Source organism: Streptosporangium sp. NPDC002524 (assembly GCF_040295985.1).
Classification (GTDB): Bacteria; Actinomycetota; Actinomycetes; order Streptosporangiales; family Streptosporangiaceae; genus Streptosporangium.
Genome location: NZ_JBEOWK010000014.1, coordinates 1 through 230,686 on the forward strand (window position 1 = coordinate 1; position 230,686 = coordinate 230,686).

174 protein-coding genes and 1 riboswitch are annotated in these 230,686 nt (G+C 72.1%); of the genes, 96 read left to right on the forward strand and 78 right to left on the reverse strand.

Annotated features, from left to right (window positions below):
- Nucleotides 1–117: 117 nt before the first annotated feature.
- Nucleotides 118–1,086, reverse strand: coding sequence for a class A beta-lactamase (gene bla / locus ABT053_RS23840; protein ID WP_350971426.1), 969 nt, complete (start codon nt 1,084–1,086; stop codon nt 118–120).
- 111 nt (nt 1,087–1,197) lie between these two features.
- Here bla and ABT053_RS23845 point away from each other — a divergent pair, with 111 nt between their 5' ends.
- On the forward strand, nt 1,198–2,091 hold the full coding sequence (locus tag ABT053_RS23845) for a LysR family transcriptional regulator (protein ID WP_350971428.1): 894 nt from the start codon (nt 1,198–1,200) through the stop codon (nt 2,089–2,091).
- The gene (locus ABT053_RS23850; RefSeq protein WP_350971429.1) at nt 2,088–2,999 is read left to right on the forward strand and encodes a serine hydrolase; all 912 of its coding nucleotides are present in this window, start codon (nt 2,088–2,090) and stop codon (nt 2,997–2,999) included. The genes ABT053_RS23845 and ABT053_RS23850 overlap by 4 nt, the downstream gene beginning before the upstream one ends.
- A 153-nt stretch (nt 3,000–3,152) precedes the next feature.
- On the opposite strand, the gene ABT053_RS23855 is transcribed toward ABT053_RS23850, so the two are convergent.
- The 3 genes from ABT053_RS23855 to ABT053_RS23865 all read right to left on the reverse strand — a co-directional run bounded on the left by ABT053_RS23855 (nt 3,153) and on the right by ABT053_RS23865 (nt 6,160).
- Nucleotides 3,153–4,391, reverse strand: coding sequence for an ROK family transcriptional regulator (locus ABT053_RS23855; RefSeq protein ID WP_350971431.1), 1,239 nt, complete (start codon nt 4,389–4,391; stop codon nt 3,153–3,155).
- 205 nt (nt 4,392–4,596) lie between these two features.
- Nucleotides 4,597–5,382 (reverse strand): NAD-dependent epimerase/dehydratase family protein, encoded by a 786-nt coding sequence (locus ABT053_RS23860; RefSeq protein ID WP_350971433.1) that lies wholly within the window; start codon nt 5,380–5,382, stop codon nt 4,597–4,599.
- A gap of 1 nt (nt 5,383) precedes the next feature.
- On the reverse strand, nt 5,384–6,160 hold the full coding sequence (locus tag ABT053_RS23865; RefSeq protein ID WP_350971434.1) for an IclR family transcriptional regulator: 777 nt from the start codon (nt 6,158–6,160) through the stop codon (nt 5,384–5,386).
- A gap of 123 nt (nt 6,161–6,283) precedes the next feature.
- Between ABT053_RS23865 and ABT053_RS23870 the strand changes: the two genes are divergently transcribed.
- The 8 genes from ABT053_RS23870 to ABT053_RS23905 all read left to right on the forward strand — a co-directional run bounded on the left by ABT053_RS23870 (nt 6,284) and on the right by ABT053_RS23905 (nt 19,676).
- Nucleotides 6,284–7,582, forward strand: a complete 1,299-nt coding sequence (locus tag ABT053_RS23870) for an ABC transporter substrate-binding protein (protein ID WP_350971435.1) — start codon at nt 6,284–6,286, stop codon at nt 7,580–7,582.
- Nucleotides 7,582–8,514, forward strand: a complete 933-nt coding sequence (locus ABT053_RS23875; protein WP_350971437.1) for a carbohydrate ABC transporter permease — start codon at nt 7,582–7,584, stop codon at nt 8,512–8,514. Before ABT053_RS23870 ends, ABT053_RS23875 begins: the two co-directional genes overlap by 1 nt.
- On the forward strand, nt 8,514–9,374 hold the full coding sequence (locus tag ABT053_RS23880; protein ID WP_350971439.1) for a carbohydrate ABC transporter permease: 861 nt from the start codon (nt 8,514–8,516) through the stop codon (nt 9,372–9,374). The genes ABT053_RS23875 and ABT053_RS23880 overlap by 1 nt, the downstream gene beginning before the upstream one ends.
- 112 nt (nt 9,375–9,486) lie before the next feature.
- Nucleotides 9,487–10,746 (forward strand): glucarate dehydratase family protein, encoded by a 1,260-nt coding sequence (locus tag ABT053_RS23885; RefSeq protein ID WP_350971441.1) that lies wholly within the window; start codon nt 9,487–9,489, stop codon nt 10,744–10,746.
- Entirely contained in the window at nt 10,743–11,882 is a 1,140-nt protein-coding gene (locus ABT053_RS23890) for an alpha-amylase family protein (protein WP_350971443.1), read from the forward strand. The genes ABT053_RS23885 and ABT053_RS23890 overlap by 4 nt, the downstream gene beginning before the upstream one ends.
- Nucleotides 11,883–12,609: 727 nt before the next feature.
- Entirely contained in the window at nt 12,610–16,554 is a 3,945-nt protein-coding gene (locus tag ABT053_RS23895; RefSeq protein ID WP_350971444.1) for a cellulase family glycosylhydrolase, read from the forward strand.
- A 144-nt stretch (nt 16,555–16,698) separates the two neighbouring features.
- Nucleotides 16,699–18,465, forward strand: coding sequence for a discoidin domain-containing protein (locus tag ABT053_RS23900; RefSeq protein WP_350971446.1), 1,767 nt, complete (start codon nt 16,699–16,701; stop codon nt 18,463–18,465).
- A 407-nt stretch (nt 18,466–18,872) separates the two neighbouring features.
- Complete coding sequence (locus ABT053_RS23905; RefSeq protein ID WP_350971448.1) at nt 18,873–19,676, forward strand: SAM-dependent methyltransferase; 804 nt, start codon at nt 18,873–18,875, stop codon at nt 19,674–19,676.
- Between the two features lie 143 nt (nt 19,677–19,819).
- On the opposite strand, the gene ABT053_RS23910 is transcribed toward ABT053_RS23905, so the two are convergent.
- Together ABT053_RS23910 and ABT053_RS23915 are read right to left on the reverse strand one after the other, a co-directional pair.
- On the reverse strand, nt 19,820–20,824 hold the full coding sequence (locus ABT053_RS23910; RefSeq protein ID WP_350971450.1) for an LLM class flavin-dependent oxidoreductase: 1,005 nt from the start codon (nt 20,822–20,824) through the stop codon (nt 19,820–19,822).
- Nucleotides 20,825–20,929: 105 nt separating this feature from the next.
- On the reverse strand, nt 20,930–22,357 hold the full coding sequence (locus ABT053_RS23915) for an MFS transporter (protein ID WP_350971451.1): 1,428 nt from the start codon (nt 22,355–22,357) through the stop codon (nt 20,930–20,932).
- 96 nt (nt 22,358–22,453) lie between these two features.
- On the opposite strand from ABT053_RS23915, the gene ABT053_RS23920 reads away from it, so the two are divergent.
- Nucleotides 22,454–23,119, forward strand: coding sequence for a TetR/AcrR family transcriptional regulator (locus tag ABT053_RS23920; protein ID WP_350971453.1), 666 nt, complete (start codon nt 22,454–22,456; stop codon nt 23,117–23,119).
- 603 nt (nt 23,120–23,722) lie between these two features.
- Nucleotides 23,723–25,015, forward strand: a complete 1,293-nt coding sequence (locus ABT053_RS23925; RefSeq protein WP_350971454.1) for a hypothetical protein — start codon at nt 23,723–23,725, stop codon at nt 25,013–25,015.
- Nucleotides 25,016–25,422: 407 nt separating this feature from the next.
- On the opposite strand, the gene ABT053_RS23930 is transcribed toward ABT053_RS23925, so the two are convergent.
- Nucleotides 25,423–27,027, reverse strand: a complete 1,605-nt coding sequence (locus ABT053_RS23930; RefSeq protein WP_350971455.1) for a phospholipase D family protein — start codon at nt 27,025–27,027, stop codon at nt 25,423–25,425.
- 400 nt (nt 27,028–27,427) lie between these two features.
- Between ABT053_RS23930 and ABT053_RS23935 the strand changes: the two genes are divergently transcribed.
- Together ABT053_RS23935 and ABT053_RS23940 are read left to right on the forward strand one after the other, a co-directional pair.
- Nucleotides 27,428–30,313: a carbohydrate-binding protein gene (locus ABT053_RS23935; RefSeq protein ID WP_350971456.1), complete on the forward strand. Its 2,886-nt coding sequence runs from the start codon at nt 27,428–27,430 to the stop codon at nt 30,311–30,313.
- A 68-nt stretch (nt 30,314–30,381) separates the two neighbouring features.
- Nucleotides 30,382–31,551 (forward strand): ThuA domain-containing protein, encoded by a 1,170-nt coding sequence (locus ABT053_RS23940; RefSeq protein ID WP_350971457.1) that lies wholly within the window; start codon nt 30,382–30,384, stop codon nt 31,549–31,551.
- 22 nt (nt 31,552–31,573) lie between these two features.
- Here ABT053_RS23940 and ABT053_RS23945 read toward each other — a convergent pair whose 3' ends face one another.
- The 3 genes from ABT053_RS23945 to ABT053_RS23955 all read right to left on the reverse strand — a co-directional run bounded on the left by ABT053_RS23945 (nt 31,574) and on the right by ABT053_RS23955 (nt 34,184).
- Nucleotides 31,574–32,032 carry a MarR family winged helix-turn-helix transcriptional regulator gene (locus ABT053_RS23945; protein WP_350971458.1) on the reverse strand — a complete coding sequence of 153 codons (459 nt, stop codon included), beginning with the start codon at nt 32,030–32,032 and terminating at the stop codon, nt 31,574–31,576.
- Between the two features lie 151 nt (nt 32,033–32,183).
- Nucleotides 32,184–33,023 carry an alpha/beta hydrolase gene (locus ABT053_RS23950; protein ID WP_350971460.1) on the reverse strand — a complete coding sequence of 280 codons (840 nt, stop codon included), beginning with the start codon at nt 33,021–33,023 and terminating at the stop codon, nt 32,184–32,186.
- 432 nt (nt 33,024–33,455) lie between these two features.
- On the reverse strand, nt 33,456–34,184 hold the full coding sequence (locus ABT053_RS23955; protein WP_350971461.1) for an SDR family oxidoreductase: 729 nt from the start codon (nt 34,182–34,184) through the stop codon (nt 33,456–33,458).
- A gap of 121 nt (nt 34,185–34,305) precedes the next feature.
- Between ABT053_RS23955 and ABT053_RS23960 the strand changes: the two genes are divergently transcribed.
- The 3 genes from ABT053_RS23960 (at nt 34,306) to ABT053_RS23970 (ending at nt 39,364) form a co-directional block, all read left to right on the forward strand.
- On the forward strand, nt 34,306–34,782 hold the full coding sequence (locus tag ABT053_RS23960; RefSeq protein ID WP_350971769.1) for an RrF2 family transcriptional regulator: 477 nt from the start codon (nt 34,306–34,308) through the stop codon (nt 34,780–34,782).
- Between the two features lie 183 nt (nt 34,783–34,965).
- Nucleotides 34,966–35,988 (forward strand): hypothetical protein, encoded by a 1,023-nt coding sequence (locus ABT053_RS23965; RefSeq protein ID WP_350971463.1) that lies wholly within the window; start codon nt 34,966–34,968, stop codon nt 35,986–35,988.
- 175 nt (nt 35,989–36,163) lie between these two features.
- Complete coding sequence (locus tag ABT053_RS23970) at nt 36,164–39,364, forward strand: AfsR/SARP family transcriptional regulator (protein WP_350971464.1); 3,201 nt, start codon at nt 36,164–36,166, stop codon at nt 39,362–39,364.
- Between the two features lie 190 nt (nt 39,365–39,554).
- Here the strand turns inward: ABT053_RS23970 and ABT053_RS23975 are convergent, their stop codons facing one another.
- From ABT053_RS23975 to ABT053_RS24005, 7 genes are read right to left on the reverse strand one after another with little or no spacing between them, the layout of a single operon-like run.
- Nucleotides 39,555–40,826 (reverse strand): Zn-dependent hydrolase, encoded by a 1,272-nt coding sequence (locus ABT053_RS23975; RefSeq protein WP_350971465.1) that lies wholly within the window; start codon nt 40,824–40,826, stop codon nt 39,555–39,557.
- Complete coding sequence (locus ABT053_RS23980) at nt 40,823–40,999, reverse strand: MbtH family protein (RefSeq protein ID WP_350971467.1); 177 nt, start codon at nt 40,997–40,999, stop codon at nt 40,823–40,825. Before ABT053_RS23980 ends, ABT053_RS23975 begins: the two co-directional genes overlap by 4 nt.
- A gap of 1 nt (nt 41,000) precedes the next feature.
- Nucleotides 41,001–41,759 carry a thioesterase II family protein gene (locus ABT053_RS23985; protein ID WP_350971468.1) on the reverse strand — a complete coding sequence of 253 codons (759 nt, stop codon included), beginning with the start codon at nt 41,757–41,759 and terminating at the stop codon, nt 41,001–41,003.
- Complete coding sequence (locus ABT053_RS23990; RefSeq protein ID WP_350971470.1) at nt 41,756–45,175, reverse strand: condensation domain-containing protein; 3,420 nt, start codon at nt 45,173–45,175, stop codon at nt 41,756–41,758. The genes ABT053_RS23985 and ABT053_RS23990 overlap by 4 nt, the downstream gene beginning before the upstream one ends.
- 20 nt (nt 45,176–45,195) lie before the next feature.
- The gene (locus ABT053_RS23995) at nt 45,196–45,885 is read right to left on the reverse strand and encodes an LOG family protein (RefSeq protein ID WP_350971471.1); all 690 of its coding nucleotides are present in this window, start codon (nt 45,883–45,885) and stop codon (nt 45,196–45,198) included.
- Nucleotides 45,886–45,895: 10 nt separating this feature from the next.
- A complete protein-coding gene (ccrA, locus tag ABT053_RS24000) occupies nt 45,896–47,236 on the reverse strand; it encodes a crotonyl-CoA carboxylase/reductase (protein WP_350971473.1) in 1,341 nt (446 codons plus the stop codon).
- A complete protein-coding gene (locus ABT053_RS24005) occupies nt 47,233–48,735 on the reverse strand; it encodes an amino acid adenylation domain-containing protein (protein ID WP_350971474.1) in 1,503 nt (500 codons plus the stop codon). The genes ccrA and ABT053_RS24005 overlap by 4 nt, the downstream gene beginning before the upstream one ends.
- Before the next feature lie 143 nt (nt 48,736–48,878).
- Between ABT053_RS24005 and ABT053_RS24010 the strand changes: the two genes are divergently transcribed.
- Genes ABT053_RS24010 through ABT053_RS24045 form a run of 8 tightly spaced genes read left to right on the forward strand, consistent with a single transcriptional unit; the run spans nt 48,879 to nt 68,291 of the window.
- Nucleotides 48,879–53,426: an SDR family NAD(P)-dependent oxidoreductase gene (locus tag ABT053_RS24010; protein WP_350971475.1), complete on the forward strand. Its 4,548-nt coding sequence runs from the start codon at nt 48,879–48,881 to the stop codon at nt 53,424–53,426.
- Nucleotides 53,423–55,120, forward strand: a complete 1,698-nt coding sequence (locus ABT053_RS24015; RefSeq protein WP_350971476.1) for a fatty acyl-AMP ligase — start codon at nt 53,423–53,425, stop codon at nt 55,118–55,120. Before ABT053_RS24010 ends, ABT053_RS24015 begins: the two co-directional genes overlap by 4 nt.
- A complete protein-coding gene (locus ABT053_RS24020; protein ID WP_350971477.1) occupies nt 55,117–58,227 on the forward strand; it encodes a beta-ketoacyl synthase N-terminal-like domain-containing protein in 3,111 nt (1,036 codons plus the stop codon). Before ABT053_RS24015 ends, ABT053_RS24020 begins: the two co-directional genes overlap by 4 nt.
- Entirely contained in the window at nt 58,224–59,927 is a 1,704-nt protein-coding gene (locus tag ABT053_RS24025; protein WP_350971478.1) for an amino acid adenylation domain-containing protein, read from the forward strand. Before ABT053_RS24020 ends, ABT053_RS24025 begins: the two co-directional genes overlap by 4 nt.
- Nucleotides 59,928–59,935: 8 nt before the next feature.
- Nucleotides 59,936–63,094: a non-ribosomal peptide synthetase gene (locus ABT053_RS24030; RefSeq protein WP_350971479.1), complete on the forward strand. Its 3,159-nt coding sequence runs from the start codon at nt 59,936–59,938 to the stop codon at nt 63,092–63,094.
- Between the two features lie 13 nt (nt 63,095–63,107).
- Entirely contained in the window at nt 63,108–63,533 is a 426-nt protein-coding gene (gene panD / locus ABT053_RS24035) for an aspartate 1-decarboxylase (RefSeq protein WP_350971771.1), read from the forward strand.
- A complete protein-coding gene (locus ABT053_RS24040; RefSeq protein ID WP_350971480.1) occupies nt 63,533–64,015 on the forward strand; it encodes an acyl carrier protein in 483 nt (160 codons plus the stop codon). The genes panD and ABT053_RS24040 overlap by 1 nt, the downstream gene beginning before the upstream one ends.
- Nucleotides 63,996–68,291 carry a non-ribosomal peptide synthetase gene (locus tag ABT053_RS24045; protein WP_350971481.1) on the forward strand — a complete coding sequence of 1,432 codons (4,296 nt, stop codon included), beginning with the start codon at nt 63,996–63,998 and terminating at the stop codon, nt 68,289–68,291. Before ABT053_RS24040 ends, ABT053_RS24045 begins: the two co-directional genes overlap by 20 nt.
- A 95-nt stretch (nt 68,292–68,386) precedes the next feature.
- Here the strand turns inward: ABT053_RS24045 and ABT053_RS24050 are convergent, their stop codons facing one another.
- Nucleotides 68,387–69,412, reverse strand: coding sequence for a hypothetical protein (locus ABT053_RS24050; protein WP_350971482.1), 1,026 nt, complete (start codon nt 69,410–69,412; stop codon nt 68,387–68,389).
- Nucleotides 69,413–69,834: 422 nt separating this feature from the next.
- On the opposite strand from ABT053_RS24050, the gene ABT053_RS24055 reads away from it, so the two are divergent.
- A complete protein-coding gene (locus ABT053_RS24055) occupies nt 69,835–70,137 on the forward strand; it encodes a hypothetical protein (protein WP_350971484.1) in 303 nt (100 codons plus the stop codon).
- Nucleotides 70,138–70,243: 106 nt separating this feature from the next.
- Here the strand turns inward: ABT053_RS24055 and ABT053_RS24060 are convergent, their stop codons facing one another.
- A complete protein-coding gene (locus ABT053_RS24060; protein ID WP_350971486.1) occupies nt 70,244–71,422 on the reverse strand; it encodes a hypothetical protein in 1,179 nt (392 codons plus the stop codon).
- Between the two features lie 142 nt (nt 71,423–71,564).
- Between ABT053_RS24060 and ABT053_RS24065 the strand changes: the two genes are divergently transcribed.
- Together ABT053_RS24065 and metH are read left to right on the forward strand one after the other, a co-directional pair.
- On the forward strand, nt 71,565–72,257 hold the full coding sequence (locus ABT053_RS24065) for a formylglycine-generating enzyme family protein (RefSeq protein ID WP_350971487.1): 693 nt from the start codon (nt 71,565–71,567) through the stop codon (nt 72,255–72,257).
- Nucleotides 72,258–72,556: 299 nt separating this feature from the next.
- Nucleotides 72,557–72,632: riboswitch (S-adenosyl-L-homocysteine riboswitch) on the forward strand.
- Between the two features lie 14 nt (nt 72,633–72,646).
- Nucleotides 72,647–76,363 (forward strand): methionine synthase, encoded by a 3,717-nt coding sequence (gene metH / locus ABT053_RS24070; RefSeq protein WP_350971489.1) that lies wholly within the window; start codon nt 72,647–72,649, stop codon nt 76,361–76,363.
- Between the two features lie 127 nt (nt 76,364–76,490).
- Here metH and ABT053_RS24075 read toward each other — a convergent pair whose 3' ends face one another.
- Nucleotides 76,491–76,763 (reverse strand): RICIN domain-containing protein, encoded by a 273-nt coding sequence (locus ABT053_RS24075; RefSeq protein ID WP_350971490.1) that lies wholly within the window; start codon nt 76,761–76,763, stop codon nt 76,491–76,493.
- Nucleotides 76,764–76,989: 226 nt separating this feature from the next.
- On the opposite strand from ABT053_RS24075, the gene ABT053_RS24080 reads away from it, so the two are divergent.
- On the forward strand, nt 76,990–79,305 hold the full coding sequence (locus ABT053_RS24080; protein ID WP_350971492.1) for a polysaccharide lyase 8 family protein: 2,316 nt from the start codon (nt 76,990–76,992) through the stop codon (nt 79,303–79,305).
- A gap of 202 nt (nt 79,306–79,507) precedes the next feature.
- On the forward strand, nt 79,508–80,611 hold the full coding sequence (locus ABT053_RS24085) for a lytic polysaccharide monooxygenase auxiliary activity family 9 protein (protein ID WP_350971494.1): 1,104 nt from the start codon (nt 79,508–79,510) through the stop codon (nt 80,609–80,611).
- A 70-nt stretch (nt 80,612–80,681) separates the two neighbouring features.
- Here the strand turns inward: ABT053_RS24085 and ABT053_RS24090 are convergent, their stop codons facing one another.
- The 6 genes from ABT053_RS24090 to ABT053_RS24115 all read right to left on the reverse strand — a co-directional run bounded on the left by ABT053_RS24090 (nt 80,682) and on the right by ABT053_RS24115 (nt 88,104).
- A complete protein-coding gene (locus tag ABT053_RS24090) occupies nt 80,682–81,983 on the reverse strand; it encodes an MFS transporter (RefSeq protein ID WP_350971496.1) in 1,302 nt (433 codons plus the stop codon).
- Nucleotides 81,980–83,074, reverse strand: coding sequence for a GntG family PLP-dependent aldolase (locus ABT053_RS24095; protein WP_350971498.1), 1,095 nt, complete (start codon nt 83,072–83,074; stop codon nt 81,980–81,982). Before ABT053_RS24095 ends, ABT053_RS24090 begins: the two co-directional genes overlap by 4 nt.
- Nucleotides 83,075–83,250: 176 nt before the next feature.
- Nucleotides 83,251–84,519: an ATP-grasp domain-containing protein gene (locus ABT053_RS24100; RefSeq protein WP_350971500.1), complete on the reverse strand. Its 1,269-nt coding sequence runs from the start codon at nt 84,517–84,519 to the stop codon at nt 83,251–83,253.
- Between the two features lie 152 nt (nt 84,520–84,671).
- Entirely contained in the window at nt 84,672–85,703 is a 1,032-nt protein-coding gene (locus ABT053_RS24105; protein WP_350971502.1) for a PLP-dependent cysteine synthase family protein, read from the reverse strand.
- On the reverse strand, nt 85,700–86,608 hold the full coding sequence (locus ABT053_RS24110; RefSeq protein WP_350971503.1) for a GHMP family kinase ATP-binding protein: 909 nt from the start codon (nt 86,606–86,608) through the stop codon (nt 85,700–85,702). Before ABT053_RS24110 ends, ABT053_RS24105 begins: the two co-directional genes overlap by 4 nt.
- Complete coding sequence (locus ABT053_RS24115; protein WP_350971505.1) at nt 86,605–88,104, reverse strand: argininosuccinate lyase; 1,500 nt, start codon at nt 88,102–88,104, stop codon at nt 86,605–86,607. Before ABT053_RS24115 ends, ABT053_RS24110 begins: the two co-directional genes overlap by 4 nt.
- A 126-nt stretch (nt 88,105–88,230) precedes the next feature.
- Between ABT053_RS24115 and ABT053_RS24120 the strand changes: the two genes are divergently transcribed.
- Nucleotides 88,231–88,971 carry a helix-turn-helix domain-containing protein gene (locus tag ABT053_RS24120; protein ID WP_350971507.1) on the forward strand — a complete coding sequence of 247 codons (741 nt, stop codon included), beginning with the start codon at nt 88,231–88,233 and terminating at the stop codon, nt 88,969–88,971.
- 7 nt (nt 88,972–88,978) lie between these two features.
- On the forward strand, nt 88,979–89,638 hold the full coding sequence (locus ABT053_RS24125) for a LuxR C-terminal-related transcriptional regulator (protein ID WP_350971508.1): 660 nt from the start codon (nt 88,979–88,981) through the stop codon (nt 89,636–89,638).
- A gap of 186 nt (nt 89,639–89,824) precedes the next feature.
- On the opposite strand, the gene ABT053_RS24130 is transcribed toward ABT053_RS24125, so the two are convergent.
- On the reverse strand, nt 89,825–91,333 hold the full coding sequence (locus ABT053_RS24130; protein WP_350971510.1) for an alpha/beta fold hydrolase: 1,509 nt from the start codon (nt 91,331–91,333) through the stop codon (nt 89,825–89,827).
- Nucleotides 91,334–91,527: 194 nt separating this feature from the next.
- On the opposite strand from ABT053_RS24130, the gene ABT053_RS24135 reads away from it, so the two are divergent.
- Entirely contained in the window at nt 91,528–92,931 is a 1,404-nt protein-coding gene (locus ABT053_RS24135) for a sensor histidine kinase (protein WP_350971512.1), read from the forward strand.
- Between the two features lie 14 nt (nt 92,932–92,945).
- Nucleotides 92,946–93,590 carry a response regulator transcription factor gene (locus tag ABT053_RS24140; RefSeq protein ID WP_350971513.1) on the forward strand — a complete coding sequence of 215 codons (645 nt, stop codon included), beginning with the start codon at nt 92,946–92,948 and terminating at the stop codon, nt 93,588–93,590.
- Nucleotides 93,591–93,671: 81 nt separating this feature from the next.
- On the opposite strand, the gene ABT053_RS24145 is transcribed toward ABT053_RS24140, so the two are convergent.
- Nucleotides 93,672–94,322, reverse strand: a complete 651-nt coding sequence (locus ABT053_RS24145) for a 4'-phosphopantetheinyl transferase family protein (RefSeq protein ID WP_350971515.1) — start codon at nt 94,320–94,322, stop codon at nt 93,672–93,674.
- Nucleotides 94,319–95,158, reverse strand: a complete 840-nt coding sequence (locus ABT053_RS24150; protein WP_350971517.1) for a metallophosphoesterase family protein — start codon at nt 95,156–95,158, stop codon at nt 94,319–94,321. The genes ABT053_RS24145 and ABT053_RS24150 overlap by 4 nt, the downstream gene beginning before the upstream one ends.
- A gap of 597 nt (nt 95,159–95,755) precedes the next feature.
- Between ABT053_RS24150 and ABT053_RS24155 the strand changes: the two genes are divergently transcribed.
- From ABT053_RS24155 to plsX, 6 genes are all read left to right on the forward strand, one after another.
- Nucleotides 95,756–96,847 (forward strand): M4 family metallopeptidase, encoded by a 1,092-nt coding sequence (locus ABT053_RS24155; RefSeq protein WP_350971519.1) that lies wholly within the window; start codon nt 95,756–95,758, stop codon nt 96,845–96,847.
- A 53-nt stretch (nt 96,848–96,900) separates the two neighbouring features.
- Entirely contained in the window at nt 96,901–97,221 is a 321-nt protein-coding gene (locus ABT053_RS24160; protein WP_350971520.1) for a protealysin inhibitor emfourin, read from the forward strand.
- Nucleotides 97,222–97,502: 281 nt separating this feature from the next.
- Nucleotides 97,503–99,227, forward strand: a complete 1,725-nt coding sequence (locus ABT053_RS24165; protein WP_350971521.1) for a S8 family serine peptidase — start codon at nt 97,503–97,505, stop codon at nt 99,225–99,227.
- Between the two features lie 776 nt (nt 99,228–100,003).
- The gene (gene crtI / locus ABT053_RS24170; RefSeq protein WP_350971522.1) at nt 100,004–101,464 is read left to right on the forward strand and encodes a phytoene desaturase family protein; all 1,461 of its coding nucleotides are present in this window, start codon (nt 100,004–100,006) and stop codon (nt 101,462–101,464) included.
- Nucleotides 101,461–102,360 carry a phytoene/squalene synthase family protein gene (locus tag ABT053_RS24175; RefSeq protein WP_350971524.1) on the forward strand — a complete coding sequence of 300 codons (900 nt, stop codon included), beginning with the start codon at nt 101,461–101,463 and terminating at the stop codon, nt 102,358–102,360. The genes crtI and ABT053_RS24175 overlap by 4 nt, the downstream gene beginning before the upstream one ends.
- Before the next feature lie 133 nt (nt 102,361–102,493).
- Nucleotides 102,494–103,465 (forward strand): phosphate acyltransferase PlsX, encoded by a 972-nt coding sequence (plsX, locus tag ABT053_RS24180; RefSeq protein WP_350971526.1) that lies wholly within the window; start codon nt 102,494–102,496, stop codon nt 103,463–103,465.
- 93 nt (nt 103,466–103,558) lie between these two features.
- Here plsX and ABT053_RS24185 read toward each other — a convergent pair whose 3' ends face one another.
- Nucleotides 103,559–104,440, reverse strand: a complete 882-nt coding sequence (locus ABT053_RS24185; protein WP_350971528.1) for a spheroidene monooxygenase — start codon at nt 104,438–104,440, stop codon at nt 103,559–103,561.
- A gap of 40 nt (nt 104,441–104,480) precedes the next feature.
- Between ABT053_RS24185 and ABT053_RS24190 the strand changes: the two genes are divergently transcribed.
- Nucleotides 104,481–105,077: a glycerol-3-phosphate acyltransferase gene (locus tag ABT053_RS24190; protein ID WP_350971530.1), complete on the forward strand. Its 597-nt coding sequence runs from the start codon at nt 104,481–104,483 to the stop codon at nt 105,075–105,077.
- Here the strand turns inward: ABT053_RS24190 and ABT053_RS24195 are convergent.
- The 3 genes from ABT053_RS24195 to ABT053_RS24205 form a co-directional block, all read right to left on the reverse strand.
- Complete coding sequence (locus ABT053_RS24195) at nt 105,028–106,341, reverse strand: glycosyltransferase family 2 protein (protein WP_350971532.1); 1,314 nt, start codon at nt 106,339–106,341, stop codon at nt 105,028–105,030. The two genes, ABT053_RS24190 and ABT053_RS24195, sit on opposite strands and share 50 nt — an antisense overlap.
- Nucleotides 106,342–106,531: 190 nt before the next feature.
- Nucleotides 106,532–108,016 (reverse strand): phytoene desaturase family protein, encoded by a 1,485-nt coding sequence (locus ABT053_RS24200; RefSeq protein ID WP_350971534.1) that lies wholly within the window; start codon nt 108,014–108,016, stop codon nt 106,532–106,534.
- A 58-nt stretch (nt 108,017–108,074) separates the two neighbouring features.
- Nucleotides 108,075–108,917 (reverse strand): carotenoid biosynthesis protein, encoded by an 843-nt coding sequence (locus ABT053_RS24205; RefSeq protein WP_350971536.1) that lies wholly within the window; start codon nt 108,915–108,917, stop codon nt 108,075–108,077.
- A gap of 310 nt (nt 108,918–109,227) precedes the next feature.
- On the opposite strand from ABT053_RS24205, the gene ABT053_RS24210 reads away from it, so the two are divergent.
- On the forward strand, nt 109,228–109,824 hold the full coding sequence (locus ABT053_RS24210; protein ID WP_350971537.1) for a hypothetical protein: 597 nt from the start codon (nt 109,228–109,230) through the stop codon (nt 109,822–109,824).
- 142 nt (nt 109,825–109,966) lie between these two features.
- A complete protein-coding gene (locus ABT053_RS24215; RefSeq protein WP_350971539.1) occupies nt 109,967–110,710 on the forward strand; it encodes a sulfite exporter TauE/SafE family protein in 744 nt (247 codons plus the stop codon).
- Nucleotides 110,711–110,780: 70 nt separating this feature from the next.
- Here the strand turns inward: ABT053_RS24215 and map are convergent, their stop codons facing one another.
- Nucleotides 110,781–111,563, reverse strand: a complete 783-nt coding sequence (gene map / locus ABT053_RS24220; RefSeq protein WP_350971541.1) for a type I methionyl aminopeptidase — start codon at nt 111,561–111,563, stop codon at nt 110,781–110,783.
- A gap of 306 nt (nt 111,564–111,869) precedes the next feature.
- Between map and ABT053_RS24225 the strand changes: the two genes are divergently transcribed.
- The 3 genes from ABT053_RS24225 (at nt 111,870) to ABT053_RS24235 (ending at nt 115,857) form a co-directional block, all read left to right on the forward strand.
- A complete protein-coding gene (locus ABT053_RS24225) occupies nt 111,870–112,217 on the forward strand; it encodes a bifunctional 3-phenylpropionate/cinnamic acid dioxygenase ferredoxin subunit (protein WP_350971543.1) in 348 nt (115 codons plus the stop codon).
- A gap of 139 nt (nt 112,218–112,356) precedes the next feature.
- A complete protein-coding gene (locus ABT053_RS24230) occupies nt 112,357–113,499 on the forward strand; it encodes an aromatic ring-hydroxylating oxygenase subunit alpha (RefSeq protein ID WP_350971545.1) in 1,143 nt (380 codons plus the stop codon).
- Nucleotides 113,500–113,550: 51 nt separating this feature from the next.
- Nucleotides 113,551–115,857 (forward strand): FdhF/YdeP family oxidoreductase, encoded by a 2,307-nt coding sequence (locus tag ABT053_RS24235; RefSeq protein WP_350971546.1) that lies wholly within the window; start codon nt 113,551–113,553, stop codon nt 115,855–115,857.
- 157 nt (nt 115,858–116,014) lie between these two features.
- Here the strand turns inward: ABT053_RS24235 and ABT053_RS24240 are convergent, their stop codons facing one another.
- Nucleotides 116,015–116,875, reverse strand: a complete 861-nt coding sequence (locus ABT053_RS24240; RefSeq protein WP_350971548.1) for an alpha/beta fold hydrolase — start codon at nt 116,873–116,875, stop codon at nt 116,015–116,017.
- 262 nt (nt 116,876–117,137) lie between these two features.
- Between ABT053_RS24240 and ABT053_RS24245 the strand changes: the two genes are divergently transcribed.
- The gene (locus ABT053_RS24245) at nt 117,138–117,902 is read left to right on the forward strand and encodes a class I SAM-dependent methyltransferase (RefSeq protein WP_350971550.1); all 765 of its coding nucleotides are present in this window, start codon (nt 117,138–117,140) and stop codon (nt 117,900–117,902) included.
- Nucleotides 117,903–118,107: 205 nt separating this feature from the next.
- Here the strand turns inward: ABT053_RS24245 and ABT053_RS24250 are convergent, their stop codons facing one another.
- Nucleotides 118,108–119,052, reverse strand: a complete 945-nt coding sequence (locus tag ABT053_RS24250; RefSeq protein ID WP_350971552.1) for an alpha/beta fold hydrolase — start codon at nt 119,050–119,052, stop codon at nt 118,108–118,110.
- 188 nt (nt 119,053–119,240) lie between these two features.
- Here ABT053_RS24250 and ABT053_RS24255 point away from each other — a divergent pair, with 188 nt between their 5' ends.
- Together ABT053_RS24255 and ABT053_RS24260 are read left to right on the forward strand one after the other, a co-directional pair.
- Nucleotides 119,241–120,188, forward strand: a complete 948-nt coding sequence (locus ABT053_RS24255; protein WP_350971554.1) for a helix-turn-helix transcriptional regulator — start codon at nt 119,241–119,243, stop codon at nt 120,186–120,188.
- 441 nt (nt 120,189–120,629) lie between these two features.
- The gene (locus ABT053_RS24260; protein ID WP_350971556.1) at nt 120,630–122,207 is read left to right on the forward strand and encodes a pectate lyase family protein; all 1,578 of its coding nucleotides are present in this window, start codon (nt 120,630–120,632) and stop codon (nt 122,205–122,207) included.
- Between the two features lie 319 nt (nt 122,208–122,526).
- Here the strand turns inward: ABT053_RS24260 and ABT053_RS24265 are convergent, their stop codons facing one another.
- Both ABT053_RS24265 and ABT053_RS24270 read right to left on the reverse strand, forming a co-directional pair.
- Nucleotides 122,527–123,732 (reverse strand): cytochrome P450, encoded by a 1,206-nt coding sequence (locus ABT053_RS24265; RefSeq protein WP_350971557.1) that lies wholly within the window; start codon nt 123,730–123,732, stop codon nt 122,527–122,529.
- A gap of 450 nt (nt 123,733–124,182) precedes the next feature.
- Nucleotides 124,183–124,905: a VOC family protein gene (locus ABT053_RS24270; protein ID WP_350971559.1), complete on the reverse strand. Its 723-nt coding sequence runs from the start codon at nt 124,903–124,905 to the stop codon at nt 124,183–124,185.
- 502 nt (nt 124,906–125,407) lie between these two features.
- Here ABT053_RS24270 and ABT053_RS24275 point away from each other — a divergent pair.
- The gene (locus tag ABT053_RS24275; protein WP_350971561.1) at nt 125,408–125,848 is read left to right on the forward strand and encodes a hypothetical protein; all 441 of its coding nucleotides are present in this window, start codon (nt 125,408–125,410) and stop codon (nt 125,846–125,848) included.
- 255 nt (nt 125,849–126,103) lie between these two features.
- On the opposite strand, the gene ABT053_RS24280 is transcribed toward ABT053_RS24275, so the two are convergent.
- The 3 genes from ABT053_RS24280 to ABT053_RS24290 all read right to left on the reverse strand — a co-directional run bounded on the left by ABT053_RS24280 (nt 126,104) and on the right by ABT053_RS24290 (nt 129,550).
- Nucleotides 126,104–127,705, reverse strand: a complete 1,602-nt coding sequence (locus ABT053_RS24280; protein ID WP_350971562.1) for a carboxylesterase/lipase family protein — start codon at nt 127,703–127,705, stop codon at nt 126,104–126,106.
- 123 nt (nt 127,706–127,828) lie between these two features.
- Nucleotides 127,829–128,869, reverse strand: a complete 1,041-nt coding sequence (locus tag ABT053_RS24285; RefSeq protein ID WP_350971564.1) for a HEAT repeat domain-containing protein — start codon at nt 128,867–128,869, stop codon at nt 127,829–127,831.
- Between the two features lie 6 nt (nt 128,870–128,875).
- On the reverse strand, nt 128,876–129,550 hold the full coding sequence (locus ABT053_RS24290; RefSeq protein ID WP_502991850.1) for a HEAT repeat domain-containing protein: 675 nt from the start codon (nt 129,548–129,550) through the stop codon (nt 128,876–128,878).
- A gap of 238 nt (nt 129,551–129,788) precedes the next feature.
- Here ABT053_RS24290 and ABT053_RS24295 point away from each other — a divergent pair, with 238 nt between their 5' ends.
- On the forward strand, nt 129,789–130,349 hold the full coding sequence (locus tag ABT053_RS24295; RefSeq protein ID WP_350971567.1) for a hypothetical protein: 561 nt from the start codon (nt 129,789–129,791) through the stop codon (nt 130,347–130,349).
- 187 nt (nt 130,350–130,536) lie between these two features.
- Nucleotides 130,537–131,100: a hypothetical protein gene (locus ABT053_RS24300; protein ID WP_350971569.1), complete on the forward strand. Its 564-nt coding sequence runs from the start codon at nt 130,537–130,539 to the stop codon at nt 131,098–131,100.
- 101 nt (nt 131,101–131,201) lie between these two features.
- Here the strand turns inward: ABT053_RS24300 and ABT053_RS24305 are convergent, their stop codons facing one another.
- Nucleotides 131,202–132,635, reverse strand: coding sequence for a sensor histidine kinase (locus tag ABT053_RS24305; RefSeq protein WP_350971571.1), 1,434 nt, complete (start codon nt 132,633–132,635; stop codon nt 131,202–131,204).
- Nucleotides 132,636–132,915: 280 nt separating this feature from the next.
- Complete coding sequence (locus ABT053_RS24310) at nt 132,916–133,716, reverse strand: IclR family transcriptional regulator (RefSeq protein WP_350971573.1); 801 nt, start codon at nt 133,714–133,716, stop codon at nt 132,916–132,918.
- 130 nt (nt 133,717–133,846) lie between these two features.
- On the opposite strand from ABT053_RS24310, the gene betA reads away from it, so the two are divergent.
- On the forward strand, nt 133,847–135,487 hold the full coding sequence (betA, locus tag ABT053_RS24315) for a choline dehydrogenase (protein ID WP_350971575.1): 1,641 nt from the start codon (nt 133,847–133,849) through the stop codon (nt 135,485–135,487).
- Here betA and ABT053_RS24320 read toward each other — a convergent pair.
- A complete protein-coding gene (locus ABT053_RS24320) occupies nt 135,481–136,842 on the reverse strand; it encodes a hypothetical protein (RefSeq protein ID WP_350971577.1) in 1,362 nt (453 codons plus the stop codon). The two genes, betA and ABT053_RS24320, sit on opposite strands and share 7 nt — an antisense overlap.
- Nucleotides 136,843–137,008: 166 nt before the next feature.
- Here ABT053_RS24320 and ABT053_RS24325 point away from each other — a divergent pair, with 166 nt between their 5' ends.
- The 5 genes from ABT053_RS24325 to ABT053_RS24345 all read left to right on the forward strand — a co-directional run bounded on the left by ABT053_RS24325 (nt 137,009) and on the right by ABT053_RS24345 (nt 143,686).
- On the forward strand, nt 137,009–137,812 hold the full coding sequence (locus tag ABT053_RS24325) for an IclR family transcriptional regulator (protein ID WP_350971579.1): 804 nt from the start codon (nt 137,009–137,011) through the stop codon (nt 137,810–137,812).
- An 87-nt stretch (nt 137,813–137,899) separates the two neighbouring features.
- Nucleotides 137,900–139,357 (forward strand): aldehyde dehydrogenase family protein, encoded by a 1,458-nt coding sequence (locus ABT053_RS24330; protein ID WP_350971581.1) that lies wholly within the window; start codon nt 137,900–137,902, stop codon nt 139,355–139,357.
- A gap of 38 nt (nt 139,358–139,395) precedes the next feature.
- Nucleotides 139,396–140,640 carry a betaine/proline/choline family ABC transporter ATP-binding protein gene (locus ABT053_RS24335; RefSeq protein WP_502991844.1) on the forward strand — a complete coding sequence of 415 codons (1,245 nt, stop codon included), beginning with the start codon at nt 139,396–139,398 and terminating at the stop codon, nt 140,638–140,640.
- Nucleotides 140,640–142,634 carry an ABC transporter permease gene (locus ABT053_RS24340; RefSeq protein ID WP_350971585.1) on the forward strand — a complete coding sequence of 665 codons (1,995 nt, stop codon included), beginning with the start codon at nt 140,640–140,642 and terminating at the stop codon, nt 142,632–142,634. Before ABT053_RS24335 ends, ABT053_RS24340 begins: the two co-directional genes overlap by 1 nt.
- 56 nt (nt 142,635–142,690) lie before the next feature.
- Nucleotides 142,691–143,686 (forward strand): ABC transporter substrate-binding protein, encoded by a 996-nt coding sequence (locus tag ABT053_RS24345; RefSeq protein WP_350971587.1) that lies wholly within the window; start codon nt 142,691–142,693, stop codon nt 143,684–143,686.
- A gap of 128 nt (nt 143,687–143,814) precedes the next feature.
- Here ABT053_RS24345 and ABT053_RS24350 read toward each other — a convergent pair whose 3' ends face one another.
- On the reverse strand, nt 143,815–144,192 hold the full coding sequence (locus ABT053_RS24350; RefSeq protein WP_350971589.1) for a tyrosine-type recombinase/integrase: 378 nt from the start codon (nt 144,190–144,192) through the stop codon (nt 143,815–143,817).
- A 255-nt stretch (nt 144,193–144,447) separates the two neighbouring features.
- Here ABT053_RS24350 and ABT053_RS24355 point away from each other — a divergent pair, with 255 nt between their 5' ends.
- Nucleotides 144,448–144,651: a UTRA domain-containing protein gene (locus tag ABT053_RS24355; protein WP_350971591.1), complete on the forward strand. Its 204-nt coding sequence runs from the start codon at nt 144,448–144,450 to the stop codon at nt 144,649–144,651.
- Nucleotides 144,652–144,978: 327 nt separating this feature from the next.
- Nucleotides 144,979–146,301 carry a PIN-like domain-containing protein gene (locus ABT053_RS24360; protein WP_350971592.1) on the forward strand — a complete coding sequence of 441 codons (1,323 nt, stop codon included), beginning with the start codon at nt 144,979–144,981 and terminating at the stop codon, nt 146,299–146,301.
- Nucleotides 146,302–146,981: 680 nt separating this feature from the next.
- Here the strand turns inward: ABT053_RS24360 and ABT053_RS24365 are convergent.
- Nucleotides 146,982–147,320: a hypothetical protein gene (locus ABT053_RS24365; protein ID WP_350971594.1), complete on the reverse strand. Its 339-nt coding sequence runs from the start codon at nt 147,318–147,320 to the stop codon at nt 146,982–146,984.
- 527 nt (nt 147,321–147,847) lie between these two features.
- Here ABT053_RS24365 and ABT053_RS24370 point away from each other — a divergent pair.
- The 6 genes from ABT053_RS24370 to ABT053_RS24395 all read left to right on the forward strand — a co-directional run bounded on the left by ABT053_RS24370 (nt 147,848) and on the right by ABT053_RS24395 (nt 157,228).
- Nucleotides 147,848–148,423 carry a hypothetical protein gene (locus ABT053_RS24370; RefSeq protein WP_350971596.1) on the forward strand — a complete coding sequence of 192 codons (576 nt, stop codon included), beginning with the start codon at nt 147,848–147,850 and terminating at the stop codon, nt 148,421–148,423.
- 408 nt (nt 148,424–148,831) lie between these two features.
- Nucleotides 148,832–151,276, forward strand: a complete 2,445-nt coding sequence (locus ABT053_RS24375; protein ID WP_350971598.1) for a GcvT family protein — start codon at nt 148,832–148,834, stop codon at nt 151,274–151,276.
- A 210-nt stretch (nt 151,277–151,486) separates the two neighbouring features.
- A complete protein-coding gene (locus tag ABT053_RS24380) occupies nt 151,487–152,707 on the forward strand; it encodes a sarcosine oxidase subunit beta family protein (RefSeq protein WP_350971599.1) in 1,221 nt (406 codons plus the stop codon).
- 13 nt (nt 152,708–152,720) lie between these two features.
- Nucleotides 152,721–152,999, forward strand: coding sequence for a sarcosine oxidase subunit delta (locus ABT053_RS24385; RefSeq protein ID WP_350971601.1), 279 nt, complete (start codon nt 152,721–152,723; stop codon nt 152,997–152,999).
- A gap of 112 nt (nt 153,000–153,111) precedes the next feature.
- The gene (locus ABT053_RS24390; protein ID WP_350971603.1) at nt 153,112–156,405 is read left to right on the forward strand and encodes a 2Fe-2S iron-sulfur cluster-binding protein; all 3,294 of its coding nucleotides are present in this window, start codon (nt 153,112–153,114) and stop codon (nt 156,403–156,405) included.
- A 154-nt stretch (nt 156,406–156,559) separates the two neighbouring features.
- On the forward strand, nt 156,560–157,228 hold the full coding sequence (locus ABT053_RS24395) for a sarcosine oxidase subunit gamma (RefSeq protein ID WP_350971605.1): 669 nt from the start codon (nt 156,560–156,562) through the stop codon (nt 157,226–157,228).
- A 147-nt stretch (nt 157,229–157,375) separates the two neighbouring features.
- On the opposite strand, the gene ABT053_RS24400 is transcribed toward ABT053_RS24395, so the two are convergent.
- The 8 genes from ABT053_RS24400 to ABT053_RS24435 form a co-directional block, all read right to left on the reverse strand.
- Complete coding sequence (locus tag ABT053_RS24400) at nt 157,376–158,815, reverse strand: MFS transporter (RefSeq protein ID WP_350971607.1); 1,440 nt, start codon at nt 158,813–158,815, stop codon at nt 157,376–157,378.
- Between the two features lie 1,184 nt (nt 158,816–159,999).
- Nucleotides 160,000–160,791, reverse strand: coding sequence for a S1 family peptidase (locus tag ABT053_RS24405; RefSeq protein WP_350971608.1), 792 nt, complete (start codon nt 160,789–160,791; stop codon nt 160,000–160,002).
- 164 nt (nt 160,792–160,955) lie between these two features.
- Nucleotides 160,956–162,194 carry an MFS transporter gene (locus tag ABT053_RS24410; RefSeq protein ID WP_350971609.1) on the reverse strand — a complete coding sequence of 413 codons (1,239 nt, stop codon included), beginning with the start codon at nt 162,192–162,194 and terminating at the stop codon, nt 160,956–160,958.
- Between the two features lie 146 nt (nt 162,195–162,340).
- On the reverse strand, nt 162,341–162,916 hold the full coding sequence (locus ABT053_RS24415; protein WP_350971611.1) for a TetR/AcrR family transcriptional regulator: 576 nt from the start codon (nt 162,914–162,916) through the stop codon (nt 162,341–162,343).
- Nucleotides 162,913–163,500 carry a sugar O-acetyltransferase gene (locus tag ABT053_RS24420; protein WP_350971612.1) on the reverse strand — a complete coding sequence of 196 codons (588 nt, stop codon included), beginning with the start codon at nt 163,498–163,500 and terminating at the stop codon, nt 162,913–162,915. Before ABT053_RS24420 ends, ABT053_RS24415 begins: the two co-directional genes overlap by 4 nt.
- A gap of 168 nt (nt 163,501–163,668) precedes the next feature.
- Nucleotides 163,669–165,039, reverse strand: a complete 1,371-nt coding sequence (locus ABT053_RS24425) for a HAMP domain-containing sensor histidine kinase (protein WP_350971773.1) — start codon at nt 165,037–165,039, stop codon at nt 163,669–163,671.
- 158 nt (nt 165,040–165,197) lie between these two features.
- Nucleotides 165,198–166,973: an MOSC domain-containing protein gene (locus tag ABT053_RS24430; protein ID WP_350971614.1), complete on the reverse strand. Its 1,776-nt coding sequence runs from the start codon at nt 166,971–166,973 to the stop codon at nt 165,198–165,200.
- Between the two features lie 289 nt (nt 166,974–167,262).
- Nucleotides 167,263–168,324: an amidohydrolase family protein gene (locus tag ABT053_RS24435; protein ID WP_350971616.1), complete on the reverse strand. Its 1,062-nt coding sequence runs from the start codon at nt 168,322–168,324 to the stop codon at nt 167,263–167,265.
- 327 nt (nt 168,325–168,651) lie between these two features.
- Here ABT053_RS24435 and ABT053_RS24440 point away from each other — a divergent pair, with 327 nt between their 5' ends.
- From ABT053_RS24440 to ABT053_RS24450, 3 genes are all read left to right on the forward strand, one after another.
- A complete protein-coding gene (locus ABT053_RS24440; RefSeq protein WP_350971775.1) occupies nt 168,652–169,158 on the forward strand; it encodes an NUDIX domain-containing protein in 507 nt (168 codons plus the stop codon).
- Between the two features lie 173 nt (nt 169,159–169,331).
- Nucleotides 169,332–169,991: a DUF7002 family protein gene (locus ABT053_RS24445; RefSeq protein ID WP_350971617.1), complete on the forward strand. Its 660-nt coding sequence runs from the start codon at nt 169,332–169,334 to the stop codon at nt 169,989–169,991.
- 293 nt (nt 169,992–170,284) lie between these two features.
- Complete coding sequence (locus ABT053_RS24450; RefSeq protein WP_350971619.1) at nt 170,285–170,515, forward strand: hypothetical protein; 231 nt, start codon at nt 170,285–170,287, stop codon at nt 170,513–170,515.
- Nucleotides 170,516–170,527: 12 nt separating this feature from the next.
- On the opposite strand, the gene ABT053_RS24455 is transcribed toward ABT053_RS24450, so the two are convergent.
- On the reverse strand, nt 170,528–173,722 hold the full coding sequence (locus tag ABT053_RS24455; RefSeq protein ID WP_350971620.1) for an FG-GAP-like repeat-containing protein: 3,195 nt from the start codon (nt 173,720–173,722) through the stop codon (nt 170,528–170,530).
- A gap of 369 nt (nt 173,723–174,091) precedes the next feature.
- Between ABT053_RS24455 and ABT053_RS24460 the strand changes: the two genes are divergently transcribed.
- Nucleotides 174,092–174,451: an RNA polymerase sigma factor gene (locus ABT053_RS24460; RefSeq protein ID WP_350971622.1), complete on the forward strand. Its 360-nt coding sequence runs from the start codon at nt 174,092–174,094 to the stop codon at nt 174,449–174,451.
- A gap of 57 nt (nt 174,452–174,508) precedes the next feature.
- Here the strand turns inward: ABT053_RS24460 and ligA are convergent, their stop codons facing one another.
- From ligA to ABT053_RS24475, 3 genes are all read right to left on the reverse strand, one after another.
- On the reverse strand, nt 174,509–176,611 hold the full coding sequence (ligA, locus tag ABT053_RS24465; RefSeq protein WP_350971624.1) for an NAD-dependent DNA ligase LigA: 2,103 nt from the start codon (nt 176,609–176,611) through the stop codon (nt 174,509–174,511).
- A 481-nt stretch (nt 176,612–177,092) separates the two neighbouring features.
- On the reverse strand, nt 177,093–177,725 hold the full coding sequence (locus ABT053_RS24470) for a response regulator (protein ID WP_350971626.1): 633 nt from the start codon (nt 177,723–177,725) through the stop codon (nt 177,093–177,095).
- On the reverse strand, nt 177,722–178,861 hold the full coding sequence (locus ABT053_RS24475) for a sensor histidine kinase (protein WP_350971628.1): 1,140 nt from the start codon (nt 178,859–178,861) through the stop codon (nt 177,722–177,724). Before ABT053_RS24475 ends, ABT053_RS24470 begins: the two co-directional genes overlap by 4 nt.
- A 112-nt stretch (nt 178,862–178,973) precedes the next feature.
- On the opposite strand from ABT053_RS24475, the gene lgt reads away from it, so the two are divergent.
- The 3 genes from lgt to ABT053_RS24490 all read left to right on the forward strand — a co-directional run bounded on the left by lgt (nt 178,974) and on the right by ABT053_RS24490 (nt 182,434).
- Nucleotides 178,974–179,795: a prolipoprotein diacylglyceryl transferase gene (gene lgt, locus ABT053_RS24480; protein ID WP_350971630.1), complete on the forward strand. Its 822-nt coding sequence runs from the start codon at nt 178,974–178,976 to the stop codon at nt 179,793–179,795.
- A gap of 327 nt (nt 179,796–180,122) precedes the next feature.
- Nucleotides 180,123–181,421: a polysaccharide biosynthesis C-terminal domain-containing protein gene (locus ABT053_RS24485; protein WP_350971632.1), complete on the forward strand. Its 1,299-nt coding sequence runs from the start codon at nt 180,123–180,125 to the stop codon at nt 181,419–181,421.
- A gap of 164 nt (nt 181,422–181,585) precedes the next feature.
- Complete coding sequence (locus tag ABT053_RS24490) at nt 181,586–182,434, forward strand: LLM class flavin-dependent oxidoreductase (RefSeq protein ID WP_350971634.1); 849 nt, start codon at nt 181,586–181,588, stop codon at nt 182,432–182,434.
- 98 nt (nt 182,435–182,532) lie between these two features.
- On the opposite strand, the gene ABT053_RS24495 is transcribed toward ABT053_RS24490, so the two are convergent.
- The 3 genes from ABT053_RS24495 to ABT053_RS24505 form a co-directional block, all read right to left on the reverse strand.
- Nucleotides 182,533–184,350, reverse strand: a complete 1,818-nt coding sequence (locus ABT053_RS24495) for a ThuA domain-containing protein (RefSeq protein ID WP_350971635.1) — start codon at nt 184,348–184,350, stop codon at nt 182,533–182,535.
- A gap of 497 nt (nt 184,351–184,847) precedes the next feature.
- On the reverse strand, nt 184,848–185,330 hold the full coding sequence (locus tag ABT053_RS24500) for a metallophosphoesterase family protein (protein WP_350971636.1): 483 nt from the start codon (nt 185,328–185,330) through the stop codon (nt 184,848–184,850).
- A gap of 112 nt (nt 185,331–185,442) precedes the next feature.
- Nucleotides 185,443–186,510: a glycoside hydrolase family protein gene (locus ABT053_RS24505; protein WP_350971638.1), complete on the reverse strand. Its 1,068-nt coding sequence runs from the start codon at nt 186,508–186,510 to the stop codon at nt 185,443–185,445.
- Between the two features lie 232 nt (nt 186,511–186,742).
- Between ABT053_RS24505 and ABT053_RS24510 the strand changes: the two genes are divergently transcribed.
- From ABT053_RS24510 to ABT053_RS24530, 5 genes are all read left to right on the forward strand, one after another.
- Complete coding sequence (locus ABT053_RS24510; RefSeq protein ID WP_350971640.1) at nt 186,743–187,783, forward strand: LacI family DNA-binding transcriptional regulator; 1,041 nt, start codon at nt 186,743–186,745, stop codon at nt 187,781–187,783.
- Between the two features lie 57 nt (nt 187,784–187,840).
- Complete coding sequence (locus ABT053_RS24515; RefSeq protein WP_350971642.1) at nt 187,841–189,469, forward strand: FAD-dependent oxidoreductase; 1,629 nt, start codon at nt 187,841–187,843, stop codon at nt 189,467–189,469.
- 144 nt (nt 189,470–189,613) lie between these two features.
- Nucleotides 189,614–190,894 carry an ABC transporter substrate-binding protein gene (locus tag ABT053_RS24520; RefSeq protein ID WP_350971645.1) on the forward strand — a complete coding sequence of 427 codons (1,281 nt, stop codon included), beginning with the start codon at nt 189,614–189,616 and terminating at the stop codon, nt 190,892–190,894.
- A 214-nt stretch (nt 190,895–191,108) separates the two neighbouring features.
- The gene (locus ABT053_RS24525) at nt 191,109–191,981 is read left to right on the forward strand and encodes a carbohydrate ABC transporter permease (RefSeq protein WP_350971646.1); all 873 of its coding nucleotides are present in this window, start codon (nt 191,109–191,111) and stop codon (nt 191,979–191,981) included.
- Entirely contained in the window at nt 191,971–192,813 is an 843-nt protein-coding gene (locus ABT053_RS24530) for a carbohydrate ABC transporter permease (RefSeq protein ID WP_350971648.1), read from the forward strand. The genes ABT053_RS24525 and ABT053_RS24530 overlap by 11 nt, the downstream gene beginning before the upstream one ends.
- Before the next feature lie 116 nt (nt 192,814–192,929).
- On the opposite strand, the gene ABT053_RS24535 is transcribed toward ABT053_RS24530, so the two are convergent.
- On the reverse strand, nt 192,930–193,793 hold the full coding sequence (locus ABT053_RS24535; RefSeq protein WP_350971649.1) for an oxidoreductase: 864 nt from the start codon (nt 193,791–193,793) through the stop codon (nt 192,930–192,932).
- A gap of 415 nt (nt 193,794–194,208) precedes the next feature.
- Complete coding sequence (locus ABT053_RS24540; RefSeq protein WP_350971650.1) at nt 194,209–195,225, reverse strand: zinc-dependent alcohol dehydrogenase; 1,017 nt, start codon at nt 195,223–195,225, stop codon at nt 194,209–194,211.
- A gap of 92 nt (nt 195,226–195,317) precedes the next feature.
- On the opposite strand from ABT053_RS24540, the gene ABT053_RS24545 reads away from it, so the two are divergent.
- A complete protein-coding gene (locus tag ABT053_RS24545; protein WP_350971651.1) occupies nt 195,318–197,036 on the forward strand; it encodes an IlvD/Edd family dehydratase in 1,719 nt (572 codons plus the stop codon).
- Here ABT053_RS24545 and ABT053_RS24550 read toward each other — a convergent pair.
- From ABT053_RS24550 to ABT053_RS24580, 7 genes are all read right to left on the reverse strand, one after another.
- The gene (locus ABT053_RS24550) at nt 196,923–198,713 is read right to left on the reverse strand and encodes a rhamnulokinase (protein ID WP_350971653.1); all 1,791 of its coding nucleotides are present in this window, start codon (nt 198,711–198,713) and stop codon (nt 196,923–196,925) included. The genes ABT053_RS24545 and ABT053_RS24550 overlap by 114 nt on opposite strands.
- Nucleotides 198,714–199,201: 488 nt before the next feature.
- On the reverse strand, nt 199,202–199,534 hold the full coding sequence (locus ABT053_RS24555) for a YnfA family protein (protein WP_350971655.1): 333 nt from the start codon (nt 199,532–199,534) through the stop codon (nt 199,202–199,204).
- A 622-nt stretch (nt 199,535–200,156) separates the two neighbouring features.
- Complete coding sequence (locus tag ABT053_RS24560) at nt 200,157–200,747, reverse strand: hypothetical protein (protein WP_350971657.1); 591 nt, start codon at nt 200,745–200,747, stop codon at nt 200,157–200,159.
- Between the two features lie 440 nt (nt 200,748–201,187).
- A complete protein-coding gene (locus tag ABT053_RS24565) occupies nt 201,188–202,513 on the reverse strand; it encodes a hypothetical protein (RefSeq protein WP_350971658.1) in 1,326 nt (441 codons plus the stop codon).
- A 386-nt stretch (nt 202,514–202,899) separates the two neighbouring features.
- Complete coding sequence (locus tag ABT053_RS24570) at nt 202,900–203,754, reverse strand: ABC transporter ATP-binding protein (RefSeq protein WP_350971660.1); 855 nt, start codon at nt 203,752–203,754, stop codon at nt 202,900–202,902.
- Nucleotides 203,751–204,563, reverse strand: a complete 813-nt coding sequence (locus ABT053_RS24575) for a zf-HC2 domain-containing protein (protein WP_350971662.1) — start codon at nt 204,561–204,563, stop codon at nt 203,751–203,753. Before ABT053_RS24575 ends, ABT053_RS24570 begins: the two co-directional genes overlap by 4 nt.
- 34 nt (nt 204,564–204,597) lie before the next feature.
- Nucleotides 204,598–205,179 carry an RNA polymerase sigma factor gene (locus tag ABT053_RS24580; protein ID WP_350971663.1) on the reverse strand — a complete coding sequence of 194 codons (582 nt, stop codon included), beginning with the start codon at nt 205,177–205,179 and terminating at the stop codon, nt 204,598–204,600.
- Between the two features lie 319 nt (nt 205,180–205,498).
- Between ABT053_RS24580 and rhaS the strand changes: the two genes are divergently transcribed.
- The 4 genes from rhaS to ABT053_RS24600 all read left to right on the forward strand — a co-directional run bounded on the left by rhaS (nt 205,499) and on the right by ABT053_RS24600 (nt 209,738).
- Nucleotides 205,499–206,587, forward strand: coding sequence for a rhamnose ABC transporter substrate-binding protein (gene rhaS / locus ABT053_RS24585; RefSeq protein ID WP_344745985.1), 1,089 nt, complete (start codon nt 205,499–205,501; stop codon nt 206,585–206,587).
- A 58-nt stretch (nt 206,588–206,645) separates the two neighbouring features.
- Nucleotides 206,646–206,963 (forward strand): L-rhamnose mutarotase, encoded by a 318-nt coding sequence (locus ABT053_RS24590; protein WP_350971665.1) that lies wholly within the window; start codon nt 206,646–206,648, stop codon nt 206,961–206,963.
- A 14-nt stretch (nt 206,964–206,977) separates the two neighbouring features.
- On the forward strand, nt 206,978–208,123 hold the full coding sequence (rhaI, locus tag ABT053_RS24595) for an L-rhamnose isomerase (protein WP_350971667.1): 1,146 nt from the start codon (nt 206,978–206,980) through the stop codon (nt 208,121–208,123).
- A gap of 187 nt (nt 208,124–208,310) precedes the next feature.
- The gene (locus ABT053_RS24600) at nt 208,311–209,738 is read left to right on the forward strand and encodes an L-fucose/L-arabinose isomerase family protein (RefSeq protein ID WP_350971669.1); all 1,428 of its coding nucleotides are present in this window, start codon (nt 208,311–208,313) and stop codon (nt 209,736–209,738) included.
- A gap of 188 nt (nt 209,739–209,926) precedes the next feature.
- Here the strand turns inward: ABT053_RS24600 and ABT053_RS24605 are convergent, their stop codons facing one another.
- Complete coding sequence (locus tag ABT053_RS24605; RefSeq protein ID WP_350971671.1) at nt 209,927–210,454, reverse strand: cysteine hydrolase family protein; 528 nt, start codon at nt 210,452–210,454, stop codon at nt 209,927–209,929.
- Between the two features lie 206 nt (nt 210,455–210,660).
- Here ABT053_RS24605 and ABT053_RS24610 point away from each other — a divergent pair, with 206 nt between their 5' ends.
- Nucleotides 210,661–211,533 carry a TetR/AcrR family transcriptional regulator gene (locus tag ABT053_RS24610; protein WP_350971673.1) on the forward strand — a complete coding sequence of 291 codons (873 nt, stop codon included), beginning with the start codon at nt 210,661–210,663 and terminating at the stop codon, nt 211,531–211,533.
- Between the two features lie 211 nt (nt 211,534–211,744).
- On the opposite strand, the gene ABT053_RS24615 is transcribed toward ABT053_RS24610, so the two are convergent.
- Both ABT053_RS24615 and ABT053_RS24620 read right to left on the reverse strand, forming a co-directional pair.
- Nucleotides 211,745–212,416 carry a TetR/AcrR family transcriptional regulator gene (locus tag ABT053_RS24615; RefSeq protein ID WP_350971675.1) on the reverse strand — a complete coding sequence of 224 codons (672 nt, stop codon included), beginning with the start codon at nt 212,414–212,416 and terminating at the stop codon, nt 211,745–211,747.
- Nucleotides 212,417–212,484: 68 nt separating this feature from the next.
- A complete protein-coding gene (locus tag ABT053_RS24620; protein WP_350971678.1) occupies nt 212,485–213,003 on the reverse strand; it encodes a VOC family protein in 519 nt (172 codons plus the stop codon).
- 360 nt (nt 213,004–213,363) lie between these two features.
- Between ABT053_RS24620 and ABT053_RS24625 the strand changes: the two genes are divergently transcribed.
- From ABT053_RS24625 to ABT053_RS24640, 4 genes are all read left to right on the forward strand, one after another.
- Entirely contained in the window at nt 213,364–213,723 is a 360-nt protein-coding gene (locus ABT053_RS24625; RefSeq protein WP_350971680.1) for a PRC-barrel domain containing protein, read from the forward strand.
- 270 nt (nt 213,724–213,993) lie between these two features.
- On the forward strand, nt 213,994–215,214 hold the full coding sequence (locus tag ABT053_RS24630) for a Tm-1-like ATP-binding domain-containing protein (RefSeq protein ID WP_350971681.1): 1,221 nt from the start codon (nt 213,994–213,996) through the stop codon (nt 215,212–215,214).
- Between the two features lie 25 nt (nt 215,215–215,239).
- Entirely contained in the window at nt 215,240–216,067 is an 828-nt protein-coding gene (locus tag ABT053_RS24635) for a phosphoenolpyruvate hydrolase family protein (protein ID WP_350971683.1), read from the forward strand.
- Between the two features lie 253 nt (nt 216,068–216,320).
- Nucleotides 216,321–217,259: a cyclase family protein gene (locus ABT053_RS24640; RefSeq protein ID WP_350971685.1), complete on the forward strand. Its 939-nt coding sequence runs from the start codon at nt 216,321–216,323 to the stop codon at nt 217,257–217,259.
- Nucleotides 217,260–217,360: 101 nt separating this feature from the next.
- Here the strand turns inward: ABT053_RS24640 and ABT053_RS24645 are convergent, their stop codons facing one another.
- From ABT053_RS24645 to ABT053_RS24655, 3 genes are all read right to left on the reverse strand, one after another.
- A complete protein-coding gene (locus ABT053_RS24645) occupies nt 217,361–218,119 on the reverse strand; it encodes an SDR family NAD(P)-dependent oxidoreductase (protein WP_350971687.1) in 759 nt (252 codons plus the stop codon).
- Between the two features lie 239 nt (nt 218,120–218,358).
- A complete protein-coding gene (locus ABT053_RS24650; protein ID WP_350971689.1) occupies nt 218,359–219,348 on the reverse strand; it encodes an alpha/beta hydrolase in 990 nt (329 codons plus the stop codon).
- Between the two features lie 113 nt (nt 219,349–219,461).
- Nucleotides 219,462–219,785, reverse strand: coding sequence for a putative quinol monooxygenase (locus ABT053_RS24655; protein WP_350971691.1), 324 nt, complete (start codon nt 219,783–219,785; stop codon nt 219,462–219,464).
- Between the two features lie 157 nt (nt 219,786–219,942).
- Between ABT053_RS24655 and ABT053_RS24660 the strand changes: the two genes are divergently transcribed.
- From ABT053_RS24660 to ABT053_RS24695, 8 genes are all read left to right on the forward strand, one after another.
- Complete coding sequence (locus ABT053_RS24660; RefSeq protein ID WP_350971693.1) at nt 219,943–220,845, forward strand: AraC family transcriptional regulator; 903 nt, start codon at nt 219,943–219,945, stop codon at nt 220,843–220,845.
- Between the two features lie 161 nt (nt 220,846–221,006).
- Nucleotides 221,007–222,308: a pyridoxal phosphate-dependent aminotransferase gene (locus tag ABT053_RS24665; protein ID WP_350971695.1), complete on the forward strand. Its 1,302-nt coding sequence runs from the start codon at nt 221,007–221,009 to the stop codon at nt 222,306–222,308.
- A 141-nt stretch (nt 222,309–222,449) separates the two neighbouring features.
- A complete protein-coding gene (locus tag ABT053_RS24670; protein WP_350971697.1) occupies nt 222,450–223,676 on the forward strand; it encodes an acetyl-CoA acetyltransferase in 1,227 nt (408 codons plus the stop codon).
- A gap of 280 nt (nt 223,677–223,956) precedes the next feature.
- Nucleotides 223,957–225,474: a carotenoid oxygenase family protein gene (locus ABT053_RS24675; protein ID WP_350971698.1), complete on the forward strand. Its 1,518-nt coding sequence runs from the start codon at nt 223,957–223,959 to the stop codon at nt 225,472–225,474.
- 281 nt (nt 225,475–225,755) lie between these two features.
- Nucleotides 225,756–226,856: a winged helix-turn-helix transcriptional regulator gene (locus ABT053_RS24680; RefSeq protein ID WP_350971699.1), complete on the forward strand. Its 1,101-nt coding sequence runs from the start codon at nt 225,756–225,758 to the stop codon at nt 226,854–226,856.
- Nucleotides 226,853–227,278, forward strand: coding sequence for an acyl-CoA-like ligand-binding transcription factor (locus ABT053_RS24685; RefSeq protein ID WP_350971700.1), 426 nt, complete (start codon nt 226,853–226,855; stop codon nt 227,276–227,278). Before ABT053_RS24680 ends, ABT053_RS24685 begins: the two co-directional genes overlap by 4 nt.
- Before the next feature lie 106 nt (nt 227,279–227,384).
- Nucleotides 227,385–227,906 (forward strand): 2'-5' RNA ligase family protein, encoded by a 522-nt coding sequence (locus ABT053_RS24690; protein WP_350971701.1) that lies wholly within the window; start codon nt 227,385–227,387, stop codon nt 227,904–227,906.
- Between the two features lie 78 nt (nt 227,907–227,984).
- Nucleotides 227,985–228,146 carry a hypothetical protein gene (locus tag ABT053_RS24695; protein ID WP_350971702.1) on the forward strand — a complete coding sequence of 54 codons (162 nt, stop codon included), beginning with the start codon at nt 227,985–227,987 and terminating at the stop codon, nt 228,144–228,146.
- Between the two features lie 784 nt (nt 228,147–228,930).
- Here the strand turns inward: ABT053_RS24695 and ABT053_RS24700 are convergent.
- Together ABT053_RS24700 and ABT053_RS24705 are read right to left on the reverse strand one after the other, a co-directional pair.
- A complete protein-coding gene (locus tag ABT053_RS24700) occupies nt 228,931–229,332 on the reverse strand; it encodes a profilin (protein WP_350971703.1) in 402 nt (133 codons plus the stop codon).
- Nucleotides 229,333–229,770: 438 nt separating this feature from the next.
- Nucleotides 229,771–230,241 (reverse strand): hypothetical protein, encoded by a 471-nt coding sequence (locus ABT053_RS24705; protein WP_350971704.1) that lies wholly within the window; start codon nt 230,239–230,241, stop codon nt 229,771–229,773.
- Between the last annotated feature and the right edge of the window lie 445 nt (nt 230,242–230,686).

The following is a 230,686-nucleotide window of genomic DNA, read 5'->3' on the forward strand; positions in this document are numbered from 1 at the left end:
CCGACACGAAGCCCAGGCCCGCGCCTCCCACGGCCGGCAACGCGATCCCCGCGACCAGCAGCCCCGCCGCCGCCCCGATCGCGACCAGCCGCCCGGCATTCGTCCCCCGGCCGGGCATCAGAGCCTGCCGAGCCCGCGGGCCAGGATGGTGGCGGTCTTCGCGACGGTCCCGTTGTCGGCGGCGAGGCCCGGGGTGCGGTTGGTGTAGATCGCCATGATGACGGGAGCGGCCCCCTTCCCGGGCCAGACGACGGCGATGTCGTGCCCGCCGCCGAATCCGTCGGAGTTCGTCCCTGTCTTATCGCCGATCGTCCAGGTCTTGGGCAGGCCCGCGCGGATGCGCTCGTCTCCCGTCGTGTTCGCGATCAGCCAGGCGTTCAGCCGCTCCCGGTCCTTGGCGCCGAGGGCCTTGCCCACGGTGATCGCGCGCAGGGTGCGGCCCATGGCCGCGGGCGTCGTGGTGTCGCGCCTCTCCTTGGGGCTCCAGTCGTTGAGCTCGGTCTCCCACCGGTCCAGCCGGGAGACCGGGTCCTTCAGCGTCCGGAAGTACCGGGTCAGCCCGGCGGGGCCGCCGATCCGCCTCAGCAGCATGTTGGCCGCGGTGTTGTCGCTCCGGGTGATGGCCGCCTCGCACAGCCGCGCGACGGTGAGCCCGTCGTCCGTGTGCTTCTCGGTGACCGGCGAGCCGGGCTTCACGTCGGCGGCCGTCCACTTGACGACCTTGTTCATCAGGCCGGGCTCGGAGGTGCGCGCCCTGTGCAGCACGCCCGCGCAGAGGGGCGCCTTGAAGGTGGACAGCAGCGGGAAGCGCTCGCCCGCCCGGTACGCCACCGTCCTGCCGGTGGCGGTGTCCACGGCGTACGCGCCGATCCGGCCCTTGAAGGACGCCTCCAGCGTGCGCAGCTCCTTGACGGCCCGATCGGTGCGCGCGGGCACCGTGGACACCGTGGACACGGCCACCGGCGCCGGTGCCGTCACCGGCGGGGCGGCGGTCGCGAGGGCGGCCGGGGCGGCACCCACCAGGGGGACGAGCGTGAGCGAGGCGAGCGCCGAAAGGGTGGCGCGTCGGCTGGGACGGATGAGCATGCGATGCCTTCCAGCGGTGGACGGGATTCGACGGGAAGTCTCGCGTGGTCCTTTCATGCCGTCAAAGACAGAAATGATGGTTTCCATGCTGAAACGGCATAAGGTTGCGTCATGGACCTCCTGGGAGCGTGCAGGGCGTTCGTCAACGTGAGCGAGCGCGGGAGCTTCACGGAGGGCGCGGCGGCCACGCGGGTGCCGCAGTCGGTCGCGAGCCGCCGGATCGCCGCCCTGGAGAGACATCTCGGGGAGCGGTTGTTCGACCGGTCGTCGCGCGGGGCGACGCTCACGCAGTTCGGCCGTGACATGCTGCCGCCGGCGAAGCGTCTCGTGCGGCTGGCGGACGACCTGGAGCACGAGGCGAAACGCGCCAGGCTCAACCCCCTCCGCCTCGCCGTTCCCGACAGTTGCACCACGCGCGACCTGGCACGGCTCGACGCGGAGGCGCGCCGGAACGGTGTGCATCTCGATCTCCACGCCGCCGCCCCGGCCGGGCGGACGGAACTCGTCCGCTCCCGTGAGGCCCGTGCCGCCCTCGCGGCGGTGCCGCCGGGCGACGCGACCTGGTCGGTGCGGCTCGGGCTCGCCGGTGCCACGGACCGGATCGCGGACACCGTCTACGTCGAGACCCTCCGGGCCGGCCGGGCCGAGCGGTCGTCGAGGAGGAGCCGGATCTGGATCCAGCCCGAGGACGACGTCCCCCACATCCGCGACCCGATGTTCCGGATCCGGGACGCCGTCGGTCTCCAGCCCGCGCAGGTCACCGTCTCCACCACGCTCGCCGCCGCCACCGCCGAGGTCCTCGGCTCGACGGATCTCCTGCTGTGCTCGCCCAAGCAGGCCGAGGAGCTGGGCCTGCACTGGCGTCCCGTCGGCGAGGTCGACCTCGTCCGCGGGTTCGCCGTCGCCGCCGCCGTCAGGGACGACGCGGAACGCATCCGGACCCGGCTGTGGCACGCGATCGCCCGCTGCCTGGGCGCGCACGAACAGGACGGAGAGACGCCGTGAACGCCACGAACGCCGCGAACCTGATCCGCGAACTCCGGCGGACGCTCGACGACGGCGGGCTGAGCGGATCGTTCCTGGTCCGGGACCTGCGGTCCGGCGAGGAGCTCGGCATCGAGCCGGATCTGGAGTTCCCGATCGCCTCGGTCGTCAAGATCCCGCTCGCCGTCGCGACGCTCGAACGCATCCGGAGGGGCGAACTCGACGGTTCCACGCAGGTCACCGTACGACCGGGCGGGATCACCGCCTCGGGGCCGACCGGGCTGAGCAAATTCCGGCACCCGGCCCGGATCGCCGTCGACGACCTGCTCTACCTCAGCACCTCCGTGAGCGACAACACGGCGGCGGACGCGCTTTTCGCCCTCACCCCGCCCGCCGAGGTCTCGGCGCTGCTGCCCGAGCTGGGGATCCAGGGCATCGCGGTGCGTCACACCATGCGGGAACTCTCCGAGACCCCGGCGGAACGCCTCGACCCGGCGGACGCCCACCTGGCCCACTTCCTCGCCATCGAGGCGGGTACGGCCGGGCGGGGACACCGCATCCCGCTCCTTGACGTGACCCGCGCGAACTCGGGGTCCGCGCGAGCGCTCATGGAACTCCTGCGGGCGCTGTGGACCCCGTCCCGCATCGACGCGGGCGTCAGCGAGCGCGTGCGGGCCCTCATGGGCGATAACCTGCTACGGCATCGGCTGGCACCCGACTTCAGCTCCGACGCGTCGAAGTGGTCCTCGAAGACCGGGACGCTTCTCAACCTCCGCCACGAGATCGGCGTCGTCGAGCACGCCGACGGCCAGGTCTTCGGCGTCGTCGTGCTCACCGAGTCCCGCGTCCCGGCCATCAGCCAGCCCGGAGCCGAGGCGCTCATGGCACAGGTCGCGCGCACACTCCGCGACCGGCTGCGACACCCGTGAACGGAGCCACTCTCCCTCCAGGTGCGGAACACGGCGGGAACAGGCCACGGGTCGGGTCGGCGGCGATTGCGGGAGTGTGAGCCCGCCGGGGTGTCCGGCGGGTGGTCTTCGCCTCCCGGGCGAACGGGGCGCGGAGGCCCTGGCGCGGGCCGGTCACCGTGGGGCGGAGTACGCCCCTCCGGTCCGACCGGCACTCTGGGCGAGCACCTCCAGGGGGTTGGCCAGCACCTCGGAGAAGGCGAGTTCGGCCGCGCCGGTCAGGGTGGCGTCGTCCCCGAGCGCCGAGGTGCGGAGCCGTACCCTCTCCCGGGAGATCACCAGCACGTTGGCCTCGACCCGGCTGTGCACCTGGGCCGCCGCGCCCTGGTAGACCCCGCGCAGCATCCCGCCGAAGACCACCAGGCCGGGGTTGAAGAGGTTGATCAGGTTCGCCACCCCGATGCCGAGCCAGTCGCCGATCCGGCGCAGCGCGTCCTGGGCCGCGACGTCCCCGCGACCGGCGGCGTCCACCACGGCCCGCGCGCCCTCGCGGCCTGACAGCTCGGCGGACCGGCCCGCGGCGTCGATCAGGGCCTGCTCGCCGACCTCGGCCTCCAGGCAGCCGCGCGAGCCGCACCCGCAGGGCCGCCCGTTGTACGGGTTCACCATCATGTGCCCGAGCTCGCAGCCGTACCCGCCGTCGCCGTCGAGCAGCTTGCCGCCGACGATGATCCCGCCGCCCACGCCGACGTCCCCGTGCAGGTAGACGAGGTTCCGGAAGCCGACGCCCACCCCGCGCTCGTGCTCGGCCAGCGCGCCCAGGTGGGCCTCGTTGCCCACCGCCACCGGGAGCCCGAGCCCCAGCCGGTGGCCGAGCTCGGTGCCGAAGGCCTGGTCGACCCAGCCCATGTTGGGACCGAAGCGCACCATCCCGTCACCGGGCCTGATCATGCCGCAGTAGGCCGCGCCCACCCCGACGCACATCGCGTCCAGGGGAGCCTCGCGGTACATCCGGCGGGCGAACCCGGCGAGGGTGCCGACCACGTCGTCGAGGTCGGCCCCGGCGCGCGGCCGGACCGCCTCCCTGCGGTCCAGGACCGTTCCGCCCAGCCCGACCCTGGCGGCGACCAGCCGGTCCACCCGTACGTCGAAGGCCAGCACGTAGACCCGGTCGGACTCCGGCCGGACCACCAGCGACGGCCGGCCCGCCCTGCCGGTGTCCCTGGGGAGTTCCTCGCGGACCAGGCCCGCCGAGGTGAGCTCCCCGGTCAGCCCCATGATCGTGCTGCGGTTCAGGCCCATCCGGTCGGCGAGTTCCGTACGGGAGAGCGGGCCGCCCAGGTGCACGTGCCGGAGCAGAGCGCCAAGGTTGTGCTGGCGGATCTCCTCCTGGGACCGACCGGCTTTCAGCATCGTGGGGATCCTGACGACTCGGGGCTTGCCATCGTTGCGCGCCGCGACGGCGGGACGGGGCGGCCACGCCGACCGCGAGCACTGGAACCGATCCTGTCACACCGGGAGAACCCCGGCCGGTGGCCAAGGGAGTATTTCCCCGTTGCCCCGGCGGGTGTGCCCTCCCAGTCGTTCGTGGAGCGAGGTTCACGGGGAGAGGCGCGTGTCACCAGAAGACGCCGAGTTCGCGTTCGCAGAACGCGCCCCCCACCAGATCGTGGACCGGATCGGTGAGGTCGGGCTCGCCGAGCTCGGCCAGCAGCCGCGGGGCGTGGACCTCGGCGTCGTCCCGCGGCACGTACCCGAGGGCGCGGGCCGCGTCGAGCGACCACCAGCGGCGGGTGTTCGCCGAGACGCCCCACACGAGGTGGAAACCCCGGGCGGTGAGGGACGCCTCGACCAGCCGGGCGCAGTCGTCGTACGACAGCCAGGTCGACAGTGCCCGCAGGTCGCGGGGCCGTTCGGCGCACGAGCCCAGCCGGATCGCCACGACGTTCATCGCGAACCGGTCGTGGTAGAGGCTGCCGAGCGCCTCCATCGCGGCCTTGCTGAAACCGTAGTAGGTGTCCGGCCTGGGGGAGAGGCCGTCGGGGGCGTCCGGGCGGGGGTGAAACCCGGCCGCGTGGTGGCTGCCGACGAGCACGACCTGCCGGACGTTCCGCCGGCGGGCCGCCTCCAGGAGCACCTGCGTGCCGTGGACGTTGACGCGCAGGATGTCCGCCCACGGGTGCTCGCGGCTCAGCCCGCCCAGGTGGACGACCGCCTCGACGCCGTCCATCGCCGCGGCCATCGCGCTCTCGTCGGTCAGGTCGGCGAGGATCGTCTCCTCACCGGCCCGGACGTCCGCGACCGGGACGACGTCGGCGAGCCGCAGCACCCGGCCGGGCCGGGCGAGCCGCGGCCGGAGCGCGGTCGCCACCGCGCCGGCCGCGCCGGTGAGGAGGATCCGCACGTCAGAGCGCCTCCTGCCGGAAGAGCTGGACGATCTGGCGGGCCGCCTCGCCGAGCACCGTCACGATCTGCGCGTGGTGCGCCTCGTCGAGCCGGACCAGCGGGACGGACGCGCTGATCGCGTCGGTCACCGGCGAGGTGTAGGGGAGCGGCACCGCGACGCAGCCCAGGCCGGGGGTGTTCTGCTCCTTCTCGTCGGCGTAGCCGCGCAGCCGGGCGTTCTCCAGCTCCAGCAGGAGGTCCTGACGGCTGGTCACGGTGTGCTTGGTCAGCGGTGCGAGAACGTCGGGGATGTGTCTCTCGCCGTCGTCGCGCATGGACAGGACCGCGCGGCCCAGCGCGGTCGCCCAGGCGGGTTGCCGGCGGCCCACGCGGGAGGTGAACCGCAGGTGGTGCAGGGACTCGCGGCTGGCGAGGTACACCACGTCGGACCGGTCGAGGCGGGCCAGGTGGACGGTCTCGTTGATCTCGGCGCGGACCTGTTCGAGCACCACCGCCGCCGCCCGGACGACGGGATCGCGATCCAGGTAGGAGGTGCCGACCAGCAGGGCCCGTACCCCGAGGGAGTACGTCACGCCGTGCCGGTCGGTCTCCGCCCAGCCTCTGCCGATCAGGGTCCGCAGGAGCATGTAGAGGCTCGACTTCGGATAGTTGAGGTCCCGTTGAAGCTCGGTGAGCGTGACCGGCCGGTCGGCGCGGGCCAGTGCTTCGAGTAACTCGATTGTTCGGTCGGCTGATTTGACGGGACGTTTCTCGGGCGGATTCTCCCCTGTTGACACCCCACACCCCTCACCGGCTTGTTTTCAAATCTATTGACAGCGTTGTGAGTGATTTTTACAGTTGCGGCACGCTGTTCACAACCTAAACCAGAGTTTACATATGTGAATGAAATGGAGTGGTAGATGCCCGCCCCCCAGCGCATCATCGCCGGGCTCGCCCTGCTCCTGTTCGCCACCACGGCGTGCGGATCAGAGCCGACGTCCGAGGCCACCGGCCTGGAGCTGTGGACCAGGTCCACGCCGGCCTCCGCGGAGGTCTACAAGAAGGTGATCGCGGCCTACACCGCCAAGACCGGGGTGAAGGTCACCTACGTCCCGATCTACGAGAACTTCGAGAACAAGATCCAGGAAGCCGCCGCCGCCAGGGACCTGCCCGACGTCGTCATCAACGACGTCAGCCTGCTCGGCACCGGCCTGTCCCAGGGCCTGATCACCCCGGTCGACCGCGCCGGCATCGCGGGCGCCGGCGACACCCTGGACCGGGCCTGGAACCAGGCCAGGGCCGCGGACGGCAAGTACTACGGCGTCCCGTTCTCCACCCAGGCCGTGGCCACGTTCATCCGCAAGGACTGGCGCGAGAAACTCGGCAAGGACGTCCCCAAAACCTGGGCCGAGCTCGACGCCCTCGCCAGGGCGTTCCAGGACGACGACCCGGACGGCAACGGCAAGGACGACACCTACGGCATGCTCGTCCCCGCCTCCACCGAACGCGGCTACACCGCCTGGTGGGCCTCCTCCTACCTGTGGCAGGGCGGCGGCGACTTCCTCACCGAGTCCGGCGGCAGGTTCACCCCCGCCATCGACCAGCCCAGGTCGGTCGAGGCGGTGAAGTGGATGCGGAAACTGTTCTGCGAGGACAAGGTCGTGGTCCCCGGCGCGCTCACCCTCATCACCGACGACGCCCACCCCTTCTTCGAGACCGGCAAGGCCGGCGTCTACCTCACCGGCCCCTGGATGATGGGCCGCTTCGACAAGAGCCTCGGCAAGGACAGGTACGAGGTCGTCCCCTCCCCGGCCGGTCCCGGCGGGCAGGGCGTGCTGGGCGAGGGCGAGAACATCTACCTCATGGCGGGCTCGAAGCTCGGGGCCCAGCAGAAGCAGCTCGCCGAGTTCCTCATCAGCCCCGAGGGCCAGCGGATCGGCATGAACACCGACCAGCCGAACCCGGTGGTCCGGCTCCCGGTCAACACGACCGTCGACGTCGTCGCCGAGCGCAAGGACGAGCGCTGGGCGACGATCAAGAAGATCTACGAGAACGACGGACGGCTGTTCCCGCAGGTGCCGAACTGGACGCCGCTGCGCCAGCAGGCCGCGGAGACCCTCAACTCGATCTTCGCCAACTGCGGCGCCGACGTCCAGGCCGAACTCACCAAGCTGGCGGGCTCGTTCAGGACCGAGCTGGCCAAGCAGAAGGCCGGCTGATGACGCTGGCCACGTCGTCCCGCCCCCGTGCCACCTCCAGAGGCCCGGGGGCCTCCCCGCGCCGGCGGAGGTACGGCCCCCGGCTCCTGCCCTGGCTGTTCCTCGCCCCCGCGCTGATCATCTTCCTGTACTTCAAGTACATCCCGATGACCAAGGGGGTCTGGCTCAGCTTCTTCAAGGTCCAGCCGTTCCTCGGCGACGAGTGGGTCGGCCTGGACAACTACCGCCAGGTCTTCACCGACGAGAGCTTCCGCGCGGCGATCGGCCACACCCTCTACCTGGCCGTGATGCAGACGGGCGGCGCCATGCTCATCGGGTTCTGCCTCGCCCTGCTGCTGGAGGGCAAGGCGCGCACGCTGTGGTTCGTCCGCTCGGCCGCGTTCCTGCCCGTCGTCTCGGCGATCGCCGTGGTCGGCGAGGTCTGGCGGCTGCTCTACTTCCCCGCCGCGGACGGCATGCTCAACGGCGTGCTCGGCTGGTTCGGGCTCGGCCCGCAGGGCTTCCTGGACGACCCCGACTCCGCGCTGTGGTGGGTGAGCGTCGTCGGCATCTGGAAGCACGCCCCCTACGACATGATGATCATCCTGGCGGGTCTCGCCGGGATCGACCGGCAGCTCTACGAGCAGGCTGCCCTCGACGGCGCGAGCCTGCGGCAGCGCATCCGCTTCGTCACCCTGCCCGCGCTGCGGCCGGTCGTCACCATCCTCGTCACCCTCGCGTGCATCCGCGGCCTGCGGATCTTCACCGAGGTGTTCGTGCTGACCGCGGGCGGCCCCGCCGGCTCCACCGACGTCGTCATGACCCGCATCTACACCCTCGGCTTCCAGTCCGGCGACATCGGGTTCGCCTCGGCCGCCTCGGTCCTGCTGTTCCTCGTCATTCTCACCCTGACCGTCTGCGTCACCCTCTACCGCAGGCGAAAGGAGATCTGATGTTCGAGACCACGCTCGGCTGGGGCTGGGGAAGGAAGCACCCCGTCGCCACCGGCCTGCGCGTCCTGCTCTACGCGGTCGTCCTCGTCGTCTTCTGCGGGCCGCTCGTCTCGGTCTTCGCCGGCGCGTTCGACAACGCCGCCGACCCCGGCAGGATGTCCCTCTACCCGCACGATCCGACCCTGGAGAACTTCGAGGTCGCCGCCGAGCAGGGCCTGTGGCGTTACTTCTACAACTCCGTCGTGATCGCGGGCGGCGCGCTGCTGCTGCAGGTGAGCGTCAGCGTGTTCGCCGCCTACGCGCTGGCGCGCAGGAGGTTCCGGGGGCAGGCGCTGGTGCTGCTGGCGATCCTGGCGACCATGATGCTCCCCGAGGAGGTCATCGCGATCCCGCTCTCCCTGGTCATCGGCGACCTGCCCGGCCTCGGCCTCGACCTGCGCGGCACCGTGCTCGGCGTGATCCTCCCCCTCGGCGGCTGGGGCTTCTCCATCTTCGTGCTCAGCGAGTTCATGAAGGAGATCCCGCGCCAGCTGGAGGAGGCCGCGCGCTGCGACGGCGCGAGCGAGCTGCGGATCTTCGGGCAGATCGTCCTGCCGCTCTGCAAGCCGGCCATCGGCGTCATCGTCATCTTCGGCTTCAACATGATCTGGGACCAGTACCTCCTGCCCCTGATCGTCGCCCGCACCCCCGACGACTACACCCTGACGGTGGCGCTCGCCTCCCTGCGCTCCGACCCGCTCGTCGGGCCCGGCGCGCTGCTCGCCGGAGCCCTCCTCGCCCTGCTGCCCAGTTTGATCGTCTATCTGGCGTTCCAGCGCACGTTCCTCTCGGGACTGGTCGCCGGCGCCGTGAAGGGTTGAAAACCGTGGACCTCGACGGTGTCCTTCTCTCTCCCGTCACCCCCCTCGGCCCCGGCGGCGAGCCTCCCGGGGAACCGGCCGGCACCGGCCCGTGGATCGTGAGGGAGTGACCATGCTGATCAGCGACGTCCGCGTCACGCCCGTCGCGTTCCGGGACCCGCCGCTGCTGAACGCCGCGGGGGTGCACCAGCCCTGGGCGCTGCGCACGATCGTCGAGGTGCGCACCGACGACGGCCTCAGCGGGCTCGGCGAGACTTACGGCGACCTCGCCCACCTCACGAAGGTCCGGGCCGCCGCCCGGCGGCTCACCGGGATCGACGTCCACCACCACCACGCCGTCTACGCCGAGGTCGGCCGGGTCGTCGGCGGTGACGTCGTGACCGACAAGCACGGCCTGACCGGGGTCGCGACCAGGGAGAAGACCCTCGACCGGGTGTTCTCCCCGTTCGAGGTCGCCTGCCTGGACATCCGGGGCAAGGCCCTCGGCCGTCCCGTCTGCGACCTGCTCGGCGGGGCCGTCCGCGACAGGGTGCCCTACAGCGCCTACCTCTTCTACAAGTGGGCCGCGCACCCCGGCGAGCCCGACGACGAGTTCGGGGCGGCGCTCGACGCCGACGGCCTGGTCGCGCAGGCGCGGAGGTTCGTCGAGGAGTACGGCTTCCGCTCCATCAAGCTCAAGGGCGGCGTCTTCCCGCCCGACGTGGAGGTCGAGGCCGTCCTCGCGCTGAGGGAGGCGTTCCCGGACGCCGCGCTGAGGATCGACCCGAACGGGGCGTGGTCGGTGCCCACCTCGATCGACGTCGGCCGCAGGCTGGCCGGGACGATCGACTACCTGGAGGACCCGACACCCGGGCTCGCCGGGATGGCCGAGGTGGCGGCGCGCGTCCCGATGCCGCTGGCCACGAACATGTGCGTCGTCACCTTCGACCACCTGCCGGCCGCCATCCGGGAGGGGGCCGTCGGCGTGCTGCTGTCCGACCACCACTACTGGGGCGGGCTCGTCCGCAGCACGCAGCTCGCCCGGCTCTGCGCCACCTTCGGCCTGCAGCTGTCCATGCACTCCAACTCCCATCTCGGGATCAGCCTCGCCGCGATGACCCACCTCGCCGCGGCCGTGCCGAACCTCGCCCACGCCTGCGACACCCATACGCCCTGGCAGGCCGGGCAGGACGTCGTCAGGCCGGGCGCGCTGCGGTTCGACGACGGCGCGGTCCGCGTGCCGGACGGGCCGGGACTCGGCGTCGAACTCGACCGCGACGCCCTGGGCGCGATGCACGAGCAGTACCTCGCCTGCGGGCTCACCGAACGAGACGACACCTCCTACATGCGGACGTTCCAGCCCGGCTTCTCCCCGGCGAGGCCCCGCTGGTGACCGCGAAAGTGATCTACGCCTACCCCTGGGACGTCGTCGGGGACCCCGCGGCCCCCGAACGCCTCGCCCGGCTCGGCGCGGACACGGTGGCGCTGGCCGCCTCGTACCACTCGGTGCGGGCGGCCACCCCGTTCCACCCCGCCCACCGCCTCGTCGAGGCCCGGCCCGCCCTCTACGTCCCCGTCCGTACGGGCTCCTGGGGCAGGCTCGTTCCCGCCGCCCCCACCTGGACGGCGCCCGACGCGTTCGTCCGGGCCGCGGACGCGCTGCGCGCGGCGGGGCTCGCCGTCCAGGCCTGGACCATCGTCACCCACAACTCCCACCTCGGGACCGCCCACCCGTCCCTGGCCGTCCGGAACGCCTTCGGCGACCGCTACCCCTACGCCCTGTGCCCGTCGCACCCCGACGTCGTCGACTACTGCCGGACCCTGGTCAGGGAGATCGCCGAACTCGGCGCCCCCGACGGGCTCGTCCTCGAGGCGTGCGGCCCGCTCGGCGTCCGCCACCTGGGCACACACGAGAAAACCGCCGGTGCCGACTGGACCCCGGCCCAGCTCGACCTCCTGTCCCTGTGCTTCTGCGCGGTCTGCGCCCCGCGCTACCCGGAGGGAACCCGCGAGCGGGTGCGGGCCGGGGTCGACACGGCCTCCCCGTCGGTCGAGGCCGCCCTCGGCGACCTCGCGCCCGTCGTCCGGGAACTGCGCGGCGCTCTCGGCCGGGACCTGCAGCACGCCCTACGGCTGGAGGCGGCGGGCCTGCCCGTCACCCTGCACGCCAACCCCGACCCCTGGGCCGCGGGCGCCTTCAGCCGGGTCTCCGCGGCCCCGAGCGCCGACGTCCTCGTCGCCAACTGCTGGGACGACCCCGCCTCCGGGATCGCCCGCCTGCGGGGGCTGCGCGCCCTGGCGGCCCCGGGCACCCGCGTGGGCGCGTCCGTCCTCGCCCTTCCACCCGCCACCCTGACCCCGGAGACCCTGGACGCCTACCGCTCGGCCGGGGCCGACGAGATCCACGTCTACCACGCGGGCCTGGCCTCCCGATCCCGGCTGGCCGCGATCGCCGGCACCCTGCGCTCCCTCGGGGCCGGGACGGGCCACGACGCGTGTCCGAATATCGCGAGACCCGGTGTGCCGTGACCCCCACGGCCTCCGGAGCCGGACCGTGTCGCACCTGACGCGACGGAGACGTCGTCGTGGCGGTGTGGGAAAGGATGAATATGTGACACCGGAATGACAGGCGCCGGTACCCGGACGACCCGGACGCGGTCCGTCCGGCCGTCCGGCGCCGGTGACCCGGCCACCGGCCGGACCTGACACCCTCCGCGGGCGACGCGCCCCCCGACACCCCGGCGGGGCCCCCGACACCCCGGCGGCCGCCCCCCGACACCCCGGCGGGCGGCCTCCGGCACCCCGGCGGCCGCCCCCCGACACCCCGGCGGGCGGCCTCCGGCACCCTTCGCGGGCGACGTCGTGCCCTGACGCGCCCGCCGGGCGGACCCGGCACCCCGGTGGGCGACGCGCGCCCTGACACGCCTCGGGCGGACCCGCACCCTCGCGGGTGGCGCGCACCCTCGGCATGCCCGCCGTACGGGCATCGTCGCAGCTCGGAGCGGTCGCGCGCGCTGTCGGCGCGAGCCTGCCCGGAACTCCTCCGAGCCCTGTCCAAGGCCCGCCAGAGGCCCGGCGACACACGCTCCGCAGGCCACGGCCCCAACGGAAGATTGCCTCTTGTGTAACGGCGAGCGGCCATTTACGCTCCGCCATAGTTAGGAAAGCTTCCTAACGATTAGTTGCCCGGGTGAACGCCCCCGATCTTCACGGGGCGTTCGCCCGCACCCCCCACCCCCCTCCGCCAGGAGTGCCGATGTCACGCAAGGTGCACCCCTCACCCCCCACGCAAGATCGTCCCAGGCGCCGCCGCTCGCTGGTGGCGGCCGCCGTGACCGTACTCACGATCGCCGTACCGTCCATGGTCGGCATGGCCCCCCAGGCCGCGACCGCCGCGGCCACGGCAGCCCCCGCGGCCGCAGCCACCGCGGCGGGGGCCGCCGCGATTCCCGATCTGACCAGTGCCAACCGCCGCGCGCCCGTCCCCGGGCTGCCGGACTGGAGCAGGGCGGGCTACCGCGGCGGCGCGGCCCTGCCGGAGGCCGCCCAGGCCGGTCCCGACGCCGCCTGCCACATCACCGCGGCCGAACTCGCCGCCCAGTTCGGCGTACGGGCGGACGGCTCCGACGCCACCGGCGGCCTCCAGGCCGCGATCGACCAGATCCGGACCGCCTGCAGCCCGGCGGCGGGCTACACCCGGCTGTCGTCCATCACCCTGCCCGAGGGCCGGATCACCGTCACCAGGCAGCTCGGCCTGGACGCCGACTACCTCGTGCTGAAGGGCGCGGGGATGGGCAGGACGGTCCTCGTCTTCCGCCCGGACGCCAACACCCGCTACGACACCCTCACCCCAGACGGGAGCGACTGGGACGAGGACGGCGCGACGCACGGCTCGGGCAAGGGCGGCTGGACCTGGCCCGGCCGGGGCCTGCTCCGCGTGCAGACGCGGGAGGTGGCGAGCAGGTACGCCGCCGAGTACGCCTCCGCGCCCGCCAACCGCAAGGACATCTTCGAGGGCAGCGTCAACCAGCACTGGGCCACCGGTGTCCCGCTGCGGGAGGCCTCGGCCATCGGGACCAACGTGATCAGGCTGGCCACCGGTGCCGACATGAGCCGGTTCAGGGTCGGCGGCCACCTGTGGGTGGGGGCCGCCAACAGCGTCAAGTTCTACCAGCAGCAGACGGTGACCAACACCGCGCAGTACATGAACCTGCACATGCGGCAGCAGATCTTCCAGATCACCGCGGTCGACACCGCCGGCCGGAACGTCACCATCGACAAACCGCTGGAGTACGACCTCCCCCTCGACTCCACCTCCGACGGCTCCCCGGCCATCGCCGGGACGGTCTACCCCAGCCGGGTCACCCCGCTCAAGGTCGTCCAGGGGGTCGGGATCGAGGACCTGACCATCACCCAGGACATGACCAACATGCCCAAGCTCGGCGGCGGCACCTACAACCTGAACCGGGCCGACGCCGTGCATGACTACGGGAACATGGCCCCCGAGTACGCCATGCACGGCATCGTGCTGAAGTGGGCGGCCAACAGCTGGATCCGCCGGGTCGGCACCGAGATGACCGGCTCGCACGCCGTGGTCACCGAGAGCGCGAAGAACATCCAGGTCCAGGAGTCGTCCTTCGACGGCTCGTGGAACAAGGGCAAGGGCGGCAACGGCTACTTCCGCGGCTCACGCGTCTGGGACTCCCTGTACGCGTACAACACCAGCCGGAACCTGCGCCACTTCACGTTCCAGTGGTCGGCCTCGAACAACGTCGTCGTCGGTAACGACTTCGACTCCGACCTCAACGTCCACGGCGGCTGGGAGCGGCGCAACCTGTTCGAGAACAACAAGGTGGCCGTGCCGTTCCAGCACGCCTCGAAGAACTGCCGCACCAACTGCGGCGACGAGGGCGGCGGCACGCCGGACGACTCCTCCTGGTGGCCGATCTGGTGGGCGGCAGGCCCGAAGGCGGCCAAGTGGTCGGGGTCGAGCGGCCCGCAGAACGTCTTCTACAACAACGACCTGACCAAGCAGACCACGCAGGGCGGGGCCTATCAGCCGTACTACGCCGACCGGCAGCGCGTCTACCAGTTCGGCAGCTCCGCGTCGGACCCGTCGAAGTTCCAGCACCTCGCGGTGGGCGGCGCCACCATCCCCGACTGGGCGGGCCGGGAGACGGTGAACTACACCGCGTCCCCCGGCGCCGGGGTCAACGCCACGATGACGGACGCCTCGGGCTCGCTCTTCCTCAGGTCGGGCGGGGGAGGCCCCGGTGACACCACGGCTCCCGGCGTGCCCGGTGGCCTGCGTTCGACGGGGACGACGTCGAGCAGTGTGTCGCTGGCGTGGAACGCCTCCACCGACAACGTCGGGGTGACCGGCTACGAGGTCTACCGGGGCGCCACGCTGGTGGCGACGGTGGCCGGTACGAGTCACACCGACTCGGGCCTGACGGCGTCGACCTCGTACACCTACACCGTCCGTGCCCGCGACGCGGCCGGAAACCGCTCGGCGGCCGGTGCCGCGCTCACCGTCCAGACCGGAAGCGGCGGCGGAGGCAACGAGGACCAGCTCATCTCCAGGGGCAAGCCCGCCACGGCGTCGTCCATCGAGGGACCGGGGTTCGAGGCGGGCCTGGCGGTGGACGGGAACACCGCGACCCGGTGGGCGTCGGCCGAGGGCAGTGACCCGCAGTGGATCCAGGTGGACCTGCAGGGCTCGTACACGATCTCCCGGGTGCGGCTGGACTGGGAGGCGGCCTACGGCTCGGCCTACCGGATCGAGGTCTCTCCCAACGGCACCGACTGGACCGCCGTCCACTCCACGAGCTCGGGGGACGGCGGCGTCGACGACCTGACGGTGTCGGGGACCGGCCGGTACGTGCGGGTGTACGGCACCGCGCGCGGCACCGCCTGGGGCTACTCGCTGCACGAGCTCGACGTCTACGGCCGCCCGAGCGGGGGAGGCCCCGGCGACACCACGGCTCCCAGTGTGCCCGGTGGTCTGCGTTCGACGGGCACGACGTCGAGCAGCGTGTCGCTGGCCTGGAACGCCTCCACCGACAACGTCGGGGTGACCGGCTACGAGGTCTACCGGGGCACCACCCTGGTGACCACGGCGACCGGCACGAGCCACACCGACACCGGCCTGACCGCGTCGACCTCGTACACCTACACCGTCCGCGCCCGCGACGCGGCCGGAAACCGCTCGGCGGCCAGTGCCGCGCTCACCGTCCAGACCGCGAGCGGAGGCGGGGGAGGCGGCACCCCGGCCGCGGCCAACGGCCAGCTCCGGGTGTGCGGCAACCGGCTGTGCAACGAGGCCGGCAAGCAGATCCAGCTGCGCGGCATGAGCACCCACGGCATCCAGTGGTACGACCAGTGCCTCAACAACGCCTCGCTCGACGCCCTGGCGACCGACTGGAAGGCCGACATCCTCCGGATCTCGATGTACATCCAGGAGGGCGGCTACGAGACCAACCCCCGGGCGTTCACCGACCGGGTGCACCAGCTGATCGAGATGGCCACCGCGCGCGGCATGTACGCCCTGGTGGACTGGCACATGCTCACCCCCGGTGACCCCAACTACAACCTCGGCCGGGCCAGGACGTTCTTCACCGAGATCGCCCAGCGGCACAACGGCAAGAGGAACGTGCTCTACGAGATCGCGAACGAGCCGAACGGCTCCTCCGTCACCTGGCCGGTCATCCGCAACTACGCCAACCAGCTCGTCCCGGTGATCCGCCAGTACGACCCGGACGCCCCGGTCCTGGTCGGCACCCCCGACTGGTCCTCGCTCGGCGTCTCCGGTCCCGGCGACCAGACCGACACCATCCGCGCCAACCCGGTCAGCGGGACGAACATCATGTACACCTTCCACTTCTACGCGGCCTCGCACGGCACCGAGTACCTCAACGCGCTGTCCCGGGCGGCCGACCTCCTGCCGATCTTCGTGACCGAGTTCGGCACCCAGACCGCCTCCGGCGACGGCGGCAACAACTTCGGCAGGTCCCAGCAGTACCTGGACCTGATGGCCCAGAAGAAGATCAGCTGGACGAACTGGAACTACTCCGACGACTCCCGTACCGGCGCGGTCTTCACCGCGGGCACCTGCCCGAACGGCCCGTACGCGGGGACGGGCAGGTTGAAGGAGGCCGGCGTCTGGATCCGCGACCGGATCCGCACCGCCGACGACTTCTGACCGGGGGAGTCCCACCGAACGCGCGAGGGCGTGCCCCCCCGACGGGCGCGCCCTCGCGTACCACCCGGAAGCCGGAACGGAATTCCGGCAGCGGTACGCGTCACGACCCGCGCGCTCACGCGCGCCCAAGGAATCGGAGCATTCGTGAAACGAAGTACACGTGCGAGGATCCTCGCACTCGTGGTCGCGCTGGCGGCGTCACTGCCGACGGCCGCGATCGCGTCCGGCTCGTCCCGGGAGTCGGCCGACTCGCTCGTCTCCAGGGGCAAACCCGCCACGGCGTCGTCCATCGAAGGGGCGGGGCTGGAGGCGGGTCTGGCGGTGGACGGCAACACCGCGACCCGGTGGGCGTCGGCCGAGGGCGTCGACCCGCAGTGGATCCGCGTCGACCTGGGGGGTTCGCACACGATCTCCCGGGTGCGGCTGGACTGGGAGGCGGCCTACGGCTCGGCCTACCGGGTCGAGGTCTCCGCCAACGGCACCGACTGGACCAGCGTGTATTCGACCGCTTCGGGGGATGGTGCGATCGATGACCTGGCGGTGTCGGGGACCGGCCGGTACGTGCGGGTGTACGGCACCGCGCGCGGCACCGTATGGGGCTACTCGCTACACGAGCTCGACGTCTACGGCTCCCCCAGCGGGGGAGGGCCCGGCGACACCACGGCTCCCAGTGTGCCCGGTGGTCTGCGTTCGACGGGCACGACGTCGAGCAGCGTGTCGCTGGCGTGGAACGCCTCCACCGACAACGTCGGGGTGACCGGTTACGAGGTCTACCGGGGCGCCACCCTGGTGGCGACGGTGGCCGGCACGACTCACACCGACACGGGCCTGACCGCGTCGACCTCGTACACCTACACCGTCCGCGCCCGCGACGCGGCCGGAAACCGCTCGGCGGCCAGCACGGCCGTCACCGCCCAGACCGGAGGCGGCGGCGGAGGTTCGACGGTGGACGTCTCCACCTCCGCGCAGCTGGCCGCCGCGCTGGCCGGTGCCCAGCCGGGCCAGACGATCCGCCTGGCGGCCGGCGAGTATCGCGGCGCCTTCGCCACCCAGCGCGCCGGTACGGCGTCCGCGCCGATCACGCTGACCGGACCGGCCGGCGCCGTCCTGGTCAACGACGGCCCGTCGGGAACGGCCCCCTCCTGCCCCGCCCCCGGCAACGGGTGGGACTCCGGCTACGGCCTGTGGCTGTACGGCGCGCCCTACTGGAAGCTGACCGGCTTCACCGTCAAGGACTCCAAGAAGGGGATCGTCCTGGACAACTCCCACCACGTGACCATCGACCAGGTCTACGTCCACCACACCGAGGACGAGGCCGTGCACTTCCGCAGGTCCTCCTCGGACGGCGTCATCCAGAACTCCCGCATCGACAACACCGGCCTGGTGCAGCCCGGATACGGGGAGGGCGTCTACATCGGCTCGGCGAACTCCAACTGGTCCTGCCACGGCAACTCCGGCGGGGTCGACCGCAGCGACCGGGTGAGGGTGCTGAACAACGTCATCGGCCCCAACGTCGCCGCCGAGCACATCGACATCAAGGAGGGCACCTTCGACGGCGTCATCCGGGGCAACACCTTCAACGGCCGGGGGATATCGGGCCAGAACTCGGCCGACTCCTGGATCGACGCGAAGGGCATCGGCTATCTGATCGAGGGCAACACCGGCACCTTCTCCTCCCCGGGCACCTTCGTCAACGGCTACGAGACCCACAACCCGGCGACCACCCCGTCGTTCGCCAACGGCTGCGGCAACGTGTGGCGGGCGAACCGCTCCGACCTGGGCGGCGTGGGCGCCTACGCCATCAGGATCACCTCCACCTCCAAGTGCAGCGGGAATCCCAACGTCGTGTACTCCTCCAACACCGTCACCAATGCCGTCTCCGGGCTGACCAACATCCCGGTCACTCCCTGACGTTCCCGACACCCCCGATATCCCCGGCACCCCTGATCCGCGCGGGCCGGAGGCCGCCCCCGATAGCCGGAGGCGGCCCTTCCCGGCCCCGCGGTCCTTCCCGGCCCCGGGGCCGGATGGTCACCGGGGGCGGGGACCGGTCCTCGCCGCGTACTGGTAACGGCGTCGGTCGTCCCCGCTCCCGGCTCCACGCGGACAGAGGACAGAAGACATCGAGCTATCGAGCTATCGAGCCATCGAGTCATCGGAAAAGATCCGCGGCCCGGGGTCACGGCCGGGAGAAAGCGCCGGTGACGGATTCGGGATGTCCGGATGCCGGGCTCGGTCATAGTCGAAAATCAGCATTTATCGCCTTTCCAGGCCGTATGATCATCCCGATCGCCCCGAGCTTGCGAGGAAGGACCCCTGTGACCGACAAGCGGGATGAGCGGAACAGTGGCATCGACACGACAAGGCCGAGCATCGCGAGGGCCTACGACGTCGTCCTCAACGGCAAGGACAACTTCGAGGTGGACCGCGCCTTCGTCGCCGAGATCGTGAAGGTCGTCCCCGAGATCTACGACGTGGCGACCTACAACCGGGAGATCCTCGGCCGGGGGGTGCGGTTCCTGGCGGAACAGGGCGTCACCCAGTTCGTCGACCTCGGCTCGGGGCTGCCGACCGTGGAGAACACCCACCAGGTCGCGCAGCGCGCGAACCCGGAGTCGCGGGTCGTCTACGTCGACAACGACCCGATGGTGCTGGTCCACGGCCGGGCGCTGCTGGCCGAGAACGACCGTACGGCCGTCGTCACCTCCGACCTGCGCGACACGTCGGCGATCCTCGCCGACCCGGACGTCAAGCGGCTCGTCGACTTCGACCGGCCGGTGGCCGTGATGCTGGTCGGCGTCCTGCACCACCTGCACGACGACGACGATCCCCGGGGAATCGTCGAGGCCTACATGGCGGCGGTCCCCTCGGGCAGCTACCTCTTCATCACCCACTTCTGCGCCTCCACCCAGGAGTCGCGCGACGCCGAGCAGAAATACCTCGCGCTGCTGGGCACCGGCCGGTTCCGGACGCCGGAGGAGATCACCGGGTTCTTCGACGGCTTCGAGCTGCTCGAACCGGGCGTCGTCCCGCTGCCCCTGTGGCGGCCGGAGGGATCCGTCCCGAGAAGGCTGACCGTGGGCCAGCAGCTCATGTACGGCGGGATCGCCTACAAGCCCTGACATCCGAAGCCGGCATCCGGACAAGAAGGCCCGCGCGGCACGTCGTGCCGCGCGGGCTTCGTCGTTTCCGCCCCATTCAGGAAATCTACGATCTAAAGGGCATAGGTCATGACATACAACGACACTGCCCCTCCTGAGATCGTTCAGGAGCGCACCAGTTCGGCGAGCAGCTCGTAGGAGCGCACCCGCGCCTCGTGGTCCGAGACCATGGTCAGGGCCATCAGCTCGTCGGCCCCGCTGTGCTTGACGAACTCGGTGAGCCGGTCGCGTACGGTGCCGGGGCTCCCGATGATCTGCGGGTCGAGGCGCTCGCTGATGAACCGCTCGCCCTCGGGGGCGAACGAGCGGCGCCCGGCCTCCTCGGCGGTGGGGAAGAGGGTGAAGCGGTCCTCGGTGCGGATCAGGAGCTGTCCCGCCGCGAAACCCCGCGCCAGCCACCGGGCGCGCTCGTCGGAGTCGGCGACGATCACGGTGGGGGCGACGATCGTGTACGGGTGGTCCAGCCACGCCGACGGCTCGAAGGCGTTGCGGTAGGCCTCCAGCGCGGCCACCGTGCCGGCCGGGTTGATCTGGTGCGCGTAGGCGTACGGCAGGCCGAGGGATCCGGCGAAGCGAGCGCTGGAGGTGCTCGTGCCCAGCAGGTACACGGGTGTCCGGGTGTCCGCCTGGGGGACGGCGCGCACGTCGGGCGGGGGCTCTCCCGGCGTCAGGTAGCCCAGGAGCTCGCCGAGCCGTTCGGGGAAGTCGTCCTCGGTGGCGGGCAGGCCCCGGCGCAGCAGGTGGGCGGCGGCCGGGTCGGTGCCCGACGCGCGCCCGATCCCGAGGTCGACGCGGCCGGGGTGGAAGGCCTCCAGCGTGCCGAACTGCTCGGCCACCGCCAGCGGCGCGTGGTTGGGCAGCAGCACCCCGCCCGAGCCGACCCGGATCGTGGTGGTGGCGGAGGCGATCTGCGCGATCAGTACGGGCGGGACCGAGGTGGCCAGGCACGGCGTGTTGTGGTGCTCGGCGACCCAGTAGCGCGTGTATCCGAGCCGTTCCGCCCGCCGGGCGAGGTCGACCGAGTTCCGCAGGGACCGGGCTGCCGACGACCCTCGCCAGACGGGGGCGGTGTCGAGCACCGACAGGCGGAGGCCGGACAGGTCTGCCATCGGGGTGTTCTCCGTTCGTGGGGGGTTCGTAGGTCCCCGGCGCGGCCGGGAGTACCAGCATGGACGAGACGCGCGTCGTCCGAAAGTTGAACCAGTGCGTTCATTTTAGTCCGCGGCTTTGGCGCGAACGGGGAGGAACCAGGCGACGAGGCCGACGACGATCGCCAGCCCGGCGATGGCGGCGGAGGCGGTGAAGGCCCGTGACACGCCGGTGGCGACGTCCGTCCCGCCGCCGGCGAACGCGGTCAGCAGCACGGCCAGTCCGAGCGAGCCGCCCAGGGCCAGCGACGCCTGCAGGACCCCCGAGGTGATCCCGGCGTCCTCGGGCGGGGTCTCGGACAGGACGATGACGTTGAAGGGGACGATCGCCGACCCCGCTCCCAGCCCCATGATCACCAGCGGGCCGAGAACCGCCGCCGGGTACGCGCTGTCCTCGCTCACCCCGCTCAGCCACAGGGACCCGGCCACGACGAGCGCGAGCCCGGCGACGGCGAGGTTTCTCGGGCCGCCCGCCCTGGCGATCAGTGTGGGCGCCGACCTGGCCGTCAGCAGCAGGGCGAGCCCGAAGGGCAGGAAGGCCAGGCCCGTGAGCAGCGGCCCCAGGCCCAGGACCCGCTGCAGGAACTGGGTGAGGAAGAACAGCAGGCCGGTCAGGACGAACGCGAGCAGCACCAGGCTGAGGAAGGCCCCGGCCCTGGCCCGATGGGCGAACACCCGCGGAGGCAGGATGGGTGAGGCGACGCGCGTCTCCAGGAAGGCGAACGCGGCCAGCACCGCCGCCCCGCCCGCGAGGGAGACGACGGCGATCGTGTCTCCCCACCCCTCCTCGGCGACCCGTACGAAGCCGTGGACGACCGCGGTCATCCCCAGCACCGACAGCAGTGCCCCTGGAAGGTCGAGGGCCGGGCGGGCGCCCGCGTGCCCGACGGGGCTTTGGGCGGGGATCGTCCGCGCGCCGAGCGCGACGACGGCGAGCCCGACGGGCACGTTGACCAGCAGGGTCCAGCGCCAGTCCGCGGCCCAGGTCAGCACGCCGCCCAGGATCATCCCCGCCGCCGCGGCGAGGCCCGTCACCGTGGAGTAGACGCCGAACGCCCGCTGCCGCCGTTCGCCGTCGTAGGTGACGGACAGCAGGGCGAGCCCGGCGGGACCGGCCAGGGCGGCGCCGGCCCCCTGCAGCGCCCGGCCCGCGAGCAGCCAGCCGGGGCCGGGGGCGAGCCCGGCGAGCAGGGAGGCCGCCGCGAGCAGGGCCGTCCCGGACAGGAAGAGCGTCCGGTGGCCGAACAGGTCGCCCAGCCGGCCGCCCAGCAGCAGCACGCCGCCGAAGGAGAGCAGGAACGCGTTGATCACCCAGGACAGGCCGGCCGCCGACAGGCCGAGGTCGTTCTGCAGGTCCGGCAGGGCGACCGTCACGATGGTGCCGTCGAGCTGCAGCATGAACTCGCAGCCGACGATCGCGGCGAGGACCAGGCCCAGGCCTCGCGCGGGCGAGGCCGGGGAGGGGGAGTCGCCGGTGTTGACATCGGTGGCCATCTGGTTCTCCATTCAATACTCGACCGGCCACTATTTTTAACTCATGCGTTCAGATTAGCAAGCAGGATGCGGCGACGGCTGCGGTAATCTCGAACCGTGACCACCACCGAACGCGCGATGCCGGGCAGGGGACGGATCGACAAGCGCACGGCGATCCTGGACGCCGCCGTGAAGGTCTTCTCCCAGGAGGGCTACGCCCAGACCAACGTCGACGCGATCGCGAGCCTCGCGGGGGTCGCCAAGCCCACCGTCTACAACCACTTCCACGACAAGGAGACCCTGTTCCGCACGGTCATGCGCGACAGCGCCGACCGGTCGGCAGCCAAGATCATCGCCGCGTTCGCCACCCTTCCCGACGACGGCGCCGACCTCGCCGGTGAGCTGGAGAGGGTGGGCCACCTGATGGTCGAGTGCCAGCTCAGCGAGGAGGGCTGGGCGCTGCAGCGGCTGCTGTACGCCGAGGTCGCGCGCCTGCCCGACCTCTACGACGAGCTGGTCACCCGAGCCGGCACGCCCACGCTGAACGTCCTCGCCGGCCGGCTGGCCGGTCTGGCCAACCGGGGCCACCTGGAGATCGACGATCCGCTGGTCGCGGCCGGCCAGTTCATGGCGCTCGTCGCCGGCAACCTTCCCGCGCTGTCCGCGCTGGGCACCCGCCCGGTCGGCCCCGACGTCCTCGCCGCCGCGGTCCGCGACGGGGTGAACACCTTCCTGCGCGCCTTCGCCGCCCCCGCCAGGCGCCGCTCTCCCCGCCGCTCCTGACCCTCCCGCGTCCGTACGCGGCGCCGCTCCCTTACCGGTCAGGCCGGGTTTTCGTCGTATTTATTTATCTTTGCGGCCTGCTGCTGATAACAGATCGGTAAGACCGTACTGTCATGGGCCGCATACAGTGTGTGATTTTGCCAGGGTGGTGAGGCCAGACGCGACACGGGAGGCGAGATGCACGGTGAGCAGCACGATCGCACTCACGGCCACGGCCTCAAGGCGAGACCGCGAGGGCGCATGCCGTACGGCGACCCGCCGCTCCCGCCCCCCGCCGGACCCCGGCGCCCCGCCGAGTCCTCCGGTTCCTCCGGTTCCACCGAACCTCCGGAGCCGGTCGGGCCACCGCGATCCGTAGGCCTTCCCGAGCCTCCCGAGGTGCCCGCGCCCCTCGAGGCTCCCGAGGCCTCGGGGCCTTCGCGTCCCGGCCGCGTTCCGGAGTCCCCGGCGCCCTCGCGATCCGGACGACATTCGGGGCACGCCGGGTTTCCGCGACCCGGGCGACCTCCGGAGTCCCGGACGCCCGCGGAGCCGGTGCCCACCCCGGAGCCCGCCTCGGTGCCCATCCCGGGCCCCGGCCGTCGCGCGGGGGAGGGGGTTTCGGTGCCGCGCGGGCCCGCGCGGCACCGGAAGTACGAGGAGGCGGACCACGGGAACGACGTGTTCGACATGGGCAACGTGTTCGACATGGGCGACGTGGGTGGCATGGGTGGCGCGGACGACGTGGACGACCTCCTGGATGACGTGGACGACGCGGACGACGCGGTCACCCGTCCGATGGTCCGCGGCTCCTGGACCTACCTCGACAGCAGGCCGTTCTCCATGCCCCCGCCCCCCAGCCCGTGGCGGCGGCCCTGGTCGCGCCTCTCGCGCGACCAGCTCCTGAGGCCCGCGCTGATCGCCGGGTTCCTCGCCGCCGCGGGGGTCGGCGTCTGGTCGTCCGGCTGGTCCCCGTGGGACGGAGCACCCGTCGCGGGCCCGTCGCCCGCCTCTCCCGGGGAACGCCTCGTCGCCGGGCACGACATGGTGATCGCGCCCTCGCGGGGCCCGGTGGTGGCCGGGACGGACGCGAAGGCTCCGGCGGGGAAGCGGAAGATCCCCGAGGGGCGGAAGGGGTCGGGCGCGGCCGGGGCCGGCGGCGGAGGCGGGAAGAAGAACGCGCCGGGGCGTGATCCTGCGCGGGTGCTCCCGGCGGAACGGGCTCTCGCCGGTGCCGGTGATATCCGGGACGAATGGGTCGAGCGAGTGGAGCGTGCCAAGCCTGTCAAGAAGCCGGTCAAGCCGGTCGGGCGAGCCGGGCGGCACCGCGAGGGCGGGGCCTCCACCCGGGCCGGTGCCGGACCGGAGGGAACGAGGAGAACCGGGCCGGGGAGCGCCGGAACGCGCACGGGAGCCTCCGCTCCGGAGTCCGGTTCCCGGCGGGCGAACGGAGGCGCCGGGCACGAGAGCGGACGGGCGGGCGGAGGCGCCGGGCAGGGGACCGGCAGTGCCGGGCGGGGGGCGGGGAGCACCGAGCGGGGCACCGCGAGCACCGGCGGGGACGCCGGGAGTTCCAGGACGACGGGACGCCCCCGCTCCGGGACACGAGACTCCGGGACACAGAACTCCGGAGCGCAGGGCTCCGGAGCGCGGGGTTCCGGGACACAGGAGGGCAGGTCACAGCCCCGGGCGGGCAGGGCGGGCACGCCGAGCACCAGGGCGCCGTCGCCCTCGGCCTCCAGGAACAGGCCACCGGCCACCGGGAGCGGGAGCGGGGGCGGGGGCGGGGGCGGGGGCGGGGGCGCCGCCGGCATCAGCGCCGCCTACGCCTGCCGCCACCTGCCTCCCGGTGACTGGCGCCACGCCTACTGCGTGCGGGTCTGGAACGACTACAGGACGAGGAACGGCCTGCCCTGACGCCGGAGACCGCACGTCGCCCCGGGGAGCCGCCGGGATGAGCGGGTGCGCCGTCGAGGGCCCGGCGTGGACGGCTTCCGTCCCGTGGCTCCGGCCGTGAGGCCGTGACCCCGCCCCTGACAGACCGGCCCGCCGACGCGGACCCGACAGGAACGCACGAACACGGTTCTGGCCGTGACCCCGCCCCTGGCACACCGGTCCACCGACGCGGCTCCGGCCATGACCCGCCCCTGGCACACCGGCCCGCCTACGCGGACCCGGCGGGAGCGCAGGACACGGGAACGCGGGAACACGGCTCCGGCCGTGACCCCGGCGCCGTGGCTTCGGTCGTACGAGGGAGGTACGAGGGAGGTACGAGGGAGGTACGAGGGACGTACGAGGGTCGTACGAGGTCAGTGCCCGCGAGGTCAGTACTTGCCGGCGCGGCGCATGGCGCGGGGGCGGCCGTCGGGGTCGCAGAGGAAGCGGTAGAACGGGGTGGCCCAAGCGGTGGTCCACGGGGACATCCGCGACACCTCGTAGGCGCGGAGCCGTCCGGGCGGGCGGGGACCCCGGCGGCCTTCCGCGTACCAGCGTTCGAGCTCCGCCGCGGAGGAGGCGAAGGCGTCGAAGAAGGAGGCGGGGTCGAGCAGGTCCGCGTCGGAGTCGCCGTGCCGGTCGAGGTGTTCGCGGGCGAGGGTGAGGCGCAGGTCCCTGGGCAGGCGGCGGGCGCCGTCGCCGAGCCCTCCGGGGTCGAGGGGTTCGCGGCCGTCGGGGGTCTCGTCGAGCACCGCGCAGGTCAGCTCGGAGTCGTAGGTCCAGGAGCGCCGGTTGAAGTTGTCGGAGCCGATGGTGGACCACACGTCGTCGATGACGCAGACCTTGGCGTGGACGTACACCGGGGTGCCCTCCCGGTTCTCGACCCCATAGACCGCGACCCGGTCGCCGCCCGCGCGCTTGAGGACGTCCAGTGCCTGGTTGCGGCCCAGGATCTGCGGGACGCCGCTGATCAGGCCGTCCTGGTCGGGGTGGAGCGGCAGGACGCTGATCATCCTCAGTTCCGGGTTCGCCTTCAGCGCCTCGGCGAAGGACTCGGCGACCTGGGGCGACCACAGGTACTGGTCCTCGATGTAGATCAGGCTGCGGGCGCGGCGCAGGGCCTTGAGGTAACCGCGGGCGACGCTGCGCTCCCCGCGCGGCGCGAAGGAGTAGCGGGTCCTGCGGTGGGCGTAGGTGCGCAGCAGCTGTACGGCGTGCGGCCCGCAGGCGGGCGGGTCGGGCGGCTGCGGGGGCAGCGGGTCCGGCTGGGTGTCCTCGCGCCTGACCAGGTCGGCGACGCGGTGCACGGGGTTGCGGGTGAGCGGCTGGGGGTCCTCCCAGCGTTCCCTGAAGACGGTCTCGACGTCGCCGACGGCCGGTCCCTGGATCGCGGCCTGCACGTCGTGCCAGGGCGGGCGGCTGCCGTACACCTTGGCCATCGGCGCGGCCTGCGCGTCGCCCTCGTGGGAGGAGTCGTCGCGGCGGCTCCAGCACAGGTCGATGCCGCCGACGAACGCGATGTCGCGCCGGGGGTCGTCGCGGTGGCGCAGCACCACGAGCTTCTGGTGGTGCGATCCTCCCATGGGGACGCGCATGTCGCGCAGGCACTCCCCGCCCGCCGCCTCGATGGCGTCGCCGAGGTGGCGGTTCTCCTCCGCGCTGAAGAAGAGCTTGTCCCAGTGCGAGCGCCACAGCAGGCCCTTGACCACGACGCCGCGCCTGGCGGCCTCGGCGAACACGTCGGCGACCTCGGTGCCGGGGCCGTCCAGCCTCTCCCCGGGGTCGCCGCGCCAGTCGGTGAACATCAGCAGGTCGCCGGGGTGTAACTCGCGGACGCGGGCGAGCAGCTCGGTGAAGTAGGGCGCGCCGTGCGGGATGGGCCGCACGGTGTTGCCGTGCGACCAGGCGGTCCCGCTGTCGTGCCGGGTGTCGATCCGGGACGCCGGGTTGCCGCGTTCCTCGCGGTCAAGAAACCAGTTGTCTTCGGTCACCATGCCCGATCTACCCAATTTTTGTATGTTTTCACCCCTAGGATTCGGGGATCACCGCTCCGGCTCGCCACCCCGGTTCCCGTCCCTGGGATCCCAGGGACGCGGGCGCGGCACTCCCGCATCAGGCGACTGACCTGGGAAGCCTTGACAGGGGGTTTACACGAAGTTGCATGCGTGTTAAAAATCTGTAACTCGCACATCGAGTCGCGAAAAAAACAGACTGTTGGGCTTCCATCGGTCTGTCCCGGAGACGGCACCCTCCGGGACCGCGTGCATGATCGCACCACCGCACCACAACAAACCCGGCATCATCCGGTAGCGCCTGACAGCGCCATCGGACGGCATAAGCGCGGCGGCGCGCGCCTTGCCTGACTGATCCCCTCAAGTCAGGAAAGGACCCTCAATGTCCCCACGCCCTCGGCCGTGGGCCAGGCTGCTGACCGCAGCCCTGCTCATCACCACCGGCGCCGCGGCCACCGGCCCGGCGGCCTCCGCGGCCACCGGATCGATGGCCTCCGCGGCCTCCGGATCGGCCACCGGCGCGGCGGCCCGCGCGATGCTCGACATCCCGGCCTCCGACTACCAGCAGGTCTCCCTGGCCACCGGCCCGAGCGAGCTCGGCGAGGCCATGTCGCTGACGGTGCTGCCCGACAGGTCGATCCTGCACACGGCGCGTGACGGCACGATCCGCCGGACGACCGCCGCCGGAGCCACCGCGAACGTCGTCAAGCTGAACGTCTACACGCACGATGAGGAGGGTCTGCAGGGCATCGCCGCCGACCCGAACTTCGCCACCAACCGCTACGTGTACGTGTACTACTCGCCGAGGCTCTCCACCCCCGACGGTGACGCGCCCACCAGCGGCAGCGCGTCGACCTTCGACGCGTGGAAGGGACACCTGAACCTGTCCCGCTTCACCCTCAAGTCGGACAACACGATCGACGTCTCCAGCGAGAAGGTCGTCCTGCAGGTCGCCAACGACCGCGGCCAGTGCTGCCACGTGGGTGGTGACATCGACTTCGACGCGGCCGGGAACCTGTACCTGACCACGGGCGACGACACCAACCCGTTCGAGTCGAACTCCTACACCCCGATCGACGAGCGCACCGACCGCAACCCGCAGTTCGACGCGCAGCGTTCCTCCGGCAACACCAACGACCTGCGCGGCAAGCTGCTCCGCATCAAGCCGCAGGCCGACGGGACCTACACCATCCCCAGCGGCAACCTGTTCGCCCCGGGCACGGCCAAGACCCGTCCCGAGATCTACGCGATGGGCTTCCGCAACCCGTTCCGCATGTCGGTCGACAAGGCCACCGGCATCGTCTACCTGGGCGACTACGGCCCGGACGCCGGCGGCGCCGACGCCAACCGCGGCCCCGGCGGCCAGGTGGAGTTCAACCGCATCACGGGCCCCGGCAACTACGGCTGGCCGTACTGCACGGGCACCAACACCACGGCCGAGACCTACAACGAGTACACGTTCCCGTCCGGACCGTCCTCGGCGAAGTACAACTGCGCCGGCGGCCCGACGAACAACTCGTTCCGCAACACCGGTCTGACCACGCTGCCCGCGGCCAAGGCCAGCTGGATCCGCTACGGCGGCGAGGCCGGTTCCCCGCCGGAGTTCGGCGGCGGCTCCGAGTCGCCGATGGGCGGCCCGGTCTACCGCTACGACGCGGCCCTGAACTCGTCCATCAAGTTCCCCGCCTCGCTCAACGGCCGCTTCTTCGCCGCCGAGTACGGCCGCCGCTGGATCAAGGCCATCGAGGTCACCTCCTCCGGCGCGCCCGGCGTGATCGAGGCCTTCCCGTGGACCGGCACCCAGGTGATGGACCTGACCTTCGGCCCCGACGGCGCCCTGTACGTGCTCGACTACGGCACCGGCTCCGGCAACCAGACGCTGTTCCGCGTCGAGTACATCGCCGGCACCAACCGCAACCCGATCGCCAAGGCCGCCGCGAACAAGACCTCCGGGACCGCGCCGCTCGCCGTCACCTTCTCCTCGGCCGGCAGCTCCGACCCCGAGGGCGGCGCGCTGACCTACTCGTGGAACTTCGGCAACGGAGCCACCTCCACCGCGGCCAACCCGACCTACACCTACACGGCCAACGGGACGTACACCGCCACGCTGACCGTCAGGGACTCCGGCGGGCTGACCGGCACCGCGAACGTGACCATCACGGTCGGCAACACCGCGCCCACGGTGAACCTCGCCCAGCCCGTCAACGGGCAGCTGTTCTCCTTCGGTGACACGGTGCCCTTCCAGGTCAACGTGAGCGACCCCGAGGACGGGACCATCGACTGCACCAAGGTCAAGGTCACCTACCTCCTCGGCCACGACAGCCACGCCCACGAGATCACCAGCAAGAACGGCTGCTCGGGAAGCATCACGGTCCCGACCGACGGTGAGCACGACAGCGCCGCGAACATCTACGGCGTCTTCGTCGCCAGCTACACCGACAAGGGCGGCCTGACCACCCAGAACACCCGCACCCTGCAGCCCCGCCACCGCCAGGCCGAGCACTTCGGCGCCCAGTCCGGCATCCAGATCGCCGAGCACGGCCCCGCGGAGGGCGCCAAGACCGCCGGGTTCATCGACAACGGCGACTGGATCTCCTTCACGCCGTACGCGCTCGGCAACGCGACCTCCATCACCGCCCGCGTCTCCTCCGGCGGTGTCGGCGGAACGCTGGAGGTGAGGGCCGGGTCGGCCACCGGCACACTCCTCGGCACGGTCACCGTCCCGGTCACCGGCGGCTGGGAGACCTTCCGGGACGTCTCGGCCAACCTGAGCAACGCGCCCTCGGGCACCACCACGCTGTTCCTGGTCTTCAAGGGCGTCACCGGTCAGGGCAACCTCTTCGACCTCGACGCCTTCACCCTGAACACCGGCGGCACCGGTGGCGGCAGCACGACGGTCGAGGGGGAGGCCTACACCTCCAACTCCGGCGTGCAGCCGGCCGCCCACGCCGCGGCCAGCGGCGGCACCACCATGGGCTACATCGACAACGGCGACTGGGCCGGCTACTCCACGCTGACCGCGCCGGGGGCGAAGACCTTCACCGCGCGCGTCTCCTCGGGCGGTCCCGGCGGCACCATCCAGGTCCGCGCCGGCTCGCAGACCGGGACGGTGCTCGGCTCGGTGGCGGTGCCGAACACCGGTAGCTGGGACACCTTCCAGAACGTCACCACCAACCTCACCGGGACGGGCTCAGGGTCGATCTTCCTGACCTTCACCGGCGGCTCCGGCGCCCTGCTGGACGTCGACACCATCACCATCACCAAGTAGTGACGAATCCCCGGCGCGGCGGGTCCTCCCGCCGCGCCGGGGATCTTTCCGCATACGAAAGGACAGCGATGCGCAGTTTCATCGCACGCGGGCTGGCGACGGTCGCGGCGGCCACCATGGCGGCCGCGACGGTGCTCGTCCCGGCCGCGGCCCAGGCCGCCGCCGCCCCGTTCGAAGTGCTGGTCTTCTCCAAGACGGCCGGGTTCCGCCACGACTCCATCCCGACCGGCATCCAGACCATCAGGGACCTGGGCACCGCCAACGGCTTCACCGTCACCGCGACCGAGGACGCCAACGCCTTCAACGCGTCCAACCTGGCCACGTACGAGGCCGTGATCTTCCTCAGCACCACCGGTGACGTGCTCAACGCCACCCAGCAGACCGCGTTCCAGAACTACGTCAACGGCGGCGGCGGTTACCTCGGCGTCCACGCGGCGGCCGACACCGAGTACGACTGGGCCTACTACGGCCAGCTCGTCGGCGCCTGGTTCAGCGGCCACCCCGCGATCCAGCAGGCCACCGTGCGGACCGAGGACAACACCCACCCGGCCACCTCCCACCTCGGCGCCACCTGGAGCCGCAGCGACGAGTGGTACAACTACCGCACCAACCCCCGCTCCACCGCGCGCGTCCTGCAGTCCCTCGACGAGGGCAGCTACAGCGGCGGCACCATGAACGGTGACCACCCCATCACCTGGTGTCACCCGCAGGGGTCGGGCCGCTCGTTCTACACGGGCCTGGGCCACACCATCCAGTCCTACGCGGAGACGGGCTTCCGCAGCCTGCTCCTCGGCGGCATCAGGTACGCCGCGGGACAGGTCGCGGCCGACTGCAGCCCGAGGACCGGCGGCGGCGGTTCCACCACGGTCGAGGGCGAGGCCTACACCTCCAACTCCGGCGTGCAGCCGGCGAACCACGGCCCGGCCAGCGGCGGCAGGACGGTCGGCTACATCGACAACGGCGACTGGGCCGGGTACGCGTCGGTGAACGCCTCCGGGGCGAAGACCTTCAGCGCCCGCGTCTCCTCGGCGGGTCCCGGCGGCACCATCCGGGTCCGCGCCGGCTCGCAGACCGGGACGGTGCTCGGCACGGTGACCGTGCCCAACACCGGCAGCTGGGACACCTTCAGGACCGTCTCCACCACCCTCACCGCGACGGGCTCGGGGCCGATCTTCCTGACCTTCAGCGGCGGCTCTGGCTCGCTGTTCGACGTGGACACCTTCACCGTCACCAGGTAGTGCCCGGCGGTCGGCGAGTGCCTCACACGATCGTGATCAGCTTGATCAGCTGCTCGCGGAAGTGGTCGTACTCGTCGACCGCGCCCAGCAGGACGTCGGAACCGCGCTCCTCACGGCGCGCGGTCTCCAGCACCTCACGCCCCGCGGGAGTGATCTCGATGAGCGTACGCCGCCGGTCGCGCTCGTCGGTCCCGCGCACCACGTAACCGGCCCGGTGCAGCCCCTCGATCGTCCGGCTCATCGTCTGGTCGGTCACCCGGCACAGCGTCGCGAGCTCCCGCTGCGCCAGCCGGCCGTCGACGACGTGATGCAGGGCGATCATGCCCGCGTGGGTGAGGCCGTGCGCCGCGAGGAAGTCGTGGAAGCGGCCCTCGACCATGCGGGCGGCCACCGACAGCAGGCGGCCCGTGGGCCACGAGCGGATGTCCGCCCGCATCGCCTGCGCATCCGGAACGACTCGTCGCTCGTCTCCCTCGGCCACCCGCCCATTGTCACAGACACGGGAGACGAGGCGCCGCCCGCGGCGTTCCCGGCCGAGGACGCGCCGGAGGAACCGGCCGAGCCCCGGGCCGCAGCTTTGACGATCTGGTACGGCCGTACGCGCGCCCGGTCGCCGGAGCGGGAGCCGGGGGTCAGACGAAGCGCCGGACGAAGGTGAGGGCGGTGTCGCACACCTCGCGCCAGCCGCTGTCGATGGTCAGCGAGTGGCCGCGCCCGGCCATCTCGACGATCTCGGTCACGTGGTGCTCGTTGCGGACCTGCTTGTCGTAGGAGGCGTTGGCGATCGCCCACGGCACGGTGTGGTCCTTCTCCCCGGAGATGATCAGCAGCGGGCCGCGCCCGGCCGCCAGGCTGTCGACCTTGGTCTCGCTCCACGGGTTGAAGTTGGCCACCGCCGCCTGGAACAGGGGCGCGCCCGCCGCGGGGACCGAGAACGTGTCGTACAGCTCACGGGCCTCCTCCTCGCCGACGGCGTTGGCGAAGGCGTAGCGGAACTGGTCGTAGGTGAGCGGGACGGCGCGGTGGATGTTGGCCGGGTTGGTCAGCACGGGCGCCGCGGCGCGCAGCGAGGAGAACGGCAGGGGCAGCACGCCCTGGAACGGCGCCGGGTCGATCGCCACGGCGGCGCAGGCCAGGCCGCGGCCGGCGAGGATCTGGGTGAGCAGCCCGCCGAAGGAGTGGCCGACGATGACGGCCCTGCGGTCCAGCTTGCCGATGAGGTCGGCGAAGTGGTCGGCGACCTGGCCGACGGTCTTGTGCGCGAACACCTCGGGGTGCGCCTTGGCCTCGGTCACGGTTTCGGGGTCGTCGGGCCAGCCGGGCAGGACCGGGAAGAACCCGGCCTCGGCGAACACCTGTGCCCACCGGTCCCAGCTGGAGGGCAGCAGCCACAGGCCGTGCACGAAGACGACGGGGACGCGGCCGCTGGCGTTGGCCTGCTCTATCTGGGCGATGTCATGTTCGAGGGACATGGTGGGTTCCTTCTTCGAGGTCGGCACGGCAAGGGGCAAAAGACGGCGCTGACCTCGGTGAAGGCCCGCGCGGCCGGCTCCGGGACGGGCCCGGCCGTGCCCACACTACTTGCGTGGAAATCGGGCAAATCCCCCGGGGACCTCCCTCGCCGAGGCACCCACGCGCCGCGAACACGAGGCGGAAGCAGAGGCGGAAGCCGAGTCGGCGGTGTCGGCGCCGTGGCCGGCCGCCGTCGTCACCGGCCGTGTCGGCCCCCCGCCGCCGGGCGTCGCGTGCGAGTGGCGAGGGTCGCACGCGCGGACCCTCGTCACCGGGGATCATGTACGCGGAGTACGGGGCCGCGCGTACGGCTTCCCGCCGCCGGGCGTCGTGTACGCGGTGTGCGGGTCCGCGCGTACGGCTTCCGGGCGGCGCGTACGGGGTGTGCGGTCCTACTTGAGCCAGTCGGCGTAGTGGGTGGGGGCGATGCGGGCGCCGTCCTTGGCGGTGAGGACGTCGCCGGGGACGGCGGCGAACATGCCTGCGGCGTCGTCGGTGATCACCGAGCGCCTGTCGCCCTTGGCGGCGAGGGTGATCCGGCCCAGCTCGTCCAGCGGGTACACGTCGGGCCCGGCCACGTCGAGGACGCCGTTCAGGGGCGCCCCGGCCGCGACGTCGGCGACGGTGGCGGCGACGTCCGCGGCGGCGACCGGCTGGAGGGGGGTGCGCGGCAGGCGGACGGTCCCGTCGTCGGCGGTCCAGGACAGGATGTCGCCGACGAACTCCATGAACTGGGCGGCGCGCACGATGGAGTAGGGGACGGGCCCGGCCCTGAGGAGGTCCTCCTGGAGGGTCTTGGCGCGGTAGTAGTCGGTGGGGACCTGGTCGACGCCGATGATGGACAGGATGACGAAGTGCCCGGTGCCCGCGCGACCGGCCGCGGCCAGCAGGTTGTCCATCGAGGTCCGGAAGAACGCGGGGGAGGCCTCGTCGAAGGTCGGGGAGTTGGTCAGGTTGACGACCACGTCCGCGCCGGCCAGCGCCGCGTCCACGCCCTGGCCGGTGAGCACGTCGACCCCGGTGGACAGCGAGTGCGGCACCGCCTCGTGCCCGGCCGCGTTCAGGAGCCGTACGACCTTCGACCCGATCAGCCCGGTCCCGCCGATGACTGCGAACTTCATGACACGTCCTGCCCTTCTCCGGTGATCCATGCCCGCTAACTCGGACATCTGTTATCCGAGATGGTACACGGATACTTTTTGTCCGAGTAAGCGGGAGGGTGGATAGAGTGGGGCGGTGAAGATGTCCGGTGGGGTCGAGTGGGCGCTGCACTGCTGTGTCGTGCTGACCTCGGTGCGGGAGCCGGCACCGGCCGCGCGGCTGGCACAGCTGCACGACGTCTCGCCCAGCTACCTCGCCAAACAGCTCCAGGCCCTCTCGCGCGCCGGGCTCGTCCGGTCGGTACAGGGCAAGGCGGGCGGCTACGTCCTCACCCGCTCCCCGGAGCTGATCACCGTGCTCGACGTCGTCGAGGCCGTCGACGGGCCGGGCCCGGCCTTCGTCTGCACCGAGATCCGGCAGCGCGGCCCGATGGCCGCCTCGCCGGAGGCCTGCACCGCCCCCTGCGCCGTCAAGCGGGCGATGGCCGGTGCCGAGGCCGCCTGGCGGGACGCCCTGCGGGCCGTCTCGGTGGCCGACCTGGCCCGCGACGTCACCTCCGACTACGGCCCCGGCGCGCTGACCGGGATCAGCGCCTGGCTGGGCGCGACCGAGGCGTAGACCCCCCGGCTCCTGGCTACGAGGCGTAGCTCCCGGTCCCCGGCTCTTGGCTCCGAGCCGTAGACCCGGCTCCCCGGTCCCCGGCTCCTGCTCCCGGCTCCGAGGGGTGAGTCCCCGGGCTCGACGCACAAGGGGGTGTGGGTCGAAAACGCCTGTTTGTTCAGCAAGCTGAGTAAATGCATAATGCTCAGTGTGCTGAACGATATGCGCCGCCCGAGCGCCGGTCGTACCCTCCTGCTGGGGGTCGTGGCCAGCGCGGTTCTCACCGGGCTGGTCTGGCTGCTGGGCCAGCGGCTGCACGGCGTCCGGCTGCTGCCCGACCAGGGCGCCTCCTGGTACTACTGGAAGCTGCCGGAGCCCACCGTCTGGACCCGCGCCTCCGCGTGGCTCGGCTACGCGGCCCACCAGCTCGCGGTCTGGGGGCTGATCTACTACGCCCAGACCAGGGTCCGCCGCTACACCACCGGCCTGCACCGGGTGAACGTCGTGGCGCTGGCGGTCAACTTCGGCTTCGTCGTCCTGCACACCCTGCAGACCCACCTGTTCTACGACGGGCTCGCGCAGGATGTGTCGATCTTCAGCTCGCAGGGGTCGGTGGTCCTGCTGCTGGTCGTGGTCCTGCTGATGGAGAACGGCCGCCGCGGCCTGTTCGCCGGGCGTCCCGCCCCCATCTCCGCGGAGGTGGTGGGGTTCGCCCGCAAATACCACGGCTACCTGTTCAGCTGGGCCGCGATATACACCTTCTGGTACCACCCCATGGAGAGCACGAGCGGTCACCTGATCGGCTTCTTCTACATGTTCCTGCTCCTGCTCCAGGGCAGCCTGTTCATGACCCGCGCGCACACCAACCGCTGGTGGACGGTGACGCTGGAACTCCTCGTCGCCGTGCACGGCACCCTCGTGGCGGTGATGAACAGCGGCCCCGGCGGCATGTGGCCGATGTTCCTGTTCGGCTTCCTCGGGATCTTCGTGATCACCCAGATGCACGGCCTCGGGCTGTCCCGCGCCACCCGGTGGGTCCTCGCCGCCCTCTACGCCGGTGCCGTCCTGGTGGTGTACGGCGTGCGCGGTTCCGGCCGGATCGACGAGATCGTCCGCATCCCCGCCATCGAATATCTTCTGGTCGCCGTGCTGGCCGTGCTCTTCTGGCTGGGACTGCGCGCCGCCCGCCTCCGCTCGCGATTCCGGCCGCGTCGTTCGGCGTGAATACGGACGTCCGGCCGAAGAAAGTTCCGGTAATCCCGCAAGTGGGGCCGTGTCCGCGTGCGCTCGCCCGCTAAAGACTGGACATGCCATGACAAAAGCTGTTGGAATGGGGTTTTTCGTGAGTAATTGATTCACCCTGCGTAAGGGGCAGTCGAACACTTCCTGATGGTGGCGCATGGACACTGCTCTGTCGTTTCGAGTTCTCGGTCCACTTGAAGTCCTGGTAGGTGAGCAACGGGTCTCGATCGGCGGGTCACGCCAGCGCATCATTCTCGCCGCCCTCATCCTGCGTGCGGGCCGGGTCGTCCCCGTCGACCTGCTCGCCACGGCGATCTGGGGGGAGCGCCCGCCTCCGACCGCGCGCAGCCAGGTGGTCATCTGCGTCTCCGGGCTCCGCCGCGCCTTCCTGGAGGCGGGGGCTCCGGCGAACCTGCTCGGCACCTCCTCTCCCGGCTACGTCCTGCAGGCCGACCCGTCGCAGGTCGACGTCCTGCTCGCCGAGCGCCTCGTCTCCCAGGCGCGGTCCGCGGAGGGCGCGGGCGACCTCGCGGGTGCCGCCCGGCTGTTCGCCGAGGCGTGCGGCCTGTGGCGCGGCCCGGTCCTGGCGGGCATCGAGAGCGCGTTCGTCGAGTCCGAGGCACGCAGGCTGGACGACCGCCAGCTGACGCTAACCGAGGAGCGCGTCCAGCTGGAGCTGGCCCTGGGCAGGCACCGGGAGCTCATCGACGACCTCGCCGTCTTCGTCGACGCCAACCCGCTGCGCGAGCGGCTGCGCGCCCAGCTGATGCTGGCCAGGTACCGATGCGGCCGCCGCGCGGAGGCATTGGACACGTACCGGATCGGGCGGATGCAGCTCGTCGACGAGCTCGGCATCGAACCGGGCACCGAGCTGCAGGCCCTGCACGACGCGATCCTCCGCGACGACCCGGAACTGACCCCGGCGCCCGCGCCGCCGCCCGCCCGGACGCCCGCGCCCGCCCCCGAGGCCGTCGCGGAACCCGAGCCCGCTCCCGCGCCCGCCGAGCCCGTCGCACTGGCCCAGGCGGTCCAGGCCGAGCACGGGGTGGTGCCCGCGCAGCTGCCCGCGGACGTGCCGCACTTCGTCGGCAGGGCCGGTGAGATCGCCGAGCTGGACGCGCTGCTGGACAAGCGGCTCGGGCAGGGGCTGCTCACCATCGCGCTCATCACCGGGGTGGGCGGGGTCGGCAAGTCGGGGCTTGCCGTGCACTGGGCGCACCGGGTCGCCTCCCGCTTCCCCGACGGCCAGCTGTTCGTGAACCTGCGCGGCTACGACCTCAACGCCCAGCCGCTCACGCCCGGCGCGGTCATGGACCGTTTCCTGCGGGCCTTCGGCATCGGCGGCGAGCGCATCCCCGAGGACCTCGACGAGCGCGCGGGCCTGCTGCGCACCGTCATCGGCAAGCGCCAGGTGCTGCTGGTGCTGGACAACGCCCGCGTCATCGACCAGGTCAGGCCGCTGCTGCCCGGCTCGGGCACCTGCTGCGTGATCGTGACCAGCCGGGACCCGCTGGGGGACCTGGCCCCCAGGGAGGGGGCCAGCGTGATCCACCTGGAGGTGCTCGGCTCGGCCGACTCCGCCGCGCTGCTGTCCGGGGTCGCCGACTCCGTGGTGATGGAGGAGGACCCCAAGGCCGCCACCCTGCTCGGCGAGCTGTGCGACGGCCTGCCGCTGGCGCTGCGGATCGTGGGCGCGCGCCTCACCGCCCGCTCGTACTGGACCCCGGCCCGCCTGGCCAAGCGCCTCGCCGACGAGCGCCGCCGCCTGGACGAGCTGAGTTACGGACAGCTGACCGTACGGGCCAGTTTCGCCCTCAGCTACCGCGACCTGAGCCCGCAGGCGGCGCTGATGTTCCGCAGACTGGGGCTGCTGGAGGCGCCCGACTTCGCCTCCTGGGCGGGGGCGGCGCTGCTCGGCATCGACGGCTTCGACGCCGAGGACCTGATCGACCAGCTGGTGGACGCCCAGCTGGTCGAGGTGCTGGGCCGCGACGGCGCCGACCAGATCCGCTACCGCTTCCACGACCTGGTCAGGTTGTACGCCAGGGAGTGCGCCCACGCCGAGGAGGCGGCCGGGGACCGCCTCGCCGCGACCACCCGCGCGCTGAGCTGCTGGCTCGCGCTCGCCGAGGAGGCGCACCACCGCGAGTACGGCGGCGCCTTCACCCAGCTGCACGGCTCGGTGCCCCGCTGGCGGCCCGCCGACGCCGACGAACTCCTGGAACGGCCCCTCGACTGGCTCGACGCCGAGCGCGGCGCCATCGTCGCGGCGATCTCCCAGGCCGCCCACCTCGGCGCGTCCGAGCTGTGCTGGGACCTCGCCGTCACCGCCACCACCCTTTTCGAGGTACGCAGCTACTTCGACGACTGGCGCACCACCCACGAGACGGCCCTGGACGCCGCCCGCAAGGCGGGTGACCTGCGCGGCGAGGCGGCCGTGCTGTGCTCGCTGGGCAGCATGCACCTCTTCCAGCAGGTCCCGGAGCGGGCGGGGGAGTGCCTGGGCGCGGCGCGCGAGCTGTTCGAGCGGCTGGAGGACTCGTACGGGATGGCGCTGGCGTTGCGCAACATCTCGCTGCTCGACCGGCTCGCGGGCCGCTTCGACGTGGCGCTCGACGGGTTCCTCACCGCGAAGAGGATCTTCGCCGAGGTCGGCGACCGCTTCGCCGAGGCCCACGTGCTCGGCGGTATCGCCCAGGTCCACGTGGACCTGGGGCGGCTGGAGCTCGCCGAACCGCTGCTGCGGCAGGCGCTGGAGGTGTTCCGCGGGCTGGGCAGCGAGCGGGGGCAGGCGCAGATCCTCAACAGGCTGGGCGAGGCGCTGCTGCGCCAGGACCGGCCGGTGGAGGCCGAGGAGATCGTGCGGGCCGCGCTCGCCCTGGTCAGGAAGAGACAGGACGGTATCGGGCAGGCGTACATCCTGTGCGGGCTGGGGGAGATACAGATCCGTCAGAACCTGCTGGTCGCCGCGGTGGAGAGCCTGGACGAGGCGCTCGTCATCGCCCAGGGGGTGCGGGAGAGGTTCGTGGAGGCGCGGATCCACCTGGCCTTCGGCCAGGTGCACGCCCGGTGCGGCCGGTTCGACGAGGCGGTGGCCCACCTGCGGGAGACGCTGGGGATATCCACCGAGCTGGATACCCGGTTGTGGCGGTTCCGGGCTCTTTCCGCGCTGGGAGAAGTGTTTATCCTCAAGGGGGACGAGCCCGCGGCCTTCGATGCGCTGAATCGTGCTCTTGACTGTTGTGCCGACACCGGCTCCGAGGATTATCGGTTAATCACGGAGCGGTTGGCGACTTTATCCGTAATGCCCTCCGAATCATCAGGTCCATGTGCTGTCGCCGGTGGTGTGGGCGATTGACGCCGCCGCGGTGACCGTGCCCTGAACGACGGCCAGGGGGAGCGTGAAGAGCGCGGCAGTGGCGGTGACTTTCGCGACCCAGGTAATCCACCGAGACATTTTCGACCTCATTCATCCGTGTTGTTTTCTTTCCTTCTTTCGTTCTGCGACAAACGTAGAATGAGGCGCGATCGAGTCGATATCGCATCGGCTACCGGTCGATATCCGGGGCCGCGTCGCGCATCAGCACCGCCGTGAGCAGCACGTCCGCGCCCCACGCCAGGTGTTCCGGCGCCGTGTACTCCGCGGGAGCGTGGCTCACGCCGCCCCGGCTCGGCACGAATATCATCCCGACGGGCGCGATCCGCGCCACGATCTGCGCGTCGTGACCGGCCCCGCTGGGCAGGCGGTGGTACGGCAGGCCCTGCCCGGCCGCGGAGCGGGCGACGATCTCGCGCAGCCCCGCGTCGCAGTCGACCGGCGCGGTGCGCGCCCCGGGCGCGACCGTGACGCGGGTGCCGGTCGCGACCGCGACCTCGGCGGCGACCTCGGCCAGCCGCGCCACCGCCGCGTCCAGGGCCCCGGCCGAGGTGTCACGGAACTCCACCCCCAGCCGGACCCGGCCGGGGATAACGTTCCACATGCCGGGCTCGACGGCGCACGTCCCGGTGGTGGCGCGCAGCACCAGCCGCTCGGCGGCGGCGATGGCCCGCACGGCCAGCACCAGCCGGGCGGCGCCGTCCAGCGCGTCGGCCCGGTGCTCCATGGGCGTGGTGCCCGCGTGCCCGGCCGTGCCCTCGACGGTGACCGCGACGTTCACCCGCCCGGTGATCGTCTCGACCACCCCGATGGGCACCCCCAGGCGCTCCAGCACGTCTCCCTGCTCGATGTGCAGCTCCAGGTACGCGGCGACGTCACGGGGCGACCAGGCCGCCTCGGCCAGCCGGTCCGCGTCGCCCCCGACCGCCGCCAGCAGGTCGGCGACCGGGACGCCGCGGTCGTCCAGGGCGAGCGCCGCCCCCGGCGGCAGCACCCCGGCGAACCCGTGCGAGCCCAGCATCCCCATCGTCCCGTGGGCGCCCTCCTCGTCGCAGAAGGCCACCACCGCGAGCGGGTGGTTCAGCCGCACGCCCTCCTCGTACAGGGTCCTGGCCACCTCGATCCCGGCCAGTACCCCGTAGGCCCCGTCGTAGGCGCCGCCGTTGAGCACCGTGTCGATGTGCGAGCCCAGGACCAGCGCGGCGGCCCCCGGCACGCAGCCGGGGCGGCGGCCGATCAGGTTGCCGGCCGCGTCGACCTCCACGGTCAGCGCCGCCTCCTCCATGAGCCGCGCGACGTACGCGCGCCCCTCCACGTCCTGGGGCGTGAACGCCAGCCGCGTCACCCCGCCGCCGGGGACCGCGCCGACCTCGCCCAGCCGGGCCACGTGCTCCACCAGGCGCCCGGCGTTGACACGGGGCCGGGTCCCCTGCAGGACGGTCATGGCGTGCGCAGCGATCGGGGGCGCATGTCCGTCCACACCCGCTCGATGTGGGCCAGGCAGTCGTCACGCCCGCCGGTCGTCCCGGTGGCGGTCCACCCGGCGGGCAGGGCCCGCTCGCGCGGCCAGAGGGAGTACTGTTCCTCGTCGTTGACCACCACTACGTACGTGCTCACGTCAGACCTCCAGGTCGCGGATGATGTGGCCGAGCAGCTCCGCCCGGCGCTCGTGCAGGAAGAAGTGGTCGCCGTCCAGCACCCGGAGCCGGAAGTCCCCGCCGGTGTGCGGGCCCCACAGCACGGCCTCGCCGGGTGAGACGATCTCGTCCCCGTCGCCGGTATAGACGGTCAGCGGGCACGCCAGCGGAGGCTCGGCGGCGGGCAGGTAGGTCTCGGTCACCCGCAGGTCCGCCCGCACCCGGGGCAGGACCACCGCGAGCAGCCGGGGGTCGTCCAGCGGCAGGCCGCCGCTGCCGCCCAGGCGGCGCATCCAGGCCACCAGCTCGCCGTCGGGGGCGTCGTGGACGGCCGGGGCGCGCGGGCCGTCCGGCGCTCCGGCCGCCGCGGCCAGCAGCGCTTCCGGTGCGGGCGCGCCCCTGCGCCGCAGCTCCCTGGCCAGCTCGAACGCCACCCAGGCGCCCATGCTGTAGCCGAACAGCGCGTAGGGCCGTCCCAGGTGCGGGACGAGGGCGCCGGCCAGCTCGGTGACCAGCTCGGCCATCGCCGTGTGCGGGGCCTCGCGGAACCGGCGCTCGCGCCCCGGCAGGTGCACCGGCACCACCTCCACCGTCTCCGGCAGCAGGTCGGCCCACCGCTGGTACTCCACGGAGCCGCCGCCCGCGTACGGCAGGCAGAACAGCCGGACCGCGGCCCGCGGGCGGGGGACGGGGAAGCTCACCGCCCGCGCCGCGCGGTCGAGCACGCGCGTCATCGTCATGCCGTCACCTCGAGAGGAAGGTCGGGGCCGGTCACCAGGGCGGTGATCCGGCGCTCCAGCTCGGCGGCCATCGCGGCGACCGTCTCCGGGCGGAACAGCGCCGTGTCGTACTCCAGCACCGCCCGCGCCGAGCCGCCCAGGTCGGTGACCTCCAGGGCGAGGTCGAACTGCGAGGTGCCCAGCGGCGTGAACAGCCGCTCGGCCGCCACCCCCGGCAGCCCGTCGTCGGCCGACTCCAGCAGGCGTTTGTCGTGCAGGGTGAACAGCACGTCGAACGGGGTCCCGCGGCCCATGCCCAGCTCCGCGGTGAGCCGCGACAGCGGCAGCTCCTGGTGCTCGTAGGCGCCGAGCAGGCTCTGCCGCACCCGGCCGACGACCTCGGCGAAGGTGCGCGCCCCGTCCAGGCGCGTGCGGACGGCCAGCGTGTTGACGAAGTGCCCGACCAGGTCGGCGACCTCGGTCCTGGACCGGCCGGAGACCACCGAGCCGACCACCACGTCCCGGGTGCCGGCGCGGCGGGCGAGCCAGACCTTGAACGCGGCCAGGTAGACCATGTGCGGTGTGGTGTCGGTGGCGCGGCACAGCTCCCGGACGTCGACCGGCAGGTCGAACGCGTGCTGGGCCCCCTGGAACAGCGGCCGCCTCGGGCGCGGCAGGTCGGTGGGGAGCGCGGTGCCCTTCGAGCCGGCCAGCCGCTCCCGCCAGTAGTCCACCAGGCCGGCCAGCCGGTCGCCGGTCAGCGACTCGCGTTCCCAGACGGCGAAGTCGACGTACTGCACGCCGGGCACGGCCGGTTCGGCTGAGCCGCCGGTGCCGTCGGCGCCGCCGCCCTCGGCCCGCAGGCGGTAGAAGGCGCACAGCTCCCGCCAGAAGACCGCCGTCGACCAGCCGTCGAAGACGATGTGGTGCACCAGCACGAGCAGCACGTGCTCGGTGGGGGAGACCCGGTACAGGACGGGCCGCAGCAGCGGGCCCGTGGCGAGGTCGAACGGCCTGCGGTACTCCTCCAGGACGAGCCCGGCGGCGTCGGCCGTCTCCACCACGGGCAGCGGCACCGGCGCCGGGTCGGCCACCCGCTGCACCGGCCCCCGCCTGGTCATCGCGAACGTGGTCCGCAGCGACTCGTGCCGGGCGGTCACCCGCCCGATCGCCCACTCCAGCGCCTCGACGTCCAGCGGGCCGCGCAGCCGGAACGCGTGCGGCGCGTTGTAGGCGGGACTCCTCGGAGCCAGCTGGTTGAGCACCCACAGGCTCTCCTGCGCGTGGGAGAGCGGGTACGTGGCGCCGGGGGTCCTGGGCACCGGGCGCGGCCCGGTCCCGGTGGGCCCGGCCAGCCAGCCGGCCAGCTCGGCGGGCGTCAGGTGGTGGAAGACGTCGGAGATGGACACCTCCACGCCCAGCCGGTCCTGGATCCGCATCGCCACCTGGACGGCGGCCAGGGAGTGGCCGCCCAGGTCGAAGAAGTCGTCGTCCGGGGCGATCTCCCCGGGGTCCAGGCCCAGCACCTCGCTCCAGATGCCGGTGACGGCCTCCAGCAGCTCGGCCGCCGGGGTCGCCGTCCCCGCCGCACCCGCTCTTGTCGTGGTCGTCGCGTCTGGCGCGCCCGTCGTGTTCGTCCCCGTTGTGCCCGTGCTCCCGGCCGTGGGGGTCTCCCCGGTCGCGGCGTCACGGGCTCCGGCGTCCGGGCCGCCCGCGTGGGGGGACCGGACACCTCGGGGTCGTGCCGGAGCCGCCGGGGTCGCCGGGGCTCCGTTCCGTGTCACGATGTCGCGTGTCACGACGTTCTGTGCCGCGGCGTCCTGCGCCACGGAGTCCTGGGTCGTGGAGTCCTGTGCCACGGAATCCTGGACCGCGGCGTCCTGTGTCGCGGCGTTCCGTGCTCCGGGGTTCCGCGCCGCGAGGTTCTGTGCTCCGGCGTTCCGTGCCTCGGGGTTCCGTTCTCCGGGGTTCCGTGTCACGACGCCGGGGCGCGGCTCCCACGGCATGGTGCCGACAGGACGGCCGGGGTCTCCGGCCGCGAAGTCCAGCACCCGCAGGTAGCCCTCGGCGAGCCAGGCGATCGTGGCCTCGTCGAACAGGCCGGTGTCGTAGCGCAGCAGGCCGGAGATCTCGCCGTCGGCGGCGACCAGCTCCAGCTCCACGTCGAAGCGGACGGTCCGCTGGTCGAGGGGGTACGTCGACAGGGCGAGCTCGCCCAGCCGCAGCAGCATTCCCCGCTCGCCCGCGGAGGAGGCACCCAGCGGCGACACCGCCTCGGGCGACTCGGCCCGGACGATCTCCCCCCGCTGCGAGGCGCGCAGCGTGAACGCCACGTCGAACAGCGGGGAGCGGCTCGGGTCGCGGTGCGCGCCCAGCCGCTCCACCAGCCGGGGGAACGGGTAGTCCTGGTTGTCCAGGGCCCCGAGCACCGCCTCCCGGGTGCGGCCCAGCACCTCGGAGAACCCCGGGTCCCCCGACAGGTCGGCGCGCAGCACGACCGGGTTGACGAAGTAGCCGACCACCTCGGAGAACTCCGGACGGCTGCGCCCGGAGGTCCAGGTGCCGAGCAGGAAGTCGTCCTGGCCGGACACCCTGCCCAGCAGCACCTGGAAGGCGGCCAGCAGCGTCGTGTACAGCGTGGAGCCGCCCCTCGCGGCCAGCTCCGAGACCGCCGCCGACCGCTCCGCGCCCAGCTGGAAGGCGTACGAGGACCCCTGGAAGCCCTGGTCGGCGGGGCGGGGCCGGTCGGCGGGCAGCGCCAGCACCGGCGGCGGGTCCGCCAGCAGCCCGGTCCAGTACGCCTCCATCCGGGCGCCGTCGGGACCGGCCAGCATCGCCGCCTGCCACGCCACGAAGTCGGCGTAGGTCGCGGCGGGCGGCGCGAGGCCCGGTTCGGCCCCGTTCCGCAGCGCCGTGTACGCCTGCCCCAGCTCCTCCAGCAGCTGGAACAGCGACCAGCCGTCGATCGCGATGTGGTGGGTGACCCAGAGCAGCACGGGTGCCGCGCCCGGGCGCCGTACCAGCACCACCCGCAGCACCGGCCCGCGCTCCAGGTCGAACGGGCGGGCCGCCTCGGCGCCCAGCAGGTCCGCGAGGTCCTGGCCGGGCGCGAGGGCGGCGGTCCGGAAGTCCAGGCCGCCCTCCGGGGCGACCCGCTGCACCGGGGTCCCCTTGACGTGGCCGTACGTCGTGCGGAAGATCGGGTGCCGCGCGACCAGCCACGCGAACGCGCCGCGCAGCGCGACCGGGTCGGCGTCGTCGTGCACCGTCCACGCGAACGGCATGTTGTAGGCGACGCTCGCCTCCCTGCGCATCCGGTCCATGAACCACAGGGACTGCTGGCCGTACGAGAGCGGGAAGGGCGCGGCGCCCGACTTCATCAGCCTGGCGAGCAGGGCACGTTTGTCCGCGGGGGACAGCGGCGCTCGGGTCTCCATCGGAGTCCTCCAGTAGGGGGTCAGGCCGCCGGGACGGCCAGCCGCTCGACGAGGGCGACGGCCGCCTCGGGCGAGGGGACGGAGTGGAACACCGGCTGCGCCGGCGAACCGGCCTGGGCGACCAGCTCGTAGCGCCGCAGCGTCTCCACGAGGCTGATGAAGCCGTCCCAGAAGCCGTCGGTGTTCACCAGGACGAGCGGTTTCGCCGACCGGCCCAGGTAGGTGGCGGAGATCACCTCAAGGATCTCGTCCAGCGTCCCGTAGCCCCCGGGCAGCGCGATGAAGGCGTCGGAGCAGCGCAGCATGTGCTCCTTGCGCCGGTGCAGGGTGTCGGTCAGGTGCGTCTCCTGGACCGGCGCGGCGATCGCCCGCTCCCGCTCGTACAGGAAGCGCGGGATGATGCCCCGGATGGCCGCGCCGCTCTCCGAGGCCGCCCAGGCCACCTCGCCCATCAGGCCGGAGCCGCCGCCACCGTAGACCAGGTGGTGGCCGCGCTCGCCGATGAGCCTGCCGGTGGTCCTGGCCACGTCGACGATGGCCTGCGAGTTGCTCCGTCCCGCGCCGCAGAAGACGCAGATGTCCAGCGGCCCGCGGCTCCCGCCGTCCGGCGGCGTACCGGGCCCGCTGTCCGGCGGCGTGCCGGGCACGCCGTCCAGGGGTTCGCCGGGCCCGCGCACGCCCGCGCCGGGTTCGAGGATTGTCGAGGTCATGGCTGTCTCCTCAGGAGGACCGGTAGCGCGTGATCGCCGGCAGGTGCCGCTCGCGGAGCTCCTGGTCGCGCACGCCGAGACCCTCGGCGGGGGCGAGGCAGAGAACGCCGATCTTGCCCTGGTGCGCGTTGCGCCGGACGTCGTGCACGGCCTCGGCGCTCTGCTCCAGGGGGTAGCTGCGTGACAGGGTCGGGTGGACGCGCCCCTGGGCGACCAGCCGGTTGGCCTGCCAGGCCTCGTGGTAGTTGGCGAAGTGGGTGCCGACGACGCGCTTGAGGCTCATCCACAGGTACCGGTTGTCGAAGGAGTGCATGAACCCGGTGGTGGAGGCGCAGGTCACGATCGTCCCGCCGCGCCGGCAGACGTAGACGCTCGCGCCGAAGGTCTCCCTGCCGGGATGCTCGAACACGATGTCGGGGTCGTCGCCGCCGGTCAGCTCGCGGATGTGCTTGCCGAAGCGCCGCCACTCGGCGACGTCGGGGGTGTGCTCGTCCTGCCAGAAGGAGTACCTCTCCGCGGACCGGTCGATGATCAGGGAGGCGCCCGCCCTCCTGGCCAACTCCGCCTTCTCGGGGGAGGAGACCACGCAGACCGGGGTGGCGCCGCCGTTGAGGGCGTACTGGGTGGCGTAGGAGCCGAGCCCGCCGGAGGCGCCCCAGATCAGGACGGTGTCGCCCTGCTTCATGGCCGCGCCGTTGCGCGAGACCAGCTGCCGGTAGGCGGTGGAGTTGACCAGCCCCGAGCAGGCCGCCTCCTCCCAGGTCAGGTGGGCGGGCATGGGCATGAGCTGGTTCGCCTTGACCAGCGCGAGCTCCGCCAGGCCGCCGAAGTTGGTCTCGAAGCCCCAGATCCGCTGCTGCGGGTCGAGCATCGTGTCGTCGTGCCCCTCGGGGTCCTCCAGCTCCACCGACAGGCAGTGCGCGACGACCCGGTCACCCGGCTTCCACTTGGTGACGCCGGGACCCACCCGCAGCACCACGCCGGAGACGTCGGAGCCGAGCACGTGGTACGGCAGGTCGTGGCGGCGGGCCAGCTCGCTGCGGCGGCCGTAGCGGCGCAGGAACCCGAAGGTGGCCACCGGCTCGAAGATCGCCGACCAGACGGTGTTGTAGTTGACCGAGCTGGCCATCACCGCGAGCAGTGCCTCGCCGGGCCCCACCTCGGGGGTGGCGACCTCCTCGACGTGCAGGGACTTGCGCGGGTCCTTGTCCTCGCTGCGCATCCCGGCGAACATGTCGACCTCGTCGGCGTGCACGGTGACGCCCCAGTAGGACTCCGGCACTGCCAGCGCCGCGAAGTGGCCGGGGTCGCTCTCGCCGGACAGGACGGCGTCTCTGATCGCGTCGGTCATCGCGTTGCCTCCAGGGCGAGTCGGTCGAGCTTGCCGTTGGGGTTCAGGGGCAGGACGGCGACGGTGCGGAACCGGGCCGGGATCATGTGCGCGGGCAGCCGCTCCCCGCACAGGGCGCGCAGCTCGCGGGGGGAGACCGGGTCGCCGACCAGGTAGGCGGCGATCAGCGGCTCGCCGCCCGGCGGGGTCCGCACGACCACGGCCGCGTCGGTCACGCCGGGGGTGCGCCGCAGCACGGCCTCGATCTCGCCCAGCTCGACGCGGAACCCGCGGATCTTGACCTGGGAGTCGATGCGGCCCAGGTACTCGAACGACCCGGACTCCAGCTGCCGTACCAGGTCACCGGTGCGGTACCAGCGCCGCTCCCCGTCGCCCAGGTCGGCCAGCGGGAACCGCTCGGCGTTGAGCTCGGGGCGCCCGACGTAGCCGGCGGCCAGCGCGGTGCCGCCCACCCACAGCTCGCCCTCGGTTCCGGTCGGCACCGCGCGGCCGTCCGGGCCGACGACGGCGGTGCGGACGTGGCGCAGCGCCCGGCCGATGTTGGTGGGCCCCGAGGTGTCCTCCACCGTCGCGCGGTCCACGACCGTGCAGGTGGAGAAGACGGTCGTCTCGGTGGGGCCGTAGATGTTGACGATCTCCTCGCGCCCGCCGGTGAGGTCCATCCACGCGCGGATGGTGTCGCGGTCGATGGCCTCGCCGCCGAAGATCAGGTAGCGCAGCGCGAGCGGGCGGGGGCTCTGCTCCATCGCCCAGGCCAGGTACTTGAACATGCTGGGCACCTGGCAGAGCACGGTCACCCGTTCGGCGTCCAGCGTCTCCAGCAGCAGCCGGGGGTCGCGTCCGGCCGAGACCGGGATCGCCACCACGCGCCCGCCGTGCAGCAGCGCCCCCCACATCTCCCAGACGGAGAAGTCGAAGCAGTGGCTGTGGAACCAGCTCCACACGTCCTCCCCGCTGAAGGAGAACCGCTCGCGGGCGGAGCGGAACAGCTCCAGCACCGCCCCCTCGGGGGTGGCGACGCCCTTGGGCGTCCCGGTGGAGCCGGAGGTGTAGATGATGTGGGTGGGGATCTCCGGGGAGCGCCGCGCGGGCGGCAGGACGTCCCCGCCCGAGATCGCGCCGGTGACCTCGATCCTCGGCACCCCGGCGAAGGGCCAGGGCCCGTCCGGGTCGGCGCAGATCGCGCGCAGCCCGCTGTCGCCGGCCATGAACCGCACCCGCTCGGCGGGGTAGTCGGGGTCGAGGGGGACGTACGTGCAGCCGTGGCCGATCACCGCCACGACGGCGGCGACGACCCGCCAGGAGCGCCGCATGAAGACGCCGACCCGGTCGCCGGGGACGAGCCCGAGCTCGCCGAGCGAGCGGCGGATCCCGGAGGCGGCGTCCGCCAGCTCGGCGTAGCTCACGGATCGGTGTTCGTCGGTGACGGCGAGCGCGTCGGGCCGCCGCAGCACGTGCTCGTAGAAGGCCGAGGCCAGGGAGCCGAATTCTTCGTCCACAGGTCAGGACGATCTCCAATGGCACGACATATGGGTATTCGTCGGCGGGCTAGGCTTCCCCCGGCGACCCGGCCTGGCGGCTAGGTACCGTCCGCGCCCTGCGGCGGAAGACGCCGGCGCCGCGCCTGGCGATGCTTCTCGGCATGAACGGTGTCGTTTTCGTCTTCCCCGGCCAGGGTGCCCAGTGGCGCGGCATGGGAAGCGCCCTGCTGGAGCAGGAACCGGCCTTCGCCGCGGCGATCCGGGAGTGCGAGGTCGCGCTCGAACCGTACCTGGACCGATCCGTCACCGACGTCCTCGCGGGCAGGGCCGACGCCGACACGATCGACGTCGTCCAGCCCGCCCTCTTCGCCCTGCAGGTCGGGCTGGCCCGCCTGTGGGAGGCCAACGGCGTCGTGCCCGCCGCCGTGGTCGGGCACAGCCTGGGCGAGGTCGCCGCCGCGCACGTGGCGGGCGCCGTCACCCTCAAGGAGGCGGCGCGGATCGTCGGCGTCCGCAGCCGCCTCTACCGCAGGCTCAGCGGGACGGGCGCGATGGCGCTGCTCGGCCTCGGCTGGGAGGAGGCCGCCACCGTGGTCGCCGAGCAGAACGACCGGAGCGGCGGCCGTATCTGCCTGGCCGCCGCCAACGCGCCCGGCTCTACCGTGGTGGCCGGCGACCACGACGCGGTCCACGCCCTCGTCGAGCAGCTCCGCTGGGAGGACATCTTCTGCCGCCTGGTCGGCGCCGACGTCGCCGGTCACAGCCACCACGTCGACCCGCTGCTGCCCGAGCTGCGCGACGCGCTGGCCGCCCTGGCGCCGGTGCCCGCCACGACCCCGCTCTGGTCGACCGTCACCGGCCGCCCCGGCACGGCGCCCGACGCCGTCTACTGGGGACGGAACCTGCGCGAGCCCGTCCTGTTCTGGCCGGTGATCCGGCAGCTGCTGGCCGCCGGGCACGACACGTTCGTCGAGCTCAGCCCGCACCCCACCCTGCTGTCCGGGCTGCGCGACGTCGACGCCCTGCTGCTGCCGTCCGTGCACAAGGAGGACACCGCCGCCTTCGCGGGCTCCCTCGCCCGGCTGCGCGAGGTGGAGCTGACCGCCGACGGCCCCCTGGGCGACCACCGGGTCGAGGGCCGGCCGGTCTTCCCCGGCGCCGGGTACGTGGCGGCCGCCCTGGAGCACTCGGACGCGCTGGCCGGGGTGGAGTTCCACGTCCCGCTGGTGCTGGACGCCCCGCGCCGCCTGGGAGCCGTCCTCGACGGCGACGCCATCGAGCTCGTTGCGGAGGGCCGCGCGCACGCCTCGGCCTGCTGCACGACACCGGAACCCGCCGCGGACCTGGACCTCCCGCTGATCAGGTCCCGCTGCGCGGACCGGGTCGGCGCGGAGGAGCTCTACGCGGGCTTCGAGGCCAGGGGCATGCAGTACGGTCCCGCCTTCCGGCGGGTCGAGGAGGTCTTCGCCGCCCCCGGCGAGTCCCTCGCCCGCCTGCGCGCCGTTCCCTCCTCCGCCGCGTCCTCCGCGGCCGGGCCGTACCGCCTGGACGTGGCGCTGATCGACGCCTGCCTGCAGGCGGCGGCGCCCGCCCTCGGCGACGGCGGCGGCCTCCTCCTGCCCAGCGCGGTGGCCCGGGTATCGGTGCTGGGCGAGCTCGGCACGGCCCGCTGGGCGTACGCCAGGGTCGCGCCCCGCCCGGCCACCGGCACGCGGGAGAACACGGACACGGGGGCGGACGTGCTGCTCGGCGTCGACGCCTGCGACGAGGACGGCCGGGTCGTCCTGGCGCTGCGCGGGGTGCGGCTGCGGGCGATCGACCGCGAGGCCGGGGCCGGCGGCTGGACGTACACCACGCGCTGGGTGCCGGTGGAGCCCGGCGCCGGCGAGCCGTTCGACGGCGTGGTGCACCGGGTCGAGCCGGGACGGCCCGCCGAGGAGGCGCTGCGGTCGCTGCTGGAGCTGGTCCAGGAGCTGGCCGCCGCGCCGGAGCCGGAGCGGCTGTGGGTGGTGACCAGGAACGCCCAGCCCGTGGAGCCCGGCGACCCGGTCGACCCCGACGCCGCCGCCGTGTGGGGGATGGCCCGCACGGTCAGGCACGAGCACCCCGAGCTGCGCTGCGTCCTCATCGACCTGGACGCCGGGTACGACCCGTCCACCTGGACCCCGGCCGGGCACGAGCCGTGCGCGCCGGTCCTGGGCCCGGGCCCGGTTCCGGTTCCGGTCCCGGTTCCGCGCGGGGCGTTCGCGGGGGACCCGGCCGGAGACGGTGACGGAGACGGGACGCCGGGCCGGGACGCCCCCGGTGCCGCGGACGAGCCGCCCACCTGGAACCTGGGGGGTGAGAACGAGGTCGCCCTGCGGGGCGGCAGGGCGTTCGCGCCGCGTCTCACCCCGCGACCGGCCGGGCCGCGCGGCCCGCACCGGCTCGTCCAGCGCGTCCAGAAGGACCTCGGCACCCTGTCCCTGGTCGAGGACACCTGGGTCGGCGAGGCTCCGGTCGAGGAGGCCCCGGTCGGCGAGTTTCCGGTCGAGGAGGCCCCGGTCGGCGAGTTTCCGGTCGAGGAGGCCCCGGTCGGCGAGTTTCCGGTCGAGGAGGCTCCGGCCGGGAAAGCCCTGGCCGCAGGTGTTCCCGGCGTGCCCGGAGCGGGGAAGGTGCGGATCCGGGTGCACGCCGCCGGGCTCAACTTCAACGACGTGCTGCGCGGGATCGGCATGCTGGGCGAGCAGTCCGAGCCCCTCGGCTACGGCCTGGAGTGCGCGGGCGAGGTGACCGCCGTCGGCGACGGCGTGACCGGCCTCGCCCCCGGCGACCGGGTGGTGACCCTCGTCGCCGAGATCGGCGCGATGGCCTCGCACGTCACCGTGGACGCCCGCCTCGCCGTGCCCATCCCCGCCGACCTCGGCTTCACCGAGGCGGCGACGCTGCCCGCGGCGTACGTCACCGTGGTCTACGGCATGGAGCGGCTGGCCCGCCTGGAGGCCGGGGACCGGGTGCTGGTCCACGCGGCGGCCGGCGGCGTCGGCCAGGCGGCGGTGCGGCTGGCGCGGCGCGCGGGCGCGGAGGTCATCGCCACCGCGGGCTCGCCCGGCAAGCGGGCCTGGCTCAGGGAACAGGGCGTGGAGCACGTCTTCGACTCGCGCTCCCTGGACTTCGCCGACCGGGTCATGGAGGTCACCGGCGGCGCCGGGGTCGACATGGTGGTCAACTGCCTGGCCGGGGAGGCCGTCGACGAGGGGCTGCGCGTCCTGGCGCCCTTCGGCCGGTTCGTGGAACTCGGCAAGCGCGACATCGCCGGGAACCGGCCGCTGCCGCTCGCGCCGTTCGCCAAGAGCCTGTCCTTCCACGCCGTGGAGGCGTTCTCGCTGACCTGGCGGCGCCCGGAACTGGCCGGGGCGATGCTGCGCGAGGTGGTGGACGCGGTCGCGGACGGCACGCTCGGCCCGCTGCCGGTGACGGCCTTCCCCGCCGCCGAGGCCGAGGCGGCGTTCCGCCACATGGCGTCGGCCCGGCACATCGGCAAGGTGGTCCTCACCTTCGACCGGCCCCGGCTGCGCGCCGACGGCACCTACCTGGTCACCGGTGGCCTGAGCGGTCTCGGCCTGGCCTCGGCCGAGGGCCTCGTACGGCAGGGCGCCCGGCACCTCGCGCTGATGGGCAGGAGCGAGCCGGGACCGGACGCGCGCGAGCGGATCGCCGCGCTGCGCGAGGAGGGCGTGCGGGTCACGGTGCTCGCCGCCGACGTCGCCGACGCGGCCGCGCTGGAGGCGGCCCTCGACGGACTCCGCGCCCAGGGGCCACCGCTGCGCGGCGTCCTGCACGCCGCCGGGGTGCTGCGCGACCGCACGATCACCGCGACGGACTTCGACGAGGTACGCGAGGTGCTGCGCCCCAAGCTGGACGGCACCCGCAACCTGCACCGGCTCACCTCCGGCGACCCGCTGGAGCTGTTCGTGCTGTTCTCCTCGGCGGCCGGGCTCCTCGGCTCCGGCGGCCAGGCCGGCTACGCGGCGGCCAACGCCTTCCTGGACGGCTTCGCGCACTGGCGCAGGGGGCGGGGCCTGCCCGCCACCAGCGTCGACTGGGGCGTCTGGTCGGAGATCGGGCTCGCCGCCCGGCCCGACCGGGCGGGCCGGCTCGCGGACAAGGGCATGGGCCCCATCGACCCCGCGTCGGGGCTGCGGATCCTGGCCGGGCTGCTCGCGGAGTCGCCGGCCCAGGTCGCGGTCGTCCCCCTGGACGTCGCCGCCTGGTTCGCGCACAACCCGGGACAGGAACGCTGGTCGATCTTCGCCGGGCTGGCGGGCGGCCACACCGCGACCGGCCCGCTGGACATCACGACCCCCGAGGAGCTGGAGAGGGCGCTCACCGAGTGGGTGGCGGGCGTGCTGCGCACCTCCCCTGCCGCGATCGACCCCGAGGTGTCGCTGACCCGCCTCGGCCTGGACTCCCTGATGGCCGTCGAGCTGCGCAACCTCCTGGAGGCCCGGCTCGGGGTGCGGCTGCCCACCCCCGCCTTCCTCGACGGCCCCACCGTCGCCGAGCTGGCCGGACGGGTGAGCGCCCACCTGGGGGAGCGGCCCGCCGGGGGAGACCCCGTGACGGACGCCCGCGACCCGATGGCGGCGCGGCTGGACGCCCTGTCCGACGCCCAGGTGGACGCCCTGCTGGACGAGCTTCTCAACGACCACATCGGAGGAATGGCATGACATCTCATGATTCGGTGCTGGCGTCCCTGCTGGCCACCGCCGACGAGCACGGCGGGCGTCCGGCCCTGACCTTCCTGGGCAGGGGCGAGAGCACCGCGTGGACCTTCGCCCAGCTGGCCCTGCGCGCCCGGCAGGTCGCCACCCGCCTCACCGAGGCCGGCGCGTGCGGCGAGCGCGTGCTCCTCGCCTGCCCCTCCTCGGCCGAGTACGCGCCCGTCTTCTACGGCTGCATGCTCGCCGGAGCCGTGCCCGTACCCGTCTACATGCCCTCCCTCGCGCACTTCAGGTCGGCCTGGTCGAAGATCGCCTCCATCGCCCGCGACTCCGGCGCCGCCTACGCCGTCGCCCCCGAGCCGCTCCCCGACGCGGGCGTGCTGGCGTCCCTGCCCGGGTTCCGGGGCTGGCTGCACTTCGCCGACCTGCTCTCCGGCGACGCCGCCGACCACTGGTCGCTGCCCGTCCCCGGGGACCTGGCGTTCCTGCAGTACACCTCGGGCTCCACCGGCAACCCCAAGGGCGTCATGGTGACCCACGGCGGCCTCACCCACAACGCCCGCGCGGTCGCCTCGGCCGTCGGAGCCACCCACGAGAGCACCACGGTCTCCTGGCTGCCGCTCTACCACGACATGGGGATCATCGGCTCGCTGGTGTCGCCGCTGCTGTGGGGCGCCCACGTGGTGAAGATGTCCCCGCAGGCGTTCGCCGCGCAGCCGGTCAGCTGGCTGCGGGCCATCTCCGATTACGGCGGGCAGTTCTCCTACGCGCCCAACTTCGCCTACGACCTGTGCGTCAGGAAGGCCACCGACGCCGACGTCGCGTCCCTGGACCTGAGCGGCTGGCGGGTGGCGCTCAACGCCGCCGAGCCGCTCCGGCGGGCCACCATACGGAGCTTCGCCGAGCGGTTCGCGCCCGCCGGACTCGACGCCGCGAGCCTGCGCGTCGCGTACGGCATGGCCGAGAGCACCCTGGTGATCTCCACCTCGCGGCTGGAGGTCGACGACCCCGGCGTCCAGGTGGGGGAGCGCGCCTACGTCCGCTGCGGAACCCCGGTGCAGGACATGGTCTTCGAGATCGCCGACCCCGCCACCGGGCTGCCGTGCGCGCCCGGCGAGGTGGGGGAGGTGTGGGTGTCCGGCCCCTCGGTCGCGGACGGCTACTGGCAGCGCCCCGACGCCACCGCCGAGACCTTCCACGCCCGCCTGCCGGGACGGCCCGAGAGCTTCCTGCGCACGGGAGACCTCGGCGTGATGGAGGACGGCGACGTGGTGATCGTCGGACGCCACAAGGACCTGATCGTCATCAACGGGGTCAACCACTATCCCCAGGACGTCGAGTACACCGTCGAGCGGGTCAGCCCCGCCGTGCGGAGCGGCTTCGGAGCCGCGTTCGCCACCGAGCCCACCGGCGACGTGCCGCAGGCCGAGGCCGCGGTGGTGGTCGCCGAGGTCATGGCCAAGCACGCCGGGAACCTCGGCGAGCTGATCACCGAGATCCGCCTCGCCGTGGCCAGGGAGCACGATGTGATGCTCGACGGGGTGTTCCTGGTCGAGCCGCGCAGCATCCCCAAGACCACCAGCGGCAAGATCCAGCGCCGCGAGTGCCGCGCGATGCTGCTGGACGGCGCGTTCCCCGTGCTGGCCGGATGGACCTCGCCCGCGCTCGCGGGCGCCGACCCGGTGGCGGCCCTGCGATGAACGTCCAGGACCTGCTGCTCTCCCTGGTCGCCGAGCGCACCGGCCTGGCCGACACGGACGCCGACCGGCTGTTCATCGACTACGGCATCGGCTCCGCCGACGCGGTCGCGCTCGCGGCCGAGCTGGAGGCCCGCCTGGGCCTCCAGTTGCCCACCACCGTCTTCTACGACCACCCCAGCCCCCGCATGCTGGCGGCGCACCTGACCGCGTCGGCACCGTCGGCACCGTCGGCGTCGTCGGTGTCATTGGTGCGGGAGCCTGAGCGGGAGGCGGCCGCGTACTCCCCCGAACCGGTGGCGATCGTCGGCATCGGCTGCCGCCTGCCCGGCGCCGACGGCCCCGCGAACCTGTGGAGGCTGCTCGCGGACGGCGTCGACGCGGTCGGCGCGGTACCGGGGGAGCGGGCCGCGCGGCACCCGGGCTGGCGGCAGCCGGGGGTGGGCGAGGGCGGGTTCCTGCCGGACGTGGAGGCGTTCGACCCGGCGTTCTTCACGGTCAACGCCAGGGAGGCCGAGGCGATGGACCCCCAGCAGCGGATGCTGCTGGAGGTCGCGCACGAGTCCCTGCAGGACGCCGGGCTGCGGCTGTCCGAGATGGGAGGGAGCCGGACCGGCGTGTTCGCCGGGATCAGCAGCGGGGACTTCCTGGTCAGCAGCTTCTCCGGGACGGCCGAGCCCGGCCTCTACACCCCGACCGGCGTGGCGCACAGCGTGGCCGCCAACCGCGTCTCCTACGTCTTCGACCTGCACGGCCCCTCGATGGCGATCGACACCGCCTGCTCGTCGTCGCTGGTCGCCGTCCACCAGGCGGTGACGGCGCTGCAGACGCGCCAGTGCGACACCGCCCTCGCCGGAGGGGTCAACGCGATCCTCTCCCCCGACATCGGCCTGTGCTTCCGTACGGCCGGGGTGCTCGCCCCCGACGGCCGCTGCAAGTCCTTCGGGGCGGGGGCCGACGGCATGGGCCGCTCCGAGGGCGCCGTCATGGTGACGCTCAGGCGCCTGGGCGACGCGCTCGCCGCCGGGGACCGGATCTACGCCCTCATCCGGGGCGGCGCGGTCAACAGCGACGGGCGTACCAACGGGCTGATGTCGCCGAGCGCCCCCGCGCAGGCACGGCTGCTGCGCGCGGCGTGCCGGGCGGCCGGGGTCGAGCCCGGCGACGTCGGCTACGTCGAGGCGCACGGCTCGGGCACCCGGCTGGGCGACCTGATGGAGCTGCGCGCCCTGTCGGAGGTGATGGGCACCACGTCCGGGCGCCGCGCCGAGCTGCGGATCGGCTCGGTCAAGAGCAACGTGGGCCACCTGGAGGCCGCGGCGGGCGCGGCCGGGCTGGCCAAGCTGGCCCTGTCGCTCTTCCACGGCACGCTCCCGGCGAGCCTGCACGCCACGAGGCCCGCCGAGGACTTCGACTGGTCCGGTGCCGGGCTGCGCGTCCAGGAGCGCCTCGAACCCTGGACGGAACGGCTGGCCGGGGTGAGCTCCTTCGGCTTCGGCGGCACCAACGCCCACCTGATCCTGGAGGCGCCCCCGTCCCCGGTCGCGTCTTCGTCCCTGTCCCCGGCCGCGGTCACGGCAGGGCGTGTGGGTGAGGTCCGGGGAGAGACGCGCTCGCGGGTCCACGCCCGTCCCCGGCGGCAGGTCTGGGAGGACTGCGAGGGACTGCCCCCCGACGAGATGTGGTCCTATCCCGACAGGTCCGCAGAGCCCCCGGCTCCCGTCGGGGCGTCCTCTCCGGATGGAACCGGCTCTCCGGAAGACACCGGGGAGACGGCTCCGGCGGCCTCCCCGGGCAGGCGCCACTACCTGCCGCTGTCGGCGCACACCCACGCGGCGCTGCGGGAGCTGGTCGTACGGTGGCGGGCCGCGCTGCGGGACCCGGCGCTGGACCTGGCGGCGGCCTGCCACACGGCGGGGGACCGGCGCGACCACCACGCGCACCGGGCCGGGGTGACCGGCGCCGACGCCGCCGAGCTGGACCGCGAGCTCGACAGGGCACTGACCGACCTGGCCGCCGCGACACCGGGCGGTACCGCCCCGGGCGGCCTCGCCTTCGTCTTCGCCGACGAGCCGTACACCGGCGAGCCGCACGCCGATGAGCCGCACGTTGACGGGGCGCGCACCGGCGAGCCCGGCGCGCCCGCCGGGCGGGTCGCGTCCGCCGAAGACGGCACGCGGGCCGGACCCGCCGAACGCGCCGAAGACGCGGCCTCCTCCGCTTCCGCCGCACTCGCCGGGCTCGCCGCACTCGCCGACGAGCTGCGCCGGGCGGGCATCCGTCCCGGCCTGGTGATCGGTCACGGTGCCGGTGAGGTCGCCGCCGCCCGTCATCTCGGCGTGCTGGCGCCCGCCGCGGCCGACGCCGTGGCCCGGCACCGCGCCCGGCTGCTGGCCGGGCTGCCGCCCGTGCACGCCCTGCGGGTCCGGCTGGCGCGCAGGCTGGCGGAGGCCCTGTGCGCCCGCGTCGGTCCCGCGCTCGCGGTGGCCGCGGTGGAGGACCCGCAGACCTGCGTCATCGTCGGTCCCCGGGCCGCGCTGGCCGGTCTGGCCGCGACCCTCTCCGCCGGGGACGTGCTCTGCGGGGACCTCGGACCCGCGACCGCCGACCACAGCGGGCTGGCCGGGCCGCTCGCCGCCGAGCTGGCGGAGGCCCTGGAGGGGTTGCCCGCCAACGTGGGGGAGACGGTGTCGCTGTCGACGCTCACCGGCGCGCCGATCGACGGCCGCGCGCAGGGAGCCGGGTACTGGGCGCGCCACCTGGCCGGGCCGAGCCTGCTCGGCGACGCGCTCACCGGCGCGCTGGACCGGGGCGTACGCACCTTCGTGGAGATCGGCGCCGCGGGACTCGGCCCCCGGCTGCGCGGCGTCGCGAACGGCAGGAAGGCCCGCGTGGTGCGCTGCGCCACCGCGAGCGACCTGCCCGGCGTGCTGATCCGCCTGTACGAGCTCGGCCACGACCCCGACTGGGCCGCGCTCAACCCGCCGGGGGCGGTGACGTCCATCCCGCTGCTGCCCTGGTCCCGGGACTGGTCCGCCTCCCTTCCCCCGGTTTCCCCGGCTTCCCCGGCCGTTCCCGTGACCGTCGTTCCCCAGGAGGTGATCGCATGAGCACCGTCGAGACGGCTCGATCGGGAGACGGCGGCATGGACGCCGTCTCGTACGGGACGGACCCGCCGGGAGGCGGCGGCGCGAGCACCGTGCTGCACGAGGTGGCCCGGCAGGTGGAGCGCACGCCCGACGCGATCGCGGCGATCGGCCCGGGCTCCGAGATCACCTACGGGCGGCTCGCCGCCCGCGCCGGCGCGGTGGCCCGCGTCCTGCGGGACCGGGGCGTGCGCCCGGGGGACGTGGTCGGCGTCGCGCTGCCCCGCTCCGCCGACTACGTGGCCGTGATCCTGGGCCTGTGGCAGGCCGGCGCGGTCTTCCTGCCCCTCGACCCGGCCCTGCCGCCCGAGCGGCTCCGCTTCCAGCGGGAGCAGGCGGGCATGAGCCTGCTCCTCGACTCACTGCCACCCGAGGAAAGCACACGGGAACCGGGAACCGGCGACGCCTGGGAAGCACGGGCGCCGCGCCCGGAAGGCGAAGAAGTCTCGGGCACCGCGAGGACGCCGGAGACCCGCACCGCGGAGGCGTCCGAGCCGGGCACGGGCACCGCGAAGACGCCCGGGCCCCGCGCCGGAGGCGGATCCGAGCCGCGAGAGGGCGCGTACCGGCTGCCGGCCGGTGACGTCCGGCCCGAGCAGTGCGCGTACGTGATGTTCACCTCCGGCTCCACCGGGCGGCCGAAGGCGGTGCGGGTCTCGCACGCCTCGCTGCACAACTGCGTGCGGGCCGTCGCCGAGCTGCTCGCCCCCGGCCCCGCCGACCGGTACGCCGCGAACCAGACCTTCTCCTTCGACATCTCGCTGCTGGAGATGTTCGTCCCGCTCAGCCACGGAGGCGCGACCCTGGTGACCTCCGAGGCGCTGCAGGCCGACCCCGGGCGGCTGGTGGGCTGGCTGGAGGAGCACGGCGTCACCGTCGTCCACGCCACCCCCACCGCCTGGCGCGCGCTGCTGCCGCACCTGACGCCGGGGCGCGAGGCGCTGCAGGCCGTCTGCGGCGGCGAGGTGCTGACCGCGCGGCTCGCCGCCGAGCTGGCCGGGCACGCCGGGCGCGTCTGGAACTTCTACGGTCCCACCGAGGTCACCGTGTGGTGCACCGCCGGGCTCGTGGACGCGGCGGAGCCCGACCCGCTGCCGGTGGGCAGGCCGCTGGACGGCTACCGCGTCGTCGTGCTCGGAGACGACGGCACGCGGGTGCCGGACGGCGAGCAGGGCGAGATCCACGTCGGCGGGCGCGGCGTGGCCCTCGGCTACGGCGGCGCCCCCGAGCTCACCGCCGAGCGGTTCGTCGAGCACCCCGAGCACGGCAGGCTCTACCGGACCGGCGACCTGGGGCGGATGCGCGCCGACGGGCAGCTGCGGTTCGACGGGCGCCGCGACCGCCAGGTGCAGCTGCGCGGTTACCGGATCGAGCTGGGCGAGATCGAGTCCGTGGCGCAGGAGCACCCGCTGGTCGAGCTGGCCGCCGCGCACGTCGTGGACGGCGCTGGCAGCACTGGCGGCACCGGCGGCGCTGACGGTGCCGACGGGGTCCTGCTGCTGTTCGCCCAGGGAGCCGTCACCCCCCGGGCGCTGCGCAAGCACCTCGCCGCCCACCTGCCCTCGTACATGATCCCCGCCAGGATCGACGTGCGCGGCGCCTTCCCGCTCACCCCCACCAAGAAGATCGACCGCGTCGCGCTGCTGGCGTCGGCGAACCGTTAGGAGAAGTCGTGGCCGGATTGCACGAGCTGGTCGAAGCCCAGGTGGAACGGACCCCGCACGCCGTGGCCGTCATCGACGCCGACGGCAACACCCTCACCTACCGCCAGCTGGAGCGGCGCGCCAACCAGCTCGCCCACCACCTGCGCGGCCTCGGAGTCGTCGCCGACACCCCCGTGGCGGTGTGCGTGCACCGGGGCCTGGACCTGGTCATCGCGCTGCAGGGGATCCTCAAGGCCGGGGGCGCCTACCTGCCGATCGACCCCGACGCGCCGCCCGCGCGGGTGCGGCTCATGCTCGCCGAGGGCGCGGTGCCGGTCGCGGTGGGCGAGCAGGCGCTCGCCCACCTGCTGCCCGGCGACATCACCCGCGTCGTGCTGCTCGACCGCGACAGCGCGCTGATCGACGGCCGCCCGGCGACACCCCCCGCCTCCGGGGTGCGCCCGGAGCACCTGGTCTCCCTCTACTACACCTCCGGCTCGACGGGCACGCCCAAGGGAGTGGCCAGCACCCACGGGGGCTGGGTCAACCGGATGCGGTGGATGCAGGACGAGCACCGCCTCGAACCCGGCGAGACCGTGCTGCACAAGACGACGCTGAGCTTCGACGACTCGGCCGTGGAGGTGTTCTGGCCGCTGTCGGTCGGCGGCGTGGTCGCGATCCTGCCGCCGGGCGAGCACCGCGACCCGGTCGCGCTGCTGGAGGCCTCCCTCCGCTTCGGCGCCGCGGTGGTGCAGTTCGTGCCCAGCATGCTCTCCCTGTTCCTGGAGGCGCACCGCAGGGCCGGGCTGCCGCCGCTGCCGCACCTGCGCCACGTGATCTCCAGCGGGGAGGCGCTGACCGCGCCGCTCGCCCTCGCCTTCCACGAGCAGATCGGCCTGTACGGCTGCCGCCTGCACAACCAGTGGGGCGCCACCGAGGTGTCGATCGACTCGACCCTGTACACCTACGACCCGCACGACCCGCACGCCGGCCCGGTCGTCTCCATCGGGGCGCCCTTCACCGGCAACACCGTGCACGTGCTGGACGAGGCCGGGGAGCCCGTACCCGACGGCGAGGCGGGTGAGCTGTTCATCGGCGGGATCGGCCTGGCGCGCGGCTACCACCGCAGGCCCGCGCTCACCGCCGAGCGCTTCCTGCCCGACCCCTACGGCCCGCCGGGCTCGCGGCTCTACCGCACCGGGGACCTGGGACGGCGCCGCCCCGACGGCGCCCTGGACTTCCTCGGCCGCACCGACCACCAGGTCAAGATCCGCGGAGTGCGGGTCGAGCTGGGCGAGATCGAGGCCACCCTGGACGCCCACCCGGCCGTCCAGCGGTCCGCCGTCACGGTCACCGGGGAGCGGCTGCTCGCCTACGTTGTCCCCTCGGACACCGCTCCGGACACCGCCTCGGACACCGCCCCCGGCACCGTCCCGGACCCGGCGGAGCTGCGAGCCCACCTCGCCGAGCGGCTTCCCCCGTACCTCATCCCCGCGCAGATCGCGGTGATCGGCGAGATGCCGCTGACCACCAGCGGCAAGGTCGACCGGGCCGCGCTGCCGGAGATCGTCGCGCCCGCCGAGCGGTCCGAGGGCAGGCCCCCGGTCACCGCCGTGCAGAAGACGCTCGCCGCGATCTGGGCCGACGTCCTCGACCTGGACCAGGTGTGCCTGGACGACAACTTCTTCGAGCTGGGCGGCAACTCGCTGCTCGCCACCCAGGTCATGTTCCGTATCCAGGACGACCTGCGCATCGACTTCCCCCTCTACCTGCTGTTCTCCGCCGAGTCGCTGGAGGAGCTGGCCGAGGAGGTGGCCGAGACGCGCGCCGAGCAACTCCCGCCGCTGCCGCGCGCCTCCCGCGAGGGGCCGCTGCCGCTCTCCTACGGCCAGGAGCGCCTGTGGTTCCTGCACCGGCTGGCGCCCGGCTCGACCGCGTACAACGTGCCGACCGCGTGCCGCCTGCACGGCCGCCTCGACGTGGCGGCGTTCCGCCAGGCGTTCGACGAGCTGGTCGCGCGGCACGAGATCCTGCGCACCCGCTACGTCGAGAGCCCCGACGGGATCCCCGAGGTGCGCATCGACGCCCGCGGGCCCCGGCTGACCGTGGGCAGCGCGCCCGGCGAGACCCGCATCGCCCGCGAGGGCGCCGCCTCCGACGCCCTGCAGGCCGACTGGGACGAGCCGTTCGACCTCGCCGCCGCCGCGCCGGTGCGGGCCAGGCTGACCCGGCTGGACGACTACGAGCACGTCTTCTCCATGGTCGTCCACCACGTCGGCTACGACGCGGGCTCCGAGCAGGTGTTCTGGCAGGAGCTGGCCACCCTGTACGAGGCCGCGCTGTCCGGCCGGCCCGCCGTGCTGCCCGAGCCGGGCGCCCAGTACGTCGACTACGCCGCCTGGCAGCGCGAGCACGCCGTGGGCGGCGAGCAGCTCGACTACTGGCGCGCCCAGCTGTCCGGGCTCACCCCGGTGGAGCTGCCCATCGACCGGCCCCGGCCGCCCGTGCAGACCTACGCGGGCGCCAGGACCTCCTTCATGATCGAGGAACGGGTCACCGAGGAGCTGCGCGCGCTCAGCCGGGAGGCGGGCACGACGCTGTTCGCCGCCCTGCTCGGCGCGTTCCAGGCCACGCTCTTCCAGGCCTGCGGCGGCGACGTCGCCGTGGGCTCCCCGGTGCCCGGCCGCACCCGCCCGGAGGCCGAGCAGATGATCGGCTTCTTCGCCAACACGCTGGTGCTGCGCACCTCCTGCGGCGGCGACCCGACCTTCGCCGAGCTGCTGGAGCGCGTCCGCGAGGTCGTCCACGGCGCCTACGCCCACCAGGACGTCCCGTTCGAGCGGCTCGTCCAGGCGCTGCGCCCGCCGCGCCGCCCCGGCCGCACCCCGTTCTTCGACGTCATCTTCAACGGCGTCCCGCTCAGCGCGCTCACCGGCGCCGAGAGCGTGCGCCTGCCCCAGCTGACGGTGACCCCCATCGACCTGGCGACGCGTACCACGGTCGCCGACCTCGTCTGCTCGGTCGCGGAGACCCCGGACTCGATCATCGGCGAGGTCGCCTACAACACCGGCCTGTTCGACGGACCAACCGTCGAGGGCCTGGTGGATGCATGGCTGCATCTGCTGGGAGCGGCGGTGCGCGAACCGCACGCGCCGCTCTCGGCACTGTCACCGGTCCCCCATGCGTGAACGGAAGTCCGAGATGCTGCGCACGATGTTCAAGTCCAAGATCCACCGAGCGACCGTCACCCACGCCGACCTGCACTACGTCGGCTCGGTGACGATCGACCAGAACCTGATGGACGCCGCCGACCTGCTGGAGGGCGAGCAGGTGGCGATCGTCGACATCACCAACGGCGCCCGCCTGGAGACGTACGTCATCACCGGCGAGCGCGGCAGCGGGGTGATCGGCATCAACGGCGCCGCCGCCCACCTGGTCTCGCCCGGGGACATGGTGATCCTGATCTCCTACGGCCAGTACACGGGCGGCGAGCTGCCGGGCTACCGGCCCCGGGTCGTCCACGTGGACGGTGCCAACCGGATCGTCGACGTCGACCACGACCCGGCCCGCCCGGTACCGGGCGCCGAAGACCAGCTCGCGCCCGCGGGCGCGGCGAGGAGACCATGATGAGCACGCCCACGCACACCTCCGTCCAAGCGTCCGCGCACACCTCTCTCCAAGCGTCCGCGCACGCCTCGGCCCAAGCGACGCCCACCTCCGCTCAAACGTCCGCGCACGCCTCGGCCCGGGCCGCTACGCACGCCTCGGCCCAAGCGTCCGCGCGTGCCTCCGTCCAGGCGACGCGCGCCTCCGTCCAGCGGGCCCTGGCCGACGACTGGGCGATGCTGCTCGGCCTGGACGCCGTCGGCCCCGACGACGACTTCTTCGAGGCCGGAGGCCACTCGCTGGTCGCCGTCCAGATCGTCGCCAGGATCCGGGCGCGGCACGGCGTCGAGGTCCCGGTCGCCGACGTGTTCACCTACCCGACGGTGGGCGAGCTCGCCGAGGTGGTCGCCGGGATGCTGGAGGCCGGGACGTCGCTCCCATCGCTCCCATCGCTCGCGCCGCTGTCGCCGCTGGAGGTGGAAGGTGCCGGTCGCAGCGCCTGAGACGACCATGACCGGGGTGCCGCTCTCGTACGCCCAGGAGCGCATGTGGCTCGGCCACCAGCTCGACCCGGCGGGCACGGAGTACAACGTGTGCCTGGCGCTGCGGCTGCGCGGCACACCGGACGTCCCGGCGCTCGCCGGGGCGCTCGGCGACCTCGTCGCCCGCCACCAGGCGCTGCGCACGGTCTACGCGAGCGCCGGAGGGCTGCCGGTGGCGTCGGTGCTGCCCCCGGCCCCGGTCGAGCTGCCGGTGTACTTCGCCGGGTCGGAGGAGGAGGTCCGCGAGACGGCCGCCGCCGAGGCGCGGCGGCCGTTCGACCTCACGGCGGGCCCGGTGCTGCGCGCCCGGCTCGCCCGCCTGGCCGGGGACGACCACGTCCTGGTGCTCACCGTGCACCACATCGCCTTCGACGAGTGGTCGATGGGGGTGTTCCTGCGCGAGCTCGACATCCTCTACCGGGCCCGCGCCGAGGGCCTGCCGGACCCGCTGCCCCCGCTGCCCGCCTCCTACGACGAGGTCGTGGCGGCCGAGCGGGCGGCCGACCTGGGGCCCGCCCTGCGACACTGGCGGGCCGCCCTGGCCGGGCTCCCCGTGCTCGACCTGCCCGCCGACCACGCGCCCGTCTCCGAGACCTCCGGACAGGGGGCGGTCGTCACCTTCGCCGTCCCCGCCGCGACGGCAGCCGCGCTCGGCGCCGTCGCCCGGCGCTGCCGGGCCACCCCCTACATGGCCGGGCTCGCCGCGTTCGCCGCCCTGCTGTCACGCCACTGCGGCCAGGACGACGTCGCGATCGGCAGCACCGTCGCCAACCGCGCCACCCCGCACTCCGAGCACCTGGTCGGGGCCTTCTTCAACACCGTCGTGATGCGCGCCGACCTGTCGGGCGACCCGAGCTTCACCGAGCTGCTGCGCCGCACCCGCGCCTACTGCCTGGACGCCCTCACCCACCAGCACCTGCCGTACCCGATGCAGGCCGAGGGCCGCACCCCGCCGTTCCGCGTCCTGTACGAGATGCACGCCGGGCTGCGGGGGGCCACGGCGCTCGGGGACCTGGCCGTGGAGCCGTTCGCGTTCCCCGACACCGCCGCCAAGTACGACCTCGCCCTGTCCCTGATGCCCGGGGACGGGGACGGGGGCCTGGTGGGACACCTCACCTACCGCACCGACCTGTTCGAGCCGGACACCGCGCGGCGGCTCGCCGAGTCCTTCGCCCACCTGCTCGCCCAGGTCGCGGCCTCGCCCGGCGCGCCGCTCGCCACCCTGGAGATCCTCCCGCCCGCACAGCGCGAGGCGCTGCTCGCGGCCTGCCGGGGCCCCGAACCGCTGGGCCCGCTCGACGCCCGCGCCCACGAGCTCTTCGAACGCCAGGCCCGGCTCACCCCCCAGGCCGTCGCGCTGACCTTCGGCGCCGTCCGGCTGGGCTACCGGGAGCTGAACGCCAGGGCCAACCGCATCGCGCACTGGCTGCGCGGCCGGGGCATGGGCCCGGAGAGCGTCGTCGCCGTCCGCCTCGAACGCTCCGACTGGCTCGTCGCCGCCTTCCTCGGCGTGTGGAAGGCCGGGGCCGCCTATCTTCCGCTCGATCCCGGGCTGCCCGCCGAACGGCTCGCCCACATGGTCGCCGACTCCGGCGCCCACCTGGTCCTGGACGACGCGGCGGCCCTGGAGGCCGAGACCTCCGGCCACCCCTCCGACGACCCCGGTGCGACCGGCACGCCCGAGAGCATGGCGTACCTCATCTACACCTCCGGCTCCACCGGCAGGCCCAAGGGCGTCATGGTCCCGCACCGGGGCCTGGTGAACTTCCTGCGCTGGTGCGTGTCCGCCTACGCCGTCGGCGGGGTGGGAGGCGCCCCGCTGTTCTCCTCCGTCGCCTACGACATGGTCGTGCCCAACATCTACACGCCGCTGGTGGTCGGCCAGTGCCTGCACGTCGCCGCCGAGGACACCGCGCTGGACGAGCTGGGCGCCGCGCTGTCGGCGCGGCCGTACGGGTTCGTCAAGCTCACCCCCGGGCACCTGGAGGTCCTGGCGGGGCAGCTCTCCGCCGAGCAGGCGGCGGGCCTGGCCGGGGTCCTGGTGGTGGGCGCCGACGCCTTCCCCAGCCGGGCGCTGGCGTTCTGGCAGGCGCTGGACCCGGCGCCGGTGCTGCTCAACGAGTACGGGCCGACCGAGGCGTCCGTCGCCAACTGCGTGCACACCGTGACCGGCCCGATCGGCGGCGAGCTGGTCCCCATCGGCAGGCCCATCCCCGGCACCACCATGTACGTGCTGGACGACGCGATGCGGCCGGTCCCGATGGGCGTGCCGGGCGAGCTGTACATCGGCGGCGAGTGCGTGGTACGCGGCTATCACGGCAGGCCCGCGCTCACCGCCGAGCGCTTCCTGCCCGACCCCTTCGGCACCCCGGGCTCGCGGCTCTACCGTACGGGCGACCTGGGCAGGCTCCGGGCCGACGGGGAGTTCGAGTTCCTCGGCAGGATCGACGACCAGGTGAAGATAAGGGGGTTCCGTGTCGAACCGGGAGAGGTCGAGGCCGCCCTGGACGAACTGCCGGGGGTCGAGCAGTCGGTGGTCGTCGCCGCCCCCTGGCCCGGATCCGGCTCCGGACCTGGAACGGGACCAGGAGCCGGATCCGTACAGGGAGGCGGACCTGGACCTGGATCCGTACGGGGAAGCGGACCTGGAGCCGGATCCGCACGGGAGGGCGGACCCGATGGCGGACCTCATGGCGGGCCCGGGGGCGGACCAGGAGCCGGACCAGGAGCCGGGCCAGGAGACGGACGCAGGCTCGTCGCCTACGTCGTCGGCACCGCGACGGCGGCCGAGATGCGCGCGGGTCTCGCCCGCAGCCTGCCCGAGTACATGGTGCCCTCGGTCTTCGTGCCGCTGCCCGCGATCCCGCTCAACCGCAACGGCAAGGTGGACCGATCCGCGCTGCCCGATGTGAACGCCGCCCCCGCGCGGGACGCGGCGGAGGAGCCCGTCCCGTCCCGGCCGCGCACCGCCGTCGAGGGGCAGATCGCCGACCTCATCGCGGGCCTGCTCGGGATCGGCTCCGAGGACGTCGGCGCGGACGAGGACCTGTTCGCCAGGGGCATCGACTCGCTCGGCGCGGTACGGCTGATGGCCGGGGTGGAGCAGCGGCTGGGCGTGAAGGTCAAGCTCCGCAAGTTCCTCGCCAACGCCACCGTCAGCGGCCTCGCCACCCTGGTGTCGGCCGCCGTCCCCGACCGGGTCCCCGGACACCGTCCCGATCCCGGCCGGGATCCCGCCCCCGGCCCGGCCCCCGGGCAGGACCGTGGCCCTGATTTGGAACACGACCGTGCCCCCGACCTCGCCCCTGACGTTGGCCCTGACCGTGACCCCGGCCGCGCCCCTGACCGCAGTCCCGGCCCGGACCGTGGCCCGGACCTTGGCCCGGACCTTGGCTCTGACCGTTGTCCCGGTCACGATCGTGGTTCGGATCCCGGCCGGGATGCCGGGCACGGCCCCGCCACGTCCCTTCCCGTCATCACGCCACTGGTCGTCTCCTCGCCCGCCGGTGACCCGCTCTACTGCTTCCACCCGCTCGGCGGCTCCGCGCTCTGTTACGCGGGGCTGGCGGCCAGGCTCGCCGCGCACCGGCCGGTCTACGCGCTGCAGGCGCTGGAATCGGGGGTGAGCGCCGGTTCGCTGCCGGACATGGCCGCAACGTACGCGGGGGAGCTGGCCGGGTCCGGGCTGGACCTGGCGCGGCCGTACACGCTCGCGGGCTGGTCGGCGGGCGGGGTGCTGGCCTTCGAGACGGCGAGGAGGCTGCAGGCGCTCGGCCACCGCGTCGACCACGTGGTGCTGATCGACTCGGTGCTGCCCGAGGTGTTCGTGACCGACCTCCTGGACGAGCTGGGGGAGCTGGAGGCGCTGATCGACCGGCTGGCCCCGCTGGACGCGGCCGAGGCCGGGCAGGCCCTGCTCGACTCGCAGGTGGCCTTCTTCGCCGGGCTGGGCATGACGTCCGCCCAGGTGGCCGCCTACCACGAGGCGTACGGGCCGGGGCTGCTGCGGCTGTGGCGCGACAGCCTGCGCGGGCTGGCCGACTACCGCGCCGGCTGGTTCCACGGGCGGGTGACACTGCTGACCAGCGGACTCCACCCGCCCAAGCTGCGGGCCGTCCAGGAGGCCGGGTGGCGGCAGACCGTCTCCGACCTGACCGTGCACGAGATCCACGGCGAGCACCACGAACTCCTGCGCGCCCCGCACGTCGACCAGATCAGCCGCTTTCTCATGTCCTGAGACCGGAGCCCGGCCTCGCGTGCGCCTCCCGGGCGGAGACGCGGAGACATGGTTCCCCGGGACGACCGGCGGCGGGGGCCGGTCGTCCCGAGCCCCTAAGCCGCCATGGGGCGACGGGTTCTCAGCAGGCCGCGGGCGAGGGCGGCGCCGCGTTCGACGTCCGCGGTCGGGGCGGGTCTCTCGCTCCGCGCGGTGTCGTCGCACCGGGAGCACACGCCGGGGGACGTCACCGGGCGCCCGCACTCGTCGCACTCGTCGCGGGTCACCGGCCTCGGAACCGTCGGGACAACGGCAGGAGCGGGCATCTTGCTCCGCAGCCGGTGAACGATCAGTCTCGCGGGGGAGCGGACCTCGTCGGGCAGCCCGACGGTCAGGACCGTCCGGATCTGTGCCTCGGTGCCGCCCCGGGCGAGCCACTCGGCGAGGAGGGGCAGCACGGGGGCCATCTCGGACTCGCCGACGGTGAGCCGGGGTTCGGCACGGCCGAGACGGGCGAGGAGCGCGACACCCGGAGCCGCCGACCGGGGGTCGATGCCCGGTGCCCTCGATCGGGGGGCGGAACCTGGGGCCGTAGGTCGAAGGCCGGTGCCTGGAGCCATCGGTTGGGAGACGAGACCGGGAATCGTCGACCCGTCCTCGCCGTCCCCCACCGGTGGCCGGGCGGACCGCACGGGCTCGCCGGGCGCGCGCCCTCGGGCGGAGGGGGTGGTTTCTTTCTCTTCTTTCTTCACTCCCGTAGGGAGAGCGCTCGGTTCGCCGGGACGCGGCTCACCGGGTCTCGGCGACCCGAGACGCGGTCTGACCTGCTCTTCGACGCCTCGACGACCATCTTGGGGGGTGTCGTAGACGTCCACCACGGTGGAGATCCGTCCTGACGCGTTCCGGACGTGCTCGCGGGTCAGGTAGCCGTAGGTGATCAGCTCCCGCATGGCCCGCGCGATGGCCTGCTGGCCCTCGGGGTTGCCGGCGGAGAGAGTCTTGATGTCCTGGCGAGTGCTCTCGGGATGGGACAGAAGGTAGGAGAGCAGACCGCGTGCGGTGAAGGACAGCCGCCGGTCTCTGAGGCAAGAGTTCGGCAGGACCGTGAAACCGGTCGTGTGCTTGCTACGATGAATTCGCATGCGGATTTGTGCTCCGTGTGCCGTGTCCCGGGGGTGTTGGCGCACCCGCCGGGGCTTTTACGTTTTCAACATGAAGAGTAGCCCTGCGTGATGGTTCGGCGGGCCGTAATCTCTGCTCGCGTTGCGTGACAATCCGCAGCTCATGGGCCTTTTGTCCCTCTCGCCCACCTTCGCGGCGCCCGCCACCGCCGTATGGTCTGGTCGGGTCTGTCGGCAGGGGGCTCTGCGCCACGCAACGCGCGTTCCCGTGGCTCGTAGTAGCGTCGAAATCGGTTTCCCTGAGCGGCGAGGTCGCTCTCGGTCCCGATGTGCTTTATGTGCTTTCGGTCCTGATATGTCGGCGTGAAGTGGGAGGTGATCACGGTGCGTCCGGTCTTGTGACAGCCCCAGCCCGGGGTGTCGCGGAGCCGAAAGGTGACCGTATGAGCAAGACCGACAAGACCCGGCCCTGGTGGGTGCGGATGGCCGACGCGCCGATGGCGACCTGCCTGCCCGTGCACGACCACCGGTTCGGGCCCTGCACGCTGCCGGAAGAGATCACCGCTGACACCGCGTCCCTGAGCCACCGCACGGGCGGCTGCCACTGGAGCGCCACCGCCTACGCCTACTACCTGTTCGGGTACGGCCACGGGGGCCGGGAGTGGTCCCGCCTCCGCCGTGAGGAGCGCCGCCGCGACCGTCACCGGACACGCCGTGAGCTGCGCGCCAATCACGGCCAGGAGTGAAGCCCCCGAAAGGGTCCCGGCCGTACCCGCCTCTGAGAAAAATGAATCTACATTGTAAAGGGCGAGGGCTGGGCGCACGGAGCCGGGCGACCGCTTCAGCCGGTGGTCACCAAGCCGCTCGCACCGAGCCGCCCTTCCCCGGATGCTCGTCGACCGTGATCGGCACCGAGGTGATCGCGCCGTCGGCGAGGCCGGCCCGGTAGGCGCGCCACCTGTGCACGTACAGCAGGTGCTCGCCGGTCCCGTCGACGCTGAAGCGCAGGGTCAGCGAGGCGTCGGGCGGCAATTCCGGCCGGGCCAGGACCTGCGCGGGCCCGCCCGCCAGGGGAACGCGTTCGACGGTGTGCCCGGACGAGTAGATCAGCGCGCCGCCGTCAGCGGTGTGGGCGACCGACTCGAGGGCGAACGGCAGGTCGCCCGTGGTGTTCTTGACGATCCGGGACACGGTGTCGTCCGGGTCGACGCCCAGGCGGGTGAGGTCGAGCAAGGCGATGGACCGGTTCCTCAGCACGTAGGCGAGCGAGCGGCCGTCCGGAGCCCAGGACAGGCCGCTCACCCCTAGGTGCGTCAACGTCTTCCAGTCCAGGCGCCGGCCGGTGGCGACGTCGAGCACGGAGATCTTGGCGCCGCCTCCGATGAGCGGTGTGGCGTAGGCCAGCCGGGTGCCGTCGGCGCTGAGGGCGAGGTCGTAAACGAGCGTCAGGTCGTCGGGGTCGGTCTGGGGGACGGCCACGGGTTTCCCCGGTCGCCCGTCCTCGCCGAGGCGTATCAGGAAGAAACGAATGCGGGGGGTCGCCGACTCGGTCCAGCCGGCGATGGCGAACGTGCGGTTGTCCGGGGCGGCGTCCACGAGGTGCCAGGAGCTCTCGATGCCGGGCGGCAGCGGGACGTTCGCGACGAACGCCCCGGTCTCGGCGTCGTGCACGGCGGGCGGCACCGGCGTGAGGACGGCGGTCTTGGACCTGCCGGGGAAGCGGGCGAGCGGGGTGCGCGCGGAGACGAAGAACCGCGGCGGGCCCGTCGCGGTCAGGGGTGCTCCGGTCGCCATGGGCTCGGCCAGGGAGGTCGCCATCGGGAACGGGTGCTCCGCGGGACCCGAGGACACCATGGGCGAGGGCGGCGGGACCGCCGTGAGCGACGGCGGTGGCGAGGACGCCGGAGGCCGGGTCGCCGGAGGCTGTGGCGCGCTGGCGAGCGGCACCCGGTCGGCGGCCGGATCGGTGCATCCGGAGGCCAGGACGGCCAGGGCCAAGCCCGCCAGCGCGGCGGACGTACGGGGAGACATGCGGAGATCATCATATGGAAAAGCCCTTCACGACCAGCACGCGACAGGATCGGTCGAGAACCGTGACGGGGTGAACGGCGTGCGCGGGCAGGCGTATCGGCACGTCGCCGGTGCGTAATGATCATGTAGGGTGAGGCCCGCGATGAGCTCCGAATCCATGCCGCTCCGGGTGGCCGCCGAACACATGATCACGATCCCCGCCGGGTCGATCTTCCTGCGGGACGAGGGCACGAAGGCGGTCTGGAAGGCGGAGGTCGCGGCCTTCCGGCTGGCGCCGCATCCGGTGACCCGCGAGCTCTACCGCGACGTTCTGGGCGAGGCGCCCGAGAGCGCGGCGGGGCCGCGGACGCCGGTGACCGAGGTCTCCTGGACGGACGCCGTCCGGTTCTGCAACCTGCTCTCGCGGGCGGCGGGCCTCGACCCCTGCTACTCGGCGGGAACAGACCCCGACGGGCGGGACGTGGTCTGCGAGCCCGGGTCGGGCGGCTACCGCCTCCCGTCCGAGGCGGAGTGGGAGTACGCCTGCAGGGCCGGGACCTCCGGCGTCCGCTACGGGGAGCTGGACGAGATCGCCTGGCACCGGGGAAACTCCGGCGGCGAGATACACGACGTCGCGACCAGGGCGCCGAACGCGTGGGGACTCCACGACATGATCGGCAACGTGTGGGAGTGGTGCTGGGACGTCTACGACCCGGAGGTCTACGGCCCGTACCGCGTGTTCCGCGGGGGAAGCTGGGACGACCTGCCCCGGGGGTGCCGGGCCTCGTGCCGTCGTAAGAGCCATCCCACCTTCCGCGTCGACGACCTGGGGTTCCGGCTCGCCCGGTCACTGTGAGTGAGGCGCGGGGGCCGGCCGACCGGCGGGTCCCGCCCGGGTGCGGGTCCCGGGCCGTCGGCGGCATGACGGCCGGGGGCGGTGGGGCGGCGGCTTTTCCATGAGGAGCGGCGGCTTTTCCGCGAAGAGCGTCCCCTCGTCCTGACGGGCATCGTGACGCCGGAGACGGGGGCGGCGGCCTTCCTGCGAAGGGCGCCTTCTGCCGTGAAAAGCGCGCCTTGAACATGTGTGGGCGTAAACTTTCCGGATTGCGGACCGTTGTTTGGCGTCCTGTCCCAACCCTCGGTATTCTGGATCTCAAGGCCGAGAGGCGCTGCAACGGGCTCAGGCCCGCCACGCTCGGCCTTGATCTTCCTGCAAGGGCGCCTCCCTCGACGGGAGGCTGACCGGTGGACGGATCCTTGAGGCACGACGAGCGTGAAGAGCGCGACGAGCACGGCAACGACCTCGCACCCGGCGCTGACGCGCGTCCCGCGCAGGGCGCGCCGGGAGCCGAGGAGCGCGCGCAAACCCTGCGGGAGCTGCTGGAGCAGCGGATCCTGGTGCTCGACGGAGCCTGGGGCACGATGCTGCAGGGAGCCTCGCTCACCCCGGACGACTACCGCGGCGACCGCTTCCTCGATCACCCGCGCGACGTGACCGGCGACCCCGACCTGCTGAACCTGACGCGTCCCGACGTCATCCTGGACATCCACCGGCAGTACCTCGCGGCCGGGGCGGACATCACCACCACCAACACCTTCACCGCCACGAGCATCGGCCAGGCCGACTACGGGCTGGAGTCACTGGTGCGGGAGATGAACGTGCGGGCCGCCCAGCTGGCCCGCCAGGCCGCCGACGAGGCGGGCGGGCGGTTCGTGGCCGGTTCGATCGGCCCGCTGAACGTCACGCTGTCGCTGTCCCCGCGCGTCGAGGACCCCGCCTACCGGGCGGTCACGTTCGACGAGGTCCGCGCCGCGTACGCCGAGCAGATCAGCGCGCTCGCCGAGGGCGGGGTCGACCTGCTGCTGATCGAGACGATCTTCGACACGCTCAACGCGAAGGCCGCGATCGCCGCCGCCCGCGAGGTCGCCCCGCACCTGCCCCTGTGGATCTCGGTGACGATCGTCGACCTGAGCGGGCGCACGCTGTCGGGACAGACCGTCGAGGCGTTCTGGAGCGCGATCCGGCACGCCGAGCCCCTCGTGGTCGGCGTGAACTGCTCGCTGGGCGCCGAGCAGATGCGCCCGCACGTCGCCGAGCTGGCGCGCCTCGCCGGCACCTACGTCGCCTGCCACCCCAACGCGGGCCTGCCCAACGCGTTCGGCGGCTACGACGAGACCCCCGAGCAGACGGCGGCGCTGCTCGACGAGTTCGCCAGGTCGGGGATGGTCAACGTCGTCGGCGGGTGCTGCGGGACCTCGCCGGCGCACATCGAGCGGATCGCGGCCGCCGTGTCCGGCCTGCCGCCCCGCCAGGTCGCGCGGCCGTCGGCCCGCACCCGCTTCAGCGGCCTGGAGCCCTTCGAGATCGGCCCGGACACCGGCTTCGTCATGATCGGCGAGCGCACCAACGTCACCGGCTCGGCGCGCTTCCGCCGCCTGATCGAGGGCGGCGACCACCAGGCGGCCGTCGACGTCGCGCTGGAGCAGGTACGCGGCGGCGCCAACCTGCTCGACGTCAACATGGACGCCGACCTGCTCGACAGCGTGCAGGCCATGACCACCTTCCTGAACCTGATCGCGACCGAGCCGGAGGTCGCCCGCATCCCGGTCATGATCGACAGCTCGCGGTGGAGCGTGCTGGAGGCCGGGCTCAAGTGCGTGCAGGGCAAGGGCGTCGTCAACTCGATCAGCCTCAAGGAGGGCGAGGACGCCTTCCTGGAGCAGGCCCGGATCATCCGCGACTACGGCGCGGGCGTGGTGGTGATGGCCTTCGACGAGCAGGGTCAGGCCGACACCGCCGAGCGCAAGGTGTCGATCTGCGCCCGCGCCTACGACCTGCTGACCCAGCGGGCCGGGTTCGCCCCCGAGGACATCGTGTTCGACCCCAACGTGCTCGCGGTCGCCACCGGCATCAGCGAGCACAACGGCTACGCCAAGGCGTTCATCGAGGCGCTGCCGCGGATCAAGGAGCGCTGCCCGGGGGCGCTGACCAGCGGCGGCATCTCCAACCTGTCGTTCTCCTTCCGCGGCAACGACGTCGTGCGCGAGGCGATGCACTCGGCGTTCCTGCTGCACGCGGTGCGCGCCGGGCTGGACATGGGCATCGTCAACGCCGGGCAGCTCGCCGTCTACCAGGACATCCCCGCCGACCTGCTCGAACTCGTCGAGGACGTGATCTTCGACCGGCGTGAGGACGCCACCGACCGGCTCGTCACCTTCGCCGAGACGGTGAGCGGCTCCGGCACGCGCCGCGTCGTGGACCTGGCCTGGCGCGACGCCCCGGTGGAGGAGCGCCTGTCGTACGCCCTCGTGCACGGCATCGTCGACTTCATCGAGGCCGACACCGAGGAGGCCCGGCAGCAGCGGGCACGTCCCCTGGAGGTGATCGAGGGGCCGCTCATGGACGGGATGAAGGTCGTGGGCGACCTGTTCGGGTCGGGGAAGATGTTCCTGCCGCAGGTGGTCAAGAGCGCGCGGGTGATGAAGCGCTCGGTCGCCTACCTGGAGCCGTACATGGAGGCGGAGAAGGAGCAGGCGCGGCTGGAGGGGCGCCTCGACACCGGCCGAGGCCAGGGCAAGGTGGTGCTCGCCACCGTCAAGGGCGACGTGCACGACATCGGCAAGAACATCGTGGGCGTCGTGCTCGGCTGCAACAACTACGAGGTCGTCGACCTCGGGGTGATGGTCCCCGCCTCGGTCATCCTCGACACCGCGGTCTCCGAGGGCGCCGACGTCATCGGGCTCTCCGGGCTGATCACCCCGTCGCTGGACGAGATGGTCGCCGTCGCCGCGGAGATGCAGCGCCGCGGGCTGAAGCTGCCCCTGCTGGTCGGCGGCGCCACGACCTCGCGCCAGCACACCGCGGTCCGCATCGCCCCCGCCTACGACAACCCCACGGTCCACGTGCTCGACGCCTCCCGCGTCGTCGGCGTGGTCTCCGACCTGCTGGACGCCGACCGGGCCCAGACGCTGGAGGCGGGCAACCGCGCCGACCAGGAGCGCCTGCGCGAGCAGTACGCCAACAAGCAGCGCACCCCGCTCCTCGGCGTCGACCAGGCCCGCGCGAACCCCGAGAAGGTCTCCTTCGAGGACCTGCCGGTCCCCGCCTTCACCGGCGTCCGCGTCGTGGAGCCGGACCTGGAGACCCTCCGGGCGATGATCGACTGGCAGTTCCTCTTCCTCGCCTGGGAGCTGAAGGGCAAGTATCCGGCGATCCTCGACCAGCCGGTGGCCCGCGAGCTCTTCGACGACGCCAACACCATGCTCGACCAGATCATCGCCGAGGGGAGCTTCCAGGCCAAGGGCGCCTACGGTTACTGGCCGGCCCACTCCGAGGGCGACGACATCGTGATCGACGGTCCCGGCGGGCTCCGGCTGCCGATGCTGCGCCAGCAGACGGCCAAGCCCGAGGGCCGGCCCAACCGGTCCCTGGCGGACTACGTGGCTCCGGCCGGGGACCACCTGGGCGGGTTCGCCGTGGCCGTGCACGGCGCCGAGGAGCTCGCGGCCCGCTACGAGGAGCAGAACGACGACTACCGGTCGATCATGGTGAAGGCCCTCGCCGACCGCCTGGCCGAGGCGTTCGCCGAGCACATCCACCTGGAGGCGCGGCGCGGCTGGTTCGAGCCCGACGCCGACCCCGCCATCGAGGACCTGCACGCCGAGCGCTTCCGCGGCATCCGTCCCGCGCTGGGCTACCCCGCGAGCCCGGACCACAGCGAGAAGCGGGAGCTGTTCGAGCTGCTGGACGCCGACAGCCTCGGCATGGGCCTGACCGAGTCCTTCGCGATGACCCCGGCCGCGAGCGTGAGCGGACTGATCTTCGCCCACGAGTCGTCGCGCTACTTCACCGTGGGACGCATCGGCAGGGACCAGGTCGAGGACTACGCCCGGCGCCGGGGCCTGGACCTCGCGGACGTCGAGCGCTGGCTGCGCCCCAACCTGGCCTACGAGCCGAGCTGATCCTTCACGCGGCGATCCTTCACGCGGCGGGCGCGGAAGAGCGGCGGGCGCGGGAGAGCAGTGCGGGGGAGCCGTCGCCGGAGCGACGACCCCCTGCACCGGAGCGATGATTCCTTCGCGCGGGCGACTACCGGGGTTGGTAGGCCCACTGCTGGTAGGCGCCGCGGTTGCAGGGGTGGGTGTAGACCTCGTCGTTCCTGTTGCCGTCGAGGCAGAGGCCGGTCGCCTTGTTGCGGATCTCGTACACGGTGAACCCGAGCTCTCCGGTGCCGACGGCGGTCACCCGCCATCGCTGGTAGTCGCCGCCGTTGCAGCGGTGTCCGTAGGCGTCGCGCGCGTGGTTGCTGTCGATGCAGGTCCAGGTCGGCGTGGACTGGACGATCTCGGAGTGGGGATCCACGGGGATCGGCGAATCCATGATCGGGGATGGAGCGACCGCCGGTGTTCTCGGAGGTGAGGAACGCGCTCCAGCGGGCCCGGCACGCCGGGACCTCCATGGCCAACCCGCGGGCGTGTTTCCGGCGACGTCCGTACGTCCTGCTCACCGTCACCGGAGGCGAACAGCCTACTCACCTGTCACTCTATGATCTTTTCGTTTGGTGTGCCCTATTGCCGGAAGAGTCCTCATGACCCACCCCCTCAGCCGGCGGTCCGCTCTGCTGGGCGCCGCGACGGTGGCCGGTCTCGCCCTGTGGGAGAGACCGGCCGAGGCGTTCGGCGCCACGGTCGACGCCGCCGCGTTCGACGCCGCGCGTGAGCGGTGGGTGAGCCTGCTGGCCGGTGGGTCGCACGGCTCCGCTCATGCCGACCGGGCTTACACCGACAGGACGCGGGCGCTCGAGGGGTCGGCCAACGCGGTGCTGCGCAAGCTGAGGCCCGCCGCCGGTCGCCCGAGCCTGTGGCCCGACCTGCCGCTGTCGGACCCCCGGACGGGTAACTTCAACCGCTCCTACAACCGCATGCGCACCCTGGCGCTGGCCTGGGCCACGCCGGGCACCGCCATGCACCGGGACGGCCGGGTCGCCGAGACCGCCGTCAGGGCGCTGGACTTCCTCCACGAGCACGCCTACCACGAGGGCCTCGACCGGCGGGGCAGCAACTGGTTCTGGTGGGAGATCGGCGTCCCCCGCGCGCTGACCGACACCTGCGCCCTGCTGTACGACGGCCTGCCCTCAGGCCGCCTCGACCGCTGGCTGCGCCCCCTGCGCCGCTGGTGCCCCGACCCGGAGCGCCGGGTCAGCCACCCCGGCGTCGTCGAGACCGGCGCCAACCGCGCGGGCAAGGCCATGGCGGTGGCGATGCGCGGAGTGCTCACCCACGACGCGCGCCTCGTCAGGCGGGCCAGGGACGCGGTCTCCGACCTGCTGCGGCCGACGAGGGGCCCGGGCGACGGCTTCTACCGTGACGGGTCGTTCATCCAGCACGACGTGTACCCCTACACCGGCAGCTACGGCGTGGACTACCTGGAGAGCGTGGCCAAGCTGATCGCCATGCTCGCCGGGTCGCCGTGGGAGATCACCGGCATCGGCAACGTCTACGACCTCGTGGACCGCTCCTTCGTGCCGTTCGTCTTCGACGGGCTGATGATGGACTGCGTACGCGGCCGGCAGATCACGGTGCAGGGCCACCGCGACCACCACTCGGGAGACAAGGCGGTCGAGGCCGTCCTCACCCTGCTGGAGACGGCGCCCGAGCGCCATGCCCGGCGCTGGCGGCCGCTGGTCAAGGGCTGGCTCACCCGCAACCAGGCCACCCCCTACGGCGCGTTCGCACCGCCGGCGAGCATCGCCAGGGCCACGGCCCTGCTGGCCGACCCGTCGGTGCCGGTCGGCCCGCGCACGACGGGCACGTACGTCTTCGCCGACATGGACCGGGTCGTGCACCGCCGTCCCACCTGGGCGTACGCGATCGCGATGAGCTCGGAGCGCATCGGCGCGGCCGAGGCCATGAACCGGGAGAACCTGCACGGCTGGTACACCGGCGACGGCATGACCTACCTCTACACCGGCGACCTCACCCACTGGAACGACGACCTGTGGCCCACGATCGACCCGTACCGGCTGCCGGGCACGACGGTCGACACCCGCAGGCGCGCCGATCTCCCGCACGACCACCGCCGCCTGCCGCCCACCCCGTGGGCGGGTGGCGTGGCGCTCGACGGCGAGTACGGTGTGGCCGCCATGAGGCTGATCGCCGGTGGGTCCTCGCTGCGGGCCAGGAAGGCGTGGTTCCTGCTCGACGACGCGGTGATCGCCCTCGGCGCCGGCATCACCGCCTCAGACGGCCGCCGCGTCGAGACCATCGTGGAGAACCGCAACACCCACGACCGGCATCCGCCGCTGACCCGGGGTGACAGCTGGATCCACCTGTCCGGGGTGGCCGGCTACGCGCTGCTCGACGGCGCCGACGCGAAGGTGATCCGCAAGGAGCGCACCGGCCGCTGGCGCGACATCGACAGGGGCGCCACCACCGGTGGCGACACCTCCCCTGTGGCCAGGCACTACACGACGATCCTCATCGACCACGGCGTCGATCCCCGCAGGGCCCGCTACGCCTACGCCGTACTGCCCGACGCCTCCGTCACGCAGATGGAGGCCTACGAGGGGCGGATCGCGGTCCTCGCCAACTCCGCGGCGGTGCAGGCCATCTCGCGCGACGGGGTGATCGCCGCCGTCTTCTGGCGTGCGGGGACCGTCAAGACGCAGGATGGGCCGCTCACCGTCGACGGCCCCTGCACGCTGCTGGTCCGCCGCGCAGGCGAGCGGGTACGGCTCGCGGTGTCCGACCCGTCCAGGACCGCCGACGAGGTGAGGATCGCGTTGCCCTGGCCGGTGAAGTCGGTCAAGGAGGGCGACCGCAGCGTGCGCAGGGCCAGGACCGCGCTCAAGGTGGAGGTGGGTGGCAGCCGCGGGCACGCCCACACCGCGGAGGTGTACGTCTGACTCCGGGAAGCGCAATGAACCTTTCATCCATTTTTGCGAGGTATGGCCAGCTACAGCCCCGTCCCCCTTCGTGAGCCGTGGGCCGTTGTTGCCCCCCACACGCCGATTGGGCGACGGTGAGGAGCCTCTGGCGTGAGAACTCCGCCCTCACTCGGCGCGCCAGGACCCGTCCCCCGGCACTCGAAAAGGAGACCTGTACCCGATGAGGTCACGTACGCTCCGACTCCTGCGCGACCAGTCCCACGCGCCCGGCGTCGCCTCCCTCCACCGGATCCCGGTCTGGCGGATGGTCGTCGCGGCGCTGGTCGCGGTCGCGACCGCGTTCGCGCTCACCACCGTGACGGCGACCCCCGCCGCCGCGCACGGCTCGATCAGCGACCCGCCCTCGCGCAACTACGGCTGCTGGCAGCGCTGGGGAAGCGACTTCCAGAACCCGGCCATGGCCCAGCAGGACCCCATGTGCTGGCAGGCCTGGCAGAGCAACACCAACGCGATGTGGAACTGGAACGGGCTCTTCCGCGAGAACGTCGGCGGCAACCACCAGGCCGCGATCCCCGACGGGCAGCTGTGCAGCGGCGGCCGGACCGAAGGCGGCCGCTACAACTCCATGGACACGGTGGGCGCGTGGAAGACCGTGGACCGTCCCGCCTCGTTCACGATGAACCTGCTGGACCAGGCCTCGCACGGCGCCGACTACATCCGCGTCTACGTCACCAGACAGGGCTTCAACCCCAAGACCCAGCCGCTGAGGTGGAGTGACCTGGAACTCGTCAACCAGCTGGGCAGCAGGCCCACCGGCACCACCACGCCCATCCCGGTGAACGCGCCCGGCCGCAGTGGCCACCACATCGTCTACACCGTCTGGCAGGCCAGCCACCTCGACCAGTCCTACTACTTCTGCAGCGACGTCAACTTCACCGGCGGCACGAACCCCAACCCCACCCCCACGCCGACCCCGACGCCCACTCCGACCCCCACCCCGACGCCCACGCCCACCCCGACCCCGGTCCCGGGCGGCTGCTCGGCCACCTACCGCGTCGCCTCCCAGTGGTCCGGCGGCTTCCAGGCGGACGTGAGCGTGACCGCGGGCTCCAGGGCGATCACCGGCTGGACGGTGAACTGGACCTTCGCGGGCGGTGAGAGGGTCACCTCGTCGTGGAACGCGACCCTGACCTCCAGCGGGTCGGCGGTCAGCGCCCGCAACGTCGCCCACAACGGCTCACTGGGCGCCGGCGCCGTCGGCACCTTCGGGTTCCTCGGCTCCGGTACCAGCGGCACCCCCACCCTCACCTGCACGGCGACCTGACCGGCGTGTACACACCGGCCCGCCACCTCCCCTCCGGGTGGCGGGCCGGCCCCATGCCTTCGTCCGTGGTTCACGGCTTCGAGGCGGTCTCGCCGCGCGGCACCAGGGCGGCGCCGAGCAGGGAGAGCGCGCAGGCGGACCAGAAGACCGCGGGCAGGCCCGCGAGGGCGGCGACCAGGCCACCGGCCGCGGCGCCCAGCGGCATGGCGCCCATGCCGATGAGACGGCAGGTGGCGTTCACCCGCCCGAGCAGGCCGTCGGGGATGAGCCGCTGGCGCAGCGAGACGGAGACGATGTTGGTGACGGCGTTGGCCGCGCCGATGCCCGCCGCGGCGGGGAAGACCGCGAGCGGGGAGGGGACGAGCAGGGGGACCAGCAGCAGGAGCCCGTTGAGCAGCGTGACGCCCACCAGGGCGCCGTTCTCACCGGCCAGCCGGGTGAGCCGCCCGGCGAGCACCGACCCGGCCACCGCCCCCGCCGCCAGCGTCGCTGCCAGGAAGCCGTACTGGCCGGGGGTGAGCCCCACGCGGGAGCCGCCGCCGACCACCCACAGCACGAAGACGGCGAAGTACGCGCCGTAGGCCAGGTTGAGCACGCCGGAGTACGCGGCCAGGCCGCGCAGGGCGCGGTGTCCCCACAGGTAGCGCATGCCGTCGGCGATGTCGGCGCGCAACGCCTGCGCCGGGGCGGTCTCCGGGCGGAACCGGCCGCGCATGCCGACCAGCAGGAGCACGGCGCCCACGTACAGCAGGGCGGCCGTCCCGAAGACGGCGGTGGAGGCGATTCCGGCCAGGCCGACCAGCAGGCCCGCGAGCGGCGCCCCGAGGAAGTGGTTGCCGAGCGTCTGGGTCGCGACGAGCCGCCCGTTGGCCGCCTCCAGCCGGTCGCCGGGCACGGCCATCGGCAGCGCCGACTGGGCGGAGGTGTCGGCGAACACCTCCGCGGCTCCGGCGAGCAGCACCGCGGCCACCAGCACCGGCAGGGTCAGCACGCCGTACCACGCGGCGGCGGCCGTCGCCGCCAGCACGGCCACGCGCGACCAGCCCGCCAGGATCATGATCCGGCGCCGGTCGTGGCGGTCGGCGATCGCGCCCGCGTGCAGGGCGAGCAGCAGCCACGGCAGCGTCGTGGCTGCGCTGACCAGCGACACCAGCACCGGCGAGCGGGTGAGGGAGATCGCCAGCAGGGGAACGCCGACGAGCAGGACGCCGTCGGCGAGGTTCGACAGGCCCGACGCCGCCCACAGATGCCGGAACGGCCGCCCCAGCCCCGTCCCCGGACGTTCCGCGCTCTCTTCCGCGTTCTCTTGCGCGTTCTCTTGCGCGTTCTCTTGTGCGGGCCGGCTCGTCGGCCCGCTCTCGTGGGTTCTCATCGGCCGCTGGGCGCGAGCAGCTCGGCGAAGATCTTGATCGCCCGGTCGACGGCGTCGGTGCCGACCCCCGCGTGGGTCACCGCGCGGATCCGCCCGTGGCCCAGTTCCTCCACCCGGACGCCCCGGCGCCGGGCCGCGGCGATGAACGAGCGGGTGGTGTAGCGCTCGTCGCGTACGCGGAAGAACACCATGTTCGTGACCGGCGGGCCGGGGGCCAGCCGGATGCCCGGCAGGCGCGACAGCCCGCGGGCGAGGCGGGCGGCCTTCTCGTGGTCCTCGGCGAGCCTGCCGGTCATCTCGGTGAGGGCGATGATGCCGCAGGCGGCGATCATGCCCGCCTGCCGCATGCCGCCGCCGAGCATCTTCCGCATCCGCCTGGCCTGGGCGATGATCGCCCGGTCGCCCACGAGGACCGACCCGATCGGCGCGCACAGGCCCTTCGACAGGCAGATCTGCACCGTGTCGGCGTAGAAGGCGATCTCCGCGGGGGTGACGCCCAGCGCGACCGAGGCGTTGAAGATGCGCGCCCCGTCCAGGTGCAGCGCCACCCCGTGCGAGCGTGTCAGCTGGGCCACCTCGGCGAGGTAGTCCAGCTGGAGCGGCAGGCCGCCGCACCGGTTCTGCGGCGTCTCCAGGCTGACCAGCGCGGGAGGGGCGATCTGCGGGTCGGTGCGGTCGACCGTGCACGCCTCGGCGATGTCCTCCAGGCCGATCGTCCCGTCCGGCAGGTTGGCGAGCGGCTCGTAGACGATGCCGCCGCACATCGACGCGCCCCCGGCCTCGTAGACGTACAGGTCGGACTCGTGGCCGACGATCGCCTTGCCGCCGCGCGGGCAGTGCGCCAGCAGCGCCGCGAGGTTGGCCATGGTGCCGCTCGGCATCAGGCAGCCCGCGGCCTTGCCCAGCAGGTTGGCGGCGAGCCGTTCCAGCTTGGCCACCGTCGGGTCCTCGCCGTAGACGTCGTCGCCCAGCGGCGCGTTCGCGGCGGCCTCCAGCATCTCGGGGGTCGGCAGCGTGAAGGTGTCGCTGCGCAGCTCGATCTCGCCGCCGTCGTCGTGCTCTCCGGCGACCAGGTGGGGTGTGTCCAGCACGCTCGTCATGGGATTCCAATCGGGGGTTCCGGGAGGGGGTGGTGAGGGTGACGTGGTGACGGCCGGGTCGGAGGTTCCGGGAGGGCGGTGAGGGCTGGGGTGACGGCCGAAGGCCCGGTGACGGCCGGATCGGGGTTTCCGGAGGGGTGACGGCAGGAGGGCGGAGAGGGAGACGGTCAGGAGGGGGAGATGTGATAGCCCTGCCGGGGGATCTCGATCGGCGGCAGCTCGTGGAGCAGGACGGGCCGCAGGTGCCCGAGCGCGGTGTCGAGCGTGTCGTACAGCTCGCTGTGGCCGGGCGCGTGCGCGATCACGTAGCCGAGCCGGTCGTAGCTGCTGCGGGCCGGTCGCACCTCGGAGCCCGGTGGCGCCGTGACCGCCACCGTGTCGACACCTGGCACGGAGCCCGCGTCCTGCACCCCGGCCACCTCCCGCAGCGTTGCCTTCCCCGGCCCGCCCCCGGCGCCGTCCGGCGCCAGCAGGAAGGCGATGCCCGCGGGGGTGAAGTGGTCGGGCAGCGGCAGCTGGTCCAGGTCGGCGGCGGCCCGCAGGTGCGCGTCGAGCAGGTCGAACCCGCACGCCCGCGCGATGACCTCGGGGATCATGCCGCCCGCGGGCCGGGCGTTGATCTCCACGACGTACGCGTGGCCGTCGATGAGCTTCATCTCGATGTGGGTGGCGCCGTGGGTGATCCCGACGGCGGCCAGCGCCCGCAGCGCGACCCCGGTGAGCACCCGGACCTCCTCCGCGGGCAGCGGCGCGGGGAAGACGTGCCCGCGCTCCACGAAGTGCGGCGGCGACGTCACCCGTTTGGCGGTGATGCCCACGCACCGGTGGAACCCGCCGGAGCTGACCGTCTCGATGCTGAACTCCGGCCCTCCCAGGTACCCCTCGATCAGCGCGGTCCGCGCGGTGGCCTGCCCCCGCACGTTGACGCCGGAGGAGATGATCCGGCGGCAGTGGGCGGCCACCTCGCCGGGCGTGGAGCAGAGCACCACGCTCAGCGAGCCGGTGTCGTCGACGGGCTTGACGACGCACGGCAGGGCGATCCGCGACAGCGCGACCACGATCCGCGAGTCGAAGTCGTCGCCGGGGCCGACCAGCTCGAAGGCGGGGGAGGGCAGCCTGGCCGCGGCCAGGGTACGGCGCATCCGCCCCTTGTCCCTGCAGGCGGCGACGGCCTCCGGCGGGTTGCCGGGGAGCCCGAGGTCGGCGGCGACCCTGGCGACGGCGGCGGTGTAGAACTCGCTGGTCGTGGTCACCCCGGCGATCTCGGCGATCTCCCCCAGGGCGTGGCACAGCTCCGCGGCCAGGGTGCCGGGGGAGCCGGTGGCGCACGTGACGACCCGCACCCCGGTGGCCGCGAGCCCGGGGTAGCGCGCGGGGCTGTCGGTGGCGAGCACCGGCGTGAAGCCCAGCGCCGCCGCCCTGGCGAAGGCGAGCATCCCCGAGCCGGTGGTGTTGGACTCGACGAAGACGAGGAACGGGGCCGGGGCAGCGGCAGCGGCAGCGGCAGGGACCGGGGCTGGGGCAGAGGCAGAGGCAGGGGCAGGAACAGGGACAGGGACAGGGACAGGGGCTGGGAACGGGGCCGGGTTCATACGTACTCCAAAGCCCGGCCCAGCGTCGCGTAGGACCAGGTCACGGCGGTGTCGGTGAGCTGGATGGGGTCGGGGGAGAGCGGCGGGCGCAGGTCGGTCAGGCCGTGCGCGGCCCGGTACTCGGCGCTGTAGATCGTGTTCACGTACCGGTCGCCCCGGTCCGGGAAGATCACCACCACCGAGACGTCCGGGTCGAGCCGCGAGGCGAGCCAGCGCGCCACCTGGTAGGCCGACCCCGAGCTGTTGCCCGCGAACACCTTCTCGTACGAGGCCAGCTCCAGCGTCGCGGCGAACGCCTCCCGGTCCGACAGCCAGTGGATCTCGTCGATGACCGAGAAGTCCACGTTGGCCGGGACCAGGCTGTTGCCCAGGCCGCTCTGCAGCCGCTTGGGCACGTCGGGCTGGCCGAAGATGGCGCTGCCGACCGCGTCGACGGCGACCACGCGCAGCGCGGGGTTGGTCCGCATCAGGGCCCGCGCCGTCCCGCACAGCGAGCCGCCGCTGCCCACCGCGCCCACCAGCACGTCGACCCGGCCGATCTCCGAGACGACCTCCTCGGCGAGGCGGTCGTAGGCGGCGGGGTTGGCCGGGTTGTCGTACTGCCGGGGCCAGAACGCGCCCGGGTTCGCGGCCATCACGGCCTGCAGCCGCTCCAGCCTCGCGCTCTGCCAGCCGTTGCCGGTCATCGCGGGCACGATGTCCAGGGTGGCGCCCAGCGCCTCCAGCTTGGCCATGGTGATCGGGTCGATCCGCGGGTCGGTGACGATGTGCACCCCGTGGCCGAGGTAGGTGCCGACCAGGGCGACGCCCATGGCCAGGGTGCCGGAGGAGCTCTCCACGATCAGGCCGCCGTCGGCCAGGACCCCCTCGGCCCTCGCGGTCAGGATCGCCTGCCTGGCGACGCGGTCCTTCATTCCGTACGGGTTGGCCAGCTCCAGCTTCGCGTGGACGGTCGCCCCGCCGGTCGCCCGCAGGCGCATCAGCGGGGTCCGGCCGATGGCGTCGATCGCGTCAGTTCTCAGTGTCATGTCCGACTCGTGCTCCTACAGACGATGAGGGGCCGCCCCAGCCGCTCCAGTTCCGTGAGGGCGCGGGCCAGCCGGGGACCGTGCTCGGGGTCGTGCCGGGCCAGCAGGATCCCCAGGCACGTGCCGCTGTGCCCGACGACCGTGCCGAGCCCGCCCACGTCGCGGCAGATCTCCTCCACCGCCGCCAGGTGAGGTTTGGCGTTGAACGTCTGGAAAAGCCGCGCGCTGGCGGAGGCGACCCTGCCGACCGCCGCCAGGTCGTGGTCGCGCACGGCGTGGGTGAGGTCGTCCAGGAGCTCGCCGTAGCGCACCGCCCAGTGGGCGGGGATCGGCTTCCTCGACCGGTTGAAGGCGACGGTGTCGACGCTCTCCCCGTCGTCGATCCCGGCGATGGTCAGCTGGGGGAGGGTGCCCATGCGCCGGTGCAGCCGCACCTCCCGGTGGAAGAACGCGGTGATCCCCGGGTGCATCACCCCGTCGGACGGCTCGATCTCGGCCATCATCTGCTTCAGCAGCCGGTTGGGCAGCTTCAGGCGGAAGGCCGAGTCCACCGCCCGCGCGGTGGCGACCAGGTCGGCGGTGGAGCTGGCCATGCCCTTGCCCTCGGGCAGCGCGCTGTTGAGCATCAGCCAGCCGCCGGTGTGCACCCCGTACCGCTCCAGGATCCGGGTGGCGAGGCGCCGCGCCTTGTTCTTGTGCGGCGGCGAGACGATCACCTGGTCCAGCTGGGGGTCGGGCTCGAAGACGGCCTCGACGTACAGGTCGACGGGGAAGGTCACCAGGAAGTCCGTACCGGGTCCCAGGATTCCCTGAAGCAGCTCGCCGAACGTGCCGGGGGCGCGTCCCCGGCCGACCCCTCCGGCCCGGCCGGTGACGGTCTCCTCGATCGGCATCTGGATGGTCATGACAGATCGCCCGCCTTCGTGCCGGTGGTGTGCTCCCAGGCCTCCCGCAGCCACCCGGACCGCTCCGCGGCTCCGCGTTCGGCGGCGGACAGCCGGTCGCCGGTCTGCTCCAGGAGGAGACGGACCTGCTCGGGGCCGGTCGAGCCGCCGGTCCGCTTGCGCCACACGCTCGCCTCGGCGTCCAGCAGGCCGCGTACCTCGGCCTCCTCGACGGTGAGGGCGAAGCCGAGCCGCTCGCCCGCGGCGGCGAGGTCCGGTGCCGAGAGCAGGTCGGGGGTGAGGGTGGCGTCCGGGCCGAGCCGCTCCATGGCGGCCGAGATCCAGGAGCCGACGACGACCTGCGCGCTCCTGGCCGGCACGCCGTGTTCGAGGGTGAGGTGGTTGGCGACGGTCGAGGCGGCCGTCAGCTCGCCGCGCGCCACCCGTCCCGCCCGCTCGGGGTGGAACCGCACGTTCGCGACCACCCGCTCGAACAGCGCCAGCATCGTGCCGCAGGTCGAGAAGAGGTCCTCCAGGAAGCGGGTGCTCTCCTTGGAGACCTCCACCAGGTTGGTGTAGCCGGTGTTGCGCTGGCCGATCATGATGTCGTACGAGAGCCCGACCAGGTGGCCGGTCATCCCGCGGGCCCGCTCCAGGATCGGGAAGTTGCGCTTGTGCGGCATCGCCGAGGAGATCCCGGCGAGCTCGTCCGGCAGGTCGACGAACCGGCAGCTCGACCCGCTCCACCAGATCAGGTCGGTCAGGAACCGGCTCAGCGTGGTGCCGAGCACCGACAGTTCCCCGGCCGTGCGCAGCACCCAGGCGCGGGAGGCGACCGAGGTGAGCGCGTGCGGCTGCGGGCGGTCGAAGCCGAGCGCGACGGCGATCCGCTCCCGGTCCCACGGCAGCTCCAGCCCGGCCATCGCCCCGGCGCCCAGCGGGCAGAGGTTGACCGTGTCGAACAGCGCGAGCAGCGCCTCGACGGCGTCGGTCGCCGCCTCGGCGAGCGCGGCCAGGTAGAAGCCGAAGGTCATGGTCTGCGCGGTCTGGTGCTGGGTGTAGCCCGGCATGAACGACTCGGTGTGCCCGGCCGCGGTCCGCAGCGTGGCGCGGGCCAGCCCGCCCGCCGCCGCCACCGTCTCCAGCAGCCGTTCCCTGCCGAGCATGAGCTGCGCGCACGCCTGGACGTCGTTGCGGCTGCGGTCGACGTGCCAGGCGTGCGCGCCCTCGGGGACGCGTGCCTGGACGCACCTCTCCAGGGCGAACAGCGGGTCCGACATGGCCGCGGCGCGCTCGGCGCCGACCTGCTCGGGCGTCAGGTCCAGCACCACCCGGCGGATCCGCTCCGCCGCGTCGTGGCCGAGCAGGCCCATCCGGGCGTACTCGGCGGTCTGGGTCAGTTCGATCCACCGGTAGTGCCGGAGCAGGGTGCGCATCTCCCAGTCGAACCGCTGGGTCAGGACCGCGTCGTCGAGTAACCGTGCCGGGGGCCGCCGTATCCGTCCTGTCGGAAGCATGAGGCTCACGCTGCCAGCGCCCGTACCGGGTGACCAGGCGGAATGACCGGCGATATCGCGACGATATCCGACGATAATCGCATCTTCCTACGTTGACGGCATCTGATCGTCACCGGGAGGACTCACGTGAGGTCTGCACTTCTGTCCGACAGCCTGGGCTTCGCCCAGCTGCTGCGCACCCATCGGGACAAGGCGCGGCTGACGCAGGAGGAACTGGCGGAGCGCGCCCGCCTGAGCGTGCGCACGCTGCGCGATCTCGAGCGGGGCCGTACCCGCTACCCGCACCGCACCTCGGTGCGCCGCCTGGCCGCCGCCCTGGAGCTGACCGGCGACGACCGCCTCACCTTCGAGGCCGCCCCGCCCCGCTCGCTCGGCGCCCCCGCCGTGGCGCCGCCCGCCGAGTGGGCGCTGCCCTCGGTGAGCGGTACGGTCGCGCTGAGCCGGCTCCCGCTGCTGCGGGAGGTCGAGGACACGGTCTCGGTCGCCTCCGGCGGCGGGGAGCCCGCGCTGGTGACCGTCACCGGCCCCGCGGGGGTCGGCAAGACCACCCTCGCCACCCAGTGCGTCCTGGTGCTGCGCCAGCGGATGGGGCTCGACGTCCTCTTCCTCGACCTGGGCCGCGACCGGCGCGACCCCCGCGAGCTGCGCGACGCCGTGCGGCTGGCGCGCATCGCCCGCATGACGTCCCCGGTCTCGGGCGGGCGCTGCCTGCTCCTGCTCGACGACGCCCACGACGCCGACGGCCTGGCGGGGGGCCGCGTGCCGCCGCTGCTGGCACTCGGCTTCACCGGCGTCGTCGTCACCGGCAGGGAACCGCTCGCCGAACTCGCCCCGTCACGGCACATCGCGCTCGCGCGCCTGAGATGAGACACCGATGAACAACGGGGTTGGAACGGACATCCGGGTGCTCATCTGCTACTCGGAGAGACTGCTGCGCACGGCACTGTGCTCGATCCTCGCCGCCGAACCGGGGCTGCGCGTCGTGGGGGACGCCGGCGACGGGTTCGAGGCGGTGTCCAAGGCGAGAGGCCTGCGGCCGGACGTGGCCCTCGTCGACGAGCGGCTCACCGGCCTCGACGGCGTCCAGGTCACCGAGCGGCTCCGCGCCGACCCACTGGCGGGCTCGGTGCGGAGCGTCATCCTGACGGAGCACCCGGAGGCCATGTTCGACGCCGTGCGCGCCGGGGCCCGCGGCTTCCTGCTGCGCTCCAGCGACCAGGACGAGCTGGTCGGGGCGATCAGGGCGATCGCGCGGGGGGAGGCGTTCTTCGCGCCGCAGGTCGCCAGCAGCTTCCTGAGCCGTTTCGAGAACGGGCTCCCGTACCGGCCGCCCGAGGCCGTCAAGTCGCTCACCGAACGCGAGCAGGAGGTGCTGGTCCTGGTCGCCGACGGGCTGAACAACACCGAGATCGCGAGCAAGCTGTACGTGAGCCAGGCGACCGTCAAGTTCCACGTGTCCAACCTCCTCAGCAAGCTCAACCTGCGCGACCGTCTCCAGATGGCGGTGTTCGCGCACAAGGCAGGCGTCGTGTGACCTCCCGCCGGGCCGGCCCGCGCCCCCGCGCCGGACCGGCCGGCCTCTCGGGGGCGGCTCCTCACAGGTGCTTTCCAGGCACCGCTCCTCCCGGCACCGCTCTTCCCGGCACCGCTCTTCCAGGGACGCGAACCCCTCCGCCACCGGGGGCGAAGGGGGTATGCGGCAGGCCGGGGGACGGGGTTGTCACTCGCCGGGGCGGCAGACGGTTCCCGGGGCGGGGAGCGTCAGGTCGACGAGATAGCGGGTGGCGTGGCCGATCACGCACCGGCTGGCGGGCCCGTTGTTGCCCGGCATGTACAGGGCGTGCCCGGGACCGTCGTACTGGACGGTGACCGAACCGGGCACCAGCCCGGCCAGGCTCGCGGTCATGGTGTGGTCGGTCCAGGACCCGGCTCCCAGGAACGGCGGCAGGCCGCGGACCGGCAGCGGCCGGGACGGGTTGGCGACGGGCCGGGGCCAGCCGGCGCAGCCCAGCATGTCGAACGGCGCGGCGCCCAGGTGGGGGGAGGCCTCCCGCATCCGGCGGGAGACGTCGCGGAACTGCTCGTACCCGGTGAAGCCGCGGTCGTCGGGGCAGGTGATCGCCCGCGGGGCCGGTACCGCCCAGATCCGCGAGTTGCTGTTGACGGCCTCCGCGAAACCGGAGGCGTCACCCTTCCTGAGCCTGTCCACCGACGTGGCGAAGGCCTTCCACCAGGCGTTGTCCGGGCCCGGGTTCGCCTGGAAGCTCGTCAGCTTCAGGTGCCACCCGCTCAGCTTCCCCTCGCCGAGCTCCGGGGACGAGATCGGGATCGGGGAGCGGTCGAGCTTCTCGACGAGGGCGCGCCAGACCGCGCTCACGTCCTCCCCGTGCAGCGCGCAGGCGCTGTCGGCCGCGCACCAGGCGACGAACCGCCCGAACATCCGCTCGCCGATGGCGGCGTGGTCCAGGTGCAGCTTGGCCCACCCGTTGACCTGGTCGGCCGCCCCGTCGAGGTACATCGCCCGGATGCGCCCGGGGAACAGACGCGCGTACGCGGCGGCGGGCACCCCTCCGTAGGAGTTGGCCATGAAGCTCAGCCGCCGCTCGCCCAGGGCCTCGCGGACCACGTCCATGTCCCGTGCCACCGACAGGGAGTCGAGGTTGTCGAACAGGCCGCTGGAGTCGGCGTCCCGGCACTCGCGCGATGCGGCCTCCACCTTCGCCACCTGGGCCCGGTACTCCGCACGGTCGCGGGGTTCCAGCAGCTGCGTCCCCATCTCCCAGCACACCGCGGGCAGTCTCTCCCTGAGGCCGGTGTTGCGCGGGTTGTAGCCGACGAGGTCGAAGCGGCGGCGCAGCTCGGTGAGGCCGGGCGCCGTCCGTTTCAGGTCCTCCACTCCCTCGGCCCCAGGGCCTCCTGGAACCTGCAGCACGCTCCCGATCCGGTTCGCCGGGTCGGTGGCGGGCAGCCGCGCCAGATCCAGGGTGAGCTTCCGCCCGCGCGGCCTCCTCCAGTCGACCGGCACCGTGACGGTGGCGCACCGGATCCCCTCCGGCAGGTTCTCGCCCGCGCACGCCTTCCACTCCACCCGCGAGGCCGCCTCCGGTGACACGGGTGCCTGAGCCCGCGCCGGTGGCGTCGGAGGTGAGGGCGCGGGCGCTCCCGCCGGGACGAGCAGCGCCGACGCCGTCACCAGTCCGGTGAACAACGATCCGATCTTCCCGTGCATCCGTGGCTCCTTCGTCTGGACGGCGGCCGGCGCGCCGTACGGTCGTCTCCCGCCGGCTCCCGAACACCGGCTCCCCTCCACGGTCGCGAACCCGTCCGCCGGAGACCACGGGGACGTCCGCCGGGAAACCTCGGGATATCCCCCACAGGCGCGCCGGATGTCGGGCGGGGGGTGCGGTGCGGCACGCTGGGAGGATGAGCCGTCCTCCCTCCGGCCCTTCGTCCCCGGCCGAGTCGCCCCCGCCCCCGCCTCCGGCACCGCCCGGCCCGGCTCCCTCTCCTGAGCGAGCGCGCCTGTCCCCGGCGCCGCCCGGCCCGGTGCTGTCGTGGCCGTGGCCGTGGTCAGGGTGGGGGCGGGGGCGGGTATGGCGCGAGCTGGGTTACGCGCTGGCCGGGTTGCCGCTCGCCGCCGCCGGCCTGGTCCTCGTCCTGGCCATGCTGACGGCCGCGCTGTGGTCGACGGCGATCGTCGGCCTCCCGCTGCTGGCCGTCACGGTCCGGGGAGCCCGCCACCTGGGCGCGGTCCACCTCGGCCTGGCCCGCCTGCTGCTGGACGTCCGGACGCCCGCCCCCGCCCCCTCCAGGCCGGGACCCGGGCCGATCGGCTGGTTCGTGTCGGCGCTCGGCGACGGGGCGGGGTGGCGGGCGGCGGCCTACCTGCTGGTCAAGCCGCTGACCGCGTCGCTCGCCCTCGGCGCCGCCGCCGGATTCTGGGGTGGCGGCCTGTGGCTGCTCTCCTCTCCCGTCCGCTGGGTCGCGGGGTACGCCGACTCCTGGGGCCCGCACGCCGACACCTGGCCGGGAGCCCTGCTGCTGGGCGTGGCTGGTCTGGCGCTGCTCGCCCCGGCACCCCTGGCGCTGCGGGCCGCGCTGCTCCCCGAACGGTTCCTCGCACGCGCCCTGCTCGGCCGGACCAGGAACTCGGCCAGGATCGGCCACCTGGAGGAGACGAGGGCCCGGATGGCCGAGGACGCGACGGCGACCCTGCGCCGGATCGAACGCGACCTGCACGACGGGCCGCAGGCCCGCCTCGTGGCGCTGGCGATGAGCCTGGGCATGGCGAAGGACGAGCTCGCCGCCGCCTCACCGGGGGACCGGCGGCTCGACGCCTTCCCCCGGGAGGACCGGCTCCGGCAGGCGCGCGACCTGGTGGACGCCGCCCACCGCGAGAGCAAGGAGATCATCGCCGACCTGCGCCTGCTGATCCACGGCATCTACCCGCCCGTCCTGGACCAGGGCCTGGAGACCGCGCTCGCCGTGCTCGCCACGCGCTTCACGCTGCCCGTCGACCTCCGCGTCGACCTGCCCCGGCGCCCCTCCGCCGCCGTGGAGGCGATCGTCTACTTCTGCACCGCGGAACTGCTCGCCAACGTGGTCAGGCACAGCGGCGCGCGCAGGGCGATCGTCGAGGTGGGCGGACACGGTGGTCTGCTGCGGTTGCACGTCGGCGACGACGGGACGGGCGGCGCCTCGATGGGCGCCGGAACCGGACTGCCGGGACTGGCGGCCCGGGTGGGGGTGGTGGACGGGCGGCTGGAGATCGACAGCCCTGCCGGAGGGCCTACGGTGGTCACCGTGGAGGTGCCGTTCCCCACTTGAACGCGGGAGGTCGCATGCGCGTCGTCGTCGCCGAGGACTCCGCGGTGCTCAGAGCCGGGCTCACCCTGCTGCTCACCACACGGGGGCACGAGGTCGCCGCGGCCGTGGGCGACGGGACCGCGCTGCGCGCCGCGGTGGCCGAACACCGGCCGGACGTCGCCGTGGTGGACGTACGCATGCCGCCGACCCACACCGACGAGGGCCTGCGCGCCGCGATCGACATCCGCCGCGACCACCCCGGCATCGGTGTGCTGGTCTTCTCCCAGTACGTGGAGACGCGCTCGGCGGCCCTGCTCCTCGCCGAGGACTCGCGAGGGGTGGGATACCTGCTGAAGGAACGGGTCGCCGACGTCGGCGACTTCCTGGCCGCGCTCTCCCGGATCGCCGCGGGCGAGACCGTGCTGGACCCGGAGGTCGTCACCCGGATGATGGCGACCGGCAGGCGCGCCGACACCCTCGACACCCTCACCCCCCGCGAGCGCGAGGTGCTCGTCATGATGGCCGACGGACGGTCCAACGGCGCGATCGCCGAGGCCCTGTTCCTGTCGTACGGGTCGGTGGAGAAGCACGTCACGCACATCTTCACCAAGCTCGGGCTGCCCCCGTCACAGAGCGACCACCGCCGCGTGCTCGCCGTGCTGCGCTATCTGGAGTCCTGAAGGACCGCCACCTCACCGCTCCGCCGGTCCGCCGATGCCCGGATCCGCATCCACGGACCCGGGCGGTGTGGCGGTGCGTGGTCAGGGCGCGGGTTTCCCCGGTACCGCGATGGCGGTCACGACCAGGCCGTCGGACACCAGCCAGCGCCCCGTGAAGCCGGTCAGCTCCCGGCCCTCCACCCGGGGGCCCGGGACGAGGAGGCGGGCGGTGAACGTACCGGAGGGGGAGAAGGTGAGGTGGGCCTCCTCGAAGCCGAGCCAGCGCCTGGCCAGCGGGAACCACGCCTTGTAGACGCTCTCCTTGGCGCTGAACAGCAGCCGTCCCCAGTGCACGCCGTCGTCGAGCCGCGCGATCTCGTCCCGCTCCTCGGGCAGCGAGACCGCGGGCAGCACGCCGTCGGGGAGCGGCTCGTGGGGCTCCGCGTCGATGCCGACGGCGAGCGCCTCCAGGGAGACGGCCGCCGCGCGGTATCCGGCGCAGTGGGTGATGGCGCCCACCACCCCGTCCGGCCACCCGGGAGCCCCGCGCTCGCCGGGCAGGATCGGCGCCGGGGGCACCCCCAGGGCGGCCAGCGCCTGGCGGGCGCAGTGGCGCGCGGTGCCGAACTCGCGCCGCCGCTTCTCCACCGCGCGGGCGACGGCCGCCTCCTCCTCGGGGAACAGCACGACGTCCGGCGGGTCCTCGAAGCACTCCGAGCTCGCCACCCACGACGGCAGGATCTTCTCGATCATGCGACGGGCCCCGGGGCGGGCAGGATGCGCCGCAGCTGGCCGGGCGCGGTGGGCCTGGGACGCCACTCGCGGGGATAACCCAAGGAGACCTCCTCGAAGCGGACACCGTCGTGCCAGGTGGTCCGGGGGATGTGCAGGTGGCCGTAGACGACCGTGGCGGCGTCGAAGCGCAGGTGCCAGTCGGCGGTGCGCTCGGTGCCGCACCAGATCGCGAACTCCGGGTGGTACAGGATCAGGGTGGGCTCGCGCACCAGCGGATAGTGGTTGACCAGCACCGTCGGGACCCCGGGCGGCCTCGCCTCCAGGCGCCGTTCGGTCTCGGCGATCCTGGCGTCGCACCAAGCGTCCCGGGTCGGGTACGGATCGGGGTGGAGCAGCATCTCGTCGGTGCAGACCACGCCCTTGTCGTACGCGCGGGCGAGCGCCTCCTCCTTCGTGTCCACGCCGGGCATGCGGAAGGTGTAGTCGTACAGCACGAACAGCGGGGCGACGGTGACCGGGCCGCCGGGGCCGGTCCAGGTGAGGTAGGGGTCCTCCGGCGTCGTCACCCCCAGGTTCCGGCACACCTCAATAAGGTGCCGGTAGCGCTCCTCGCCCCGCAGCTGGACGGGGTCGCTGGGATGGGTCCACAGCTCGTGGTTGCCCGGCGCCCACACCACCTTCTCGAACCGTCCGGCGAGCAGCCCCAGGGCCCATTCGACGTCGGAGACCTTCTCGGAGACGTCCCCGGCGACCAGCAGCCAGTCGGAGGCGGAGGTGGGCCGCAGCTCCTCGACGATGTTCCGGTTCTCCTGGTAGCCGATGTGCAGGTCGCTGATGGCGAGCAGTGACGTCATGCGTGATCCGTTCCCCGCGAAGCGCTGTCTCCCGGCGCGCGGCCCGTTCCCCGCGAACCGCCGTCTTCCCGCACGCGGCCCGTTCCCCGCGAAGCGTCGTGTCCCGGCGCGCGGCCCGTTCCTGGCGAAGCGCCGTCCCTCCGCGCGCGGCCCGTCGTCCTCGAAGAAACGGTGGCGGCCGACACGGGCCGGGTGACTGACGCGAGCCCGGTGACCGATGCGAGCCCGGCGACTGACGCGGGCCCGGTGACTGACGCGAGCCCGGCGACCGATGCAGGCCCGGTGACCGACGCGGGCCCGGTGGCCGGAGCGGGTCGTCGGCCGCGCTCCGGCGGCGTGGGAGCCCCCGCCGCCCCCTTGTACGTTTCCACGTTCCCAAACACCGCCGCCTCCGTCTCGCCCGCTTCCCGGGCGCGGTCACGAACTCGTGATCGCCGAGCAAAAGAACCCTCTCACGACCGCTCCCGGAGGCGCACCCCACCCCGCCGCGAAGACACCGTGCCCGGCGCCCCCCACGAGCCCGCGGAGAGCGCGGCGATTCCTGTCGAGTACGGAGATACTCATGCGCTCGCCGGAGACGGCGGCGATTCTTGAAGCATGACGACATCTGACAGCATGCCCCAGTGCTGCATCGCACCCCCCGACCTGCTTCAGGCGGTCGCCGACCAGGGAACCCCCGAGGAGCGCGAGGCCGCGCTCAGGACCCTGGCCACCTCGGAGACCGCCCGGGCGCAGCGCGCGTCGTTCGCCGGCGTGCTGCGCCAGCTCAGCCTCACCGTCACCGACGTCGCGCCCGCCCCCGGCATGGTGCGCACGGTCTACGACGTCGAGAACGGCGGGGACTTCGACCTTCCCGGGCGCAAGAGGCGCGGGGAGGGCGACGGGCCGTCCGGCGACGCGGCGGTCGACGACGCGTACGACGGCGCGGGCATCACCTACGACTTCTACCGGCGCGTCTTCGGGCGGGACAGCATCGACGGGCGGGGACTGGAGATCGTCTCCTCGGTGCACTACGGGACCGACTACGACAACGCCGCCTGGATCGGCTTCCAGATGATCTACGGCGACGGCAGCGGGCAGATCTTCACCAAGGGGTCCCTCACCAAGGCCGTCGACATCGTGGCGCACGAGCTGACCCACGGCATCACCCAGTTCACCGCGCACCTGGTCTACAGCAAGCAGCCGGGAGCCCTCAACGAGTCGTTCTCCGACGTCCTCGGGTCGCTCGCCAAGCAGTACAGCCGGGGGCAGACCGCCGACCAGGCCGACTGGCTCATCGGCGACGGCATCCTGGGCAGCGCCCTGCAGGGGACGGCCCTGCGGTCGATGAAGGCGCCGGGAACCGCGTGGTCGACCCCCTCCGGGGGGCGCGACCGGCAGCCGGGACACATGCGCGACTACGTGGACCTGCCCGACGACGGCGACCCCGCCAACGACCACGGGGGCGTCCACATCAACTCGGGCATCCCCAACCACGCCTTCTACCTCGCCGCCACCGCCATCGGCGGCAACGCCTGGGAGCGCGCCGGACGCGTCTGGTACGTCACGCTCACCGAACGGCTCCGGCCGCGCTCCAATTTCCGGCAGGCCGCGGAGGCGACCGTGGAGGTGGCCGGGGAGCTGTTCGGCGCGGACGGGGACGAGCAGCGGAAGGTGCGCGCCGCGTGGCAGCAGGTGGGAGTCCTCTAGGCCGTGGCCCTGTGCCGGAGGCCGGGCCGCGCGGGCCGGTCTAGGATCCTCCCATGAAGGTCTCGATCGTCCGGGGAGGCGGCATCGCCGGTCTCGTCACGGTCACCACGGTCGACTCCGCGTCGCTGGCGCCGGAGGCCGCCGCCGAGCTGCGCGCCAGGGTGGAGCGGGCCGGGCTGTCCGGCACGCCGGAGCGGCCCGGGCCCCCGGAGGGGCGGCCCGACCGCTTCGACTACGAGCTCACCGTCGAGGACGGCGGCCGGGTGCTCACGACGCGCGCCCGCGAGGGCGACCTCCCCGGCCCGCTCCGCGCGCTCATCTCGTACGTGACCTCGCTGCCGGAACGACAGGAGCGAGTCGGCCCGCCCGGTTAAGTCCTGTCTCGGCCTATCCGACCCTTTTATCCTCTTGTCTGTCGGCTTGAAAGCGGGTCTGACCATCTGAAACTCCACGCTGTCACCGATTTTGGCGCGAGAATTCCCATGTAACGGTTCCTGATGGCATGATTCGCCGATGTGTACAGGCCACGGGAGTTGCGGATTCCCCGGCTCCTGCTGGTTTTATTACACCTTGGCGGCAAATGTGGGCACGGCTGGATTGTTGGGGCGCGTGAAATCACATTTGCGGGGAGCTCTTTGGATATACGGAGGTATATGTGAAACGCGTCATCATCACCGCAGCTGTCGCCGCGCTTACGGCAGCCGCGCTGGTGCCCCCGGCGCAGGCCCGGCAGGTGACCGCCGAACCGGGCGCGCAGGCCGAGTACGTCGTCCTCTACACGGAAGGCGCGCGTCCCGCGGACGCCCAGCGGGCCATCCGGGAGGCGGGCGGAAGCATCCTCAAGGAGAACGCCGCGGTCGGCGTCGCCACCATCACCACGACGAACGACCGCTTCGCCGAGACGGTGCGCGACGCCGCCGCGATCGACGACATCGCCCACAACCGGTCCATCGGCAGCGTGCCCACCGCGAGGCGAGGAGCCACCGGCCGCGTGGCCGTGCAGTCGAGGGCGGTGGAGAGGGCCGGTGACGGCGCGCCCGCCGCCTCGACCTTCGGCAGGCCCGCGCCCGCCGCGGAGCCGCTGTCGGAGCTCCAGTGGGACATGAAGCAGATCCACGCGACCGTCGACGGCTCCTACCGCCACGAGCAGGGGGACCCGGGCGTGCTCGTCGGTGTCATCGACACCGGCGTCGACGGCTCCCACCCCGACATCGCACCGAACTTCAACCGCGCGCTGAGCCGCAACTTCACCGTCGACATCCCCGTCGACGCCGACGGCAACGAGGTCGACGGCCCGTGCGAGGCCGAGCCCGACCGCTCCTGCAACGACCCGGCCGACGTCGACGAGAACGAGCACGGCACGCACGTGGCGTCGTCGATCGCCTCGCCCATCAACGGGCTCGGCACGTCGGGCGTGGCGCCCAAGGTCTCCATCGTGAACCTGCGGGCCGGCCAGGACTCCGGATACTTCTTCCTGCAGCCCAGCATCGACGCGCTGACCCACGCCGGTGACGTCGGCATCGACGTGGTCAACATGAGCTACTACGTCGACCCGTGGCTGTTCAACTGCGTCGACAACCCGGCCGACTCCCCGGCCGACCGGCAGGAGCAGGCCACGATCATCAAGGCCATGCAGCGGGCGCTCGACTACGCGCACGGCAAGGGCGTGACCCTGGTGTCCGCGGCCGGAAACGGCGCCTCCGACTACACCAAGACGATCACCGACGCCTCCAGCCCCGACTTCGCCAGCGTGCCCGGCGAGCTGCCCTACACGCGCACGATCCCCCCGAGCTGCGTCTCCATGCCGAGCGAGGGCAAGCACGTGATCTCGGTCTCCTCGACCGGCATCAGCAAGCGCAAGTCGTACTACTCCGACTACGGCAACGGCTACGTCGACGTCGCCTCCCCGGGCGGCGACGTCTACGACACCGCCGGCAACACCCGCGACGTCACCAGGGCGACGCTGGCGGCCTACCCCCGGTCCGTGGCCGAGGAGCGCGGCCAGCTCAACCCCGACGGCACGCCCAACGTCACCAACGTGGTCCGCAGCTGCAAGGGCTCCGTCTGCGCCTACTACGTGTATCTCCAGGGCACCTCGATGGCCTCCCCGCGCGCCGCCGGGGTCGCCGCGCTGATCGTCAGCAAGTACGGCCAGCGCGACCGGGCACACGGCGGTAAGAAGCTCCACCCGGCCGTCGTGGAGACGGTCCTCAAGGGCACCGCGACCAGGACGCCCTGCCCCACCCCGCCCGCCTACACCTACACCAGGCACCTGCCGGACGGCACCACGGCGACCTCGACGCACACCTGCGAGGGCAACGTGCTGCGCAACGGCTTCTACGGCAACGGGATCGTCGACGCCCTCCGGGCGGTCCGCTGACCTGAACCGGGAACCCGGCCCTCTTCCCGTACGGGGAGGGAGCCGGGTGCCACAGGTCGTCCCACCACGCCCACCACAAGATCTCCCGCCACGTCCACCCGGTGGACGGGTTCCCGATGACGGTGACGGGCCAGAGGCCGAGACACGCGAGGACGCGATCCGCCCGCCCGGCCTCCGACCCGGACCTCCGAGGGTTCGCCGCCCGCTCTGTCTCTGACCAGCTCTCTCGCGCGTTCCGCGTCCGCTCGTCCTCTGACCTGCTCCTTCGCGCGTTCCGCGTCCGCTCGATCTCTGACCTGCTCCTTCGCGCGTTCCTCGCCCGCCCGGCCACGGACCCGGTCTCTCGCGCGTTCGCCGCCTGTTCGGCCTCTCGGCCTCTCGGCCGCTCCTCGTGTGCGCTTCTCGCCCGCTCGGCCTCCGGCCTGGTCCTCCGCGCGTTCCCCGTCGCTTCCTTTGCACCTTCTTGCGCGACGGGTTGATTTACCGGTAGCCCCACCCGGGGATGGGTCGCCCGACGCCATCGGTCATGGGCCGTGAGCATGCCGCCGTACGGACGCATCCGGACGCGGTCTCGCTCGCGAAGTCCTCCATGGACGCTAAGGAGTGATGCCCATGGCCGCTGTCACGTGTGAGACCGATCGGCCCGGTGAGCGGATGGATCCCCATGCCGGGCGAGGGACGGACCCCTGTGCCGGGCGAGGGACGGCACCCCCGGCCGGTAGGCGGGGGACGGACCCTCCGGCCGGTCGCGGAGACCTGGCGACGAGGAGGAGCGCGTGAGCCAGGTGGTGGTGATCGGCGCCGGTCTGGGCGGGCTGGCCGCCGCCGTCCGGCTGGCCGCCGCGGGGCGCGACGTCACGATCGTGGAGGCGAACGACATACCGGGAGGCTGCTGCGGTACGGCCACCCTCGGTGAGTACCGCTTCGACACCGGCCCCTCGGTGCTGACCATGCCGGAGGTCCTCGCCGACGTCTTCGCCGCGGCAGGGGAGGACATGGAGAGCGTGCTCCCGCTGCGGCGGCTGGACCCGTACTACCGGCTGCGCTACCACGACGGCTCCCACCTGGACGTGGTGGCCGGCGAGGACGCCATGGCCGAGCGGGTGCGCGAGCTGAGCGGCGCCGCCGAGGCCGAGAGGTACCGGCGCTTCCGCGCCCGCCTCGGCGAGCTGTTCGACGCGGAGTGGCCCGCGTTCATCGACCGCGACATGACGCGGCTGCGCGACCTCGCCCGGCCGCGCGTCCTCGCCCGCCTCGCGGCGCTGGGCGGCTTCCGCAGCCTGGACTCCCTCGTCAAGAGCCACCTCACCGACCACCGGCTGGTCAAGGCGCACACCTTCCAGGCCCTGTACGTGGGCCTGCCGCCCCGGCGGGCGCTCGGGATCTACGCGGTCATCGCCCACATGGACACCGTCGGCGGCGTCTTCTTCCCGCGCGAGGGCGGCATGCACGCCATCCCGCGCGCCCTGGCCACGCTGGCCGAGAAGGCGGGCGCGCGGATCCGGTACGGGGTGCGCGCCGTCAGGGTCGAGGCCGGGTCCTCCGGTGTCTCCGGGGTCAGGCTCGACACCGGCGAGCGCCTGGCGGCGGGCAACGTCGTGGTCGCCTGCGACCTGTCCCGCGCCCACACCGGGCTGCTCCCGAAGGGCGCGGGCGACTGGCGGCTGCGCCGTCCCCGCTACTCGCCCTCCTGCCTGGTCCTGCACTTCGGCCTCGACCGGCGCCTGGCCGGGCAGGCGCACCACACCCTGCACTTCGGCGGGGAGTGGGACGCCACCTTCGACGCGCTGCGGGCCGGGCGGCCACAGCCCGACCCGAACCTGCTGGTCACCTACCCGGAGTCCGACACCGGCGCCGCGCCGCGCGGCCACGCCACCCTCACCGTGCTGGAGCCGACCGCCAACCTGCGCGGCGGCGCCGACTGGGACCGGCTCACCCCGCAGCTGGAGGACCGGCTGCTCGGCAGGCTCGCCGACCTCGGTTACGGCGACCTGTCCTCCGCGCCGAGGCTCACCCTCGACCCGCCCGCCTGGGCCCGGCTCGGCCACTCGGCGGGTACCCCGTTCGCGCTGGACCACCGCTTCACCCAGACGGCCTGGTTCCGTCCGGCGGGCGCGGCCAGGCGCGTCCCCGGGCTGCACTTCGCCGGGATGTACACCGCGCCGGGGGTGGGGGTGCCCCCGGTGCTGATCTCCGGCCGGCTCGCCGCGGAACGCGTACTGGAGGGCGCCCGATGACCCTGACCGCGAGTTACGAGCTCTGCCGCAGGCTCAACGCCCGTCACGGCCGCTCGTACTACCTGGCGACCCTGCTGCTGCCCGCCTGGAAGCGCCCGCACGTGCACGCCCTGTACGGCTTCGCGCGCTACGCCGACGAGATCGTGGACTCCTTCACGATGACCGGTGACAGGGCGCGGGCGCTCGACGGGCTGACCGCCCGGCTGGCCACCACCCTGGCGGGCGGGACCACCGAGGACCCGGTGCTTCCCGCGTTCGCGCAGACCGTGCGTTCCTTCGGCGTCGACCACGGTGACGTCGACGCGTTCCTGCGCTCGATGCGGGCCGACCTGACCGTCACCCGCTACGAGACCTACGACGACCTGCTCGCCTACATGGAGGGCTCGGCCGCGGTGATCGGCACCATGATGCTGCCCGTCCTCGAACCGCTGCCCGGCATGGAGGACAAGGCCCGCGAACCGGCCCGCCAGCTGGGGCTGGCCTTCCAGCTGACCAACTTCCTGCGCGACGTCGCCGAGGACCTGGAACGCGGCCGGGTCTACCTCCCGCTGGAGGACCTGGAGAGGTTCGGGGTGACGGTGGCCGACCTGGGGCGCGGTGCGAGCACTCCGGCCCTGCGCGAGCTGCTGGCCTTCCAGACCCGGCGGGCCAGGGACCACTACGCGCGGGCCGCAGAGGGCATCGACATGCTGACCCCCTCCTCCCGGCCGTGCATCCGCGCGGCCTTCCAGCTGTACGGCGGCATCCTCGACCGGATCGAGGACGCTCGCTACGACGTCCTCGGCGGGAGGGTCGCCGTGCCCCGGCGGCGAAGAGCGGCGATCTTCGCGCGGCACCTGCTCGCGGCGTCCGCGGCCGACCGCGCCGAACGCCGCCTGATCGGCGAGATCCCGTGAACCGGCCGCACGCGGCCGTCGCGGGGCGGCCGGCCGCCGGACGGTTCGTCATGAGGGTGCCCGTCACGAGGGTGCCCGTCACGGGGGCGTCCTCGTTCGTCAGTTCGTTCAACACCGTCGTCGGGAGGGCGTGATGTCGGAACCTGTGGTCGTCGACGCGATGGGCGGAGACCACGGACCGGTCGAGACGGTCGCCGGGGCGGTGGCGGCCCGGCGCGAGCTGGGGATCCCCGTGCTGCTGGTGGGCAGGGCCGGGGACATCCGTGCCGAGCTCGACCGGCACGGCGCCGCCGCCGAGATCGACGTGGTGCACGCCGAGGACGTCGTCCCGATGGCCGAGCGGGGCGCGGGAGCGGTCTCCTCCGGCACGACCAGCCTGACGGTCGGCTGCGATCTCGTACGGCGCGGGGCGGCGTCGGCGTTCGTGTCGGCCGGGTCCACCGGCGCGGTCGTCTCGTGCGCCATCCGTGGCATCGGCCGCGCCACGGGTGTCCTGCGGCCCGCCCTGGCCATCGCGCTGCCCTCGGTCACCGGCGGCGCCACCGTACTGATCGACGCGGGGGCGACCTCCGACCCCACCCCGGAGATGATCGCCCAGTTCGCGCTGCTCGGCGTCTCCTACGCCCGGCTCGTGCTCGGCGTCGCCGACCCGTCGGTGGGCCTGCTGTCGATCGGCTCGGAACCGGGCAAGGGCAACCGGCTGACACGCAGGGCCGGTGAGCTGCTTCCCGATCTGCCGCTCCGCTTCCACGGCAACGTGGAGGGCCACGACGTGCTCGCGGGCACGGTCGACGTGATCGTCACCGACGGCTTCACCGGCAACGTGGTGCTCAAGAACGTCGAGGGCTCCGTACGGGCCGCGCTGACGCTGGTGGCGCGTTCCGGTGTCGCCGGGGCCGAGGACCTGCGGGAGGTGGCCCGCCGCTACGACCCCGAGACCCACGGCGGGGCGGCGCTGCTCGGGCTGAGCGGCACCGTCGTCGTCGCGCACGGCTCCTCGCGGGCGGCGACGATCGCGCGCGCCTGCGCGGTGGCGCACGACCTCGCCGAGGGCGGGATCGCCACCCGCTTCGGAGACCACCTCGCCACGGAACCCGTCCGTTGAGGGGGAGCGAGACCGTTGCACCGGGCAGACCGGGTGGACCGGGTGGACCGGGTGGACCGGGTGCACCGGGTGCACCGGGCGGGCCGGGCGGGGTCAGGCCAGGGGGTCGGCGCCGTCCCAGGTGCCCTCGCTGGCGTACGGGGAGAACCGGGCGAACAGTTCCTCGGAGTACCAGCCCTCCGCGCGGGTCCTGCCGATCACCCGCCGGTGTGCCCGCCCCCGGTGCGCGAAGTCGCGCACCGCGTCGGCGTCGCGCCACAGCGAGAACGTGCCCTGCCTGGCCAGTGGCCACTCGCCGACGCCGACCGAGGCCAGGCAGCCGTCCTGCTCCGCCAGGAGGCGGTCCACCCCGGGGACCGAGCGGTAGAACGCCACGAGGCGGGCGGGGCGGATCGACGCGCGGGTCAGCACGGCGACGGGACCACCGGGATCGGGCCGCACACCCCCGGGAGAAAAACTGGACGCGCTCTCGGAGAGAAGGCCGGACACGCCTTCAAGGGGAAGGCCGGACGCGCTCCCAGAGGGAAAGCCGGACGCCTCCCCAGAGGAGAAGCCGGGCGTGCCGCCGGGGAGGAGGCCGGACGCCCCCTTGGGAGAAAGGCTGGACGCGTTCCCGGGGAGGAGGCCGGACGCCTCCCTGGGAGAAAGGCCGGGCGCGTCCCTCGAGGGAAGGCCGGACGCGCTGCCGGGGAGAGGGCCGAACGGGTTCACCCCGTTCCAGGCGCCGCGTGAGGAGAGGGGAACCAGCCGTACCTGCCAGGACTCCCGCGCCGCGCTCCGCCAGCGCGCCGCCACCGGTGACTCGCTCAGGAAGCGGTCCAGGTCCCGCTCGTCGCGCCACACGGCCAGCAGGGCCCAGCGGCGCAGGTCCGCGCCCATGCTCGTCGAGGCCCCGCGGCCGGAGCCGAGCAGCCGCCAGAACCTCAGCCCCGGCGTTCTCCCCAGCACCGGCCGGTCGAACGCCATGTACCGCATAGCCCCCATATCCGCATATCTCGTGAGATGAAAGGAAGCGATGGTTCCGCTGCTCGTCTCGGTCATCGGCGGCTACCTTCTCGGATCCGTGCCGGTCGCCGTACTGGTCTCCCGCGCGCACGGGTTCGACCCCCGCGAGGTCGGCGACCGCAACCCCGGCTTCTGGAACGTCAGGCAGCGGCTCGGCTGGCGGGCCGCCGTGCCGGTCTTCGCGGGCGACACGCTCAAGGGCACGTTCGCCGGGCTGCTCGGCCTGTGGGCCGGCGGCACGCACCTCGTCTGGCCCGGCGGGGTGAGCGGCGGCAGCGTGCTGCCGGTGTATCTGGCGGTGGCCGCCGCCATGGCCGGGCACGCCTGGCCGGTCTTCGCCGGGTTCAGGGGCGGCCGGTCGATCCTCGCCTTCGTGGGCGGATTCGCCGTCATCTGCCCGCCGGGCTTCCTGCTCGGGGTGGCCGCCCTGGTCGGGGTCGCCGTGGTGACGCGGTCCTTCGCGATCGGGGCGCGCGCCGGCGTCTTCGGCATCCCGCTGTTCCAGCTGCTCTTCGCCCCGGTCACGTACGTGGCCGCGACCGGCCTGCTCATGTGCCTCATCGGGCTGCGCTTCGGCCAGGCGGCGCGGACCGATCGCCCGTCGTGACCGGCCCCGGCGACGTGTCCGGCCTCGGTGACGTGTCCGGCCTCGGCGATGTGTCCGGCCCCGGTGACGTGTCCGGTGCCGGTCGCTCGTCCGGGCCCGGACGGGTGTCCGTAGCGGCCCCGCCGGAGTGGACGCCCGTCGTGACCGGCCCCGGCCGCGCGTCCGTCGTACCGGAGCCGAGGCGGGAGGCCATCGTGGCGGCCGGGTAGGCGCGGCCCCGCCAGTCGCGCACCGGGCGCAGCGTGACCTGCGTCAGCCGCAGGACCGCCAGCGGGTCCAGCAGCGGGGAGAGCAGCACGCCCGGCCCCGGCCGCGTGTAGCTGCCGCGCAGCGCGCCGGCCAGCAGCAGCCGTACGGCCAGCAGCCCCAGGTCGAGCCGGGTGGGGCGGCCGGTCACCAGCCGGAGCACCGGCAGCGCGGCGGCCAGCCAGACCACGGCCAGGTCGGCCGCCTGCCAGCCCGGCGCGGTGACGTCGCGCAGCGACAGCGACCGCCCCCACTCCCGCCACACCCCGGCGGCCGAGTCGTGCATGTCGACCTCCAGCAGGCCCCCGGCGTCCAGGAACCCCACGGTCCAGCCGTCGGCCGCCAGGGTCCTGGCCAGCGCCACGTCGTCGGCCAGGTGCCCGCGTACCCGCGCGAATCCTTGGGCGTCCAGCATCGCCGTGCGGCGGAAGGCCGTGCACTGGCCGTTGGCCATCGCCCGGTGCGGGGGCGGGGGAGTGGCCGGCCCGATCGGGCCGAAGCGGTAGACCAGCGTCGCCAGGAACGAGGCGTGCAGCGCCTGCTCGGCCGTACCCTCGCACACGAACCGGGGGCCCGCGCTCACCAGGTCGTACTCCTCCAGGGCCGCCGCGAGCGCGCCGAACAGCCCCGGCGCGGGCCGGGCGTCCGCGTCCAGGGTCACCACGACCTCGCCCCCCGCCGCCTCGACACCCTGTTGCAGAGCCCACTGCTTGCCCACCCAGCCCTCGGGGAGCGGCGCCCCCGTGATGACCTTCGCGCCGAGCCCGGACGCCAGCCGTGCCGTGCCATCGCGTGACTCGTCGTCGACGACGAGGACCTCCGCGACGTCCGGGTCGGCGAGCGCCGCCGACAGGCACGGGCCCAGGCGGGCCTCCTCGTCGCGGGCGGGGACCACCACCGAGACGCGCGCTGTGGCCGCCCGTACGGGGGCCAGCGCGGGCCGGCGCCGCCGCCCCCTGGCCAGCCGCACCGCCACGGTCAGCGCGGCGGCGGCCTGCAGCGCGGTCAGGAGTCTCATCGTCGTGCCTCCATGAGTCGTGTCTCCACGAGTCGTGTCTCGGGAAGTCGTGTCTCCGTGAGTCGTACCTTCGCGAGTCGTGTCTCCGGGAGTCGTGCCTCCGCGAGTCGTGTCTCCGTGAGTCGTACCTTCGACGACCGGTCCGCACGGTTCGCGCGGTCCGGGGGCCGTGAGGACCTCGCCGTCCGGCTCACAGGGGAGTCCCGGACGTGCGGCGGCCCCGGGAACCGCTCGCGCCCGAGGGGGCGCCGGGGAAGTCCTCCCGTACGAGCGAGGCGACGATGCGGGCGCCCATCGCGACCAGCGGCAGCCCGCCACCGGGGTGCGCCGAGCCGCCCACCAGGTACAGGCCGCGCCGGGGACCCCGGTTGCCGGGGCGGCGGAAGGGCGCGAGCCTGCCGGAGTAGGCGCCGCCGTAGATCGAGCCGCCCCACGCGCCGTACCGGTCGCGCAGGTCGGCGGGGGTGAACAGGTCCACGAAGCGCAGCCGTCCCGACAGGTCGTGCCCCCTGGAGGCCAGGCGGTCGAGCACCAGGTCCCGGTACGCCTCGGGGGACATCGGCCACCGGCCGGGGTCGCGGGCCGGGACGTTGACCAGCATGACCCAGTTCTCCGTGCCCGGCGGGGCCTGCGACGGGTCGTCCACGACCGAGCAGCCGATGTAGACGGTCGGGTCCTCCGGTGGCCTGCGCCGCCGGAAGATGTCGCCGAACTCCCGCTCGTAGTCGCCGGAGAAGACGATCGAGTGGTGCCCCAGCCCCTCGGTCCTGCCCTCCACCCCGGCCAGCAGCAGGAACACCGACGAGGAGGTGCCGAGCCCGGCGATGCGCCGCAGCCGCCGCCGGTCGGGCAGCAGCCGCCCGTACAGCGCGGCCGCGTCGGTGTTGGCGACCACGATGTCGGCGCGCTCTGACTCCCCGGAGGCGAGCCGCACCCCCCTGACCCGCTCGCCGTCGGCGAGCACCCGGGCCACCTCCGCCCCCAGGACGACCTCCACCCCCGCCTTCTCCAGCATCAGGGCGAGGGCGTCGGCGATGCGGGGCAGCCCTCCGGGGACGTACCAGCCGCCCTCGCCGTGCTCGATCGCCGGGACGCACCCCAGCGCGGCCGGGGCGCGGTACGGGCTGGAACCCGCGTAGGTCGCGTAGCGGCCGACGTACTGGCGCAGGCGCGAGTCGGTGAAGAAGCGGCGGGCCAGGCCGTCGAGGGTACGGCCCGGCGCCACCGCCAGCAGGTCCGACAGGCGGGCCTCGGTGGGCGGCCGGGTGAGCGGGCCGGTGAAGAAGGTGCGGCGCGACGCGTCGAAACAGCGCCGGGCCCAGTCGTGGAAGGCGAGCCAGGCGCGGCCCTCGCCGGGGGCGAGCCGGTCGACCTCGGCGGCCATCCGGGCCGGGTCGCGGTACGCCGCCAGCGTCGAGCCGTCGGCGAAGCGGTAGCGGCACAGCTCGTCGAGCTCCACCAGGTCGAGGTCCAGCCCGAGGTCGGTGAAGACGGCGGGCAGGGTGAGCAGGGAGGGACCGACGGAGAAGGTGAAGCCGTCCCTGGTGTGCTCGGCGAGCTTGCCGCCCAGCCGGGGAAGCCGCTCGTACAGCCGCACCTCGTGCCCCTGCCGGGCCAGCAGCAGCGCGGAGACCATGCCCCCGACGCCGCCGCCTATCACCGTTACCTCCGGCATCCGCGTCCCCTTCCTGTGCCTGTTCCTGTCACGGCCCCGATGGGTGAGATCGTCGCCGTCACGCCCGGCCCGCCCCGGGAGCCGGTCTGCTCCGGCGTCCGCGCCGCCAGGCGAGCAAGGCGAACAGTCCCATCGAGAGCCCCCCGGCCGTGGCCACCAGCGGGTCCGGCGGGACGAAGACGGCCGCGAAGCCGACGGTCTCCATGACCGCCATCACCGTGTAGATCGACACCAGCCCGGCGCTCCACGCCCCCGGCTCGGCCAGTACGCGCTCCAGCAGGGCCATCACCAGCAGGGAGACGACGAGCCAGCCCGCGAAGTTGCCGAGGGGAACGCCCCGGTAGGGGCCGGGGTCGTGCCAGACCCACAGGCCCAGCCGGATCATCTGCGGGTCCAGGAACAGGTCCCAGGCGGTGAGGGCCAGCGCCCCGGTGACGATCCGCGCCGCCCGGCTCACCGGCGCGACGGCGGCGGCCACCGCGTGGGCCGCCAGCCCCATGCCGCCCCACGCCAGCGCCACGATCACCGGCACCCCGCCGGGCGCGGGCCACAGGACACCGGTGTAGTGGTAGTCGCCGAAAGGCAGGCCCGTCCTGATCCCGATCCACTCGGCGGCGTACCCGGTCGCGACCACGGCCGCGAACGCCGTGGCGACCCTGGCCGGGGGGTGGGTCGCGCAGGCGAACGCCAGCGCGCTCGCCGCCAGCAGCAGGACGACCACGCTGGTCAGTGTGATCGGCCGGGCCTGCAGCCCCGAGGCGACCTGCGCGACGACCATCGCGGCCAGCGACACCGCGCCGAGCGCGCTCGCCACGCGTGCGCGCGGTCCCACCGGCGAGGGCCGCTCCCGCACCGCCTCACGGCCGGGCCGTCCGCTGCTCACCTGTTGGCTGTGCCCCATGGACGGTCATTCGATCGGCCGGGCGCGGTCAGATTCACTTTGAGGTCACGATCTTTCACGCCGAGGTGGCGATCTCGGGGAGGGGCCCGGCCGGGGCCACGCCCGGCGCGCGACTACGGTCTCCGGCGAGTCCGGGCCAGAGTGGACGGTGTCCCCCCAACCCAGGTGGAAGGTCTCCGGCTCGTTCCGGGCTTCCGCATCGTGACGTGTAACCACCCTGCAAGGGCGGTGCATGTCCGGTGCATGTCCGGTGCCGTACAAATCCCTCACCACCTCGGGCACCCGCGCCCGGTCGAAAGGACGGTCCGGCATGCGCACGACACGCTCCACGGCCTCCGAGCGGGACGACCACGAGACGCTCCGCGACCTCGGGCAGGGGGCGGCGGGCATGGTGCGCGACTTCGGCTCGTGGGCGTGGGTCCTCGCCGCGGCCCCGATCGCGCTGGTGCTGGCGCTGATGGTGGCGTTCTCCCTGGGCAGCCTTTCCCCGGCACCCGAGCAGACCGTCTTCCCCGGGATCCGCAGCCTCTCCGTGGACACCGACCACGGGAACGTGGAGATCGTCGGCGCCGACGTCACCAACGTCCGCGTGACGCGCCGCCACCACGGGGACGCCCCGCGCGGCGAGTCGTCGGGAGGCGGTTCCCTCAGCGTCGGCCTCCTGTGCGACGAGGGGGCCGTCTGCACGACGATCCGTGACACCCCGCGGGACCGTACCGACTACAGGTTCGTCGTCCCGGCCGGCATCGACGTCACCGTCCACAGCCGCAACGGCGACGTCGTCCTGCGCGGGCTCACCGGGAAGGTCGTCACCCGCCCGGGCAACGGCTCGATCACCCGCCAGGACGCCCCGGGCGCTCCGGACGTTCCGGGTGCCCAGGATGACGAGAGCGGCCAGGGCGGCTAGAACGGCCAGGGCGGGGCTGGGACGGCCGGGGTCCCGGGGCGGTTCCGCGGGTGTCCGGGGCAGCCCGTCCGGCGAGGGGTGACATCCACCCGGGGGTGGGCGGTGCCGCGCGGCACGGGGCCGTGTGGTTGGCTGGGCCCCCGTGGACATCGCTGAAGTGCTGGGGCTGCTCGGGGCCGGGACGCTGGCCGGGATGGTCGGCACCGTGGTGAGCCTGGCGTCGATCGTCTCCTACCCGGCACTGCTCGCGTTCGGCCTGCCCCCGCTGACCGCGAACGTCACGAACACGGTGGCGCTGACGTTCCACGGGGTGGGGGCGACGCTCGGGTCGCGGCCCGAGCTCGCCGGGCAGGGCGGCAGGGTCCTGCGGCTCGGCACGATGACCCTGATCGGCGGGGCGGCGGGGTCGGCGCTGCTGCTGATGACCCCTTCCGACACGTTCGAGGCGATAGCGCCGTGGCTGATCGCGGTCGCCTCGCTGCTGCTGATCCGCCCGCCCAGGGCGGAGGGAGGGTTCGGCGACGAGAACGGGTGGATGGCGCGCGCCGCGCTGTTCGGCGTCGCCGTCTACATCGGCTACTTCGGGGCCGCGGGCGGGATCCTCATGTTCGCGGTGCTCTCGGCCGTGCTCGACCAGACACCGGCCAGGGTCAACGCGATCAAGTCCGTGGTGTCCTCGATGGCGAACGCGGCCTCCTCGATCGGCTTCGCCCTCTTCGGCCCGGTGCAGTGGTCGGCGGTGGTGCCGCTCTCGCTGGGATTCTTCCTGGGCGGCCTGCTCGGGCCGCCGATCGCCCGCCGCCTGCCCGGCCACGCGCTCCGGCTCGGCGCCGCCGTCTGCGGCCTGCTCGTCGCGATCAAACTCGGCGCCGACGTCTACGCGTGACGCCTGCGGGACACTCGCCCCGGCGAGGGCGAGAGCAGGAACAGGGGCAGGGGCGGGCGTGGCTTCGGTCTCACGGTCGCGGCCGCTCCGGCAGGGTGAGGATCTCGGCCCCGTCGTCGGTGATGGCGATCGTGTGCTCGCTGTGTGCCGTCCGGCAGCCCGTCGCGCTCCGGAGCGTCCACCCGTCGGCGTCGGTGACGAGCTCGGCGGTGTCCGCCATCACCCACGGCTCCAGTGCGAGCAGCAGCCCGGGGCGCAGCCTGTATCCACGGCCGGGCCGTCCGGTGTTCGAGACGTGCGGGCCCTGGTGCATCGTCGATCCGATGCCGTGACCTCCGAACTCGGTGTTGATCGGGTACCCCGCCTCGCTGAGGACCGAGCCGATGGCGTGGGAGATGTCGCCGACGCGCGCCCCGGGCCCGGCGGCGGCTATCCCCGCGCTCAGCGCGCGCTCGGTCGCGCTGATCATCGCGACGCTCTCCGGAGGCCGTGATCCGCCCACGATGAAGCTGACGGCGGAGTCCGCGGCGACCCCGCCCTTGGAGACGGCGAGGTCGAGCGTGAGCAGATCGCCGTCGGCGAGCCTGTAGTCGTACGGCAGCCCGTGGAGCACCGCGTCGTTGACGGCCGTGCAGATGTAGTGGCCGAACGGCCCGCGTCCGAAGGACGGCTCGTAGTCGACGTAGCAGGACAGCGCCCCGGCCTCGGTGATCATCTCCTGGGCCCACCGGTCGATGTCCAGGAGGTTCGTGCCCACCACGCTGCGGCTCCTCAGCGTCTGCAGGATGTGAGCGACCAGGGCGCCCGTCTCCTTCGCTCGGGCCAGCTCGGCGGGGTTCAGGATCTCGATCATGCGGCGTCCTTCTCGTGTTGCCAATAACTATACCGGCATATTATCCCGATATTTGGAGCCGGAACGACGGACGGGTTGCCGCCCACTCCCGCGAGGGTCGGGCGCGGGCAGTGCTCCAACGTCCTGTCGCGTCACGTGGGGGGGTCGCCACGATCGCGGGCCGGGACGTGTTGGCGGACCCTCTGTGAAACCCCGCGTGACCACGGGGGAGGCCTCCACGGCGACTCTTGACATCGGGATTTCCTGGGGTCACGCTGTTGCGTATAGCGCCGCCTGTTCCGCCCTACGAAACTGGGGTTTGTTGCGATGATCCCTGCCTGTCCCCTCGCGGCCCTGCCACCGGGTGAGGCCCACCGGCTCGACGCCGACCCGCCCATCGCCGTCTTCCACACCGAGGACGGCGAGATCTACGCCGTGGACGACACCTGCACCCACCAGGACGCCTCCCTCTCCGACGGGTGGCTGGAGGGCTGCGAGATCGAGTGTCCGCTGCACGCGTCGAGCTTCGACCTGCGGACGGGACGGCCGAGCTCCCCTCCCGCCAAGCTGCCGCTGCGCACCCACCGGGTGGTGGTCGAGGACGGCACCGTCTACGTCGTCCCCTCCGAGGAACCCCCGAACCCGCCACCCGGCGTCCGCGCGAGCACCGCGTGAGGACACGATCCCCGCTGGACGACCCGAACCAGCTGAGGACGCGAGCGCCGCGTGAGGAAACAAACCGCCTGAGGACGCGAGCGCCACGTGAGGACGCGAGCCGCGTGGAGACGCGATCCCCGCGCGAGGAGGAGCGACCGTGACCGCGAGAAGCCTGCCCCCCAGCGTGATCGCCACCCTGCCCGGCAGCTACTACACCGACGAGAACATCTTCGCCCTGGAGCAGGCCCGCGTCTTCGAGACGATGTGGTTCTGCGTCGCCCGCGCGTCCGACCTCGCCAGGCCGGGGGCCTTTAAGACCGTCCAGGTGGGCCGCGAGAGCGTCCTCGTCACCCGGGCCGGGAACGGCTCGATCCGGGCCTTCCTCAACGTGTGCCGCCACCGGGGCGCCCGGATCCGCACCGAGGAGTCCGGCGAGGTCAAGCGGTCCTTCCAGTGCCCGTACCACGCGTGGACCTACGACCTCGACGGCAGGCTGATCGCCGCCCCGAACCTCACCAGGATGCCCGACATCGACCGGGTGGAGTACGGGCTGGTCAACGTCCACGTGCGCGAGTGGATCGGGTACGTGTGGGTGTGCCTCGCCGCCGAGCCGCCCTCGTTCGAGGCGGACGTGATCGCCGAGGCGACGCACAGGCTGGGCGACGAGAGATCCATCGAGAACTACGACATCGCCAACCTCCGGGTGGGCCGCAGGATCGTCTACGACGTGAAGGCGAACTGGAAGCTCATCGTCGAGAACTTCATGGAGTGCTACCACTGCGCCACCATCCACCCCGAGCTCACCGAGGTGCTGCCGGAGTTCGCCGACGGGTACGCGGCGCAGTCCTTCGTCGGGCACGGCGCGGAGTTCGGCGAGGAGATCCGGGGATTCACCGTCGACGGCTCCGAGGGGGTCGACCGCATCCCCGGGGTCGGCGAGGACCAGGACCGCCGCTACTACGCGATCACCGTCAAGCCGCAGGTCTTCGTCAACCTGGTGCCCGACCACGTGATCCTGCACCGGATGTTCCCGTTGGCGGCCGACCGGACGATCGTGGAGTGCGACTGGCTCTTCCTCGGCGATGTCGTGGACTCCGGCAGGGATCTCGGCCCGTCCGTCGAGCTCTTCCACCGCGTCAACGTGCAGGACTTCGAGGCCTGCGAGCGCTGCCAGCCCGCGATGAGTTCCCGGGCGTACGCTGAGGGTGGGGTCCTGGTGCCCAGCGAGCATCACATCGGGGCCTTCCACGAGTGGGTGCTCGGCAGGCTGGGAACCGGGCTGGGAACCGGCCCCGGCTGAGCGCCTGTATTGTGCGTTTTCCAAGGTGACCGGGCGGAAGGAGACGCGAGGATGGCCAGGAAGGCTCCGCGCGACGACGTCAACGAGGACGGCCTCGAGGTCGGCCCGCCCAAGGAGTGGGCCGCCGGGATCCCGGGGGTGACCCGGTCGCTGAGGGCCGCGAACGCCCAGATGGGCGTCGGCCGCACCCTGCGCACCCTGGCCGTGGTCAACCAGAAGGAGGGCTTCGACTGCCCGGGTTGCGCCTGGCCCGAGGGCGGGCACCGCAGCACGGCCGAGTTCTGCGAGAACGGCGCCAAGGCGGTGGCCGAGGAGGCCACCGTCCGCAGGGTCACCCGCGACTTCTTCGCCGGGCACACCGTGGACGACCTGGCCCGGCACACCGACTACTGGCTCGGCCAGCAGGGACGGCTCACCGAGCCGATGCACCGGCCCGAGGGCTCCGACCACTACGTGCCGGTGAGCTGGGACGACGCGTTCGCCATCATCGCCCGCGAGCTGCGCGCCCTCGACAGCCCCGACGAGGCGCTGTTCTACACCTCCGGCCGTACCTCCAACGAGGCCGCGTTCGCGTACCAGCTGCTGGTGCGCAGGTTCGGCACCAACAACCTGCCCGACTGCTCCAACATGTGCCACGAGTCCAGCGGCTCGGCGCTCAACGAGACGCTCGGCATCGGCAAGGGCACGGTCTCGCTGGAGGACCTGTACCAGTCCGACCTCGTCTTCGTGGTCGGCCAGAACCCCGGCACCAACCACCCGCGCATGCTGTCGGCGCTGGAGCGGGCCAAGCGCGGCGGCGCCCGGATCATCGCCGTCAACCCGCTGCCCGAGGCCGGGCTGCTCCGTTTCAAGAACCCGCAGAAGGCCTCCGGGCTGGTGGGCAGGGGCACCACGCTGGCCGACCGGTTCCTGCAGATCCGCCTCAACGGCGACCTCGCGCTCTTCCAGGCCATGTCGCTGCTCCTGCTCGAAGCCGAGGACGCCGCCCCCGGCACCGTGGTCGACCGCGCCTTCGTCGAGACCCACACCCACGGCTTCGACAAGTGGGCCGAGGACCTGCGCTCCCTGGACTGGGCGGAGGTCGAGGAGGCGACCGGGCTGGACCGCCCGGCCGTCGAGGAGGCCGTACGGGAGGTGCTCGGCGCGAAGTCGGTCATCGTCTGCTGGGCGATGGGGCTCACCCAGCACAAGAACTCCGTCGCCACCATCAGGGAGGTCGTCAACTTCCTGCTGCTGCGCGGCAACGTGGGCCGCCCGGGGGCCGGGGTGTGCCCGGTCCGCGGCCACTCCAACGTCCAGGGCGACCGCACCATGGGCATCTACGAGAGGCCTCCGGCCTGGTTCCTCGACGCGCTGCGCGCCGAGTTCGGCTTCGAGCCGCCTCGCGACCCCGGCTTCGACACCGTGGAGGCGATCCGCGCCCTGCGGTCGGAGCGGGCGAAGGTCTTCGTCGCGATGGGCGGCAACTTCGTGGCCGCGACCCCCGACACGGCGGTGACCGAGAAGGCGATGCGCCGGGCCCGGCTCACGGTGCAGGTGTCGACCAAGCTCAACCGCTCCCACGCCGTGTGCGGGCGGGAGGCGCTCATCCTCCCCACGCTGGGACGCACCGAACGCGACGTCGCGCGCGGTGGCCGCGCGGGCCGCTTCGTCACGGTCGAGGACTCCATGGGCATGGTCCACGCCTCGCGGGGCAACCTGCCGCCCGCCTCCGGCGACCTGCTCTCCGAGGTGGACATCGTCTGCCGCCTGGCGACGGAGCTGTTCGGCGCCGACCCGCACGTGCCCTGGGAGCGGTTCGCGGCCGACTACGACGTGATCCGCGACCGCATCTCCCGGGTGGTCCCCGGGTTCGAGGACTTCAACCTGCGCGCCCGCCTCTCGGGCGGTTTCACGCTGCCCAACGGGCCCCGCGACGAGCGCCGCTTCCCGACCGCGACGGGCAAGGCCAACTTCACCGTCAACCACCTGGAGGTGCTGCGGGTCCCGCCGGGGCGGCTGCTGCTCCAGACGGTCCGCAGCCACGACCAGTACAACACCACGATCTACGGCATGGACGACCGCTACCGGGGCATCCGCAACGGCCGCCGGGTGGTCTTCGTGCACGCCGACGACCTGGCCGAGCGGGGCCTGGCCGACGGCGACACGGTGGACCTGGTCAGCGAGTGGCCCGACGGGGAGCGCACGGCGGAGTCCTTCCGCGCGGTCGCCTACCCGACCGCCCGGGGCTGCTGCGCCGCGTACTTCCCGGAGACCAACGTGCTGGTGCCGCTCGACTCGGTCGCGGAGACCTCCAACACCCCCACCTCCAAGAGCGTCGTGGTCAGGCTCGTCAAGCGTGCCGCCGAAGGCACCTGAGGCCCGACCTCGGCTCGCCGGCCCCGTAGGTGATCCGGTAGGCGAAACCCGGTTCGCAGGTCGTCCGTCACGGCGCCAGGCGTGCCGGCAAGGCGCGGCACCTCGGGCGTCGGCGTTTTCGACGACGCGGGCCACCGCCGGACGGTCTCGTCCCGGATCAGTCGTCGAAGAAGTCGCCCAGGGCCGCGGCGAGCGCGTCCGGGGCCTCCTCGGCCACGTGGTGGCCGGAGTCGATCCCGTGGCCGCGCAGGTCGTCGGCCCAGTGCTCCCAGATCTTCAGCGGGTCGCCGTACAGGTCTTCGAGGTCGTCGCGCAGTGACCACAGGACCAGGGCGGGAGGTCGCAGCCGCACACCGGCGGCCCGGTCGGCTTCCTCGTGGCGCAGGTCGACGGTGAGACCGGCCCGGTAGTCCTCCAGCATGGCCCGTACCACGTCGGGATTCCTGGTGGCCTCGCGGAACTCGTCGTGGTTCTCCCGGCCCATGCTCCGCGGGTCGCCGCGGTACCAGCTGTCGGGGTCGGCGTTGATGACGCGTTCGGGGATGTCGGCTTGGGCGAAGAAGAACCAGTGCCACCACTGGGTCGCGAACTTCGCGGTGATGCGCGACAGGTGCTCGCTGATGGGCATGCAGTCCAGGAACGCCACCCGGGACACCGCGTCGGGGTGGTCCAGGGCGAGGCGGAACGCCACGGCGCCTCCCCGGTCGTGTCCGGCCAGGGCGAACCGGGTGTGTCCCAGGGAGTCCATCACCGCCACCATGTCGTTCGCGACGGCGCGCTTGGAGTGCGCGGAGTGGTCGGCGGCAGGCGCCGGACCGCGCGATCGGCCGTATCCCCGCAGGTCGGGGCAGACGACCGTGAAGCCGCGCTCGACGAGTTGAGGCGCGACGCGATGCCAGGTCGCGGAGGTGCGGGGATGGCCGTGCAGCAGCAACACCGCAGGCCCCCGCCCGCCGTGGCGGACGAAGATGGACGCTTCCCCGACCTCAACCAGCTTTTCCTCGAAGTTCTCGAACATCGTCCCCCTATCCCCCGGGGATGGCCCGGCAATCGTCGGCCGGACCTGGGGGTGGAGAGGGGATGTGGGTGCGGTCCGGCTCACCGGCCGGCGTCACCCCGGGCCCGCACATGGCGGCCCCGGCAGGACCGGCGAGGCTCCTCCCCGGTCTCGACCTCCACCGGGACTGGAACGCCCGGCGCGGCCGTAACGACCCCGCCCGCGCCTGCCGGCCGACAGGGCGGGTGGCGGCGCGGGCCCGGGGCCACGTACGTTCGTGTCCATGGTTGACGCAGCCTTCGGACATCCGCGCCTCGCCGCGATCTACGACCCGCTCGATCCGGACCGCGGCGATCTCGACGCGTATCTCGCGATGGCGGAGGAGTTCGGCGCGCGGTCGGTGCTGGACATCGGGTGCGGTACGGGCGTGTTCGCGCTGCTGCTCGCCGAGCGCGGGATCACGGCCACCGGGGTCGACCCCGCGCGGGCGGCCGTCGACGTCGCGCGCGGCAAGCCGGGCGCGGAGCGGGTGCGCTGGCTCGACGGCGACGCGGGGGACCTGCCGCCCATGCGGGTCGACCTGGTGACGATGACCGGGAACGCCGCCCAGGCGATCACCGATCCGCGGGCGTGGCGCGGGACGCTGCGCGGCGCGTACGAGGCGCTGCGGCCCGGCGGCCTGCTCGTCTTCGAGACGCGCGATCCGGCGCGGCGCGTGTGGGAGGAGTGGGCGCGGTGGACGCGCGAGACCACGTACCGCGTGACGGACATCCCGGGTGTGGGCCGCGTCGAGACCTGGGCCGAGCCGACGGACGTGAGCCTGCCGCTGGTGAGCTTCCGGGGTACGCACGTGTTCGCCGCGGACGGGGAGGTGCTGATCTCGGAGTCGACACTTCGCTTCCGCGAACGCACGGAGATCGAGCGGGACCTGCGAGAGTGCGGCTTCGTCGTGGAGGACGTACGCGACGCACCCGACCGGCCGGGCGGGGAGTTCGTGTTCGTGGCGCGGCGCGATCCTGCGGAGCCCGCCCCTCCCGGAACGCCGTAGCGCCGCTCTCCGTGCGTCGGCCGGGTCGTGCCGCCTCGCCGCCGGTGCGGTGGCCACGAGGTCTCCGGTCTCGTTCTTCTCGGTCGTCGAACGGTCTACCGGAGACCCCGCTGTTCAGCTATGACCGGCACATGCTTCCGCGGGTCAGTCGGTCACGCCGTCGGGCGACCGGCCCACGGCACTCCTGAAACACGCGCTAGGTGGCCTAGGTGGCATCCCGCTGGTCCAGCCACTTCAGAATCACCTGGTTCGTCTCCTCCGGCCTTTCCTGCTGGATCCAATGACCGCAATCCAGGCTGACCACTTCCGCGTTGGGGACGAAATCTGTCAGCCTTTCGGACTTCTGGACCGCGTCCCGGTCGCCATAGATCATGAGTGTGGGCTGTTGGATGATCGGGTCCACGTCCGCCAGCAGGTGCCAGTTGCGGTCAAGATTCCTGTACCAGTTCATGCCGCCCGTGAACCCTGTCGACTCGAAGGCGGAGACGAAAACGGCCAGTTCGCCGTCGCTCATCACGGGCTCACCGAGTGGTGTCTCCGTCCTGGCGAGGTCGATCAACGTCATGCCCGGCCGGGGCTCCGCGGGGGGCTCGTTCTTCCGGTACATGTTGCGGAGGAACCGGGACGTGTTCTCTTCGAATACGGCGTCCGCGACGCCTGGCCGTCGATTGAAGTGGACGAAATAGAAGTCGCCGCCGAGCACCTCTTCCATGGATTCGATCCAGGGCTTCTCTCCGCGCTCCAGGTAGGGCAGGCTCAGGTTGATCACCTTGTTCACCCGGTTCGGATGCAGCAGGGTCAGCCCCCAGACGACAGCCGCCCCCCAATCGTGACCGACAAAGGTGGCGTCCTCGTATCCGTAGTGATCGAGAAGCGCGACGAGATCACCCGACAGGTGTTCGATGTCATATTCTGTCACTTCGGCCGGACGGGATGAGTTTCCATAACCCCGCTGGTTCGGGACGATGACGTGATAGCCCGCCTCGGCCAGGACAGGCATCTGATGGCGCCAGGAAAAGGCGTGTTCCGGCCAGCCGTGACAGAGCACAACGGGTTTTCCCGCGTTTTGCCGGCCTGCTTCGAAGACTTCGAGTTCCACACCGTTGACTGAGACAAGGGTGGGCTCGGGAAAATCGGTTGGATCGAACATTGCGTTTCCTTTTTGTCTTTCCGGATCGATCAGGAGGCGAAGGTGCCCGAAGATGACCTCGGCGCACCCCCGAGAGGCCGAGGGTCGACACGGTCGTGGATGGTGGGCCTCACCGGTGAGGTCGTGTCTCCATCTTGCCGACCGAAACCGGTCACCTCATGACCGGTTTCATGTGAAAGGTTGTCGGTGTGCGAACCGACCGGCTGGTGGCCATCCTCCTCTTGCTGCAACGGCGCGAGCAGGTGACGGCGGCAGAGGTCTCCCGGGAGCTGGAGGTCTCCGAGCGCACCGCCCGCCGCGACCTCGACGCCCTGGCCATGGCCGGGGTGCCCGTGTACTCCACGCAGGGCCGGGGCGGCGGCTGGCGCCTCGTGGGCGGCGCCCGCACCGACCTGTCCGGGTTGACCGCGGGTGAGGCCCGCGCCCTGTTCCTGGTCGCCGGCCAGGCGTCGGCTGCGACACCGGCCGTGAAAGCGGCCCTGCGCAAGCTCGTCCACGCCCTGCCGGAGCCCTTCCGGGTGCAGGCCGAGGCGGCGGCGTCGTCGTTGGTCACGGACCCGCAACGATGGGGGTCGAGCCGGATCGAGCCCCGGCCGCCTCGCTTCCTCGACGAGCTCCAGGACGCGGTGATCCGCGGCGTCCAGGTGCGTCTCGGCTACGTCGACGGCAACGGCGCCGAGACCGAGAGAACCGTCCACCCGCTGGGCATCGTTTCCAAAGGCCCGTCGTGGTATCTCGTCTCCGGCACCGAGGCCGGCCGGCGGACCTTCCGGATCGACCGCGTGTCGTCCGCCGACCCGACTGGCGACCCCGTGCACCGGCCCGCGGACTTCGACCTCGCCGAGAGCTGGCGCGAGATCGCCGACGAGGTCGACCGCAGGCGAACGCCCACCGAGGTCCAGGCGGTGTGTACGCCCAACGGGATAGGCCTGCTCCGGCTGACGCTCGGCGGCCGGCTCGAGGTGGGAGGTCCCACGCCCGACGGCCGCGTCGAGGTCGTGATCCGCGGCCACAACGAGTACGCGCTCGCCGGCGAGCTCGCCGGGCTGATCGAATGGCTCGAGGTGACCGGCCCCCCGGGCGTGCGAGACCACCTGGTCTCGATCGGCAACGCGCTCGTCGAGCGATACGGCTGAGACCGGCACGAGCGCTTGCCGGCTGGTCCGGCTGGTTCGCCTGGTCCGTGTTACGACCGGTGACTTCACCGAGCCCCGCCGTCGGGTCTCGTCCTCGGGCGTCGTCCCGTACGTCCGGCTCTAGCGCATCGGCGCTGAAGCAGACGACCACCGGCTGCCGTGATGCCCGGCGCGTGTGCAGCTTTGTTGCAGGTTCCTTCCTCGCCATTGACGCCTTTTGACGGCCGACGTTATGGTCCAAGTGGCAGGAAAGCGCTTTCCGTGCCGCCTTGTATGGATTCGTGCGCCTTCACTCGGCCCAGAAGAGGGTCGTTATGAACAGTCCTGAACCTGCGCGTGCCGCCACTCCCGCGTCCGGTCCAGGTACGCGCACGTCTACGCCGACCACGTGGCGGTCGACGACCCCCGGACCAGGTGTTCGAACACGAAGGTGAGACGAGGATGAGACGAGCAGTCGCGTTGCGACTCCAGGCGGGGCTGGCCGCGGCGGCCACCGTGGCCGCGGTCGGTGTGGCCCTGCCGGCGATCCAGGCAACGGCGGCGGCGGCCGGCAGCGCCACCGGCTACGCGACCGGCAACGGCGGGACCACCGGCGGCGCGGGCGGGCAGACGGTGCGGGCCACCACGGGGACCGCGATCCACGCCGCCCTGTGCGGCCGGGCCGCCAGCAGCACCCCGATCACCATCGAGGTCGAGGGAACGATCAACCACGGCAACACCACCAAGGTGTCGGGCCCGAGCTGCAACACCGCCGCAGGCGTGATCGAACTCAAGCAGATCAGCAACGTCACGATCATCGGGGTCGGCAACGGGGCCGTCTTCGACCAGCTGGGCATCCACATCCGCGACTCCAGCAACATCATCATCCAGAACGTCACCGTACGGAACGTCAAGAAGTCGGGCTCGCCCACCTCCAACGGCGGTGACGCCATCGGCATGGAGAGCACCGTCCGCAACGTCTGGGTCGACCACGTCACCCTGGAGGCCTCGGGCGGGGAGGACGCGGGCTTCGACGGCCTCTTCGACATGAAGGACAACGTCCAGTACGTGACCCTGTCCTACAGCACCCTGCGCAACTCCGGCCGCGGCGGGCTCATCGGCTCCAGCGAGAGCGACCGTTCCAACGGTTTCATCACCTTCCACCACAACCTGTACGAGAACATCGACTCCCGCACCCCCCTGCTGCGCGGCGGCATCGCCCACATCTACAACAACTCCTACGTGAGCCTCCACGAGTCCGGCATCAACTCCCGGGCCGGGGGCCGTGCGAAGGTGGAGAACAACCACTTCAAGGACTCCAAGGACGTCCTCGGCACCTTCTACACCGACGAGCCCGGTTACTGGCAGGTCGCCGGCAACATCTTCGACAACGTGACCTGGTCGGCCCCCGGCAGCGACAACGCCCCCGCCGGGCCCAACCCGCAGTCCAACACCACCGTCAGCGTCCCGTACTCCTACACCCTCGACGGGGCGAGCTGCGTGCCGGACATCGTCCGCCAGACGGCGGGCGCCAACAAGGGGCTGCGGGTGTCGAACGGCAGCTGCTCCCCCCAGACCCCGACCCCGACGGTGACCCCGACGCCGACGCCGACGCCGACGCCGACGCCGACGCCGACTCCCACGCCCACCCCCACCCCGACGCCCACTCCCACGCCCGGCGGACCCAACCTCAGCATCGGGGCGGGCTCCGACGGCTCCAGCAAGGCCGACGGCACCAGCTACGGCAACGTGCGCGACGGCAACCTGAGCACCTACTGGTCACCAGCAGGCGCAACCGGTGACATCTCCATCAAGTGGAGCTCCGCCAAGACGGTCTCCAGGGTCGTTATCCGCGAGGCGTCGGGCTCCACGGGCGCCATCGGGTCCTGGCAGCTCCTCAACGGCGGCACCGTCCTGAAGTCCGGCAGCGGGGCGGGCGCCATCACCTTCGCCGCGACCTCGCTGAGCAAGATCACCTTCAGGATCACCGGCTCGACCGGCACGCCGAGGGTCGCCGAGTTCGAGACCTACGCCGGATAGCGGACCGGTCCCCCACCCGTCCACCGATCACTCTGAACGAGGGGCGGGGCCCGTCAGCCCGACGGGCCCCGCCCTCGGCTTCGGAAAGGGTCCTGGGGGGCGTACCCGGCGGCGGCCCCCGCCTCCGGCCGCTCAACGGTGATCACTCGGGCGAAACGCTCCGTATGCGTGGAGGCGGGACACAGGATGAACCCCGGCCTCTCCCCGCCGGGAGAGAAGTGGATACCGCGCGAACCGAGAGGCGTCGCGTCCACCGGCTGAAACGCGACAGGGGGATGACGGGGGGCGGCCTGCCGGCGTCCGTGGTTGCCCTCGTCCGTCACGCGTCCCAGGTGACCGGGAGGCTCTTCACCCCGAAGACGTCCGCGACCTCCGGGCGCAGGCCGACTTCCTCGGCCGGTACGGCCAGGCGCAGGGTGGGGAAGCGGGTGAGCAGGGCGGGGAGGGCGGCTCGCATCTCGACGCGGGCCAGTTGCTGGCCCAGGCATTGGTGGATGCCGTGGCCGAAGGCCAGGTGCCCGCCCTCCTGCCTGCCGAGATCGAGCGTGTGGGGGTCGGTGAAGCGCTCGGGGTCGCGGTTGGCGGTGTTGTAGGACAGGATGACGGTCGTTCCGGCCTCGATGGTCCGGCCGCCCAGTTCCACGTCCTCCAGGGCCGTTCGCATGAAGGTCTTGGCGACGCTCAGATACCGCAGCAGCTCCTCCACGGCTTTGTCGGTGAGGGAGGGATCGGCGCGCAGCGCGGCCAGCTGCGCCGGGTTGCTGAGCAGCGCGAAGGTGCCCAGCGCCAGCATGTTCGCGGTGGTGTCGAGTCCGGCCGCCAGCAGGAGAAGGCCGACACCGGTCAGCTCCTCGTCGGTGAGGTCGCTGTCGAACAGGTCGCCGAGCACGTCGTCGGTGGGGTCGGCGCGCTTGGCGGCTACCAGCCGTGCGATGTACTCCCGGATCGCGATGTAGGCGGCCAGCTGGTCCTCCGCGTCCGCGTCCCCACTGAAGATCGTCACGGCCTGCTCCTGGAAGGAGCCCCGGTCCCGGTACGGCACCCCCAGCAGCTCGCAGATCACGACGGTGGGGATGGGCTTGGCGAACGCGGTCACCAGGTCCGTCGGCGGCCCGGCCTGCTCCATCGCGTCCAGGTGCTCGGCGGTGATCTGCTCGACGCGCTCGGTGAGCAGCCGCATCCGGCGGACGGTGAATTTGCCCACCAGCGGCTTCCGGTAGCGGCCGTGCTGCGGCTCGTCCATGAGGAGGAACTCGCCGGGAGGCGCGGGAGGAATCTCGGCGTCGCCGATGTCCACGTACGGGTGGCGCATGAGCTCCTTGCGGGAGCTGAACCGTGGATCGGCCAGGACCGACCTGACCAGGTCGTATCCCGTGATCAGCCAGCCGGGTTTTCCGCCGGGGAAGGTGTAGCGGCTGATCGGGCCGTGCTCGCGGGCCCGGATCAGCTCCTCGGGCGGGTCGAAGGGGCAGCCGGGCCGCCGCGCCGTCGGCAGCGCGTTGACGGTGTGTACGGGTTCTGCCACGTTCATTCCTCTCGTCCGGTGCGGGTGGCACGAGGCGTGTCGGGGGCACGAGGCGCCACGTCGTCGAAGCGGCAGCCGGGAAGGGTGGCCCCCGCAGTGCACAGGTGCCACCAGGTACTCGCGCGACCCCACGACGACCACGATCGAATCCCCGCACCCCTAACTGGGTACGAGGTACGCTATTACGTGGCCAGGCTAAGCCACTGGGTACGATGTACGCAAGTAAGAAGCGAAACGGCGCCCATCGGCCGCTCGGGTTCACCTTGGAAGTCAAAGGGGGCCGTCTCCGTCTCAGCCAATGACCATGACGTCACGAACGGAAAGGCCGGGCGGCCACGTCACCGCGAAAACCCGGACGTACGCCGGCACCACGCACCACGGCGTCGTCATACCGTGCGACAAGGGGAAACAGGAGAAAACGGAGGCGTGCCGCCCCCGGGGCGGGTCACGCTATCGAGAGGCCCGCACACAGAACTCGTTGCCGTCGGGGTCGGCCATCATCACCTGACCGGCCTCCTGCGGGCCGACGTCGATCCGGGTCGCTCCGAGGGAGACGAGACGGTCGATCTCCGCCCGCTGATCGCCGTGCGGGGGAACGGCGAGGTCGAAGCGCAGCCTGTTCTTCCCGGTCTTCGGCGCCACCGGCGGACCGCCCCACGTGATCTTCGGACCGCCGTGCGGCGAGCGGATCGCGGTCTCCTCGTCCTGGTCCCAGACCAGCGGCCAGCCCAGCGCTTCGCCCCAGAAGTATCCGACCTCCTGCGAACCGTCGCTCGCGAGCGCTCCGACGAACCCGCAGTCGGCGAGGAACTTGTTGTCCGGCCCGATGACGCAGAACTCGTTGCCCTCGGGGTCGGCGAGCACCACATGATCTTCCTCGGGGCGCTGCCCGACGTCGATGTGCCGCGCGCCGAGCTCGAGCGCCTTCGCCACCGTCCGCCGCTGGTCCTCCAGGGACGTGCTCGTCAGATCGAAGTGCATCTGGTTCGGGCGGGTCTTCTTCTCCTGGGTCGGAAGACATCGGATCCGGAACCCGGTGTCGTCGCCCGGCAGGAGCGTGATGCCGTCGCGGGGGTCGTCGACCAGCTCCCAGCCCAGGACTCCGGCCCAGAAGCGCGCGAGACGGAGCGGGTCGTTCGCATCGAAGCAGAGCGCGACGAGCTGGGCGGTCATCCCGCGTCTCCCATCTGTTGACTCCCGGGCGCGGACAGCGCACGTCCGCCCGGCGCATGACGGAAGCCAAGCTAGCCCGATCGAGGACCGCGACGCCAACGTATTTGGGCCGGGGGCGACGTGCGGCGTACGGGCAGGCAGTGTTCGCCAGTCGGCGGTGTCGGCGGCGATGACGGTGTCGAGCCTGTCCCGGGAATCCAGGTGAGGCACCGAGCGGGGCGGCGGCCCCCGTCCGGTGACACTCGCCGCCGGGCAGGGGCGCACACCCTGTCGCGCATCATGGTGAAAACGGACACGAACTCCCGGTTTACCGACAGGAGTGTGCTCGATCGTGGTCCGCGCGAGTGGCTCTGCCGTAGATCTGATGAGGCAAGGAGAGCCACGCGCCCGCCGGGGGCGGGACGCACGCGTGGCGCGAACGCACGTAACCAGCAGTCGGAACGGAGAGTGCACACGAATGCGAGTCGAAGAGAACTCCCACGGGGGACAGAGGGGGACCGGCATGCGTACCTGGCGGAAACTGTCGAAGCTCGCGGCCGCGGCCGCGGTGGCCGGATGCCTCGCGCTGGCCGGAACCCCGGCGGCGGCGGTCGCCGACGCGAACCGGGCCCAGGAGAAGGCCGCGCTCACCTGTGGCGCCGGCGTGTTCCTCGACGGCCTCCGGGCCCTCGCGGTCAGCGAGAGCGGCCGTGACGAGGTGTTCCTCACGAGTAACGGCGTGAAGATCTGGCCGACGACCGGGGCCTACGTGTCGATGGCCGTGGGGCAGCGGGTCGAGGTCGACAAGTGCGTGTCCGTCGGGGCCCAGCTGCGTCTCATGGAGTACGACGACCTCGATCCCAACGACACCATCGGAGGTCAGACCGTCAGCGGGGACGTGACCCGGGACTACGAGTTCTGCTGCGGCGACGGCGGCCGGTACCGGATCGGGGCCGTCGCCTGATCCGCCGTTCCCGTCGTTCCCGCACGGCACCGCCTCCGGCCGATCGCGGCAGGCCGGGGGCGGTGCCGCGCTCTCGCGGTGTTCCGGGGAGCGCGAAGCCCGCGCGCACGCCGCCACACCGCCACGCCACACCGCCACACCGCCACACCGCCACGCCGGTCCGGCACGTCACCGGCACGTCACCGGCACGTCACCGGCTTCCTCGATCGGCTGAGAGCCGTGACGGCGAGGCGCCCGGACCGGGGGACCCGGTCACTACCGGGACTTCCAGAAGTCGAGATTGTGGTCGGCGGCGTAGTCGACCGGCTTGACCGCGTCGGGCGCCAGGGACTGGGTGTACGGGACGCGGGCGGCCCGGTCGAAGCGCTCCCAGCGGGGCAGCCCCGCTCCGTTGGGATCGCCCGTCCGGGCGAAGTTGGTCCAGTAGGCGATCATCTGGTCGGACAGCCTCCGCTGGGCCGGGGTGAACGTGACCGCCTTCTCGGTGAACAGGTACGGCATGTCGCCCGCGTGGTAGGCGCCCCAGGGAAAGTCCGTCTTCAACGGCAGGAACATCGGCGCCCGGCGGTCGGCGAACTGGTAGGCGTACGTCGGAGCCTTCCCGCTGAGCAGCCCGTTCTGCTCGAAGGTGGCCCTGGCCCACATGCGGTCGGTGATCGTGGCGGCCCACGCCAGCCCCGGCGAGCCGTACCGGGCGGCCGGGTACTCCGCGCGCACCCTCGCCGCGTCCCCGCCGAACGCGGTCCTCAGCAGCTCGCCGTACCGCCTGGCGGTGACCGGCCGGCCCGCCGCGTCGTGGAACAGCCCCACGAAGATCCGGTGCTCGTCGCGGGTCGCCCCGGAGATGACCGGGACCCGGTGGAAACGACCCGCCCGCATCTCCGCGGACGGCGATCCGGGCAGCGTCTCGCCCCCGTAGGCGTACGTCTGGAACATGTTCATGATCTGCGGCACTTCGAGGATCTTCTCCACCGGCAGGGCCCGCAGGCAGCGGAGGTCCTCGCAGCCGAGCTTCGGGGACACGTACGTCCCCATCCTCTCGACCTCCGCCACCGTGCGCCAGGCGTAGGACGGGTAGGCGGGGACGCCCTCGCCCATGCTGCCGGCGAGCATGTCCATCATGCCCTCGCCGCTCTGCATGACGGCCCGGTCGAACAGGCCTTCGCCGCCCGGCGAGGTCAGGTGCCCGCCGATGCTCAGCGCGCCCCACGAGACGCCGAACACCGTCACGTTCGCCGGGTCCCCGCCGAACGCGGCGGCGTTGCGGCGAACCCAGCGCAGCGCGGCCTGCTGGTCCTGCAGGCCGTACGTGCCCGACCCCTCGAGCCCCGGGTACCCGAAGCCCCCGAACACCCCGAGCCGGTAGTTGATCGTGACGACGACCACGTCCCCGCGGGTGGCGATCCGTCGCACGTCGCTGAGGTCGCCGGAGCCCAGGGCGCCGTCGCCGTGGATCCACACCATCACCGGCCGGTTCCTCCCGGGCGCGCGCGGCGCCGTCACGTTGAGGAACAGGCAGTCCTCGTCGGAGCCGGTCACCTTCGCGTAGTCGCTTCCCACCTGCGGGCACACGCTGCCCGGTCTGGTGGCCTCCCTGATCCCGGTCCAGGCTCTCGCCGGTGCCGGTGAGTTCCACCGCAGCTCGCCCACCGGCGGGGCCGCGTAGGGAATCCCCTGGAAGATCCGGTGCTCCTCGGTCACCGTTCCCCGTACGGCCCCCGCGTCCGTCCGGACCACGCTCTCCCCGGCCTTCTCCGGCGTCCGCTCCGGCGCCTTCTCCGCGGGTACGCCCGCACACGCCGACACCAGCGTCGCCGCCGCCATCGCGGCACTCGTCGATCCCGATCTCCGTCTCATGCCCTCCACGCTGTCAGCGGCCGGGTCTCTCCAGCAGATCCATCGATCCCGAACCTCCCGGGACAAATGTCCTCCCGGGGCGACCCCGGATCCGGACGGCACGGCACCCCGGGGGAGGATCCGTCACCGCTCGTCGCGCATCCCGAGGAGGTAGGCCGCGGTGAGCGCGACGGCACGGTCCTCGTCGTGCGACAGGTCCGCGAGCGCACGGGACGCCGTGGGGCCCGGGATGTCCGCGAGCGCCTGCGTCAGCCGCCGGCGCGCGGACGGCTCGACGGCGCCGTGGGCGAGGCGGCCGACGAGGCCGGTGGCGATCCGCTCGGTCAGCGCGGGACGGCTCGACAGCGCGCCCAGCGCGTCGGCCGCGTCGACGTCGTTCGTCCCCTCGACGACCATGTCGATGAGCGTCGGGACCGCGTCGGCCACCCCACGTGCCCCGAGGGCCAGGGCGGCGTACCCGCGGACCACGGTGTCGGGGTTCGCGAGGGCGTCCCGCAGCAGCGCGGTCGCCGCACCGCCCGGGATCTCGGCGATGGACTGGACGGCGCGTTTGCGCACCTCGGCCACCGGTGAGCCGAGGCCCTCCGCCAGCAGCGCCAGCCCGTCGTCGCCCGATCGGGCCAGCGCCCACCGAAGGGCTCCGGCGACGTGCGGGTCCCGCTCGCTCAGCACCGCCTCGACCAGTGCCTCCACCGGCATCGGAACCGCCTCACCCGATGACCCCGAGGACCCCGAGGACCCCGGGTACCCCGAGGACAGGGCCGCGCTCTGGCGCTTGCCGGCGCTCTTCGACCCCAGCGCCTGGAGGAGGGCGACGATCTGGAGGACGTCCTCCCAGCCGGCCGGGTCCGCGGCGCCGATCCGGCGGAGCCGGGTGAGCAGCTCCGTCTCGGCCGCGATGCGTTCGCGCGCCTGGCGGATGAGGTCGTCGACGAGTTCCGAGGGCACGAAGCCGGGATCGTCGAGCGCGCGTTTGACGTCACGCAGCGACAGCCCCAGCGACCGCAGGCTCTCGATGTGGAAGATCCGCCGGATGTCCTCGCCGGAGTACTCCCGGTAGCCGGCGTCGCTGCGGCCCGTCGGCCGCACCAGGCCGAGCGAGTCGTAGTGCCTGAGCATGCGGGCGCTGACCCCGGACCGTCGTGCCACCTCACCGATCAACACCCTCCATCATCCCTCCCGGCCGTTCTCGCCGAGGGCCACGACACGCTTCGCCTCCTCGATCGCGAACTCGAATCCGGCGTCGGGGTCGCGCAGCAGCCGTTCCGTGGCGATCGCGTGCGCGCGTACGGGAGGGTCGGGGTGCGTCGCCGCGGCGCGCAGGGCCGGCACGATCACCTCACCGAGCGCGATCAGCGCCCGGCTGAGGCTCAGCTGCGTCTCGCGCCCGCCGCGCCCGAGCTGTGCCGACAAAACCTCGGCCAGCTCGTGCTCCTCCCCTTCGGGTACGAGCACGACCGCCGCCCGCCAGGCGCTCCGCGCCACCTCGTCGTCGGCGTCGGTCAGGAGCGCCCGCGTGATCGCCGGCCACGCCCGCCGATCCCCGATCTTGGACAGCGTGTGCAGCGCCTGGCTTCGTGCCTGCGCGCGCTCCGAGCGGACCTCGTCGACGAGCCTCGGGACCGTGAGCGACGCCGGGTGGCGGGTGAGCGCCCACGTGAGCATGTCGCGTACGTAGAAGTCGGGTTCGATCGCGCATCGTTCGACGAGCTTGTCGACGAACTGCGGGTCAGGGGTCGTGCCGACCGCCAGCGCCGCCCGCAGCCGCACCGACGAGCGGCCGTCCTCCAGCCCCTGGAAAGATCGCACCGTGTCCGTGTCCGTGTCCGTGTCCGGTTCCCGCATGGTCACCGGGACCACCTCCTTGTTCTCGGCCCCAGTGAAGACCTTGTCACCGTGTCAAGGTCAAGCCGGATCACGCCGCGAGCTCACCGGGCGCCGGGATCCGGGGCCCGTCGGCGCCGCGTCGCGGCCGAGCGGGCGTGGCGCGTCCGCCGCCGTTGCAACCGAGGCACAAGTGGATCACCAGTGGGCCCTGTGAACCTCGGTGAGGTAAGCGAAACGCGTCGTAGGAGACACACATATGAGGAAGAAGGCGCTATCCGTCGCGGCGGCCGCCCTGATGGCCGTGACCGTGGCGGCTCCCGCGCCGGCGTCCGCCGCCGTCGTGACGATCGAGGTCGAGCGCGCCTACGCCGAGATGGTGCGGGAGTGGATCGACCCGTTCACCTGCCCGACGAACACGGTGCTCACCGGCCGCTCGCACTACGGTGACGAGACCGCGCCCACCACCTACTACTGCAGCTTCATCCTCGTCGACGGCGAGCAGGCCCAGGTGTACCTCGGCGACTGGACCTCCCGTCAGAAGGAGAGCAGGTCCGACTACAGCGCCCCCGACAACCAGGCGGTCACCGGCAGGTGGCACGAGGGCGACGAGAACGGCTACACGAGATACCGCACCGCGAGCGTCTACTGGCGGGGCCAGCGGGTGCTGCTGGCCAACGGGGACATCAGCGGTGGGTACCGGGAGAGCAACCACACCTGGCACGCGGAGGAGAACAGGGTCATGACCGGCCGCCTGCACAGGGGCGACGAGAACGGCACGACCAACTACCGGTTCGCCACCGTGACCCTCGCGGGCTGACCGCGCCGACCGCCACCGGCCTCGACGTGGCGGTGATCCGCTGACCGTCGCGCCGGGCGGCGCGACCGGCCGGCCCGATCGTTCCCGACGTGGTTCCCGTCTTCCGGCACCCCGGGAACGGCCGGCGGGACGCTCTCCGAGCTCCGCCGCCTCGCGCGTGATCGCACTTCGAAAGGAACCGAAGACGATGAGAACGTACGGCAAGGCCCTGTCCGTCGTGGCCGCGGCCACCGCCCTGGTGGCCACGGCCACGGTCTCTCCCGCCTCGGCGGCGACGATCAAGATGGAGCGCATCTACACCGAGACCGTGTCGGAGTCGATGGGCATCCAGTTCACCTGCCCGCCGAACCAGGTGCTCACCGGCCGCTCGCACTACGGCGACGAGAACAAGCCGACCACGTACCACTGCAGCCGGATCCTGATCAACGGCGAGCAGGTCCAGGTGCACGCCGGAGACTGGACCTCCCCCCAGAGGGAGAGCAGGTCCGACTACAGCGCCCCCGACAACCAGGTGGTCGTCGGCAGGTGGCACCATGACGACGAGAACGGCGACACGAGATACCGCAGCGCCGCGCTGTACTGGCAGGGACGGCAGGTATGGCTGACCGACGGCAACACCAGCGGTGAGTACAAGGAGAGCGGTCACAGCTGGCTGGCGGCGCCCGGGAAGGTCATGACCGGCCGTGTCCACCACGGGGACGAGAACGGCAAGACCTGGTACCGGTTCGCCACCGTGTCGTTCGAGGGCTGATCTCCCGCGCCACCCCGGCCGGTCGTCCGAGCCCCGGTGCGGCCGGGCTCGGACGGGCACCCGGGAGGGGTGCGGAGGCCGCCGGGCTCGGACCGTGGCGCTCAGCGCTGTTCGGCGTGTTCCTGGAGGTGCTGTCCGGCGCGGTCCGGGAGATGGTCGAGGTGGTCGAGGTCGCCGCGCTCGCCGCGCTCGCCGTGGTCCGGTGCCGGGGCGGCCGGGGCGGGTGTCTCTCGCTGGATCGGCAGGCGGAGGGCGAACCGCGCGCCTCGCGGGGTGTCCTCGACGAGCAGGGTCCCGTTGTGGGCCTGGGCGATGTCGCGGGAGATGGCCAGGCCGAGCCCGCTGCCCCCGGGCTCGCGGCGCCGCCCGTCGTCCAGGCGGACGAAGCGTTCGAAGACCCGTTCGCGGTCCTGGGGCGCGATGCCGTCCCCGTCGTCGGTCACCGTGACGACGGCCTGGCCGTCCGCGTGCCCGGCGGTGACCTCGACCACGGTTCCGGCGTGCCGCCGGGCGTTGGCCAGGAGGTTGTTCAGGACCCGGATCAGCTGGATCCGGTTGCCCCGGACGTGCACGTCGCGGTCGACGTGGACGCGTACCGGCACGCCCCCCGCCTGGGCCGCCGCCTCCTGGGCGACCAGGGCGCCGAGGTCGATCGGCTCGTGCGCCGCCGGGGTGCCCGAGCGGAGGCGGGCCAGCACCAGCAGGTCGTCGACGATCGCCTCCAGCCGCTCGGTGATCGACAGCGCTTCCCGGATGGTCTCGTGGGGGTCGACGTCGGCGGGGTAGAGCACCGCCTCCTCCAGCCGGGTACGCAGGCCGGTGAGCGGGGTCCTGAGCTCGTGGGAGGTGGTGGCGGAGAACCGGCGTTGCAGCTTCACCGCCTCCTCCAGCCGGGCCAGGGTCTGGTTCACGGTGCAGACGAGCAGCGCGTGCTCGTTGCAGCCGGGTGGCTGGGGCACGCGCTGGCTCAGGTCGCTCACCGTGATGTGGGACAGGTGCTCGCGGATCACCTCCACCGGGCGCATGTTCCGGCCCGCCGCCCACCAGTTCACCCACGCCGCGAGGACCACCCCCAGCAGGACCCCGGCGGCGGTGAGGAGCTGCAGGCGGTGACCGGCCAGGATGGGCGGTCGCGTCATCCCGGCGTAGACGAAAAGGGGCTCGTCCGGCCGGAGCCCGGGGGTTTCCGGCTGGGGGACCCTGAAGGCGGCCAGCATGACGCACTCGCCCCCGCCGGAGCACTCCGTGCGACTCTGGATCCGGTCGTCGGCGGGGGGTCTCACCGTGCTCAGGGCCGGTCTTCCCTCCGCCGCGGCGCTCGCCGTCACCACCCGGCCGCGGGAGTCGACGAGCTGGAGGAGGTCGATGTCCGTCCTCGGAACCGGTCGCGGCGTGCTGCCGGGCTGGAGGGAGGCGCCCCAGTTGACGGCGGCCCGCTCCGCCTCGTCGAAGATCTGGGCCTGGAGCCGGTTGACGACCAGGAAGTCGATGCCGGCGCCCATCACGGTGAGGAAGACCAGGGCCAGGCCGGTCACGCCCAGCGTGGTGCGTGCGCGAAGCGAGTGGGGACGAAACGGTCCACATCTGCCTCCCACGGCGGCCCTCCCTTGCGTGCCGAAGTCCAGGCGAGAGTCCTTGAGGAAGCCGAGACCGGGTCATCGTCAAAGGTAGCCGTCTAATAGGACATATTGGTACAAAAGGTACGCATCTATACTGAAAGCGGACCGTCGCATTACCGCTCCCACACACGGCCCTCCGCCGCGCGGCCTCGTCGGCGGTACGGCCCTGGCCCGTGGTCTTCCCGGGAACGGCGGGTCAGGCGCGTCCGGTGTGGCCCAGGCGGTGGCTGATGTCCAGGGCTCCGGCGATCATGACCGGTGCCAGCTCGTGCAGCCGCTCCTCGCCGAAGCGGTAGGCCGGGCCGGACGCGCTCACCGCGGCGACGATCTCGCCGTCGTGGGAGCGAACGGGGGCCGCGACGGCGTTCAGGCCGATCTCGTACTCCTCGACGGTGACGGCGTAGCCCCGCTCGCGGGCCTGGAGGAGCTGCTTCTCCAGCGCGTCGGCCGAGGTGATCGTGTTCGGGGTGTACGGCTCCAGGCCGCCCGCCGCGACCAGCCGGGCCCGGTGCAGGTCGTCGAGGTGGGCGAGCAGGACCTTGCCGCTGGAGGTGGCGTGCAGCGGGGTGAGCTCTCCGACCCAGTTGTGCGTGGTGACCGCCGCCGGGCCGCGTACCTGGTCCAGGTTGACCGCGTAGTGGGAACGGAGCACGGCGATGTTGACCGTCTCGCCGATCTCCTCGGCGAGGCGGCGGCAGACGGGGCGGCTCTGCTGGGTGAGGTCGAGCCGGGAGGCGACCCCGCCCGCGAGGCGGATGATCCCGAAGCTGAGGCGGTACTTCCCCCGCTCCTCGGCCTGCTCGACCAGGCCGCGCGACTCCAGCGCGCCCAGCAGCCGGAACGCCGTCGACTTGTGGACCGATATCTCCTGGGCTATCTCGCTCACCCCGGCCTCGCGCCGCTCGGAGAGGATCTCCAGGATGGTGATGGCCCGGTCGACGGACTGGACTCCGCCACTGCTGTCGGCGGTACGGCCGCCGAGGGGATCGTTGCCCATAGCGGGACTGTAGGCGCTGAGGGCAACGAATGCCATTTCGGCCGACGATCGCCGTTGCGAATGGTGCAGCTTATTGCGCTATTCGCTACAATTTTCGCCATTACCTCCTGCTGAACGAGGCGAGGCAGACATGTACGACTTCGTCATCGTCGGGGGCGGCTCGGCGGGATGCGCGCTCGCGAACCGGCTGTCCGCCGACCCCGCCAACCGGGTGCTGGTGCTGGAGGCGGGCCGGCCGGACTACCCGTGGGACGTCTTCATCCACATGCCCGCCGCGCTGCCCTTCCCCATCGGGAGCCGCTTCTACGACTGGAAGTACGAGTCCGAGCCCGAGCCGCACATGAACGGCCGCCGGATCTACCACGCCAGGGGCAAGGTGCTGGGCGGCTCCAGCAGCATCAACGGGATGATCTTCCAGCGCGGCAACCCGATGGACTACGAGCGCTGGGGCGCCGACGAGGGCATGAAGACGTGGGACTTCGCCCACTGCCTGCCGTACTTCAGGCGCATGGAGAACTGCCTGGCCGCCGACCCCGCCGACTCCTGGCGCGGCCGGGGCGGGCCCCTGGTGCTGGAGCGCGGGCCGGTGCGCAACCCGCTGTTCGGCGCCTTCTTCGAGGCGGTGCAGCAGGCCGGGTACCCGCTGACCGACGACGTCAACGGCTACCGCCAGGAGGGCTTCGCCCGCTTCGACCGCAACATCAGCAGGGGCCGCCGCCTGTCGGCCGCCCGCGCCTACCTGCACCCGGTCATGAACCGCCCCAACCTGGAGGTCAGGACGCGGGCGCACGTCACCGGCGTCCTCTTCGAGGGCGACCGCGCCGTCGGCGTCGAGTACGACGGCCGGACGGTCCACGCGGGCGAGGTGATCCTGTGCGGCGGCGCGATCAACACCCCGCAGCTGCTCCAGCTCTCCGGGGTGGGCAACGCCGCCGAGCTGGACGCCCTCGGCGTCGACGTCGTGCACGACCTGCCGGGCGTCGGCGAGAACCTCCAGGACCACCTGGAGGTCTACATCCAGTACGGCTGCAGGCGGCCGGTGTCGGTGCAGCCCGCGATGAAGTGGCGCAACCGGCCGCTGGTCGGCGCGCGGTGGCTGTTCCTGCGCAGCGGCCCCGGCGCGACCAACCACTTCGAGGCGGGCGGCTTCACCCGGAGCAACGACGACGTCGACTACCCCAACCTGATGTTCCACTTCCTGCCCATCGCGGTCCGCTACGACGGCTCCGCCCCGGCGGGCGGGCACGGCTACCAGGTGCACATCGGGCCGATGTACTCCGACTCGCGCGGCTCGGTGAAGATCACGAGCACCGACCCCCGGGTCCACCCGGCGCTGCGCTTCAACTACCTGTCCACCGCCCAGGACCGGCGCGAGTGGGTGGAGGCCGTCCGGGTCGCCCGCGACATCCTGAACCAGCCCGCGATGGACGCGTTCAACGCGGGGGAGCTGTCACCGGGCCCCGGGGTCGAGACCGACGAGGAGATCCTCGACTGGGTGGCCAGGGACGGCGAGACCGCGCTGCACCCGTCGTGCACCGCGCGGATGGGCGTCGACCCCATGTCCGTGGTCGACCCGCTCTCCATGCGGGTCCACGGCCTCGACGGGCTGCGCGTGGTGGACGCCTCGGTGATGCCGTACGTGACCAACGGCAACATCTACGCGCCGGTCATGATGGTCGCGGAGAAGGCGGCCGACCTCATCCTCGGCAACACCCCGCTCGCCGCCGACCACGCGGAGTTCTACCGGCACCGCGACGGCTCCCCTCACTGACCGCGCCGCGCGTCCCCCGAGCGCGCCGCCGCGCGCAGCAGGGCCAGCAGGTGGCGTACGGGTTCCGTGGCGGGCCGTACGGAGCCGAGCGGGGGGAGGTCGGCCGGCCGGAGGGTGGACGGGGGGCATTCGGCCAGGGTGGCGACGGCTCCGGCCGCCGGGTCGCGTACGACGTGGACCGCGCTCTCCGTGGCCAGCGCGTGCCGGGAGCCGTCGGCGGCGCTCCACAGTCCGACGCCGATCGAGTCGGACAGCTCGCGCGGTCCCGTGACGTCGGCCAGGGTGTCCGCGTCGAGGTAGCGGACCGCGCCGCCCGTACCGGAGCCGGGAATCCCGTCCAGGAGCATGATCTCGTGGCGCTGCGGGATCAGGATCGGGCTGTGCCCCCTCCGCCGAGGGCGCAGGCCGGCGCTTCGCACCCGTTCCAGGGTCGCGCCGGTCGCCTGCCAGACCTCCAGGCGCCCGTCACCCGCCGCGGCGAGGCGGTCCGGCGACAGGAAGCACAGTTCGCGAAGGTGCTCCTGTTCCGGTGAGCGGGCCAGGACGTGGCAGGGCGGCCTGACGATGCGCAGCGTACGGCCGTCCACGGCGAGCAGGCCGGAGGCCGGGTCGGCGGCCAGGTGCGACGGCAGGATGTCCACCCCGTGCTCGCCCCGGACCAGGTCCTCCTCCAGGACGACCTGTCCGACGCGCTCGCCCTCGCCGGTGTAGTAGGTCAGGTGGCAGTCGGCGGGCTCCAGGTCGCGGCCGAGCCGGGGGTAGTGCCGGGCCAGCACCGCGAAGCGCTCGTGGTCCAGCCAGGCCAGCCCCGCGATCAGGGAGAACTCCTCGGGCTGCAGCATCGTCGCGCCCGCGGCGTCGTTGCGTACGAGGCCGAGGAAGGGGTTCGGCGGGATCCAGTCCATGCTGAGGACGGACGCGCCCGTGTTCAGCATCACCCCGGAGGCGGCGTCCCCCGTCCGGTGGGCGACCCGGCGTCCGTCGTGGAGGTCGAACACCTGGAATTCGTGGCGGGGAGCGGAGGCCCAGCCCCTCAGGCGGACCGCCAGCCACCGGCCGTCCGGGGACAGCGAGCCGGTGACGATCCAGCCGTCGACGGGGATCTCCAGCAGGGGGTCGGCGGTCAGGGTGGCGTGCGCCTCCTCCACGGTCCCGGGCGGGGTCGCGGCGAGCAGGTCGAACAGGGGGCGTTCCGGGCCGTCCGGCCGCCACCGTTCGTCGAACAGCGGCAGGACGCGGTCCGCCTCGACCAGGGGGAACCGCTCCCGGACCAGGTTCCACAGGTCCGCCCAGCGCCGCTCCCGGGCCAGCCCCGCCGCCGCGTCCCGCCGATCGCCCCGATCGGTTCCGGTCATGTGCCCCTCCTGGTCTCGCGATCAGGCTAGGGACGCGGGCGGGCGCGAGGCGTCCGCCGGGCGGGGGATTCCGGGGGCCGGGTACGGGGTGCAGAATGGCGCGGCGGTCCCGTGTCCGGCCGGGCGCGAGAGCCGGGCTCGTGCGCAACCCGCCTAAAGTTGTGTCATGAGCAACGAGCTGGAGAGAGATGGCGCTGCGGTGCAGTCCGTCGACCGCGCGCTGTCCGTCCTGCGGCTGCTCGCCCGGCACGGCGACCTGGGCGTCAGCGAGATCGCCGCGGAGCTGGGGGTCCACCGCTCCACGGCGTTCCGCCTCGTCATGACGCTGGAGCTGCACGAGCTCGTCGAGCAGACCGCCGACCGGGGGAAGTACCGCCTGGGGGTGGGGATCGTCCGGCTCGCGGGCGCCGCGACCGTGCGGCTCGACGTCGTCCGCGAGAGCCGCGCCACCGGCGAGCGGCTCGCGGCGGCGGTCGGCGAGACCGTCAACGTGGCGATCCTCGACCGCGACGAGGCCCTGTACGTCGACCAGATGGCGGGCCCCTCGGCCCTGCAGGCCCACAACTGGGCGGGCCGGCGGGTGGCGCTGCACGCGACGTCCAACGGCAAGGTGCTGCTCGCCCACGCCCCGAGGGAGCGGTTCGAGCGGCTGGCCGCCGGGCCGCTGCGCCCCTTCACCGACCTGACCGTCACCGACGCCGGGCTGCTGCGCGAGGAGCTCGACACCGTCAGGAGGCGCGGGTACGCCACCGCCGCCGACGAGCTGGAGATCGGCCTGACCGCGGTGGCGGCGCCGATCTTCAACGTCGAGGGCGCGGTCGTCGCCTCGATGAGCGTGTCCGGGCCGACCTTCCGGCTCCCCGCCGAGCGGCTCCCCGCGGTGGCCGAGCAGGTGATGGCCGCGGCGGGCGAGGTCTCCTCACGATTGGGCTGGCACGCTAATGAGGACGGCAAAGCCTTGACTGCGTGAACGAAAAGGGTTGATTCTGTTCCTCGTTAAGCATTCCGGTGCGTGATACGCAACGGATCATGCGATAACCGAAGGGCGGGCCCGTTCGTGTCAGATCTCTACCTCGGTGGCACCTGGAGGGATCCCGTCGCGGGCGGCCACCGTGAGATCCGCTCACCGGCCGACGGCACCCTCGTGGCGACCGTGTCGGAGGCCACCCGGGCCGACACCGAGATCGCGATCGCCGAGGCCCGCGCGGCGTTCGACGAGGGCACCTGGGCCTCCACCCCCGAGCGCGAGCGCGGCGCGCTGCTGCTGAGGGTGGCCGACCTGCTCGAACGGGACGTCAAGGACGTCGCCAGGGCCGAGTCGCTCGACACCGGCAAGCGGCTCGCCGAGAGCGAGTACGACGTCGCCGACGTGGTGGCCTGCCTGCGCTACTTCGGCGGCGTCGCCGGGACCGACGCGGGCCGCGTGGTCGACACCGGCCGCGACGACGCGATCAGCCGCGTCGTCCACGAACCGGTCGGGGTGTGCGGCCTCATCACCCCGTGGAACTACCCGCTGCTGCAGGCCTCCTGGAAGGTCGCCCCCGCGCTGGTCGCGGGGAACACCTTCGTCCTCAAGCCCAGCGAGCTCACCCCGTCCACCGCGATCCTGTTCATGCGCCTGCTGGAGGAGGCCGGGCTGCCCCCGGGCGTCGGCAACCTCGTCCTCGGGGCGGGCGCCGAGGTCGGGGCCCCGCTGGCCGAGCACCCCGGCGTGGACATGGTGTCGTTCACCGGCGGCCTGGCGACCGGCCGTACGATCATGGCGTCGGCGGCGGCCACGGTGAAGCGGGTCGCGCTGGAGCTCGGCGGCAAGAACCCCAACATCGTCTTCGCCGACGCCGACGTCGAGACCGCCCTCGACCTCGCCCTCACCGCCGTCTTCCTCCATTCCGGGCAGGTCTGCTCGGCCGGGGCCCGCCTGCTGGTCGAGGACTCCCTGCACGACACCTTCGTCGACGAGCTCGCACGCCGCGCCGCCCGCATCCGTCTCGGCGGCCCCTTCGACCCCGAGGCCGAGACCGGCCCGCTCATCTCCGCCGCGCACCTGGCCAGGGTCGAGGCGTACGTCGCGTCCGGCGTCGCGGAGGGCGCGGTGCTGCGCTGCGGCGGGGAGAGACTCCCCGGCGAGGGCCACTTCTACCCGCCGACCGTCCTCGACGAGTGCCACCGGGGCATGCGGGTGGTCCGCGAGGAGTCCTTCGGGCCCGTCCTCACCGTCGAGCGCTTCGGCGACGAGGACGAGGCGGTCCGCCTCGGCAACGACACCGACTACGGCCTCGCCGGAGCGGTGTGGACGCGGGACGCGGGCAAGGCCCAGCGGGTCGCCGGGCGGCTCCGGCACGGCACCGTCTGGATCAACGACTACCACCCGTACGTCCCCCAGGCGGAGTGGGGCGGTTTCAAGCAGTCGGGCATCGGCCGCGAGCTGGGCCCGGCGGGCCTGGCCGAGTACCGGGAGACCAAGCACGTGTGGCAGAACATCCGCCCCCGCCCGCAGCGGTGGTTCCGCAGCTGAAGGACGCCCCCCGTCCCCAGACGACCCGTGAGGTGGTCATGACCATGACATCACCGACCCACCAGGCGCGGCCCGGAGCCGCCGCGCGGAACGAGGACCGGGCCGTCCTCGATGTGCGGGGTCTCTGGAAGGTCTTCGGCCCGCGCCCCGGCCGGGTCGTCGGGACCCCGCTCGCGGAGCTCTCACGGAGCGAGCTGAGGGCGAGAACGGGCTGCGTGACCGCCGTGCGCGACGTCTCCTTCACCGTGCGGCCCCAGGAGGTCTTCGTCGTCATGGGCCTGTCCGGCTCCGGCAAGTCCACCCTCGTACGCTGCCTCACGCGGCTCGTCGAGCCGACGGCCGGAGAGGTGCTGTTCGACGGCGAGGACATCCGCAAGGCGGGCGACAGGCAGCTGCGCGAGCTGCGACGGCACCGCTTCGCCATGGTCTTCCAGAACTTCGGGCTGCTGCCGCACCGGCGGGTCCTGGACAACGTGGCGTACGGGCTGGAGATCCGCGGCACGCGGAAGGAGGCCCGCTACGAGCGGGCCAGGGAGATGGTCGAGCTCGTCGGCCTCTCCGGTTCGGAGGACTCCTACCCCGACCAGCTGTCCGGCGGCATGCAGCAGCGCGTCGGGCTGGCCAGGGCCCTCGCGGTCGACCCCGACGTGCTCTTCTTCGACGAGCCGTTCTCCGCGCTCGACCCGCTGATCAGGCGGGACATGCAGAACGAGGTCATCCGCCTGCACCGCGAGGTCGGCAAGACGATGATCTTCATCACGCACGACCTGAGCGAGGCGCTCAAGCTCGGCGACCGCATCCTCATCATGCGCGACGGCGAGCTCGTCCAGATGGGCACGCCGGACGAGGTCGTCGGGGCACCGGTGGACGACTACGTGCGCGAGTTCGTCAGCGACGTGCCCCGCTCGAACGTGCTCACCACCCGCTGGATCATGCGCCCGCCCCGGCCCGACGAACCGCTGGACGGCCCCGAGGTCGGGCCGGACGTCGTCGTACGCGACGTCGTGCACACGGTCCTGCGCGCGACGCGCCCGGTCAAGGTCGTGGAGGGGGGTGAGCTGCTGGGGGTCGTGACGGCGGAGGAGGTCCTCGGCGTGCTCGCCGAGCCGTCTCCGAAGGAGGCCTCCGGAAAGCCCGGTGAGCCGGTCGAGCCTGTTGGGCCGTCTCCGGCCGTGACCTCCAGAAAGTCCGGTGAGCCCGGAAAGCCCGACGAGCCCGGTGAGCCCGGCGGTTCCGGCAAGCCTGGTGCGCCCGGAACGTCCAGGTCAGCGGGGGAGGGGTGATGGCCACCCAGGCCACCCCGGCCGGTGGCCTGCGGCGCCTGCCCGCGTGGCCCCGCCGCTACCTGCTCGCCGCCGTCGTCGCGGCATGGGTGCTGATCTGGGTGTTCGTCCAGGGCCGCGACACCCTCCAGCTCGGCGGCGCGGAACTGACCCCGCTGCACGTGAGCGTCAACGAGGCCAGTGAGGTCATCGACAACAGCAGGAACGAGAACCCGTTCTTCCTGTACTTCGTCAACTACATCCGGCTCTTCCTCGACGAGTCCGTCACGTTCGTCCAGGCGCTGATCAGCCAGCCGTCCTTCGGGCGGCCGTTGCCGGTCGTCGGCTGGCTGGGCGTGGTCGCCGTCGCCACGGCGGTCGCGCTGCTGTGGGGCAACCTGCGGGTCGCACTGCTGACCGCGATCGGCTTCGCCTCCTTCGGCCTGCTGGGCCTGTGGGAGGAGAGCATGGACACCCTCGCCCTCACCCTGGCCGCCGTCGCGCTCTCGCTGCTGATCGGCATCCCGATCGGCGTCTGGGCCGGGGTGAACGACCGGTTCGACCGCCTGGTCACCCCGCTGCTCGACTTCATGCAGACGATGCCGACGTTCGTCTACCTCGCGCCGCTCACCCTGTTCTTCCTCATCGGCCCCGCGAGCGCCACCGTGGCGACCGTCATCTACGCCGTCCCGCCCGCGATCCGCATCACCGCGCACGGCATCCGCGAGGTGCGGCCCGCGACCCTGGAGGCGAGCACCTCCCTCGGCGCGACCGCCTGGCAGTCGCTGCGGAAGGTACGGCTCCCGCTGGCCAAGCGGACCATCGTCGTCGGCGTCAACCAGACCATCATGGCCGCGCTGTGCATGGTCACCATCGCCGCGCTGATCGACGCCCCCGGCCTGGGCAAGACCGTCGTCAAGGCACTGGAGACCCTCGACGTCGGCAGCGCCTTCAACGCGGGCCTGGCCATCGTCGTGATGGCCATCGTGCTCGACCGGGTCACCTCCGCCGCCGGGCGCCGCGTCGAGGACCGGCACCGGGCCGGACGCTCGCGCGGACCCGGCCGCCGCCGCGCGGAGATCGGCGCGGTCCTCGCGGTCACCGGCGTGCTGGTCTACCTCTCCCACGTCTACGTGTGGGCCGCGGAGTTCCCGAGCGAGGCGAACCTGGGGCGCCACGTCCGCCAGGGGGTCGACGCGGCCACCCTGTGGGCGCAGGACAACCTCGCGGTCTACACCGGCGCGTTCAGGAACGCCGTCTCGTACGGCCTGCTCAACCCGTTCGAGGCGCTGCTCACCGGCTCGCCGTGGTGGCTGGTCGGCGCGGTGCTCGTCGCGTTCGCCGCGATCCTGGCGAACGTCAGGATCGTGCTCGTCACCGCGGTATGCGTCGCCCTGCTCGTCGCGCTCGGCCTGTGGCAGGACAGCATGGTGACGCTGGCCTCGACGCTGGTGGCGACCGTCCTGGTGATGGTCCTCGGGGTGGTGCTCGGCGTCTGGATGGGGCGCAGCGACCGCGTCGACCAACTGGTGCGGCCCGTCCTCGACGCCGGGCAGACCATGCCGCCGTTCGTCTACCTGGTGCCGATCCTCGGGCTGTTCGGCGCCACCCGGATCACCGCGATCATCGCCGCGGTCGTCTACGCGGCCCCGGTGGCGGTGAAGCTCACCGCGGACGGCATCCGCGGCGTGGCGCCGAGCGCGGTGGAGGCCGCCACGGCCGCGGGTTCCAGCACCTGGCAGCTCATCACCAAGGTGCAGCTGCCGATGGCGCGCAGCGCGCTCACCCTCGCCGCGAGCCAGGGGCTCATCTACGTGCTCGCCATGGTCGTCGTCGGCGGCCTGGTCGGCGCGGGCGCGCTCGGCTACGACGTGGTGGCCGGATTCTCCCAGCTGCAACTGCGGGGCAAGGGGCTCGCCGCGGGCGTGGCGATCGTCGTACTCGGGATCATGCTGGAGCGCATCACCCGGACGGCGGCGCGGCGGGCCGACGCCGAGACGCATGGCGCCCACTGAGCGACAGACCCGGCGGAACCGAATACAGCACACGACATCCAACACAGGAGGACCTGGTGACAGTTTCGAGGATCGGGCGACCGCGGGCGGTGGCGCTCCTGGTCGCGGCCGGCCTCCTCGTCTCCGCGTGCGGCGGGGCGAAGGTCGGCGAGAGCGGGAGCGGGGCCGCCCCGGCGGCCTCCGGCGCGGACGGGAAGAAGGACTGCGGCGCGGTCAACATCGCCATCAACCCGTGGGTCGGGTACGAGGCGACCGCGGCGGTCATCGCCCACGTGGCCGAGAAGGACCTCGGCTGCTCGGTCACCAAGAAGGACCTCAAGGAGGAGGTCGCCTGGCAGGGCTTCGCCACCGGCGAGGTCGACGCCATCGTGGAGAACTGGGCCCACGACGACCTGAAGAAGAAGTACATCGATGACCAGAAGGTCGCCGTCTCGGCGGGCTCGACGGGCAACAAGGGCGTCATCGGCTGGTACGTGCCGCCATGGATGGCCGAGAAGTACCCCGACATCACCGACTGGAAGAACCTCAACAAGTACGCCGACCTGTTCAAGACCTCCGAGTCGGGGGACAAGGGGCAGCTGCTCGACGGCGACCCGTCCTTCGTCACCAACGACGCGGCCCTGGTGAAGAACCTGAAACTGGACTACAAGGTCGTCTACGCGGGCAGCGAGGCGGCGCTCATCACCGGCTTCCGGCAGGCGGAGAAGCAGAAGACCCCGATGCTCGGCTACTTCTACGAGCCGCAGTGGTTCCTGTCGGAGGTGAAGCTCGTCAAGATCAAGCTGCCCGAGTACACCGAGGGCTGCGACGCCGACGCCGAGAAGGTGGCCTGCGACTACCCGCTCTACGACCTCGACAAGATCGTGAGCAAGAAGTTCGCCGACTCCGGCAGCCCGGCGTACGACCTGGTCAAGAACTTCACCTGGACGAACGAGGACCAGAACCTCGTGGCCAAGTACATCTCCGAGGACAAGATGACCGCCGAGGAGGCCGCCGAGAAGTGGGTCGGCGACAACCCGGACAAGGTGAAGGCCTGGCTTCCCACCTCCTGAGCGCGCTCGCCTTACAAGCGAGATGTCACTGGTTCGAACCTAGTAGTGCCCACCAGCCAAAACGCCCCGTTCCTGATCTTCGGAACGGGGCGTGAGCGACTAACTCCCGAAGACGTCATTCATGGCCTTCACGCCCTGCATGAGCACCGGCCGGACTTACTTTCGATATAGGTCTCCGTGACCACCGTGTTCCGACGGTCGATCAGCCGTGAGATGTCCTCGATCGGGACGCCGGAGTCCGACAGCAGCGAGACGAAGCTGTGCCGCATCTCGCGAGAAGTCCAGTCGGTGCCACGGACTCCTGCCTTCTCAATGATCTTCCGTACGTCACGACGCACGTTGCCTGCGCTCATCGGGGTGCCCTTCGACGTACAGAACACGAGGCCCGCTTCCGCCCCCACCTTCCCCTGTTCTTTCAGGAGCGTCCGCAGCGCGTTCGCGCACCGCCGGGGGAGCTTGAGGGAACGGCGCGACCTGACGATCTTGGTGTCCCCCTTCTGGCGCACGGATCGCCATCGTAGATCGCGAACTGCTCGTTCTCCCAGCCGTATGGGTGTCTACCGCTAGGCCTATTGGCAGCACACCAAGACCTGAGCCCGCATCCATCTGTGCTCCTACCTCCTGGCTGACCAGGTCGCCACGATCACCGGCGAAGGCAGAGGCATGGAGATCGACTCTGAGATCGAACCCGAGGACTACTACGCCCACCTGGAGCGCACCCACGGGCCACTGCGCTGGATGACCTTGGTCCACACACTCAGATGCCCTATGGAGAGACCTACGAAGACCTCAACATGGAGCCCATCGGCACGCCCTTGTTGCTGGTCCGCCGACTGATGCTCAGCAAGGACGGTCGCCCGCTGGAGTTCACCGAGATCGAAGCCCCCGGCGATCGCTTCGAAGCCGCGGCAGGCAGCGAACATGACCAGGCCGGATCAGACGGACAGGTCTCACTCAGGGTGTAGCGGGCTCAGACTTTCTCTACTGGTTTTTTAAAGGCGATCCGCCTACGGCGTCTCGCCGCGCGTCGGGCGGTCGCTGGCCGCGCTGCGGCTCTCCGGCCGGTCGCGGCCAGTGCCGCCCACACGCGGAACATGACGCGGTCGTGTACCAGAAAACTGCAGAGCAGTTTCTACCAGGATAAAACCGATGGCGCACAACGACCGGAAACGTCTGTTCGGTGCTGGTGTGGAGTGGGAAGTGTAGGAGCTCGCGAGCTTCGTGGGCGTATGAGATGGGACTGTGCTAGAAATCCTGTGCCAGACAAGGCTCAGTTGGTTAGCATACATTATATGGGAAGCATAAATTTGGCTAGCAACCAGAACCCAAGCTGTGATTCTGTCCCCAGCAGTCTCAGGCAGCTGTTTCCGGGATATTTTCCTCCCGGCGAGAAAGGGCTCGAACTATTCATAAAAGAAGGGCTTGTTGTTTTTGACACCAATGCACTATTCGACATCTATAGATTCAGTCTTCGGGCGCGCTCAGAGTTTACGTCGGCACTCAAGTTGCTTGATGGAAGATTATGGATACCGAACCGTGTTGGTCAAGAGATTCTGGATCTTAGGCTTGGGATAATTAAAGAGTGTGCCGAGGCGAATGAAGTTTTTGAGAGCGAGCTTCGAAAAACATTCGATATCGTCTTGCAGCAAATTCGTAATTTTGGCAGCCGGCGTGGCCTGACAAAGCAGCAGATATCCTCGCTTGAGGATGCAGTGAACAGCGCATTTCGAAACGTCTCCACGCAAGCAGATAGCTTTTTCGACTTTGACCTTAATGTAGACGATTCCATTAGAGAAGACGAGATTCTTGCTGATCTTGAGGAGATCCTTGATGGGAAAGTAGGGAAACCTCTCGACAACATGAAAGTGGAAGAGGTTGAAGGAGCTCGCCGTATCGCCGAAAAAATACCCCCTGGGTATGCTGATCACAAGAAGGACTCCCAAAAGGCGGTAGGGGACTATATTTTGTGGCGGCAACTCTTGATTGAGGCGGCAAGCCGCGCTAAGCCTGTGCTGCTTGTTACGAACGATCAGAAGCCAGACTGGGTTCGGGAGGTCTTGGGTAGAAAAGTTGGACCGCGGCCGGAGCTAGTGGAAGAGATGCTGCAGGTAGCAGGGGTGCCCTTCCATCTAACAACTGTTAAATCTTTTTTGCTTCTTGCAAAGAAACATCTAGGTGCGGAAGTCAGTGCAACCACGGTAACGCAAGCCCAGCAATTTAGTGACATGGAACTCGGGAAAAATCGGGAATACTCGTATCTCTTAGACATTCAAGCAGCCCTTGTTGCTGCAGGATGGAAGGTTTACCAGGAACTAGATGTTTTTCCGGACCTGACTGTTGAAACAGATTCCGGCCAGATTGATCTAGCTGTCAAGGCTTATGGCGATTCTCCTATACCTTCCGATGTTGTCAATCGGCTTATGTCCTATGCAGAACGCAGCTCTCGGGATAAAATTGTGCTGATCTCCCAAAGTCGGCTAACTCGTCAAGCTTATAAGAACCTTGTGGACCGCGAAAGCATTGGTTTCATTCACTGGAATCCAAGTGATGGCGGTGAGGCTCTATGTAGGCAATTGACTGAGGCTTTCAATCGCCTCAGCTCAAAGAAAGATTAACCGATTTATCATACTTGGCATATGGTCGCTCCACATGTATTTGTGGTGCGCCTACTGGCTGCCACGGGACTTCCGTTCCTCGGGCCTCGTGGCCCTGCGGTACGGGTCCCCTTGCCATCGGATGTTTTCGGCCAGGCGCCAGCTGGGGTGCTGAGTACAGCAGCCGTGACAGCAGTGCGGCCTTGCGTGATCACATATGGTCGATTGTCAACTACTGTTTGAACGCGGGCGCGGGACACTCTGCATCGTGACTGGCGTTCGTTTGCAATCAGATAGTCATGCTGCGCGTAGAGTTCGGCTCTGAGAACTTGGTGCCCTGATTTGTTATCTGTTGATTTGCTCCTCCTGGGGCGTGGGGGCATGGCCCCCTCTAAATCCCATACCGCTACGCCCGTCTTACCGGGCTCTTCCGGATAGCAACGCCGTCCAGATTGCCCGAGCTTCGCCGATCGGCCAGGTGGAGGTCTCGTGGACCTGATGGCCGTCATTGAGTTGGAGGGTTCGCCGGACGAACGCTCGGCCACCGCCCTCGCAGAGTTCATAGACCGTGGCACGGCACCAGCAGGTCCAGGCCACCGAGCGTGCTCGTTCAAGCGTCGGGTACGGCTCTCGCCAATCCAGGCGGAGGTGATCTCGCTGCGGCATCACCACATGCGGGCTCAGGCACTCTTCGAGCAGAATCACGACGTGCGCTCCGCGACGCCCTTGGACCAGTTGGAAGCCCTGCGGAGTTCTTCGTACCGTTGAGCGACGCAGTGGGCGACGGTGATCGGGTTGCCCACACCGTAGACCCTGTACAAGCGGCGGCCCGTCTTCGCTAAGGTCTTTCCCGTCCACCAGCGGTAGGCAAGCCCGTCTGTCCAGACCACGAGATTGGTCCAGACGGAGAGCAGGGCGACGCCGTGGCCCTGGTGGACGTCGGCCGCGACGCCGCAGTGTTCGAGGCCGATCCGTAGGCGCTCGGCAGCCAGGGCGGCCGGGCATTGTTGGGCCAGGTCTTTTCTGTCGAGGGTGCTCATGGCTCCAGCTCTTCCTGGTCGCGGAGCTGCTGAGCGAGTTCGGCAACGTCGTCGGCGTCGATTGTCCGATAGAGGCCGCGATTCACCTCTTCGTCGGTAAGGTGTCGGCCGTTCCGGGTGGCCCACAAGCGACCCGCAGAACTACGCCAAATACACCATCCGGGAAAAGCCGCCTGGAGGTCTTCCAGAATTACGGGGGTTGACATGGAGTAAGCGTCATTCCATTTGAGTGACGAACCCACCGCGTTCCAGAGACGTCCAGGACGTTTCAAAGTTAGAGTCGAAAACGTCCCTGACGTCCTCACTTCACGAGGTGCACCGTGGCCAACGTTCCCCTACGTCGCGCCATGCTCGATGTGAAGCTGAGCAGCCAGAATCTGGCGGATCGCTGCGAGGTGGACGTTAAGACGGTGGAACGCTGGTTACAGGATGAGGCACGAGTTCCGCACCTCCGGCATCAGTTGGCCGCCGCCGAGGCATTAGGAGTTGATACGTCCGTGTTGTGGCCAGAAGCTATCCGTAACACCGTGAAGACCGGTCCGGATCGAGAGGTTCTGACCGTTTACCCCTATCGGTCGGCTTGTCCTAAGTCGATCTGGCGCAACCTGATCACCTCGGCTCGCAACGAGATCGTCTTCGCCGGGTACACCAACTATTTCCTGTGGCTGGAGCACCCCAACCTCGCCAAGGTCCTCAAGCGCAAGGCCGAGCAGGGGTGCAAGATCCGGTTCCTGATCGGGGACCCGGATAGCGAGGTCACCCGTCGTCGCGAGGAGGTGGAGAACGTCCCGCTGACGGTCTCCACCCGCATCCGGATCACCCTTTCGGAGATCGAGCAGGTTCGGAACGTACCCGGCATCGAGGCGCGCTTCGGGGACGAGCACATCGCGATGAGCGTCTTCCGCTTCGACTCCGAGATGCTCGTGACTCCGCACCTGGCCAAGCTCGTCGGCCACGACTCGCCCATGATGCACCTGCGCCGCTACCAGGACGACGGCCTGTTCGACCGGTTCGGCTACCACGCCTCTGAGCTGTGGAGCAACGGCCGGAACGTCTGGGCGGAGGAGCCGCGCAAGCCTGCGGAGAGCGCCAGTTCTGAGTGACCAACTGAGTGGCAACGGCCACGGACAGGGGCGGGTAACGGCGGACGGTCATCGACCGTTCGCCCAGGTCACAGGCTACGTCGGTGACCTTGCGGCCCGCCTCAACGAGATCTGGCACCTTACGCCGGAACTCCGACGGATAGCCACGCCGTCCCCTGCCACTCTCCTCTCAATGAAACGAGTGGCACAAGAATCCAAGAACCCGCCTCTACAAGACCAGGGGCACATCAGAGCCTCCATCAGACCCGGAGCGATTCGAAACGCGAGAGGACGGAGCGGGCCCGGCTGTCCTCGTTCGCCGTTTCCCGTGGACGGCCGTCGGCCCCTCCTTGACACTGTCATCGACGGGAGGACAATCTGTTGCGGGAAGCGCACTTCGTTTCGGACTGCGCAACGACGGAGGTGGGTATGGCGGGCCGGCGCGTCGTCGTCATCGGGGCCGGGGTCGTCGGGGCGGCCCTCGCCGACGAGCTTTCCGCCAAGGGGTGGGACGACATCACCGTCGTCGACCAGGGCACCGTGCCCGCCACCGGGGGATCGTCCTCGCACGCGCCGGGACTGGTGTTCCAGACCAACCCGTCCAAGACCATGGCCGAGCTGGCCCGCTACACGGTCGAGAAGCTCGTCGCCCTCGACTGCTTCCTCCAGGTGGGCGGCCTGGAGGTGGCCACCACGCCCGAGCGGCTCGCCGAGCTGCACCGCCGCCACGGCTGGGCGACCTCCTGGGGGATCGAGGCGCGCCTGCTCACCCCCGAGGAGTGCGTGGAGCGCCACTCCCTGCTCGACGGGGACAGGATCCTCGGGGGGCTGTTCGTCTCCACCGACGGCCTGGCGAAGGCCGTACGCGCCGTGGAGGTCCAGCTCGCGCGTGCCCGGGAGCGGGGCGTCCGCGTCCTCGACCGGCACGAGGTGCTCGACATCCGCGTCGAGGACGACCGGGTCGCGGCCGTCGTCACCGACCGGGGCGAGATCCCCGCCGACCTCGTGGTCTGCTGCGCCGGAATCTGGGGCCCCAAGGTCGCCGCCATGGTCGGCATGGCACTGCCGCTCACCCCCCTCGCCCACCAGCTCGCCTGGACCGGCCCGGTCCCCGCGCTCGCCGGGCAGGCAGAGGAGAACGGGCGGACAGAGGAGGCCGTCCGGCCGATCCTGCGCCACCAGGACGCCGACCTGTACTACCGGGAGCGGTTCGAGCGGCTCGGCATCGGCTACTACGGCCACCGCCCGATGCCGATCACCGCCGAGGAGATCCTCCCGATCGCCGACGCCGAGGTCATGCCGTCGGTGCTGCCGTTCACCGGCGAGGACTTCGCCTCCGCCTGGGCCGAGACGAGGGCGCTGCTGCCCGCCGCCGGGGAGGCCGAGCTCGAAACGGGGATCAACGGCCTGTTCTCCTTCACCACCGACAACATGCCGCTGCTCGGGCAGTCGCGCGACGTGCGGGGCTTCTGGGTGGCCGAGGCCGTGTGGGTCACCCACTCGGCCGGGGTGGGCCGCGCGATGGCCGAGTGGCTGGCCGACGGCCACTGCTCGTCCTTCGACCTGCACGAGTGCGATGTCAACCGGTTCGAGGCCCACCAGCTCGCCCCCGAGTACGTCCGCACCCGCGACTGCCAGAACTTCGTCGAGGTCTACGACATCATCCACCCGCTCCAACCGGCCGAGAACCTGCGCCCGCTGCGCACCAGTCCCTTCCACACCCGCCAGCGCGAGCTGGACGCGTACTTCCTGGAGGCCACCGGCTGGGAGCGCCCCCAGTGGTACGGCGCCAACGCGTCCTTGCTCGACGGCCGCGACATCCCCCGCCCCAACGACTGGGCCGCCCGCCACTGGTCGCCGATCGTCGGCGCCGAGGCCCAGGCCTCGCGCGAGACCGTGGCCCTGTACGACATGAGCGCGCTCAAGCGGATCGAGGTCGCGGGCCGCGGGGCCGCCGCCTTCCTCCAGCGGATCTCCACGGGAGACGTCGACAAGTCCGTCGGCTCGGTCACGTACTGCCTGCTGCTCGACCACGACGGCGGCATCCGCAGCGACGTCACGGTGGCCCGGCTGGGGCGCGACCTGTTCCAGGTCGGCGCCAACGGCAACCTCGACCTCGACTGGCTGCACCGCCACCTGCCCGCCGACGGGTCGGTCACCGTCACCGACCTCACCCCCGGGACCTGCTGTGTCGGCGTCTGGGGACCCCTCGCCCGCGAGGTCGTGGCCCCGCTCGCCGGTCCCGCCTTCGGGCCGGGCGGCTTCCGCTACTTCCGCGGCGCCCGCGCGTACGTCGGCACCGTGCCCGTCACCGCGCTGCGGCTCTCCTACGTCGGGGAGCTGGGCTGGGAGCTCTACACGACGGCCGACATGGGCGCGAAGCTGTGGGACACCCTCTGGGAGGCGGGCCGGGAGCACGGGATCATCGCGGGGGGCCGAGGCGCCTTCAACAGCCTGCGGCTGGAGAAGGGGTACCGCTCCTTCGGCACCGACATGACCTACGAGCACGACCCGTACGAGGCGGGCCTCGGTTTCGCCGTGCGCAAGGCGGACAAGGGCGACTTCATCGGCCGCGCGGCCCTGGCCGAGCGCGGCACGGCCCCCAGGCGCAGGCTGACCTGCCTCACCGTCGACGACCCCGCCGCCGTGGTCATGGGCAAGGAGCCGGTGTACGACGGCGCGTCCTGCGTCGGATACGTCACCAGCGCCGCCTACGGCTACACGATAGGCAAGGGCATCGCCTACGCCTGGCTGCCCGCCGGGCTGTCCGTGCCGGGGAGAGAGCTGCGCATCGGCTACTTCGACCGGCGGGTGGCCGCCGTCGTCGCCGAGGAGCCGCTGTACGACCCGGCGATGGAGCGCCTGCGTGGCTAACGGGCGGCCGGAACGGAAGGACACGCCGATACGCCCCGCGACCACGGTGTGCCCCGGGACGCCGGGAGTCACGACGACCGCGGCGACCGCAGCGACGGCGGCGACCGTGACGGTTGCGACGGCCACGACGGCCACGGCGACCGCGGTGACCGTGAGGGTTGCGACGGCCGTGACGCCGGGGTCCGCCGGCGGGATCGAGGAGGGACGACGATGAGCACCGAGGCGCTGCCCGAGCACCCCGGCCAGCTGTGGAACAGCCCTGAGCCGAAGCCCTCCTACGACGTGGTGATCGTCGGCGGCGGAGGCCACGGCCTGGCCACCGCCTACTACCTGGCGAGGAACCACGGGATCACCAACGTGGCCGTGCTGGAGAAGGGCTGGCTGGCTGGCGGCAACATGGCCCGCAACACCACCATCATCCGCTCCAACTACCTGTGGGACGAGAGCGCGGGCATCTACGAGCACTCGCTCAAGCTGTGGGAGGGGTTGGAGGAGGACCTCGGCTACCCGATCCTGTTCAGCCAGCGCGGCGTGCTCAACCTCGCGCACAGCCTGCAGGACGTCAGGGAGAGCGTCCGCCGCGTCAACGCCAACCGCCTCAACGGCGTCGACGCCGAGTGGCTCGGCCCCGAGGAGGTGAGGGAGGTCTGCCCGATCGTCGACGTCTCGCCCGACGCGCGCTACCCGGTCCTCGGTGCCACCTACCAGCCGCGCGCGGGAATCGCCAAGCACGACTACGTGGCCTGGGGATTCGCCCGCGCCGCCGCCGCGATGGGCGTGGACCTGATCGAGCACTGCGAGGTCACCGGCATCGACGTCGTGGACGGGCGGGTGGAGGCCGTACGCACCACCAGGGGCCGCATCGCCGCGGGCAGGGTCGCGATGTGCGCGGCCGGGCACTCCTCGGTCGTCGGCCGGATGGCGGGGGTGGAGCTGCCGGTGCAGAGCCACCCGCTGCAGGCCCTGGTCTCGGAGCTGCTGGAGCCCGTACACCCCACGGTCGTCATGTCCAACGCGGTGCACGTCTACGTCAGCCAGGCCCACAAGGGCGAGCTGGTCATGGGGGCGGGCATCGACGCGTACAACTCCTACCGGCAGCGCGGCGCGTTCCACATCATCGAGCGGCAGATGGCGGCGGCGCTGGAGCTGTTCCCCGTCTTCGCGCGGGCCCACGTGCTGCGTACCTGGGGCGGGGTGGTCGACGTCACCCCCGACGCCTCGCCCGTCGTCGGGCTCACCCCCGTCGACCGTCTCTACGTCAACTGCGGATGGGGGACCGGCGGCTTCAAGGCCACCCCGGGCGTCGGGTGGTGCTACGCGCACACGATCGCCCACGGCGAGCCGCATCCCCTCAACGCCGCCTTCACGCTCGAACGATTCACCACCGGCGCGCTCGTGGACGAGCACGGCGCCGCCGCGGTGGCCCACTGAAGGAGCCCGACCGATGCTGCTGATCCCCTGTCCGTGGTGCGGTCCACGGGACGAGGCCGAGTTCCACTACGGCGGGCAGGCCGAGGTCGCCTACCCCGGCGACCCCGCCGCGCTCTCCGACGAGGAGTGGGCCCGCTACCTGTTCTTCCGCGACAACCCCAAGGGGCCCTTCGCCGAACGCTGGCAGCACGCGGCCGGATGCCGCCGCTGGTTCAACGCGATCCGCGACACCGCCACCAACGAGTTCCACGCCGTCTACCGCGTGGGCGAGCCGAGGCCGGTGATCGCGTGAACCCCCGGGCGAACGGCACCGCGAGCGTTCCGGCCGGTGGCGCGGCCGGTGGTGTAGGCGTTCTGGCCGGTGGCGCGGGTGTTCCGGCCGGCGGCGAGGGAACGGTGTGCCGGTGAGCGGGCAGCCGTTCCGCCGGAAGGGCCGTCGCGGGGAGGTGCTGCCGTTCCGGTTCGACGGCCGCGACTACGAGGGGTACCGGGGCGACACTCTCGCCGCCGCGCTGCTCGCCAACGGCGTCCGCACGGTCGCGACGAGCGTCACGCTGGGCCGCCCCCGGGGGATCTTCGCCGCCTGGACCGAGGAGCCCAACGCCGTCGTCCAGATCGAGCACCCCTTCCCCGAGCCGATGCTCCAGGCCACCGTCGTCGAGCTGTACGCGGGACTGGTGGCCACCGGTCTGCCGGGCAGGGGCAGGCTCGCCGCCGAACCCGATCCCGCACGATACGACGGCGTGTACGCGCACTGCGACGTCCTGGTGGTCGGCGCGGGCCCTGCGGGCCTGGCGGCGGCGACCGAGGCGGCCGGGTCGGGCGCGCGGGTGATCCTCGCCGACGACCGGCCCTCGCCCGGTGGCAGCCTGCCCGACACCGGCGAGACCGTTGACGGCGTACCGGGCGCGGCGTGGGCCGCCACCGCGCTGGCCGCGCTGGAGAGCCACCCGGAGACGCGGGTGCTCACCCGTACCAGCGTGTTCGGCTACTACGACGACAACTACCTGGTCGCCGTGGAGCGCAGGGGGGAGAACGCCTCCTCCCGCGAGCGCGTCTGGCGCATTCGGGCCCGCCGCGTCGTCCTCGCCACCGGCGCGCACGAGCGCTCGATCGCCTTCGCGGGCAACGACCTGCCGGGCGTCATGCTCGCCGGTTCGGCACGCGCGTACGTCAACCGGTACGGGGTCCTGCCCGGCCGCCGCGCGGTGGTGTTCACCAACGGGGACAGCGCCTACGCCGCGGCCCGCGACCTGGCCGCCGCGGGCGTCGAGATCGCCGCCATCGTGGACACGCGTCCCGGGGGTGCCCCGGTACGGGACGGCTCGGGCGGCTCGGGCACGCTGGACGGCCTGGACGGTCTGAACGGTCTGAACGGTCTGAACGGTCTGAACGGTCTGAGTGACTCGGGCGGTCCGAGTGGCGTGGACGGTCCAAATGGCTCGGGCGGCCTGAGCGGCTCGGGTGGTCCGAGAGGTGTGGACGGTCTGGGCGATGCCGAGGTGCTCACCGGTCACTTCGTCACCCGCGTGAACGGCGAGCACGGCGTCACCTCCGTGACCGTCTCGGAGAGACCCGTCGCTGGCGGTACGCCTTCCGGGACACCCGCTTCCGGAACGGCCCCTGCCGGAACGATCGCCTCCGGGACGGTCCCCTCTGGGACCCCCGGTTCTGGGACGCCCGGTTCTGGGACCCCCGGTTCTGGGACGCCCGGTTCTGGGACGCCCGGTTCTGGGACGCCCGGTTCTGGGACGCCCGGTTCTGGGACGCCCGGTTCTGGGACGCCCGGTTCTGGAACGGCCACCTCCCAGACGGCCACCTCCCGGGCGGTCCCTTCCGGGGGGCGCGAGATCGAGGCCGACCTGCTGCTCGTCTCCGGTGGCTGGAACCCCGCCGTCCACCTGTTCAGCCAGGCGGGGGGGACGCTCCGCTACGACGAGGTGCTCGGTTCCTTCGTCCCCGGGAGCACCCGCCAGGCCGTCGAGGTCGCCGGGGCCGCCCGAGGGCTTCTCACCCTGGCCGCCTGCCTGGAGGACGGCACCGCCGCCGGGGCGCGGGCCGCCGAGGCGACCGGTTTCCGAACCCCCTCCGGCGCGTCCCCCCGAAGGACGGACGAGACGTCCCCGGGCACGGAGACCCCGCAGACCCGGGAGACACGGGAGACGGGAAAGGGCTCGCCCGCCGGAGAGACCTCTGGAACCACCCCCGCCGAGCACGTGTGGCTCGTCCCCGCCGACGACTACCGGACCCACTTCGTCGACCTGCAGCGCGACGTCACCGTCGCCGACGTGATGCGCGCCACCGGGGCCGGGCTCCGCTCGGTCGAGCACGTCAAGCGCTACACCACCGCCGGGACCGGACACGACCAGGGCAAGACCTCCGGGGTGCTTACCAGCGGTGTCGTCGCCCACGCCCTCGGGGTGGACGTCTCGGAACTCGGTACCACCACCTTCCGCGCCCCCTACCTGCCGGTCTCCTTCGCGACCCTCGCCGGTCGCGACAGGGGAGCGCTGCACGACCCCGTCCGGGTCACCGCGCTGCACGAGTGGCACGCGGCGTACGGAGCGTACGGGGCGCCGTTCGAGAACGTCGGCCAGTGGAAGCGGCCCTGGTACTACCCCCGCGAGGGCGAGGACATGGAGGCGGCCGTCCTGCGCGAGTGCCGGGCCGTGCGGGAGGCCGCCGGAGCCATGGACGCCTCCACGCTCGGCAAGATCGACATCCAGGGGCCGGACGCCGCAGAGCTGCTCGACCGGCTCTACACCAACCTGATGAGCACCCTCAAGGTCGGCTCGATCCGCTACGGCGTGATGTGCCGCCCCGACGGCATGGTCTTCGACGACGGCACGGTGATCCGCCTGGCCGAGGATCGTTTCCTGGTGACCACCACCACCGGCAACGCCGCCGCCGTCCTCGACTGGATGGAGGAGTGGCTGCAGACCGAGTGGCCCTCGCTGCGGGTCTACTGCACCTCCGTCACCGAGCAGTGGGCGACGGTCGCGCTCGCCGGCCCGCGCTCCCGCGAGGTACTGGCCGGACTCGCCCCCGAGCTGGCTGTGGACAACGCGAGCTTCCCGTTCATGACGTGGCGCGACACCCGGGTGGCGGGCCTCGACGCCCGGGTGTGCCGGATCAGCTTCTCCGGCGAGCTGGCGTACGAGATCAACGTCAGTGCCTGGGACGGGCTCGCCCTGTGGGAGGCCGTCCAGGCCACCGGCGCGGTCACCCCGTACGGGACCGAGACCATGCACGTGCTGCGGGCCGAGAAGGGCTACCCCATCGTGGGGCAGGACACCGATGGTACGGTCACCCCCGCCGACCTCGGCATGGAGTGGGTGGTGTCCAAGAAGAAGGCCGACTTCCTCGGGAAGCGCTCCTTCGCCCGCGCCGACACCGCCAGGCCCGACCGCAAGCACCTGGTCGGCCTGCTGCCGCTCGACCCGGACGTCCTGCTGCCCGAGGGCTCCCATCTGGTGGCCGTCGACCGGCTGCCCGAGCCGCCGGTCCCCATGCTCGGCCACGTCACCTCCAGCTACCGCAGCACCGCGCTCGGCAGGACCTTCGCCCTCGCCCTCGTCAGCGGCGGGCGCGAACGCGTCGGCGAGCGGCTGTACGTACCCGTCGGAGGGGAACTGGTACCCGTCACCGTCACCCACCACGTCCTCTACGACCCCGAGGGAGCGCGTCGCGATGGCTGAGCCACCGACCGGGACATCGCCGGGCCCGCCCGCGACGGAGCTCTCAAGCACAGAGCCACAGCAAACAGGGCCACAGAGAACAGGGCCACGGGAAACAGAGCTAAGGGGAACGGGGCCGTCCGGGCGGTCGAGCCTGCTGGCCCGCCTGGAACCGGTGTCGGGCCCGGACCTCCGCATCGCGGAACTGCCGTTCCTCACCCAGATCGGCCTGCGGGTGGAGCCCGGGAGCGACACCGCCGCCGCCATGGCCCTCGCCCTCGGCGTCCCGCTCCCCACCGAACCCGGCACCTCCACGAGCACCGGCGGCGATGCGCCACCGTCCGGTACCCCCGCGAGCACCGGCGCAGCCATGCCACCGTCCGGTACTCCCACGAGCACCGGCGATGTGCCATCGTCCGCCGTCTCCGCGAGCACCGGCGCCGACGTGTCGCCGTCCGTCACACCCGCGAGCGGTCGCCAGGTGCTGTGGCTCGGTCCCGACGAGTGGCTGGTCGTCGGGCCTCCGGGCGACACCGGCCTGGAGGACCGACTGCGCGCCGCGGCCGGGACCGGCCACGCCGCCGTCACCGACGTCTCCGCCCAGCGGACCGTACTGCTCGTGACCGGCCCGAAGGCCCGCGACCTGCTCTCCCATGGCTGCGCCCTCGACCTGCACCCCCGCGCGTTCGGTCCGGGCCGCTGCGCTCAGACCATGCTCGCCCGCGCCCAGGTTCTCCTCGCCGCCCGCGAGGACGGCGGCTTCCACATCTTCGTACGCTCGTCGTTCGCCGAGTACCTCGCGGCCTGGCTGCTCGACGCGGCGGGGGAGTACCTGGGCGGTTGAGGTGACCGCCGGGGACCCGGACGAACACGGCGGACACAGCGGACACAGCGAATACAGCGAATACAGCGGGCACGACGGACGCGCCAGGGCACGGCGGAAGGGCCGGCCCCGGTGTGTGCCGGGGCCGGCCCTCGAACCCGCGGAGACCTACCGGCTGCCCACGGAGGCAGTCTTGGCCTCCGGAGCCGAGGCGGCCGGAGCGCCGGGAGCCGGCTTGCGCACCGACGGCACGACGGTCGCGGAGATGATCGCGATCACCACGGAGAGCGCGGTGGAGAGCCAGAACGCCGTCTGGATCCCTTCGATGGAGATCCCCTGCCCGGTCCCGGCGGCCAGTGACGCCACCGCGACCGCGACACCGAGGCACAGCCCGACCCCGAGCTGGCGGTTCGAGTTGTAGAGGCCCGAGGCCAGGCCCATCTGGGAGCCGTCCACACCGGACGTGGCCGCCACGGCGGTGCTGATCATCATGACCGTCACACCGGCACCGACCAGGATGCCGCCGGGCAGCACGTTCACCAGGAACGAGCCGTCGGCGGGCGCGAGCGCCAGCACCAGCGAACCGGCCACCAGGAACAGCGCGCCGACGGTCAGCACCGGACGAGCCCCGATCCGAGCGGTCGTCTTCGCCACCGGCAGCGAGGCCAGCACGACCACGAGAGCCTGGGGGAAGAACGCGATCCCGGTGAGAATGGCCGAGAAGCCCAGGATCTGCTGCATGTAGAGCGTGATGAAGAACGTCGAGATGGACATGACGCCACCCGACAGGAACGCGACCAGGTTGCCGCCCGTCACCCCGCGATTACGGAAGATCGAGAGCGGCACCAGTGGCGCGGACACGCGGGTCTGCACGAACAGGAACACGGCCAGCAGCGCGACACCCGCGATCAGCGGGATCAGCACCCCGGCGGTGCCCCAGCCCTCGTCGGACGCGATCGTCAGGGCGTAGGCGATCGCGCACATGCTCGCGGTCACCAGGATGGCACCGGGCACGTCGATGCGCGCGGACCTGGTCCGCACACTGTCGTCGTCGAGGCGGATCGCGGCGCGCACGACCATCGCGATACCGACCGGGACGTTGATGAACATGACGGCCCGCCAGCCGAAGACCTCGGTCAGCACGCCTCCGGCGAGCACACCACCGGCGAAGCCCACCGAGGACACGGCGCCGAACACGCCCATGGCCTTGGCCCGCGCCTCACCCTCGGGGAAGCCCGCGCCGATCATCGCCAGCACGGCCGGGGCCACCGCCGCGGCCGAGAAGCCCTGCAGGGCGCGGGCGATGATCAGCACGATGGAGCTGGTCGCGAAGCCGCCCACGAGGGACGCGATCGTGAAGATCGCGAGGCCCCAAACGAACATGCGTTTACGGCCGATGATGTCGCCCACGCGTCCGCCCAGCAGCAGGAAGCCGCCGTAGAACAGCGCGTACGCTCCGACGACCCAGGGCAGGGCGCCGGAGGTGAAGGACAGGTCGGTCTTGATCCATGGCAGAGCGACGTTCACGATCGCGAAATCGAGCGTCAGCATGAACTGGGCGAGGCACAAGAGAAGCAGTGGTGGTGGCTTCTTCACCTGAGAGTCCATGGTTTTTTCTCCTGTCTTCTGACACGGCTTAAGCTATTCTCGGCGTCGTTTCCGGCCCGAATGAGTTCGTGACCGTTGACGGGTCGACCGGTCCTGATCGGTGTGGGCACGGCGTCGGCGAGTCCCGTCGCGGGAGCCTTCACCGGCCTCCCGGCGGCACCTCGAAGCGCGCCGGGAGCACCGGTGAGCGTGGGATCCGGAAGCTCTCCCGACCGGGCGGGCCGCCGGCACCCGGCGGACGTCCGCGGACCACGGGCGAACGCGCACGTCTGCCGGCAGGCGAAGCACGGTCAGGGCTGACAATTCTCGCTCCCCTCGACGCCGACATAATTAATCCTGATGTGAATCAATTATGTGGCTGTGGCCCGAGCGCAACCAGAGTGTCAATCATCAAAAGCGCGTGCATATTTCACGCCGGTCAAGATGAATAATTCAGCAATCGGACGTCACGGTATGAACGGCTTGCCGGGCAGGTCGCGCGCCATGCCCGGAGCCGGGGGCGGCGACGACCGTGCCGCCGTGCCGTGACCCGAGGGCGCGTCGTGGTCCGGCCCCGGTCCGGCGGCCACGGGCGTCGCGAGACCACGGCGCTGGAGGCCGAAATGCCAGAAAAGGGGTGCTTCATACGTATTGGGACGGCCCGGAAAGCTCAGGACGGTCCAGAAAGCTCGGGTGGCCCGGAAAGCTCGGGGCGGCCCGGAAAGCCCGGGCGGTCCAGAAAGCTCGCGACGGCCCGGAAAAGAAGGTGCTCCGACGGACGTCCTGGAAGAGCGCCGAAACCGGCGCGGCCGTGCCGGCTCAACGCGCGGTCACATGCCGACGACGTGGCCAGGAGGGCCGGGCTTCTCTCACCCGGGACACGTGCCGACCGGCCGCGGCTGACCTCCGGCGGCTACGGGCTGTCCGCGGCGCGACGGCCGGGAGCGCTGGGCACGATCATCGAGGCGGCCGTACGGGACGCCGCCGGGCGGGCGGCGGAAGCATGGGTGACGCCGGACGGCACGGACCGCGAACCACCGTGGGGCATCGCGTGTCGCGTACGGGGAGCGGCTCGGGTGACGGCGCCGCCGGCGGGTCCTGGGGCGCGCACCGCATCGACGGCCATGGTCTTGCCTGGCGGGGGCGACGGCCATGGTCCTGCCCGGCCGGGGGGACATCAGGGCCCCGGCGAGGCGATCATCCGTTCAGGGAAGGGTGACGAACTTCTTGAGGAAGGACCGGACCTGAGGGGTGTCCAGGCGGTAGTCGTAGTTGGTCAGCCTGCACGCGTCGTCGTCCCCGCTGATCGTCGTGGCCACGAGCAGGTCCGAGGTGGGTCCTCCCAGGAAGTTCGGGCCGCCCGAGTCGCCGAAGCAGGTGCTGCCGTCGCCCTTGGAGGCGAGCGACAGTTTGAGCCACCTGCGCGTGAGGTTCTCGAAGGAGATGGACGCCTGGTGGCGGGTGTCGGTGTAGGTCAGCCGTACCTTGTGCCTCTCCTTGGCCGAGGCGTGCTTCCCCTTGGCCGAGATCCTGGCCGAGGCCACGGCGCCGTACCCGACCGGGGTGAACCGCGTGATCTCCAGGGCGTTGGCGTCGTCGAGACGGTCGAGCAGGCCCTCGGTGGGCAGCCTGGCGGGCTTGATGTCCGGGACGGCGGTGTCGAAGACGACGACGGCCATGTCGTGAAGATCGGACTTTTCCCTGTAGCGCGGGTCGAGGACGTAGCGGCCGGTGTAGACCTTGTCCCCCTGCTTGTAGCGGGTGGAGAACGAGACCCGGGCGGTCTTCTCCTCCGCCGCGCAATGGGCGGCGGTGAGGAAGACGGTCGGCGAGATGAGGGTGCCGGTGCAGTAGGACCAGGTGCCGTCGTCGTTCGGCTTGTCGCCGATGATGGCTCCCACCTGCGGGTGGGCGGTCAGGTCGGGTGATCCGTTGGTGATGGCCCAGGCGGGGGAGACGGGGAACGCGGCGGTCGCGGTGAGGGCGGCAGAAATCATGACAAAGGGGATGAAACGCACGCAGGAACTGTAACCGCCCAGGGTTACATTTGATACAGGGCACGGAAAGATCTACTCCCGCTTGCCGCGCCACGGCGAGCGAACCCCCGGCCGGTCCGGCCGGGTGGATCTCTTCGCTCGCGCGAGGCGGGCGGGCCTCGGCACTAGGCGGGGGCCCGGTTCACCAGGACACGGGCGAGGACGACCGTGATGACGCCGGCCAGGACGACGGAGAGCAGCCCGGCGCGCAGGCTGACGAGGTCGGCGACGAACCCGACGAGCAGCGGGGACAGCAGGAATCCGCCGCGCAGCAGCCAGCTGACGACGGTCAGGCCGGTACCGGCGGGCAGGCCGGGCAGTTCGTCGGCGGTGTGCATGGCGGCGGGGACGAGGGTGGCGAAGCCGAGCCCGGCCAGGGCGAAACCGGCCAGCGAGGTCGCGACGGACGGCACGGCGAGAGCGGCGCCCATGCCCACGGCGGCCAGGACCCCTCCGGTGCGGACCACGGTGCGCTGGCCGAAGCGGTCCACGACGCGATCACCGGTGAGGCGGCCCGCGGTCATGGCGACCTGGAAGGCCACGACGGCCATACCGGCCGTGGCGGCGTCGGCGTACAGGTCACCGCTGAGATAGATGGCGCCCCAGGACGCGCCGGCGTCCTCGACCAGCGCGCCGCACGCGGCCAGCACCCCGAGCGCGGCGAGCATCCGCACGGCCGGGCCGGTGAACGAGCGCGGCCCTCCCCGGACGGGCGGGGCCGCCGGGGGGCCGTCGCCGGAGGCGGGAGCCCGGTCTTCCGCGGGACGCTCGGCGTCCTCCGGGCCGGGCAGCAGGAACCGGTAGGCGACGACGGCGACGACACCGAACAGCGCCGCGGAGACGGCCAGGTGGAGCGCGAGGGGGACGCGGAGACCGGCGGCGGCCGAACCCATCAGGCCGCCCAGGACCGCGCCGACGCTCCACACGCCGTGCAGCGAGTTGAGGATGGAGCGCCGGTAGATTCGCTGGACCCGCAGGCCGTGGGCGTTCTGCGCGACGTCGACCACCGCGTCGAGGGCGCCCACGACGAACAGCGCGCCGCCGAAGGCGATCCAGTTCGGCGCGAAGGGGATGGCCAGCGTCGCGACGGTGGCCACGACGATCCCGAACGCCGCCACGCGCGCGGAGCGGAAGCGGCGGATGACGGCGCCGGCGAGCAGCCCGGCCAGCAGCGCGCCGATCGGGTACCCGGTCAGCGCGACGCCGAAGACGGCGTTGCTCACATCGAGGTCGGCCTTGATCTGCGGGTAGCGCGGGACCACGTTGAAGAACGCGGCGCCGTTGGTGAGGAACAGCGTCGCGACGGCGGCGCGGGCGAGACGCGCCTGACGGGTGGGCGCGCCGAGTGGGACGGTGGCGGACATCGGCTTTCCGATCACATTTCCATGGGTGCGGGCAAAGCAAGTGCGGGTGAAGCAGGTACGGGTGAAGCAGATGCGGGTAAACGGGCGCGGGTGGACGGGGACGGGCGGACGGGGGCGGGCAAACGGTCGCGGGCGGGGGGAGAGGATCAGCGCAGGTAACGGTGGACGGCGTGGCGGACCTGCTCGGGCGTCATCGGGTCGGTCGACAGGGCGCTGTGCAGTACGAGCCCTTCGATGAACGCGTCCAGCTCCCTGGCGGTCGTCGCGTCGAAGTGACGCTCCAGGGCCCGGCGGCTGCGCGCCATCCAGGCCTGGGTGACGGCCCTCAGGGCCGGATCGCGCGCCGCGGCCACGTACAGCTCCACGGTGAGGACGAGGTCGTGCCGTGAGCCGAGCAGGTCGTCCGACACCAGCGTGATGACGGCCTCGACCGCCGCCTCCCGGTCCCCGGCGGCGCCCAGGCGCTCGTCGAAGACGCGGGCCACCGCGTCGGCGTGCCGGGTGAACGCCTCGGCGATCACCTCCTCCAGGGACGTGAAGTGGTAGGTCATCGAGCCCAGCGGCACGTCCGCCACCCGGGCGATCTCCCGGTGCGTCGTCCCGGCGACACCGCGCTCGGCGATGACGGTGAGCGCGGCGTCGATCAGCCGGTCCCTCCGCCCGGGGTCGTGCCGCCGGGGCCGCCGCGGAGCGGACGACCGGGTGGGCGGGGGGCCGCTCACGCCGTGCTCGGCTCGATCGTGCGGATCACCCGGGCGGGACTGCCCACCGCGACGACGTTCGCCGGAAGATCGCGGGTGACCACCGCGCCGGCGCCCACGACGGTGTTCTCCCCGATCGTGACCCCGGCCAGGACGATCGCCCCGCTGCCCAGCCACACGTTGTCGCCGATGGTGATCGGCAGGGCGGCCTCCCACTTCGCCCGGCGCAGCTCCGGGTCCACCGGGTGTGTCGGGGTCATGAGCTGTACGTAGGAGCCGATCTGCACGTCGTCGCCGATGGTGATCGGCGCGACGTCCAGGGCGACGAGGCCGAAGTTGGCGAACGACCGGGCGCCGACGCGGATGTGGCGGCCGTAGTCGACCCGCAGCGGCGGCCGGATCTCGGTGCCCTCGCCGATCGCGCCCAGCAGCTCGGTGAGCAGCCGGCGCCGCTCCCGCGGATCGCGGGCCGGCGTCGTGTTGAACGCATCCATCAGGTCCGTGGCCCGCAGGTGGTGCTCGGCCAGCTCGGGGTCGTCGGCGATGTACAGGTCACCGGCGAGCATCCGCTCGCGCATCGAGCGGCCATCCGGATCAAGCATCATACGTACAAGCGTACACATTGAGTGTACATACGTACATATCCACTGATGTGCGGCAGTGCGGGTCGCCGGTGGCGAGCCGGCGTCATGGAGACCATGAGCCGTTCCGGGCGGACGGCGCGGGCCGGGAGCGATGAGTCCGGCCGCTGTGGGAGGGGTGCCGTGGAGACGCTACCCGGCTTCGGTCAGGGGCAGGCGGAGCTCGAAGCGGGCGCCGCCGGCGGCCGACCGCCCGACCCCGATGGTTCCGCCGTGGGCGTGCACCACGTCGTTGGTGATCGCCAGGCCGAGGCCGGTGCCGCCGTGGTCGCGGCTGCGGGCCGCGTCCAGCCGGGTGAACCGCTCGAAGATCCTCTCGCGGTCGGGTTCGGCGATCCCGGCGCCGTCGTCGGAGACCGCCAGCAGGGCGTTGTCACCCTCCCGGCACACCTCGACGCGTACCGTGTGCTCGGCGTGCCGCTGGGCGTTGTCCAGCAGGTTGGCCAGCGCCCGGCTGAGCTGATGGCCCACGGCCTGCACGACGACCCCCTCCCGCAGGACGAGCTCGGTGGGCAGCCGGTCGCGGGCGGCGCGTGGCTTCAGCTCCGCGCGGACCAGGGCGGCCAGATCCACCGGCTCGCGCATCACGGCCACCTCGGAGTCGACGCCGGCCAGGTACAGCAGATCGGTGATGATCTGCTGGAGCCGGGAGGTGTCGCCGAGCAGGTGATCGAGCAGCTGGTCCAGGTCGGTGTCGCCGGGGTGCAGCCGGGCCTCCTCCAGCTGCAGGCGCAGCCCGGCCAGGGGGGTGCGCAGCTCGTGCGAGGCGTCGGTGACGAACTGCCGCCGCACCCGTACGGCCTGCTCCAGCCGCTCCAGCGTGTGGTTGGCGGTACGGGCGAGCTTGGCGACCTCGTCGTCACCGGGCGGTTGCGGCACCCGGCCGCTCAGGTCGTGGAAGGTGATCTGGGCGAGCTGGCGGCGGATGGTATCGACGGGCCGTAGCGTCTGGCCGCTGACCCTCCAGCTGACCCAGCCCACCAGGGCGATCAGCGCCCCGGTCTGGAGCGCGACGGCGGTGCTGATGAAACCGGCCGACTCGGTGCTGGGGGCACGCCGGCCGGCGTAGACCACGGGGGAGCCGGGCGTCGCCCCGACGCGTAGCGCGGTCAGGCGCATGCACCCCGGCTCGGGGTCACCGCAGGTCTGCGTGTCCTGGATCGGCTCGTCGGCGGCGGGCTGGATCGTGCTCAGCGCGAACTTCCGCCGGGCGGAGGGGGAGGCGGCGATGACGTGCCGGTCGGCCCCCACCACCTGCACCGCGTCGACGCCCGGGACGACCGGCACGATGACGGAGGGTAGCTGCCCGGCGCGGATGAGCGCCGCCACCGCGATCACCTCCTGGCGGGTGTCGCTCCACGCCGCGTTGGTGAACGTCTGCTCGATGGAAGTGATCATGAGCAGGGCCATGGGGACCAGCAGCAGGGCGGCGATCAGGACGGTCAACAAGGTGATCCGCCCGCGGATCGACCGTGGGTAGAACCTGGACAGCGGCCACCCCATATACCTCACGCTACTCCTCCCATCCCTCGAAACGGTCAAATGTCCTTCACGTCGCCCCCACGCTGCGACCCCGGCCCCCGGCGCGTACGAGGGGCCGGGGGGGCGTGCGACCGGCCACCGGGGCGCCGCGAAAGGCCGGGAAACGGCGGGACCGGGCGTCAGAGATCGAGGACGAGGTCCTCGCGGGGTTGCGAGCAGCAGATCAGCGCGTTGCCGTCGGCGGGGGCGTCCACCGGCTCCGGCGAGTAGCCGATCGTGCCGGACAGCAGGCCGCTCTCGCAGGTGTGGCAGACCCCGGTACGGCACGACCAGCGAGTCGGCACGTCACACGCCTCCGCGAGTTCGAGCAGGCTCGCACAGGCGGGGTTCCAGGGGACGGTGAGGCCGCTGCGCGCGAACGTGACGGCGGGCCCGGTTCCCGGCGCGCCGGCGGGCGGGTGCGGGGGACGGGCGGCTGCCGGGGCCACTCCCGGCGCCAGCCCCGCCTCCGCGCCGAAGACCTCCGTGCGGACGCTCGCGGGGGCGAGCCCGGAGGCGGCGAGGGCGGGCGGCAGGTCGCGCATGAAGGCGGGAGGGCCGCAAAGGTAGGCGTCGGCGGCGTGCGGGACGCCGAGGCGGCCGAGCAGCTCGACCGAGAGCCGTCCCGCCGTGTCGTAGTCGGCCCCCTGGCGGTCGCCGGGCGTGGGGTGGCTGTAGCAGACGTGCCCGTGCGCGTGGGGAAGCAGCGCGCGAAGGCCGTCGCTCTCCGCGGCGAACGGGTGTTCCGTGCCGTCGCGCGTGCCGTACAGCCACCACACCTCGCGGGTCGAGCGGGCGGCGGCGAGGGCGTGCAGCATGGCGAGGAGGGGGGTCGCGCCGATGCCCGCCGAGAGCAGCAGGACCGGGGCGTCGCCTTCCTCCAGGGTGAACGTGCCGCGCGGCGCCGCCACTTCGAGAAGATCGCCGGCACGCAGGCGGGTGCGGAGATAGGTGCTGGCGACGCCCCCGGGCTCCTGCTTGACGCTGATCCGGTAGCGACCGGCGTCAGGGGGGCCGGACATCGAGTAGCTGCGGATGACCGGTGGGCCGCCGCTCTCGGGGCGCAGCCGTACGGTGAGGAACTGGCCCGGCAGGGCGGCGGGCAGCGGCTCCCCGTCGGGGGCCTCCAGGGTCAGGGAGAACACGCTGCGGCTCTCGGCGTCGATCCGGGAGATCCGCAGCGGCCGGAACCCCGGCCAGGCGGGCGGCGGCCCGGCCGCGGCGGGGGTCAGCCCCGGGTTTCCCGCCGATCCCTTCTGCGTGCCCTCGTCGTCAGGCCGGTCGAGCAGGGCGCGCAGGGACGTCCGCCAGCCCTCGCTCAGTGCGGGGATGCGCAGCGCCCGCTCCAGCCGGTCGCGGGGGTGCCCCGGCAGGTAGAGCAGGGCGTCGATCTCCGCGACGGACATCGCCTCCGGGCCGGAGGCGACCTTGACGATCTCGTCGCCCGCCTCCACCCGCCCTTCGGTGATCACCCGGAGGTAGAACCCGGGGCGCCGGTGGGACACCAGCAGGGCCGCCATCCTCGGTTCGTTCATCCGCAGGCCCACCCGGTAGCAGGTGACCCTGGGCTGGGTGACCTCGAACACCGCCTCCCCGACGCGGTAGCGGTCGCCGACGCACACCTCGTCGTCGGGCAGCCCGTCGACCGTGAAGTTCTCCCCGAACTGCCCGTAGACGAAGTCGTCGCGGCCGAACTCCTCCTGCCAGTGCCGGTAGGAGTCGATCTGGTAGACCAGCACCGCGCGATGCTCGCCGCCGTGCCCTTGAAGGTCTCCCTGGCCGTCGCCGTCGACGTTCAGGCGGCGCACCGTGCGCGGCCCGGTCACGGACCGCTTCCACACCCCGGTGTGCACCGTCCTGCCGTGCCACGGGACGTCCTCGGGCAGGCCGACGTTGATCGACAAGAGCGTCGCCACGCGTCTTCCCCCTCACCTGCGAGGCACCCGGCTCCCTCGCAGGATACCTCGTCATCCCAGGTCAGCCAGGTTCTCGCAGCGCGAGGTCGGGCGGGATTCCTAGCGGACCAGCCGGCCGCGCACGATCACCCTGCTGGGGTGGTCCAGGATTTCGGGGTGGCGGCGCGGGTCGGTGTCGACGGCGATCACGATCGCTAGCGGACCAGCCGGCCGCGCACGATCACTCTGCTGGGGTGGTCCAGGATTTCGGGGTGGCGGCGCGGGTCGGTGTCGACGGCGATCACGATCGCTAGCGGACCAGCCGGCCGCGCACGATCACCCGGTTGGGGTGGTTCAGGGATTTGGGGTGGCGGCGCGGGTCGGTGTCGACGGCGATCACGTCCGCGGGAGCGCCCTCCTCGATGCCGGGCAGCCCGAGCCAGGAGCGGGCCGTCCAGGAGGCGGCGCCGACCGCGGCCGCGCCGGGCAGCCCGGCTTCGGCCAGCCACCGGATCTCGCCGGTGAGGTGCCCCGGCGGCAGGTCGGTCCCCGCCAGGACGGTCACCCCGGCCTCGTACGCGGCGCGGACCAGTTCGGCATGGCGTCGCCAGCCGTCGCCGAACCAGCGGCGCATGCCCTCCGGCACCCCCGGATCGTTCATCATCGGTGCGAGCTGCGTGAAGGTCATCGCGGTGGGGACCAGCGCGGTCCCCCGGGCGGCCATGGTCTCCAGCAGGTCCACCGGCAGGTGCATGCCGTGCTCGACGGAGTCGACGCCGGCCGCCACCGCGGCGGTGCCGCCGCCGGCGTGCTGGGTGTGTGCCGCCACCCGGCCGCCGGCCCGCTGGACCGCCCGCGTCGCCGCGGCCACGACCTGCGGGGACATGGTCATGTCGTACCCGCCGTCGTCCGTCATCCAGTCGACGATGAGCTTGCACCACCCGCCGGAGGCGCGGGACTCCTCCACGGCCGCCGCGGGGATCCGGTCGGCCGGGAGCTGGCGGCCCCAGCCCGGGAAGAAGCCCGCCTCCGCGGCGACCGCCAGGCCCGCTCCCCACACCCGGGGCAGGCCGGGATCGGCGCCGAACCAGGACGGCAACCGCCCCGCCGACCCCGGCACCCGCACCGCGGATATCCCGGCCGCCCGGAGCTGCTCGCCGTGAGTCCGCAGCAGGGCGGCATCGAGCGGCTCGCCGATCTCCGACGTCCCCGGGTGGCAGTGAGCGTCGACAAGGCCCGGAACCAGGTAGCCGCCGTCGGCGACCGTCTCGGCGCCGGGCACCGGCGTGAAGGTGATCCGGTCACCGTCGATGTAGACGTCTCCCGGTTCGTCGTCCGGCAGGATGACTCCCCGCAAACGCCACGCAGGCACGTACTGCTCCCTTCGACCGCCACAAACCGCATCTCCTTGATTCTTACGGGAGATCGGGGCACAGCGCGCGTTCGTCCCGATTCCCGCGCGGCCACGAACCCGGCCTCCGTCCCGGCGCGCACCTCGGCGAGCGCGGTCGCGGCGCGGAGGGGGCATCGCGCTCGCCCCGGGCGCGGCGCACGGCGTCAACCTGGCCGGCACCGCGGCGGGTACGAGGGGCCGAGACCGTCGCCTCATCCCAGGTGACGGTCCAGACGGGCTCGGCCCCCGCATCTCTCCTGGTCCTGGCTACGGGCGGGGCGGCGGGCTACGGTCGCATCTGTGACGATGCAGAAGCCGACCGAGGAGCCGACCGCGGTGCCGCTGGATCCGTACGCGGCGTCGCTGGCGCGAAAGTGGATGGCCGCGGGGGCGTTGATCCGCGATGCGGCGGGGGCGGTGTTGCTGGTCGATCCGGTCTACAAACCGCAGTGGGAGGTGCCCGGCGGATCCGTCGACGCCGGTGAGTCCCCTCTGGCGGCGTGCCGCCGGGAGCTGGCCGAGGAACTCGGCCTGGATCGGCCGGTGGGCCGGGTGCTGACGGTCGACTGGATCCCGGCCCGGCCCGGCTGGCCGGACGGGCTGATCCTCCTGTACGACGGCGGAGTGCTCAGCCCCGCGCAGATCTCCGCGATCCGGCTGCCCGCCGACGAGCTGGCCGACTGGGCGTTCGTCGCCCCGGACCAGGTGCCGCGGTGGGTACCGGCGCCGCTGGGCCGCCAGGTCACCGCCGCCGTACGGGCCTCGGCCGACGGCACGGTGGCCTACCTGGAGGACGGCTACCCGACGAGCTGACCGGCCGGACCTCCCCGTGCCGGGCACCGGTCATCGGCCGCCACACACCGCCCGGCGTGGGGGTTGGCGGCAGGCGGCGACGGCGCGGCCTGTTTCCGCCGGAGTTCGGGGTGCTTGCTGCCCCTCATCTACCATGTCAGCACCGCATCCGGCACCGGAGACGAGGCTTACGCGTGAACCTGCCCCGGCATGTGTATCACCTGGCCGAAGCGGCGAACTGGCCGTCGATCGAAAAGTACGGCCTCCTGCCGGCGAGCGAGCTGATCGCCCGCGCCGGGCTGAGCGGGGCCGAGCGTGAACGGTTGGAGCGCTCGCAGCGCCCGGAGTGCGAGGTGCTGCCGGACGGGGTCGAGATCCGTGACCAGCGGCCGATGCCCGAGGCCGCCTTGCGTGCCTGCCTGGTCGGCCTGGATCCGGCCGAATGGTACGCATTGATCAACGCCCGGGTGTTCTTCTGGCTCACCCCGAAGCGGCTCAACAAGCACCGGGCGGCGTACGCGCCGCGGCCCCAAGTCGTCCTCACCCTGGACACGGCCGCCTTGATGGCCGACCACGGCGACCGGGCGGCGCTCAGCGCCATCAACAGCGGGAACGCCCGCAGGAAGCCCGCCCTCCGGGGGGCGGCGACGTTCGTCCCCTACGCGCAATGGGTTGAATCGGGGTGGGCGAGCGAGACCGCCGCGCTCGGCACCACGAAGCGCCGGAGGTGGTACCCACCGGCGGAACTGACGATCCTGGGGGCGATCCCCGACGTCACGCGGTACGTGATCACCACAGCCCGGCTCGCAGCCGGTGAGCAGTTCGAGGAAACGCACCCGGAGCCGGAAATCTGACCGCCCGGCTTCACCACCGGCCCCCTCACCTCGCCTCCGGCGCGCTCCCCGATGGCCCTTTGGCCGGTGCGCAGACGACTGTCCGGCCCGGACCGGACGAGCGCAGGACGTGACCGGCACCAAGCGCCGGCCACACCGCTAGCCGGGGCGAACCGACCTGGCCGCCGCGGCCACCCGCACGGTGCCGGCCGGGGCCCGGGTGGCCGCCTGCCTGCCCGAGCGGTGCTGCCGGCCGGTACGGGACCGCTGGTGAGCGTGGCCGCGGTGCTGGTGATGCGGGTCAGGTGCCCGCGTTGCGCGATGTCACCGGCGCGGTGGCCACCGGTGCCGCGAGCGGGTTCATGGACTCCGCTGCCGGGGTGGGCGGCCCCGCGGTCTCCCTGGACGCGGTCAACACGGGCTGGACGGTACGGGAGTTCGTGCCGTCGGCCGTCGCGTCGCCGGCAGGAGAAAGGCGTACGGCAAGCTCGGCCGACGTGTGGGGGAGGCGGGCTCCGCCGGAGGAGTTGTGGCGGAGCCCGTGATGTCGGTTCAGGTCAGCAGCGGTTGGCCACGCAGAGCGGCAGCCCTCCGGGCGGGGGCGGCTGGGGGTCGTTCGGCATGGGGGTGGGCGTGCCGGGCGAGGCGCCGGTCGAGCCCGGACCGGACGCGTCGTTGTTGTACCAGGCCTTGACGCCGCCCTTGTCGTCGTGGACGAGGTAGTCGGCCCGGCGGTCGCCGTTGATCTCGGCCAGGCCGACGTTGGCGCGCGGCGCGCCGACACCGGAGGCGATCTCGCCGCGTGACAGCCAGGCCGAGCCGGCGCCGCCCCGGTTGTTGAGCCAGGCGCGGATCTGGCCGTACTCGCCGAGGACCAGGTAGTCGTCGCGGCGGTCGCCGTTGACGTCCGCGAAGGTCACCGTGGGGCCGGTCGCGCCGACGCCGGAGGCGATCTCACCCTGGCTGTCCCAGGAGACGGCGTCGCCGGTGCCGGCGTTGCGCCAGAGCCGGACCCTGCCCTGGGCATCGACCACGAGGTAGTCGTCGCGGTTGTCACCGTCAATGTCGGCGAACCTGATCTGGTCTCGGGGAGCCGAGCCCGTGGCGATCCGGCCCTTGGCGCTCCAGGAGACGCCGTCGCCGGTCCCCACGTTGAGCCAGGCGTCGACCTGGCCCTGGTCACCGACCACCAGGTAGTCGTCGCGGTTGTCGCCGTTGAGGTCGGCGAAGCGGATCCGGTCGCGCGGCCCTGAGCCGGAGGCGACCTCACCGCGATGGTTCCAGCCGACACGGTCGGCCTCGCGGACGTTCAGCCAGGCCTGTACCGCGCCGTTGTCCTTGACCAGGAGGTAGTCGTCGCGGCCGTCGCCGTTCAGGTCGGCGAACCCGACCTCGCGGCGGGGCGCGTCGGTGGAGGCGATCTGGCCCTTGTAGTCCCACGGGTCGGGGCGGCCGAAGCGGTCGTTCAGCCAGGCGTTGACCTCACCGGCGCTGTTGACGGTCAGGTAGTCGTCGCGGCCGTCGCCGTTGATGTCGGCCATGGTCACCGCGTCGCTGGTCGCGCCGCCACCGGAGGCGATCATGCCCTGGTAGCCCCAGGGCCGGTTGCCGCCGGTGTTGTTGAGCCAGCCGCGGATCGGCCCCTGGAAGTCGAAGACGAGGTAGTCGTCGTCACCGTCACCGTCGACGTCGTGGAAGCGCACCTGGTCGCCGTTGGCGCCGACGCCCGAGGCGATCTCGCCCCGCCCGGTCCACGCCCCGCCGCCGGAGGTGTAGCCGTTCAGCCAGGCGCGGACCCTGCCCTGACCGTCCACCACCAGGTAGTCGTCGCGGCCGTCGAGGTCGACGTCGGCGAATCTGACCTGGTCGCGGGTGGCGCCCACCCCCGTGGCCAGCACACCTTGGGCGGCCCAGGACATCCTGTCGCCCGAGCCGGCGTTGAACCACACCGTCGCCTGGCCCTGGTCGCCGACGACGACATAGTCGTCGCGGCCGTCGCCGTTGAAGTCGGCGAAGCGGATCCGGTCGCGCGGCCCTGAGCCGGAGGCGACCTCGCCCATGTAGTCCCAGCCGCCGCCCTCACCGGCGCCGTTGTTGAACCAGGCCTTGACCTGGCCCTGCGGGCTGACCAGGAGGTAGTCGTCGCGGCCGTCGCCGTTCAGGTCGGCGAAGCGGACCTGCTCACGGCTCGCGCCGGAGGCCGAGGCGACCTTGCCGACGTAGTTCCACCCGGGCTGGGTGGCCGGCGGGGTCGGATTCGTGACCTGGGGCGGGGTGCCGCCGCAAGGGGCGGGGTCGGCGGCGATCGGGGGCGCGACCAGGCGCTCGTCGAGCGCGGACCTGATCGCGTTGTGGTAGGCGCCGGCCATCTTGCGGTAGCCGTTGTTGTTGGGATGCAGCGAGTCGGTCATGTCGGCCGCGGTGAGACCGAGTGCGCCGTTACCGATCAGCCGGACCCGCTTGCCCTCGCCGCGGAAGTTGCCGACGATGGTCGGCAGCCGGGAGTTGTACATCGCGATCCGCGAATTGGTCGTCGCGTTGGTCGACGGCACCAGGCTGGAGACCAGAACGGTGGCCAGCGGCGACGTGTCGGTGATCTTGCGGATCAGGTACACGAGCCGGGAGGGTGCCCCGTCGACGTCCTCGTTGTTCGCCAGGTCGTTGGTCCCGATGTGCAGGATGACGACGTTGGGCTGGTAACGGCGCATGGCGCAGTTGGCCACCCGGCTGTCGATCTGGCCGATCCGCCAGCCCGGATGGCCCTCGTGGTCGGTGTCGGGGATGTTGCCCTCCCCGGAGTCCACGGAACCGACGAAGTCCAGCGAGCGGGTGTCGTCCTGCAGCAGGTCCCACAGTCGCGCGCGGTAGCCGATTCCTCCCGGGCTCCCGCCCACGCCATGGGTGATCGAGTCACCGAGCGGCAGCACCCGCAGATCGAGCGTCCGGCCCGCCCAGCCGAGTTCCATGGCCCGGTTCACCATGCTCGCGCTGGTCCCGGTGCCACGTCCGCGCAGGACGTTGGCCAGCGTCCGGAAGAACGTGGCGGACGAGCCCCACCAGCGGGAGACCACGGTCGCGGCCTTGTCGAACCCCTCGCCGATCTTCGTGAACACGCTGGACCACGAGTTGTTCGTGGAGAACGGGCCGAGCCACTGTTCCCAGATGAACGCGGTGACGGCCTCGGTCACGATCAGCGCGAGACTGCGTTCCCAGAAACGCCAGTCGTCCGACGGCCCGTGTCTGAGGACGGTGACCATGAGGATGATGCTCTTGGTGATGATCACCTGGAGGGACGCGCATATCCCTTTGGCGACGGGGGCCGCCGGTGTGGGGAGAAGGGTGAACAGGCACGCGACCCGGAACACGAGTCCACCGGCGGTGACGCCGACCCACAGCAGGACCTCCTCCCACCAGGCCAGGTCGTTGACGTGCACGTCCGCTTCGATCGTGACCGACAGGCCGGTGCTCGTCACGGTGAAGGCGCCGTCGAACTCGCGCGCCTCCAGATCCTCCGCCTCGGGGAAATCCGCCGGATGCGACGCGATCTCCTCCTGGATCGTCTGGCTGAGCAGGTCGTTGCGGTTGTTGAACTCGGTCGCCCACTGGGTCAGTTCGGCCCGGTCGAAGCCGTCGGGCATCGGGAATTCCAGCGTGACCGTGGTCGCGGCCCTCGCCGTGGGCTGGAAGCCCACCTGGAGGAGGAGTGACAGGATGACGAGCAGGGATGTCAGGACCCTGCCTCTTGTTCTCAATCGCGTGAACATCCTGTTGCGGGATGCGGGCACGGTCCCTCCACCTGTTCATCCCCCGGCGGCGCGCCGAGAAGGTGGATTGATCAAACATCGCCGGCCCTATCGATCGGTGACCGTGGCATGAACACCGGGATACCGAAGGGATCAGGATTCGCGTCGCCCTCGGGCACGGGTCGTGAGAGTCACCCACTCGCCACGAACCGGCTCCAGCGCACCGTCAGACCATGCCCCCATCTCGTCGTGGCCGCCGCCGCCCGGCTCCTGAGGCCGATCAGGCGCGCGAAGCCCTCGACGAGTCCCACACCCGCTACGGAGGCCTCGCGCACAGGCGCATCTCCAGCACCGAGGTAGCGGCAGCAGGCGGCCACGATGGTCTCGGCGGCGGCGACCAGCTCGCCGCAGCGGACCGACTGGCCGCAGATCGCGGCGCTCTACCTGTGGCTCGAACGGCTCAACCCCATCCCGCCGGTACGGCTGAGCCGGGTGGTGGCCGTGGCCAAGGCGTACGGACCGGTTCGAGGACTGGCCCTGCTCGACGACCTCGACCGCCGCTTCCGGCTCGGCCAGGACCCGCTGATCCGGCGACGCGAACGCGCGGTGCGCGCCCACCTGCTCCGGATGACCGGCGACGCGGCCGGCGCGGCGAGGCTGTACCGCGAGGCGGCTTCCCTGACCGGCAACCTGGTCGAGCGGCGATATCTGCTCGACCAGGCCGGCCGCCTGGGCTGAGAACGCGGGCGTGGCGCTCTCTTGGAGCGCCTGACGGAATGAGCTCGGCTGTGCCGGTCAGAGGAGCTCGCCGACGAGATCGGCGAACTCCTCCGGGCCGACGATCCGCACGCCCAGGCTCTCGGCCTTGGCCCGCTTGGAGCCCGCGTTCTCCCCGGCGACCAGCAGGCTGGTCTTCTTCGAGACGCTGGAGGAGGACTTGCCCCCGGCGCGCTCGATCAGCTCGTTCATCTGGTTGCGGGTCAGCGCCTCCAGCGCCCCGCTCATCGATCCGGTGACCACGACGGACATCCCGGCCAGCGGCAGCCCGGACGCGCCGCCCGGCTCGGCCCCGGCGGTGGCAGTGACGTCGGAGTCGGGGTCGGGGACGGCGGGGGGTGTCCAGCCGGGCTCGGTCATGGTGACCCCGGCCGCGACCAGCTTGTCGATGAGCGGGGCGAGCTCGGCCAGCTCGGCGACCACCACCGGTGCCTTCTCCGGGCCGATGCCCTCGACCGCTTGGATCGCCTCGGCGTCGGCCGCGCGGATGGCGTCCATGCCGCCGAAGTGGCGGGCGATGCGCCGGCTCATGGACCGGCCGGTGCCGCGTACGCCCAGCGCGCAGAACACCCTGCTGAGCGGCTGGGCCTTGGCCCGCTCGATGGCGGCGAGCAGGTTGTCGGTGCTGGTGGCGCCCATCCGCTCCAGGTCCAGCACCTGCTCGCGGGTCAGGTAGAACAGGTCGGCGAAGTCGGCGATCAGCCCGGCGTCGAGCATCTGCTCGATGCGGCTGGTGGCCAGCCCTTCGATGTCGAGCTGGTCGCGGCCGGCGGCGTAGGTGATGGAGGCGATGGCCCGGCAGGCGCGCCCGCGCACGCACCGCCACCGCTCCTGGGAGGCGTCGATGCCGTCGCCGCAGGACGGGCAGACCTCCGGAATCGGGATCGGCCGCTCGTCGCCGGTGCGCAGGTGCACGACCGGGGCCTCGACGCGGGGGATCACGTCGCCGGCCTTGTAGACGGTGACGCTGTCGCCGAGCATCAGGCCCCGGCGGGTGATGTCGGCGACGTTGTGCAGGGTGGCGTAGGTGACGACGCTGCCGTCGAGCTCGACCGGCTCCAGCACCGCGCGCGGGGCGATGACGCCGGTGCGCCCGGTGTTCCACTCGACGCCGATCAGCTTGGTGATCTTCTCGGTGGCGGGCAGCTTGTAGGCGACCGCCCACCGGGGCGCGCGCGTGCCGAAACCGGCCTGCGCCTGGTCGGCGGCGAGATCACACTTGATCACGATGCCGTCGATGCCGAAGGGCAGCTCGGCCCGCTTGGCGGCGATCTGCTCGACCCGCTCCTGGATCTGCTCCAGGGTGGTGGCGACGATCCCGCCGACGTCGGTGACGGCCGGGGTCTGCGCCCCCTGCGCGGCGACCCACGCCATGACCTCGCTGTGCGGCAGCTCGCGCAGCGACGCGGCCTGCTCGGAGGTGTCGCCGGGGTGGCAGAGCGCGCCGTAGCCGAAGAACGTCAGCTCGCAGACGTATGGCCGGTCCTGGGCGCGCAGCGTGCCGGCGGCGGCGCTGCGCGGGTTGGCGAACGTGGTGCCGTCGTGCGCCTGGCGCTTGGCGCACGCGTCCTCGAACTGCGAGGCGGTCATCATCACCTCACCGCGCAGCTCCACCGTGACCGGCTCGGCGAGCCTGGCGGGCAGCCCCACGATGGTGCCGATCGCGTGGCTCACGTCCTCGCCCGCGACGCCGTCACCCCGGGTGACCAGCTGCGCCAGCCGCCCGTTGCGGTATCGCGCGGTGATCGCGAGCCCGTCGAGCTTCGGCTCCACGCTCCAGCGCGTGACCGGCCGGCCCAGCCTGCGCTCCAGCGACGCGGCCCAGTCGGCCAGCTGCTGGGCACCGAAGACGTTGTCCAGGCTCAGCATCGGCACCGTGTGCGGCACGTCGCCGACCACCGCGCCGCCGGCCACCTTGCCCGTCGGCGAGGTCGGCAGCACCTCGTCGGGATGCTCCTCCTCGTACGCCTGGATGCCCCGGACCAGCCGGTCGTAGGCGTCGTCGTCAAGTGTGGAGGTGCCGTCACCGTAATAGGCCGCGGCGGCGTCCAAAGCGAGCTGGACGGCCTCGGCGTAGGCGGTCTGATCGGCGAGAACAGTGCTGGGGGGCGCGTCGGTCATGATCCCATCATCTCGCCCGGCACCGACAATTCCGGGCCACGGAAGGCACCTCCGGGCTGGGCATTTCTCTCGGACATGACCGTCCCGCGGGACCGGAAGGCGCGCGGGTTCAGCGGGTTCAACGGGTTCCGGCTGACTCTCGGTGCTTCGGTGATCCGGAGGGTTCCGGCTGACTCTCGGTACTCCGGTGATCCGGAGGGCTCCGGCTGCCTTTCGGTGCTTTGGTGACTCGGAGGGCTCCGGCTCGCTTCCGACGATCCGGTGACTCGAAGCGATCTCGACCGGAGGCACCGGCCCGCATCTCCGCATCCCCACATCCGCGCATCCGCGCATCTCCGCATCCGCGCATCTCCGCATCTCCGCATCCGCGCATCCGCGCATCTCCGCATCCGCGCATCTCCGCATCTCCGCATCTCCGCATCCCCGCATCCCCGCATCCGCGCGGCCGGCCCACCGCCGATCTCGGCTGAAGCCGAAGCGGCTAGCCGCCCAGCCGGATGATGCCGCGGGAGGCGGCGACCGTCACCGCGGCGGTGCGGTCGTCCACGCCGAGCTTGGCGAAGATGTGCAGCAGGTGGGTCTTGACCGTGGCCTCGCTGATGCACAGGTGGGCGGCGATGGCCTTGTTGCTCATCCCCTGGGCGACCGCGCCGAGGACCTCGACCTCCCGGCCGCTGAGGGCGCCGGGGGCATCGGCGCGCGCCCACGCCAGCACCCGGGTCGCGATCGCCGGCGACAGGGCGCTCTCCCCGCGCGCCGCCGCCCGGATCGCGTCGAACAGCCGCTCACGGCCTGTGTCCTTGAGCAGGTAGCCGATGGCTCCCGCGTCGATGGCGCGTGAGATGTCGCCGTCGGTGTCGTAGGTGGTCAGGACGATCACCTTGGCGCCCGGGTCGTGTTCGCGGATCCGGCTGATCGCCGTCGCGCCGTCGATCTCGGGCAGTTGCAGGTCCATCAGGGTGACGTCGGGCCGCAGCTCGCGCGCCAGCCGCACCGCGTCCGCGCCGGAGACCGCCTCGCCGACCACCTCCAGGTCGTCCTGGGTGCCCAGCATCGCCCTGATGCCGTCGCGGACCACCGGGTGGTCGTCGGCGATCAGGACCCGGACGGTCATCGCGCCCCGCTCAGCGCCACCACCGGGAGGCTGGCCGCCACCGTGGCGCCCGCGCCCGGGGCGCTCTCCACGAGCAGCGTGCCGCCGAGCTGCTCCATCCTCTCCCGCATGATCGAAAGGCCGTGCCCGGAGGCGGCCCGCCCGGGGTCGAAGCCGTCGCCGTCGTCGTGGACGTCGAGCACGACCAGGTCCTCCATGTACGACAGGGTCAGCGTGACCTGCTCGGCGCGGGCGTGGCGGCGAACGTTGGCGACCGCCTCCTGCGCCACGCGCAGCAGCTCCGCCTGGACCTGGGCCTCGAGCGGCCGGAGCGTACCGGTGACCACGGTGTGCGCGCGGACGCCGGTCTCGTCCGACAGCCGGCCGGACAGCCACCGCAGCGCCTCCGGCAGACCGCACTCGTCGAGCCTGCCGGGGCGCAGCGCCGTCACCACCCGGCGGCTCTCGGCCAGGTTCTCCCGTGCCGCCCGCAGCGCCTGGGTGAGGTGCTTGTTGTCCGGCAGGGTCGCCTGGGCCGCCTCCAGCAACATCGCCACGCTGGCGAACCCCTGGGTCAGGCTGTCGTGGATGTCGCGGGCCAGCCGCTGCCGCTCGGCCGCCACGCCCGCCTGCCGTTCGGCCGCCGCCCGCGCCTCCTGCTCGACCTGCAGCCGGTCGAGGAGCCGCTTGCGCTCGGCGCTCTGCCGCGACACCGAGCCGAAGTACCCGACCGCGGTGGCCGCGCTGATCGCGATCAGCGCGGCGATGACGACCTCGGCCCAGGTGATCGACCCGGTCGCGTGGAAGCGATGCCACAGCCAGCCCCCGGCGCACGACACCACCGCGACCAGCCCGACCCGCACGGCGTCCATGCAGTACGGCACGAGCACGCTCAGCACCACCACCAGGAAGGAGGAATCGATCGCGAACAGCCCCAGCCAGAGCAACCCGCCCCCGAGCGTGTACGGCACGGGCACGCCGTCCGAGGGCGGCGTGCGCAGCACGAACCACACCGCGTACCAGGCGGCCAGCCCGGCCACCAGCACGAACGGGAGCACCTGGCCCGTCTCCCCCAGGGGGCCGGCCGAGGTCAGCACCAGCCACGAGGCGAAGAAGGCGTGCTGCCACCGGCGCTGCGACCGCTCCCAGGACTCCACACCGCCGACGATAATCAACCACCCGTCCGTTCGGCATCAACCAGTCGACTGATCACATGATCGGCATTCCGCTCGATGCGGGCGCCGCCGTACCGGAACCAGACTCGACGGCGTGACCTCCATCCCCAGCCCGACCCAAGCCGTCTGGTATCTCGGCCCGCTCCCGATCCGCGCCTACTCCCTGCTGATGCTGCTCGCCGTCGTCGTCGGCATCTGGGTGACCCGGCGCCGCTGGGCCGCTCGCGGCGGCGATCCCGGCGCGGTCGCGGACATCGCCACCTGGGCCGTGCCGTTCGGCATCGTCGGCGCCCGGCTCTACCACGTGGCCACCGACTGGCAGCGGTACTTCGGCCCCGGTGAGGACCCGCTGCGCGCGTTCGCGATCTGGGAGGGCGGGATCAGCATCTGGGGCGCCGTCGCGGGCGGCGCGGTGGGCGCGTGGCTGGCCTGCCGCCGGAGCGGCATCGCGCTGCGCGACTTCGCCGACGCCGTCGCGCCCGGGATCGCGCTCGGGCAGGCGATCGCCCGCTGGGGCAACTGGTTCAACCAGGAGCTGTACGGCGGGCCGACGACCCTGCCCTGGGCGCTGGAGATCGACCCCGCCCACCGGCCACCGGGTATGGAGTCCACCGCGACCTACCATCCGGCCTTCCTCTACGAGTCGCTGTGGAACCTGGGCGTGGCCGGGTTCGTCATCTGGGCCGAACGGCGGTTCCGGCTCGACCGCGGCCGGACGTTCGCGCTCTACGCCGCCGCCTACACCGCCGGTCGCGCCTGGATCGAGTGGCTCCGCATCGACCCCACCCACCACATCCTCGGCCTGCGCCTCAACGACTGGACCGCCCTGCTCACCTTCACGGCTGCGGTCACCTACCTCGTCGTCACGCGAAAGGCCGCTCCGGCGGACCGGCCGGGCGGCGTGCCGGGGAATTGACGAACGCCGGACCCGCCACCGACGCCCGTACGCCCCGGTGGCGGGTCGTGACAGCCGCGGGGATCAGCGGGAGCACCACGGCCACGGCGGCGAAGCGAACCACCACAAAACGATCGAATGACAGTTCCCGGTGTGCGTCCCGGACAGGTGGACCCTCTCGGCGACGGGCGACGGGCGACGGGCGACGGGCGACGGGCGACGGGCGACGGGCTGCGGGCTGCGGGCTGCGGGCTGCGGGCTGCGGGCTGCGGGCTGCGGGCTGCGGGCTGACCGGGTGGTACAATGATCATGCATCCCGGGCGGTCGACCTCCCGGGATTTTGTGTTCATGTCCTCTCCTCATCGCGCGATCCTGAGCGCGGCCGTTCCCCTTTTCCTGTCCATGAGTGCCGGGATCATCGCCCAGCTCGTCAGCACCGCCCTGCTCGGGCACCGGGCGACGGCGGCGCTGGCCGCCTTCGCGCTCGCCGGTGCCGTCCTCAACCCGGTCACCGCCGCGCTGGCCGCCGGGCTGCGCGGCATGACGCCGTTCGTGGCACCCCACCATGAGAACCCGGCCGAGGCGCTGCCGATCCTGCGTGACGCGCGCTGGCTGACCCTCGCGCTCGGTACGGCCGGTGCCGGTGCCGTGCTCTGCGTCCCGCCGATCGCGCGGGCGAGCGGGGTGCCGGACGAGGTGACGGCCGAGTTCGGCACGCTGCCCCCGCTCCTCGCCCTGAACGTGCTGCTGCTGTCCGCGGGCGGCGGCGCCAACGCGGTGCTGGTCGCGCTGGGCCGCAGCCGGCAGGTGCTCTGGTCGGGCCTGTCGAGCACGGCCGTCGAGGTGGTCCTGCTCGTAGTCCTCGTGCCCCGGCTGGGCGTGCACGGCACCGGCATCGCGCTGGTGGTCTCCACGGCCGTCGCCGTGACGGTGTCGAACGCCTGCCTGCTGCGCGTTCCCGGGCTCGCCGGGCAGCGGCTGTGGCCCGGACGTCCCCGGGCGCGCGAGATCCTGGGCATGGCCCGGGTGGGCGTCCCGATGTCCGCCGCCGTGCTGATCAAGTTCACGGTCCTGGGCGGCCTGACCTACGTCGCCGCGCGGACGGGCGCGACGGGGGCAGCCGCGCACGCGATCCTCAGATCGCTCGCCGAACTCCTGGCGCTGACCGCGTTCGCCGTCGGCCAGGCGTCGGCGCCGGAGATCGCCAGGGCCGCCTCTCCGGCCGCCGCCCGCCTGGTCAACCGGGTGGCGCTGCTGCTCGCGGCCGCCGGGGCGGTCGTCGGCGCGCTCGTGCCGGCCCTCTCCGGCACCCTCGTGGTCGGCCTGTTCACCTCGGACGCGGAGGTGCTCGCCCTGGTCATCGCGCTGGTGCCCCTGATGGCCGTCTACGCCACCGCGAACAGCTGCGGGATCGCGATGTCCGCCGGTCTGACCGGGCTCAGGCGCCCGGCCTGGGGTCTGGGCTCGGCCGTGGCGGGGTACGGCCTGCTCGCCCTGGTCGCGGCTCCCGTGACGGCGGCCTGGGGGCTGACCGGCCTGTGGGCGGCGCTGGCCGTCACGGGCCTGCTCATCCTCGTACTCCAGGGCGGCGGTTTCCTGCGGCACAGCGCGCGGGTGGGCGGGCCCGGGGGACCCGCGCGGGCGTGAGCGTGCGCCGGGAAAGGGGGTGGTGGCGGGTAGGATGGTGGCACTCCAAGGTTCGCGCTCCCCGGAAAGACGTCGCAGTACGGGAGCGCGCCGCGCACGGTGACCGTGCCCGGTGCTGGAGGGGCGGCAGTTCCTTTCGCGTGCCCTTCTGGAGGTTGGATCCCATGAACGTAGGTCTCGGCCTGCCCATCAGCGACCCGCTGTCGCTGCTCTCCTGGGCCCGGCGCGCAGACGCCGGTCCCTTCACCACCCTCGGCCTGCTCGACCGTCTCGTCTACGCGAACCCCGAGCCCCTGATCGCGCTGGCGGCCGTCGCGGGGGCCACCTCGCGGATCCGCGTGCAGACCGAGGTGCTGCTCGGCCCCCTCCGCGAGTCGGCGCTGCTCGCCAAGCAGGTCGCGACCCTGGACCGCATGTCCGGCGGCCGTTTCACCCTCGGCATCGGGATCGGGACCCGCCAGGACGACTACGTCGCGGTGGGGGCCGACGTCCGGGGGCGCGGGCGGCGGCTCGACAGGCAGCTGGCGACGCTGCGGCGCGTCTGGTCCGGTGAGCCCTACAGCGAGGAGGTCGGCCCGATCGGCCCGGCTCCCGTCCGCGAGGGCGGGCCGGAGATCCTGATCGGTGCCTTCGCCCCCGTCGCGGTGGAGCGCGTCGCCCGGTGGGGGGACGGGTACCTGTGCGCCGCGCCCGCCGGTATGGCCGACCGGCTCATGCGCGACGTCGAGAGGTCCTGGACCGAGGCGGGACGGCCCGGAAGGCCTCGCATGGTCGCGCAGGTCAACGTCGCCCTCGGCCCCGAGGACACCGTCCGGGACGCCACGGAGGCGATCACCTCCTACTACGGCTTCCTGGGCGACACCACCCGGGTCGTCGAGAACATGCTCACCACGCCGGAGCGGATCCGCGACGCGATCCGCGCGTTCACGGACCTCGGCGCCGACGAGGTCGTGCTCTACTGCTGGGCCCGCGACGCCGACCAGGTCGACCGCCTCGCCGGCCTGGTGGCCTGACACGGACGCGCGACGGCCGGGGAGACCACCGCATTCCGGAGTCTCCCCGGCCGGACGGGGCTCGTGGCGCGCCGGGCCGGCGCGCCACGAGCCGCGGCTCACCTGGTGAGGGTGAGGGTGTCGACGTCGAACAGGAACCCGCCGCCGCCGGTGAAGGTGAGGAAGAGCGGCCCCGAGGCCGAGCCGGTCAGCGGGGTGGAGACGTTGCGGAAGGTCTCCCAGCCCCCGGTGTTCGGCACGGCCACCGAGCCGAGGACGGTTCCGGTGGCAGAGCCCGAGCGGACCTGGATGGTCCCGCCGGATCCGGCGGAGGAGACGCGGGCGCCGAAGGCGGTGGCGCCCGCCGTGCTGATCGAGGAGTAGCCGACCCAGTCGCCGTTCTCGATGAACCCGGCCGTCCTGCCGCCGCTGGCCGGGCCGTGGTCGGCGATCTGCACGCCCGAGTTGGAGGTGTAGGACTCCGCCTCGGCCGTGGTCTGGACCGGGCCGGTGCCGCCCAGCTCCTTGATCCGGACGTTGCGGAAGGAGACGTCGTCGCCCGTGCCGTGGTTCTGGATGCCGATGTGCCCCTCGCGGATGCTGCGGGCCGGGTCGGTGTTGGTGAAGTCGTTGATCCTGACGCCGTTGAGGAAGACCTGGAGCCGCTCGCCCTGGACGAGGAGCTCGTAGGTGTTCCACGCGCCCGGCGGGTTCAGCGCCGCGTCGCGGGCCGCGATGTCGGCGGCCTTGATCGCGTAGATGGACCCGGTGGTGCGGTCGACCGCGTCGGTGGCGTCGATCTGGACCTCGTACCCCTTGGAGGTGTTCATGGGGTCGGAGGCCGACATGCCCACGAAGACGCCCGAGTTGTCGTCCCCGGCGACCCTCCAGTCCAGCTTCAGCGAGTAGGAGAAGTACTTCTTCGCCGAGTACCACAGCACGCCCATGCCTCCGGTGGAGGTGAGGGTGGCGTCGGTGTTGGTGAAGCTGCCGGGGCCGCTCTGCGTCCAGCCGGTGGTCGAGCCGTTGTACAGGGTCGTATAGCCGGTCTCCGGGCGGCAGTCGGCCTTCGCCATCCCGGCCGCGTACCGGATGCCGCCGAGCAGCAGCGACCGGAAGCCCGCCTCGGTGTACGAGCTCGCGGTGTGCCCGAGCCCGGTGTAGAACGAGCGGCCGGACGCCAGCGGACGGCACCAGGTGATCGGGTGGTCGCCCATGTCGCCGCCGCTGTAGCTGCCCTCGTCGAGGTTCTGCAGCACCCGCGCGCTGTTGCGCGGGTTGGTGCGGTAGTTGTACCACTCGTCGCTTCTCGACCAGTTAGCACCTAGATGGGCGGTGGCCGCGTGCGCGCGGTCCTCGGTCCTGACCGTCGCCTGCTGGATGGCCGGGTGCCCCTTGAACCAGGCGCCCGCGAGGTTGCCGTAGAACGGCCAGTCGTACTCGGTGTCGGCGGCGGCGTGGATGCCGACGTAGCCGCCGCCCCCGTTGACGTAGGACTCGAAGGCGGTCTGCTGGGTGCCGTTGAGCACGTCACCGGTGGTGCTCAGGAACACCACCGCCTTGAAGCGCGCCAGGTTGGACGCGGTGAAGGCGTTGGCGTCCTCGGTGGCGGTGACGGTGAAGTTGTTGGACGAGCCCAGGTCGCGGATCGCCTGGATGCCCGCGGGAATCGAGTCGTGCCGGAAGCCGGCCGTCTTGGAGAAGACCAGCACCTGGTAGGCGGGGTCTGCCGCCTGGGCCGCGGTGGGGACGAACATGGCCGCGCCGACCATCGTGGCCACGGCTGCCGCCAGGCCGCCCCGGGCGAACCTCCGCCCGGCCGTTTTCCGGGGCCATCCGGGGGATCGCCGCGCCGGGGCCGCCTGAGCCGCCTGAGCCGCCGGATCCGCCGGGGTGGTGTCGTCCGCGATCGAGGGCGTCGTGATCGAGGGCGTCATGGAGAGTAACCGGCTCCAGAGTCGAGAACGTTGTGACATGAGGATCCTTTCCTGACCTGGGGGGTAAGTCAGGCAAGGCGCGCGCCGCCGCGCTGGTTGCCGTGGTGCTCGCTACTTTATTTGTCGCAAAGAACAATTAACCGGTGCGTAACAACGTGTATATCGTGCCGCGCACGTCGATGGAAGACGACGAATCGGCGACCGGTGAAGGTGGCGCAGGTGGGCGCCGGGTAATTCGTCTCGCGGTCCGGGCGAGCCGGTCGGCTCTGATCCCGCTTTCCGGAGGGCCGCCCGCGATCCCCGCCGTGTCTTCCGGAAACGCGCGGCCGGCCCCGAGGTCGCCGTGTGGCGGTACGCCAGGCGATGCGCTGCCCGGAGACGCGCGCCGACGCCCTCGACGACGTGCCGTGCGACGCGGGCGAATCGGGTGACGGGCTCGGGTAACGGGCCGGGTGACGGGCTCGGGCGACGGGCCGGGTGACGCGTCAGGCGGCGCGTCAGGTGACAGGGATGATCCTCGCCTCGACGAGGCGGCCCTCCTCGACGCGGAGCGTGCCCAGGGTGCCGTGGGGCTGGCGGCGGCGGTCGGTGGGCGATCCCGGGTTGAAGATGCGGAACTCGTCGTCGCCGTGGTCCAGCGGTATGTGGGAGTGCCCGAACACCACCAGGTCGGCCTCGGGGAACCGGCGCCGCATCCGGGCGAGCCGCCCCTGCGCCGTGCCGCTGTCGTGGATCATCGCCACGCGCAGCCCGCCGAGATCCAGTTCGAGCGTCTCGGGGGCCACCACGTCCGGCCCGTCGTTGTTGCCCTTGACCGCGCGCACCGGGGCGTAGGCGGCGAGCTCGTCCAGCACCCCGGCGACGCAGACGTCACCCGCGTGCAGGATCAGGTCCGCGCCCCGCAGGTGCCCGGCCACGGCCGGCGGGCACGACTTCCACCGCCTGGGCGCGTGGGTGTCGGACAGCACCACCACGTTCATGTCCCCATGCTCCCACCGCCGCCACGGGAGAGCCCCCCTCGCCCGGGAGACGGCCCGGGCGGCCCGGACGGCCCGGACGGCTTCGCCGGGGCGGGCCGTCCGGGGGCGCGTGTCAGACGGCGCGGGCGACGGCGATCGTCGATCCGCTCCGCTGGCCCGCCTCGTAGAACATGTACTCCACGCCGCCGTCGGTGCCGAAGGAGGGCGCCGCGCCGCGGCCCCTGTCGGGGGCGCCGGTCAGGGCCCGGTGGAAGACGCCGAGGTGGACCTCCCGGTCGAAGGCGTTGCCCACCTCGGTGAGGAACATGTTCCCGCTGTTGCCGTGGTAGACGACGTACGCGGTGCCGTTGCGCTTGAGCAGGTGCGGCCCGGACAGGTCGGTCTGCCCGTCGGGGGCGGGCGACACCAGCGGGGTGGGGTCGAACCGCCAGCTCCTGCCGTCGGACGACCAGCCCCAGAAGATCTTGCGGGAGCCGCCGGTGACGCCCATGAAGATCATGACGTACTTGTTGCCCAGTCCCGGGACCGCGTGCTCGAAGACCCGGGCGTAGGAGGTCTCCGTCGAGCCGGGGATCATCGCGGTGGTCAGCACCGTGCCGTGGTAGGTGAAGCGCACGCCGTCGGTCGACCAGGCCATCCGGGTGGTGTTGTTCTCGCCGTGGAAATACATGTGGAACTGCCGGCTGGCCGCGTTCCAGATGACGTGCGGTGACGAGACGTGGCTCACCGAGTAGTGCGGTGACCAGGTGTTGGAGATGATCGGGTTGTTCGGATACTCGGTGAACGGGCCGCCGAGCGAGTTTCCGTAGGCCAGGCAGATGCCGCCGGGCGCGTCGTGCGGGGCGTAGTAGAGGTGGTAGCGCCCCAGCGGGCTCGCGATCTTGTCGTACATGCCCCGGATGCAGGGGAAGATCAGCTCGTTGGTCGGGTTGTAGCGCAGGCTCGCCTTGCTGAACGGCGTGCCGACGTACTGGTACGACGGGAATCCGGCGGGTCCCAGCGCGGCCGCCGCACCGGCCCGCGCGGAGCCGCCCGCGATCGCCGCCGTGCCGGACGGCGCGGCCGTCTCCGCGAGCGCCGCCGTGGCCGCCCCGGGGAGGGCGAGCCCGAGACCGCCGGCCACACCGGCGCCGACCGCCGCGCGCAGGAGTCCGCGGCGGTCCAGGAGGGGTTCAGACATTGACCGTCCCTTCGGGGCAACTTTCACCGTGAGTGATGGTGAGGACATCTCTCTGATCGCAAAGGTTCGGTCAGGCGCGGTCGCCCGTCAAGGTGCTAATACGGATTATCACCGGCGGAATTTGCATTCCATGATCCCCTGCCTCCGGCTCTTGACAGATCCGGCGGCTGATTGCAGGATGACGTCCCAACCTCGCTAATGCGCATTATCACCAGATGGGACGCTACGGATCGTGACCTCCCCCGGCCGCCGACTCACCCAGCAGGACATTGCCCGCATCGCGGGGGTGAGCCAGACGACGGTGTCGCTCGTCCTCAACAACCGGACCGATGCCGAGGTCCGCATCGCCCCCGAGACGCGCGAGCGGGTGCTGAAGGTGATCAGGGAGACCGGATACGTCGCCGACCCGGTCGCCCGGCGGCTCGCCGAGCGGCGCAACCGCATCCTGGGCGTCTTCACCTACGAGGCGGTCTTCCCGACCGCGAGCGCCGACTTCTACCACCCCTTCCTGCTCGGCATCGAGGAGTGCGCCGAGGAGATGGGCTGCGACCTGCTGCTGTTCACCAGCGCCAGGGCCGCGGGGGAGCGGCGCCGGATCTTCAACGAGGACAGCCGGGTGCGGCTGGCCGACGGCTGCGTGCTCCTCGGGCGCGCCGTCGACCGCGACGACCTGGCCCGGCTGCTGGCGGAGGGCATCCCCTTCGTCTCCATCGGCCGCCGCGACGACGCGGGCGCCCCGGTGCCGTACGTGGGCGCCGACTACTCGCCCGCGGTGCGCGCCCTGGTCGACCGGGCGGCGGGGCTCGGCCACCGCAGGCTGGCCTACGTCGGCACCGGGGCGGGCGCCGAGTCGCCGGCCGACCGCATGCGCGGCTTCCGCGAGGCGGTGGCCGCGGTCGGGGCCGAGGGGTCGCACGTGCCGGTGACCGGCAGGACCCCCGAGGAGATCCTGGGGGAGCTGTCGGCCACCGGGGTGACCGCGGCCTTCGTCGAGGAGCCCGCCGACGCAGTGGCGATCGTGCACGCGGCGGGCGAGCGGGGCCTCACGATCCCCGGCGACCTGTCGATCCTCGCGCTGGGCGCGCCGACCAGGCCCGTCCGCGTCGACGTCGACCTCACCGGCTTCCGCATCCCCCGGCAGGAGATGGGCCGCAGGGCCGTCGAGCTGCTCGCGGAGGTGCTGGAGGGCGGCGGGGGGACGACGAAGACACCGCAGGAGTTGCTGGCCTGCGAGCTGGTCGAGGGATCCACGCTCGCCCCGGCCCGGGGCTGATCCGACAGTGAGACCGACAAGAGTGCCGGGAACGGCGAGAAGGCAGTGAGAACGACGATGACGGGAGAGACCCCCGACGTGGTGGAGATATCGGCGGACGCGGTGGTCGTCGGCGGCGGGCTGGGCGGCGTCGCCGCCGCGCTGGCGCTGCTGCGGGCCGGGCGCACCGTGATCCTGACCGAGGAGTACGACTGGCTCGGCGGGCAGCTGACCAGCCAGGCCGTGCCGCCCGACGAGCACTCCTGGGTGGAGCGGTTCGGCGTAACGGCCTCCTACCGGGCGCTGCGCGACGGCATCCGCGGCTACTACCGCGACCACTACCCGCTGACCGCGCGGTCGCGGGCCTGGCGGGAGCTGAACCCGGGCGCCGGGCACGTGAGCCGCCTCTGCCACGAGCCGCGCGTCGCGGTCGCGGTGATCGAGGCCATGCTGGCGCCGTATCGAGGCTCGGGGCGGTTGCGCGTGCTGCAGCCGTACCGACCGGTCGGCGCGGAGGTCGACGGCGACCGGGTACGTGCCGTGCGCCTGGAGCACCGGGACGGGGGCGGGGAGGTCACGGCCGTCGCGCCGTACGTGCTGGACGCCACCGAGACGGGCGAGCTGCTGCCGCTGACCGGCACCGAGTACGTCACCGGGTTCGAGTCGCAGGGCGACACCGGCGAGCCGAGCGCGCCCGCCGAGGCCCAGCCGGCGAACATGCAGGCCGTCTCGGTGTGCTTCGCGATCGACCACGTCGACGGCGACCACACCATCGACAGGCCCGCCGCCTACGACTTCTGGAGGAGCTACCAGCCCGGCTTCTGGGGCGACCGGCTGCTGTCCTGGCGCTGCCCGCACCCCAGGACCCTGGAGATCGTGGAACGCTCCTTCACTCCCAACCCCGACGACGACCCGCTGCTGGTGGAGGCCGACCAGCGGCTCAACCCCGGCGACGCGAACCTGTGGACGTTCCGCAGGATCGCCGCGCGGCGCAACTTCGCCGACGGCGCCTACGCCAGCGACATCACCCTGGTCAACTGGCCGATGATCGACTACCTGGAGGGCCCGGTCATCGACGTGCCGGACGCCGCCGCGCACGTGGCCGCCGCCAGGGAGCTGTCCCGCTCGGTGCTGTACTGGATGCAGACCGAGGCGCCGCGCGCCGACGGCGGGACCGGTTTCCCCGGCCTGCGCCTGCGCGGCGACGTCACCGGCGGGGGAGAGGGAGGGCTGGCCCAGGCCCCCTACATCCGCGAGTCGCGCCGCGTCCGCGCCCTGTACACCGTGGCCGAGCAGGACCTGTCGCTCGCGGTGCGCGGCGACAAGGGCGCGGTGAGCTACGCCGACTCCGTCGGGGTGGGGATGTACCGCATCGACCTGCACCCCTCCACCGGGGGCGACAACTACATCGACGTGGCGAGCTCACCGTTCGAGATCCCCCTCGGCGCGCTCGTCCCGCAGCGGATGACCAACCTGCTGCCCGCGTCCAAGAACATCGGCACCACCCACATCACCAACGGGGCCTACCGGCTGCACCCGGTGGAGTGGAACGTCGGCGAGGCCGCGGGCGCCCTCGCCGCCTTCTGCCTGGACAACGCGACCACCCCGCACGCCGTACGCGAGGACGAGGGCCTGCTCGCCGACTTCCAGCGGCGGCTCACCCGCGACGGCGTCGAGCTGCGCTGGCCGCAGGTGATCGGCTACTGACCGCCCGCCCGACTACCGGTTACCGGCCACGAGCTACGGGCCACGAGCCACGAGCTACGGGCCACGGGCCGGACGAGCGGCACCGGCCGGGCGACCGGTCACCCACCACGACCGCCGGGGGATTCCCAGCAAGGAGATCGGACCATGAGACCATTCGGAAAGCCCGCGGCCGTCGCGCTGGCGGCGCTGCTCACCCTGACGGCGTGCGGCGGAGGCGAGGCCACCCCCGCCGCGCAGGGCCCGCAGCCGCTGCGCATGACGATCTGGACCTCCAACGAGGCCCACCTCAAGCTGTTCAACGAGATCGCCGCCGAGTACAAGAAGACCCATCCCGACGTCGGCGAGATCAAGTTCGACCCCATCCCCTTCGAGAGCTACACCACCACCCTGACCACCCAGATCGCCGGGGGCAACGCCCCCGACCTGGCCTGGATCCTGGAGAGCTCCGCGCCCGACTTCGTCTCCTCCGGCGCGCTGGCGCCGCTCGACGAGACGCTGGGCAAGGCCCAGGGGTACGAGTTCGGCGACCTCACCCCCTCGGCCGTCAAGCTCTGGCAGGCCGAGGGCAAGCTGTACGCCTACCCGTTCTCCACCTCGCCGTTCGGGGTGTTCGTCAACACCGACCTGCTCAAGAAGGCGGGCCAGAAGACCCCCGCCGAGATGATCGAGGACGGCACGTGGACCTGGGAGAAGGTCGCCGCCCAGAACGCCGCGGTCGAGGCCGAGACCGGCAAGGCGGGCATGGTCGTCCGCGACTTCGACTACAAGGGCTGGGACAACCTCGCCACGGTGTGGGGCGGCTGGGGCGCCCAGGCCTGGAGCGAGGACGGCAAGACCTGCGGGTTCGACAGCCCCGAGATGGTCGAGGCGATGACGTTCCTGCACAAGTCGATCTTCACGGACAAGGCCTTCCCCGGCCCCGGCACCACGGCCGACTTCTTCGCGGGCGACTCGGCGATGACCATCACCCAGATCTCCCGCGCCTCGCTCCTGCAGGACGCGAAGTTCGGCTGGGACCTCGTCCCGCTGCCCGCCGGGCCCAAGGGCGAGTACTCGGTGATCGGCCAGGCGGGGCTGGGCGTCTTCAAGAAGTCCGCCAACGCGGCGGCGGCCACCGACTTCCTCGCCTTCTTCACCAACCCCGCCAACTCGGCCAAGCTCGCCGCCTACTTCCCGCCGCCCCGGGCCTCCCAGCTCACCGCGGACACCATGGCGAAGAGCAACCCGCTGCTCAAGCCCGGCCAGCTGCAGAAGGTCGTGATCGGCGGCATCGAGAAGGGCGTCGTCAAGCCCAACCACACCGGCCAGGCGGAGCTGTCGCAGACCGTGCGGGCCGCGCTCGACCCGCTCTGGCAGCCCGGCGCCGACGTCAAGGCCGTGCTGGACGGCGTGTGCGCCAAGATCCAGCCGATGCTGGGCGCGTGACGTGGCCGCGTCGCATCCCGGATCCGCGGTGACCGGCCGGGCAGCCGCCCGGCCGGCCCCCGGCGGGCGGGTCGCGGGGAGCGGTGACCGGGCCGCGGGGAGCACAGGGAACACAGGGAGCGCGGGGAGTGCGGAGAGCGCGGGGGGCGGCGGCCGGATCCGCCGGGCTCGCCGGGCTCCCGGCGGTGGTGGCGGGGGCCGGGCGTTCTGGACCGTGCGCCGCCGCGACAACCTGGTCGGATACCTGCTCGTCGCCCCGCAGCTCCTCGGCAGCCTGCTGTTCGTGCTCCTGCCGCTCGGGCTCGTCCTGTGGTACAGCCTCCACGAGTGGAACGTGCTGGCCGGGACCTTCGAGTTCGTCGGCGGGGAGAACTACGACCGGCTGCTCGCCGACCCCAACCTGGGCGAGGTGCTGGGGGGAACCGCGCTGTTCTCCGTCGGCCTGGTCGTGCTCAACCTCGGCCTCGCCCTCGTCCTGGCGGTCCTGCTCAACCAGCGGCTGCGCGGGACCACTTTCTTCCGTACGGTCTTCTTCTCGCCCGTGGTGGTCTCGCTGGTCGCCTGGACGATCGTGTGGCAGTTCCTGCTGCAGGACGACGGCGGCCTCAACGGCCTGCTCGCCGTCGCCGGGGCCGACGGCCCCAACTGGCTGCGCGGCGAGGGCACGGCGATGCTCTCGGTGGTCGTCGTCCAGGTCCTCAAGAACGTCGGCCTCAACATGGTGCTGTTCCTGGCCGCCCTCCAGGGGGTGCCGGCCCAGCTCTACGAGGCCGCCGAGCTGGACGGCGCCGGGGCGTGGACCCGCTTCGCGCGGATCACCGTCCCCCTGATCAGCCCGACCATCCTGCTCACCTCGATCATCACCGTGGTGGGGTCGCTGCAGGTGTTCGCGCAGATCGCGGTGCTCACCCAGGGCGGCCCCGGCATGTCGACGACCGTCCTCGTCTACTACCTGTACCAGCAGGCGTTCCAGTTCCATCACTTCGGGTACGGCGCGACGCTGTCGGTCCTGCTGTTCGCGATCGTCGCGCTGCTCACCGTCGTGCAGTGGCGGATGCGCAGGAGGTGGGTCTTCAATGAAACGTGAGATACCGGTACGGCTGAAGACGCTCCTGTACGGCCTGCTGTGCGTGTTGTGCGTGCCGTTCGTCTTCCCGACCTGGTGGATGGTGACCTCGTCCCTCAAGCCGGTCAGTGAGATCTTCGCCTTCCCGCCGAGACTGCTGCCCGCCGACTGGGACTTCTCGGCCTACGGGCAGGTCTTCCGGCTGCAGCCCTTCGCGGGCCAGTACTTCAACAGCCTCTACATCGCCCTCATCGTCACGGCCGGCACGATGGCGGTGGCCGCCATGGCCGGGTACGCCTTCGCGCGCATCCGCTTCCCCGGCCAGAACGTGCTCTTCGTCGTCGTGCTGCTCGGGCTACTCATCCCGAGCGAGGTCACGATCGTCCCGCTGTTCCAGATGTTCCACGGGCTCGGGCTGACCGACACCCACTGGCCGCTGATCCTGGTGCCGATCCTCGGCGCGCCCGGGGTGCTGGCCACCTTCATCATGAGGCAGTTCTTCATCAGCCTGCCCGGCGAGCTGGAGGAGGCCGCCCGGGTGGACGGGCTCGGCCGGTTCGGCACGTTCTACCGGGTCGCGCTGCCGCTCGCCCGGCCCGCGCTCGGCGCCGTCGCGATCTTCACGTTCCTGCACAGCTGGAACCTCTACCTCGAACCCATCGTGTACCTCTCCTCGCCGGAGAAGTTCACCCTCCCGCAGGCGCTGACCCAGTTCGTCGACGCCTACGGCGGGCCGATGTGGAACGTCCAGCTCGCCGCCGCCTCGATGACCGCCCTGCCGGTGCTCGTGGTGTTCGTGCTCGCGCAACGGCAGTTCATCGAGGGCCTGGCCCACACCGGCCTGAAGGGCTGAGAGGCCTCTCCGGTGGCGGGCTGAAACGCCTCCCTCGGCGGCGGTCACTCCTTGAGGGCCGCGCGTCCCCCCGGTGGCGGTCACTCCCTGAGAGCCGAGCGCCTCCCCGGTGGCGGTCACCCGCCGATCGTGTCGAGCTCCTTGAGGGCGTCGGCGGGCAGATCGATACCGGCTCCCGCGACGTTCTCCCGGAGATGGGCGACCGACGACGTACCGGGGATGAGCAGGATCGTGGGCGAGCGGCGCAGGAGCCAGGCGAGGGCGACCTGGAAGGGGGTCGCACCGAGCCCGGCGGCGACGCGGTCCAGGACACCGGACTGCAGCGGGCTGAACCCGCCGAGGGGGAAGAAGGGCGTGTAGGCGATCTCCTCGCGGGCGCAGTGGTCGACGAGCTCGTCGTCGGCGCGGTGGGCCAGGTTGTAGAAGTTCTGCACCGACACGACCGGTGCGATCGACCGCGCCTCGGCGAGCTGCTCCGATGACACGACGCTGACGCCGAGATGCCGGATGAGGCCCTGCTCCCGCAGCTCCGCGAGCACGGTGAACGGCTCGGCGATCGAACCGGGGGCGGGGTCCGTCAGCTCGCCGACCCGGAGGTTGACGACGTCGAGCGCGTCGAGCCCGAGACGTTCGAGGTTCTCGTGGACGGCGGTGACCAGCTCCTCGCGGGACAGGGCCGGGGGCCAGGACCTGTCGGGGGCGCGCCGGGCCCCGACCTTCGTGACGATGCGCAGGTCCTCCGGGTAGGGGTGCAGGGCCTCACGAATGATCTCGTTGACGACGTACGGGCCGTAGTAGTCGCTGGTGTCGATGTGGGTGATCCCCAGCTCGACCGCCTCTCTCAGCACCGCGACCGCCTCGTCGCGGTCGCGCGGGGGTCCCCAGACACCGGGGCCCGCGAGCTGCATGGCCCCGTAGCCCACCCGGCTGAGGGTGAGGTCTTCGGCGAGCTTCAGGATTCCACCGGGTGGTGTGGGCATCGTCGGTCCTCTCATCGGCTTTCATGATCTTGAAGGTGTTCTCGGTGCGGGGCCGGACGGGTGCCGGACGGGTGCCGGACGGGGTTCCAGGGCCGTTCGCCACGGCCGTTCCCCGCAGCGGGGCCTCTCGCGGCACGGTCGCGCGGGCCGTCGGGAGGGGGATCCCCGGCCACGACTGAAGTGTCCGCCGGCCGCCCGGGGGCAGGAAGTGCCCTGGTCATCCTGGGAATGGCAGGACCAGGCTGGTAGATAGCCGTCTCGCCGTCGTCGAAACATGGACGGGCCGGGGGAACCACGCCGACGAGTACCTCGTCGATCCCCGGATGGTCAGGTCCCGGTCGGATCCGGGGGTTCGTGTCGGTCCCCGAGGGCAGGTCCCGGTCAGGTCCAGGGATCCGTGTCGATCACCGCCCGGTCAGGTCCGGGGGTCGACGTGGATCTTGGGGCCGGGACCGGCTCCCGTGGGCCGGGAGCCGGAGAGGATCTCGCCCACCTCGTCGAGCCCGACGACGGCCGCCACCAGCGGCCGGGGGTCCACCGAGCCCGAGGCGTAGTGCTCGATCGCCCCCGCCAGGCCGGGCGAGGCGCTCAGGATGCCGACCGCCGTGACGTCCTTGAGCACCAGCGTGCGGGTGTCGACCGCGCTGGTGGTCGGCGCCAGGCCGATGTAGACCACCCGCTTGCCCGGCTCCACCAGGTCCACGGCGAGGGAGGGCAGGCCGGGGGCGGTGGAGGCGTCGATGACGGCGTCGAACGGGAGGCCGGGAAGCTTGTCAGAGGTCCACGCCCCGTGCACCCCGAGGGCGCGGGCGAACTCCAGCGACGGCTCCGACAGGCCCAGGACGTGGACCTCTGCCCCGTGCGCCAGGGCGAACCGGGCGGCGAGCAGGCCGATCGTGCCCGGCCCCATCACCAGCAGCCGGTCACCGGGGGAGAGGTTCGCGGCCTCGACGGCCCGCAGCGCGTTGCCACCCGGCTCGACCATCGCCCCGGCCACCGCGTCGACCGTGTCCGGCAGGGCGTGCAGCGCCGTGACCGGCACGGGAAGCCGCTCGGCGAGGGCGCCCGGCCACCCGCCCCGGATGCCGATCTCGAAGCGGTCCTCGCACACGTGCTGCAGCCCGCCCAGGCAGCGGCGGCACCTGCCGCAGCCGAGCATGGTGTCGCCGGTGACGCGGGTGCCCATCCAGCCGCCGTCGACGCCCTCGCCGACGGCGGAGACCGTCCCGCACCACTCGTGGCCGAGCCGCATGGGGTAGCGGGCGTTGTCCTCCTCCTCGAGATAGGCCATCTCGCCGCTGAAGAACTCCATGTCGGTGCCGCACACCCCGGCCCGCTCCACGTCGACCACGACCTGCCCCGGACCGGGAACCGGCGGCTCGACGTCCAGCACGGCGAAGCGACGGGGCCCGGTCACGACGAACGCTCTCACGGGTGGAACCTTCCATACGGCGCCGCCGGGCGAGGCCGGAGGTACAAGAATCAGGTTCTGTAGACTACCGTTCGGCAAATGGGGCTGAAAACGTGACGGCGGACCGGCGGAGTTCGCAGTGGTACGCGGGAACCGACCGCAACGCCTACATTCACCGGGCCTGGATGCGGCGCGGGCTGCCCTCGCACGCCTTCGACGGCCGGCCGCACATCGCGATCGCCAACACCGCCTCCGACCTCACCCCGTGCAACACCCACCTCGACGAGGTGGCCGAGAGCGTGAAACGGGGCGTCTGGGAGGCCGGTGGCGTCCCGATGAACCTGCCGGTCGTCTCGCTGGGCGAGACGCTGGTCAGGCCCACCGCGATGCTGTGGCGCAACATGGCCGCGATGGCGACCGAGGAGATGCTGCGCGCCAACCCGATCGACGGCGTGGTGCTGCTGGGCGGCTGTGACAAGACGATCCCGTCCCTGCTGATGGCCGCGGCCTCGGTCGACCTGCCCGCGGTGGTCCTTCCCGGGGGGCCCATGCTCACCGGCACCTTCCGCGGCGTGCCGCTGGGCTGCGGCACGGACGTGTGGCGGCTCAGCGAGGAGGTCCGCGCGGGCACCCTGAGCGAGCAGGCGTTCCTGCGCTCGGAGTCGTCGATGATCCGCAGCAGGGGCCACTGCAACACCATGGGCACCGCCTCCACCATGGCCTGCGTCGCCGAGGCGCTCGGCACCACCGTCCCCGGCCTGGCGGGCACGCCCGCCCCCGACAGCCGCCTGCTGGAGGGCGCCCACGAGACCGGGCGCCTCGCCGTCGAGCTCGTCGAGCGGGACCTGCGCCCCAGCGCCCTGCTGACCAGGGGATCCTTCCTCAACGCGATCGTCGCGCTGGCCGCCGTCGGCGGATCCACCAACGCGGTGGTGCACCTGCTGGCCATCGCCGGACGGCTCGGCGTCGAGCTCTCCCTCGACGACTTCGACCGCACCGGCGCCGGGGTGCCGCTCCTGGTCGACCTGCAACCGGCGGGCCGCCACCTGATGGAGGACTTCCACCGCGCGGGCGGGCTGCCGGCCGTGCTGCGCGAGGTACGCGACCTGCTGGACCCGGACGCGCTGACGGTGACGGGCAAGCCGCTCACCGCCCACCTGGACGACGCGCGGATCTGGGACGAGACCGTCATCCGCCCGCGCGACCAGCCGCTGCGGGAGGCCGCGGGGATCGCCGTCCTGTACGGCGACCTGGCGCCGTCCGGGGCCGTGATCAAGCCCGCCGCCGCCTCGCCCGAGCTGATGCGCCACCGGGGCCGGGCCCTGGTCTTCGACAGCGTCGAGGACATGCACGCCCGGATCGACGACCCCGATCTCGACGTGGACGCCTCCTCGGTGCTCGTACTGCGCGGGTGCGGACCCAAGGGCTACCCGGGGATGCCCGAGGTGGCCAACGTGCCGCTGCCGGCGAAGCTCCTGGAGCGCGGGGTGCGTGACATGGTACGGATCTGCGACGGCCGGATGAGCGGCACCGCGTACGGCACGGTGGTCCTGCACGTGGCGCCCGAGGCCGCGGCGGGCGGCCCGCTCGGCCTGGTGCGGACCGGCGACCCGATCGTCCTGGACGTCGAGGCCAGGCGCCTGGACCTCGACATCCCGCGGGAGGACCTGGCGAGGCGCCACCCCTCGGAGGAGATGCGGGCGGCCTTCGCCGCGCCGTCACGGGGCTGGGAACGCCTCTACGTCGACCATGTGATGCAGGCCCACCGGGGCGCCGACCTGGACTTCCTCGTCGGTTCCAGCGGCGACGCGGTCGCCCGCGAGTCCCACTGAGGTCGTCGCGGAAGTCGAGGTCGCCGGGGTCGTCGAGGTCACCGGGACCGCCGGCGGCCCCGGCGCCGCCGGTGTCACCGAGGGGGCTGAGGGGGCTGAGGGATCCGAGGGAGCCGACGCCGCGTGGCGGGCCGGGCGCGCCCGGTGCTCGTTGCCCGGCCTCGGCTCGGGCGCGGCGTCGTTCCAGAACCCGTCGATGCCGGTCAGCCGCCGGTAGCGGGAGTAGGCGATCTCGTACGGCTCCCGCCGCGCGGCGGGCGCGAACGGCCGGGGCCTGAACGAGCGGCGGACCACCTCGCGCAGCTCGGTGAGGGAGCCGAGGCGGCCGTCGGCCATCGCCTGGACCAGCAGGTTCCCCACGGCGGTCGCCTCCACCGGACCCGCGAGCACCGGCCGCCCGGCGAAGTCGGCGACGAGCCCGCAGAACGCGGCGCTCGCGGCCCCGCCCCCCACGAGGTGCACGGCCTCCACCCGCCGGTCGCCGAGGAACTCGGCCTGTTCCAGGGCCCACCGGTAGGAGCACGCCAGGCTCTCCAGGACGCAGCGCACCGTCTGCGCGCGGTCCTCGGGCGGCGCCTGGCCGGTCGACCGGCAGTAGGCCGCGATCCTGGCTGGGATGTTCCCCGGTTCGAGGAACCACGGGTGGCCGGGGTCGATCAGCGGGCCGAACGCGGGCGTCGTGGCCGCCTCGGCGACCAGGTCCGCGTACGAGGCGCGCAGCCCCCAGGCCCGGCGGCACTCCTGGAGCAGCGTCAGGCCGTTGAGGGCGCGGGTGAAGCGCACGGTGCCCATGACGCCGCCCTCGTTGGTGAAGCCCGCCAGCCTGGCCGCCCGGCTCGTGACCGGCGCGTCGAGCTCCAACCCCGCGAGCGAGCGGGGGCCGCAGGAGATGTAGCCGACGGAGCCCGCGGAGACGGGCAGCGCCGCGGCGGCGGAGGCGGCGTCGTGACCGGCCACCGCGACGACCATGGTCGCGCCGGGTCCCCTCCCGTTCCTGCTGACCCGGACGCCCCCGCCGCCTCCGCCGCCCCCGTCACCGCCGTCGCGCAGCGGCCCGGCGACCGTGCCGGGCTCGGCGAGGCGGTGGGCGAACAGGTGGTGGGGCAGGCCCAGGCGGGTGACGAGGCTGTCCGCCCACCGGCCGGTCCTGGCGTCCAGCAGCTGGCTGGTGCTCGCGATCGTCCGCTCGGCGAGCATCTCGCCGCTCAGCCAGAGCGTGAACAGGTCCGGCATCATCGCCAGGTGGTCGGCCGCGTCCAGGAGCGGGGACCCGGCGTGCGCCAGCAGCTGGCAGGCCGTGGTGCCGGGTCCGGGACGCACCCCGGTCAGCTCGTAGTGGTCCTGCCAGGAGACGAGCCCCGCCAGGCCGGAGGTGTAGGGGTCGAGGTGGTGGCGGGGGTTGGCCAGCAGCCGCCCGGCGCGGTCGAGGAGCGCGAAGTCACCGCCCCAGGCGGTCACGCCCACGCTGGTGAGGCGGCCACGGGAGGCGGCCAGCGCGATGCCCCCGCGGGTCTGGGTGAGAAGTCCCAGCACGTCCCAGTACATGCCGTCGAGAACGCGGACGGGCCGGTTGGCGAAGCGGTGCACCTCCCGCACCGCGAGCCGTTCACCATCGAATTCGCCGGTCAATACCCGGCCGCTCTCAGGTCCGAGATCCACGGCCACGTAGACGGGCACGGTCCAATGGTAACCGGAAAGACTTTCCTGATACGGGGGATATATCAGAAATGGTGGGTGAAACTGCCCGCAGATTCGCCTTTCCCTCCGGGGGGCGGTCCCGCGGGCCTTTCCTCCCGCCTCCCCGGTTCGGTCACGCGGGTTTTCCGGGGGTCCCTTGGTTCGGACATGCGGGTTTTCCCGGGGTCCTCCGGTTCGGTACGGCGGGCCTTTCCTCGGGTCTCTCCGCGCTTGGCCACACGGTTTCCCCCGGGTCCCTCCGGGATCGGCCAGTGGGCTTTCCTCCGGTCTCTCCGGGCTTGGTCATGCGGGTTTCCTGCAGGTCTCCCCGGGGTCGGTCAGGCGGGTTTTCCTTCGGTCTCTCCCGGTTTGGCCGTGCGAGTTTCCTCCGGGTCTCCCCGGGGTCGGTTAGGCGGGCTCTCCTTCGGTCTCTCCCGGTTTGGCCACGCGGGCTTTCCTCCGGTCCTCTCGTGACGGACTCTCCGGAGTCACCCGCGCGGGGCGTACATGATCAGAGCGACCCCCGCCAGGCATACGCCCGCGCCGATCAGGTCCCACCGGTCCGGGCGGAAGCCGTCGGCCAGCATCCCCCACAGCAGGGACCCGGCGATGAACACCCCGCCGTAGGCGGCCAGGACCCGGCCGAAGTTCGCGTCGGGCTGGAACGCGGCGACGAACCCGTACGCCCCCAGCGCGACGACCCCAGCGGCGATCCACAGCAGTCCCCGTTGCTCGCGGACCCCCTGCCAGACCAGCCAGGCGCCGCCGATCTCGGCGACGGCCGCCAGCGCGAACAACAGCAGTGAACGGGCGATCGTCATGTTCGGAAAATAGCGGCCTCCCGCGCCCCGGACGCATCCAGGGCGCGGGAGGCCGTTCCGGGCCGCGGTGGTGGCACCGGTTCCGCGTGTCCCGAGCCGTGTGACGCACCGGTCCCCATGGATCCCGGTCCCGCGTATCCCGGTCCCGGGGTCTCGGTCCCGGGGGCGGGGTGGCGGCACCGCCCCAGCAGTGCCGTCACCCCGTCCCCTGACCTGGCCCGCTCCCGTGCGGCCAGGCGACTTCCCCTGCAGCTCGCAGTTGACCTCGGTCTCCCCGCCGCAGCTGCCGGAGTCCGGCCCGCCGTCGGTGGTGTCGTTGCCGCCGTTGCCGGTGATGTCGCGACGCTTACGCGACATGACGGTAGTCCCTCCCCGATCCGTGAACCGTGGACGCCTTTATGTAAGCGGCCATTCGGGAGCCGGTCCGCGTCATAGTGCTCACATGGCCGGACGGGGTAATTCTCCGGCCGGGTGATTTCCGTCACCCGCTCGCGGGCGGGTTCTCCGGCACATCGAATGGTGAGGAATTTCCCATTCATCGCTGATTGGGGTCATTCAGATCACGGGTTCGGCTCCGGGGGAGAGGGAACCCCGCGAGGCCCCTTCGAGGACGGGTCTCCGGTCAGCGGACGTCCCTGTTCGCCACCGCCAGCCACAGCAGCGGGAGCGGCGACATGACCAGCCAGAAGCGATGCGCCTCGTACCAGTGCCCGTACCCGCACGTCGGCGGCCACAGCTGGACCCCGGCGGGCAGGAGCATGGTGACCAGGACGAGCACGAGGTGGGCCACGACGGCGGCGAGGGCGGCCTGCCTTCCCGAGGTGAACCGGGCGGCGGTCGCCGCGACGGCGAGCCCGGTCCCCAGGCCCACGACGGCCTCGACCAGCAGATCGGGGAGCGGGAACAACTGCCCCGAGGGAAGGCGGGAGACGACGACGGCGAAGGCGCCCAGCCAGACGGCCATCGCGACGGAGCCGGAGAGCAGGCAGCGCAGCCCCTGCCGGACCCAGCGGGGTACGGGAGCCGGTCCCGCGTTGGCGGCCACGGGGTCGACCAGCGCGAACGCCGCCGCTCCGCCGAGCAGGACGCCGCCGATCCGCATCAGGTTGAGCGCGGTACCGACCGACAGCTCGTTCCCGGCCTCGACCAGCGACACCAGGGCGGCGGTGAAAACGGTGACGGCCGCGAGCGGCGCCCAGTCGATCGCCCGCACGAGCGGCCCGATCAGGGTGAGGGCCGTGCGTGTCCGTTGGGTTCGGGTCGGCGTAAGGGACGCGCGTGTCTGGCTGGTCCCGGTCGGGGTGAGGGTTGTGTGTGTCTGTCGGGTTCGGGTCGGCGTGAGGGGCGTGCGCGCCCGTCGGGCTTCGGTCAGGGGGAAGGGTGAGTGTGTCCGCAGGGTCCCGGGCTCGGCGGAGCTCGCCGGGGGATCCCCGCTCCCGGCCACCCACCGCGTTCCTTCCCGCCGCACTCCTTCCCGCCCTTCGACCTCCCGCCCTTCGACCTCCCGCCCTTTGATCTCCCGTGCTTCGGCTTCCCGCCCTTCGACTTCCCGTGCTTCGACTTCCTGGCCTCCGATCTCCTGCCCTTCGACTTCCTGTTCTCCGATCTCCTGCTCTCTGATCTCCTGGGCTTCGATCTTCCGTGCTCCGATCGTCAGCGACATGGTGTGCCCTCCGGTTTCGAGATGGGGAACTCCCGGTCGAGACCCAGCAGCGGCAGCGCTCGTTCGAGCGTGGTGGAGGGTCTCATGAGCGTGTCCCAGTGGGTCCGGACGCGCTCGCGCGCGCCGGGGGTGGCGAGGAGCCGCCTGGCGTAACCGACCTCGGTGTCGCCGTAGTCGACCAGGCTCCTCCTGCTCAGCCTGCTGTCGATCCGCAGCGACCCGGGCCGCGTGATCGGTGACGTCTGCCCGACCAGCCAGAGCATCACCAGGGTGCGCGCCTGCCCTCGGGCGTCGCACGAGAGGTGAAATCCCGCGACGTTGAGCGACAGGTCCTCGGCGAGTCGTTTCCGCTGGTCGGGATGACCCCAGGACATGCTCGGCCGTATGGCGCGAGACTCGATGTCCTCACCGAAGAACCAGGACGAGGTCATCTGCCGGACCGGTGGCACCAGATGCCTCCGCTCCGGCGGTACGGCCCGCACCACCGGCCCGATGGCCTCCTCCCACAGCGGGATCCACGGGACGTACCCGGGATAGGCGCAGTAGGTGATCCCGGCGCGCTCCTCGCACCGGTGCGCGTCCGGCCCGAGGAAGCGGTCCCGGAGGCGTGGATCGACATCGGCCCTGGCCGCCCAGCCGGAGCCGGTCGGGGCCCCCTGCCGTACCGAGGCCGCCGTGGCCCCCGCGGGCACCGCCACGGCGACGGCCGCGACCACCGCGACCAGCGGTGCCGGCCGGATCCCGTGTCTCAGCGACGCGATCCCGCCGGCCAGGACGACCAGGGCGAGCACGTAGACCAGGTGTACGCCGGAGGGCCGGTCGGGCCAGTCGGGGTAGTGGTGCTGCATCACCGGCAGCCACCAGCCCGCCGGCCCGTTGGCCGGATTCTGGAAGATCAGGAACCCGAGCGCCGCGATGACCATCGGCCCGGCGATCAGCCAGGGCAGCCACCGGCCCACCGCCACCCCCAGCGCCGCCGCGAACGCCGAGGCGGCCACCGCGGCCAGCGGCTCGTAGAGGTCCAGCGTCCCGGCGACGGGCCCCGACAGGAGGCGGACGACGAGATGGAGGCCGAGCACCACGGCCGCCGCCAGGCCGCCGGCCAGCGGCGCCGCGAACAGCACGGCCCTCGTCCGGTGTTCCGCGCCGGAGGGCAGCCCGGCGAGGCTCTCCGGCATGCCGTGCCGGCCGTCGCGGGAGGCGGCGAGGTTCGCCACGAGCAGCACGGCTCCGGCCAGGCAGGACGCCATGCCCGTCGCGGCGATCGGATCGACGCCCATGTCCGGCTGCTGGTCGTGGCTCAGGTACGTCTGCACCGTCAGGACGAGCGCCGCCGTACCCCACAGGATCGGGCTCCGCGTCAGGCGGCGTGTCTCGAAGACGAACAGCTCCCATGACGTTCCGCGGCGGGGGAGAACCGGTGCACGGCGGGAGGGGACGCGGACGGCTTCGGCGCCCGCGTCCCGATCCTCCTCGCGGCCCGCCGTACCGCGTCCGGCGTCGTGTCGGGTGTCGTGTCCGGCACCGTGTCCGGCGTCGTGTCCGGCACCGCGTCCGGCACCGCGTCCGGTGTCGTGTCGGGTGTCGTGTCCGGCGTTGTGTCCGGTGTCGTGTCGGACGTCGTGTCCGGCACCGCGTCTGACAGCGTGTTCGGCGCCGTGCCGGGCGTCGTGACCGGTCGGGTTTCCGGCCGGGTGGCCGGTCACGCGACCGCCGCCCGTCCGCGGTCGCCGAGCAGGAGCAGGTAGCCGTCCTCGACCCCCGCCTCCGCCGGTACGCCGTCCTCCGGCCGGTCGCCGAGGGTGCGGTAGCGGCCGTCGGCCGTGCGCCAGAACAGGTGTGGCCCGGCCGGAGGCCGTTCGGACAGCCACACCCGCCCGGCCGCCGTCACGGCGAGCTCGCCGGGCGTCCCGTCGAAGACCACCCTGCCCCCGTCCACGGTCACCACCCGCTCGCACAACGCCGCGACGTCCTCGGTCTGGTGGGTGGACAGCAGCACGGTACGGCTCTCGCCCACCTTCGACACCAGCGCCCTGAACCGCATCCGCTGCTCGGGGTCGAGACCCACGGTCGGCTCGTCCAGGATCAGCACGTCCGGCTCGCCCAGCAGCGCCTGCGCGAGCGCCAGGCGCTGGCGCATGCCGCCGGACAACTTGCGCGCGCGCACCTTCGCCTGGTCCGACAGCCCCACCTCCGCCAGCACCCGCCGCACCTCGCCGTGGCGCTCGCGCCGGTCGGTGATCTCCTTCAGGATCGCCACGTAATCGACCAGGTCGAACGCGGTGAAGTGCGGGTAGTGGCCGGGGTCCTGCGGCAGGTAGCCGAGCCTGCGGCGCAGAGCCGTGCGCTGGAGCCGGTCCCGGGGGTCCAGGCCGAGGATGTCGACGGTGCCGGAGTCGGGGGCGAGCGTGGTGGCCAGGCAGCGCAGCAGCGTCGTCTTGCCCGCTCCGTTCGGCCCGAGCAGCCCGGTGACGCCCGGGGTGACGGCCAGGTCGAGGCCGTCCAGGACTCGGTTGCGGCCGTAGTGCTTGACCAGGCCCTTCACGGTGATGCTCAACGGGGCTCCCCCGGGTCGAGGCGGCCGCGCCGCCGGTGGACGAGTACGGTGAGGAGGGCGGCCGCGCAGCCGTACAGGAGCTGCGCGCCCGGCTGGAACGGGACCCGCCAGTCGCCGCCGGCCTCGGCCGCGACGGCGATACCGGTCAGCCACAGCCCGCCCGTGGTGAGCGCGGCGACCGGTACGGACAGCCGGGTGGACAGGGCCAGGCAGCCCGAGGTCGCCGCGAGCGCGGGCAGCAGCCACGCGGCGCTCAGTCCCGGCGGGGCGGGCAGCAGCGGCGAGGCGAGCCCGGCCAGCACGAACGCCACCGCGAGGACGGCGGCCGAGCGGACGAGCAGCAGGCGCGGTCCCGACAGGGGGGTGGCGGCCAGCAGTTCGTGGACGGGGTCGACGCGCGGGCCGTTGGCGGCGGCGATACCGGCCAGCGGCAGCACCGGGGCGGCCACCAGGAAGAACGGCAGGGCGTCGGCCGTGTGCCTCGCCGCGAGCACGCCGAAGGCGAGCACCGCCAGCACGGCGGCGAGCCACGCCCTGCCGAGCGCCGGCGTCACCGTCACCAGCCGCGCCACGTGGCCGGGCAGCCCGGCGAGGCGCAGCAGCCGCTCGGCCGGACGCGGCCTGGGCAGGCCGGCCCGGTCCTCAAGCCGCTGCCAGGAGCTTTCGAGCCACTCCTCCTCGTACGGGACGGCCGCCCGGCAGACCGGGCAGCCCCCGAGGTGCGCGTCGACCGACATGGCCCGCACCGGGTCCAGCTCTCCGGCCAGGTATCCGTCCAGCAGATCGCCGGGGATGTGCCAGGTGCTCATCGGCCGCCGTCCTCTCCGGGCTCGTCGTACACGCTCATGCCAGGTCCCTTCGCAGACGCGCCCTCGCGCGCATCGCGCGGGTCTTGACGGTGCCCTCGGGGATACCGAGGAGGTGGGCGGCCTCCCTGACGGTGAGGCCGTCGAGCACGGTGGCCTGGATGACCGCGCGGAGCTCGGGGGTGAGCCTGCGCATCGCCGCGTCGAGGTCACCGTGCTCCACGCCGACCAGGACCAGGTCCTCGGCCGACTCGACGGTGCTCCGTGCCTCGTCGAGGTCGTGGCCCTGGCCGATCCAGCGCGCCCCGCGACCGCGCAGCACCGAGACGAGCCTGCGCATCGCGATCGTCCAGAGCCATCCGGCGGCGTCGCCGCCGGCCGGGCTGAAGCGCGCGGCGGAGCGCCAGACGGCCATGAAGGTGTCCTGTAGGGCGTCGTCGACCGCGTCGGGGTCGGCGCAGCGGCGTGCCAGGCGGGCCCGCAGCCAGGGGGCGTGCCGCCGGTGCAGGATGCGCAGCGCGGGCATGCTCTCGGCGGCGATCGCGGCGATCAGCTCCGCGTCGTCGCTCTCGGCGGTGACGGGGGGAGGATCCCGCCGCCATGGAGGGAAAAGGCTCACACCTCATCTATCGCACGGGACGAGGGGGAGGGTTCTCTCCCCGGCCGCCGGGAGACGCCGTTCGGGGGATTCACGCCCCGCCAGGTGCCGAAACGGTTAAAACGTGGCAACGGATGGCGGCCAGGCTGCCGGGACGCGGACCCGGAAGGGTCGCCCGGGGGAGCCGGGCCGCCCGAGGTGGAGGTCGTGTAACGCTAAGGAAACGGCACGTTCATGTGCCATTGACACCTGCCGGAGCTTGGTTCTACTGTCCAGCTCAACCGGTTAAATCGTTTTTTCGTAGGAGTCCGACCACCCCCCACTTCCTGAGGAAGCGCTTATGTTCACTGTTTCGCGAAGGTCCGTTCCCGCCGCGATGGTGGCCGGCCTGCTGTCGATCGCGCTCGCCGCCTGCGGTGGTGGCACCACCAAGGACTCGGCGAGCTCGGCGGCCCCGGCGGCCCCCGCGTCGTCCGCCCCGGCGAAGGCCGACCCGAACGCGCCGATCAAGGAAGGGCTGAAGATCGCCTTCCTGCCGAAGCAGATCAACAACCCGTACGAGACGATCGTGGACAAGGCGGGGATCGAGGCGGCGGCGGAGTTCAAGGCGGAGGCCAAGGAGGTCGGCCCCTCCGACGCGTCGGCGTCCTCGCAGGTGTCGTACATCAACACGCTGACCCAGCAGGGGCACGACGCGATCCTGATCGCGGCCAACGACGCCAACGCGGTGTGCGGGCCGCTGCAGCAGGCGCGGGCGAAGGGGACGAAGATCGTCTCCTACGACTCCGACGCCTCCAAGGAGTGCCGCGACCTGTTCATCAACCAGGCCAACTCCGAGGAGATCGGCCGCAGCCAGGTGAAGCTCCTGTCGGAGCTGATCGGCGGCAAGGGGGAGGTGGCGATCCTGTCGGCGACGGCGAACGCGACCAACCAGAACACCTGGATCGAGTTCATGAAGGACGAGCTCGGCAAGCCCGAGTACAAGGACATGAAGCTGGTCAAGGTCGCTTACGGTGACGACGACGACCAGAAGTCCTTCCAGGAGACCCAGGGCCTGCTGCAGGCGTACCCGGACCTGAAGGGGATCATCTCGCCGACCACGGTGGGCATCTCGGCGGCGGCGCGCTACATCTCCGGCTCCAAGTACAAGGGCGAGGTCGTGCTGACCGGGCTGGGCACCCCCAACCAGATGCGCCAGTTCGTCAAGGACAAGACGGTCGAGAAGTTCGCGCTGTGGAACCCCAAGGACCTGGGCTACCTGGCCTCGTACGCGGCGGCGGCACTGGCCTCCGGGCAGATCACCGGGGCCGAGGGCGAGGTCCTGAAGGCCGGGAAGCTCGGCGAGCGGACGATCGGCAAGGACGGCGAGATCATCCTCGGCCCGCCGTTCACCTTCGACGCCTCCAACATCGACCAGTTCGACTTCTGACGCCGTCGGCGCGGCCCGTACCCGGAAGGCGCGGGCCGCACCCAGGAAAGGCCGGCCCATGCAGCGTGTCTGCTTCCTGCTGAAGGTACGGCCGGAGCGCCTGGCTGAGTACCGCGAGCGCCACCGCGCCGTGTGGCCGGAGATGCTCGACGCGCTGAGCGCCACCGGCTGGCACAACTACTCGCTCTTCCTGCGGGAGGACGGGCTGCTGGTCGGCTATCTGGAGACCGAGGACTTCGAGGCCGCCCGCGAGGCCATGGCCGCGACCGAGGTCAACGCCCGGTGGCAGGCCGAGATGGCGCCGTTCTTCGAGAGCCTCGACGGCCGTCCCGACGAGGGCATGGTCTCGCTCGAGGAAGTCTTCCACCTCAACTGATCGGGGACCGATTCATGATCAAGGATTCGCTGCGGGCTCAGGTCATCGAGACCCCCTCATGGGCGTACGGCAACTCGGGCACGCGGTTCAAGGTGTTCGCGCAGCGGGGGGTGCCGAGGGACCCGTTCGAGAAGCTCGCGGACGCCGCGCAGGTGCACGCGTTCACCGGGGTGGCGCCGCAGGTGGCGCTGCACATCCCGTGGGACCGGGTCGACAACTACGCCGCGCTGGCCGCGCACGCGTCGGGACTGGGGGTGCGGATCGGGGCGATCAACTCCAACGTGTTCCAGGACGACGACTACATGCTGGGCAGCGTGACCCACCCGGACGCGCGGGTGCGGGCCAAGGCCCTCGCGCACCTGCTGGACTGCGTGGACATCATGGACGCCACCGGGTCGGACACGCTGAAGCTGTGGTTCTCCGACGGGATCAACTACCCCGGCCAGGACGACCTCCGCGCCCGCCAGGACCGGCTCGCCGAGGCGCTGGGGAGGGTGTACGAGCGGCTGGGCGAGAACCAGCGCTTCCTGCTGGAGTACAAGCTTTTCGAGCCCGCGTTCTACGCCACCGACGTGCCCGACTGGGGGACGGCGTACGCGCACTGCCTGAAGCTGGGGCCCAAGGCGCAGGTCGTGGTCGACACCGGCCACCACGCGCCGGGTACCAACATCGAGTTCATCGTGGCGTTCCTGCTGCGCGAGGGCAAGCTGGGCGGCTTCGACTTCAACTCCCGCTTCTACGCCGACGACGACCTGATGGCGGGGGCGGCCGACCCGTTCCAGCTGTTCCGCATCATGGTCGAGGTGATCGGCGGGGGCGGGTTCACCGAGGACGTCGCGTTCATGCTGGACCAGTGTCACAACATCGAGCCGAAGATCGCCGGGCAGATCCGGTCGGTGATGAACGTGCAGGAGGCCACCGCCAAGGCGCTGCTGGTCGACCGCGAGGCGCTCGCCGCCGCGCAGTCGGCCGGGGACGTGCTCGGGGCCAACGCGGTCGTCATGGACGCCTACAACACCGACGTGCGGCCCCTGCTGGCCGAGGTACGCGCCGAGCTGGGACTGGACCCCGACCCGATGGCGGCGTACGCCAGGTCGGGCTACTTCGAGAAGATCGCCGCCGACCGGGTCGGCGGCGCCCAGGCGGGCTGGGGCGCCTGATGCCCGCGCTTCATGTCCGTGCGCGCATTGTGCCCGCGTCCGATGTCCGTGCGTGCCCGACGCCTGCGTCCGGTGCCCACGCACGCCCGGCACTTGCGTCCGATGCCCGTGCGCACCCGGTGCCCGCGCCTGATGTCCGTGCGCGCCCGATGCCCTTCGCGACGCCGGGGTGCGAGAGGAGAACGCGATGACCGCCACGCTCGACCGGGTGACCGTCCCGCGCACGAAGGTGGGCCTCGTGGCCGGGGGGCTGGGAGCCTACTGGCCGCAGTTCCCCGACCTGCTGCCGCAGCTGCGGCGCTCGTCGGCACGTGTCTCCGAGCGGATGCGGGAGCTGGGCTGCGACGTCGTCGACGTGGGGTTCGTCTCCGACGCGCAGGAGGGCGCGGTCGCGGCGGAACGGCTGCGCGAGGCCGGTTGCGACATCATCGTCGGCTTCCTCACCACGTACATGACCGCGACCATGCTGCTGCCGGTGGCGCAGCGCAGCGGGGCGCCGGTGCTGCTGATCAACCTGCAGCCGACCGAGTCGATGGACCACGCGAGCTTCGACACCGGCCAGTGGCTCGCCTACTGCGGCGCCTGCCCGCTGCCGGAGATGGCCAACACCTTCATGCGGGCCGGGATCGCGTTCCGGTCGGTGTCGGGATACCTGGAGGACGAGCGCGCCTGGGCCAGGATCGGCCGGTGGGTACGGGCGGCCGGGGTACGCGCGGCGCTGCGCCGGGGCAGGCACGGCCTGATGGGCCACCTGTACCCGGGAATGCTGGACGTGGCCACCGATCTCACCCTCGTACCGGTGAACCTGGGCGGCCACGTCGAGGTCCTGGAGTTCGACGACCTGCGCGTACGGGTGGAGAAGGTCACCGACGCGCAGGTCGGGGAGCGCGTCGAGCTGGCGCGGGAGGTCTTCGAGCTGGACGGCTCGGTCAAGGACGACGACCTCGCCTGGGCGGCGCGGGTGTCGGTCGGGCTCGACAGGCTGGTGGACGACTTCGCCCTCGACAGCCTCGCCTACTACCACCGTGGCCTGGAGGGGGAGATCCACGAGCGGCTGGGCGCCGGGATGATCCTGGGGGCGTCCCTGCTGACCGCCCGGGGCGTTCCCGCGGTGGGCGAGTACGAGCTGCGTACCTCGCTGGCCATGCTGGTCATGGACCGGCTGGGCGCGGGCGGGTCGTTCACCGAGCTGCAGGCGCTCGACTTCGCGTGCGGCCACGTGGAGATGGGGCACGACGGTCCCGCCCACCTCGCGATCGGCGCGCGGCGCCCGCTGCTGCGCGGGCTGGGCGTCTACCACGGCAAGCGCGGCTGGGGCGTGTCGGTGGAGTTCGACGTGGCGCACGGTCCGGTGACCGCGCTGGGCCTGCTGCAGCGGCGCGACGGGACGTTCGCGTTCGTGGTCTCCGAGGGGGCCACGGTGGAGGGACCGCTGCTGCGGATCGGCAACACCACCTCGCGGGTGGACTTCGGGTGCGACCCGGGGGAGTGGACCGACGCGTGGAGCGCGACCGGGATCTCCCACCACTGGGCCCTGGGCACCGGCCACCGGATCGCCGACCTGCGCGCGGTCGCCGACCTGATCGGCGTCGACGTCATCGAGGTCAGGCCGTAGCAGGTGGCGTCATGCCCCAACACGCGGCATGTGGCACATGGCACGCGGGGCGCCGACGGTGTCCGTGCCCGGTTCGTACTCGCGTCCGCAGGCTGCGTCCGCGTCCGCGTCCGTGCTTGCTTCCGCGTCCGTGCCTGCGTCTGCGGCTCGTGCCTGCGGCCGTGCCCGGTATGGGGGCGGGCGTTCGGTCAGAGTGCCGCCGCCCAGTCGGCCACGGTCGTGACCTCCGCCTGCTGGGGGAACACCTTCTCCGTGAGGACCCGGTGCACCTCCGGGTCGGCGTCGTGGCATCCGTCGGCGAGGACGGTGAGGCCGAAGTCCAGGTCGGCCGCCTGGCGCAGGGTGGACAACACGACGCCGCTCGTGGCGATGCCGGTCAGGACGAGGTGGCCGATGTCGCCGGCCCGCAGCAGGACGTCGAGGTCGCTGCCGGAGAAGGCGCTGACGCGCCGCTTGGTGACGACGATGTCGCCGGGTTCGGGTGCCACGTCCGGATGGATCCGGGTGGCCTCGTCGTCACCGGCCGTGCCCGTGGCGCGTGCGAGCGGGCCGAACATCTTGTTGCGGGCGCTGACCTCCGGGTATCCGGAGCGGAACCCGACAACCGCGTAGATCACCGTAAGGCCGCCCGCCCGGGCGGCGCCGATCGCCTCGCGCAGGCGCGGCAGGTAGGCGGGATCGGGATAACGGTCGACGACGACACGTTGGACATCCATGACGAGGAGAGCGTGCTTGGCCACCGTCGTCCTTCCTGAGGGCCTCTGTACTGCTGAAATTAAGTCATCACTTGATTACTTGGTAACGTAGCCACGTTCCAGGGGTATGTCAACGAGTGATTACTTAGTCCGGCGTGCCGTCGCCGAGCCGTATCGCGACGGGACATCGGAGTTTCGTGCGGGACGACGTGCGGAGGAGGTCGCCGGTGGCGACGAGAGGAACCGGCGGCCCCGCGGACGGCGACGCCGACCCGCCCAGCGCCGGAGAGCCCGCCGGGTCCCGGCCGGGCGCGGGTCCCGCGACGCCTTCCGGCGACGCCGACCCGCCTGCCGCTGGACCTCGGCCTGCCACCGGACCCCGGCCTGGCGCGGGCTCCGCGACGCCGCCGGGCGACGCCGATCCGTCCACCGCGGGACGGCGGCCTGCGGGCGCGGGCTCCGCGACGCTGTCGGGCGACGCCGACCCACCTGTCGCCGGACAGGCGGCCGAGAGTCCCCGGAAGCGGGACGCGGCGGCGACCCGTCGGGCGCTCCTGCGGGCCGCCCACGACCGGTTCACCCGTCTCGGGTACGACCGCACGACGCTCCGGGACGTCGCCGCCGACGTCGGGGTTAACCTCGCGCTCATCAAACGGTACTTCGACTCGAAGGAAGGGCTGTTCAAGGCGGCGCTGGCGTCCACCCCCCGCTTCCCGGGAGGTGGAGAGGAGTTCCCCCGCGACAGCGCCGCCCTCGCCGAGGCTCTCAGCCGCCAGCTGTCGGCCGACGCCTGGCCGGAGTTCGGCGAGCACCCGGTGCTGATGTTGCTGCGCGTCTCCGGGGACGAGCGGGTGGACGGCCTGCGCAGGCAGGCCTTACAGGACTTCAGCCGGCAGGTGCTTGAGGCCTCGGGCGCGCAGGGGGAACGGAACGACGAGGAAAACCTGCTGAGGGCGCAACTCGTGGTCGCGCTCGGCGTCGGCGTCGCCGTCGTACGGTCGGCCGTCGGGCTGCAACCCCTGCGCGACGCGACCTCCGACGATCTGGTCGGCCCGCTTCGCGACGTCGTCAACAGCCTGCTCGCCGCGCCCCCGGACTGAACACTCCCGGACTGAGCATTTCGGGTCTGAGCGCCCCCGGTCTAACTACTCCGGGCCTGAGGGACCCGGTCTGAGCACTCCGGGCCTGAGTGCGCCTGGGCTGAGCACCTCCGGACCCCGCCCGGCGTGACCGTTCCAGCCGACCGCGCCCTGTGTGAGAGGACCTCAACGTGAGACCTCAACATGAGAAGCACCTCAGCATGAAAAGACCTCAGCCCGGCGGCTCGGACCCGGCTTCCCGGGCCGGAGAGGGGGCCGGGGGTGAGGGAGCCGGGGTCGAGGGGGCGCGCAGCGGGTCGAGGCGGCGGATCAGCTCGATCGCCGCCTCGATGATCCGCTCCGCCTCCGCCTCGCTGTCGCAGGTCGCCACCTCGCGGCCCGCCTCGCCGATGACCGACGTCAGGACGGCGGCCGTCAGGCGGTCGAGGGAGGTGCCGCCCGCGCCGAGCAGGACACCGTTCTGCCGTACCCACTCGCGACCGCGCGTGCGGCGCATCAGCTCGAACCCCGGGGGCCCGCCCCCGTCCATGAACAGCCGGGCCAGGTCCCGCCGCTCCCACGACCCCTCGAGGAAGGCGCGGGCACCGGCGACGAACAGCTCCAGGGGGTCGCGGACGCCCTCCTGGCGGGCCTTCGCCACCGCGGAGGCCGCGTTCTCCTCGTGCTCGGCCTGGTGCCCCTCCCACAGCGCGAGGAACAGCTCGGTCTTGCCGCCGAAGTGGTGGTAGAGGCTGCCGATGCTCAGTCCGGCGCGCTCGACGACGTCGGCCACCCCGGCGTCGGTGAAACCGTGCTCGGTGAAGACCTCCCTGGCGGCCCTGAGCATGCTCGTACGGGTCTGCGCCGTGCGGCTCCACTCCCAGCCGCCGGGCTTGCGTGTCATCTGTCCCTCTCGCCGTCCGCCGGGCGAAGGACCTCGCGATCCCGTCTCGCCCGATGATGGTCCCGTGTTCAGGAGGGGCTGGGGATCCCGTTGCCGCGGAATCCGCGTCCGGCCAGCACCTCGTCGAGGGAGGGGACGGGCACGGAGTCGCGCGGACCGGGCTGTGCGAGCTGGATCAGCACGCCGTGGGCCTCCTTGGGGTGCAGGAACACCTCGCGCCACCTCGGGTCGTCCCGGTTGAGGCCGTGCAGGCGGTAGCCGCGATCGGTGAGCAGGGAGACGGCGAGGTCGATGTCGTCCACGTGGAAGTTGAGGTGGTGCACGCCGCCCCGGCCGCGCGTCAGCTCGAAGAAGCTGTCGAAGAAGGGGGATCCCTCGAGCGGCTCCATCAGCTCGATCTTGCCGCCGCCGGGATAGGTGAGCTGCAGGGCCCGGTAGCCGCCGATCTGGTTGTCGCCGCCACTGCGGAAGGTCCCGCCCAGCAGGTCAAGGTAGATCGGCAGGAGATCCCTGATCCGCGGTGCCGCGACGGCGGTGTGGTCGAAGACGGCCCCGAGTTCCCGGAGTTCCGGTGAGACGTCGTGCACGTGGGCTCCTCGCGGTCGGGGCCGGAAGACCGGCCAATCCTAGAATCACATTCTAGTGGCCTCGCCCGTACTGCGGTACGGCCCGCCGCCGCGCGGCGACCTCTCCACGCAGGTGGAACACCGAACGGAACGCCGAGGGCAGCGGACCGGAACACCGAGCGGAACGCCGGGGAAGATCGGCCGCCACAGAGGAGATTCGAACCCCTGCCCCCTTCGACGCGAACGAAGATCCTCCCGGTGCTCTTTCGCCTGCGGTACGGCCCTGCCTCCTGGCGTAAGAAGGCCATCCGATGCACCGTTTACCTCGGCCGCCACGGGTAGGCGGGGGGCCACACACTGCGCGATGAGGAGAGCCCGCACATGACGAGCGAAGGACTGTGGAGCTATCGCGAGGGCGTTTACGGTCCCGACGAGACGATGAGCGTCATCGGCTTCGACGTGGAGGCCGTCGACGGCAAGGTCGGACTGGTGGAGGAGGAGAGCAATGTGACCGATGACAGCTACGTCGTGGCCGACATCGGTTCCTGGCTCTCCGGCAAGAAGGTCGTGCTCCCGGCCAGCACGGTGATCCGGATCGACCGGCAGGAACGCAAGATGTACATCGCGCGCACCAAGCAGGAGATCCAGGACGCGCCGGAGTACGACGCGGCGACGTACCGGCAGAGCGTCTACCGCCAGGAGCTGGGCGGCTACTACGGCACCTTCTCCGCCGCCCTCTGAGCGGTACGTACGGGTAACAGAGCACAACAGCGACGAGACGGCGCAGCACCAGGGAGGGCCCGCCCGCCACCGGGCCCTTCCGTCCGGTGGTCGCGTCGCCGACCGGCGGCGGGGGCGCGATCCGCGATCCGTGAGACGTCTCGGGGGCGGGGACCGGAACGGTCTCCCCCCCCGCGGAGACCGTCCATCGGGTCCGGTACGCGTCTCCCGGGACGGTCAACACGATCGACGTGGCGAAGAAGGTCCGCGAACAGAGAGGCGTGGGGCGAGATGCCGACGATAGGCCTGGTGGGAACGCTGGACACCAAGGGGTGGGAGTACGCCTGGCTCCACGACCGGTTACTCGCCCTCGACTGCGACGTCGTCCTGGTCGACGCGGGCATCGGTGAGGCGCGGGTGCCCGCGGACGTCGGCAACGACCGGGTCGCGCTCGCGGCCGGGACCGACGTCGCGGCGCTGCGCGCGACCGGCGACCGGGGAGCGGCCGTCACGGCGATGGGGGAGGGCGCCGCGGCCGTCCTCGCCGAGCTGTACGCCCAGGGCCGGCTCGACGGCGTGCTCGCGGTGGGCGGCAGCGGCGGGTCCTCGATCGCGGCGCGGGCCGTCAGGGACCTGCCGATCGGCCTGCCCAAGCTCATCGTCTCGACCATGGCCTCCGGCGACGTGTCCCCCTACGTGGGGGCCAAGGACGTCACGCTGATGTACAGCGTCGTCGACCTCGCCGGGGTCAACCGCGTCTCCGTGCGCGTCCTCGGCAACGCCGCGGCGGCGATGGCCGGCATGGTGAGCATCCCGTCCCCGGTCGTCGAGGACGACCGCCCGCTCGTGGCCGCCTCGATGTTCGGCGTGACCACGCCCGCGGTCGACGCCGCCAGGGCGCGGCTGGACGAGCTCGGCTACGAGGTGCTGGTCTTCCACGCCACCGGGTCCGGCGGGCGGGCCCTGGAGTCGCTGGCCCAGAGCGGCCTGCTCTCCGGCGTGCTCGACCTCACCACCACCGAACTCGCCGACGACCTGGTCGGCGGGGTCCTGTCGGCGGGCCCCGGCCGGCTGACCGCGGCCGGAGCGCGCGGCGTGCCCCAGGTGGTCGCCCCCGGCGCGCTGGACATGGTCAACTTCGGTCCCCGCGACACCGTCCCCGAGTCCTTCGGCGACCGCCTGCTGTACGTCCACAACCCGACCGTGACCCTGATGCGGACCACGGCCGAGGAGATGGCCGAGCTCGGCCGCCGGATGGCCGTCAAGCTGAGCGCGGCCACCGGCCCGACCGTGCTGTTCGTCCCGCGCCGCGGCGTCTCCGCCCTCGACGCCGAGGGCGCGCCCTTCCACGACCCCAAGGCCGACGAGTCCTGCTTCGACGCCCTGGACGAAGGGCTGCGCGGCTCGGCCGTCGAGGTCGAGGAGCTGGACCTGCACGTCAACGACCCCGCCTTCGGCCGCGCCATGGCCGACCGGCTGCACCTGATGATCGCGGCGAGGAACGCGGCATGACCCGGGTCGTCACCGGAGGTGCCGGGTGAACCGGGAGGACGTCCTCGCCAGGCTGCGCCGTACCGTCGCCGAGGGGCGGCCGGTCATCGGCGCGGGCGCCGGTACCGGGCTGTCCGCCAAGTGTGCCGAGGAGGGCGGCGTCGACCTGATCATCATCTACAACTCCGGCCGCTACCGGATGGCGGGCCGGGGCTCGCTCGCCGGGCTGCTGCCGTACGGCGACGCCAACCAGATCGTCGTGGAGATGGCGGCCGAGGTGCTTCCCGTCGTCAGGGACACCCCGGTGCTCGCCGGGGTGTGCGGCACCGACCCGTTCCGGCTGATGCCCAGGTTCCTCGACCAGCTCGCGGCCATGGGCTTCGCCGGGGTGCAGAACTTCCCGACCGTCGGCCTGTACGACGGGGTCTTCCGGCAGAACCTGGAGGAGACCGGGATGGGCTACGACCTGGAGGTCGAGATGGTCGGGCTGGCGCGCGAGCGCGACCTGGTCACCGCCCCCTACGTCTTCGACCCGGACCAGGCGCGGGCCATGGCCGAGGCGGGCGCCGACGTTCTCGTCCCGCACGTCGGCCTCACCACCAAGGGCAGCATCGGCGCCGGAACCGCGCTCTCCCTGGACGAGGCGGTCGAACGGGTCCAGGCGATGCGCGACGCCGCGGTGTCCATCCGGCCCGACATCCTCGTCCTCTGCCACGGCGGTCCCATCGCGGAGCCGGAGGACGCGGCCCACGTGCTGTCCCGTACGGAGGGCGTGGCGGGCTTCTTCGGCGCGTCGTCGGTGGAACGCCTGCCGACGGAACGCGCCATCACCGAACAGGTGCGTGCCTTCAAGTCACTCGACCTTTCCCGGTAACCGCTCATGGCGGTGCGTGATCGCCTCGCGCGGTCCGTCCGTACTCCGGCCGAAGCGGGACGAGGGCCGAAGCGGGACGAGGGCCGCGGCGGCGATCCGGGTGATCCGGGTGATCCGGCTCGGGTCGAGGTCGCCCCCACCGTCGCCCCGGCCCCGGCGAGGTCATGTCGGGGGAGTGGGAGGGATATCCTGCCTGCGGTTCCCGAACCACGTGACCGGAGGAGTCGATGCTGGGATGACGGCAGGGCGGCCGATGCCCACACAGGACGACGTGCTCGGATACTTCGACACGCTGTCCAACTGGGGGCGGTGGGGCGACGACGACGAGCTCGGCACCCTGAACCACATCACCGACGACGTCCGGCTGGCGGCGGCACGGGCCGTGCGCCACGGCAGGAGCGTGTCGTGCGCGTGGGAGGTCGCCGTACCGGCGGAGATGGAGCGGTCGACGACGACGTGCCCGTGCGCCGCCGACATGCCGGGGGCCGAGAACATGCCGGTGGCGGCATTCCACAACGACCGGCGCTGGGGCTTCTCGTCCGAGCGGCTCGGCATCACCTTCCACGGCAACACCGTCACCCACGTCGACTCGCCGTGCCACCTCTTCTGGGACGGCACGATGTACAACGGGCGGCCGCACTCGCTGGTCGACGCCGAGACGGGATCGGGGTGGGCGGCCGTCACGGCGGCGGCGAACGGGATCGTCACGCGTGGGGTCCTGCTGGACATCGCGAAGGTCCGCGACGTGCCGTGGCTGGAGCCGGGGCAGGGGGTGTTTCCCGACGACCTCGAGGAAGCCGAGCGCCGACAGGGGGTGCGGGTGCGACCCGGCGACGCGGTCCTCCTGCGGACCGGCTACGGCCGCCTCCGGCACGAGGCCGGTGACGCCGGCGGTTTCAAGCAGGCCGGCTGGCACGCGTCCTGCCTGCCGTGGCTGCGCGAACGGGGGGTCGCTCTGATCGGCGCCGACACCCCCCAGGACGTTCAGCCCTCGGGGTACGAAGACGTGTTGATGCCGGTTCACGCCGTGAGCCTCGTCGCCATGGGTCTGTGGCTGCTCGACAACTGCGACCTGGAGGCGTGCGCGGCGACGGCCGACGAGCTCGGCCAGTGGGACTTCCAGCTCGCGGTCGCGCCGGTCCGCCTCGCCGGCACGTCCGGCAGCCCGGTCAACCCGATCGCCACGTTCTGACCACGGTCCGCGAGGAGACGCGACGCCGTGAAGGACCCGGCTCGCACCCGGTACACGGTCGTGGCCGGTGAGGACACGCCGTGTCGGCCGGGACCGGGTGGTCAGAGGTTGTAGCCGCCGGAGACCTCGATGTCCTGGGCGGTTATCCAGCGGCATTCCTCGGCCAGCAGTGCCGCGATCACCATGCCGATGTCGTCGGGTTCGCCGAGGCGTCCGAGGGCGGTCCTGGCCGCGATCGCGGGGATCACCTCGGGATAGCGTTCGAACGCGTTGTCGGCGATGCGGGTGCGGGTGGAGCCGGGAGAGACGGAGTTGACGCGGATACCGCGCGCGCTGAACTCCTTGGCCAGATAGCGGGTCAGCACGACCAGGCCGCCCTTCATGGTGCCGTAGGCGGAGTAGCCGGGCTCCATGCCGGAGAACGTGGCCGCGCTGCTCGCGGTGTTGACGATCGCGCCGCCGTCGGCCAGCAACGGCAGCAGGGTCTGGGTCAGGAAGTACGGGCCTTTGAGCAGCACCCGCATGAGCGTGTCGAACGTTTCCTCGGTCGTGTCCTCGAACATCGCCATGTGGCCGAACCCGGCGTTGTTGACCAGGAAGTCGAAGGTGTCCCGCCGCCAGGTGTCGCGCAGCGCTCCGGCGACGGACTCGCGGAAGGCCGGGAACGTCTCCGAGCGGCCGACGGCGAGCGGCAGCGCGACGGCCGTGCCGCCGTCCTTCTCGATCGTCGCCACCGTGTCCAACGCTCCGGGCTCGTTGCCGTGATAGGTGAGGATCACTCCCGTTCCGCGCCTGGCGATCTGGATGGCGGCGCTCTGCCCGATACCGGAGCTGGCACCGGTGACAATGGCGACCTGCATGATTGGACTCTCCTGTTCGTTCGTGGAACGGCACCGCTCGGCGGTGCCGGGTTTCGTGTGGTCAAGCCGTCGGGCTCAGGGCCCCTGGTGTGTTCGAGCCGTTCGGTGTGTTCGAGTCGCCGGGTTCGGGGCCCGGGGTGTGTTCAGGCCACTGCGTTCAGGACGCGTGGCATGTTCGGGCCGCTGCGTTCAGGACCTGTGGTGTGTTGAGGACGCGTGGTGTGTTCAGGCCGCCGGGTTCAGGCCGCCGAGTTCAGGACTCGGGTGAGCCAGTCGCCGCGCGTCCGGCGGGCCGTGGCCGAGACGCGGGCCTGCGGGTACAGCGCGTCGAACCCGTGGAAGCCTCCCGCCCAGACGTGGAGTTCCGCCTGGCCGCCCGCCGCCCAGATCCTGGTGGCGTAGTCGACGTCCTCGTCGCGGAAGACCTCGGCCGTGCCGGCGTCGATGTAGGTGGTCGGCAGGCCCGAGAGGTCACCGGCCACCGAGGGGGAGACGTAGCCGGGCACGTCCCGACCGGCGAGGTCGCCTAGGTCACCGAGGACCGATCGCCATCCGAACTCGTTCATCTCTCGGGTCCAGACGCCTTCCCCGCCGGAGTACTGACGGCTGGAGGTGGTGATGTTGCGGTGGTCGAGCATGGGGCAGATCAGCACCTGGGCGGCGATCGCCGGAGCGCCGAGGTCGCGTGCCATCAGCGTGACTCCGGCGGCGAGGCCACCACCGGCGCTGGCCCCCGCGACGACGATGCGGGCGGGGTCGATGCCCAGCTCGCCGGCGTGCTGGGCGACCCAGAGCAGGCCGTGGTAGCAGTCCTCGACCAGCGTTGTGCCGCCCGCCTCCGGCGCCAGCCGGTAGTCCACGGAGATCACGACGGCGCCGAGCAGGTCGAGCCAGTCCAGGGGGATGTCGATCTGCGAGAAGCGGTCTCCCATGACCATCCCGCCACCGTGGATCCAGTAGACGCACGGTGCGGCCGTGGTGCGATCCGTACCGGCGGGGCTGAGGACCGACAGCGGGAGCCGCGTGCCGTCCGGGACGGGGATGGTGAGCTCCCTGCGGTCGACGGCGCGGCCGTCGAGGAGGGTGTCGATCGGCGTCGAGGGGTATCGGCGCAGCTGGGCGAGCACCTCGGGGTTGAGCTCTGACATGAGCGGCATCTCCGCGAGGAGAGCGCGCAGCTCGGGGTCGAGGTCGGGGCGTGCCGGTGTCACGGTGAGGTCCTTTGCCATGGTGTGCTCTTCTCGCTGGGGTTCGCTGGGGTTCGCTGGGGTTCGCTGGGGTTCAGCGAGGTCGGCCGGGGTTTGTTGGGTTCGGCGAGGCCGCCCGGGGGCTGGCGGGGTTTTCAGAAGGCGGCCTTGCCGCCGACCGGCACCTCGTCGGTGTACCGGGACTCTCCGGCGAGCAGCGGCTGGAGCTTCGCGACCAGCGCCCGCGCCTCCTCGGTCGCGAAGAACCTGCCGTGGGCCTCCTCGCTGGTCCAGCCCTCGGTGACGGAGACGATGTCCGGGTCTCCGGCCGAGCGGCTGACCAGGAAGACGACGCAGTCCTCGTTCGACAGGGACGGCGCGTCGAGCAGGAACGCGACCAGCTCGTCACCCTTGCCGGGGCGCGCGGTCATGGTGGCGTGGAAACCGTGGAAACCGTGGAAGCTGTGGTCGGCGGTCATGGGGGCATCTCCTCATTCGTGGAGCACTTGTGCGCTCCTGGGATTCCGATAAGCCCATGCAATCATCATGACCAGCGGAAACGTTAGAATGATGCTCCCGATCTCTTGCCTGATCCTATCGCTGTGGGAATTATCGGGCTTGTGCTTCAATCGGGTCATGGACCTCGATGAGCTGCGTTCCCTGCTCGCCCGCCATGCCCGGCCCGACATGACCACCGACATCGACGGCGTCCTGGTCTCGAAGGTCGAGCACCCGGATCCGCCGTCGCCGTCGATGTCGGGTACGGTGCTGGCACTCATCGCGCAGGGCGCGAAACGGATCGCGCTGGGCGACCGCGTGTACGAGTACCGGGCCGGGCAGTATCTCGTCGCCTCGGTCGACATGCCGATCACCGGCCACTTCACCGAGGCGAGCCCCGAGCGGCCGGCGATGGGCTTCGGCCTGATCCTGCACCCGGCCACCGTCGCCGAGCTGTTGCTGCAGGCGGCCCCCGGCGACCTCCCGCCCGGTGGCGGCACGCCGTCCGGCATGGCCGTCAGCGACGCGCCCGGCGCGCTCGTCGACGCGGTGATCCGGCTGCTGCGCCTGCTCGACCGGCCCCGCGACGTGGCGGTGCTCGCGCCGCTGGTCAAGCGGGAGATCCTCTGGCGGCTCGTCACAGGCGAGCAGGGCGCCGTCGTACGCCAGCTCGGCCTCGCCGACAGCAACCTCACCCACGTCGCGCGGGCGGTCCGGTGGATCCGTGACCACTACGCGCAGTCCTTCCGGGTGGAGGACGTGGCGCAGCTGTCCGGGATGAGCGTGTCCGCCTTCTACCGCAACTTCCAGGCGGTCACCGCGATGAGCCCCATCCAGTTCCAGAAGCAGATCCGGTTGCAGGAGGCCCGGCTGCTGCTCGCCACGCATCCCCACGACGTCACCGGGGTCGGCTACCGCGTCGGCTACGACAGCCCGTCCCAGTTCAGCCGCGAGTACCGCCGCCAGTTCGGCGCGCCGCCGAGCGAGGACGCCGCCCGGCTGCGCGGATCGGCGCCGCACACCGCCCCGGCCCTGGTGTAGTCGCACGCCACCCCGGCCCCGGCGCGGGAGCCGTCCGAAGGGCCGGGCCGGACCGGGGACGGGGTGGACGGCGACCGCCCGCGCGGACCCCGCTGAACCGGCCCGTACCCAGGTGCGTAGCTGGGGGTGTCAGAGGCGTGAACGTCCGTCAGGAGGCCCCGTTGGCCGGTCCCACCGATCGCAGCCGAGTGCGCACCGCCGCGCACAGCCCGTCGTACTTCTCGCTCATGCGGGCCGCGCCGGAGCAACCGGAGCAGGGGGAGGAGCTGGTCGACTTCTGCGTCCCCTGCAACCCGTACTTCCCGACGCCCGAGGTCTTCGGCGTCCTGGAGCAGAACCTCGGCACGATCCTGAAGTTCCACCCCAGCGACGCCGACACGATCACCGCCGAGCTGTGCGGGGTGCTGGGCCTGAACCCGCAGACCGTGGTGATGGGCAACGGGTCGACGGAGCTGATCACCTGGATCGACCACCTGATGGTCAGGGAGAGCCTGGCCGTCCCGATCCCCACGTTCGGCCGCTGGACCGACCAGCCGATGGAGACCGGCAAGCGCGTGGACATGTATCCGCTGCCGGAGAACCAGGGGTTCGCGCTGGACGTGGACGCCTACGTCAACTTCGTCCGGCACCGCGGCTCCCGGGTGGCGGTGATCTGCAACCCGAACAATCCCGACGGGGGCTACCTGCGCCGCCACGAGGTCATCGCCCTGCTCGACCGGCTCGTCGACCTCGACCTGGTCGTGGTGGACGAGTCGTTCATCGACTTCGTCGACGCCGAGCCGTACCCGAGCGTCGCGAACGAGGCCGCCATCCGGCCCAACGTGGTGGTGCTGAAGAGCCTCGGCAAGAACTTCGGGCTGCACGGCATCCGTTTCGGCTACATGGTGGCCAACCCCGCGCTGGCGGACAGGGTGCGGCGCGCCCTGCCCAAGTGGAACCTGAACTCTTTCGCCGAGACCGTGGTCTTCATGATCCGCCAGCACATGTCCGAGTACCTGGACAGCCTCCGGCTGCTCGCCCTGGACCGCGAGTCGATGCGCTACCAGCTGACCCGGGTCCCCGGTCTCACCGTCTTCCCCTCCCAGGGCAACTTCCTGCTGGTACGGCTCCCCGGGGGCAGGGACGGCGCCGCCCTGCGCGACCAGCTGCTCGACGAGCACAACCTGTTCGTCCGCGAGTGCGGCAACAAGCTCGGCATGACCAGCCAGTTCATGCGCCTGGCGGTCCGGCCGGAGCGGGACGTGCGGCGCCTGATCAGCGGGCTGTACGCCGTCCTCTACGAGAGCGGGAACAGGTCGCTCAGCTCCGCACCCCCGCCCCTGCCGACCCCCACACCCCTGTACGACCCGCTGCCCGCGTCCCTCTCGACGCCCCTGCAGACGCAGAGCCTCCTGGCGCAGACGCCCCTGTACGAGGGCGACCGCCGCTTCGACATGCTGTCGGCCCTGCCGCCCTCCGTCTGAGACGCCCGCGCCCTGCCGACTCGGTCCTCGGGCGGTTTTTCCGTACGGACCTGGAGGAACGCTCCGGGGCGCGTTGACGACATACTCTTCTTGTTGTAGTAAGAAGCGGACGGCAGAGGGATCTCAGCGAGGAGGCGCGCGATGCCGGACGCGGTATGGATCCTGGGCGGCCACCAGAGCGACTTCGCCCGCAACTGGTCGAGGGCCGGTCAGGGGTTCGCCGAGCTCACCGGCGAGGTCGTGCGCGGCACCCTCGACGACGCCGGTCTCGCCCCCTCCGACGTGGACGTCATCCACGTCGGCAACGCCTTCGGCCAGCTCTTCACCGGGCAGGGACAGCTGGGCGGCATGCCCGCCACCGTCGAGCCCGAGCTGTGGGAGGTCCCCGCGGCCAGGCACGAGGCGGCCTGCGCCTCCGGGGGCGTCGCCGCGCTGGCCGCCATGGCCGACATCGAGTCCGGACGCTACGACTGCGCCCTCGTCCTCGGCCTGGAGCTGGAGCGCACCGTGCCCGGCGACCTCGCCGCCGGGCACCTCGGCGCCGCCGCGTGGGTGGGCCACGAGGGGCAGGACGCGAAGTTCGTGTGGCCCCACATGTTCAGCGCCCTCGCCGACGAGTACGACCGTCGCTACGGCCTCGACGACGCCCACCTGCGGGCCGTCGCCGAGCTCAATTTCCGCAACGCCAGGGCCAACCCCAACGCGCAGACGCGCGGATGGACGTTCACCGAGGCCAGCTTCACCGCCGACGACGAGGCCAACCCGGTGGTGGAGGGCAGGCTGCGGCGTACGGACTGCAGCCAGATCACCGACGGCGGCGCCGGGGTGGTGCTGGTCGGGGAGCGCTTCCTGTCCCGCCACCCCGGACTCGCGCGCCAGGGCCGCCTCGCGCGGGTGCTCGGCTGGGGACACCGGACCGTCGGGCTCCCGCTGGCGATGAAGCTGGAGCGCAGCCGCGACGAGCCGTACGCGCTGCCGCACGTGCGCAACGCTGTGCTCGACGCGTTCTCCCGCGCGGGCGTCGGCGGCGTCGACGACCTCGACGGCATCGAGACGCACGACTGCTTCACCATGTCGGAGTACGCCGCGATCGACCACTTCGGCATCACCGGCCCCGGTGAGAGCTGGAAGGCCATCGAGAACGGCGACCTGGAGATCGGCGGGCGCATCCCCGTCAACCCGGGCGGCGGTCTCATCGGCGGCGGCCACCCGGTCGGCGCCACCGGGGTACGGATGCTCCTCGACGCCGCCCGCCAGGTCACCGGCCGGGCCGGTGACCACCAGGTCGAGGGGGCGCGCAGGTTCGGCACGCTCAACATCGGCGGCAGCACCACCACGACCGTCAGTTTCGTCGTCGGAGCCGAATAGGCCCGGGTGGAACGGGCCGGTCGGGTGAGGCGAGCCGGATCCGGGCAGACTGGGCCGGGCATGGCCGGGCGAAGTGAACCGGGCGAAGCGGACCGGTTGAAGTGAGCCAGGCCGAGCGTGGCCGGGCGAAGCGGGCCGGTTGAAGTGAGCCGGGCCGGGCGTGGCCGGGTGAAGTGAGCGGGCATTCCCCGCGCGGTCCGGTCGTACGAGGGCCCACGAGGGCCCGCGAGGTCCGGTCGTACGAGGGCCCGCGCGGTCCAGGCACACGAGGAGAAGGCCAATGGACGTCGAAGTCGTCGGGCGCGTGCTCTCGACCCTGCCCCAGGACGACGACCACCCGTACCGGACGGGTCCGTGGCGGCCGCAGACCACCGAGTGGCGCGCCGAGGACCTCCAGGTCGTCGAGGGGGAGATTCCCGCCGACCTCGACGGGGTCTACCTGCGCAACACCGAGAACCCGGTGCATCCCGCGCTGGAGCGCTACCACCCCTTCGACGGCGACGGCATGGTCCACGTCGTCGGGTTCCGCGACGGAAAGGCCTTCTACCGCAACCGCTTCGTCCGCACCGACGGACTGCTCGCCGAGCGGGAGGCGGGCGGACCGCTCTGGGCCGGGATCGCCGAGCGGCCCGCCGGTTCCCCGCGCCAGGACGGCTGGGGAGCCAGGGGGCGGATGAAGGACGCCTCCAGCACCGACGTCGTCGTGCACGCGGGGGTCGCGCTCACCAGCTTCTACCAGTGCGGCGACCTCTACCGGCTCGACCCGCTCACCCTGGAGACGCTCGGCAAGGCCGAGTGGGGCGGGGCCTTCCCCCACGACCTGGGGGTCTCGGCGCACACGAAGGTCGACCCGCACACCGGGGAGCTGCTCTTCTTCAACTACGGCACCACCGAGCCGTACATGCACTACGGCGTGGTCGGGGCCGACGACCGGCTCAGCCACTACGTGGAGGTCCCGCTCCCCGGGCCGCGACTGCCGCACGACATGGCCTTCACCGAGAACTACGCCATCCTCAACGACTGCCCCATGTTCTGGGAGCCCGAGCTGCTGGCCAGGGGGCGGTACGCCGCCAGGTTCCACCCCGAGCTGCCGACCCGGCTGGCCGTCGTTCCCCGGCGCGGCGGCCCCCGGCCGATCCAGTGGTTCGAGGCCGACCCCACCTACGTGCTGCACTGGGTCAACGCGTACGAGGAGGGCGACGAGATCGTCCTGGACGGCTTCTTCCAGGGCGACCCCGAGCCCAAGGACACCGGCGAAGGTGGCGCCTACCAGCGGATGTTCCGCTTCCTCGCGCTCGACCGCATGCAGACCCGGCTGCACCGCTGGCGGCTGAACCTGGTCACCGGGCGATGCGAGGAGGAACGGCTGACCGACTCCATCACCGAGTTCGGCGTGCTCAACAACGCCTACGGCGGGCGCCGCTACCGCTACGCCTACGCGGCCACCGGGCTGGAGGGGTGGTTCCTGTTCGACGGGCTGGTCCGCCACGACCTGCTCACCGGCCAGGAGGAGCGCTTCGGCCTGCCCGCCGGGGTGTACGGCAGCGAGCCCGCGATGGCCCCGCGTACGGGATCCACCGCCGAGGACGACGGTTACCTTGTTACGCTGACCACCGATATGAACGAAGATCGTTCCGAGTGCCTGATCTTCGACGCGGCGAGGGTGGCCGACGGTCCGCTGGCCAGGCTGAGGCTTCCCGAGCGCGTCTCCAGCGGCACGCACGCCACCTGGGCGGCGGGCGACTCGATCCCCGGCTGGCGTGACGCCGAGTCACCGGCCCACGCCCTGAGACTGTGACCGGCGTGCCCCGGCCCGCGAGAGTGGGGAGCGGTGTCGCCGGTTCCCCCGGCGCGGACGCCTCCGGCCGCGTGGCCGCGAGGGCCGACGCCCCCGGTGCCCCCGACGCCCCTGGCGCACCCGATGCCTCTGGCGCCCCCGCCGGTCGCGACGCGGAGGGGCCGGAGTTCATCGGCCCCGCTGTGATGGGGTCGGAGCTCATCGGTCTCGCTGCGATGGGGACGGAGGTCATCGATCTCGCTGTGGCGGGGAAGGAGCCTCCCGGTCCTGCCCTGGCGGGGATGAAGGTCACCGGTCTCGCCGTGGCGGGGGCCGTGGTCGCCGGTGGTCCCGTCGCGTCGCGGGCGAAGGCCGCCGTTCCCGGTCCCGGAACCCCGGGAGGGGACGCGGCGGCGAAGGGCACCCGGGACCGTGGCCTACAGGAGACGCGCGTGCTCGTGCACCCCGTGGACCGCCCCACGCAGCTTCCCCCGGGGCACACCAACGCGGTCGGCCTCACCCTGGGGCTGATCGGCGACGAGTGGAACCTGCTGATCCTGCGCTACGCGCTGCTCGGGGTGCGCCGCTACGGGGAATGGCGGCAGGAGCTGCCCATCTCGCACGCCGTACTGACCCGGAGGCTGGCGTTCCTCACCGAGATGAGCGTCTTCGAGCGGGTCGAGTACCAGAGCAGGGCCAAACGGTTCGAGTACCGGCTGACCAAGCGGGGACGGGACCTGTGGCCGATGCTGCTGTCGGTGTGGGCGTGGGAGTCGCGCTGGGTGCCCGAGCACCAGGAGTCGCTGCCCAGGATGGTCCACCGGCGCTGCGGCCGGGAGTTCCTGCCCGTCCTCACCTGCGCCGCCTGCTCGCGTTCCGTACGGCCCCGCGACGTCGTCGGCGGTTTCGGGCCGAGCGGCACCTGGGAACGCTCGGTGCCCGCCGCCACGACCCGGCGCCGCTCCGGCTCCACCGCCGACGGCGGCGCGGGCATGTTCCCCGAGACGATGGCGCTGGTCGGCAACCGCTGGTCGGCGGCGATCCTGGGAGCCGCCTTCCAGGGACTGCACCGCTTCCGCGACTTCGAGCGGCACCTGGGCGCCCCGCCCACCATCATCGCCGACCGGCTCCGGGTCTTCTGCGAGCTGGGCGTCTTCGAGCAGGTGCCCGGCGCCGAACGGCCGGACTGGCTCAGCTACCACCTCACGGAGAAGGGCCGCGCCTTCTTCCCCGTCACGATGACCGGCATCGACTGGGGACAGCGGTGGTTCCGGGCGGCCGAGGGACCCGCCCTGGTCTACACCCACCGGGCGTGCGGGCGTGACTTCCAGATCCAGCTGACGTGCGACGCCTGTACGGCACCGCTGCGCGGGCACGAGATCGTGGTGCAACGCCCGGCATGAGACGACTCGACGGCACGGGCCGGCCTCGACGGCTCGAGATCGGGTTCGGGCTCGGGCTCGGGCTCGACAAGTTCGACGGGGCCGGGCGGCACCACCCGCCCGGTGAGCCCGCTGTGCGGGCGGTGCCGGTCCATCTGCGCGACGAGGCCCACAGCCGCGACCGCAGGCCGGGGCTGCCCGACGGATCCGGCCGCGTCTTCGAGATGATGTGGGCCGCCCCCAGGCTCACCGCGCGGCTGGAGGACCTCGGCCGGCAGATGACCGGCGCGCTCGCCGCCGTGCTCGCCGAGGAGACCGGAGCCGCCCCGGACGACCCGGTGCCCCGCGTGGTGGCCTGGCGGCTCGGCACAGCGGCCCGGTCCGAGATTGAGCCCACCGCAGCCGCCGGGGACACCCTCGACTCTCCTGGAAGACACCCCTGACGGCCACCCGACGCGTGCTCGTGCCCGACCAGGACCACGCCCTCCTCACCGTCCTGGCATGGAGGAGATCCGCAGCCGGACACAGCGCACCCGTTACCGTTGCCTGATGCACACCATCGAGCTGACCTGTGACGACATGCTCGACTCGGCGGTGCGCGCGGCCTGGGACCGGCTGGCGGCCGAGGGACTGCCCAGCCAGGCCCGGCACCCGCACCCGACCAACCGCCCCCATCTGACGCTGGCGGTCTGCGAACGGCTGCCGCCCGACGCGCCGGCCGCGTTCGCCGAGGCCTTCGGTGACCTGCCGGTGCCGGTCAGGCTGGGGCCGCTGCTGCTGTTCGCCGGCCGGGCGCGGGTGCTCGCCTGGGGCGTGGTGCCGCAGGCCCGGCTGCTGGCCGTACACGCGGGGGTGTGGCGGGTGCTGGGCGGCTCCTGCGGCGGCAACCCGCTGCACGCGCCGGGACGGTGGCTCCCGCATGTGACGCTCGCCCGCAACCTGGACGCCGCGACCCGGGCGCAGGCGGTCACGGTGCTCGACGGGCTGGCCGAGGCCACCGGGGCGTTCTGCGGCGCGCGCAGCTACGACGTCGCGCTCCGCACGACCGTCCCTTTGGCGGGACAGGGCTGACCAGGGCTGATCAGGGCTGACTAGGGCTGACCAGGCCTGTCACCGCCGCCCCTTCCGCGTCGGGGTATGCCCAAGGACATGAGCAAAACTTCGCGGGACAAGGACGCCGCCGCCCGGATCCTCCGCCAGGCCGTCGTGCAGACCCGCCCGGTTCCCCTCGCCGATCGCGCCGTCCGGCGCCGAGCAGGGCGTACCGGCCGCGTCGAGGACCGCGGCCGGGTGGATGGCGCTGCCGGCTGAATTCGCCGAGCAGGTACGCGAAGGCGAGCTGGGCCGCCGGCACTGCACCACGAGGAGCTGTGTCGCCGCCTGGCCGACGTCGCGGCCGCGCTCGGCGAGGCCTGCCCCGGCGGCCTGGAGCACCTGCGGCGCAACGCCGGCCGCCGCTCACGATGACCGCGCCGCCGGCGTGGTCCCGGCCTCCAGGCAGGGGTGCCGTCAACCAACGTGTCACCAGCCGCCAAACCCGTTCTGACCTGGGACGCCTCGGCTAACAGTAGAAAAGCCAATAGCGCTACCGGGCGAGTGATGAGGCCCCGAGCTGCGCCGTTCGGACCTGCGATGACGGGGGTTGTCACGGGTCAAGGTGCTGGATTCGGAGACCGTGCCTCTCCGCAGATCGAAGCTGTCTGCCGCCTTCATGTGTGGCCGGACGGATGGCGTCTGGAGAAGACCTCTGAGGGAAAGAGGCGTCTGGTCGAGGACAGCGCTGCCGACGACCCCTTTGATGTTCCGCAGGAGGACACCTGAGGGAGCGGAAGTCCGGCAGCAATGTGAGGCTGGAGACGCCGTGCGTGATGTCGCTGCCGCTTGGGGAGGTCGGCCGCGGCTGAGGGGTGCCGTCGGCCCCGTGGCACTGACAGGCTTCGGGGCATGATCAGACACGACATGGGCGGCATGCGGCACGTGGGCGGCTGGTAGCCGTACGGCAAGCCGAAGGGCCCGAACGGGGAAGGAGGGTAGGCCCTTCGGCGTGCAGGTCGGAGACGCGCCCGGTCGTGCGGGGCGTCAGTCTGCCGATCCCTCAGTAGCCCTGGCCGGTGAGGTAGTCGGCGAGACTCTCGACCGTGCTGTTGGCATTCCCCGCTACCGCCGTCTCGGGGTGGTGGCCCACGATGACGGTCCTGTTGGCCTTCGCGACGGTGATGCCGGTCCTTCCGGATCTGGCGTAGATGCTTCTGTCTTCGGCTTTCGTGAGGATGTACCTGTTTCCGGCGACGTGAAGGCCGTCGCCAAACGCGCGGTCCTTCACGGCCTCGTCGCCCGTGACGATGCCGACGATTACCCGCATCTCTTCGGGTGTCGGGTCGAATCCAGGGCTGAGGGCATAGAACACCTCGTCGGTAAGGCTGTAGATCCCCGCTTGGTCGATGTGGCCACTGCCGATCAGGCTGTCATCGACGTATGTCTGCCAGCCGGTGTCCATGCTGCCGCTCCTTGCGCTCGTGGTTTCACGCCTACTGCCCGTGAGGGGCGTCTTGGTCATCGTCGAGCAGTGGGAACGTGCCATCAAGGGGGTCGGGCGGCCGAGCTGAGCCCAGCACTATCGACGTCCTGGTACGCGCCGTACGACAGGACGCCCGTGATGCCGAAGCGCGCGGCGGGGGCAGGCTCATGGCCGATCACCGTAGCGATCTGCGAGGCCACAAGTCCGCGCACCCGCCGACATCATCTCCGCGTACAGCAGGGGGGCGGGTGTCCTGTCCGGGCGTAGTCGTCGTACTGGCTAGTGTCTGACCCGCGAGATGTCAGGTAGTTCCGAACGATCGCCGCCACATCTGTCCGGGGTAACTCTGCGTTTTCGGTGTACTGCCTTCCCGGGATTCCGCGGCGAGGGGATGAAACAGGACGGGCAGGTGCGCCTTCACGTCGGCACCACCGACTTCATGACAGAGCGGATGGCGGCTTCTTCAAATCCGCATCGCTGTCGCGCACAGGTATAGCGCACCTTGAGCAGTTGGCCACGTTCCGTCACGGTGAGCAGAACTGTTTCGCCAGTGGGGAAGCTCTCCATGTCGGGGGCGTATTCGATATAAAAACTACGCAGCACGTAGCCGGGCGCACTGGCGCCCACCACCACCTTCTCGCGTCCTTCCAGCACAAAATCGGAAGCGTCTCGGGCGGACTTGAGATGCTCCTCCACTGCGTCTTCCAACGAGGCTGCGTGCGGGAGCAGGGACACCTGGTATTCAGCCCACCAACCGAAGGGCCACCATGGCGGCTTCGCGGTCAGACCCACCGGGAGGCGTTGGCCGGGATCGACATCGATTCGCCAGCCTGCCGGATAACCGATTCGAAAGCCCTGCACGACGTGGTACCTCACCTGCGGTTCCACCCTGTCGCCACCTGCGAGCAGACATGTCAAAAAAATCACCAGGAGGATTCGCGGGATCCGTCTCGCTCCCACCGCCGCCGCCTCGTGGTCCCGGGAGGGCGGGCCTAGGGATTGCGTGCCCATTGGGGCCCCTCGTCAGGCACAGGACGGTCATTGGAACAGGTCCGCGTTTTCGGTGAGCTCTCGTTCGGCGCCGCGTACGCGACCTCGAAATCACCCGCCAACGCGGGATTCCCACCGGATGACAGGTCGGCCATGCCTGTCATCCTCCTATGTCAGTTCTCTCCCGGCGCGGGATTACTCCGAACGTGTTGCGCGCGGAGATGATGTCAGTGGGTCGCACAGACTTGATGTCAGTGATACGGGCCTCACGCCTGCGCGTAGAGCTCCGGCGAAATCGGCGTAGAACCAGTGCTGATCGCACCGCCCTGCGCGGGCCTCGCAC

Bases quoted from the DNA above. Each gene is read 5' to 3' on its own strand.
- bla (WP_350971426.1), bottom strand. From the start codon at position 1,086: ATGCTCATCCGTCCCAGCCGACGCGCCACCCTTTCGGCGCTCGCCTCG.
- ABT053_RS23845 (WP_350971428.1), top strand. From the start codon at position 1,198: ATGGACCTCCTGGGAGCGTGCAGGGCGTTCGTCAACGTGAGCGAGCGC.
- ABT053_RS23855 (WP_350971431.1), bottom strand. From the start codon at position 4,391: ATGCTGAAAGCCGGTCGGTCCCAGGAGGAGATCCGCCAGCACAACCTT.
- ABT053_RS23870 (WP_350971435.1), top strand. From the start codon at position 6,284: ATGCCCGCCCCCCAGCGCATCATCGCCGGGCTCGCCCTGCTCCTGTTC.
- ABT053_RS23875 (WP_350971437.1), top strand. From the start codon at position 7,582: ATGACGCTGGCCACGTCGTCCCGCCCCCGTGCCACCTCCAGAGGCCCG.
- ABT053_RS23880 (WP_350971439.1), top strand. From the start codon at position 8,514: ATGTTCGAGACCACGCTCGGCTGGGGCTGGGGAAGGAAGCACCCCGTC.
- ABT053_RS23885 (WP_350971441.1), top strand. From the start codon at position 9,487: ATGCTGATCAGCGACGTCCGCGTCACGCCCGTCGCGTTCCGGGACCCG.
- ABT053_RS23895 (WP_350971444.1), top strand. From the start codon at position 12,610: ATGTCACGCAAGGTGCACCCCTCACCCCCCACGCAAGATCGTCCCAGG.
- ABT053_RS23910 (WP_350971450.1), bottom strand. From the start codon at position 20,824: ATGGCAGACCTGTCCGGCCTCCGCCTGTCGGTGCTCGACACCGCCCCC.
- ABT053_RS23915 (WP_350971451.1), bottom strand. From the start codon at position 22,357: ATGGCCACCGATGTCAACACCGGCGACTCCCCCTCCCCGGCCTCGCCC.
- ABT053_RS23930 (WP_350971455.1), bottom strand. From the start codon at position 27,027: ATGGTGACCGAAGACAACTGGTTTCTTGACCGCGAGGAACGCGGCAAC.
- ABT053_RS23935 (WP_350971456.1), top strand. From the start codon at position 27,428: ATGTCCCCACGCCCTCGGCCGTGGGCCAGGCTGCTGACCGCAGCCCTG.
- ABT053_RS23940 (WP_350971457.1), top strand. From the start codon at position 30,382: ATGCGCAGTTTCATCGCACGCGGGCTGGCGACGGTCGCGGCGGCCACC.
- ABT053_RS23950 (WP_350971460.1), bottom strand. From the start codon at position 33,023: ATGTCCCTCGAACATGACATCGCCCAGATAGAGCAGGCCAACGCCAGC.
- ABT053_RS23955 (WP_350971461.1), bottom strand. From the start codon at position 34,184: ATGAAGTTCGCAGTCATCGGCGGGACCGGGCTGATCGGGTCGAAGGTC.
- ABT053_RS23960 (WP_350971769.1), top strand. From the start codon at position 34,306: ATGTCCGGTGGGGTCGAGTGGGCGCTGCACTGCTGTGTCGTGCTGACC.
- ABT053_RS23965 (WP_350971463.1), top strand. From the start codon at position 34,966: ATGCTCAGTGTGCTGAACGATATGCGCCGCCCGAGCGCCGGTCGTACC.
- ABT053_RS23970 (WP_350971464.1), top strand. From the start codon at position 36,164: ATGGACACTGCTCTGTCGTTTCGAGTTCTCGGTCCACTTGAAGTCCTG.
- ABT053_RS23975 (WP_350971465.1), bottom strand. From the start codon at position 40,826: ATGACCGTCCTGCAGGGGACCCGGCCCCGTGTCAACGCCGGGCGCCTG.
- ABT053_RS23985 (WP_350971468.1), bottom strand. From the start codon at position 41,759: ATGACGATGACGCGCGTGCTCGACCGCGCGGCGCGGGCGGTGAGCTTC.
- ABT053_RS23990 (WP_350971470.1), bottom strand. From the start codon at position 45,175: ATGGAGACCCGAGCGCCGCTGTCCCCCGCGGACAAACGTGCCCTGCTC.
- ABT053_RS23995 (WP_350971471.1), bottom strand. From the start codon at position 45,885: ATGACCTCGACAATCCTCGAACCCGGCGCGGGCGTGCGCGGGCCCGGC.
- ccrA (WP_350971473.1), bottom strand. From the start codon at position 47,236: ATGACCGACGCGATCAGAGACGCCGTCCTGTCCGGCGAGAGCGACCCC.
- ABT053_RS24010 (WP_350971475.1), top strand. From the start codon at position 48,879: ATGAACGGTGTCGTTTTCGTCTTCCCCGGCCAGGGTGCCCAGTGGCGC.
- ABT053_RS24015 (WP_350971476.1), top strand. From the start codon at position 53,423: ATGACATCTCATGATTCGGTGCTGGCGTCCCTGCTGGCCACCGCCGAC.
- ABT053_RS24020 (WP_350971477.1), top strand. From the start codon at position 55,117: ATGAACGTCCAGGACCTGCTGCTCTCCCTGGTCGCCGAGCGCACCGGC.
- ABT053_RS24025 (WP_350971478.1), top strand. From the start codon at position 58,224: ATGAGCACCGTCGAGACGGCTCGATCGGGAGACGGCGGCATGGACGCC.
- panD (WP_350971771.1), top strand. From the start codon at position 63,108: ATGCTGCGCACGATGTTCAAGTCCAAGATCCACCGAGCGACCGTCACC.
- ABT053_RS24040 (WP_350971480.1), top strand. From the start codon at position 63,533: ATGAGCACGCCCACGCACACCTCCGTCCAAGCGTCCGCGCACACCTCT.
- ABT053_RS24050 (WP_350971482.1), bottom strand. From the start codon at position 69,412: ATGCGAATTCATCGTAGCAAGCACACGACCGGTTTCACGGTCCTGCCG.
- ABT053_RS24055 (WP_350971484.1), top strand. From the start codon at position 69,835: ATGAGCAAGACCGACAAGACCCGGCCCTGGTGGGTGCGGATGGCCGAC.
- ABT053_RS24060 (WP_350971486.1), bottom strand. From the start codon at position 71,422: ATGTCTCCCCGTACGTCCGCCGCGCTGGCGGGCTTGGCCCTGGCCGTC.
- ABT053_RS24065 (WP_350971487.1), top strand. From the start codon at position 71,565: ATGAGCTCCGAATCCATGCCGCTCCGGGTGGCCGCCGAACACATGATC.
- ABT053_RS24080 (WP_350971492.1), top strand. From the start codon at position 76,990: ATGACCCACCCCCTCAGCCGGCGGTCCGCTCTGCTGGGCGCCGCGACG.
- ABT053_RS24085 (WP_350971494.1), top strand. From the start codon at position 79,508: ATGAGGTCACGTACGCTCCGACTCCTGCGCGACCAGTCCCACGCGCCC.
- ABT053_RS24090 (WP_350971496.1), bottom strand. From the start codon at position 81,983: ATGAGAACCCACGAGAGCGGGCCGACGAGCCGGCCCGCACAAGAGAAC.
- ABT053_RS24100 (WP_350971500.1), bottom strand. From the start codon at position 84,519: ATGCTCGCCTTCGCCAGGGCGGCGGCGCTGGGCTTCACGCCGGTGCTC.
- ABT053_RS24105 (WP_350971502.1), bottom strand. From the start codon at position 85,703: ATGACACTGAGAACTGACGCGATCGACGCCATCGGCCGGACCCCGCTG.
- ABT053_RS24110 (WP_350971503.1), bottom strand. From the start codon at position 86,608: ATGACCATCCAGATGCCGATCGAGGAGACCGTCACCGGCCGGGCCGGA.
- ABT053_RS24115 (WP_350971505.1), bottom strand. From the start codon at position 88,104: ATGCTTCCGACAGGACGGATACGGCGGCCCCCGGCACGGTTACTCGAC.
- ABT053_RS24125 (WP_350971508.1), top strand. From the start codon at position 88,979: ATGAACAACGGGGTTGGAACGGACATCCGGGTGCTCATCTGCTACTCG.
- ABT053_RS24130 (WP_350971510.1), bottom strand. From the start codon at position 91,333: ATGCACGGGAAGATCGGATCGTTGTTCACCGGACTGGTGACGGCGTCG.
- ABT053_RS24135 (WP_350971512.1), top strand. From the start codon at position 91,528: ATGAGCCGTCCTCCCTCCGGCCCTTCGTCCCCGGCCGAGTCGCCCCCG.
- ABT053_RS24140 (WP_350971513.1), top strand. From the start codon at position 92,946: ATGCGCGTCGTCGTCGCCGAGGACTCCGCGGTGCTCAGAGCCGGGCTC.
- ABT053_RS24145 (WP_350971515.1), bottom strand. From the start codon at position 94,322: ATGATCGAGAAGATCCTGCCGTCGTGGGTGGCGAGCTCGGAGTGCTTC.
- ABT053_RS24150 (WP_350971517.1), bottom strand. From the start codon at position 95,158: ATGACGTCACTGCTCGCCATCAGCGACCTGCACATCGGCTACCAGGAG.
- ABT053_RS24155 (WP_350971519.1), top strand. From the start codon at position 95,756: ATGACGACATCTGACAGCATGCCCCAGTGCTGCATCGCACCCCCCGAC.
- ABT053_RS24160 (WP_350971520.1), top strand. From the start codon at position 96,901: ATGAAGGTCTCGATCGTCCGGGGAGGCGGCATCGCCGGTCTCGTCACG.
- ABT053_RS24175 (WP_350971524.1), top strand. From the start codon at position 101,461: ATGACCCTGACCGCGAGTTACGAGCTCTGCCGCAGGCTCAACGCCCGT.
- plsX (WP_350971526.1), top strand. From the start codon at position 102,494: ATGTCGGAACCTGTGGTCGTCGACGCGATGGGCGGAGACCACGGACCG.
- ABT053_RS24185 (WP_350971528.1), bottom strand. From the start codon at position 104,440: ATGCGGTACATGGCGTTCGACCGGCCGGTGCTGGGGAGAACGCCGGGG.
- ABT053_RS24190 (WP_350971530.1), top strand. From the start codon at position 104,481: ATGGTTCCGCTGCTCGTCTCGGTCATCGGCGGCTACCTTCTCGGATCC.
- ABT053_RS24195 (WP_350971532.1), bottom strand. From the start codon at position 106,341: ATGAGACTCCTGACCGCGCTGCAGGCCGCCGCCGCGCTGACCGTGGCG.
- ABT053_RS24200 (WP_350971534.1), bottom strand. From the start codon at position 108,016: ATGCCGGAGGTAACGGTGATAGGCGGCGGCGTCGGGGGCATGGTCTCC.
- ABT053_RS24205 (WP_350971536.1), bottom strand. From the start codon at position 108,917: ATGGGGCACAGCCAACAGGTGAGCAGCGGACGGCCCGGCCGTGAGGCG.
- ABT053_RS24210 (WP_350971537.1), top strand. From the start codon at position 109,228: ATGCGCACGACACGCTCCACGGCCTCCGAGCGGGACGACCACGAGACG.
- map (WP_350971541.1), bottom strand. From the start codon at position 111,563: ATGATCGAGATCCTGAACCCCGCCGAGCTGGCCCGAGCGAAGGAGACG.
- ABT053_RS24225 (WP_350971543.1), top strand. From the start codon at position 111,870: ATGATCCCTGCCTGTCCCCTCGCGGCCCTGCCACCGGGTGAGGCCCAC.
- ABT053_RS24235 (WP_350971546.1), top strand. From the start codon at position 113,551: ATGGCCAGGAAGGCTCCGCGCGACGACGTCAACGAGGACGGCCTCGAG.
- ABT053_RS24240 (WP_350971548.1), bottom strand. From the start codon at position 116,875: ATGTTCGAGAACTTCGAGGAAAAGCTGGTTGAGGTCGGGGAAGCGTCC.
- ABT053_RS24245 (WP_350971550.1), top strand. From the start codon at position 117,138: ATGGTTGACGCAGCCTTCGGACATCCGCGCCTCGCCGCGATCTACGAC.
- ABT053_RS24250 (WP_350971552.1), bottom strand. From the start codon at position 119,052: ATGTTCGATCCAACCGATTTTCCCGAGCCCACCCTTGTCTCAGTCAAC.
- ABT053_RS24260 (WP_350971556.1), top strand. From the start codon at position 120,630: ATGAGACGAGCAGTCGCGTTGCGACTCCAGGCGGGGCTGGCCGCGGCG.
- ABT053_RS24270 (WP_350971559.1), bottom strand. From the start codon at position 124,905: ATGACCGCCCAGCTCGTCGCGCTCTGCTTCGATGCGAACGACCCGCTC.
- ABT053_RS24275 (WP_350971561.1), top strand. From the start codon at position 125,408: ATGCGTACCTGGCGGAAACTGTCGAAGCTCGCGGCCGCGGCCGCGGTG.
- ABT053_RS24280 (WP_350971562.1), bottom strand. From the start codon at position 127,705: ATGAGACGGAGATCGGGATCGACGAGTGCCGCGATGGCGGCGGCGACG.
- ABT053_RS24290 (WP_502991850.1), bottom strand. From the start codon at position 129,550: ATGCGGGAACCGGACACGGACACGGACACGGACACGGTGCGATCTTTC.
- ABT053_RS24295 (WP_350971567.1), top strand. From the start codon at position 129,789: ATGAGGAAGAAGGCGCTATCCGTCGCGGCGGCCGCCCTGATGGCCGTG.
- ABT053_RS24300 (WP_350971569.1), top strand. From the start codon at position 130,537: ATGAGAACGTACGGCAAGGCCCTGTCCGTCGTGGCCGCGGCCACCGCC.
- ABT053_RS24310 (WP_350971573.1), bottom strand. From the start codon at position 133,716: ATGGGCAACGATCCCCTCGGCGGCCGTACCGCCGACAGCAGTGGCGGA.
- betA (WP_350971575.1), top strand. From the start codon at position 133,847: ATGTACGACTTCGTCATCGTCGGGGGCGGCTCGGCGGGATGCGCGCTC.
- ABT053_RS24320 (WP_350971577.1), bottom strand. From the start codon at position 136,842: ATGACCGGAACCGATCGGGGCGATCGGCGGGACGCGGCGGCGGGGCTG.
- ABT053_RS24325 (WP_350971579.1), top strand. From the start codon at position 137,009: ATGAGCAACGAGCTGGAGAGAGATGGCGCTGCGGTGCAGTCCGTCGAC.
- ABT053_RS24335 (WP_502991844.1), top strand. From the start codon at position 139,396: ATGACCATGACATCACCGACCCACCAGGCGCGGCCCGGAGCCGCCGCG.
- ABT053_RS24340 (WP_350971585.1), top strand. From the start codon at position 140,640: ATGGCCACCCAGGCCACCCCGGCCGGTGGCCTGCGGCGCCTGCCCGCG.
- ABT053_RS24355 (WP_350971591.1), top strand. From the start codon at position 144,448: ATGCCCTATGGAGAGACCTACGAAGACCTCAACATGGAGCCCATCGGC.
- ABT053_RS24360 (WP_350971592.1), top strand. From the start codon at position 144,979: ATGGGAAGCATAAATTTGGCTAGCAACCAGAACCCAAGCTGTGATTCT.
- ABT053_RS24365 (WP_350971594.1), bottom strand. From the start codon at position 147,320: ATGAGCACCCTCGACAGAAAAGACCTGGCCCAACAATGCCCGGCCGCC.
- ABT053_RS24375 (WP_350971598.1), top strand. From the start codon at position 148,832: ATGGCGGGCCGGCGCGTCGTCGTCATCGGGGCCGGGGTCGTCGGGGCG.
- ABT053_RS24380 (WP_350971599.1), top strand. From the start codon at position 151,487: ATGAGCACCGAGGCGCTGCCCGAGCACCCCGGCCAGCTGTGGAACAGC.
- ABT053_RS24385 (WP_350971601.1), top strand. From the start codon at position 152,721: ATGCTGCTGATCCCCTGTCCGTGGTGCGGTCCACGGGACGAGGCCGAG.
- ABT053_RS24400 (WP_350971607.1), bottom strand. From the start codon at position 158,815: ATGGACTCTCAGGTGAAGAAGCCACCACCACTGCTTCTCTTGTGCCTC.
- ABT053_RS24405 (WP_350971608.1), bottom strand. From the start codon at position 160,791: ATGATTTCTGCCGCCCTCACCGCGACCGCCGCGTTCCCCGTCTCCCCC.
- ABT053_RS24410 (WP_350971609.1), bottom strand. From the start codon at position 162,194: ATGTCCGCCACCGTCCCACTCGGCGCGCCCACCCGTCAGGCGCGTCTC.
- ABT053_RS24420 (WP_350971612.1), bottom strand. From the start codon at position 163,500: ATGATGCTTGATCCGGATGGCCGCTCGATGCGCGAGCGGATGCTCGCC.
- ABT053_RS24425 (WP_350971773.1), bottom strand. From the start codon at position 165,039: ATGGGGTGGCCGCTGTCCAGGTTCTACCCACGGTCGATCCGCGGGCGG.
- ABT053_RS24440 (WP_350971775.1), top strand. From the start codon at position 168,652: ATGCAGAAGCCGACCGAGGAGCCGACCGCGGTGCCGCTGGATCCGTAC.
- ABT053_RS24460 (WP_350971622.1), top strand. From the start codon at position 174,092: ATGGTCTCGGCGGCGGCGACCAGCTCGCCGCAGCGGACCGACTGGCCG.
- ligA (WP_350971624.1), bottom strand. From the start codon at position 176,611: ATGACCGACGCGCCCCCCAGCACTGTTCTCGCCGATCAGACCGCCTAC.
- ABT053_RS24470 (WP_350971626.1), bottom strand. From the start codon at position 177,725: ATGACCGTCCGGGTCCTGATCGCCGACGACCACCCGGTGGTCCGCGAC.
- ABT053_RS24485 (WP_350971632.1), top strand. From the start codon at position 180,123: ATGTCCTCTCCTCATCGCGCGATCCTGAGCGCGGCCGTTCCCCTTTTC.
- ABT053_RS24490 (WP_350971634.1), top strand. From the start codon at position 181,586: ATGAACGTAGGTCTCGGCCTGCCCATCAGCGACCCGCTGTCGCTGCTC.
- ABT053_RS24495 (WP_350971635.1), bottom strand. From the start codon at position 184,350: ATGACGCCCTCGATCACGACGCCCTCGATCGCGGACGACACCACCCCG.
- ABT053_RS24500 (WP_350971636.1), bottom strand. From the start codon at position 185,330: ATGAACGTGGTGGTGCTGTCCGACACCCACGCGCCCAGGCGGTGGAAG.
- ABT053_RS24505 (WP_350971638.1), bottom strand. From the start codon at position 186,510: ATGTCTGAACCCCTCCTGGACCGCCGCGGACTCCTGCGCGCGGCGGTC.
- ABT053_RS24515 (WP_350971642.1), top strand. From the start codon at position 187,841: ATGACGGGAGAGACCCCCGACGTGGTGGAGATATCGGCGGACGCGGTG.
- ABT053_RS24520 (WP_350971645.1), top strand. From the start codon at position 189,614: ATGAGACCATTCGGAAAGCCCGCGGCCGTCGCGCTGGCGGCGCTGCTC.
- ABT053_RS24530 (WP_350971648.1), top strand. From the start codon at position 191,971: ATGAAACGTGAGATACCGGTACGGCTGAAGACGCTCCTGTACGGCCTG.
- ABT053_RS24535 (WP_350971649.1), bottom strand. From the start codon at position 193,793: ATGCCCACACCACCCGGTGGAATCCTGAAGCTCGCCGAAGACCTCACC.
- ABT053_RS24555 (WP_350971655.1), bottom strand. From the start codon at position 199,534: ATGACGATCGCCCGTTCACTGCTGTTGTTCGCGCTGGCGGCCGTCGCC.
- ABT053_RS24575 (WP_350971662.1), bottom strand. From the start codon at position 204,563: ATGAGCACCTGGCACATCCCCGGCGATCTGCTGGACGGATACCTGGCC.
- rhaS (WP_344745985.1), top strand. From the start codon at position 205,499: ATGTTCACTGTTTCGCGAAGGTCCGTTCCCGCCGCGATGGTGGCCGGC.
- ABT053_RS24590 (WP_350971665.1), top strand. From the start codon at position 206,646: ATGCAGCGTGTCTGCTTCCTGCTGAAGGTACGGCCGGAGCGCCTGGCT.
- rhaI (WP_350971667.1), top strand. From the start codon at position 206,978: ATGATCAAGGATTCGCTGCGGGCTCAGGTCATCGAGACCCCCTCATGG.
- ABT053_RS24600 (WP_350971669.1), top strand. From the start codon at position 208,311: ATGACCGCCACGCTCGACCGGGTGACCGTCCCGCGCACGAAGGTGGGC.
- ABT053_RS24605 (WP_350971671.1), bottom strand. From the start codon at position 210,454: ATGGATGTCCAACGTGTCGTCGTCGACCGTTATCCCGATCCCGCCTAC.
- ABT053_RS24615 (WP_350971675.1), bottom strand. From the start codon at position 212,416: ATGACACGCAAGCCCGGCGGCTGGGAGTGGAGCCGCACGGCGCAGACC.
- ABT053_RS24625 (WP_350971680.1), top strand. From the start codon at position 213,364: ATGACGAGCGAAGGACTGTGGAGCTATCGCGAGGGCGTTTACGGTCCC.
- ABT053_RS24630 (WP_350971681.1), top strand. From the start codon at position 213,994: ATGCCGACGATAGGCCTGGTGGGAACGCTGGACACCAAGGGGTGGGAG.
- ABT053_RS24640 (WP_350971685.1), top strand. From the start codon at position 216,321: ATGCCCACACAGGACGACGTGCTCGGATACTTCGACACGCTGTCCAAC.
- ABT053_RS24645 (WP_350971687.1), bottom strand. From the start codon at position 218,119: ATGCAGGTCGCCATTGTCACCGGTGCCAGCTCCGGTATCGGGCAGAGC.
- ABT053_RS24650 (WP_350971689.1), bottom strand. From the start codon at position 219,348: ATGGCAAAGGACCTCACCGTGACACCGGCACGCCCCGACCTCGACCCC.
- ABT053_RS24655 (WP_350971691.1), bottom strand. From the start codon at position 219,785: ATGACCGCCGACCACAGCTTCCACGGTTTCCACGGTTTCCACGCCACC.
- ABT053_RS24660 (WP_350971693.1), top strand. From the start codon at position 219,943: ATGGACCTCGATGAGCTGCGTTCCCTGCTCGCCCGCCATGCCCGGCCC.
- ABT053_RS24670 (WP_350971697.1), top strand. From the start codon at position 222,450: ATGCCGGACGCGGTATGGATCCTGGGCGGCCACCAGAGCGACTTCGCC.
- ABT053_RS24675 (WP_350971698.1), top strand. From the start codon at position 223,957: ATGGACGTCGAAGTCGTCGGGCGCGTGCTCTCGACCCTGCCCCAGGAC.
- ABT053_RS24680 (WP_350971699.1), top strand. From the start codon at position 225,756: ATGAAGGTCACCGGTCTCGCCGTGGCGGGGGCCGTGGTCGCCGGTGGT.
- ABT053_RS24685 (WP_350971700.1), top strand. From the start codon at position 226,853: ATGAGACGACTCGACGGCACGGGCCGGCCTCGACGGCTCGAGATCGGG.
- ABT053_RS24690 (WP_350971701.1), top strand. From the start codon at position 227,385: ATGCACACCATCGAGCTGACCTGTGACGACATGCTCGACTCGGCGGTG.
- ABT053_RS24695 (WP_350971702.1), top strand. From the start codon at position 227,985: ATGAGCAAAACTTCGCGGGACAAGGACGCCGCCGCCCGGATCCTCCGC.
- ABT053_RS24700 (WP_350971703.1), bottom strand. From the start codon at position 229,332: ATGGACACCGGCTGGCAGACATACGTCGATGACAGCCTGATCGGCAGT.